A 222,351-nucleotide genomic window follows, 5' to 3' on the forward strand; every position below is an offset into this window, starting at 1 on the left:
GTGCACCGAAGCGGGACTGGAGACGTCGGGCGTCATGGTCGAGGTCCCCTCCGCCGCCGTGAGCGCCGGGCACGTCCTCGCCGGCGTGGGCTTCGCCTCGATCGGCACCAACGACCTGACCCAGTACACGATGGCCGCCGACCGCCAGCTCGGACCGCTCGCGGCGCTCAACGACCCGTGGCAGCCGGCCGTCCTGCGGCTCATCGAGGCCACGGTGCGCGGGGCGGCGGAGGCGGGCGGCTCCACGCCCAAGCCCGTCGGCGTGTGCGGCGAGGCGGCCGCGGACCCGGCGCTCGCCGTCGTCCTCGTGGGCCTCGGCATCTCGACGCTGTCGATGACCGCCCGCGCCCTGGCCCCCGTGGCCGCGGTGCTCGCGAGCGTCGACGCGGGGCGGGCCCGCGAGCTGGCGGCCCTGGCCCTGGCCGCGGAGGGGCCCGCCGAGGCGCGCCAGGCCGTGCGCGCCGGGCTCCCCGTGCTGGATTCGCTGGGGCTGTAGCCTCCACTCAAGCCCGTCAACGCAGGAACAACGCAGGAACAACGAAACCAAGGAGAACACCATGGCAGAACGCATCGCCACCATCGCCAGCCGCGTCGGACTTCACGCCCGGCCCGCCGCCATCTTCGCCGAGGCCGCTGCCGAGCAGCCGGTCGAGGTCACGATCGCCCTGGAAGGCGAGCCGGTCGAGGACGCGCTGGACGCCTCGAGCATCCTCTCGCTCATGGGCCTGGGCGCCGAGCACGGGGCCCGCGTGGTCCTGCGGGCCGAGGGCGACGGAGCGGACGCAGCCCTCGACGCGCTCGTGGCGATCCTCGAAACGGACCACGACGCCGAATAGCCTCGCGGGTACGCTGGGGCCAACGAACCCACGTGTGAGGAGCCGACCATGGCCGCCAAGGAACCCGCGATGTCGCCGTCCGACCTTCCGGTCGCCGAGGTGCTCGACCGCGCCACGGGCCCGCGGCGCGCCGAGGTCGACGAGATCCTGGAGCTCCACCGCGGGATCAGCGGCGAGGAGCCCGTCGTGTGGGCCGGACGCATCATCGGCTTCGGCGAGTTCGAGTACCGCTACGAGAGCGGCCACTCCGGGCGGGCGCCCTTCATGGCGTTCGCCCCGGGACCGGCCCGGCACACGTTCTACCTGGTCGACGACTTCTCGGACCGCTGGCCGGAGCTCGTGGGCCGGCTCGGCAAGTACCGCGCGAGCAAGGCCTGCCTCTACATCACGCGCCTGTCCGGGGTCGACCGCGACGTCCTCCGCGAGCTCCTCGAGCTCTCGCTGGCGGAGACCCGGGAGTCCATCGCCTGATCCCGGCGGACCGGACGCGAGGGTCGGGAGAAGGCTCTAGATGATGCCGTCGCTCAAGTGGTTCGGCGTCCCGAAGCGGTGCGCCGTGATGGAGACGGCCTGCTCGCGCAGGAACGGCAGCAGCTCCACGCGGCCGGCGGCCACGACGTCGCCCGCGTAGACGGCCACGTCCGGCTTGCCACCGGTCGCCTCCGCGGTCTCCAGGGCGTCGCCGCCGATGAGCCGGATCCGCGCGGCCGAGTCCGGGCCGGTCTTCGCGGCGAGCCGGCCGGCGCGGGCCGCCCACTCGGCCGCCGTCTCTTCCACCAGCACGACGCCGGCACCACGCAGGACCTCGGCGATCGGAGCCGGCACGCCCACGGAGGAACTCACGGTGAGGCGTGCCCCGGGGCGCACGGTCGCGGAATCGTCGCGCGAGGCGCTCTCGGCCGCGGCGGCGTCCTCCCACGCGCGCAGGCCCGCGGCGGCGACGCGCACGAGCTCGGCCAGGCCGTGTCCCGATGTCGCCGACTCGTAGCGGACCGTCACCGGGACGGGCCGGTAGCGGAACACGTTGCGCTCGGCCTGCAGGCCGGAGACGTCGCGGGCGGCACCGAACTCGGCGGTCCACAGCGCGGCGTCGTTGGCCAGCGCGCCGGCGAGCCACTCCGCGTCGGCCTGCGTCAGGGACGCGGACGACGCCGGGGCCCCGCCTTCCGTGGCGGCCTCGCCCGGGCCGGACGCCTCGCCCGGGCCGGACGCTGCGACGGCGCGCGCCGCCCCGACGAGCTCAGCGGGGGTTCCCGTCACGGCGGCCCCGGGGACGGCTCCGGTCAACGGGGCGTCCTTCCAGGAGCCGAGGCCCACGAGGTAGTTCGGGCCGCCGGCCTTGGTGCCCGCGCCGACCGCGGACTTCTTCCACCCGCCGAACGGCTGGCGCCGCACGATCGCCCCGGTGATGCCGCGGTTCACGTAGAGGTTGCCGGCCTCGATGTTCTCCAGCCAGTAGTCCAGCTCGGCCGGGTCCAGGGAGTGCAGGCCGGAGGTCAGCCCATAGTCGATGTCGTTGACGATCGCCACGGCCTCCTCGAGCGTTTCGGCCGTCATGACGCCCAGGATCGGGCCGAAGTACTCGGTGAGGTGGTACTCGGATCCGCGCTGCACGCCGGAGCGCACGCCCGGGCTCCACAGCTTCCCGCTCTCGTCGAGCTGCCGCGGCTGCAGCGCCCATTCCTCGCCGTCGCCGAGCACGGTCAGGCCGCGCAGGAGCTTGCCCTGGGCGGGCTCGATGACCGGCCCCATCTGGGTCCGCGGGTCCACGGGGTAGCCGACCTTGAGCGAGCGCACGGCGTCGAGCAGCTGGTGGTGGAAGCGGCGGGAGGTGGCGACGGAGCCGACGAGGACCACGAGCGACGCGGCGGAGCACTTCTGCCCGGCGTGCCCGAACGCGGAGTGAGCGACGTCCTTCGCGGCGAGGTCCAGGTCCGCGGACGGGGTCACGATGACGGCGTTCTTCCCGCTCGTCTCGGCGAGCAGCGGCAGGTCCTTGCGGAAGGAGCGGAACAGCTCGGCGGTCTCGTAGCCGCCCGTGAGGATCAGGCGGTCGACCGCGGGGTGGGAGACCAGCTGGGTGCCGAGCGCGCGTTCGCTGAGCTGCACGTACTGCAGCACGTCGCGGCCGATCCCGGCCTCGTCGAGCGCCTCCCAGAGGGCCTCCACCATCACGGCGCCCGAGCGGCGGGCCTGGGCGGCGGGCTTGATGACGACGCCGGAGCCCGCGGCGAGCGCGGAGAGCGTCGAGCCCGCGGGGATCGCCACGGGGAAGTTCCACGGCGGTGTCACGACGGTCAGGGTGGAGGGGACGAACTCGGCTCCGTCGACGGCGTCGAGCTGCCGGGCGAGCTCGGCATAGTAGTGGGCGAAGTCGATGGCCTCGGAGACCTCCGGGTCGCCCTGGTCGAGCGTCTTGCCGCATTCGGAGGCCATGACCTCGAGCAGCTCGGCGCGGCGGGCCTCGAGCCGGACGCCGGCGCGGTGCAGGACGGCGGCGCGCTCGGCGCCGGAGAGGGCGCCCCACGCACGGCCGGCCTCGACGGCGGCGGACACCACGGCCTCGAGCTCGGCCTCGCTGCCCAGCACGTGGGAGTCTGCGGTCGCGGTGCCGAGCGTCGAGCCGGGGACCTTCGCCAGGATCGCCCGGCCCCAGGCGCGGTTGGCGGGCAGGTCGGGGTCGGTGTCGGGGGTGTTCTCGAAGGAGGCCTCCGGGCCGCCGAAGCCGGCCGGTCCGCCGTCGTCCTCCGCGCGGGCGGCGCGCTCCGCGGCGGCGGTGGCGGCAGCGGCGGCGTCGTACCGGGTCCGGTCCTGGGTGCGGTTCGGGCCGGGGACCTCGTCCGTGAGCGCGTCGAGGGAGGCGAGGAAGCGCTGCTTCTCGCGCTCGAACAGGGCCTCGTTGGCGTCGAGCTCGAAGACCGCGGACATGAAGTTCTCCTGGCTCGCGCCCTCCTCGAGGCGGCGGATCAGGTAGGCGATCGCGACGTCGAACTCGGCGGGGTGCACGACGGGCGTGTAGAGCAGGAGCGAACCGACGTCCCTCTTGACGGCCTCGGCCTGGCCCGTGGCCATGCCCAGGAGCATCTCGAACTCGATCCCGGACTCGACACCGCGGGCCTTCGCGAGGAGCCACGCGAGGGCGACGTCGAAGAGGTTGTGCCCGGCGACGCCGAGGCGGACGCTGCCGATGCGGTCCGGGTGCAGGGCGTAGTCGAGGACGGCCTTGTAGGAGGTGTCGGAGGCCTGTTTGGAGTGCCACGTCGCGACGGGCCAGCCGTGCAGGTCGGCGTCCATGGTCTCCATGGGCAGGTTGGCTCCCTTGACCAGACGGACCTTGACGGGCGCGCCACCGGACGCGGTCCGGGCGGCGGCCCATTCCTGCAGCCGCATCATCGCGGCGAGCGCGTCCGGGAGGTAGGCCTGGAGCACGATCCCGGCGGAGAGCCCCCGGAACTCCTCGCGGTCGAGCAGGCGGGTGAACACGGCGATGGTCAGGTCCAGGTCCTTGTACTCCTCCATGTCCAGGTTGATGAACTTGTGCGGGGAGGTGGAGGCGGCGAGGCGGTAGAGCGGGGCGAGCGTCTCAACGACGTGCTCCACGGCCTCGTCGAACGCCCAGTGGTTGTGCGGGGAGACGGTGGAGGAGACCTTGATGGAGACGTAGTCGACGTCGTCGCGGGCCAGCAGCTTCCGCGTGCCCTCGAGGCGCCGCCCGGCCTCGCCTTCGCCCAGGATGGCCTCGCCGAGCAGGTTGATGTTCAGGTGCACGCCGTCCGTGCGGATCTTCCCGATCGAGGCCCCGAGCTTCGCGTCGCTCGCGTCGACGATGAGGTGGCCGACCATCTCCCGCAGCACACGCCGGGCGATCGGGACGACGACGCCGGGCAGCACGGGGGCGAGCGCGCCGCCAAGGGCGACGGCCGACTTCATGTACCAGGGCAGGAAGGACGGGACCTTGGGGGCGATCGCCTTGAGGTTGCGGGCGGCCACGGAGAGGTCCTCGGGACGGACGACGCCGTCGACGAAGCCGACCGTGAAGTCGAGCCCGTGGGGGTCCTTCAGGACGCCGGCGAGCTGTGCGGCGGAGGCGTCGACGGGCACCTTGGCGCCCTCGGCGAGCCAGTGGCGGACGAGGGCGACGGCGTCGTCGGCGAGGTCCTGCGGGCGGACGCCGGTGGTGCCGGCGTCGACGGTGGGGGTGGTCACTTCGGGGCTCTCCTGGGGGAACGGGTCCGCGGCGGCAACGGGCGCGGCGGGCGCGGGGCGGCGGTCGCGGGATGGGCGGCCGGTGAGTTCAGTATCGGCCCGCCGAAACGTTCAGGAAAAGCGCCGATTTCCGAAGCTTATGATGAAGTAAAACCGAACGATTCGAGGAGGTTCCCATGCTGGACGTCAGGCGGCTGCGGCTGCTGCGCGAACTGAGCATCCGCGGGACGGTCGCGGCCGTCGCCGCGGCCCTGAACTACTCGCCCTCCTCCGTCTCCCAGCAGCTCGCGCTCCTGGAGAAGGAGGCCGGCGTCCCGCTGCTGCGGAAGTCCGGACGGCGGCTGCAGCTGACCCCGCAGGCGCAGGTCCTCGTGGCGCACACCGGCGAACTGCTCGCCTCGCTCGAACAGGCCCAGGCGGCGCTCGCCGCGACGCAGCCGGAGGTCGCCGGGACGGTGCGGCTCGCCGTGTTCCAGACCGCCGCCCTGGCCCTCATGCCGCAGCTGCTGCGCCGGCTGCGGGCCGAGCACCCGGGGATCCGCGTGCTGATGTTCCAGCACGAGCCGGAGACGGCGCTGCACGAGACGTGGGCGCGGGAGTTCGACCTGGTGGTGGCGGAGCAGTATCCCGGCCACGCGGCCCCGCATCACGCCGAACTGGACCGGGTTCCCTTGCTGCACGACGCGATCCGGCTCGCCGTTCCGGCGGAGTTCGGCCGCGTCGGGAGCCTCGCCGACGCGGCGCGGCTCCCGTGGGTCATGGAGCCGCACGGCGCGGCCAGCCGGCACTGGGCGGAGCAGGCGTGCCGCTCGGCCGGGTTCGAGCCCGACGTGCGCTACGAGACCGCCGACCTGCAGGCCCACGTGCGGCTCGTGGAGTCCGGAAACGCGGTCGCGCTCCTGCCGGACCTGGTCTGGGCGGGTCGGCGCCCGGCCGCGCGGCTGCTCGACCTCGAGACGGGCCCGCGGCGCATGGTGTTCACGGCGCTGCGCCACTCGAGCGCGGGCCACCCGGCCATCCACGCGGTTCGTCTCGCCCTGTCCGCCGAGGCGGAGGGCCTCGCCGACGACGCCGGGATCCTGGTCACGGGAAGGTAACGGCGCCGTGACCGGGATCACCTGCCGCGGGGAAAGGCTGGCATACTCTGCACACGTGCCGGACCGGGGTCCGGGCCGGCGCTTCCGTTCAACTCGCACCCTGTGAGGACACCATGACAGATACGACCTTCCAGCTGATCGCGATCGCGCTGTACTTCGCAGCGATGATCGCGATCGGCTACTACGCGTACCGGCAGACGTCGGACCTGGACGACTACATGCTGGCCGGGCGCAAGCTCAAGCCCGGCGTCGCCGCCCTGTCCGCCGGAGCGTCGGACATGTCCGGCTGGCTCCTCATGGGCCTGCCCGGCGCCATCTACGTCGCGGGTCTCGTGGAGGCCTGGATCGCGATCGGCCTGACGATCGGCGCCTACCTGAACTGGCGCTTCGTGGCCCCGCGCCTGCGCTCCTACACCGAGGTCTCCAACAACTCCATCACGCTCCCGAGCTACCTGGAGAACCGCTTCAAGGACAAGACGCGCCTGCTGCGCGTCGTCTCCGGCGTCATCATCCTGCTGTTCTTCACGTTCTACGTCTCCTCCGGCATGGTCGCGGGCGGCGTGTTCTTCGAGGCGTCCTTCGGAACCAACTACCTCTGGGGCATGCTCCTGGTCTCCGGCGTGACCCTGCTCTACACGCTCTTCGGCGGCTTCCTCGGTGCCTCGCTCACGGACGTCGCGCAGGGCCTGCTGATGCTCGCCGCGCTCATCGCCGTCCCGATCGTCACGATCATCACCATGGGCGGCTTCGACGACGTCTTCTCCACGATCAACGCGGCCGACGCCGCGCACAACGCCGCGCTCGGGGCCGGCGAGCGCGAGCTGAACCGCACGTCCCTGTTGTTCGGCGGCACGGTCATGGGCATCATCTCCGCGGCCGCGTGGGGTCTGGGCTACTTCGGCCAGCCGCACATCATCGTCCGCTTCATGGCCCTGCGCTCCGCGGCGGACGCGAAGGCCGGGCGCCGGATCGGCATCTCCTGGATGGTCCTGGTCGCCGGCGGCGCGATCTTCACGGGCCTGATCGGCGTGGGCTACTTCTTCAACTCGGGCGAGGAGCTCGCCAACGCGGAGACCGTGTTCCTGCGCCTGTCGCAGATCATGTTCCACCCCTTCGTCGCCGGCCTGGTGCTCGCCGCCGTGCTCGCGGCGATCATGTCCACGCTGTCCTCGCAGCTGATCGTGTGCTCCTCGGCCCTCGTCGAGGACCTGTACAAGATCTTCGGCAAGGAGCTCTCGGCGTCCCGTCAGGTCATGCTCGGCCGCCTCGGCGTCCTCACGGTCGCCCTCGTCGCCGGCCTGCTGGCCATCAACCCGAGCGACACGATCCTGGGCCTCGTCGGCTTCGCGTGGGCCGGCTTCGGCGCGGCGTTCGGACCGGCGATCCTGCTGTCCCTGTTCTGGCGCAAGCTCACCGCGATGGGCACGCTCGCCGGCATGATCACGGGCGCGGCGACGGTGTTCATCTGGGGCAACGTCGCGGTCCTGAACGACTGGCTGTACGAGATCGTCCCGGGCTTCGCCGTGAGCCTGCTCGTCTCGATCGTGGTCTCCCTCGCCACGTTCAAGCACAACGACGAGGTCCAGGCCGAGTTCGACGCGATGGCCGAACAGGCCGCCTCGAAGCTCGTCGTCAAGTAGGGCCGGCCGCGCAGCGGCACCCACCCGGCCCCCGCGGCGCCGGACATCCTCCGGGATGTCCGGCGCCGCCGTCGTACCCCCTGGGCGCCAGCGCCAGGCCCCGGGAGAAATCACCGGACCCTAACGCTTCTGAAACGGTTCTGAAACACCGCGGCGCGAGAGTTGATGCATCAGCCGCACCAGCAAGGAGCAAGCCATGAGCGTCTCTCTCACCCGCATCACCGACCTCCGCAGCCTCACCCTGGGGGACACCGTCCAGGCCTCCCGCTTCGGCAGCCTCCACTACCGCGGACGCGTCGAGGCCACGGCCCCCGCCCTGGGCGTGGTCTGGATCCGCGACGACGCCACGGGTTGCCGCGCCATGCTGCACGGCAACGTCTTCGAGGTCTCCCTCCTGCGTCCGGCCCTGCAGTTCGCCGCCTGACCCCACTGCCTCCGGGCGCCGCCGCGTCCGGGTGGGACCGCGGCGGCGCCCGGTAGTCTCTACGCATGGCCGACGAGACCCAGAGCACGCCCGTCCGCGACTCCACCCCGGCCGGCGCCCAGCCCGCCGACGCGCCCGGCGAGGACCGCCCGGATGCGGTGGACGACTTCGCCACGCGCCGCCACCGCACGGCGTCCGGGCTGGCGTACACGACGACGACGGGGCGCCTGGTCCTGCGGCGCGAGGAGACCAAGGACGGCAAGGCGGACGGCTTCCGGCCCAAGGCCGAGATCTTCCTCGTCGCCTATACCGCGGATACCGGGGAGGATTCCGACGCCGGGGCCGCACCGGCCGCCCCCAATTCCCGGCCCGTCGTGTTCGCCTTCAATGGCGGGCCCGGGTCCTCGAGCGTGTGGCTGCACCTGGGGCTGCTGGGCCCGCGCCGCGTCGACTCGGGGGACGCGGGGGCGATGACGGACGCCCCGTACGGGATCGTGGACAACCCGGAGTCGCTGCTCGAGCACGCCGACCTGGTCCTCATCGATCCCGTGAACACGGGGGACTCCCGCGTCGTGGACGGCGGGCAGGCGGACGAGTTCCACGCCTTCATCGAGGACCGCGACCTCGTGGCCGAGGTGATCCGGCTCTGGGTGACCCGCAACAACCGCTGGCTCTCCCCCAAGTACCTCGTCGGCGAGAGCTACGGGACGCTGCGCGCCGTCGCGGTGGCGCGGCGGCTCTTCGACGCGTACGGCATGGCGGTCAACGGCCTGGGGCTCATCAGCACCGTCCTGAACATGGCGACGCTGAGTTTCGACCCGGGCAACGACGCCCCCTACGCGCTGCACCTGCCGACGTACGCCGCGATCGCCCACTACCACGGGCGGCACGCGCGGCCGCTCGCCGAGGTGCTGCGGGACGCCGAGGACTACGCCTCGGGGGACTACGTGCTGGCGCTGCACCAGGGGCGGCGGCTGTCCAAGCGAAAGTACGACGCCGTGGTACGGCACCTCGCCGAGCTGACGACGCTGTCCGAGGGCTTCATCCGCCGGACGCGCCTGCGCTGGGACTACATGGAGTTCGCGACGGAGCTGCTGCGCGAGCAGGGGCTCATGGTGGGGCGGATCGACGGCCGCTTCGCGGCGCGGCCGCCGCGGCTGCAGGAGTCCCACACGTGGGAGGACCCGAGCCTGCGGGCGATCGCGGGGCCCTACTCCGCTGCGGTGAACCACTACGTCCGCGCCGAGCTGGGTTATGAGAGCGACCTGCCCTACGAGGTCCTGACGGGGCGCGTGCAGCCGTGGAGCTACCGCACGTTCGAGGGCGCGCCGGTGGACGTGACGCGGGACCTGGAGCGGCTCCTCGTAGACCTGCCCGGGCTGCGCGTGCACGTGGACTACGGCTACTACGACGGCGCGACGCCGCACGCGGCGGCCGAGTACGTCTGGGCGCACCTGGACCTGCCGCCGGGCGCCGAGGAGCGGTTCACGCACCACTACCACGAGGCCGGGCACATGATGTACCTCAAGCCGGAATGCCGCCTCGCGCAGCTCGAGGCCTTGCGGATCTTCGTCGGCGGGGCAAGTCGGGGCTGACGCCGCGCCGGCGTGACGAACGCCGTTGACGGCGCACCGATCGGCGCAACCGCGGGCTGATAGCGCTTTCGCGCGTTAGCGTGTCGTGACCTTCCCTGCGTTGCATTCGTCATGATGGGTAATATTGTGGAGTCACACCGGCGGCCACCGTCGCCGGAGCACCTAGTACCACGGAGAACGTGGATCAAGGAGGCAACATCATGGGCTTTATCGGTTGGATTGTTCTCGGACTGATTGCCGGCGCGATCGCGAAGGCCATCATGCCGGGCAAGCAGGGCGGCGGCTGGATCGCCACCCTGTTGCTGGGCGTCGTCGGCGCCATCCTCGGCGGCTGGATCGGCAGCGCCATCTTCAACATCGGCCTCGAGGAGTTCTGGTCCTTCCAGACCTGGATCGTGGCGATCCTCGGATCGCTGCTCGTCCTGGCCATCTGGGGCTTCATCACCAAGAGGCGCGCGGCCTAGCCCGTCCCGCCTGGACCATCACGCGGCGGCCGTCCCCTCCGGGGCGGCCGCCGCCGTGTTAACAGGGGATTTTGCGCCGGACCACCCGGAAAACCGGGAAGGGGGTTGCGGCGACCCTCCGCCCACATCGCAGGAACTCGTTGCATGGGGCGCTACTGAGCCCAGCATTGCGCACTTCACAACGGTTTATTCAACGAATATCGTCGTTCAGGCCGCATGCTGCCAGCGTTCTCCCAGAATGTTTACAAGAATTTTCGGTGAAGCTATTGACCCCCTCGGGGGAGGCGGGCAAGACCGGGCACATCGGATCGGGGGATCCGGGGAAGGCGTCAGTTGGGAGGCGCCGCGGGGCTGGGCCAATTCACTCGACACACGCACCGCACGGGTGGCCGACGGCAAGGGGAGCCGTCGGCCGGCTCGTTTTAACGGGGCTTTCCGGCGCGGCTACAGTGAAGCCATGGCCTGGACCCGGACGCAGGAACACTACATCGAACGCACTCCCGAACAGCTCTGGGACGTGCTCGCCGACCCCGCGCGGCTGCCCGAGTGGAACCCCGCCGTCGCGTCCCTGACGCCGCGGCCGGCGAACGGCCCGGCACCTCTCGGTCCGGGGACGGAGCTGGACCTGGTCCCGAGGCCCGCGCCCATCGGGGAGATCCACCGCCGCACCGCGCCGGCCGCCGTCGTCACCCGCTGCGACGCCCCGCACGCCTTCGCCTGGCGCCAGCAGCAGCCCGGCGGCGGACTGCTGCTCTCGTGGGAGCTGACCCCCGCGGGCACGGGCACGCTCCTGTCCCAGCGGGTGTCCGTCGACGGCGCGGCCTCGGCCCTCTTCGCCGAGACGGCGGCCCGCCCCCTCGCCTCCCGCTTCGCCGAGAACTGCGCGCGCCTCTACCGCCTCGCGGGCGGGACGGTCACGCAGCCGCTCAAGGTGGTCATCGCCGGCGGCACGGGCTTCCTGGGCCGCCGCCTGGCCGCCGATCTGCTCTGCCGCGGCCACGAGGTCGTGGTGCTCTCCCGGCGCCCGGACGACTCCCTGCCGTTCGTCCAGCGCGCGTGGGACGGCCGCGGACAGGGTCCCTGGGCCGCGGAGCTCGCGGGCGAGACGGCGCTCGTGAACCTCGCCGGGAAGCTCGTGGACTGCCCGCCGACGACGGCGAACATCGAGGCCCTGCGTGCCTCCCGGGTGGACTCCACGCGGGCGCTCGTCGAGGCCTCCCGGCGCCTGGACGCCCCGTTGCGGCGCTGGGTGCAGGCCAGCACGACGGCGGTCTTCGGCGACTCCGGGGACGCCCGCCTCACCGAGGACTCGCCACTGCCCCGGACGGAGGCGGACGGCGCGCTGCCGCAGATGACCGGCGTCGCCCGGCCGTGGGAGGAGGCGGCGGCGGGCGCGAACGCGGAACACCTGTCCGTCCTGCGCACCTCGATCGTGCTCGAGCAGGAGTGCCCGGCCTTCGACCGCCTGGCCCTCCTGGCCCGGGCCGGGCTGGGCGGACCGGTCGGGGACGGCGCCCAGTGGTTCAGCTGGATCCACCTCGAGGACTGGCTCGGGATCGCCCGGGCCGCGCTGGGACTGGAGGCGGGCGTGGAACTGGGCTCCGGCGTCGTCATCGCCGCCGCACCGGACCCGGTGCGCAACGCGGATCTCATGGCGGTGCTGCGCTCCCGCCTGGCCCCGGGCCCGCTCAAGCGCTTCTCGCTGCCCACGCCCGCGCCGCTGCTGCGCGTGGGCGCGGTCGCGCTGCGCACGGATCCGGCGCTGGGGCTCACGGGACGCCACGCGACCTCCTCCGTGCTCGGCCCGGCCGGGTTCCGCTTCCGCCACCCCGAGCTCGGCGCCGCCGTCGCGGCCATCACCTCCTAGCCGCCATGGACGCCGGCCTGCGCCACCTCGTTCTCCCCTCGCCGATCGGACCGCTGACCCTCGTGGCCGACTCCGGCGCGCTCGCCGCCGTCTACATGGAGTCCCACGAGCGCCGGCCAGGACCGGAGCGGCTCGGCCCCGCCGCCGGCACGCCGGCCGGGGGCGGCGACGCGGGCGTGGTCGGCGACCCGGCCGCGGGCGACGTCCTCGCCGAGGCCGCCGCCCAGTTCGCGGCCTACTTCGACGGCTCCCTGACGGAGTTCTCGCTGCCGCTCGCGCCGCGGGGCACGGACTTCCAGCTGCGGGCGTGGGAGCTGTTGCGGGCCATCCCGTACGGGAGCACGCGCAGCTACTCGGACCTGGCCCGCGAGCTCGGCAGCGTCCGGCTGACGCGCGCCGTGGGGACGGCGAACGGGCGCAATCCGCTCTCGATCGTGGTGCCGTGCCACCGCGTCATCGGCGCGGGCGGCTCGCTGACCGGCTACGCGGGCGGGCTGGACCGCAAGCTGTTCCTGCTGCGCCACGAGGGCGTGCTGCCGCCGGAGGACCCGGCGCTCTTCTGAGCCGGGCGGCGCGGCGCTACCCTTGTGGAACGGGCCCGCCCCCCGCGGACCCCGATCCCCCGGAGGTCGCGCCATGGGCCGGTTCGGCATCGTCTACCACCACCGTTCCGCCGCCTGCCGCGACTACGCGCAGCTGCTCGCGGACCACCTGCACCTGATGGGCCACCTGCGCCACGCGCTGCCCGTCACGGACGCGTCGGCGCACGAGCTCGTGTACGACGACGCGGTCGTGCTCTTCTCCCCCGTGACGCTCGGCCGGATCCACGGCGCGGCGCTCGTCCAGGCGGTGGCGCCCTACCGGCCGTGCGGGGTGGCGGCCGTGAACGACGGCGCGTTCCCCAACGGTGTGCTGGGGTTGTTCTCGCTCGAAGTGCGCGCCAACTCGGAGTTCTTCTCGCTGCCGCGGACCACGCCGGACCGGGCCGCGGTGCTCCCGGTGGCCCGGTGGCTCACCGGCCTGGCGCCCGCCCCGTGAACTCGTCCATGCTCGAGTAGACCCGGAAGACCTTGGCCGCCAGGAAGTCCCACGCGGGCCGCGGCAGGACGCCGCGGGCGGCACGGCCGAGCTTGACGGTCCACGGCAGCGTGAGGATCGGCATGCCCTGGACGAGCGCGTCCCAGATCGCCTCCACGACCGCGGCCGGTTCCTGCACGGGCGTCAGGAGCATGCCGCGCGCGCCGGCGAACATGCCCGTGGAGATGTAGCTGGGGCACACCGTGGTGACCTTGACGTGCCGGTGGCCCTCCTGTTCGAGCTCGATCCGCAGCGAGTCGGACCATCCCAGGGCGGCGGCCTTGGACGCGGCGTAGACGCTCATGCGGGGGTTGGAGACGAACGCGGCGGCGGAGGCGATCGTGACGATCCGCGCCGGGGTGCGGCGGGCGATCATCGCGGGCAGCAGCGCGCGGGTCAGCTGGATCGGGGCGTAAGTGTTCACGCCCAGGGTCGCGTCGATGTCGGCGGCGCTGTGCTCCCAGAAGAGGGCACCGCGGACGATTCCCGCGTTGTTGACGAGCACGTCGGGCGCGCCCACGGCGAGGACCTCGGCGGCGGCGCGGTCCAGCGCCGCGCGGTCGGTCACGTCCAGGGCCGTGGGTACGACGTCGGAGCCGGGCTTCGCGGCGCCCCGGACCTCGGCGGCGGTCGCCTCGAGCAGGGCCGCGTCGCGGTGGTCGAGGACGAGCCTATGTTACCGATGCGTCACGTGTCAGGAGGAGCGGTCGTTGACGCAGGGCGTCGGCCGCGGGGAGCCGGGCGGCTCAGCGCCGGGTCGCGCGGCGCCAGAGCAGGACGCAGCCGGCCACGCTGACAAGGGTCAGGCCTGCGCACCACATCAGCGCGGCGGCCGGATGGCCGCCCGGATCCATGGAGAACAGCCACGCGCGCACCGACTCGATCACCGGGGTCACCGGCTGGTGCTCGGCGATCGGCCGCAACCAGGCCGGCATGGTCTCGATCGGCACGAACGCGCTCGAGATGTAGGGCAGGAACACGACGATGAAGCTGAAGCCGTTGGCGGCGTCGACGCTCTTGGCCAGCAGCCCCAGCACGGCCATGACCCAGGACATCGCGAACATAAACGCGGCCAGCATGCCGACGGCCGCGAGCCACTGCCCCGCGGACGCCGTGGGCCGGAAGCCGATCGCCAGTCCGACGCCGAAGACGAGCGCCGTGGAGACCATGTTGCGGACGACGCTGGCCACGACGTGGCCGGTGAGCACCGCGGAGGCCGCCATGTTCATGGTGCGGAAACGGTCCACGATGCCCTCGTTCATGTCCTTGGCCACGCTCATGGCGGTCATCGAAGCGCCGAACGCGGCCGAGAGGATGATGGTTCCGGGCACGATGTAGTCGATGTACCGGCCGCTCGGATCCAGGGCGCCGCCGAAGATCGCGGTGAACAGCAGCAGCATCATCACCGGCAGGATCACGGCCATCAGCAGGGCCTCGACGTTGCGGACGGTATGCAGGACGCTGCGGTGGACCATCGCCGCGGAATCGCTGGTCAGGGTCGCGACGCTCATCGCGGGGCTCCTTCGCTCGTGGGGATCGTGCCTTCGTCCGCCCCGCCGGGGACGGCTGGAAGCCGGGGTGGTCCACCGGGTGCGGCCCCGGCGTCGTCCTCCGCTGCCGCCCTCGCGGCGTGGCCCGTGAGGGCGAGGAAGACGTCGTCGAGGCTCGGCTTGCGCACGGCGACGTCCGCGACGGGCCGACCCGAGGCCTCGATCCGGTCCAGGGCGGCGCGGAGCCCGTCGAGCCCGCCGCCTGCGGCGAAGGTGCCCCGCCCGCCGTCGGAGAACTCGACCTCCACCTGGTCGCTGCCGATGCGCGCCTTGAGCTCGCGCGCCGTCCCGTTCGCGACGATCCGGCCCGCGTCGAGGACGGCGATCGAGTCGGCGAGCGCGTCCGCCTCCTCGAGGTACTGGGTCGTGAGCAGCACGGTGGCGCCGTCGGCGGCGAGCTCGCGGACGAGCGCCCAGACGTCGGCGCGGCTGCGCGGGTCCAGGCCCGTCGTGGGCTCGTCGAGGAACACCACGGGCGGGGAGGTGACGAGTCCGACGGCGATGTCGACCCGCCGGCGCATGCCCCCGGAGAGCGCGGAGACGCGGCGGGAGGCGGAGGAGGCGAGGTCGAAGCGCTCGAGCAGCTCGTCGGTGCGGCGACGGGCGGAGCCGCGCGGGAGGCGATGCAGCCGCGAGAACAGCATGAGGTTCTCCCGCACGGTGAGCAGCTCGTCGATGGCGGCGAACTGCCCCGTGGTGCTGATCGAGGCGCGGACCGCGGCGGGTTCCGCGGCGGCGTCGTGCCCGTTGACGGCGACCGTGCCGGCGTCGGCGCGCAGGAGCGTGGACATGATGTTGACGAGCGTGGTCTTGCCGGCGCCATTGGGGCCGAGGAGGCCCTGGACGGTGCCGCGCGGGACGGCGAGATCGACGCCGTCGAGCACCGTGGTGCGGCCGAAGCGCTTGGTGACGCCGGCGAGGTGGATGGCGTGCATGGGTCCTCCCGGGGGCCGCATTGGCTAACTGTGTATGCCATAGAGTGTTGTTGTGTACGGTATACGCGGTTTTGCGTTCCGGTCAAGGGCGGGGCATGAGAAGCTGGGGTCATGAGCGCGCAGGAACTCCCCCACGAGGTGCGGGTGGCGCATGGCCTCGAGGAGGCGGCGCGGCGCGGACCAAAGCCCGGGCTCTCGCTGGAGGCGATCACCGCCGCCGGCATCCGGCTCGCCGACGCGGACGGCCTGGCCGGGGTGTCGATGGCCAAGGTCGCCAAAGAACTCGGCGTCACGACCATGGCCCTGTACCGGTACGTGGAATCCAAGGACGCGCTCGTGCGGCTCATGGCGGACTCGACCGTGAGCACGCTGCGCGACTACCCGGCGGGCCCGGCCTGGAAGGACGGACTGCGGCAATGGACGCTCGACGTCATCGACAACGCCATGTCCCACCCGTGGGTCGCCGAGCTGCCCATCACCGGCGGCCCCCTGCTGCCCGGCTCGCTGACCTTCCTCGACCGGGCCCTGGCCATCCTCGACGGGCAGCCGCTGGACCTGGGCGAGAAGCTCTCCACCGTCATGCTGCTGAGCGGCCACGCGCGGACCGAGGCCGTGATGTGGTCCCAGATCGCCGCGAGCCGCGCCGCGGCCGGGGTCTCCGACGTCCAGGCGGACACCGACTACGCCGAGCAGCTCGCCTTCGTCGTCTCACCGGAGCGCTTTCCCACCCTGCACCGCGAAGTCTCGGCCGGCGGTTTCAGCGAGGGCATCGGCGACCAGGACGACGACGCCGAGATGCGCTCCTTCGGCCTGGAGCGCATCCTCGATGGGCTCGAGGCGCACATTGCCCAGCGGCACGCGGGCGGCTGAGGGCCCGCTCCCCGAGGCCGGCCCCGGCCGGCCCGCTCGGTGGGGGCACGGCGAGCCCGTTCGTCGGGCGCGCTGGGAACGGCGGCCGCAGGGGTGGGCGCCGGCGCCGCGGTGGAACGTCGATGTGGACAAGGCACTGGCGTCGCCTCGCATTGTCCAAGCTTGGTCACATTCCTAGGCCCGGGCCTGCCGAACGGACATCGGCCCTCCGCGCCGCCCGGCACGTTCGGCAAAGGCGTCCAAGGCATCCAGCATCTCCGGGGACCGCCAGAATCGTCCGCGCTTGTACTTGTCCACTCCGATGAGGATCCCGGCATCCACCAGGAGGTCCATGGCCCGCTTCATCCGCATGTAGTCGAGCCCGAGCTCTGAACTCACCACCGAGGCATTGACCACTGGTCGGCGGGCCAGGAGCCCCAGGACGTCCCACACCGCCGCGTCGCGTCGAGCGCTGATCCGTTCGGCCCAGCCCTGCGTGATCTCCACGACGTCCTCGGCGAGTCGGGAACCATTTGCCACCGCCCTCAGGGCGGCCTCCGAACACAGGGAGACGACCGGTTCGGGGTCGCCTTCCCGGTAGGCGTCCAGGGACGCGTGGTAGGCGCGTACGTCTGCGAGGAGGCCGGCGGACACCGGCGTCGAAACCGTCCTCGTGACCTCGTGATGACGCAACATGGCGTGGATCAGGGCGCGGCCGGTCCTTCCGTTGCCGTCGGTGAAGGGGTGGATGGTCTCGAACTGGGCGTGGACGATGGCCGCGTGGACCATGGGGGGCACGTCAGAACGCCGGGCGTAGCGCATGAGGTCGTCCATCAAACCCCGGACCCGAGCGTGGTGCGGCGGGACGAAGTCGGCTCCGACGGGACTGGCATTGCTCGTGCCGATGCAGACCGCCTGCCCCCTCCACAAGCCGGCAACGTCTGCGTCGCGCGTCTCTTCCATGAGCGCGCGGTGCACGGCGAGAACGCTCTCCGGCACGAGCCGGTTGGACGTCGAAAGCGCCGCCTCCATGGCCCTGACATTGCGCACCACCAGGCGCGCGTTGAGCTTTGAGTCCACGCCCAACTCGGCCTCCCCCAGGCTCCGGGCGCTGGCCGTCAGGTTCTCGATCCTCGAGGACGCTGCCGACTCGGTGCGGAGCATGATGGCGGCGAACGGACCGACATGGGCCCCGTAGCGCTCGTCGAAACGGCTGACCTCGCGCCCGGCCTCATCGGCAAGCGCCACCACGGAAGGCGACGGGGTGTAGCGGATCTCCGCGATGTCGGGAGGCAGAAACGCACGGTACCTTTGACCGCGCATGCCCGAGTGGAACCGGCTCGCGGACTGTTCGTCGAACCCGCCTTCCCAGACCAGCTCCTCCCATTGCGCGCCAGGCCAGGAAACGTGCTCCGCCATGTAGAAGCCTCCTCCGCCCGAGATCTGTCGCATCCATCCGTAGGCGTTGAGAGCTCCCCACGATTCTAACGCTTAAACGAATATCTGTAAGGATATTATCCGGACTTTGACAGATCACGGCTGGCAGCGCGGCGTCCGACCCGGAACCGGCGTCACTCCACCGACCGCGCCCCGGGACGTGCTCAGCCCGGGTCCCCCGCGTCGACGACGCAGAAGCGATTGCCCTCCGGATCCTCCATGATCACGTAGTCGGCGTCCTCCGGTCGCCCCGCCCAGTCGACGTCCCGGGCGCCCAGGGCGAGCAGCCGGCGTCGTTCCCCCTCCTGGTCCTGCGCGTAGAGGTCCAGATGGATCCGCGGGGGCAGCGCGCGCTCACGTGGCACCGCGTCGAGCGAGACGTTCGGCCCGGTGCCGGAACGCGGGGACAGCAGGACGAAGTCGACGTCCCGCGGCTCGCGCACCACGTCGTCGAGGGCCGCGGTCCAGAACGCGGCCTGGGCCTCGAGGTCCGCGACGCGGATGACGATCGATCCGATGACGAGCATGCACGCAGTGTAGGCGCGCGGCGTCCTACTCGGAACCGGCGGCCACCCGGGACGCGACGGCCCGGTTCGCGGCGCCCCGGGACCGCGAGTGCGCGTAGTACAGCGGCAGGGCGGTGAAGGCGAGCCCGCCCACGAGGTTGCCGAGGACCGTCGGGATCTCGTTCCACACCAGGTAGTCCATGACGGTGAAGTCGCCGCCCAGCAGCAGGCCGGAAGGGAAGAGGAACATGTTGACGATCGAATGCTCGAACCCCATGAAGAAGAACAGCATGATCGGCATCCACATCGCGAGCGCCTTGCCCGGCAGGTCCTTGGCGATCATCGCCCCCGCCACGCCTAGCGAGACCATCCAGTTGCACAGCATGCCGCGCACGAACAACGTGAGCATGCCCGCGGCCCCGTGCTCGGCGTAGCCCAGCGTGCGCCCCTCGCCGATGTGGCCGATCGCCACCCCGACCTCGTTCGGCGGCGTGGAGAAGCCGTAGGTGACCACGATCGCCATGAGCACGGCGACCGTGAACGCGCCGATGAAGTTCCCCACGAACACGAGCCCCCAATTGCGCAGCACCGCGCGGACCGTCACGCCTGGCCGCTTGTCGAGCCAGGCCAGCGGGCCCAGGACGAACACACCCGTCAACAGGTCGTAGCCGAGCAGGTACAGCATGATGAAGCCGATCGGGAACAACACCGCACCGAGCAGCGGGCTGCCCGTGGTGACGGAGACCGTGACGGCGAACGCGGCCGCGAGGGACAGCAGCGCGCCGCCCATCACCGCGCGCAGGAGCGTGTCCCGCGTCGACAGGAAGATCTTGGAGACGCCGGCGTCGATCATCTCGGTGACGAGGTCGGCTGGTTTCACGTAGGACATCGGGGCTCCCAGGGCGAGGCGACGGTGGGCTGCCGGGCGTTCCGGCACACCACCGACCCTAGGACCGGCGGATTTCGGCGCCGTGAGCGCCTCCGCCCCCGCGGGTAACGTTTGGCGCACCGCCCCCGGGCGGACCCGTGAGCCCGGCGCCGGGGACGGGCTCGAAGGAGGCCATGCCCGCTGACGGGGGCATCGGCGTCGTCCTCCTCAGCGCAGGATCCGCACGGCCCCCGGCAGGACGTCGACGCGCACCGGCGCCGCGCCCAGCTGCCCAAGCGGTTCGCCGTCGGCACCCAGCGGCATCGCGGGCCCGCAGGAGAACGCCACCGAGCGCCCCCGGAAGACGTGGACGTTGCCGAGCCCCACATGCGCCCCGGAGTAGACCTTCGGGAAGGAGCGGAGCATGTCCAGCCGGCCGATCGCGCCGATGACGACGACGTCGAGCTCGCCGTCCTCGACCGAGGCCGACGGCGCGATCCGCATCCCCGAGCCGTAGAAGGCCGAGTTCGCCACGACGACGCAGGCCGCCCCGAAGGCGTGGGCCACGCCGTCGACCTCGACCACGTACCGCGACGCCCGGAACGTCGCGAGGGACCGGATCGCGGCGAGGGGATACTGCAGCCTCCGGGGCAGGCGGCGCATGCGGTTCACGAGCTCGGCGGTGCGGGCGTCGACGCCGGCGTAGACGGATCCGGCGACGATCCGTTCGGCGCCGTCCGGCTGGACCGCGCGGAGCAGGTCGGTCGGCACGGCCGCTCCCTCCAGCAGGATCCGCGCCACGGACGCGGCGTCCCGGGGCAGCCCCAGCATCCGCGCGAAGTCGTTGCCGCGGCCCGCCGGGACCACGCCCAGCACGCCTCCGCGCCGGGCGACCTCGCCGGCGATCGAGGACAGCGTCCCATCCCCTCCGGCGCAGACCACGACGTCCCCGCGATCCAGGGCGGACTCGACGCCCTCCCCCACCTGTCCGGGGCCGGCCAACAGGACGACCTCGACGGACGCGCCACGCGAACGCAGGTGCTCCGCGACCTCCTCGGCGGCCCGCTGCGCGGAGCCCGCACCCGCCGAGGGGTTCACCAGGAAGGAGAAGGAGCGGGTCGCCCGCGGCGCTTGGGTCACGCGCAACAGCGTCACACACACCCCGGCACGGCACAATTCCCCCTTCGCGGCGACGGACCATGCCCATCTCCTGGCCTGGGGGCCGAGAGGCATCGAGGCTCGGACTGGCACCCTGCCTCCCGCAACGGTCGTGCGCAAGTGCCCCGAAGGACTTCAGTGCCCGTAGAGAGCCGTTCCCCCGGCCCTGCGCCCCTCGTCCGGGAACGCGATTAAAAACGAAGGGACTTCCCGATTCCTACGAATCGGAAAGTCCCTTGTCTCGGTGGAGGTAAGGGGATTCGAACCCCTGACCTTCTGCATGCCATGCAGACGCGCTACCAACTGCGCCATACCCCCGAGTGGGCGTCCGTCCACCGTTTCCGATGTCCGGGCCGGTGCACTAATTTACAGCACGTACGCCCCAGGGCGCCAATCGGGCCCCGCGGATCTCATCCCACAGGCCGATCCGCCGCCGCACGGCCCCGCCATAGACTGGCCGGCGGAACACATTCGTTGGGGAAACAAAGGGGAAGACGTGGGCAGCACCACTTCCGTGGCGGGCATCGACGCGCCCGCCCAGGCGCGGGACGCGGACCGGGCACAGGACGCGGACCGGGCGCAGGGCACCGGCCGGCCGAAGCCCCGCATGCCCCGCCTGGTCCTCATCGCCGTCTCGCTCGCTGGCCTCGCGTTCTTCCTGACGTTCGTCCACCAGGTCCGGGACATCGTGGCTCCCGTGTTCCTGGGCCTGAACCTCATGATCATCGCCTACCCGATCCAGCGCTGGCTCGCGGCCCGCATCCAGCGCTACGTCGCCGCCGCCCTGACGCTCGTGCTCGTGCTCGTGGTCCTCGCCGTGTTCTTCGGCGCGACGGGCTGGGCGGTGACCGAACTCCTGCGGGAACTGCCCCGGTACAACGCCGAGTTCGCGGGCCTCTGGCGCGACCTGGCCGGCTGGCTCGCGACGCTCGGGATCAGCGAGACCGCCATCATGGACCAGCTGCGGGCCATCAACGCGACGAGCATCGTCGGCATGCTGACGCCGTTCGTCGGGCAGGTCGCCTCCGCCGCCACGGTCCTCGTCACGGTCGTCATGGCGGTGTTCTTCCTGGGCATGGACTCCACCTCGATCGACCGCCGCCTCGCGATGGCCTCCACGACACACCCCGGCTTCACGCGGGCGCTCACGAGCTTCGGCCACGGGGTGCGCCGCTACTGGGTCGTGACCACGGTCTTCGGCCTGATCGTGGCGCTCCTGGACGTCGTCGTGCTCGCCGTCATCGGCGTCCCCCTCATCTGGGTCTGGGGCGTGCTCGCTTTCCTGACCAACTACATCCCCAACATCGGGTTCGTGATCGGCCTGGTCCCGCCCGCGCTGCTGGCCCTGCTCGACGGCGGACCGGGCCCCGCGCTGGCCGTCATCGCCGCCTACAGCATCCTGAACTTCTCCGTGCAGTCGATCATCCAGCCCAAGTTCACGGGCCAGTCCGTGGGCGTCACCCCGACGGTGTCCTTCCTGTCCCTGCTCTTCTGGTACTGGGTGCTCGGCTGGCTCGGCGCGCTCCTGGCCCTCCCGGCGACCCTGCTGCTCAAGGCCCTCCTCGTGGACGCCGATCCCCGGGCGCGCTGGTTCAACGCCCTGATCTCCTCCAACCCCGCGCGGGAATCCGGGTACGACGCCGGGGCCGCGCCCCCCACCGTCCACTCGCCCGGGCACGGGGAGACCGGGGACCACGCGCCGACGGGCCACACCCTTCAGGAGGCCGCCGACGAGCCCGCGGACCCGGCCCCGGCGGCAGGAGGAGAGCACGCCCAGACGGGCTCCGGCGTCGTACCCGGCAGGGGTTCCCACGACGCGGCGCACGGGTGAGAATGGCCGTGGCGCCGACCGCGCCGCTCCTCCCAGAGAAAGCGGAACCATGGCCATCGGACTGAACCCCTACCTGCAATTCGACGGCACCGCGCGCGAAGCCGGCGAGTTCTACCACTCCGTGTTCGGCGGCGAGCTGAGCGTCATGAGCTACGCCGAGGGCATGGGCGACGAGAACCCCGAGACGAAGGACCTCGTCATGCACTCCTCGCTCTACGTCGCGCGCGGCTACCACGTCATGATCGCCGACAAGTCGCCCGAGATGCCCGCGCCGCAGAACGGCACGGTGTCGCTCAGCACGAACGGCGAGGACCCGTCCGAGGACCAGGTGCTCAAGGACGCCTGGGTGAAGCTCGCCGAGGGCGCCGAGATCCAGATGCCGCTCGAGAAGGCGCCGTGGGGCGACTACTTCGGGCAGCTCGTGGACAAGTTCGGCGTGACGTGGATGTTCAACGTCGGCGCGGAGCAGGCGTCGGACGAGGGCGAAGGCTAGGGCTATAGCTCGAGCTAGCCGCGCACGGGCGTCCCGCGGCGCTTCTCCACGGCGCCGGAGACGAGCGCGAGGGCCAGACCCAGCACGGCCAGGCCGGCACCGAAGAACGCGGGCGCCTGATAGCCCAGGCCCGCGCGGATGACCTCCGCGCCGAGCGCGGCCCCGAGGGCGTTGGCGACGTTGAGCGCCGAGTGGTTCAGCGACGCCGCGAGCGACTGCGCCCGTGGGGCCGAGTCCATGAGCAGCGCCTGCAGCGCGGGCACCAGCAGCGAGCCGAGGCTGCCCATGATGAACACGAGGACCAGCGCCAGGACCGGGAACGGCGAGAGGTAGCCGAACGCCGTCATGATGAGCACCATGAGGGACAGCGAGACGTAGAGGCTACCGTGGACGGACCAGTCGGCCATGCGACCGCCGACGAGGTTGCCCGCGACCATGCCGATCCCGTAGAGGCCGAGCACGAGCGGGACCGTGTTGATCGGCAGGCCGGTGACGTCCGTGAGGATGGGGCTGATGTAGGAGTAGACGGCGAAGAAGCCGCCGAATCCGACGACGCCCGTGGCCATCGCGAGCCAGACCCGGCCGCTGCGCAGGGCCCCGAGCTCGCGGCGGATGCTCGCCTCTTCGTGGGCCGGGGCGAACGGGACGTGGCTGCGGATCAGCACCCAGGTCAGGGCGCCGACCGCGCCGACGACGACGAACATCCACCGCCAGCCCAGCTGCTGCCCCAGCCACGTCACGACGGGCACGCCGAGAACGTTGGAGACGGAGAGGCCGAGCATGACCCACGCGATCGCCCGGCCGCGCATCGTCGCCGGGACGAGCGTGCTGGCGAGGATCGCCGCGATACCGAAGTACGCCCCGTGCGGCAGGCCGGAGAGGAAGCGGGAGAACAGCATGACCTCGTAGCTCGGGGCGACGATCGAGGCGACGTTGGCGAGCGTGAAGAACGCCATGAGCCACAGGACCATGGTGCGCTTGGGGACCTTCGCGCCGAGGGCGGTGAGGACCGGGGCCCCGACGACCACGCCGAGCGCGTAGGCCGTGATGAGCCAGCCCATGTCCTCGTTGCCGACGCCGAGGTCGGCCGCGCCCTCCTGCAGCAGGCCCATGATCGTGAACTCCGTGGTCCCGATGCCGAAGCCGCCCATGGCCAGCGCCAGCACCGCGAAGAACAGCGGACGTCCGTAGAGCAGCGTCGAGACCGGAGGGGTGCGGGGCGCGCTGGCGGCCTGGGCGGCCGACGCGGCGGACCGCTCCGCCGGCGCGGTGGCCTGTGCGGCCGGGATGCCGCGGTCGCCGCCGGCGGGGGCCACGTCGGCGGGCGGCACGGCCTGGGACCCGGGCGCTGCGACGTCTCGATCGGGCGTGTTGGGTGAGGACATGGGGACCTGCCTGTGGATGGTGCGGGGACTGGCGTGCGGGCCTGGCTGCGGCAGCTCCGGCACATCCGTGCAACAGTCTAGGGCCGCCTCCGCATTCCCGCCCCCTCTGCGCTGCGGCTCACGGACTCGCTGCCACGCGCGCCAAGGCCACGCGCGGCGAACTGCAACGATCGGACCAATCGACGTCCATTGGACGTCGATCCGTCGAGTTCCCGCAGTTCCGTGAGGACTCCCCCCGACGCGCGCCGGGGACGCCCCGTGGTCGGGGGCTAGAGCTCGTCCAGCGGGATCGACGGATCGGCGAGGCGGTCGGCGTCGACGCTCCGGCCGATGAGCGCCCGCAGCGCGTCGTTCACGTCCCAGATGTTCACGTTCATCGCGGCCGCGACCGTCCCCGCACCGCTGGCACCGGACGCCGCACCTCCACGACCGGCCCCGGCATCGGACCCCTCGGCGCCATCGCCGTCGAGCCAGAACACGATGAACTCCCCGGCCTCGAGCTCGCCGCGCACCACGGTCCGCGCATCCGGCCCGCCGCGGCCGACGTACTCCATGCCGAGGTCGAACTGGTCGGTGAAGAAGTAGGGCTGCCAGTCGTACACCTCGTCGCGGCCCAGGATCGTCGCGGCGGCCAGCTTGCCCTGGCGGATCGCGTTGTCCCAGTGCTCCACGCGCAACCGTCCCAGCGTGGCGTGCTGCGCGTTGGCGACGTCGCCGACGGCCAGGATCCCGGGCTCGGACGCGCGCAGCCGGGAATCCACGACGACTCCGTTGCCCACCTCGAGCCCGGCCCCTTCGGCGAGCTCCGTGAGGGGCACCGCGCCGACGGCGAGCAGCACCGCGTCGGCGGGGACATCGCCGTCTGACGTTTGAAGCCCCGCGGCCCGGCCGTCCCGCTCGAGGATCCCCGTGACCGTGCTCCCGAGGCGCAGCTCGACGCCCTGGTGGTGGTGCAGCTGCGCGAAGTAGGCGCCGAGCTCCGGGCCCATGACCTTCGCGAGGGGCACGTCGTCGGGCGCCACGATCGTGACCTCCATGCCCGCCTGCCGCGCGCTCGCCGCGACCTCGAGCCCGATCCAGCCCGCGCCGACCACCGCGAGGCGACCCCCGGCGTCGAACACCTCCTTGAGCTTCTCCGAGTCCTCGAAGCGGCGCAGCACGTGCACTCCCGGCAGCTCCTCGCCGGGCAGCCCGGGGCGGCGCGGGACGGCACCCGTGGCCAGGACGAGGTGCGTGTACTCGAGGCCGGTCCCGTCGTCGAGGACCACGGTGCGGGAGGCGGCTTCGAGGTCCGTCGCGGTGCGGCCGAGCCTCAGGTCGATGCCGCGGCCGCGGTACCAGGAGGCGTCGTGCACGATCGCCTTCTCCCGCTCCTGGCGCCCCTGCAGGTAGTCCTTCGAGAGCGGCGGGCGCTCGTAGGGCGGGTCGGGTTCGGCGCCGATGAGGGTGATCCGGCCGTCGTACCCGCCTTCGCGCAGGGCCTCGACGGTGTGGGCGGCGGCGAGGCCGGCCCCGATGACAACGGTGTGTTCCTGCGGCGACATGGCGCCCTCCTTGGTCCGGCGGCGCGCAGGCCGCCCTCTCGCCAAGCTATGCCGGGCGCCCCGGCCGGTCAAGCGGAGCCGGGCGGTCCTCCTCGAGCCGCAGTTCCCGACCGGCGAAGCGGGCGCGCAGGGCGCGGTCGTGCGTCGCGAGCACCACGGCCCCCGGGTAGGCGTCGAGGGCGTCCTCGAGCTCCCCGACGAGCGCGGGCGCCAAGTGGTTGGTGGGCTCGTCGAGCAGGATCAGGTCCACGGGCTCCGCCACGAGCCGCGCGAGCTCGATCCGCCGCCGCTGCCCGTAGGAATCTCAATGATGTTGTCAACGGATTCCTGCGGGTCGGTTAGGGCCCCGGTCACAATGAGGTGATCCACCAATGGGGCTTTGGAATCACGGGTGGGGATCCCCCCTCTGGATCAAGCGATCTCCTGTAGGGTTTCCGACCTGACACGTAGGGCGGCGGCGCAGAAGGAGGGGCAAACGTCAGGGGTTGCAGTAGTCACAAATACTTGGGGGTGCGGACGTTGTATCGGCTATGTCGCGGGTGTCGTGGTAAGGGCATTTGAGGCATCCAAACGTCTCAGCACGCGTCTCGCTGGTCGGCGTACCGCATGCACTGCACTGGAGCCCCGGTACCCGGCCGACTCGCCAGAACCCTGGAGTGCCGCAGGCTGGGCACAAGGAGCGAAGCTTATGGGCAAGGTCTTCGGCCGCGAGGCCGATTACTTCCATGCGTGTTGGGTTTGCGCTGGCACGCATGTCGGTCTCGATTAAGACCAAGCCGTTTGAAGATCGAGTCAACGCTCTCGAAAAGGCGCGCTCCAGGTCCTGCCAGCTCGCGATTCCCTTGCAGATGTACGTTCCGTCCTTGCCGTCAGGGCGAACGACCAGATGGTGTCCAGGAAACTGCACTTCACGGGCGAACGCCTGGGCGGCCGCCCACTCGCCGGTGAGCAGGTGATGGAAGTTTGTTTTCCCTTCGCCTATTCCCACCACCTCGAGATTGCGCTCGTTGTCCATCCAAAGGGTCTGCTGAAGGTTTAGTTGACTCCATGGTTTAGGCCGCCAGGGCGACGGCCTTTTGGTGGATGGTTTCGTATTCGACCGGGGTTAGCTTACCGAGCCGACGCTGTCGTCGGCGGCGGTGATAGGTCCGTTCGATCCAATGGATGATGGCCAGGCGCAGCTGATCGCGGGTGGTCCAGCGGCGGCGGTCGAGGACGTTCTTCTGCAACGTAGCGAAGAAGCTTTCCATCGCCGCGTTGTCCCCGGCGGCTCCGACCCGGCCCATCGAGCCGACCAGCCCGTTCTGCTTCAGGGCGTGCTGGAACTTCCGGGACCGAAATTGGCTACCGCGGTCGCTATGGACAACACAACCGGCGACGTTGGAGGCCCCACGCCGGGCCACGGCGTCCTTGAGGGCGGCCACCGCCAGACCAGACTTCATCCGGCGGTCGATGGCGTAACCGACGATCCGTCCTGAGCAGGCGTCCTTGATCGCGCACAGGTAGAGCTTGCCCTCACCGGTGCGGTGCTCGGTGATATCCGTCAGCCACGTGGTGTTGATGCTCTCGGCGGTGAAGTCCCGCTGCAACAGGTCGTCACAGACCGGCGGGCCGGGCTTCGCCCCGCCCCGCTTGGCGCGGCGCACGGTGGCGGAGAAGATCTGCTGCTGAGAACACAGCCGCCACACCCGCCGCTCGGAGACCCTGTGGCCAGCCGCCTGCAGTTCATCGGCGATGAACCGGTGCCCGAATTCCGGGTCATCGGCGTGGACGTCGTAGGCGGCGTCAATCAGATGGGCTTCCTCCCAGTCCCGGTCGCTGACAGGCCGGGCGTTCCACTTATAGAACGCCTGCTTAGAGAAGCCCAACACCCTGCAGGTCACCGTCACCGGAATCTCGGCGGCGGCAAGGTCACGGACCAGCGGGTACATCATTTTGGGCGGGCCTGCCCGGGCTTCAGATTCGCCTGCGACAAGTAAGCGGTGGCCTGGCGCAGGATCTCGTTCTCCTGCTCCAGCTCACGGATCCGTCTGAGCATCCTGGCCTGCTCGGCTTTCCCCTCGGTGCTCTCGGCGGGTTCGAATCCGTGCTGGTCGAGGCGGTTCTCGTTTACCCAGGACTGCAGCGCGGACCTGGACATCCCGAGGTCCTTACAGACCTGTACCTGGGTCATTCCTTGCTCGAGCAGCTCCAGGGCGCTGGCCTTGAACTCCTCCGAGTAGATCTTCGGCATGATGAATATCCTCTCTGCTCCGCAGAGCAGTCAGGAAGTCAACCGAACCTTCAGCAGACCCGGACCATGGCGTAGCCGGTCCATTCGTCATCCGCGGTGGTGGCGATGGTGGTGTCGTGGGCTGGTGCTGCCGGCCCGGTGTGCGTGGTGTCCATGATCGGTCCACCTTCCTTGCATTGATCGGGTTCTTCCTTGGGAACGGGTGCTCAGGTGGTGGCGGCTCCACTCCTGGCCCGGGTGGTGCGCAGCCGGTAGGAGTTGGTGCCGGTGTTGATGATGTGGGCGTTGAACGTCAGCCGGTCCACGACGGCCGCGGCCAGTCGGGGGTCGGTGAAGGTCTGGCCCCACTCGCTGAACGACGAGTTGGATGCCGTGGCGATGGAGGCTCGTTCCTCTCGTTCGGTGATGATCTGGAAGAGCAGCTCGGCCCCGCGGGCGTCGAGGCTGACGTAGCCCAGCTCGTCCAGGCACAACAGGTCCAGACGGGCGTAGCGGCCCACCACCCGGGAGAGCTGTTTGTTGTCGGCGGCTTCGGTGAGCTCGTTGACCAGCGCCGCGGTGCTCACGTATTTCACCCGCCGGCCCTGCTCGGCGGCGGCGGTGCCGAGGCCGATCAGCAGGTGGGTCTTGCCGGTGCCGGAGTCCCCGAGCAACACCAGCGGCTCGCCGGCGTCGATCCAGGCCCCGGTGGCCAGCTGCGCCAGGCGTGCCGGCGGCAGGTCCTCGATCGCCTCGGTGTCGAAGTCGGCCAGGTGCTTGGTCCTGGGGAACCTGGCCTCCTTGATCCTCCGGATCCGGCGGCGGGCCTCGCGGTCGTCGCACTCGGCGGATAGCACCTCGGCCAGGTAGGCCTTGTGGGTCAGCCTCTCCCGGGCCGCGGCCTGGGCCAGCGGGGCGGCCTGGGTGCGGATGGTGGGCATGAACAGGGTCCGGCAGGCCGTGGCGATCGCGGCATCGGCGGCCTGATCACCCAGCCCGGTCACGGTCGGCGTCGGCGCCGGCGGCATGGACGGTCCGGTCAGCGTCGTGGGCTTGGAACCGGTGGTGGCGTTCATGCTCGCACCCCCGCCGAGGCCAGCTCGTCGTAGGCGGCCAACACCGGCACGGGCCGGTGAAAACCGGCCGTTGCCGCCGCGGCGTGGGCGGGGACCATCACCGTCGGCACCGCAGCGGCGGTTGCCGCCTGCCTGACCCGGCGGGCCTCGACGGCGACCAAGTCCGCGTCGAAACGGGACATCTCGATGGCGGCGGCCATCCAGACGGCGATATCGGCGGCTGGCAGGGTACGGTGCAGCAACAGCACCCCGATCAACGCCCGAGTCCCGGGCCCGTCGCCGAGCTGGGTCCGGGCGGCGTCCCAGTAGCGTTGGTGGGCCTTGGTGAACACCCCGGACTTGCGGGCGGCGGCCAGGGCGGTGGCCCCGGCCAGCGCCCCGGGCTTGCGGCAGAGCACCTCCAGGTAATGATCCAGCACCAGGTCCTCGGTGAGCTTGTGCAGCGAGCGGGTGTGCACGGCCACCACCGCCCCGTCGGCGACGGCCGTCACGGTGCTCGCGCCCAGGCGGACCTGGACCCGGCGGCCAGCGTAGCGGGCTGGAACCGAGTAGTAGGACTGGCGCACGCAGATCCGGGATCGGGCATCGACCCGGCACGAGAGGGTCTGGGCCGGATCGAACGGCCCCTCGACGGGCAGTGCCCGCAGCTCGGGGGCCTCGCGGGCCGCGGCCGCCCCGACGGTCTCGGTGCGCCCGGTGATCCTCCGCCCGTCGTCGGCGGCATCCGCGGCGGCCATGAACGCGTTGAGTTCGGCCAGGGTGGCGAAGTCGGGCACCGGGACTAGATGGCGGCGCCGGAACCGGCCGACCTCGCCCTCGACCCCGCCCTTCTCGTGGGCGCCCTCGATGCCGGGGATGCAGAAGAAACTGTCGTAGCCATAGTGGGAGCGCAGGGCGATGAACCGGGGATTTTCCGCCCGTTCCCGGCCCAGCAGCACCCTGTGAGTATGACAACCTCATTTGGCCCCACGCCGCCCGGGATGCCGAGCGGCTCCGGGCCCTCGCCGCCGGGCCGGGGGTGCCGCTGGCCAAGCTGGTCAACAACGGCAAGCGGCTTTACGCCTCCTGGGAATGGGTGCAGATCTGGCTCATGGGACCCCGGGCGGGCAAGACCACCAGTGTGTGCGTCCCCCAGGTCCTGGAGACCAAGGGGCCCGTCGTGGCCACCTCGAACAAGCGCGACCTCGTGGACCTGACCCGCGGGCCCCGGTCCCGGACCGGGGTGGTGTGGGTCCACGACGTGCAGGGCATCATCGGGGAAGAACCCACCTGGTGGTGGAACCCGCTGTCCTTCATCACGGGGATGGAGCGGGCCGAGGCCCTGGCGGACATCTTCGTGTCCTCGGCCACCAGTGCCGGGGCCACCCAGGACGCCTACTTCGAGTCCGACGGCCGCCGGCTGCTGGCCATGCTCTTCTACGCGGCATCGGTGGGGGGCAGGCCCATCACCGACGTGTTCGTCTGGGCCCAGGCCCCCGACGACAAGACCCCGCGGGACCTGTTGCTTGAGCATGGGCAGACGGCGGTGGCCGCCTCGCTGGCCAAGATCCAGCAGCTGACCCCGAAGCAGCGCGACGGCGTGTATGGGACCATGCGCCCCTGGGTCAACGTGCTGTCCTATGACCGGGTGGTGCCGTGGGTGCGGGACACCGGAGTGCTCGGCCGCGCCGAGTTCGACCCGAAACGCTTCGCGGCCTCCACCGACACCCTGTACCTGATCTCCAAGGAAGGTGCCGGGTCCACCCGGGCCATCGCCGGGGCCCTGGCGGTGGCGGTGCTGACCGAGGCCGAACAGATCGCCGCTCTGAACCCCGGCGGGCGGCTCTCCCCGCCGATGACCGGGGTCCTCGATGAGGTCGCCAACGTCGTGCGCTGGCGTCAGCTGCCGGACGTGTACTCGCACTACGGCTCCCGCGGGATCGTGCTGTCCTCCTTCTTCCAGGGCTGGGACCAGGGCCTGGAGGCTTTCGGCGAGAAGGGCATGAAGAAGCTCTGGAGTGCGGCGAACATCCGGGTCGCCGGGTCGGGCTTGTCGGACTCCGCGTTCCTGCCGTTTTTGTCCCAGCTCATCGGGGACCACGACGTCATCCGCCGCACCTCTTCCACCCAGAAGGGCGGCCGGTCCGTGTCCACCGCCATCCAGCGCGAACGCCTCCTGGACGTGGGCGACCTCGCCGCCCTGCCCCGCGGCCGTGCCGTGCTGTCGACATCCGGTCTGCCGCCGGCGCTGGTGGAGCTGGAGCACTACAGCACCCAGCCCTACGGGCCCGACGTGACCGCCTCCAAGGACTACTACGAACAACTGGCCGCCCGAAACGCCGCCCAGCCATAGCAATACCACCTACAGCGGTCTTCAGTGGCTTCTAGATCTAAACCGCGTGAGGCGCCTTACGTGTCGAAGTCGATCTCGATGCGAAAGACATCGGCCCTGAGCCACGAGACGGTGAGTTCCACTGGACGGCTATTCTGGGCAACGGCATCGGTTCGTGAGCGGATGGAGATGACCGGCGGGCGACCGCTGAGGCCGAGATGCTCGGCGACTTCCGGTGTCGCTGGATCGATAGCGACCCCGAACCATCCTCGTACGGGCTGGAGTCTGTAGTGATCAGCCAGCACGTCGTGCAGCGATGCGGACGGCTCGAGAACTTGGGGCAAGTCAGGGACCAGGTGCGTATCGAGGAAGGTTTCGGCGAATCCGACCAGTTCATCGTCGATGTACCGGTCACGTGAGATCACCAGCACCTGCTGCCTCGCGCCGATGTTCATCCGGCGGCGGACCTCGGGTGGCGGGTATTCGAGGCGCCAGCCCGTGGTGCGCACCTCGGGGGTGAGCCCGGCGCTACGAACACTCTGACTCCACGACGGCGGATGATGTCGACTGATCGTGTAATCGACTCGTCGGGAGACGTATGTTCCGCTTCCCTGTCGCCGACGAACAAGGTAGCGCCTCTCCAGCTCAGCCAGTGCTGCCCGCGCGGTGAGTCGGCTGACCCCGAGCTGACCGGCAAGCTCGTCTTCTGACGGCAGGCGAGTCCCCACGGGCTGGTCAGCGATCTGCTCAGCGAGGGAGTCCGCGGCGGCCAGGTACAACGGGGTGCGAGAGGCAGGCTTCTTCGTCTTGCTGTGATCGATAGGACCGATCATAGGGCAGTAGGCGTTCCAGCAGATCCCACGCCACACGGGCGGTTGACGGCTCCGTGTGGTTCATGCCCTGCAAGGGCCTGCAGTATGGCAGTGGCGGCGTGCTCCTCAATTTTGAGACGAGTCGCGGCCACGGCAGATCCCAGGTGTGGCGTGAACAGCGTGCGGTCCTGCATCGCCAACAGCTCGGCGGAGATGGCAGCGGGCCGGTCCGGTCGGGACAGGTCCTCGAACTCGAAAACGTCAGCCGCGAAGCCACCGAGCTGTCCGGCGCGTAGGAGCTCGATCACCGCGGATTCGTCGACGACGGAGCCGCGGCCGACGTTGACGAGTAGCGCCCCCGGTCGTATTGACTCGAGCCGATTCCGGTCGAGCAAGTGGACTGTCTCCGCCGACAGTGGGGCGCAGACCACAACGGCGTCGCTGCGCTCCAGCAGGTCGGACAGGTCCGCACGCCGGATGTCGAGTAGTGCTTCATCGGCCGCCGATAGCGGTTCAGGGTCGAAGTAGAGCAACTCGGGTGCGAATCCCCGCAACATCCGTGCAACAGCCCGGCCGAGGTTGCCTGCCCCTACGATGCCGATCGTCGATCCTACGAGGGTCCTCCCGTAGAGCGTCGGCCGCCACCCGGCGAAATTCGAGCGCACCCGGCGGTCCCCGGCGGTGATGTTCCGCGCGAGCCCGATGAGCAGTCCGACCGCCAGTTCTGCGGTGGGCTCGGTCAGGAGGTCCTCGACCCTGGTCAGCCAGATGCCTCGCTCTGTGCAAGCCTCGACGTCGATGTTGTCGTTCCCTTTGAGGGCTCCCGCGACCACCTTCAGGTTGGGGCATGAGTCGAGGAGCTCTGCATCGACCCGGTCGGGCATGAACACCATCAATCCTTCGGCCTCTGCTGCGCGGCGCCGCACCTCGGAGGCCGGGAGACTGCTGTCGCTCTGGTTGGCGACAACTTCGCAGCTTTCGCTGAGCAATTCGAGGATCGGCGCATGCACGCGGTGCGTCAGTACGACCTTCGGACGTCGACTGTGTTGTTTCATTGGAACCTCTTTCGCAACGCTCCGCCGAGAGCGTCGACTACGGTCACGGTGGCCAGGATGACGAGCAGGATTGCGGCGACCTCGTCGTACTGGAGGGTTCGCAGGGCGGCGATGAGTTCGAAGCCGATGCCGCCGGCGCCGACGACCCCGACGACGATCGACGCTCGGAAATTGAGCTCCCACCTGTAGACGGTGACGTCGGCCATCTGCGGCAGCACCTGGGGCAGGATGCCGTGGAGAATCACTTGGGCCGGGCCGGCTCCTGTCGCCCTGGCGGCCTCGACAGGGGCTTCGGCAGCGTGCTCAATCGCTTCGGCGAAGAACTTTCCCACCATGCCGGCAGAATGGATCCCCAATGCCAAAGCCCCGGGCAGCGCGCCGAAGCCGACGGCGGCGACGAATACGATCGCCATGATCAGTTCGGGCACTGATCGCAGCACGTTCAGGATGAGCCGCGCGACCCAGTAGATCGCCGGGTGCGGTGAGGTGTTGCGTGCTCCGAGCAATGCGAGAGGGACGGAGAGCAGCACAGCCAGTGCTGTGGCCGCGATGCTCATTGTCATCGAGTCGAGCAGGGGCCCCCACCAGCTGTTCAGATGGGTGAAGTCCGGCACCCACATCTCGCTGAGCAGGTCGGCAATGTCGGCGAGGCCTGTGACCATGCGGTTGGCGTCGAGCAGACCCACGGCCCAGGCACTCAGGATCACCGCGACGAGGATCAAGCCCGTGATGGAGAACGAGCGCCTCCAGCCGGATTGTGCCTGGTCGGTGATTCGCTGGTATTCCTGCTCTCTGCGATCCTCGCGCGGCACGCTGACCGCGGGGCTGCTCACTGGTAATCCTCGAGATCGATGTCGAGCAGCGGAGCGAGGTCGCGAACCTGATCGTAGTCCGAATCGGCAACCTCTGCGAAGCCGGCGGCTCCGAATGGTTCGAGCACCTCGGGATCGTCGAGTTCCAGGAACGCCGCCCGCAGCTTCTCCTTCAGGTCCTCGGGCAGATTGGACTGCATCGTCCAGGGGTAGTTGGCATAGGGATCCGATTCCTGGACTTTCACGACAGTCTCGGAGTCGATGAGCCCCTCCTCGACCATGCGCTCATAGATGGGCAAGCTCATGCCCCCCGCGTCCGCATTGGCGTTCTGCACTGCCAAGGCCACAGCATCATGGGAGCCGACGTGCTGTTCCTCGTAGTCACCCTGGTCTACTCGGAGGTCCGCCTCTTCGGCGAGCATGGCCTTGGGAATGAGGTGACTGGACGTGCTGGCCTGGTCTCCCCACGCAACGGTCTTGCCGGCGACATCCGCGAGGTCCTCGATGCCGGAATCCGCGTTGGCGATGAACACTGCCTGGTATGTCGGGTCCTCACCCTCGACTTCCTGCAGGGCGGCGAAGGGCTCGATGTCGGCCTTCTCCTGGGCGAGGACGTAGGACAGAGGGCCGAAGTAGCCGAGGTCGATGCGGCCGCGGGCCATCGCCTCGATCATCGAGGAGTAATCGGTCGTCACCACGAGCTCGACGTCAAGCCCGAGTTCCTTTTCGAGGTGCTCCTTGAGGGGCTCATTGTTCTTGATCACCTCCGACGCGTTCTCGTCGGGAAGCAGCGCAACGCGGAGGGTTTCCGGGGCGGTGGTTGCCTCTGAACTGGCACCACAACCGGAGAGGACGAAGGTGAAGGCAGTCGTTACAGCGATCGCGGCAGTCGCCAAGCGGGTGGGTCTAGGCATGGGAATTCACTCCTGTTTCAGCAGTTCGGAAGGTGGTCGATCTCGGGGGTGGCGGTCGAGGTTATTGAGTCCTGAGCGTTTGCTAGTCAGCAGAAGTCGGCAGCGAAACGGTCTGTGCCGACAGTGGAAGGGCATCGGCCTGCTCGTCGGCGGGCACGCCGCCGTAAATCACCAGCAAATCCTCATCGGTGACCCCGGCTGCAGGGCCGTCGTAGACGATTTCCCCGTGTGCCAGGCCGACGATGCGGTCGGCGTGCTCGAGCGCGAGGTCGACCTGGTGGAGGCTGGCAACCAGGGTGATGCCGCTCTCCTGACAGACTCGGCGCAGCAGCTCCATCACGCGACGCGCAGAGTTGGGATCGAGGCTGGCGACCGGCTCATCGGCAAGGATCAGGTCCGGTTGCTGCGCGAGCGCTCGAGCGATGCCTACTCGCTGCTGCATGCCACCGCTCAGGTTGTCTACCCGGGTCAGGGCCTTGTCCAGCAGTCCGACGCGTTCGAGCGCTTCGAGCGCGATGCGCTGGTCGCCGCGACTGGAGGGCAGGATGCTCTGCCAGAAGCTGTGATAACCGACCCGGCCGAGGAGCACGTTGCGCAAGGCCGAGAAGCGTGGGATCAGCTGGTGGTGTTGGAATACCATCCCCGTGCGGCGGCGGTGTCGACGCAATTCGCGGCGGGAGTCGAGTGACGCCGTCCCGTCAACCCGCACGGAGCCGGTGGTGGGTTTGACGAGCAGGTTCATGCATCGCAGCAAGGTCGACTTGCCGGCACCCGACGGGCCGAGCAGCACGGTGACTTTTCCGCGCTCGATCGACAGATCGGTTCGGGCCAATGCTTGAACGCCGCCTTCGTAAGTCTTGCTGACATCGACGAGCTCTATCATGAAAGTCCTCTATACGAGTGCGCTGTACGAGTGAAAACGTATAGAGGACTTGTGAAGTCCGGGCGCTGTGGGAGACAACGGTTTGTGAACCCCGATGAAACAGCCCGTTCACCCACAGCAGTTAAGGCGGCGTACACATCCAGGCAAGAAGCAAATGTCAGGCTGATCAGCCATGACACCCTTTACCCCGGACGGCGCAGTGAGCGATCTGGTGATCGGCCATGCCTCCGCCGTGCTGCCGGACGTGGTCATCGAGGACGCCAGGCTAGTCGTGCGTGGTGGCCGGATTGCGCACGTCGGGCCGCATCCTCCCGGGGCCTCCTGTGACCTCGATGTTCGCGGGGCATACCTGCTGCCGGGCCTCATCGACGTCCACAGCGACATGTTGTCGCGCGAGATGAGGCCCCGGCCGGGAGTCGTCCTCGATCCGAGTCTTGCCATTGCATCGGCTGGTGCGCGCCTTCGAGCTGCGGGGACCACCACGGTCCTCCACGGGCTGGCGTTCCAGGAGCGATCGATTGTAGGGACCGCCATTGACTCTCCTGCCGCGTCCGAGCTTTCGGAAGCCCTCGCTTGCACGGACGACAGGCAAGTCGACCACCAGGTCCTGCATCGGCTCGACGTACGCTGCGAATACGGCCGCGAACTGCTCGAGAAGGAACTTGAGCCGCGAGCCGAGCTCTTATCCCGTCCTGCTGACCGCTCCGGAAGCCCGGCGCCTGAGGGCCGGGGCGCAGGTGTGCCGGTCGTGTCATATGAAGACCACACGCCCGGACAGGGGCAATTCGCAGATCCGATGACGATGCAGCGCTGGCTCGTGCTGAACGAGGGAATGTCGCAGGATGACGCCGCCGACCACGTCGAATGGTGGCGCAGCAGCCGCGAGAAACGACAGGGCGTGCGGGATCGCGTGCTTGCATGGCTGGAAAGCCTTGCCCGGAAGGGCCTGATCCGGCTCTTCGGTCATGACTTGGCGACGCGGGACGACGTCGAAGCGGCGGCCGCGCTCGGATGTTCGGTGGCAGAGTTCCCGACGACGTTAGAAGCGGCGCGCGCCGCCCGAGACCAGGGAATGCTCGTCATCGCTGGAGCGCCGAACGTCGTTCGGGGTAGGTCCCACACGGGAAATGTTTCTGCGGCTGAGCTTGTATCTGCTGGCCTGGTGGATGGGCTCGCGAGCGACTACATTCCAACGTCGCTGCTGCCGAGTGTGGTGCGGCTGGTGAGCCAGAGAATCGCGACACTCCCAGAAGCCGTGCGTCTCGTCACCTCGGGACCGGCCGCGTTCGTCGGTCTCGACGACCGCGGCACCCTCACAGAGGGAACGGTCGCCGACCTGGTACTCGTCGATTTCAGCAAGACGTGGCCCTCGGCGATCACGATGAGAGCCGCCACTGCTGCTGAAGTGTGAACACGTCCGACGTGTGGCTTAGCCTTGATCCACCGATGAGCATGCTTGGTACTGGTACGTAATTAAGAACGAAATGCCCGTCTGACCGGGAAGAATGGCACTTGTCTAAGGTTCCGTTCCACCGCGATGAGAGGGCATCTCGCAGATGCAAGTTTCCCACACCCGTTCCGCACTGTCAGCTTCCTTCGACGAGCCGAACCTCATCGGCTCCGCCGGACTGGTGCCGATGATGGAGCTGGCCGCCGAGGCCGGCCTGCACCAGCTGGCCAAGGGGCGATTGACGGTGCCGACCGACAAGGGCGCCAACGCCGGGGCCAAGATCGCGGCCCTGGTGGCCGGCATGTGCGCCGGAGCCGACTCGATCGACGACATGGCCATCCTGCGCCACGGGGCGATGAAACGACTCTTCAACGCCTGCTACGCGCCCTCGACCCTGGGTTCGTTCCTGCGTGCGTTCACCTTCGGGCACGTCCGCCAGCTCGACGCGGTCGCCTCCCGACTGTTGGCCAACCTCTCCGTCAGGGCATCGGTGCTGGGAAGCCCCGGCGCCGGACAGTTCGTCTATGTGGATGTGGACGACACGATCATCGAGGTCCACGGCTATCAGAAGCAGGGCTCCGGGTACGGATACTCGGGCGTGCGTGGACTCAACGCCTTGCTGGCCACGGCGAGCACCGAGACTGCGGCCCCGGTGATCTTGGGTCAGCGTCTGCGTCGCGGAGCGGTGGGCTCCCCACGCGGGGCCTGCCGGTTGATCGCCGACGCGCTGGCCACGCTCAAGCGACTGCCTCCGGACTCTGGCGCCCGGATGTTGGTCCGTGCCGACTCAGCTTTCTACGGGCACGCCACCGTGGCCACCGCGTTGAAAGCCGGTGCCGACGTCTCGGTCACCGTGCGGATGAATCTGGCGGTCAAGGCCGCCATCGCCACCATCGCCGACGATGCCTGGACCGGCATCGAATACCCCGAGGCGATCTACGACGAGACCACCGGCACCTGGACCTCCAAAGCCGAGGTCGCCGAGGTGTCCTTCACCGCGTTCACCTCGAGGAAGAAAGCCGAACGCATCCCCGGACGCCTGGTGGTGCGCCGCATCCCAGAACTGAACCCCAGGCAGGACGACGGGCAGCCGACGTTGTTCGACACCCACCGGTTCCACGCCTTCTTCACCACCGTGGATCCGGAAGTGTTGGACACGGTGGCCGCGGACCAGACCCACCGGCAACACGCGATCATCGAGCAAGTCAACGCGGATCTGAAGGACAGCGCCCTGGCCCACCTGCCCTCCGGCCACTTCGGGGCCAACAGCGCCTGGCTGGTCTGCGCGGTGATGGCCTACAACCTCACCCGCACCGCCGGGATCCTCGCCGCCGGCACCTTCACCAAAGCCCGCACCGGCACCATCCGGGCCAGACTCGTGAACATCCCGGCCCGCATCGCCTCCAGCGCCCGCAAAATTCGAATCAGACTGCCCGAGGCCTGGCCCTGGCAACAGGGACTCGAACGGCTCTTCACCGCCATCCACCCGCCACCACAATCGGCATAGCCAACCGACCGAACGCCGCGCCCCGGCACGACCGAAGGACCAACAGTGGAACACCACCGGCAGCGAGGCCGGTTACTTCCTCACGCCCAAAATCGATTCACCCGGTGCTTCCGGAATCACACTCCGGCCTGAACCCGCGTCGGTGGATCGAGGCTTAGGAGGAGGCGCGGCACCGGGCGCAGGTGCCGACGATCTCCAGCGTGTGGTCGATGTCGGAGAAGCCGTGCTCGACAGCGACCTGGGCGGTCCACCGTTCCACCGCCGGGGCCTCAATCTCCACGGTGTCGCCACAGTCGCGGCAGAGCAGGTGGTGATGGTGGGCAGTGGTGGCGCAGCGTCGGTAGACGGTCTCGCCGTCGTCGGTGCGCACCGCGTCGACCTGCCCCCGGTCGACTAGGACCTGAAGGTGCCGGTAGACGGTGGCGAGGCCGACTCGGTCACCCTGGCGGTGCAGCTCAGCGTGCAGCTCCTGGGCGCTGCGGAAGGCGTCGTTGGCGCTCAAAGCGGCCAAAACCGCCTCGCCCTGTCGGGTGGTGCGCTGCCGCGTCCCCAGGCCAGGACCCGGGGCCGGCGTCGAGGTGGACGCCGGCCCCGGGTCGGTGTGCGCGCTCAGTGCTCGTCCCAGTGACCGGCGTGCGCGGCGTGCCTGTGTCCCTCGTGGACATAGTCCGTGTGGTCCCCGTGAGTCACCGCCTCGTGGCCGCAGCCCTCACCGTGTTCGTGCTCGTGTGCGGCGTGCTCCTCGTGCCCGGAGGTCTCGCATTCGTCGAAGTGGTCCTCGTGCGCACGGTGCAGGTGTCCGTCATGGGCGTAGTCGACGTGGTCGCGGTGCTCCACCGCGGTGTGCCCACACCCCTCGCTGTGCTCATGCTCGGCCGCGGTGTGGTGTATCGGATCGGCGGAAGTGGTGTTCATGGTCTTTCCTCCTCAACATGGCGGATGGCGTCACGCACGATGTGCGCGACGTGGTCGTCGGTCAGTTGGTAGGCCACCTCACGGCCGCGCCGACTTGGAGTCACCAGACCGGCCCCGCGCAGCACCCGCAAGTGCTGGGAGACCAGCGATTGACTCACCCCGACGGCTTCCACCAGTTCGTGCACGCAGCGTGCCCCGGCCTCCAACTCAACGATGAGCGCCAGGCGCACCGGCGCGGTCAACGCGCGCAGCAGCTCACTCGCATTTTGGAGGGCATTGGCCCGGCCATCGGCCTCTACCTCGATCTCGACCACATCAATACATTAGCAACCGTTCATGGGTTTGGCTATGCCTGACGACCTCCGCACGAGGCGCAGACGCCGTAGACGTCCGCGCGCCGGCTCCGAACCGTAAAGCCCGCCATCTCCGCAGGGGAGCTATCGGAGAGCAGCGGCCCTGCCGGCGTCACGTCATCGATGCGACCGCATCTGAGGCAGATGAGGTGTTCGTGGGGACCGTCAGCACACCGGCGGAAGGCGACCTCGTCCAGCCGGGCAAAGGTATGCAGGGCGCCCGCGTCGGCCAGCGCCCAGAGGGTGCGGTAGATAGTGCTTAGGCCTACAGGGCGACCGTGGCCACGCAACTGCGCGTACAGCTCCTGCGCAGTCCGGGCGCTCGAACAGTGGAGGAAGTTGGCAAGGATGATGCGTCGCTGCACGGTCGGGCGCAGCCCAGCCTGGCGCAGCACGCGATCCACCTCACCAGTGCACACATCCACGGGCAAACCGTAATTGACACTCGTTCTCATCATCAATAGTCTAGAAGCGATTCTGCACGCCGTCATCCCGTCTGGAGACTCCCTATGCGCCGTTGGCTGCCCCCCGTTGCCGTGCTGTCCCTCCTTCTCGTTGGGTGTAGCGCTGACCCTGCCCCCGACTCCGGTGTCACGGGCGGCGAAACTGACGAGAGTGCGACGGTGCATGCGGTGGCTGCGGTGTATCCGCTGGCCTGGATGGCCGAACAGGTCGCCCCCGAGGCTGAGGTGGAGCTGCTCAACCAAGGCAGTCAAGAAGCCCATGACATCCAGATCACCCCGCAGCAACGATCCGCGATCGAGACGGCCGACGTCGTGCTCTACCTGGGGGAGATCGACTACCAACCCCAGGTCGAGGACGCCGTGGCGGCCGCCGGAGGCGAGGTGGTCAGCGCCGCCGAGGCCGCCGGCGAGGAAGCACTGCTACCGGCATCGGCCGACCCGCACGCCCACGAGGAAGAGGCAGGCACGGAGGACGAACACGGCCACGAAGAGGAATCGGCCACCGAGGACGAGCAGGGCGGTGGTGAGGCGGGTGTTGATCCGCACATGTGGTTCGACCCGGCGATCATGGCCGACGTCGCCGACGAGGTCGCCGAGGCCTTTGCAGCGGCCGACCCAGACAGCGCCGAGACTTACCGCGACAACGCCGCTCAGGTGCGCGAGGACCTCACCACACTGGACGAAGACCTAGAAGCAACCCTGGGCGGGCAGTGCCGCCTGGACGAGGCGATTGTCTCCCACGCCGCCTACGGGTACCTGCTCCAACCCCACGGTAAGAGCCAGCACGCGCTGACCAACGTTGGCGCCGAAGGTGACGCCTCCGCCGCCGAACTCGGCGAGATCGTAGGCGAGATCCGCGCGGAGGGGATCACACACGTCTTGGCCGAGCCGGTGGAGGGTCGGGATGCGGCCGAGACGGTGGCCCGGGAGGCCGGCGTCGAACTGCTCGAAATCGTCCCGCTGGACGCAGTCACCGACGAGCAGGCGGCCACCGGACTGCCTGATCTCGTGCGTGAGCAGGCCGACGCCTTCGCCACCGCCCTGGATTGTGCATGAGCCCATCCCCTGCCACGGCGGATTCTGTGGTCCCTCTCGAATTCGATCACGTGAGTTTCGGCTACAACGGCCAGATAGTGATCCGTGACGTCTCTTTGCAGGTTCGGCAGGGCACTTTCGTGGCGATGGTTGGCGCCAACGGCTCGGGGAAGTCAACCTTGGTGCGCCTGGCGCTCGGTCTGCTCCGTCCGAGCCAGGGCCGTGTGCGCCTTTTCGACACCGACACGGCCGCGTTCCGCCAGTGGTGGCGGGTGGGCTATGTGCCGCAGCGTGCGGCCGCGGACAGTACGCTGCCGATCAGCGTGGATGAGGTGGTCCGCACCGGCCTGGCCGGCCAGTTGCATCCCGGGCGCCGCGCCACCCGCCACCACCGGCAGCGCATCGAGCACGTGCTGGAGGTGATGGGTTTGACGGGGCTGCGTCGTCGTCGCATCGACGAACTGTCCGGTGGCCAGCAGCAACGTGCCCTGATCGCTCGTGCCCTGGTCACCGAACCCTCCCTGCTGATCCTGGATGAGCCCACCACCGGTGTTGACGCCGATGCCCGGGCGGTGCTGCGGGACAGCCTCGAACATCTGGTGGCAGTGGAGAACGTCGCCGTGGTGTACGTCAGTCATGACCCCCAGACCTTCGCCGGTCTAGCGACCTGCGTTGTCGAACTGCGCGCCGGAACGCTGCACATCCTGGGCCCGCCCGCGCACGTCGCCGGGAGCGCATGATGGAGGCGCTGGAGTTCGGCTTCATGCAACGAGCACTGCTCGCCTCGACGATCATTGCCGCCGTCGCGCCGCTAGTCGGGTCCTTCATCGTCCAGCGCCGTCAAGCCCTCATCGGTGAGGGGATGGGACATGTCGCCTTTGCCGGCGTGGGGCTTGCCTTCCTCACCGGACTCGACCCGCTGCTCGGGGCACTCGCGCTCACGCTCCTGGCGGCCGTTGCCTTGGTCCGTCTTTCCCGAGGCTCGGCTGGCGGTGACGTCTCTCTGGCGCTGGTGTTCTACGGTGGCCTGGCGGCCGGCTACCTCTTCTCCGCCCGCGGCGGCGGCGGGCAGAACCAGATCCTCAGCCTGCTCTTCGGCAGCCCGCTCAACCTGACCTGGGGCCAGGTCGCTACCGTTGCGGCCCTGGCCACCGCGGTCGCGTTGGCCCTGGCCTTTCTCTACCGCCAACTCGTCGCCCTCGCCTTCGACGAAGCCGCCGCCCGTGCCTCCGGCGTACCCACCACCGGCCTGGTGATGGCGCTGACCGTACTCGTGGCTCTCGTGGTCGTCGCGGGCATGTCGACCATCGGCCTGCTGCTCATCTCCGCCATGATGGTCATCCCCGTCGCCACCGCAGCCCACATCGCCACCTCCTACCGGGCCACACTCTGGCTCTCCTCAGCCATCGGCGCGGTCAGCGCCGCTGCTGGCACCCTGGTCTCCTACCACGCCAATGTCCCCACCGGCTCCGCCATCGTCCTGACCGCGCTCGCGCTCTACATAGGCGCCGCCGTGACACATGCTGCCGCTCGCTATCTTGCCCGGCGCCGTCATGTCCGACCGGGCCGACCTGTCGACCTTGTACCGGATGACTGAAGGGCTGACGTCATTGCACTTCGCCGACGTACCCAGCGCCCCGGACACCGATCCGGGCTACATCGCCTCTGCCAAGAGGCTATGGGTTGTGGCGACACGCACGGCCGCTAACCGTGAACCGGCCAGACGACGCCCAGCCGGCACGTTGCCCCGTTTTCTGGGGAACGACATGCTTCGCTGATCAGAGCTGAACAGTGCCGGAGAGCCATGGTCCTGGCCGCAAGCCGTTCATGCCAATCCTCGCCCGCACCCGATCGATTCATCGTCCAGTTGGGCCGATCGCGTATGACTGTGTGAAGTTGATCTTCATCCGGCACGGCTCGGCCGTGCTGCTAAGTGAGTTCGGTGAGAAGCCCGTCACGACCGGGGACGTCGTGATGCTGGCGGCGAGCACGCTGTGCGGGAGCGAGCCCGAAGGCTCGATCACCGTGACGACGCTGTATTTGGACCGGGATTACGTGACCGATCAGGTGTTTTGGCAGCACGCCACTTTGCTGTCCGACCGTCTCGATGCCCAGGACCTCCTGAATGAGCGGTACTCCGAACCGGCGCAGATTCTGCGCCTGGGTGAGGACCGCGTGGGCATGCTGATGCCGTGGCTGGACGAGTTGGTCGCCATCAGCATCGACTCTCGCGCCTCCGAGCGCTTCTACCGGCTCCAGGCACTTCTATTCGCGGTGCTTGACGTGATCGTCCCCTTCGTCACCACCACCCCGGTGCGGAAGACCTCGACGCAGCGGAAGGCAACCTACCCCGGCATTACCCGGCCTCACCCTTTCATCCCGTTGAGGGCTGAGGCCCGCCAGGCAGCCGGCCTGCTCAGTGACCAGCCGGAACGATTGTGGACACTGCAGGAACTGGCTCGGGCCGTGCACCTTTCGCCGTCCCAGCTTGGCCGGGTCTTCACCGATGCCTACGGCAAGACCCCGATGACGTATCTGACCACGCTACGTGCCGAGCGCCTGGCCCGGCTACTTCGCGAGACTGTCAATGGCCATTACGTTCTGCCCATGGGCGGCCAGTTGATGTGCCCGCTGGTGGCCAGTAAAACTGCCCGGTTATGGCCAACAGATCTGCCCACTGATTCGTTTCGGCGGGGTCGGCCATCGTTGGGTTGGTCAGTTCAAGCGGGTCACTCCTTTTCCGGCGAGGGCCTGGGTAAGACGGACGGAATCGCCGCTGGTCTGGCAGACGTGGGCGTGGTGCAGCAGTCGGTCAACGGTGGCGGTGGCGAGGGTTTTGGGCATGAGCTCATCGAACCCGGCGGGGTGGAGGTTGGAGCTGATCGCGACGGAGCGTTTTTCGTAGGCTGCGTCCACGACCCGGTAGAGGCCTTCGGCGGCGTCCGTGGCCACGGGCAACAGACCAATATCATCGATGACCACGAGCTCGGCGCGCAGGATCCGGGCAACGGCCCGGGTGACGCTGTCATCGGTTCGGTGGGCGCGGATGAGGACGCCGAGGTCCTCGAGCCTGAACCAAGCGACCCGCATTCCGGCTTCGACGGCCTGCTGGCCGAGGGCTTCGAGGAAGAACGTCTTCCCCGTCCCCGAGGGCCCGCAGACGACCAAGTTTTCCCTGCGGGTGATCCATTCCAGGGTCCGCAGTGCCTGCTGGGTCGGGCCCGGGATGGAGGACGCTGCAGGGTCCCACGCCTCGAAGGTCTTCCCGGTCGGGAACCCGGCTGCTTTGCGGCGGGAAGCGAGCATGGACCGGGCCCGGCCGGCGGCTTCCTCCGTGAAGAGGGCCTTGATGACCTCGGCCGGTTCCCACCGCTGGGCGCGGGCGGTCGCGATCAGGTCCGGGGCCAGCGCCCGGGCGTGGGGCATTTTCAGGGACCGCATCAGGGCCTCCAGGTCCGCCGGTAGCGGCGGAGCCACGGTATTGGTCGTGGTGACGGGGCTCATCGGGCCTCCTCCGGCGTGGTGATGGTTGCGGGGTTGCCGATCGCGGCCCACGCCCCTGTTCCTTGGGTGAGGGAGGTGGCTTCGTTGGCGGCGTGGGTGGTAGTGCGGCGGATGTTGGCGTTCAAGATCGAGGCGAGGTCCGGGTGCGCGAACCGGCCGTGCAGGGCGGCGTCGCCCAGGGCCCGGTCGACCTGATCAGTGCCGGCGATTTTGGCCAGCGTAACGGCTTCGGCCATTTTCACGTTCATCCTTGCGGTCCCGGCCGCGGCGGCCTCGACGAGCCAGGTTCTGGCGCCTTCGCCGATGGCCAGGAACGCGGCCTCGTCCGCGCTGCGGGCCCTCACCTCGTAGTCGCCGGGGAGCTTCGCCCGGGTTCCGGGGAAGTGTTCGTCGTTGATGGCGGGGCTGCCGGGCCGTGCCCGTTCGTGGCGGGCGACTTCGACGGGCCCGGTCGTGCCGTGGTGGACGATGATGACCTGCTCGCCGGGCCCGGTGCCGTGGGTGCGGACGAACACCCGGGCTCCGAGCAGGTGGGCCGGGACGGAGTACTGGGCGTTTTCGAAGGTGACCATTGGGGTGTTCTCCGGAACGCCGCGGGCCAGGCCGAACGCGACCGTGTGGGCGGTGTCCGGGATCCGGTGCAGCCGCGGGGCTTCCTCGGCGAGCATGGCCGCGGGTTTCCGCCGCGTCGTCCGGTGCTCACGGTGATTGACCTCGTCCATGAACGCCGTGCAGGCGGCCTCGAGCTCGGCGAAGGTGCGGTAGTCATCGCGGAGGTTGGTGTCTTTGGGCACGAGGTCGGCCTTGGCGAGTTTCACGGACGCTTCGACTCCGCCTTTGGTGGCCGGGTCCGCCGGTTGGCAGGTCAGCACGGTCACCCCGTAGTGCCGGGCGAAGTCCAGGGTCTGCTGGTTGCGCACCGGGACCCCGGCGACGTGGGCGGTGGTGACGGTCTTCTCGTTGTCCGTGAGGACATAGGTCGGCGCCCCTCCGAGGATCCGGAAGCACCGGTCCAGGGCCGCGAACACGCTCGGCGCGGTCCTGTCCCTGAGCGGGATCACGATGCGGAAGCGTGAGAACGCCAGCCAGGCCACGAAAAGGATGGTCTTCACCCCGCCGATCCGGGGCCCGTCGCCGAAGTCGTACTGCAACCACATCCCCGGTTCTGTGATCCACGGCCGGTGGACGCGGGTGTGGCCCAGCCGCCACGCGGCTTTGACCTGCGCGATCGCCCGGCGGGTAGACCGTTCCGAACCGGTGTAGCCCAGAGCGAGGAGCTTTTCGTGGGCCTTGTCGGCCCGGATCCGGCCCTTGGAGGCTTCGATCCATTCCTCGATCTTGGGCAGGAACGCGTCGGTGACCCGGCCGCGGGCCGCGGGTTCCCCGATCGGCCGGCCCGCGTCACGGGCGGTGACGTGTTTAGCAACGGTGTGGTGCGAGCAGCCCGTGAGCTCCGCGGTGGCGCGCAACGATCCGGTCAGATCGTAGGCAGCAAGAATTTCCATGATTTCTCCGTCAGACTTCATACAGGGCCTCTTCCTGGTTCGCTTTTGGTGCGCTTAGACACCGTCATCAAACCGCAGGGAGAGGCCCCCACCGCTTAAAGACGCGGCAGGAACAAGTAAGGAAGTGGGCAGATCTCATGGCCACCGGCGGGCAGTTCTGCTGGCCGCCAGCGGGCACTTTCGTGGCCGCCTATGGGCAGTTTTTCATGGCCGCTAACACGAGACTGACTTGCCGATCGAGCAGGCGATGGCCGAGGTCGGCTGGCACAGCCGGGGACACGCCGCCCGTCAGTTCCGACAGGCCGTCGGGCTCACGCCCACCCGCTACCGCCAGCGCAGCCGACATTCCGCCGCCTGAACTGAGGTTGATACAGATCTTTGCGTTCATGATACGGGAATCCGCATCGTCGCCCGTTCCCGCGCTCCTGGACTTCCGGGGCTGGTAATCCAGGAAGACTCGTCGGGTTCACCGCTGTGCTTGACGGCCGCACTGTCGTCCGTTGTCCGTCTCGTCCGTGCTGGTGATCCCGGTGTACCTGAGGGTCACCGAGCCTGTTCGGCTCGGTGACCAGGGTAGCGGGAGGAGATGGCGACGATGGCCACGACACGAGAGAACTCTCAGGCGGCGCGGGAGGCGAAGCTCGACGAGCTGCATGAGCGGCTGACCGGCGCGGTCGAGCAGCTTGTCTCCGGGGAGGACTGGGCGCGGGCGCTCGCGTTCGCGGCACGGTTCAGGGCCAGATCGTTCTCGAACACGCTGCTGATCTGGGTCCAGCACGAAGCGGCCTATGAAGCAGGCCGGGTGCCGGAGCCGATGCCGTCATATGTGGCCGGGTACCGGCAGTGGCAGACCCTGGGCCGGCAGGTCGAGAAGGGACAAGCTGGATACCAGATTCTCGCCCCGGTCACCGGCCGGTTCGCCTCCTCAAATCCAGCAGATGCGGAGTCGTGGCGGCGCCTCGGCAAGGGTGAGAAGCCCCGGCCAGGCGAAGTGGTCCGGTCGAGGATGATCACCGTCAAGCCTGCCTACGTGTGGGACGCCTCCCAGACCTCCGGGGAGCCGATCCCGGAGCCGCCAGCGCCGTCCCTCCTGGAAGGCGAAGCCCCCGCCGGCTTGTGGGACGGGCTGGCCGACCACGTGCGCGCGCAGGGGTTTGCGGTGCTGCGGGTGCCGCACGAGGGCATGATCCACGGGGCCAACGGCGTCACCGATTACACCGCGAAGACGGTGGCGGTCCGGGAGAACATGGACCCTGCCGCGCAGGTGAAGACGCTCGCCCACGAACTCGGTCACGTCCTGCTCCACGGCCCCGACAACGACGAGGCGCGTCAGCATCGCGGCATCGGAGAGGTCGAGGCGGAATCGGTCGCGCTGATGATCGGCGCCGCCCATGGCATGGACACTTCCGGCTACACGATCCCCTACGTCTCCACGTGGGCCGCGCGGGTGGACGGCAAAGAGCCCGGCGAGATCGTCAAGGCCACCGGGGAGCGCGTCCGCAAGGCGGCACTGTCGATCCTGGATCGGCTCGATACCGCACAGGTGACTGACGGTGTTCCTCCCGGGCTGGATCGCGACTCACCGCAGCGCGATGAGCCTTCCCGCAAGCAGCCGACCCACGACGGTCCTGCGTCGCGTCGGGTCACGCCGCTGCCTGAGCCCGAGACTCGAACGGTCACCGCGTCGGCGGCGACATTGGCGAGGGCATTGTGATGGCCGGGGTGGACGCTGTGACCAGCGTGCTGACACGGGCCTCCAGCCCGCAGCAGGTCTTGGCGGTGGCTCGGGAGCTGGCCGCCACAGGGGTGCCGGTGTTCCCGTGCGTCTCGGGTGGCAAGCGTCCCCTGACTACGCATGGCTTCCACGACGCCACCACCGACCTCGAACGGATCGCAGTGTGGTGGCACAACCATCCGGAGGCGAACCTCGCCGTGCCCACGGGCGCGGCGTCCGGAGTGGTGGTGGTCGATGTCGACGTTCACGGTCCCGTCGACGGCTACCGGGCGTTCGAGCGCGCCCACCGTGCCGGGCTGGTGCCGGGGTGGCAGCTGCTCGTGACGACGCCCTCGGGCGGGGTGCACGCTTACTACCCAGCGACTGCGGGCAAGGAGCAGCGGTCGTGGCAGGCCGCGCGTGCCGGGATCGACTTCCGTGGTGACGGCGGGTACATCGTCGTCCCGCCTTCGACGGTGCCCACGAGCGGCGGCTCCGGTGGATACCGGGTGCGTCGGATGAACCCCGGGGCGTCGTCGGTGCTCGACTCCGAGCGACTACGAGAGTTCCTCGATCCCCGCCCCATCCCTTCGCAAAAGTCGGGTCGGGAGGTGGAACGGTCAGCGGATGTCTCGCGACTGACGGCGTGGGTCGCCGCCCGCAGTGAAGGGGAACGGAACCGAGGCCTGTTCTGGGCCGCCTGCCGCCTCGCAGAGAACAGCATTCCGGCGCCGGAGGCGCTGGAGGTGCTCGCGGCCGCGGCCTCGGAGGCAGGTCTGCGTGAGCGGGAGATTACCGCGACCGTCCGCTCGGCCTACCGCACCGTTCAACCCCGACCCCAGACGGCGTCGCGGGTAGAGGACGGTTCGTCGCCGGCAATGGACGGGTGGTTCAGTCGGGACACGACCGCACGGCCGTCGCCTGCGGTGCGGGGGCTGTCATGACCATCGATGGCGGCACCGGGCCGAGGAGTCGGCGCTGGGCGGTGGTTACCGCGGTGGCCGGGACCGTCTTCATCGCCGCCGGCGCGTTCTGGCTGTCGTTCACCGCGCTGGCCGATCTCGCTGCTCGGTCCGGGGTCGGCGGCTCGCAGGCGTGGGCGTGGCCGCTGATCGTCGACGGCATCATCGTTGTAGCCACCGTCGCCGTCGTCGCCCTGGCCGGACAACGATCGGCGTGGTACCCGTGGGCGCTGCTGATCGGCGGGGCTGCCGTGTCGGTGACCGCCAACGCCCTCCACGCCGTCGTGGCCGCGGATGCCGATGTCCCCGGGGTGCTGGCCGCGGCCGTTGCCGCGGTGCCCCCGGTGGTGCTGCTGGCGATCACCCATCTGACCGTCATCCTCACCCGACCGCAACGGATCACCGATGCATCCGTGTCCAGTGAGATGTCCGTCGAGGAATCCAGCTTGAGCGGGATGCCGGCGCCGGAGTCGAGAGCGGGGCGATCAGCGGAGACCCAGGCGGTCGTCGCGTTACCGGTGCCGACGCCGGAAGAGATCGAACCGGCGTTGACATCTGGCATGGCATCGGAAGAGGAGGGCGCTGAACCGACGGTCGGCACCAATGCGACTTTCACCGATCGGCGCGGTCGCGCGGCGGAGCTGCGCGGGCAGGGCTGGTCGAACAAGAAGATCGCCCGGGAACTGGGCGTGCATCCCTCCACCGTGGGCCGCTGGTTTGCCGCGGCGCACCTTCCCGACAGCACCGAAGTCGAGGAGGCGACCCCCTGAGTTCCGAACACGACCACGATCCGCGACGGCCCGACGCCGACGAACCAGTACCCGAGCCGGAAGGCGCGCGCACGGCGCCGGAGGCTGTCGAAAAGACCGAGGCACCGGACGCGGTCCGGGCAGCACGGGCCTCCCACCGCCGCGGAACCGAATGGCAGACACCAGCGGCGGAGGCCAGGCGCGCGCGGGGTGTGGAGTGGGTGCGCCCCACGGACCTCATCGTCCGCCACGGGGCGGCCCTCGCTGGCCGGGGTATCGATTTCGAGGTCGAGCTGGCCCGCCGCACCCGCACTCCGATCACCACCGGTGCCCGGCAGCTGGGTGAGCGGGCACGCCGGCTGCCACCACTGGCGGCATTCGGCCGCGGCAGCACGGGGCAGGTCGCTCCGTCCCGGCCCGGTGTCGGGATGAGTTGACGGGGGCGGTGACAAGCGATGCGGAAACCAGCAGAAACGGGGCGCTGGGACGGCGTGTGCACCTGCTTGTCAGGAGGTGCCCTGACCATGACCGACAACGCCTACCCCACCACCGCCCCAGCGGCAGCTGCTGACCGCGCGGACTTCACCACCGGTGAGGGCCTGCGCGCCCTGCTGCACCGGCTCCACCACGGCGGACCGCGCACCTGGCAGCACGACGCGCAAGCGGCGGAGCTGATGGCCTTCACCGCGCAGAAGTACGCGCCGCTGGCGCGCAAGCATGGGCTGGACCCGTGGGAGGCCGCCTCGGCGGCATTCGACGTGATGCGCACCCGGGCAGCCCGCGAGGCGCACGATCCGTGGGCGGTCATCACGCACGCGGTGCGCATCACCTGCGTCTTCGAAGAACGCGCCCAGGGACTGCTGTGCTCGGTCCACCAAGCCCGCCGCCCGCATATCTCTGCGTTCCATGACCCGGAGCGGTTCTCCGACCGGGAGACGCCGCTGACCGACTACCACCCCGCCTTCCACATCCCCGCCGCCGCCGACGCCATCAACGCAGCGGACGCCACCGACGAGACACCGGCATCGGAGCGGGCCAGCACCTCAGCGGACTCGGCCGTCGAAGATGCGATCGCGCTGTTCACGCTCCTGGACTGGCCTGCCGACACGGCCCGGGCTGCGGTCGAGCACGTGTGCGGAGCGCTCACCCGGGCCGGCACCCGGCAAGCCGCCTACGAGGCGCTGCGGCGCGACAAGCATGCCCGCGCCCTGCTCGACATCCCCGGCTACTCCTGGACGGCGCTGTTGAAGGCCCTGCTGGGCCACCCCCATCCGGCCTACACCGCTACCGGCCTCGGCCGCGGGGTGCTGCTGCGCCTGCTGGTGGGCGAGACCCTGCCGGTGCTGTTGCGCGACGACGACCTCGTGCTCTCGGTCTCCCTCGCCGCCCCACGCCGCCGTCAGAACCACGACGATGCCGACGGGCCCCGCGGGGATGAGCCGCGATGAGCGCGCCGGCGGGGTTCATCGAGCTGGAGTGCACGGTCGCCTCGATCCAGGTCGGGCGCCGGCACCGCACCGACCTGGGCGACCTCGACGCCCTCGCCGCCTCCATCGACCGCGACGGCCTGCTCCAACCCATCACCATCACCCCCGACGGCGTCCTCGTGTGCGGTGCCCGACGGTTGGCCGCGATCACGCAGCTCGGCTGGAAGACCGTCAACGTCTGGGTCCGCTCGGGCATCTCCGACCGCCTCGGCCACCTCCTGGCTGAGCAGGACGACAACGTCCTGCACAAGCCCCTCACCCAGCTCGAAGCCGCCGCCCTGTACCGGGAGCTGAAGCAGGTGATGGCCGAGGATGCCGCCCGCCGGCAGGCCGCGACCCAGTTCAGCGCGCAGCAGCAGCCCGGAGACGACGGTGCGGGAAAATTTCCCACACCGTCCGAACAGGGTCGCGCCAGCGAGCAGGCAGCCCGGATGATCCCCGGCAGCGCGTCCTACAAGACCCTAGACAAGATCAGCTACCTCCAGCACATCGCCGAAGACCCCGCCCAACCGGACGAACTGCGCCAGCAGGCGACGGTCGCGCTGGAACGCATTGACGCAGGCAACCCGGTCGACCCGCTCTACCGACAGGTCCGGGAACTGGCCGATACCGCCCGTGGTGACCGCGACGCGGACCTGCACCAGCTCGCCGCCGACGCGCTCACACGCGTCAAGAACGCCAAGACGAACAAGCGCACCCCACGACCCACCCCAGCAGCGGGCCAGGGTGAGGTTGGGCCGGTGCGGTATCCGGTGCGGGCGTTCGTGCTCATCTGGAGCGAGCTGGCCGACTGGTGGACCCACTACGACCTCGACCAGCTCGCCGCCGAGCTGACCGACGAGCAGATCGACGCCTTCCTCGCCACCGCCGAGGGCACCAGCCGATTCGGCGAGCAACTGCGTGCCGCGCGCGACCGGCTGCGCGGCGATCCCCCGGCACCGGGCCGCGGCCACCTGCGCGCCTTATAACCAACCCCGCTGGCGGGGCGTGTTCGTGCACCTACGGGACATGAAGACTCCCGACCTGTCCGATGCTCGCTCCCGCCGCCGCATGATCGCGGTGAGCGCCGCCCTCGTGGCGGTCCTCGTGCTCGCCGGGATCGGCGTCTACGGCCTGATCACCGGACCACCCACCAGCACCGAGCCCGGCAGCGATGACAGCAGCGGCACGGGGCCCGTTGTCACCGTGCCGAGCGAGCCGGTGCCCGCCACGACCCCCCGCCTGCCTGTGGTGCGGCCCGCAGCGGACCCTGAGACGTTCGCCGGCAATGTCGCCACGGCGCTGTTCAGCTGGGATACCGCCAGCGAGTTCATGCCCCTGGACTACACCTCCGTGGTCCTGGCCGTGGGTGATCCCTCGGGTGCGGAGCAGGCGGGGCTCGCCGCCGACATCGCTACCTACCTGCCTTCTCGTGAGGCGTGGGTCGAGCTGCGTCAGTACGCCACCACCCAGCACCTGACCATCGACAACGTCTACGTCCCCGACGCCTGGGATGACGCGGTGGCGCAGGCGCAGCCGGGGCAGCTTGCCGAGGGCTCGATCGCGTACACGATCGAGGGTACCCGCCACCGCGAAGGGGTCTGGAATGACGAGAGTGTCACCTCCGAGCATCCGGTGGCGTTCACCGTGTTCCTGGTCTGCGGCCCGACCTACGACACTTGCCATCTGCTGCGGCTGTCCCAGCTCGACAACCCCCTGCACTGAACGGGGGCGCTGTCGTGTTGAAGAAGCTCGGTATCGCCGCCCTAGCTCTGGTGCTGCTCGGCCCCTCGCTCGGGCTGATCGGTGTCGGGCTGGTGATGAACCCGGCCGCGTCGGCCACCTGCACCGTGACCGGCACGAACGTCAGAGTCGGGGACGTCCCCGACTCGTTGACCGTGACCACCGCCAACGGGGAGACCTTCACGCTGAACAGCACGCAGCTGACGCATGCCGCAACGATCATCGAGACCGGGTCCGGCATCGACGGGGTGACCCGGGACGGGCTGGTGATCGCGCTGATGGCCGCGCTCACCGAGTCGACCCTGCGGATGCTGTCCAACACCTCCGCGTATCCGGAGTCGGCGAACTATCCCAACGACGGGAACGGGTCCGATCACGACTCGCTCGGGCTGTTCCAGATGCGCCCGCAATCGGGGTGGGGCACCGTCGCCGACCTCATGGACCCCGCCTATCAGGCGCGGGCGTTCTTTGGCGGACCCGAAGGGCCGAACCACCCCTCACCGCGCGGCCTGCTGGACATCCCAGGCTGGGAACAGCTGGACAAGGGCGAGGCCGCCCAAGCCGTCGAAGTCTCCGCCTACCCCGACCGCTACCGCAACTACGAGCCCGTCGCCGACACCATCCTCACCGCCCTCACCACCACCAGCGCCGCTTCCAACACGGCTGCGGCAACTGGCGCCGCCACGGTGCCAGCAGTGCAGACAGTCGCGGCGGAGTCCTCCCGGGTGGTGTTCCCGGTGCCCGAGGGCACCTGGGTGCTCACCAGCGAATACGGCCCCAGGGTCCATCCGATCTCCGGGGAGAACTCGTTCCATACCGGCACCGACTTCGCCGCCCCCGACGGCACCCCGATCCTCGCCGCCGCGGACGGCACCGTCACCGTCGCGGAATTCTCCGGCGGCTACGGCGGCCTCATCGTCATCGAGCACCAGATCGACGGGCAGACGGTGGCGACCGCGTACGGGCACATGTGGGAGCACGGCATCCACGTCACCGCCGGCGACCAGGTCACCGCCGGTCAGCACATCGGCGACATCGGCTCCTCCGGCAACAGCACCGGCCCGCACCTGCACTTCGAGGTCCGCACCGGCGGCACCAACGGTGCGCACACCGACCCCGCCGCCTGGCTCAACAGCCACAACGCCGGCGACCTGCCCGAACCCGCCACCGGCGCCCCCGCCGGCTGCGACCCCGACACCGCGCCGCCCGGCGGTGACCCGGCCCCGGTCGACGGCGACCCGGACGCGCTGGTGGACGACCCCACCTCCGATGGGCAGGTCACCGCCCGGATGCTGCACGTCTACACCCAGGGCATCGCGGCGTTTCCCGACACGTCCTGGGCGTGCTACTCACCCCGGCCGGGCACCCGCTCCGAGCACCCCCTCGGCCGGGCGTGTGACCTCACGTTCGGCAACGCCATCGGCCAGCACCCCACCCCCGCCCAGCTCAAAGCCGGCTGGGCCGTGACGAACTGGATGAAAGACCACGCCGAGGCCCTCGGCGTGGAATACCTGATTTGGCAAGGCCGCATCTGGTCCGCCGCCCGCGACGCCGAGGGGTGGCGCGACTACAACGGCGGCGGCATGCACGACCCCGACGACGTCACCGGCGGCCACTACGACCACCTCCACATCACCGTCCGGGCCGGGAGCTGAACGGCATGGACGTCTTCCCCGACTTCGACGGAATCGGCGGCATCGGCGACCTGCGCGCGGTCATCGGCGCGCTGCTGACCTTCGTGCTCATCACCAGCATCCTGATGCTGATCGTCTCCGCGATCATCTGGGCCGTCGCCGCCGCGAACGGCAACTACAGCGCAGCCGGGAAGGGACGCACCGGCGTCCTCGTCGCCCTCGGCACCGCGATCCTCGCCGGTGCCGGAGTGGCGTGGATGAACTGGCTCATCGACCTCGGCCAACAGCTCTGACCCCTCCCGACGGTCGAAACCGCAGCCTCGGACGGCACTGGGGATTGTGGCGCACCTGATCTACAAACCCATCCGTGTTCCCCGCCCCAAAAGGGCGGGCTCGCTCGTCAGGAGACTCACCGTGTTCGATCTCATCACCGCTCTGCCGGCCCTGCTGCCGATGGATGTCGACATCACCCCCAACGATGACGGCCTGCCCGGCATCGCCCAACTGCGCACCATCGTCGGCGCGGTCATGACCATCGGCCTGATCCTGTCCGTCCTCGCGCTGATCATCTCCGCCATCGTGTGGGGCTTCGGCGCCAACTCCTCCAACCCCCACCTGGCCGGCCGCGGCAAGGTCGGCGTCCTCGTGAGCTGCGGGGCCGCGGTGATCTGCGGCGCCTCGGTGACGTTGATCAACTTCTTCTGGGACGTCGGCCAGCAGGTCTGACCCCACCCACCGTCTCGACCCCCTGAAGGAGTGATCGCGGTGAGTGTGTGCGATATCCCCGTCATCTCAACCGTGTGCGACACCGCCGGCGAAGCCGCCGCGAGCTTGGTCGCCGCACCGTTCGACTGGCTCGCCCAAGCCATGGGTGCCGCCGCCGGCTGGCTGTTCGAGGCCGTGTGGTCCGTGTTCGACACCACCACCCTCGTCGATGTCACCCGGCCCGAGTACGTGGCTGTCTACAACCTGCTGTTCGGAATCGCCGTGTTCGTGATGCTGATCTTCTTCTGCCTCCAGCTCATCACCGGGCTCATTCGCCGGGACCCCACCGCCCTGTCCCGAGCCGCCCTGGGGTTGGCGAAGTCCGTGCTCGGCTCGTTCGTGGTGATCACGCTGACGGCGTTGCTGCTGGAGATCGTCGACCAGCTCTGTGTCGGGATCATCCAGGCCGCCGGAGAGACCACCGAGTCCATGGGCGACAAGATCACCCTGCTGGCCGCGGGCCTGGTCGGGATCAACATCGCCGCGCCCGGGGTGGGGGCGATCATCACGATCTTCCTCGCTGGCCTGGCCATCGCTGCGGCGGCGATCGTGTGGCTGTCGCTGCTCGTGCGCAAGGCACTGCTGCTGGTGGCGATCGTGTTCGCGCCCCTGGCGTTCTCCGGGGCATCGTGGGACGCGTCGCGGGGGTGGATCGGCAAGTGGGCGATGTTCGTCATCGCGTTGATCTGCTCCAAGCTCGTCCTGGTGGTGATGTTCCTGGTCGCCATCACCCAGGTGTCGGCACCGATAGATGCGGACCTGTCCTCGATCAGCGACCCGTTGGCGGGGATCGTGCTGATGGCGATGGCCGCGTTTGCTCCCTACCTGACCTACAAGTTCATCAGCTTCATCGGCTTCGACATGTACCACGCCATCGGCTCCGAACAGGACGCCAAACAAGCACTCAACCGGCCCGTCCCCACCCCGACGAAACCGGCCGGCGACGGCCCGAGGAAGGTCCTCGACGGCGGGAACAGCAGCGGTGGCAATGAGGGAGGCGGCGGCAGTAGTGGGAACGCTGGCGGCGGTGGGAAGACCCCGCCCCAACCGAAGACCTCCGCCCCTCAGACGTCCGGGAGCGGGGCGGGTGCCGCGGGAGGCGCCAGTACCGCGGGTGGGTCCGCCGGCGCCGGCGCCAGCGGCGGTGCCGGAGCGGGTGCTGGGGCAGGCGCGGGTGCGGCGGCGGCCGGTCCGGCCGCGGCAGCGGCGGTCGCGGCGAAAGTCGCCAAGGACGCGGCAACCGCCGGGCCGAAGGCCGGCACGGCGCTCGGCAACCAGGCCGAGACCACCGCCGACAACGCCGGGCAGGCCGGTACGACACCGCCTCATGCGTCGTCCCCGACGTCGTCCGCACCGACCACCAAGGCTCCACCTCCGGCCGAGCCGAAGACACCGTCGGCGGGTCACTCGCAACCGACACCACCGAGGTCAGCCCCACCGCCGGCGCCGAAGCCAACCGGGCCGCCGGCACCGAAACCGACCGGAAAGGAGTGACCCCGTCATGACCTCAAAGCAGAAGGAGTCCTCCACGGAGCTGGTGCCGGTGAAGTTCTCCCGCCTCACCCGCCGCGGCATCCTCCTCGGCCTGTCCCTGGCCCAGCTCATCACCCTCGCCACCGGCGTCCTTGCGGTCGTCGGCGCCCTGTATGCCGGCGGTGGCATCCTGCTGGCCTACACCGCCCCCGTCTGGGTCCTCGCCGCCGCCCTGACGTGGATACCCGTCGCCGGGCGTCCGGCCGTGGAATGGTTACCGGTGGCGTGCTGGTGGGCCTGGCGCACCACCGCCGGCCAACTCCTCTACCGTCGCCGCATCGTGGCACCCCGGCCGGTCGGGACGCTCGCGCTACCCGGGGACATGGCCCGGCTGCGCGAGTACACCGACCCCGACACCGGCGCCGGGATGATCCACGACCCCCACGCCGCGACCCTCACCGTGGTCTGCGAAGTGACCCATCCCGCGTTCGTCCTGCTGGACCCGGGCGAGCAGGAACGCCGCGTCACCTCCTGGGGCCGCGTGCTGGCCACGGTGTGCCGCTCCGGACGGATCGCCACCCTCCAGGTCCTCGAACGGACGCTGCCGGACTCCGGCACCGGCCTGGCCGAATGGTGGGCCTCCCACGGCACCGCCGACGACACCTGGGCCGCGACCACCTACGCTGAACTGATCGATCGGGCCGGACCGGCCGGGGAACGGCACGCCACCACCCTGTCCCTGTCGCTGGATATGAAGACCGCCGCCCGCCAGATCAGGACCGCCGGTGGCGGCATCCGCGGAGCCGCCGCCGTCCTGCGCCAGGAGATGTCCACCCTGGTCGCGGCGCTGCGCTCCGCCGACCTGAAGCCCTCCGGCTGGCTGACCCCGGGACAGATCGCGGTAATCCTGCGCAGCGCGTACGACCCCGCGATCGCCGCCACCCTGGAAAGGCACGGCGAACTCGGCCAGCACCTCGCTACCGCCGGGCCCGTGGCCGTCAACGAGTCCTGGGCCCGGTTGCGCACCGACTCCGCCCACCACGCGGTGCTGTGGATCAGCGAGTGGCCGCGCTCGATGGTCTACCCCGGCTTCCTGTCACCGGTGCTGCTGTCCACCGGCATCCAACGCTCGTTCTCGCTGCTGTGCACCCCGATGCGCTCCGATCAGGCCGCCCGCGACATCCGCAAGAAGAAGGTCGAACACATCTCCGACCAAGCGCAGCGGGCGAAGATCGGGCAGATCGAAGACGCCACCCAGACCGCCGAGTATCACGACGTACTCCAGCAGGAGGCCGACCTGACTGCGGGCCACGGTGTGCTGCGGTTCACCGGCCTCATCAGCGTCTCCGCGCCCACCGTCGAGGAACTGGAGGCGGGAGTGGCCGCGATCGAGCAGGCCGCGATCCAAGCCTCCTGCGAGACCCGGCTGCTCGTGGGACAGCAGGCCGCCGCGTTCACCGCGGCCGCGCTGCCGCTGTGCCGCCGCATCTGACTCCCAGCACACACAGCGGTCGTCGCGGCGTGGGGCCGCGCGTGCACCTGGCAGTAGACCCCGGATCACCGGGGCTTTCGTGCTGGTCACAGGAGGCCGCTCATGCCCACGTACCACGACCCACTCCAGGATGCTGACGAAGCATCCGAGGCGCTGCGCGGGCTCGCGCACGCCAGCCGCGTCTTCGACAACCCCACCGACACCTACAGCGTGCTCGGTGACCTCCTCTCCGGTGTCCGGTCGCTGCGCCAGGTGCTCGACCAGCTCGGCTCCGCGCATCTCGTTCATCGCGGTCGTGCTCACGATGACGACGGTGATCACGCGATCGGGGCCTCTGAAGCCCTTGCCGCGGCAGACGACCTGCACCACGCCGGAACACTCCTCGATGGCGTCGAAGAGCGCGTCAATGCCGCGATGACCCACTCCGGACGCATCGCCTGGAACGCCCCAGCCCAAAGACTCGACCGGGAGGCAGTGTCCACGGAAGCACCGCGGCGGTGGCTCAGCGTCGTCTTCTTCCAAGGTTCCGAGGCCGACGAAGTGCTCGACCTCATCGATCGGGACGGCCCCGACGCGGCCATCGAGCACCTGAGGAACTGGGACTACGGGGACGAGACCACCGACGCGGCCCTGGAGAACGGGTACGTCTACGACGAACCTCCCAGCGGTCAGCTGGACCGGGTGGTCACGGACGGGGACTACACCCTCACCTACAACCCGTTCATGGGACACGTCAGCCTGCTGCGTTCGCACCCTGCCGCCATGTCCGGCCCGGCCCTGGATGAGACCGACGTGGTGCTCGCGCGTGAGGCCGTCAGCGGCGTCGGGCCACTCGACTCACGCACGCCGCCGTCCGCGGGGACGCCGACGTCGGCGCGGATGCAGCAGGCATCGGCGGTCGCGGAACGGGATTGGTTCGCCGGTCCGGCCCGGTCCTCTGGGTCGGCTGGGCGGGGGTTGTCGCTGTGAGCGCGCGGGAAAGCGAGCGGCTGCACGCGTCGGTCTTGGTGGCTCCGGCCGCTGATCGTCGCCGACTGCGCAATCAACGCCGACAGGCTGCCGCAGCACTGCGGGCCGAGCAGCATCGCGCCGAGCAGGCTGCGGCGCGCGCGAAGGCCGACGCGGAACGCATCGAACGACGCGCGATCAGCTACCTGCCTGCCCCTGGTGAGCCGGGTGCTGCCGCGCTGCGCACACCGGGCAGGTTCCGGCTCCCACGCCATCAGGACACGTCGGCGACGTTGGCTGGGGCATACCCGTTCGTCGCCGAAGGCGGCCTCGGTGCCGACGGCGTCTTTGTCGGCCAGGACCTCTACTCCGGCGGCTCCTTCGTCTACGACCCCTGGGTGCTCTACGCCCGCGGGATCATCACCGCCCCCAACGTCGTCCTCGCCGGCATCGTCGGCTCGGGCAAGTCCTCACTGGCGAAATCGCTCTACACACGGTCGCTGCCGTTCGGGCGACGCGTCTACGTCCCGGGCGATCCGAAGGGCGAGCACACCGCCGTCGCCAACGCAGTCGGCGGGAAGGCGATCGTCCTCGGCCACGGGCTGAGCACACGGCTCAACCCTCTTGATGAAGGCCACCGTCCCACCGGACTGTCGGATCAGGAGTGGGCCATCACGGTCGCCTCCCGCCGCCGTGATCTCATCGGCGCTCTGGCCGAGACCGTTCTGGCGCGCGGGTTGACGCCCTTGGAGCACACCGCGATCGACCTCGCCCTCACCGCAGTCGTCGCAGAAAACACCGTGCCGATCCTGCCGATGGTCGTCGACCGCATCCTCACCCCAGACGAATCCGCGGACGGGCGTTTGGCTGAGGACGGGCGGCTCGTCGGCCATGCCCTGCGCCGACTGGTCGCCGGTGACCTCGCCGGCCTGTTCGACGGTCCCAGCACCGTCCGGTTCGACCCAAGCCTGCCGATGATCAGCCTCGACCTCTCCCGCGTCACCGAGAACTCCACACTCATCTCGGTGCTGATGACGTGCTCGTCGGCGTGGATGGAGTCCGCACTGTTGGACCCGAATGGCGGGCAGCGGTGGGTGATCTACGACGAAGCGTGGCGGCTGATGTCCCACCCCGCCTTGTTGAGGCGAATGGACGCCCACTGGCGCCTCGCCCGGCATTACGGGATCGCGAACATGCTGATCTTCCACAAACTCTCCGACCTGGACAACGTCGGCGACGCCGGCTCCGCCATGCGCTCCCTGGCGAACTCACTCCTGGCCAACGCCGAAACCCGGATCGTCTACCGACAAGAATCCGACCAGCTCGGCCCCACCGCCCAAGCGCTCGGCCTGACCGGCACCGAGCAGAAGCTGCTGCCGGGCCTGGGTGTCGGGCAGGGGTTATGGCGGATCAAGGACCGGGCCTTCGTCACGCAACACCAGCTCCATCCCGCCGAGCTGGAGCTGTTCGACACCAGCTCGCGGCTCACCTCCGGGGTGAAGTGATGATCCGCAAACCCCCACGCCACGCCACCGAGCCGAAACCGGAGGAGACGCCGGTCGTGCTGCCGCACGCGGTCATCACCGTCACCGAGACCGGCGCCTTGGGCGTCACCCTCGACGGCATCGACGTCCCACCACCAGAAGGCGAAGCATGGACGCGCAGCACCTTCGGGCCCCTGCTCGATGTACTCACCCGGGACCGGACCATCACCGTGCGCATCGAGGTGCACGAGAGCGACGGCACCGTGTTCACCGACGTCATCCACGCCCGTCGTCGCGATAGATCCGAACCACCCGACACCGAAGTGAAGACCGAGGACGAACGGGAAACACGGATCAAGAGCAGGAGCAAGCGGGGGCCGGACCTGGTCGAGGTGACCGGCGAGGGGTTCGTGCCCGGCGAGGACGTCGCCGTCGCAGTCATCGTCTCCCACACCGACGCGACCAGCACCGGTCATGCCCGCACGCTCCTGGACCGAGGTCGTCTCCGGTCGCTGCTTTCCGATGGCGGCGGCGAGGTGATTCTGTTCGGCCGCATCTCCGGCACGGTCCACGTGCGGCGGCTGTCATGAGCGCCCCGTCCGGGCGGCAAGCCGGGGCGTTCGGCGACGAGCTGACCAACGCCGCCCTCATGGCCCTGGTGGGGATGTTTGGGATCGCGCTCATCCTCCGCGCCTCCGGGTCCGTGGCCGCGTTCCTCACCGGCACACCCCAACCCGAGGCCGGCCCCGCCGCCGGGCTCGGACTGCTGTTCAATCCCGGCGACCCCGCGGCTGCGCTCGACGCCGACGGGCTCAACCCGACCGTGTACTGGATCATCACCGCGGCGATGCTCGCTGGCCTGGTCACGGCCGGGGCATGGGTCTGGATGCGGCTGCGCCGCCATTCCCGCAAGGTCGAGACCGACCCGCGCCGCCTCGCCGGCACCGCCACGGCCCATGAAGTTAACCAGAGCGCCTCAGCAAAGGCGCTGCTGCGTCGAGCCGAGACACTCCGTGCATCCCTGACCGATCCCTCGCCGTCGGATGTCGGCTATCGGATCGGCGCGTCAAAGGGACGCGACGTGTGGGCGAGCGTGGAGGACTCGATCCTGCTCATCGGCCCGCCCCGCTCCGGCAAGGGCCTACACATCGTCATCCCGGCGATCCTCGACGCACCCGGCGCCGTCGTCACCACCTCGACGCGGCCGGACAACCTCACCGCCACCCTCCGCGCAAGGCAACGTGGCGGCCGGCCGGTGGCGGTGTTCGACCCTCAGCACCTCGCGGAAGGCATTCCCGCCGGGATGCGCTGGTCACCGATCCGCGGCTGTAAGGACCCGCTCACTGCGATGATCCGCGCCACCGGCCTGTCCGCAGCAACCGGGCTGTCTGCTGGCGGGGTCGAGTCGGGCGGGTTCTGGGAAGGCAAGACCCGCACGGCCCTTCAAGCGCTCCTGCACGCCGCCGCGCTCGACCACCGGCCACCAGCAGAGCTGTTCCGCTGGACCCTCGACCCCTCCGCCGCCGCCGAAGCCGTCGCGATCCTAACCAACAACACCCAGGCAGCGACCGGGTGGGCGGACTCCCTTGGAGCGATGATCGACGCCGACCCCAAAACCAGGGATTCGATCTGGCAGGGCGTCGCCCTCGCCCTCGGCGCCCTGGCCGACCCGCGCGTGCTCGACGCCGTCTCGCCCGGGCCGGGTGAGGGCTTCGACCCCGAAACCTTCATCCGCGATCGCGGCACGCTCTATCTCCTGGCCACCGGCGCCGGCGCCGGGGCATCCGCCGCCCTGGTGGCCGCGTTCGTCGAAGACCTCATCGAGACCGCCCGCAGAATTGCTGCCCGCTCACCCGGCGCACGCCTCGACCCACCCCTGCTGCTCGCCCTGGACGAGATCGGCAACCTCGCCCCCTTGCCATCACTGCCGACCTTGATGGCCGAAGGCGGCGGCACCGGCATCACCACCCTGCCCGTCCTCCAGTCCCTCGCCCAAGCACGCGACAAATGGAACGACAACGCCGCCGGAGCGATCTGGGACGCCTCCATCGTCAAGATCATCCTCGGCGGCGCCTCCAACTCCCGCGATCTCCAAGACCTGAGCACCTTGATCGGCGAACGCGACGAGTACACCGACAGCGTGACCCTCGGAGACCACGGCACCCGCTCCAACCAACGCTCGGTGCGCCGCGTCGCGATCCTGCCGCCCGACCGGATCAGAACTCTCCCGTTCGGCACCGGCGTCACGCTCCTGCGCGCCGCGCCGCCGATCATCACCGACCTTCATCCCTGGCCCCAGCGGCCTGACGCCGACCGGCTGAAAAAGGAGCGTCGCGAGCTGGAGGCACTGCTGCACCGACCCGCTGGCGACGAGTAACCCTGGCCGTGGATGCGGGCGTGCACCTGCCTGACATCAACAACCCCGGCCTGGGGTTGTGTGTCTAGAAGGGGATCAGTCCGATGGCTATCCGCACGCAGGAATCCCTCTCGGGTTTCATCGCCACCGACCCGCAGCTGACCTACACCGAACGCGGGGAAGCACGCTTCTACGCGAGGTTCGGGCAGGAGAACTACCGCCGTGAGGAGAGCGGGGAGTTCACCAAGCTCGACCCGTCGTTCGGCAACCTCGTCCTCTATCGGGCGACAGCAGAGCGCGCGCACGAGCGTTTCACCAAGGGCGACCAGTTCGTCGCCGAGGGCTACAGCCACGACTACTCCTACGAGCGCGACGGACAGCAGATCGAGGGCAACGAATTCGTGGCGAAGAAGATTGGCCACGACACTGCCCGCACCCGCTACGACGTGGACCGCACACCCCGACGCGCCCTCGACCGCGACGCCGCAGACCACACAGCCCCGGTTCGAGAGCAAGACCGCGCCTTCGACCCACCCGAACGCGGCCGGCAAGCCGCCGACGCGCCGGTGCTCGGACACTGACGGGAGGCGACACGATGAGCGAACACACCCCGGGCAATGGTGACGAGGTCGATCCCGACGAGATCGACCTCGACGACCTAGATGAGTTCAACGACGATCCAATAGGCGGCAGCGATGTATCGGCAGGGCCTCCGCACCCGGTCAACTGGAACCTGCTGTCGGCCCACGACCTGGAACAGGAGTGGCTGGAGCTGAACCGGTGGGTCGACTGGCTCCGCCACACTTACGGTCTGCCCGCATCGGTGGTCCCGCCGTTCTGGCACCACCACCCCGAACTCGTCTGGGAACTCTCCGCCTTGCACCTGCACTGGTTGTGCGCCTACGACCCCGACCAGAACGGCTCCGCGCCCATCGGTTGGCACCGCGACTTCGCCGACGTCCGCCAGCGACTGCGGGACTGGGTCGCCGCCTCCGGCACCCGACTGGACCGTGATCGACCAACGCGGCAGACCACCTGGCCCGGCGAAGACCCGGCCCCCGCAGTTGAAGACAGGATGATTACCGACCGAGACGCCGAGTTCGTGCAGTTCGTCCAAGACCAAGTGCGTGAACGTCAGGAAGCCGAGGACGCGTTCTACGCCACCCTCGATGAGGCCACCGGCGAACTCCACCACCCCGACGACGAGTACCACGAGCAAGGTCGGTGAGTGGCTGTGGTTCGGAAGTATCAGCGGAAGACGCACCGGCCGGCAGCGACCCGGCCGGTCCGCGTGCGCTACCAACGGCGAGAAGAGATCGACGCGGAGAAGGTCGCCGAAGTCCTGATCCGCATCGCGCTGCGCCACACCGACGACAGCCACACCGGTCGCACCGGCGACTATCTCCGCGACCTGCTCACCACTTGCCGGTAGAATCGATCTTGCACTACGACGATTCGGCGTCGCTGGCACCCGACTCTTAAGCCCCTCATCTGGGGTGTTCTTTCCGCACTCTCACGTGACCGCCATCCGGCGCCCCTAGACGGCCAACCCTGCGGGGGTGGGCTTCAGAAAGGCGGTCACACCATGACACCGCTCGGCCTCCCCGACGGGATGGACCTTCAAGCTCTCCGTATGCTTGCCGCTGGCACCAGCCGCGCGACGAAGCAGACCACCGACCACGGCGCGACGGACGGGCTCGTGCCGGCGATCTCCTATCTGCGGGTCTCCACCAAGGACCAAGCCACCCGCTACGGGCAAGAAGAGGGCCTGTCGATCCCGGCGCAGCGTGAAGCCGCGCAGCGCAAAGCCGAACAACTCGGTGCGGTCATCGTCAAGGAGTTCATCGAGCCTGGCGAGTCCGCGAAGTCCGCGCGCCGGCGCGCGTTGCAGGAAATGCTCGACTACATCACCGCGAATCCGGTCCGATACTGCATCATTAACAAGGTCGATCGAATCGCCCGCAACCGCCTCGACGACGCGACCATCCACGCCACCCTGCGCGGTGCGAACACCACACTCGTGTCAGTGACCGAGAACATCGACGAGACTCCCTCGGGAATGCTCATGCACGGCATCCTCGCCTCGATGGCCGAGTTCTACTCCCTCAACCTCGCCCAAGAAGTCATCAAAGGCATGACGCAGAAGGCCACCATCGGCGGCACTCCCACCAAAGCGCCCCTCGGATACCTGAACGTGCGCACCACCGACGCCAAGGGCCGCGAGATCCGCGACATCGAGGTCGACCCTGACCGGGCCGATCTGATCCGGTTCGCGTTCACCGCCTACGCCACCGGCGACTGGTCCCTGTCCTCACTGGCCCGCGAGCTGAACGCCCGAGGTCTGACCACCCGGCCCACGCCGTCGCAGCCCACCCGACCCATCGCGACCACGGCACTGCACAAGGTCCTTATCAACCCTTACTACCAGGGCACCGTCACCTTCCGCGGCATTACCTACGATGGCGCCCACACGCCGCTGGTCGACTCCGAGACCTGGCTGCGCGTCCAGACCCAGCTCGATGCGAAGAACGCTCGTGGGCAACGCCCCCAGAAGTACGACCACTACCTCAAGGGCTCGCTGTACTGCTCCTGCGGCGCCAAGCTCATGATCGAACGACCCCGCGACAAGGCTGGGGATCGGTATGAGTACTTCACCTGCTCCGGCCGGCGCCGCAAGCGCACCACCTGCACCCGCTCCGCGATCCTCGCTGGACGGATCGAGGAGCACATCGAAGCGACCTACGGCACAAACAGTCTGACCCCGGCCGAAGCTGATCGGGTGCGAGAGGTGCTCCACCAGGTGTTCGATCAGCTCGAAGCCTCCAGCGAGGACGAACGCAAACTCCTCGAAGCGCAGAAGGAGAAGCTCGAAGCTGAACGGCTCAAACTCGTCCAGGCCCACTATGCCGACGCAATCCCACTCGACCTGCTCAAGAGCGAGCAGGAACGCATCCGTGTCAGCCTCGACAAGATCACTGCACGGCTCGACACCATATCCACCACCTACGCCAGCGCCCGAGAGGGTCTCGACGAGATCGTTGCGCTGCTCACCGACCTCGACGACCTCTACAACCGGTGCGAACCTGCTGAACGCCGGATGCTCAACCGCGCGCTGTTCGACCGCCTCATCATCGACGAAGACGAGAACGTCACCCACGTGCCGGCCGAACCCGCAGCAAGCGTCCTTACCCACGTCAGCAGCGACGTCCCGACCCAGGTGACCGCGGAAACGAACCTGCCCCGCCATCAGGCGGGGCAGGTTTCGATTTTCTCAACTTACGTGGAGCCTAGGGGAATCGAACCCCTGACCTTTTCATTGCGAACGAAACGCTCTACCAACTGAGCTAAGGCCCCGCGCCGTCATCCCACAGGATATCGACTATGCAAGGTTAGCGCCTGCCGGCGCCTGCCACAAAAACGGCCCCGCTACTCGCTGTTCGCGTCGACGTCCTTGTGACGGTCCGCCGCCGCCCGGCTCGCCTCGTACTGGCGCTGGATGTACGCCTCGAACTGCTCGCGCTCCACGCGCCACACGCCGCGGCCGCCGATCTGGATGGCCGGGAGGTCGCCGCTGCGCACCAGGGAACGCACCTGCGGGAGGTTCACGTTCAGCTCCTCGGCGACGTCCTCCAGACGCATGAATCTCATACCCCCGAACCTAGCGCGGCGCAGCCCCCACTTCCAGCCGGCCCCGCCCGGTTGTGGATACCCGCCGCCAACGCAGCCGGGCCCGCGCCCGAACGCATCAGGCACGGACCCGGAGTCGCGTGAACATCGGCTGCCGGCCTTCTGGGCCGTCCCGGATCCGCCGCCGGGATGGGGCGTCGGATCCGTCAACTTGCCGCCCGTCGGCTTGTGACCGTGGGCGGCAACTGATCCGAGTGAACCCCGCGCCGGTCATACCGCGCAACAACCTTGGTGCGCGCTGGTCAATCTGACTAATCTGGTCCGTGGAAGACGGTCCGGATTGCTCGTTTTGACCGCCCCGCCACCTCCCCCTCGAAGGAACCGACGATGATCCCCGAGACCTTCCAGCTCGACGCGACCGACAAGCGCATCCTGCTGGCCCTGGACCAGGACCCGCGCGTCCCCACGATGATGCTCGCCCAGCGCCTGGGCCTGGCCCGCGGCACCGTGCAGTCCCGCCTCGAGAAGCTCGCCGCCTCCGGCGCCCTGCGCCCCAACAGCACGCGCGTCTCCCCCGCCTCCCTCGGCCGCGGCGTGAGCGCCGCCGTGAGCGCCGAGCTGGACCAGTCCCGGCTCGACGAGGCCATCGCCGCGCTCGCGGACATCCCCGAGGTCCTCGAATGCGTCGCCCCGGCCGGGGACACGGACCTGTTGATCCGCGTCGTCGCCTCCGACCCGGACGACCTCTACCGCGTCAGCGAGGTCATCCGCCTCTGCCCCGGCATCACCCGCACCTCCACCTCGATGTTCCTGCGCGAGGTCATCCCCTACCGCACCACGGGCCTGCTCCAGGAGGGCGCGGACCCGGCCACGTAGCCCACGGCACCCCCGCGCACGGAGGGAGGACGACGGCGGACGCGGCCCCGGCGTCGTCCCCTCGCCCCTAGCGCGTGGCGAAGTGCCAGACGACGCCGATCATCCACAGCGACGCGGCCAGGGCGGCGCAGCCGAACTCGATGAGGATCCCGATCCCCGTGGCCTTGAGCGCGGACCCGGAGGCGCGCAGGGCGGCGCCGAAGTCGCGCCGGCGGGCGAACTCGGACGCCAGCAGCCCCGCGCCGAAGCCCACGAACAGCCCGACCACCGGGATCGCGAACATCCCCACCACCGCGCACACGAGCGCCACGAGCACCGAGCCCTTGGGGATCCGCTGTTGCTTCAGGTTCCGCCCCGTCAGCACCGCGGACGCGGACCAGCCGACGGCGGCGACGAGCATCCCGAGCGCGGCCATGGTCCACGCCGCCGGGCTGCCGAGGATCCACGCCCACGCGAGCAGGGTCGCGATCGCGAGCCAGCTGCCCGGCAGGATCGGATACACGGTGCCGAGCGCGGCGACGGCCAGCAGCAGTCCGGCGATGACGGTGACGACGATCTGGGGATCCACGGCACCAGTGTGCCACCCGGTGCGGGCCCTATGGGAATGTCCGCGGCCGGCCCCGTGACGGGCCGGTACCGCGGCGGTACCGTGGAGCATGGCCATCAACTTGCGGATCCCCGCCGAGCTCGACGCGGAACTCGATTCGCTCGCAGCCTCTGCGCACACCAGCAAGAGCGCGCTGCTCCTGGAGGGCGCGCGTCTCGTCGTGGAACAGGCGAGGCGCCGTTCTGCGATCGACGCCGCCTTCAACCGCGTGGTGGCGGACAACGCCGGACTGCTCAAGCGCCTCGAGGACGCGTGACCGCCTAGCTCTCCTTGGACGACGCCCTCCACCTCGCCGAACGATTCGGGTTCCACGTCCGCGACGCGGGGCTGCTCGCCTCGGCCGTGGCCCGGCCGGCCGCCGTCGTCGCGGGCGCGGAGGCGTACCCGGATGTGGCGATGAAGGCCGCCGTATTGTTGGAGTCCGTCGCCCGAAACCACTCGCTTCTGGATGGAAACAAGCGGACCGCGGTCACGCTCGCCCTGGTGTTCCTCCATGTCAATGGAACCCGCCATACGTTGGCGGAAGACGAGTTCTTCGACCTCGTCGTCGACGTCGCCCGAGGGGCCGTCGGCGCCTACGACCTCGCCGACGCACTCCGGCCCCGCCTCGCTCCCATCGACGGGGCCTGACGGTTCGGCTGGGAAAACCCTTGGAACGGGAACCCGGCGCGGCGGCGGCGAGTTGAAGCTACGGAAGCACCGCCGCAGCGAAGGAGTAACGCCCATGGGCATGTTCGACAAGCTGGTCCGCAAGGGCCGCGAGATGGCCGCCGACTACCTGCGCGAGCAGTCCGGGCAGTCCCGGAACGCGCCGCGACAGGGCGGCCACGGCACCCCGGGGTACGGACAGTACGACGCCGGACGTCCCGCCCCCGTGCCCGGCGGCGGCTATGCGGCCCCGCGCCACGGGGACGGCCTCTACGCCGCGGGCGCGCCCGGGACCTCGGCCGGGGCAGGGTCTGGAGCGGGAGCCGAGGACCGGGCGGCGATCGAACGCTACCGCTACATGCTGCGCACCGCGCCACCGCAGGACATGGAGCGCGCCCACCAGGAGGCGTTCGAACGACTGACGCCGCAGCAGCGCGAACTCCTGCGGCAGGAGCTGGCCGCCGAGCTGCCTGCGGCCGAGCAGCCGCGCACGGACGCTCCGTTCGACCTGGCCCGCTCCGCGACGCGCGCCGAGGTGTCCCGCCCCGGCTTCATGGAGCGGCTCCTGGGCGGGCAGGGCGGCGCGGGCTTCGGAGCGTCACCGACCGGGCCGTCCGTGCAGGCTGGATCCGCTCCGGCGAACGGCGCCCGCGCGGGCGGGATGGCCGGAGGCCTGGCCGCCGGGGCCGCGGGCGGGCTCGGCGCCGGGCTCCTGGCCGGCGTGGCCGGGGCGTTCATCGGCACGGCGGTCGCCGGGCCGCTCCTGGAGGGCTTCTCCGGGATCGGCGACGGGCTGGCCGGCGCCGTGGACGGTTTCGGCGACGGCATCGGCGAGCAGATCGGCGGGCTCGGCGAGGGGATCTCCGGGCTGGGCGACGGCCTCGGCGGCGCTGCCGACGGCCTCGGGGAACAGGTCAGCGCGGCCGGCGATCAGATCGGCGGTCTCGGTGAGCAGGCGGGCGGCCTCTTCGACGGGCTGCTCAACGGCGGTGGCCTCTTCGGCGACACCGGGAGCGACTGGGAGTTCTGACCCGCCACCGGCCCGGCCCTCCGCGACAGTCGGCGCCTTTCACCCCGCCACTGCCCCGGCCCGTCCACGCCTCCCGGCCGAACCTCGGCCGACCCGGTCCGTCCGCGACCGCCGGCGACTTCCAACCCGCCACCGGCCCGGACACTCCGCGGATCCCGGCCCAACCACTGCCCACTTCACGTCTACTGGGCGAGACAGCCAACCGGATTCGAGATCACGGGGTAGACCCCGTGAAGTCGACAGCAGTCCGCGGCCTCGCCGAGAGGACGTGAAGTGGGCGCGGCAAGTCCGGCGGGTCCGGTGAGTCCGGCGTGAAGTGAGTCCGGCCGGTCCGGCGGGTCCGGCCAGTCCGGCGAATCCGTCAGGTTCGTCGGTCGCGGCGGGTCCGGCGTTGCAGTGAGTCCGGCGCGTCCGCTCCGCCAGGACGGGGGGTGTGTTGCCGGCCCACACTGGTGAAAGGGTCCAGGCCGGCGAAGCCGTTGAGGCTGGCGGGGTGCGGCGCCGCTGTGCGAGAATCGCCTCAGCCTTCGTGCCCGGCGGTGGGGCTCGCCGGACCCAACCTCGATGATCCATCGACAACAGTCCCTATCTCCCGCGATCCGTTGCGCCCAGAGATAGGAACCGGCATGACCCACGAGCCCCCGCCCCGCACCCCACACCCCGGCACCGCCGGCACGCCCCGCGAATCCGGGCTCGTCCTCGCGGCCCTCGTCTTCGCCGGCGGAACGATCGGCACGGGGCTGCGCATCGGCGTCGCACACCTGGTCCCCGACGCCGCGGGCCTCCCGCTCGGCATCCTCGTCATCAACGTCTCGGGCGCCTTCGCGCTCGGGCTGCTCCTGGCCGCCCTCGCGGCGCGCGGCCCGGACGAGGGCCGGCGGAAGCGGGCGCGGCTCTGCGCCGGGACGGGCCTTCTCGGCGGCTACACGACCTATAGCGCCCTCGCGACCGACACCACGTTGCTCCTCGACGCCGGCCAGGCCGCCACGGCCGTGCTCTACGGCCTCGGATCGGCGGCGGCCGGCGTCGCGGCGGCCGTCCTCGGCGCCGCCACCGCACACGCCCTGAGCCGCGGGGGGCGCGCATGAGCCCGCTGCTCTTCGCCGCGACCGCGCTCGCCGGGGGCGCCGGCGCCACGGCCCGCTACCTCGCGGACCGCTGGCTCGCCCCGCGCCTGCCCGCGGGATTCCCGTGGCCGATCGCCGCGGTCAACGTCTCCGGCTCGTTCCTCCTCGGCCTCCTCACCGGACTCCTCGCGGCCGGCCCCTGGCTGACCGTCCTCGGCGTCGGCCTCCTGGGCGGCTACACGACCTTCAGCACGGTCAGCGCGGACGCCGCCCGCCTGTTCTCCGAGCGGCGCCACCTCGCCGCCGCGGCCAACGCCCTCGGTACGCTCCTGGCCTGCACGGCCGCCGCCGCGGCGGGGCTGCTCCTCGGGCGGCTCGCATGATGGCGACCCTCCCGGTTCGGCGCTAACGTTGAAGGTGCCCACCGTGACGACGGACCGGGAAGAAGGCCTTGGAACCCCAGCCGGACGACTGGATCCAGGGCCTTTCGCTCGCCGCAGATCGGAGCCTCCGGAACGCCGCCGAAGAGATTGTTGAACAATCCGCGTTTATGGTGCATCCTTGATGAACACCACATGAGACGGAGGTCACTTTGGCAACCATCGATCTGAACAGCGACGTCGGCGAGTCCTTCGGCAGCTGGACCATGGGCGACGACGCGGCGATCTTCCGCTCCGTCTCCAGCGCCAACGTGGCCTGCGGCTTCCACGCCGGGGACCCGTCCGGGATCGCCCAGACCTGCCGCGACGCCGCCGCCGCAGGCATCACGGTCGGCGCGCACGTCGGCTACCGCGACCTCGCCGGCTTCGGCCGCCGCTTCCTGGACTGCTCCCCCACCGAGCTCGCCGACGACGTCCTCTACCAGCTCGGCGCGCTCGAGGCCCTGGCCCGCGCGGCCGGCACGTCGATCAAGTACGTCAAGCCCCACGGCGCCCTCTACAACACCATCGTGACCCACGAGGTCCACGCCCGGGCCGTCGTCGACGCCGTCAAGGCCTTCGGCGCCGAGCTGCCGCTGCTGCTCCTGCCCGGCTCCGTCGCCCTCGCCCAGGCCGAGGCCGCCGGGCTGCGCGCCGTCGCCGAGGCCTTCGCCGACCGCGCCTACACCCCCGCGGGCACCCTCGTCTCGCGCCGCGAGGCCGGCTCCGTCCTCCACGACCCGGAGCTCGTCACCTCCCGCATGGTCCGCCTCGCCACCGACGGCACGCTCGAGGCCGCCGACGGCTCCACGATCCGCGTCGAGGCCGAGAGCATCTGTGTCCACGGCGACACCGCCGGCGCCGTCGCGATGGCCGCCGCGGTCCGCGCGGGCCTGGAGGACGCCGGCGTCGAGATCCGGTCCTTCGCATGAGCGCCCGCACCCTGCGGTGGGCGGGCACCCGCGCGTTCCTGGCCGAGTGCGCCTCCCTCGAGGACGTCGTCGCCCTGCACGCCGCGCTCAGCGCCCGCCCGCTGCCGGGCCAGAAGGAGGTCCTCGCCGCGGCCGAGACCGTCATGGTCGCCTTCGAGACCCGTGAGACCGCCGTGGCTGGCGCCCGCGCCGTCGCCGCCCTGGAGCTCGACGCCGCCGCGTCCGAGGCCGGGCGCACGGTCGAGATCGACGTCGTGTACGACGGCGAGGACCTCGCCGCCGTCGGCGAGATCACCGGGCTCGGGCCCGACGGCGTCGTCAACGCCCACACCTCCACCGCGTGGACGGCCGCGTTCGGCGGCTTCGCCCCGGGCTTCGCGTACCTCGTCGCCGAGAACGACCCCCTGCAGGTCCCGCGCCGCTCCACCCCGCGCACCGCCGTCCCCGCCGGATCGGTCGCCCTCGCGGGCCGCTTCTCCGCCGTCTACCCGCGCCGCTCGCCCGGCGGCTGGCAACTCATCGGCCGCACCGACGCGCCCCTGTGGGACCTCGGGCGCGAGCAGCCCGCCCTCATCCGCCCCGGGGACACGGTGCGCTACCGCCCGGTCCGCGAACTGATCGGGATCCCGGGTACGACGCCGGAGCCTGCCTCCGGCACGGAACCCGCCACCGCGGGCGCGAACCCGGGCGCCGAGGGCGTCGCCGCCACGGCCGCCGACACCCAACGCGCAGCCACCGACACCCACGGCGCGGAGGCCTCCGCGCCCGGCAGCGGCGACCCGGCGGTGGCCACGTCCACACCCCGCGCGCTCGTCGTGGACGACCCGGGGCTGCAGTCGCTCGTCCAGGACCTCGGCCGGCCCGGCCTGGGCGATCTCGGCGTCTCCGCGTCCGGCGCCGCCGACGCCTCCGCCGCCCGCCTGGCCAACCGGCTCGTCGGCAACGCCGCCGGCGAGGCCGTCATCGAGTCCGTCTTCGGCGGCCTGCGCGTCACGGCGCGCGGCCACCACGTCCTGGCCCTCGCCGGGGCCGACGTCGACGCCCTCATCACGGCCCGCCCCGCCAAGGACTCCGGGGCCGCGGGTGACGCCACGGCCGACGCGGCGACCGGCGTCGACGGCTCCGCCGAGACCGCGCTCGAGGCCGCGTCCGGCACCACCTCGCCGGACGCCGGGACCCGCGCGCCGGCCGACCGGCCCGCCCCGCTGCGGACCCCGTTCGCGCTCTACGACGGCGAGACCCTGAGCCTCGACGCCCCGAGCGCCGGTCTGCGCAGCTACCTCGCGGTCCGCGGCGGGCTCGCCCTCGACCCGGTCCTGGGCAGCCGCTCCTCGGACGCGATGTCCGGCGTCGGACCGTCCCCCCTGGCCCCCGGCACCGCCCTGGCCGTGGGCCGCGCGGCGGCGGGCTCCGCCGTCGGAATCGCCGAGGACGCCCCGGCACCCCTGCCCGCCCAGGGGAAGACCACCGAGCTGCGGTTCGTCCCCGGCCCGCGCGACGACTGGTTCGACGCCGCCGGGATCGAGGCGCTCACCGGCCAGGAATGGACGGCGACGAGCCAGTCCAACCGCATCGGCGTCCGCTTCGAGGCCCCCTCCGACGGCCGCCCGCTCAGCCGCTCCCGCGACGGCGAACTCGCGAGCGAGGGAGCCGTCCCCGGCGCGCTGCAGGTCCCGCCGTCGGGGCTGCCCGTCCTGTTCCTCGCCGACCACCCCGTGACCGGCGGCTACCCCGTGGTCGGCGTCGTGGTCCCCGAGGACCTGCCGCTCGCCGCGCAGCTGCCGCCCGGCGCCCACGTCCGCTTCCGGCTCGTCGATCCGGACACGCTCCGGCCCGCCGACGCCGACGGACCCACCGCACGCAACGCCGGAGACCCCGGCACCCAGCCGGCCCCCGCCGGCGCCACCACCCAGCACGCCACCACCGGAGGAAACCAGCCATGAAGAAGGTCCTGATCGCCAACCGCGGCGAGATCGCCGTGCGCGTGGTGCGCGCCTGCGCCGACGCCGGGCTCGGCTCCGTCGCCGTCTACTCGGATCCCGACGCCGACGCCCTGCACGTCCGCCTCGCCGACGAGGCCTACGCGCTCGGCGGCACCGCCTCCTCCGAGTCCTACCTCGACATCGCCAAGCTGCTCGACGCCGCAGCCCGCTCCGGCGCCGACGCCGTGCACCCCGGCTACGGCTTCCTGTCCGAGAACGCCGACTTCGCCCAGGCCGTCCTCGACGCCGGGCTGACGTGGATCGGCCCCACCCCCGACGCGATCCGCGCCCTCGGCAACAAGGTCACCGCCCGCGACATCGCCGTCCGCGCCGGCGCGCCCCTGGTCCCCGGCACCGACGGCCCCGCCGAATCCGCCGCCGAGGTCCGTGCCTTCGCCGAGGAGCACGGGCTGCCCGTGGCCATCAAGGCCGCGTTCGGCGGCGGCGGGCGGGGCCTCAAGGTCGCCCGGCGGCTCGAGGACATCGAGGACTCCTTCGAGTCCGCCGTGCGCGAGGCCACCGTGGCGTTCGGCCGCGGCGAATGCTTCGTCGAGCGCTTCCTCGACAAGCCGCGGCACGTCGAGGCGCAGGTCCTCGCCGACACGCACGGCAACGTCGTGGTCGTGGGCACGCGCGACTGCTCGCTGCAGCGCCGCAACCAGAAGCTCGTCGAGGAGGCCCCCGCGCCGTTCCTCTCCGACGAGCAGCGCGAGCGGATCCACGCCTCCGCGAAGGCCATCTGCCGCGAGGCCGGCTACACCGGCGCCGGCACGGTCGAGTACCTCGTGGCCCCCGACGGGCTGATCAGCTTCCTCGAGGTCAACACGCGCCTGCAGGTGGAGCACCCGGTCTCCGAGGCCACGACCGGAGTGGATCTGGTCCGCGAGCAGTTCCGCATCGCCGCGGGCGAGCCCCTCTCGATCACCGAGGACCCGGCCCCGCGCGGCCACGCGATCGAGTTCCGGCTCAACGCCGAGGACCCCGCCCTGGGCTTCCTGCCCTCTCCCGGGACCGTCGAGGCGTTCGAGGCCCCCACCGGCGCCGGAATCCGCGTGGACACCGGCGTGCGCTCAGGCTCCACCGTCCCCGGCGAATACGACTCGCTGCTCGCCAAGCTCATCGTCTGGGGCGAGGATCGCCAGCAGGCCATCCGCCGCTCCCGCGCCGCCCTCGACGAGCTCGTGATCCGCGGCCTGCCCACCGTGGTCCCGTTCCACCAGGCCGTCCTCGCCCAGGACGCCTTCACCAATCCGGACGCGCTCGGGGTCTACACCACCTGGATCGAAACCGCGTTCGCCGACGACCTCGCCGCCTCCCCCTACCTCGCGGCCTCCGCCCCCGGCGCCGAGCGCAGCGAGCTGACCGTGGAGATCGACGGCAAGGCCGTCCGCCTGGGCCTGCCCGCCCAGCTCTACCAGGCGCTGCTCGGAGGCGGCGGATCCGCGGCCGGGGCTCCCGGCGGCGGGGGCGGCGCCGCCGACGCCTCCTCCAACGGCGAGGTCCTCACCGCGCCCATGAACGGCAACCTCGTCAAATGGGTCGCCGAGGACGGCGCCGAGCTCGCCGCGGGCGACCCCGTCGTGGTCCTCGAGGCCATGAAGATGGAGACCACCGTCTCCGCCCACCGCGCCGGAACCCTGGTGCGCGGCGGGATCGAGCCCGGCACCGGCGTCGTCCGGGGTCAGGAGATCGCGCGGATCGACTGACCCGAGGCGCGTCGTCGCCGCCGGCGTCCCGGCCCTCGCCCGCGGCGCCGTCCCCCACGAAGGGCGCACCGCCGTCGTCCGGGTCCCGGCGCCCACCCCCCGTCACGACCCGACCCCGCAGCCCACTAGATTGGAAGCCATGACCGCCGCGAAGCTCATCGGGAACCTGCCCGACGCCCCCGCCACCCACGCGCACACCGTGGGCTGGGTCGCGGGCGTGCTGCGCGCGCGGATCGCCGAGGGGCAGCTCGTGCCCGGCTCCAAGCTCTCCGAGCAGGCGCTGTCCGAGGCGCTCGGCGTCTCCCGGAACACGCTGCGCGAGTCGTTCACCGTGCTCGCGGGCGACTCCGTGGTCAACCGCATCCCGAACCGCGGCGTGTTCGTCGCCTCGCCCGGGCCCGACGACGTGCGGGAGATCTACCGGGTGCGCCGCATGATCGAGCCCGCCGCCGTGTTGTGGGGCGAGCTCGGCGCGGACGCGCTCGCGGGGATGGAGGAGATCGTCGCCCGCGCCCGCGCCGCGCGGGACGAGGGATTCGTGCCGGGCATGGCCGACGCGAACCAGGCCCTCCACAAGGCCGTCGTGGCGCTGTCCGGGTCCGCGACGCTCGAGGAGCTCATGGAGCGCGTGCTCGCGCAGATGCGGCTCGTGTTCCACGCCATGGCCTCCGCGCCCGACTTCCACACGCACTACGTGGACCGCAATGTGCGGCTCGTGCAGCGGCTGCGCGCCGGCGAGCGCGCCGAGGCCGCCGAGGAGTTGCGCGCGTACCTGGACGCGGCCGAGGCCGAGCTGCTGGGCCACCTCGAGGGCGCCACCCCCGCCTAGCCGCTCCGGGCCCGGGGTCCGGGGTCCGGGGTCCGGATCTTGCACGATGCCGGCCGGGGAAGCCGAATAATCCGCCCTGCAGACCGGCCGTGCGGGCCCCGTCCCTCGCGTTCTCCACCGGCGGGTCGTCATAAGGCCGGCTGCATGCCGTGGCTCCCAAGCATCGTGGGCCTCCGAAACGCGTGGGCAGATCACGCGGACCGGAGGGGCCTCGAATAGCACTATCTGCCCACGCGTTGCGGGCCACGTACGAGATTCCCGCCATGGGCCACCGACGGCCCACGCAGCACGCCCAGCGGCCCACGGGCGCCCTCTTGCTCGGCGCCGGACTCCTCGACCCAGGACTCCTCGGCTCCGGGATTGTCGGCTGCGGGCTTGTCGGCTCCGGGCTTGTGGGCTGCGGGGCCGGCGCCGGATCGCCTGACGGCAACGGGCTGTGTGGGCCCCCGTCCTCCACGCGCTCCGCCGGCGAGACCCGCCCTGCCGCTCGAGATCCTGCCCGCCCACTGAGCAGCCCCTAGCCACGCGCGGACGCCAGTGCTAGCCCAACAAGCCTGCCAAGTCGAAGGGGACAACCCCCTAGCCACGCGCGGACACCGGTGCTAGACAAGTGCCTGTCACACCATCGGACGGACCGGGCGCCCCAACGCTCCCGGCAGAAGGGACACCCCGTGGGAACACACCGCATCGGCTACATCGTCGGCAGCCTCTCCTCCGCCTCCATCAACCGCACGCTCGCCCACGCGCTCATCCGGCTCGCGCCCGCGCAGCTCGAGTTCACCGAAATCCCCATCCGGGACCTGCCCCTCTACAGCCAGGACTACGACGACGACTTCCCCGCCCCGGCGCGCGAGCTCAAGGCCGCGATCGGGGCCTCGGACGGGCTGCTGATCGTCTCGCCCGAGTACAACCGCTCGATTCCCGGCGCGCTCAAGAACGCGATCGACTGGGCCTCCCGCCCCTACGCGACCAACTCGTTCGCGCGCAAGCCGACCGGCATCATCGGGGCCTCGCCGGGCGCGATCGGCACCGCCGTCATGCAGTCCTCCATGCGGGCCGTGCTGAGCTTCCTCAACGCGCCGCAGCTCAATGCCCCCGAGGCCTACGTGAACTTCAAGGCCGAGCACTTCGGCGAGGACGGCAGCGTGTCCGACGAGGGCACGCGCGACTTCCTGCGGCACTACGTGGAGGAGTACGCGGCGTTCGTCGAGCGCGTGCTCTCCGTGACCGCGCCGGGACACATCGGCGACCAGGACTAGCCGATCGGCGGGGAACCGCTCCGGCACCGGCATTCCCCGGGAGATCGAGCACTCCTACCATGGAGCCATGAACGCATCACGGCCCGGTCCGCTCGTCCTGCGGGCCGGCGACGGCGACGTCACGGGTGCGGCCGGAAACCTGGACCGCTACCTGCTGGAAAGCGCGGCCACCAGCGGCCGGATCGCACTGGTGGAGCACACCCTCGGACCCAAGGTCCTGGCAGCGCCCCTCCACCGGCACGGACGGGAGGACGAGTACAGCTTGGTGCTGGCCGGCACGCTCGGCGTCGTCGAGGACGGCGCGGAAGCCACGGCGACCGCCGGTGATCTGGTGTCCAAGCCCCGCGGGCATTGGCACACGTTCTGGAACGAGGGCGACGATGAGCTGCGCGTCCTGGAGATCATCGTCCCGGGCGGGATCGAGGTGCTGTTCCGCCGCCTCGCCGAACCCGGAGGCGAGTACTCGCCCGATTCCCTGCCGGCCCTCGCCGCGGAGTTCGGCGCCGAGGTGGACTTCGAGGCAACCATGGAACTCCTCGAGCGGCACGGTCTGCGGTTCTGAGCGAACCGGCGGCCGGGCCTCTTCCGGCCTCCTCGGGCGGGCGCCTCCTGCCCGCCTCGGATGGCTCTCCGGTGTCGCATCGCTCTGAGGCGCCCAGCGTGGCCCGACCCGGAAAGGGATCTTGCGGGACCACGTGCGTCGCGGGCAATCCCGGTGGAGGCAACCCCGGGGATGGACGGCGTTGCAGGACAAGAGTGGGACGGGAGATGCGGCGGCGGACTCCATCGATGGGTCCGCCGCCGCACCGCGGCGCAGGTCTTGGGGATTCCTGCGCCGCCCTTGCGACGGCAGATCCTTGGGGTGGTCCGCCGCCGCATCGCGGTGCCCGGGGCGCTACGGGATCAGGTATTCGCTGTCCCGCGCATCGGTGATGAGCATGTGTCCCGGCGCGTGGCCGATGGCCAACGGCGGACGGGACTCCATGACGGCGGCCTGGGGGGTGACGCCGCAAGCCCAAAACACCGGAAGGTGGCCCTCGGGGATGTCCACCGCGTCGCCGAAATCGGGACGGGACAGGTCCCGGATCCCGATCTCGGACGGATTGCCGACGTGCACGGGGGCGCCGTGCACGGCCGGGTAGCGTGAGGTGATGCGGACCGCGTCGGCGACCTGCGACGCCGGGAACGGCCGCATCGAGACGACCATCGGCCCCGACATCGACCCCGCCGGCTCGCAGCGGACGCTGGTCCGGTACATCGGGACGTTGACGCCCTGGTCGATGTGCGCGATCGGCAGGCCAGCATCGGCCAGCGCGGTCTCGAAGGTGAACGAGCAGCCCACGATGAACGTGACGAGGTCGTCCCGCCAGTACGGCGTGATGTCCGTGGATTCCGCGACGGGCCGGCCGTCCTCGTAGACCACGTACTTCGGAACGTCCGTGCGGATGTCCCCGCCGGCCAGGAGCGGCCCCGTGGTCTGCCCCGCGTCCAGGACGCCGAGGATCGGGCACGGCTTGGGGTTGCGCTGGGCGAAGAGCAGGACGTCGAACGCCTGCGCCTTCGGGACGATGATCAGGTTCGCCTGCGCGTAGCCGCGGGAGATGCCCGCCGTGGGGAGCACGAGCCCTGCGCGGAACCGCGCCCGGGCCTCGGCGGGCGTGAGTCCCGCGAACTCCCGGGGGCCGGGGAGGACGACGCCGGAGCCGTCCTCCCGTGCCTGCCCCGCCATCGCGGTCCGTGCCTGGTTCATGGCGTGTCCTAGGCCCAGAGCTTGGCGAGGCCGGCCAGCGAGTTGGCGCCGAGGTAGAGGGTCAGGAGCCAGGACGCGACGCCGATCAGCAGGAGCCACTTCGGGTAGACGTAGCCGTGGAGCAGGTCGCGGCGCCGCCAGGCGACCCAGAGCAGGACGCCGAAGCCGACGGGCAGGATGAGCCCGTTGAACGCGCCGGCGAAGATCAGCAGGGTCTGCGGGGCCTGCCCGATCAGGAGGTAGATACCTGCGCAGGCGGCGATGAAGACGACCGTGATGAGGTTGCGCTTGCGGGCCGCGGTGGTGCTCTTGGTGACGAAGGAGACCGAGGTGTAGGCGGCGCCGATCACGGACGTGAGGGCGGCGGCCCACAGCACGATGCCGAACATGCGCACGCCGATCTCGCCGGCCGCGTGCCCGAAGGCCTCGGCGGCCAAGTTGTCGCTCGTCAGGGCCACGCCGCCGGCGACGACGCCGAAGATGGCGAGGAAGAGCAGGACGCGCATGACGCCGGTGACGATGATGCCCAGGACGGAGCTGCGGCTGATGTGCTTGACGTTCTCCTCGCCCTTGACGCCGGAGTCGATCATGCGGTGCGCGCCGGCGTAGGTGATGTAGCCGCCGACGGTTCCGCCGATGAGGGTGGTGATGACGAGGAAGTCGATCTGCTCGGGCAGCACGGTGTTCTTCAGCGCCTCGCCGACGGGCGGGGCGGCGACGATCGCCACGTAGAGCATGAGCAGGATCATGACGGCGCCGAGGAGGACGACGATGCGGTCCAGGGCCATGCCGGCCTTCTTCGAGAGGAAGATGAGGATCGCGACGGCGGCGGAGATGGCACCGCCGATCTTCGGATCGAGGCCGAGCATGGCGTTCATGCCGAGGCCGGTGCCGGCGATGTTGCCGATGTTGAAGACGACGCCGCCGATGAAGACGAGGCCCGCGAGGAACCATCCGACGCCGGGGAAGACCTTGTTGCCGAGCTCCTGGGCGCGGGAGCCGGAGATGCCGATGACGCGCCAGACGTTCAGCTGCACGGCGATGTCGACGAGGATCGAGACGAGGATCGCGAACGCGAACGCGGCGCCGAGCTGGACCGTGAAGACGGTGGTCTGGGTGATGAAGCCGGGGCCGATGGCGCTCGTCGCCATGAGGAACATCGCGCCGAGCAGCGCTGTCCGGCGGGCTCCCGAGCCAAGTTTCTGGGGCGTGCCTACTTCTGCCATTTTTCCATCCAGGGAGTGCGGGTGACCTTGGTCACAAGTGAACGATGGTGAGAACACTACAGGTTGTTCAACAATCCGCGCAAGAGATTGTTCAACAAAACTTCGGCCGACTGTCCGTCCGCTCCCCGGGACCCGCCCCGGTTCTGCCCGGAACGCAAGCGCGGCCCCGGCGTCGTCATCCCAGGGAGTACGACGCCGGGGCCGCGCCCGTGCGCGGGGGTTCAGACCGCGTGCTTGTAGGTCAGGCAGTCCGCGTTGTCGGCGCCGGGACCCACGTGGACCTCGGAGGCCGAGCACATCAGGTGGTCGTTGTGCACGCACTCCTCGCGCTGGCAGGCGCCGACCGAGGCCAGGACCTTCGGCAGGCCGCCGTGCGTGCCGGTGTCGACGAACGTCGCGCACTGGGCGTGGTCGCTCGTGCCGCCGATCGTGATGCCGGCCGCCCCGCAGTGGGAGTGGTCGTTGAAGGAGCAGTTCGCCACGGCGCAATCCGTGACGGGGACGGTGACGGTCATGATGCTTCTCCTCATGCCATCGGCCCGGCCGGTGCGGGCCGCTGATTCCACGGTACGCCCGATTGCCCCGGCCTAATTAGTGCTGATTTCGGCACCGAATCGGCTGTGGCGGACCTTGCCGGACGCTAGCCTGAGAGGCGTGAAGTTCCTCAACGACGCCTCCGCCCCGTACGACCTCACCTACAACGACGTCTTTATGGTGCCCTCCCGCTCCTCCGTGACCTCCCGCATGGACGTGGACCTCACCACGCCCGACGCCGTCGGCACCACGCTGCCGCTCGTCGTCTCCAACATGACCGCCGTCGCCGGCCGCCGCATGGCCGAGACCGTGGCCCGGCGCGGCGGGATCGCGATCCTGCCCCAGGACATCACGCCCGCCGCCGTCCAGGACATGGTCGGCCAGGTCAAGCGCGCCCACTCCGTCTTCGAGACGCCGATCACCGTGCAGGTCGACGACGCCGTCGCCACCGCGCTGTCCCTGCTCGGCAAGCGCTCCCACGGGGCCGCGGTGGTGCTCGACGGCGAGCGCGTCGTGGGCATCGTGACCGAGAAGGACTGCACCGACGTCGACCGCTTCGCCCGGATTTCCGAGGTCATGTCCGCCGACCCCGTGACCGTGGGCCCGGACGCCGACCTCGACGCCGCCTTCACCCTGCTCGGCACCCACCACGTCGGCGTCGTCCCCGTCCTGGACTCCGGGCGCCTGGCCGGCGTGCTGACCCGGCAGGGCGTGCTGCGCTCCTCCATCTACACGCCCGCGCTGGACCCGCAGGGGCGGCTCATGGTGGGCGGCGCCGTCGGGATCAACGGCGACGTGCGCGCCAAGACCACCTCGCTGCTCGAGGCCGGGGTCGACGTGCTCGTCGTCGACACCGCCCACGGGCACCAGGACAAGATGCTCGACGCCCTGCCGCTCGCCGCCGCCGCGCGGGACGCGTTCGGCGACACGACGGGCCGGCGGATCCCGCTCGCCGCGGGCAACATCGTCTCCGCCTCCGGCGCCGCCGAGCTCTCCGCCGCCGGCGCGGACATCCTCAAGGTCGGCGTCGGCCCGGGCGCCATGTGCACGACGCGGATGATGACCGGCGTCGGGCGCCCGCAGTTCTCCGCCGTCCTCGAATGCGCCGACGCCGCGCGGGATTCCGGCGCCGAGGTGTGGGCCGACGGCGGCGTGAAGTACCCGCGCGACGTCGCCCTCGCGCTCGCCGCGGGCGCCGCCTCCGTCATGGTGGGCTCCTGGTTCGCCGGGACCTACGAGTCGGCCGGGGACCTCATGCGGGATCCGGACGGGAAGCTGTATAAGGAGAGCTTCGGCATGGCCTCGGCGCGCGCCGTGCGGAACCGGACCAAGGACCAGTCCGCGTTCGACCGCGCCCGGTCCGCGCTCTTCGAGGAGGGGATCTCCTCCTCGCGGATGTACCTGGACCCGGCGCGGCCGGGCGTGGAGGACCTGATCGACTCGATCGTCGCCGGCGTGCGCTCCTCCTTCACCTATGCGGGCGCGCGCTCGATCGGCGAGTTCCGCAAGCGCGCCGTCGTCGGCATCCAGTCCAGCGCCGGCTACGAGGAGGGACGCGCCCGCGACACGTCCTGGTAGGCGGGCCGCCGCGGACCAAGGGACGCGGCGCCCGGCGCCCCGCGAGCGGCAGACGGGCCGCAGCACGGCCGGCGTCCGGAGAACAGGAGACGAATCACGCCGCCGCCCAGTTCACGTCAACTGGGCGAGCCCACGGGCACCCATGCGCCCACTTCACGTCAACTGGGCGACCCCACGCGTGCCCATGCGCCCACTTCACGAAGCGCCGGCGAGGCCACGGGGCGTTGCCGACTTCACGGGGTACACCCCGTGAAGTCGAATACAGCCGACTGTCTCGCCGAGACGACGTGAAGTGGGCATCCGATGACGCGGCAGGAACCCGTCGGGCCGCCAGCTCGGCGTCGGGAATGACGGGCGGGCTCAGACCCAGGGCACCAGGCCCTGGGAGTGCTCGAAGACGAGCGAGGTCTGGGTCGAGGCGACCGCCGGGTTGGCGGAGAGGTTGTCCAGGACGAACTGCCGCACGTCGTTGGAGTCCTTGACGGCGACGTGAATGAGGAAGTCGTCCGTGCCGCCGAGGAAGAACAGCTGGGTCACGCCGGGCTTCGCGCGGATCTCCTCCGCGAAGGTCGACATGAGGTGCCGCGCGCCGGCCCGGATCCTCACGAAGATCAGGGCCTCGAGCGCGTGGCCCAGGACCTCGGGGTCGACGTCCACCGTGAAGCGGCGGATCACGCCCGCCTCGCGCAGGGCGTTCAGGCGGGCCAGGCACGTGGACGGGGCGATCCCGAGCTCGGCCGCGAGCGAGTTGTTGGTGCGCCGCGCGTTCTCCGTGAGCATGCGCAGCAGCCCCCGGTCGACGTCGTCCAGCTCCACCGGCCGCCGCCTCCGAAGATCTTTCGACGTGGCCGCCATCACAGTCTCCCGTCGCCGCTGGGAATCATCGATTTCCCGATCTGGGCCGCAAGAAATACGGCGTAACACCAACGTTACCGCAGAAAACCCTACCCTTGATGCACAGCACCGGAGGCGGCGCGACCGGGGAGGCCCCGGCGTCGTACCCCTCCCCCAGACCCCCAGCGCACCAGGAGAAGCCATGATCATCGGCGTCCCGAAGGAAATCAAGAACAACGAGTTCCGCGTGGCCATCACCCCGGCCGGCGTCTCCGAGTTCACCGCCCGCGGCCACGAGGTCGTCATCGAAACCGGCGCCGGCGTGGGCTCCGGCATCCCCGACGAGCTCTACGTCGAGGCCGGTGCCCGCATCGCCGACGACGCGGACTCCACCTGGACCGGCGCCGACATGGTGCTCAAGGTCAAGGAGCCCATCGCCGCCGAATACCACCGCATGCAGGCCGGGCAGGTCCTCTTCACCTACCTGCACCTCGCCGCCTCCCGCGAGTGCACCGAGGCCATCGTCGCCGCCGGCAGCACCGCGATCGCCTACGAGACCGTCACCGCCGGCCGCTCCCTGCCGCTGCTCGCACCGATGTCCGAGGTCGCCGGGCGCCTCGCCGCCCAGGTCGGCGCCTACCAGCTGCAGCAGCCCAACGGCGGCGCGGGGATCCTCATGGGGGGCGTCCCCGGAACGCGGCCGGCCAAGGTCGTGGTGATCGGCGGCGGCGTGGCCGGCGAGAACGCCGCGGTGATCGCCGCGGGCATGGGCGCCGACGTCACGATCATCGACATCAACCTGGGCCGGCTCAAGGAGATCGACACCGCCCACTCCGGCCGCATCAAGACCCTGGCCTCCTCGAAGTTCACGATCGCCGCCGAGGTCGCCGCCGCCGACCTGGTGATCGGCTCCGTGCTGATCCCCGGCGCCGCCGCGCCGAAGCTCGTCACGAAGGACATGGTGGCGCAGATGCGTCCCGGCTCCGTACTCGTGGACATCGCGATCGACCAGGGCGGCTGCTTCGAGGGCTCCCGACCCACGACCCACGCCGAGCCGACCTTCAGGGTCCACGACGCCGTCTACTACTGCGTCGCGAACATGCCCGGCGCCGTCCCGCAGACCTCCACGGCGGCCCTGACCAACGCCACCCTGCCCTACGCGCTGCGGATCGCCGACAAGGGCTGGCGCCGCGCCCTGGCCGAGGACGCGGGCCTGGCGGCGGGCCTGAACGTCCACGCCGGCCGGGTCACGCTGGCCTCCGTGGCCGGGGAGTTCGGGCTCGAGCACGTCGAGACGAGCGCCGTGCTCGAGGACGCGAGCTTCGCGATCTGAGCGCCTGCGTTTCTTCCCATTTCTCGAGCGCCGGGGCCGGCGAGTCTGGACGACTCGCCGGCCCCGGCGGCATTTCCGGCAGGAGAAGTGGGCAGGTCTTGACGCGGTGCGGGCCGGCGGCGTTTCCGAAGCGGCGGGCACGGGGCGTGGGTCGCTGCGGCGCCGGCCGGAATCAGTCCCAGCGGAATGCGACGGCCGCGATGACGCCGCCCGCGATGACCGCGAGTCCCAGCGCCGCGAGGTGCTGCAGCTCGACGGCGGCACCCGCCCACGCCGCGGACAGCGCCTGCACGCCCGCCCCGAAGGGCAGCCACTCCCCGACGGCCGCGACGCCCTCCGGCAAGGTGTGGCTCCCGCCGAACAGCCCGCCCAGCGCGCCGAGGGCGAGGAACAGCACCAGGCCGATCGCGACCGCGGAGTTCGGGGTCGGGGCGAGCGCCGCGACGATCATCCCCACGGCGTAGAGCGCGGCCATGGACAGGGCCACGACCCCGAGCGCTGCGAGGGGGCGGACCGGCGGGTTCGCGCCGAGGGCCAGCAGCGCCACGCCGAACGCGAGGGCCATGCCGAGGACGGCCTGCGCGACGCTGACGACCGCCTGCGCCACGAGCACCATGGCCGGGGACGCCGGCGTGACGGACAAGCGCCGCAGGATCCCCGTCCTGCGGTAGTAGGCCAGAAAGCTCGGCATGTTGATGATGCCGATGCTGGCGATGACCAGGACGACGACGAGCGGCAGCACGAAGAGGTCCAGCGCGGTCAGCCCGTTCTCGAACACCACCTCGCCCGCCGATCCGGCGCTCATCACGAGGATGAGCAGCGGCAGGCCCAGCGGCACGATCAGCCCGGCCGTGTCGCGGGCCACCATCTTCGCCTCGCAGGCCACCAGGACCGCCCACGACCGGGGCCCGGGGCGGTGGACGCGGTCCATCCGCGTCGCGGCTGCTTCACTCATGTCATCTCCTCCAGTCCCCTTCCCGTCATCGACAGGAAGGCGTCGTCCAGGTCCGCGGCGCCCGTGCGCCGGATGAGCCCGTCGGCCGTGTCCACGGCGAGGACGCGGCCGACGTCGAGGACGGCGATCCGTCCGCAGAGCCGCTGCACCTCGTCCATTGCGTGGCTGACCAGCAGGATCGTGGTGCCCTCGTCCCGCATGGCTTCCACCGCGGCCCAGACCTGGCGGCGGGCCCGCGGATCCAGGCCCGTGGTCAGCTCGTCGAGGATCACGACGCGCGGCCGGCCGGCGAGCGCGAGCGCGATGGACAGGCGCTGCTGCTGGCCGCCGGAGAGCTTCTCGAAGCGCACCGCCCCCTGCCCGGCGAGCCCCACGAGCTCCAGCAGCTCGCCGGCCGGACGCGGCGCGGCGTAGAAGCTCCGGTAGAGCCGTACGAGCTCGTCCACCGTCAGGGCGTGGTGCAGGTAGGCCTCTTGGAGCTGCACGCCGAGCAGCCCGCGCAGCCGGGCGCGGTCGCGGCGCGCGTCGAGCCCGAACACCGAGGCGCTGCCCCGGTCCGGGACGCGCAGGCCAGCGATCATCTCCACCGTGGTGGTCTTGCCCGAGCCGTTGGCACCGACGATCCCGAAGACCTCTCCCGCCTCGACCCGCAGGCTCACGTCCTCCACCGCCGTGCGGCCGCGGTAGGCCTTTCCCAGGTGTTCGGCGAGGATCGCCGGCGTCGTCGTCTTCATGTCCCCGACGCTACGGGCCCGCCCCCGCCCCGCGCCCGTGCCGATCGTCGCCGCCTGCGGCCATGACTTCCGGCACCTGTCCCGGCCCCGGGGGCCACCCTAGAGTGGTGCCATGCGACGACTGGATACCGAGATGTGGGCCGGCATCGCGATGCTCGTGGTCTCCGTGGCCGTCGCGGGGCCCGTGCTGTTCGGCGTCGTCGACGCCACCCTGCCCCGCCCCTGGTGGATCGCGGCCCTCGTCCTGTTCTTCGCCGGGCTCATGACCGCGTTCGCGGGCACCCGGGCGGTGCTGCGGCACGCGGGGTTCGGCGCCGCCGTCGTCTGCTCCTGGATCGTCGTCGGCACGACGGCGGCCTCCGGGCTGCTGCCCGTCCTCCTCGTGGTCACCGCCGCCTCGAGCGTCTACCTCATGCCGCTCGCCGCGGGCGCCGGGATCGTGCTCGCGAACACGGCCTTCCTCGCGCTCGTCTACTGGCCCGTCGCCGGCTCCACGGCCGAGGCCGCCATCAGCGTGGGCTTCTACCTGCTCATCCAGTCCGCCTCGATGCTCAGCTCGGCGACGCTGCTGAAGGAACAGCGGATGCGGCGGGAGCTGACCGAGGCGCACGTGGAGCTGCGCGCCGCCTCCGTGCTGCTGGCCGAATCCGCCCGGACCACCGAGCGCCTGCGGATCTCGCGCGAGCTGCACGACCTGATCGGGCATCAGCTCACGGTCCTCGCCCTCGAGCTCGAGACGGCAACTCACCTGGACGGGCCGCGGTCGCGGGAACACGTCGAACGCGCCAACGGCGTGGCCCGGGCCCTGCTGCGCGATGTCCGGGGAACCGTCGGCCAGCTCCGCGGCGAACCGCCGGACCTCGCCGCCGCGCTCCGCGAGGTCGTGCGCGAACTGCCCGGGCTCGAGGTCTCCCTCCACGTCGAGGACGGCATCGGCGCGGGCGAAGCCGAGGCGGGGGCCCTGGTCCGCGCCGTCCAGGAGATCGTCACCAACACCTTGCGGCACGCCGGCGCGACGACCCTGCGGATGAGCGTGGCCACCGGCCCCGACGGCGCGCTGGTGCTCAGCGCCCGGGACAACGGCCGCGGCGCCGTGGAACCCGTGCCCGGCAACGGCCTGAGCGGGCTCCGCGAGCGCTTCGAGTCCCTCGGCGGCGGGCTCGCCGTCGACGGCCGGGACGGTTTCAGCGTCACCGCGCGGGTCCCGGCGCCGTGAGCGGGCCGGACACCTCCGATCGCGGAACGGGCCCGGCCCGGCAGGGCGCCGTCGCGGCCGGTCCGGACGCCCGCGCGATCCGCGTCGTGGTGGTCGACGACCAGACCCTCGTCCGCCAGGGCATCCGGAACCTGCTGGAGATCGCGGGCTTCGACGTCGTCGGGGAGGCCGGGGACGGGGCGGAGGCGATCGCGGAGATCGAGCGCTCGGCGCCGGACGTCGTGCTCCTGGACCTGCGGATGCCGCGGTTCGACGGGATCTGGGCCCTGGGCGAACTGGCCGCGCGCGGCTCGGCGGTGCCGGTGCTCGTCCTGACGACGTTCGACGACGATTCCCTCCTCCTGCGCGCGCTCAAGGGCGGGGCGCGCGGATACCTGCTCAAGGACGTCACGCTCGATCAGCTCTCCCATGCGGTGCGCACCCTCGCCGCGGGCGGAACGCTCGTCGCCCCTTCCCTCACGGACCGCCTGCTGCGCGCCATCCGCTCCGATGCCGCCGGCGCGGACGACTCCCTGCCCGCCGCCCAGGAGCTCACGTCGCGCGAGCTCGAGGTCCTCCGGCTTGTGGCCGAGGGCTGCAGCAACCGGGAGATCTCCGAGGGCCTGTTCCTCGCCGAGGGGACCGTGAAGAACCACGTCTCCGCGATCCTGCTCAAGCTCGGCGCCCGCGACCGGACCCAGGCCGTGCTCCGCGCGCTGCGGGAGGGCGTGCTGCCGTAGCCCGCCACCGGCCGCGCGACGGTAGGCTGATGCGGTGGATTGGCTTCGCGACGCCCCGTTCGGCTGGGCCTACCTCTTCCTCTTCGCGATCGCGATGGCCCGCGCCAACACGACGTACTGGATCGGGCGCGGCGTGGCCGCCGGCGTCCGGCACTCGCGGTTCGAGCACTTCCTCGAGGGCCCCATCTACCGGCGGGCCCAGCGCTTTATGGCCCGCTGGGGCGTCCTCGCCGTCCCGTTGTCCTTCCTCACGGTCGGGATCCAGACCGCCGTCAACGGCAGCGCCGGCGTCTCGAAGATGCCGCTGGCGCGCTACCTGCCCGCCGTCACGGCCGGCTGCCTGCTCTGGGCGCTCGTCTACTCGACGGTCGGGATGGCCGTGATCTACGCGTGGATCGCGCTCGGCTGGCAGTGGATCCTCGTTGCCGCCATCCTCGTGGCCGCCGGAACGCTCCTCTGGATCCGCCACCGCCGCCGCGCCGACTGACTCCCGTCTCGCGTTCACCCAGTTCACGTCGACTGGGCGAATGCATGGGGTCTACCCCATGAAGTCGCACCGCGCCGGCTGTCTCGCCCACAAGACGTGAAGTGGGCACCGATGCGCGGGGATGGTTTTTTGGCTGAGGCCACGGGCTGACGACGGACGACGGCCCACGGTCCATGCCTACGAACTCGGCCTACGGCACCGACTTGATCTTGTAGACCAGGGCGGCGGCGCTGAGCCCGATGACCGCCGCGATCACGAACAGTGCCGTGTACCCTCCGAGGAACTTCACCGACAGGAACGCGAGCACGGGTGCGACGACCTGCGGCAGCGCGGCGGCGATGTTGATGACGCCCATGTCCTTTCCGCGCGCCGCGGCGGACGGCAGCACCTGGGTGAGCAGGGCGAAGTCCACGGCCAGGTACGCGCCGAAGCCGATCCCCAGCACGGTGGCCCCGGCGATCGCGCCCGGCCACACGGGGAAGAACGCCATGATCAGCGCCGCGCACGCGATGACGGCGGAGGACCCGGCGACGAACACGCGCCGCTTGCCCGCCTTGTCCGACCACCGCCCCGCGACCACGGTGGTGGCGATGACCATGAACGCGTACAGCCCCGTGAGGATCAGCACGCCGCCGGCCGGGTCCGGGTGCTCGATGACGTCGGTCAGGAAGAACAGCAGGTACACGATGGTCAGCTGGTTGCCCACGAACATCAGGAAGCGGGTCAGCCACGCCCAGCCGAAGTCGGGGTAGCGGGCGGGGTTGATCCAGAAGGAGCGCAGGAACGCCCCGAACCGGAAGGGCTCCCGCAGCGCGCGCGGCAGCACGGGGTCGTCGGAGTGGAACAGGTACGGCACCACGGACAGGAGCAGCGCCCCGGCGCAGAGCCAGTAGCCGAACGCCACGTTCCCGAAGATCACGAACCCCACCACGGAGCCGCCGAGGATGCCCACCGTCTGCCCGAGCGCGGCGAGCCCGCCGACCTGGCCGCGCTGGTCCACGGGCACGCGGTCCGGGACGGCGGCGGTGATGGTCGAGTAGGCGGCGTTCGCGCCGGCCTGGACGAGGCACCAGCCGAGCAGGAGGAGGGCGATCGTCGTCGCGCCCGAGAGCAGCAGCAGCGCGGCGCTGCCGAGGATCGCCCCGCCCAGGATCCAGGGCGAGCGGCGGCCGAGCTTCGACGTCGTCCGGTCCGAGAGCGCCCCGGTGAGCGGGTTCATGACGAGGGACACGGCGGCCCCGCACCCCGTGACGAGGGAGAGGATCGCCTCCTTGTTCAGCTCGTCGATCGCCGTGGCCTGCAGGCCGATGAGGATGTTGATGGGCGCGAAGAACGCCACGTTGATCCCGACGTTGACCAGGACGACGCCGGTCACCCACCGGGCGCGGACGCGTCGCCGGGGTTCGGCGAGGGCCTCGTGGACGACGGCGGTGCCGGGGCCCGCGGGCGTGCCGGCGCCTCCCGGGACCGCTCCCTCGGGGACGGTTCCCTCCGGCGCGCCGCCCGAGCCGCCCGGGCCGCCGGCCGGTCCGCCGCCCGGTCCCCCGGGCTCCCCGGTCCCGCTCATGAGAGGAACGCCTGGAACGCCCCGGCGCCCACGCTCAGGACGAGGGCGGCCGCCATCAGCAGGACGAGGGGCTTGCGGAGTCTGCGCATCGTGTTCATGATGCGTTCATCGTAAGCCGTTGACGCTTCCTGTGGAGTCTCTTGAGTCCGTCGGCGGGACGCACGGGATCGGGCCAGCGCGGCTGCAGCGCGTCGCCGAGCGTGATGCCGCGCAGCTTCCGCCCGAACATGGGCAGCACCCACTGCCGCATCCACTCGGCGTCGCGCACCACGGCGTCCCGCAGTCCCGGGCGCTCGCGCGGCCCGAACGGCTCGAACACCAGCTGGTGGCGCACGCCGAGCAGGTTCAGCACCTGGATGGCCATGTAGCGGTGGCCGGCCCGGTTCATGTGCAGCTTGTCCGTGTCCCACAGCCGCCGGTCCTGGTAGGCGTCCCACGTCCAGTAGTCCACGAGCTCCACGCCGTCGCCGGCGTGCTCGGCGGCGAGCTCGCGGACGCGCTGGTTGAAGATCCAGTTGCGGTGCTTCATCGGCTCCAGGATCGGGTGCACGGGGACGTCGAAGCCCGTGAAGAGCAGCACGCGGGCGCCGGAGGACGCGAGCCGCCGCACGGCCGCCGTGTAGTTGTCCAGGAGGCGGCCCATGTCCTGGCGGACCTCCATGATGTCGTTCCCGCCGGCGTAGAAGGTGATGACGGAGGGCTCCATCGCGAGCGCGGGCTCCACCTGCTCCTGCACGATCCGGCCCAGGCGCCGGCTGCGCACGGCGAGGTTGGCGTAGCGCCAGGCGGGGTCGTCCTTGGAGAGCTGCTTGGCGACGCGGTCCGCCCAGCCGCGCACCCCGTTGGGCAGGCGCGGATCCCAGTCGCCCACGCCCTCGGTGAAGGAGTCGCCGATGGCGACGAACAGGCCGGACATGGCCCCACTGTGGCACCCGGCGCCGAGCGGCGGGCGACGGCCGGGCGAACGCGGCGTGAACGCGTGGTGCCGGCCCGCGCCCCGGCGTACGGTGGGGTCATGGAGACACACGACGACGCCGGAGCGGGGCCCGTCATCGCCGTCGCCGGGGCCACGGGGCACGTCGGCGGGGAGGCCGCGCGGCTGCTCGCGGGGCTCGCATCGGGCGGGGCATCCGGCGCAGTGTCCGGCAAGGCGTCCGGCGCCGCGCCCGAAAGAGGGCACGACGCCGGGGCCGCAACCGGGCGCGCGCCCTTCCGCCTGCGGGTCCTCGCCCGGGATCCCGCGCGGACCGCCGCCGTGGCACGCAGGCTCGGCCCGGGCGTCGTACCCCTCACCGCCGCCTACGGCGACCCGGACGCCGCGCGCGCCGCCCTCGAGGGGACCGACGTGCTGTTCATGGTCTCGGCCGCGGAATCGGCGCACCGGCTCGAGGAGCACGCGGCGTTCATCGGGGCCGCGGCCGACGCGGGCGTGCGGCACGTCGTCTACACGTCGTTCTTCGAGGCCTCGCCGACGGCCGTCTTCACCCTCGCGCGGGACCACTTCGCGACCGAGGAGCTGCTGCGCGCCGCCGGCCCCGCCTGGACGTTCCTGCGCGACAACTTCTACCTCGACGTCTTCGCCCACTTCGCCGACGCCGACGGCGTGATCCGCGGGCCCGCCGACGACGGCCGCGTCTCCGCCGTGGCGCGGCGCGACGTCGCCGCGTGCGCCGCCGTCGTCCTCGCCGGGGCCGCCGCGGACCTGGCCGTGGGGCGCGACTGCGCCCACGCGGGACGCCGCTACGAGCTCACCGGACCCGAGGCGCTCACCCTGGGAGAGGTCGCGGCCGCGCTCGCCGCCGCCACCGGGCGGCCCCACCGCTTCGAGCAGGAGACCGTCGCCGCCGCCTACGCCTCGAGGGAGCCCTACGGCGCCGAGCCCTGGCAGCTCGACGCCTGGGTCAGCACCTATACGGCCATCGCCTCCGGCGAGCTGGCGCGCACCACGGGCGACGTCGAGGCCCTCACCGGCCGGCCCGCGACGAGCCTCGCGGCGCTGCTGCGCGACGGCGGGGGCACACCGGTAGCGTGAGCAGCGTGCACGAATCCGCCCCCGCCCCGCGGCCCGCCCCGCGCACCGCCTGGGCTCCCCGCCACCGCGGGCTCAAGCTCGCCCACCACCTCGTGCCGGCGTTCGTCGTGATCGCCGTGCTGCTGGGCCTCGGCGCCGCGTCCGTCGCCGCCGGCAAGCCGCTGCTCGCCGCACCGATGGCGGCCCTGGCCTTCGGCGTGGGCCGGGCCGTGCTGCACGAGTTCCGCCGCGGCGAGGACTGGGCGGCGCCCACCGGGGCCGACGTCGAGACCTCCTCGGGGCCGCGCGCCGCCACATGGTTCCCCTCCTCCCCCGTCTCGCTGGCCGGCGGCGCGGTGACGGTCGGCGTCGCGGTCGTCACGGTCGTCGGGGCGATCGCGACCGAGGCCAAGACCGTCCTGCTCGGCGACGGCGGAGCGCGCGTGCTCACGGCGACGGCCGCCGCGGGGCTGCTCGTCGTGGGGTTCCTCGTGCTCCGCGAGGGCCTGCGGATGCTGCGGCTCGCCGCGTCCGGGCAGGCGCCCGGGGTGTACCTCACGCGGAGCCGGATCGTGGTGGTGGACCGGCGCGGGCACCACGAGGCCTATTGGAAGGACGTCGTGTCCGTCGTGGCGCGCGATCCCCGCGGGCGCAAACCGCTGGGCGACCGCGGGCCGGCGCTCATCGAGGTCCACACGCGCGCCTCGGAGGCGGGTCGCAGGACGAGGCCCCTGATCGTGGACGTCCAGGAGCTCGACGCCGATCCCGGCCTGCTCCTGCGGACCCTCGGGCACTACGCGGCCCACGCGGCGGACCGCCCGGAACTCGGCACGGAGAAGGCCCTGTCCCGCCTCGACTCCCCCACCCCCTGATCCCGCGTCACGATCCACCCACGCGTCGTGACGAGTTCGGCGTCAGGACGATTCCCCGGATCGTGAGGCGGGGTGTGGGCGGAGGCCGAGGGGCCACTTGGTGTTTACCCGCCGGTAAGGTGCGCCGCGTAGACAAGGGAGGTCATCACCTCACCTCCTTGGGAGCACAGCCATGTCACAGTCCAGGCGCACACGGCGCCGGCTCGCCCGCGGGACGGCCGCCGCCGCCGTCGCGGCCCTCGCCGGCGCCCTGCTGGGAGCCCCGGCCCACGCGGGGATCGTCCCCGAACCGATCGCCTACCCGGTCTCGGCCCCGCTGACCCTCACCCCGGTCGGCAGCTACGAGACCGGCGTCTTCGACGCGTCGGCCGCCGAGATCGTCACCTACCACGCGGGAACGCAGCGGCTCTTCGTGGTCAACGCCCAGGCCGGGCTCGTCGAGGTCCTCGACGTCTCCGACCCCGCCGCCCCCGCCAAGCTCTTCGAGATCGCGGCCGACGGCGTCGCGAACTCCGTGGCCGTGCGCGCCGACGGCCTCGGCGTCATCGCGTTCGAGGCCGTGCCCAAGACCGCCCCGGGCTCGCTCGTCTTCTTCGACGCCACCGCCTCCGCGCCGAGCGTGCTCGGCTCCGTCCAGGTCGGCGCGCTCCCCGACATGGTGGCGCTCTCCGCCGACGGGAGCTACGCCGTCGTCGCCAACGAAGGCGAGCCCGCGGACGACTTCAGCGTCGACCCGGAAGGAAGCATCGGCGTCGTCCGCCTCCCCTCCGCCCTCGCGGCCCCGTCCCAGTCCGACGTCCGCACCGCGGACTTCCACGCCTTCGAGGCCGGCGGCGCCAAGACGCTGCCCGAGGACGTGCGCGTCTTCGGCCCCGCCCCGCACGGCGACGAGCTGCCCGTCTCGCGCAACCTGGAGCCGGAATACATCGCGATCGACGGCGGCACCGCCTACGCCGCGCTGCAGGAGGCCAACGCCGTCGCCGTCGTCGACCTGGCCAGCGCCACCGTGACGGACATCTGGCCGCTCGGCTTCAAGGACCACGGCGCCCCCGGCCACGGGATCGACCCCTCCGACCGCGACGGCGGCTTCGACCTCCGCACCTTCGAGGGCCTCAAGGGCGTCTACATGCCCGACGGCCTGAACGCCTACCAGGCCGGCGGGCAGAGCTACCTCGTCACGGCCAACGAGGGCGACGCCCGCGAGTGGGGCGACTACGTGGAGCCCTCCCGCGTGAAGGACCTCGGCAAGGGCGGCCTCGCGCCGGTCTGCGCCGATTCGCCGCTCGCCGCGCTGACCGGCGACGCCGACCTCGGCCGGCTCAACGTCACGACCGCCGACGGCCTGGACGCCGCGGGCGAATGCTATGAGGAGCTCTACTCCTTCGGCTCCCGCTCCTTCTCCATCTGGACCACCGACGGCACGCAGGTCTTCGACTCCGGCGACGAGTTCGAGCGCATCACCCACGCCGCGAACCCGGACTTCTTCAACTCCAACCACACCGAGTCCAACCTCGAGGGCCGCTCCGACGACAAGGGGCCGGAGCCGGAGAACCTGGCGATCGGGCAGGTCGGTGACAAGACGTACGCGTTCATCGGCTTCGAACGCGTCGGCGGGGTCGCCGTCTACGACATCACGGTCCCGGCGGCGGCCGAGTTCGTCTCCTACGTGAACAACCGGAACTTCGCCGAGTCCGTCGAGGCCGGCGGCTCGCTCGCCGCCGCGGGCGACCTCGGCGCCGAGGGTCTGGCCTTCATCCCCGCCGCCGACGCGCCGGGCGGCGTCCCGCTGCTCGCGGTCGGCAACGAGGTCTCCGGCACCACCACGCTGTTCGAGGTCTCCGGCGAGGGCGTCGTCCCGCCGGCCGAAACCACCACGATCGACGTGCTCGGCATCAACGACTTCCACGGCCGCATCCAGGCGGAGGCCCCGTCCGCGGGCGCCGCCGTCCTGGCGGGAGCGGTGGCGCAGCTGCGCGGCGAGAACCCGAACACGCTCTTCGTCTCCGCGGGGGACAACATCGGCGCGTCCACGTTCGCGTCCTTCTCCCAGGAGGACAACCCGACGATCGACGCGCTCAGCGCGGCCGGCCTGGACCTGTCGGTCGTGGGCAACCACGAGTTCGACCGCGGCTTCGCCGACCTGACCGACCGCGTCATCCCGCGCTTCGCGGCCGCCACCGGTGCGGACGGCGCGGACTTCGCGCTCGGCGCCAACGTCTACCGCAAGGGCGCCAAGACCCCGGCGCTGCGCGAGTACGCGCTGCGGGAGGTCGACGGCGTGACGGTCGGCTTCATCGGCACCATCACCGAGCAGACCGCCGCCATGGTCTCCCCCACGGGCATCGCGGACATCGAGTTCGGCGACCAGCTCGAGGCCGCCGACCGCGTCGCCGCCCAGCTGCGGGACGGGGACCCGACGAACGGCGAGGCGGACGTCGTCGTCCTGTTGACCCACGAGGGTTCCGCGGGCACCGACTGCGCCGCGATCGCCACCGAGGACACGCTCTACGGCGAGCTCGTGCGCGAGGCCTCCCCCGCGATCGACGCGATCCTCTCCGGGCACACGCACCAGTCCTACGCCTGCGAGTACGACGTCGAAGGCTGGGACGGGCTCAAGCGACCGGTCCTGCAGGCGCACCAGTACGGGACGACGCTGGGCAAGGTCAGCATCGAGGTGGATCCGGAGACGAAGCGGGTCCTCTCGCTCGGCTCGGAGCTGCTGCCGCTCGTCGGCACCGACGGCGCGGCACTGTACCCGGCGGATCCGGCCGTGGCGGCGCTCGTGGACGAGGCCGTCGCCGAGTCGGAGGTCGTCGGAGGCGTCCGCGTCGGGCAGATCACGGCCGACATCCTGCGCGGCGGCGACGCCGGGTCCGACCGCGGCGTCGAGTCGGCGCTGGGCAACTCCGTGGCCGACTTCCACTTGTGGGCCACATCCAACGAGTCCTTCGGCGGCGAGCCCGCGCAGATCGCGTTTATGAACCCGGGCGGGCTGCGGGCGGACCTGCTCTACGGCACGGACGGCACGGTGACCTTCAAGCAGGCCGCCGACGTGCAGCCGTTCGCCAACACGCTCGTCACGCTCGAGCTCACCGGCGCGCAGATCAAGGCCGTCCTCGAGGAGCAGTGGCAGCCGGAGGGGTCCTCGCGGCCCAAGCTGCACCTGGGCATCTCCGAGGGGCTCTCCTACGTCTACGATCCGGAGGCCCCGCGCGGCGAGCACGTCCTCTCGGTGAGCTTCGAGGGCGAGGAGATCGCCGACGACGCCGTGTTCCGCGTGGTCGCGAACTCCTTCCTGGCCGCGGGCGGGGACAACTTCTCCACCTTCGCGGAGGGGACCGGGTCCACGGACACGGGCCAGATCGACCTCGAGGCGACGGTCGCCTACTTCCAGGCGCACGACGCCGTCTCCCCCGCGCCGCTCGGCCGGGCCGTCGTGGCGGGCACCGACTGGGCCGAGGTCTCCCTCTCCGCGGGCACCGTGGAGCAGGGCGGCTCGATCGAGGTGACGGTCTCCGGCCTCGAGGAGGGCCAGCAGGTCACGGCCGAGCTGCACTCCGACCCGATCGTCGTCGAGGGCATCCCCGCCGCCGACGCCTCCGGGACCACGACCTTCACGCTCGAGGTCCCGGCCGGGTTCGCGACGGGCGCGCACACCCTGTTCGTCGCCTCCACCGGCCTCGAGCCGATCGCGACGCCGCTGACCGTCACCGCCGCGGCGGGCGGCGGATCGGACGACGGGGACGACGACGGCTCCGGCACCGGTTCCGGGGACGACGACGGCTCCGGCTCCGGCACCGGTTCCGGGGACGACGACGGCGCTGGCGCCGGCTCGGGCTCCGGCTCCGGAACGGGAACAGGCGGCGCGGGATCGGGCGACGGGTCCGGCACCGGAATCGGCGCGGGCGACCTGGTGAACACGGGCGCCCAGACGGGCCTCTTCGTGGGCCTGGCGCTGCTGCTGCTCACGGCGGGCGGCGTCATGGTGGCGGCCCGTCGGCGCCGTCAGCTGGCGGCGGAGGCAACGGAAGCCCCGTAGCCCCACCTCCCCAACGCATCACTCTCCTGCGTACGGCTGTTATGAGCGCGTCATGACAACCCGTCGTAGGAGAGTGATGTGGTTAAGGGGGCGGGGCGGGCGGCTCAGCGGGCCAGCTTCTTCAACGGGACCGACGGGTCGGCGAGCTGCGCCGGGTCCACGGGGATCCCGCGGTCGATGATCCGGCGCGCCGCCCGGACCGTGAGCCCGCCGTCGACGGCCGCGCACCCCGCGAGCCGTCCGCCGTCGTCCACGAGGAACGCTGCCACGGGCACGCCGCCCTCGACCCGCACCACGTGCGTCCCCGCTCCGGCCATCCGACCGACGCCCTCGACGTGCACGCCGTGCCGGTCGGACCAGAACCACGGTGCCCCGTGCGCGGGCGGCGCCTGCCTCAGGAGGGCGGCGGCCGCCGTCGTACCGGAGTTCAGCGCCGCTTCCCAGTGCTCCGCACGGCGCAGCAGGGTCCCGTCCGCCAGCCGCGTCCGCGCCGCGTCGCCGACCGCGAAGACGCGCGGGTGGGACGTGCGGCCGGCGGCGTCGACGAGGATCCCGTCCTCGACCGCGAGCCCCGCGGCCTCGGCGAGCGCCGTCCGCGGGACGATCCCGATCCCGACGAGCACGGCGTCGGCCTCGAGCGCGGTTCCGTCGGCGAGGAGCACGCGGCGGGGACCGGGGACGACGCCGGGGCCGGCCCCACCGGCGGGCCGCACGCCATCGGACGGGGTGCTGAGGGAGGGGGATGCGGCCCCCGGCGGGGTGATGGCGACGGGGACGGAGCCGTGGACGCGGATCCCGCGCTCGGCGTGCATCGCGTGCAGCCGGCGGGCGAGGTCCGGGCCGACGACGGGGACGAGCGGCGGGTCGACGGGTTCGACGAGGTCGACCGTGGCGCCCAGGGCGAGCGCCGCGGAGGCGGCCTCCGCGCCGATGAGCCCGCCGCCGACGACCACGATCCGGGCCCCGGGGCGCAAGTGCGGGCGCAGGCGGTCGGCATCGGCGCGCGTGCGCAGTTCGAGGACTCCGGGGTGGTCGGCGCCGGGGATGTCGAGGCGGCGGGCCGCGGCGCCCGGGGCGAGGACGACGGCGCCCGCGTCCGTCGTCGTGCCGTCCTCGAGCGTGACGCGCCCGGCGGCGGGATCGAGCGCGGCGGCGGTTCCGTGGACGACCTCGATGCCGTGCGCGGCGAACCACTCCGCCGGTTCGAACGCCAGCCGCGCGGCATCCTGCGTTCCCATCAGGTACTGCTTGCTCAGGGGCGGGCGGTCGTAGGGCAGGCCCTCGGGGTCGATGATCGCAAGCCGGCCGGTGTGGCCGCGGGCGCGGAGCTCGCGGGCGGTCGCGAATCCGGCCACGCCGCCTCCGATGACGACGACCGATTCCAGGGACATCTCCGGGCTCCTCTCCACGACTGCACCCACCCTCTAGCGCAACGCTAGCCACTCCCGGGTCGTTCCCAGCGCAGAGAACGGCGATTCCCCGGAGAGCGTTGCGGGGCGGAGCCGGGCGCGGGCGGGACGGGAGGCGGGCGGGTCAGACGGGCGCGATGCGCAGGGCCTCCACGAGGCCGCGGTAGAGCCCGCTGTCCTCGAGGAGCTCGGCGTGCGTGCCCCGGGCCACCACGCGGCCGGCGTCCATGACGATGATCGTGTCTGCGTCGACGACGGTCGAGAGCCGGTGCGCGATCGTGATGACGGCCCCGCGGGCGGCCTGGCGGGCGATCGCAGCCTGGATCGCGGCCTCGGTGATCCCGTCGACCTGCGCCGTGGCCTCGTCGAGCAGCAGCACGCGCGGCCGGGACAGGATGGCCCGCGCCAGCGCGATCCGCTGCCGCTGGCCGCCGCTCACCGAGCTTTCCGTCAGCGCCGTGTCGAGCCCGTCCTCCAGCGCGGCGACCTTCTCGGCCAGCAGGATCTCCTCCAGCACCGCGTCGACCTCTCCGGGGGCCGCGTCGGGGTTGGAGAAGAGCAGGTTCTCGCGGATGGTGCCGGGAATGATGGGCGTCTCCTGCTCCACATAGGCGAAGTGTCCGCGGACCTGCGCCGGCGTGAGCCCGGCGTAGCGCCGGCCGTCGATCAGCAGCTCGCCGGAGGCGGGGTCCACGAAGCGCAGCAGGAGCGAGAACACGGTCGTCTTGCCCGCCCCGGACGGCCCCACGATGGCCGTGTGCCCGCGCGAGGGGAAGGCCAGGGTGACGTCGTCGACGGCGGGCGCGGCCCCGTCGTCGTACCGTGCCGTGACCCCGCGCAGCTCCAGGAGGGCGCCGGGTACGACGCCGGATCCGGTGCCTTCGCGCGCCGCCGGCAGCGCGGGTGCCGTCCCGGCGGGAGGGACGTCGGACGCGGCCCGGGCGCGCGGCTCGAGCTCGAGGCCCTCGACGTCGCGGATCCGGCCGGCCGCGGCGATGCCGGACTGGAGCGTGGTGAGGTTTCCGCTGAGTTCGGTGATGGGGCCCATGAGGCCGAACGCGTAGAGGAGGAACGCGATGAGGGTGGAGACCCCGATCTCGCCCTGCGCCACGCGGACGGCGCCGTAGCCCAGGATCACGATGATCGTCGCCTGGATGCCGGTCCAGGCATATGTCCAGGCCATCGCCTCGCGGCGCACGGAGCGGACGCTGTGCTCGCGGGCGCTCGCGGCGTGGGCCAGGAGCGTGCCGGCCTGCCGGTCCTCGGCGTTGGAGACCTTGACCGTCTTGATCGCCCGCAGCGCCCCGTCGAGCCGGCCGCCGAGGTCGCCGACCGCCTCCTGGGCCTTCTCCTGCGCCACCGCGATGGCCGGCATGAGGGTGGCGAAGAGGATCACCACGACGATCACGGCCACGGCGGTGGTCACGAGCAGCGGCCAGTCCAGGACGGCCATGAGGACGAGCGTGCCGATCAGCATCACGACGCCGTTGATCAGGCCGATCACGCTCGAGGACGCCGCCTCCCGCAGCAGCACGGTGTCCGACGTGACGCGCGTGACGAGCTCGCCCGTGGGCCGGGCGGCGAGTGCGAGGACCTTGGCGCGGAAGTAGCGGCGGATCATGCGCTCGCGGGCCTGGTAGACGATCCGCTCGGCGAGCGTGCCGAGCAGGACCCACTGCCACCAGCCGATCGCAGCGCCCACGACCATGAGGAAGGTCAGGACGAGCACGGGATCGCGCAGCGACTGCCCGGCCTCGAGGCTGTCGAGGATCCACTTGGTCACCATCGGGCTCGCGAGCCCCATGGCCGAGCCGAGCAGCGCGAGGACGAGCCCGAGGACCAGGACCCGGGCGTGGGGGCGCGCGTAGGACCAGAGGATGCCGGACCGGGAGCGGGGGCTGGTGGGCTGCGTCATGAAATCATGGGACGACTCTGTCCCAAAAATGTCAAGACTAGTCCCATCGCCGGACGGGGTTGTACATTGGCGGCATGACGAGCGAGAGCGGCAACGGGCGCGTGCGCGAGCGGACGCGGGAGCGCATCCTGCGCGCCGCGCTGCCCGTGCTGGCCCAGAACCCGCAGGCCACGATGGGCGCGATCGCCGACGCGGCGGGGGTGTCGCGCAGCACCCTGCACCGCTACTACCCGGACCGCGCCTCGCTGCGCGAGTGCCTCGGCGGATTCGTCGAGGCGGAGTCCGCGCGGGCCGCCGAGCGCGCGCGGCCCGGGGAGGGAACGGGGCTGGAGGCGATCGTCCGGCTGCTCCACGAGTACCTGGACCTCAGCGAGCTGTTCATCTGGTGGTGGTCCGGCGTCGAGTCCCGCGCGGCGGAGGACTGCGCCCCGGACGGAGTCGGAAAGGACGCCGGGAACGACGCCGGCGCGGGCGGCGAGGGCGCCGGCGGCGGCCCGGGGGGCGGCACCGAGGACTACGACGACGCGGCGCTGCGGCGGCTCGTCGAGCGCGGGCACGCGGACGGATCGATCGACTCCTCGCTCCCCTCGGCCTGGATCACGAGCGTGGTCTGGTCGATGCTCTACGGGGCATGGGAGTTCGAGCGCTCGGGCGCGGCCACGCGGCACGAGGTCCGCGAGTTCTACATCGGCACGCTGACGAAGGTCCTCGCCCCCGCCGCCCGCCCCTGACCCGCACGCCCGCTCACCCGCTCGCCCACCGCCATTCGCATCACTATCCACTTCAGCGTCCTTCCCAGCGCTGAGAGCAGCGATTCCCCGGAGAGTATTGCGTCCGGGTCGCCTCGCGGCGTCAGGCCGCGCGCCCCGCCGTCGCGATCGCTTCCCCCACGAGCCGCACGGCCCGCGCGAACCCGCCCCGGTAGTCCTGCCAGTCGAACTTCATGACCCGCCACCCGGCCTGGGCGAACCGCAGGTCCCGCCGGTTGTCGGAGGCGAGCTGCTCGCGCGTGCGGTGATGATCGCCGTCGTACTGCAGGGCGAGCCGCCACCGGCGGTAGCCGAGGTCCGCGACCGGGGCGAACGGGTCCGACGGATCCGCCGAGACCTGTAGCTCGGGCTCCGGCAGCCCGTCCTTGACGAGCGCGAGCCGCAGCTTCGTCTCGGCGGGCGAGTCCGCGCCGACGCGCACGAGTTCCAGCGCCTCCCGCGCCCGCACGATGCCCGGGTAGGCGGTGTGGTCGGCAGCCATCCTCGCCAGCGCCCCGGGCGTGGACCACGGCTCGCTCCGGCTCTCGAACCTCGCCCGCGGAATACGCACCAAGTGGTCGCCGAGCGCCACAAGGTCGCCGAGCGGTAGCAGTTGAGCCAGATCGATCCACGTCCGTTCGCGCGTACTGACCGGTGGCGCGAAGCCGGGAGGGCCGTCGTCGGGCGGTTCCAGCTCCATCGTCTCGCCCGGGCGGAGGAGGATGCGGTGGACGACGGCGGCGTTCACGCTCAGCGGCGGCATCCGCCGCGCGCGGGAGAGGTGCAGCCGCGCATCCCCCTCGAGCCGCCTCGGCAGCGGCAGGCGGTGGAGGCGGGCGGCCGTCACGTGCGACCCCCACGTCTCACGGTGCCGCGCCGTGAACCCCGCTAACAGCGCGGCCTCGCTCGGCTGCTCGAGCCCCTGGGCGTAGAGGCCGGTGTCGATCCGGAGGATATCGGAGGAGCGGAGGCGGGCGGGCGTCACCCCGGCGCGGCGCGCTTGGGCGAGCGTGAAGACGCGTCGGCTGAGTTCTGGGGGAAAGGGTCCGGGTGGGCGCATCCTCCGATTCTGGCGAACGACGCCGGGGCCCGCCCGCGTTGTCCACAGGCGTTCGCCAGGGGCTTCTGTCCCCTCACAACGCGCCGACCGCCCGGCGCGCCCGATTCCGCAACACGATCCGCTCCAGCGCTGTTCAGCGGCACGCGTAACGACGCTGCGCTGGATCGTGATGCGGGGGATGGCGGGTCAGTGGCTAGTCGGAGTCGGGCGGTCAGCCCAGGGTCCAGGACCGCTTCGAGAGGCCGAACCAGAAGCCGTCGATCGCGGTCTTCGCGTCGATCCCGCCCGAGGCGTAGGCCGCGCCCAGCGCCACGTACAGCGGCGCCCAGTGCTCGGAGCGCGGGTGGGCCTCGCGGGCGGCCGGCGCCTTGTTCAGGAAGTCCAGGATGGAGTCGACGTCGCCGCGGGCCATCGCCTCCTCGGCCCAGTGATCGAACTCGCTCGAGGCCGCGGGCGGCTCGCCGTCGGGCCCGGCCGCCGGGTTGAACCAGCGCAGGTTGTGCGTCGTGAAGCCGGAGCCGACGATCAGCGTTCCCTGTTCGCGCAGCGGGGCGAGGGTCTTGCCGAGCTCGAACAGGCCCTGCGGGTCGAGCGTGGGCATGGACATCTGGACCACGGGCACGTCGGCGTCGGGGAACATCTCCTTGAGCGGGACGTAGGCACCATGGTCCAGCCCGCGGGTCTCGTCGCGCTCGACGTGGTGGCCGTGCGTCCCGGCGAGCCGCGCGACCTCGTCGGCGAGGCCGGGGGCGAGCGGGGCGTCGTAGCGGACGTCGTAGTAGCGCTGCGGGAAGCCCCAGAAGTCGTAGACGAGCTCCTGCTTGCGGGCCGAGGCGCTCAGCGTGACGGGCGCGTTCTCCCAATGCGCGGAGATCATCAGGATGTCCTTGGGCTTCTCGAACGTCCCGGACCACCCGGCCAGCTCCGCGGTCCACGTCGCGTCGTCGGCCAGCGGCGGGGCGCCGTGGGAGAGGAAGAGGACCGGGGGAAGGGCCGTGGCTGTGCTCATGGGTCCAGCGTACGCCGATTTAGTTGAGAGTTCAAGCAAATCGTTCCACGTCATCGACCACGCACGCCGTCGCCGACCCCGGGGCGATCTCCGTCCGGCCCGCATCCTGGATCAGCGGCCCGGCCCCGCTCACGGCCACGGCCTGGTCAAACGCCGCCGCATCCAACCGCCGCACCGCGAGCGGGCGCCCGGCGCGCAGCCAGGCGTCCAGCCGCGCCGGATCCGCCGCGAGCAGCCACGCGAAGAGCGCGTGCGCGGCCTGCGCCGCCGCCTTGCCCGTGGACATGCCCAGGGCGTCGTTGAGCACCACCACGAGCCCCGCGGGATCCCCGGAGGGCGCGGCGCCGGGGCCCGCCCCGGGCGCGCCCCCTCCCTTCGCACCGCGCTCGGCCGGGACGGCGTGGCCGGCCGGGGTGGCACGCGGCAGCTCGGTGCCCGAGACCTGGAGCTTGCGGATCCGCGGCGGGACCGCATCGGCGGCGACGGGCTCGAACGCGATCGCCCGGCCCGCGCCGGACGCGGCGAGCGCATGGTCGGGGAACCCGTCCCGGACCTTGGCGAACGCCTTGGCGTCGGCGCGCCGGACGGCCTTCGCGAAGGAGCCCTCGGCCCACGGCCTCCACCCGGCGGCCTCGGGCGCGGCGATGAACGCGGCCACGGAAGCGAGCGCGGCGGCCGCGATGCCCTCGGCCTCCGGGGCCGGATCCCCGCGATCGACGAGCAGCACGATCTGCTGGACCAGTTCGGCCGCCGCCCCGGGAGGCGGGACGGGGCCGGGAGGCGCGGGTTCGGCGTCGTACTGCTGGCTCACCCGGCCAGTCTAGGGGCGCGCGGACCCCACCGGCTCCCACGCGGTCACGGCCACCGCGCCGCCGTCCACGATGTCGAGGTCCACGGGGAGCTTGGCGCGCTCGGCGCCCGCGTACGGCGCCACGAGCAGCGTGCCCGCGCGTGTGTCGCCCGCCCCCGCCATGGCATTCCACCCCAGGAGGGCGCGGGCCGCTCCACCGGGTTCGAGGACGACGACGGCGAGGGCCGCAGTGCGGGGCGGGGCGTCCGGCGAACGGCCGGGCGCGTCCGGCGCCCGCCGGCGGACCGCGAGCACCACGGAGAACCACAGCGCGAGGAAGCGGGGCGCGCGGGAGGCGGCATCGGCATCGTCCTCCCCGCCACCGGTCCGGGGAAGGACGAGGCGGGCCAGGGCGAAGACGAGGGCGCCGAGCAGCAGCGCCGAGGCGAGCGGCACGAGGAGGTTCCACGGGGCTTGCGATGCGGCGACCCAGCGCGGGACGGTCGTCGGCAGCACGAGGCCGGCCGCCTCGACGGGGATCCGGGAGGTGCCCGCGGCAAGGGCGTCGTAGAGGGCACCGCCGCCCCACCAGAGCAGGGCCGCGGCGAGGGCCGCCCAGCGCGCGGCGCGGAGGGAACCGTGGCGGGGGCGCACGGGGCGGGCGTCGGAGTCGTCGCGCGGGGAGCCGGACGACGGCGCGGCGTGCGGGTGGTTGGAGGCCACGGCCCCAGCCTAGGCGCCGGCACGCCCGGCGCCCGGCCACCGACGCCGCCCGCTACCCTCACCCGCGCTTGCCTTCCCCTCATCTCGATCCATCCTCGCGCTGTCATAGCGCGCGCGTCACGACGATTCCCCGGTGGGTGTTGCGGGGCAAGGCGAGAGGGGGTGAGGGAAGAATTTAGCTAGACAGGCATGATACTTTCTACGCAAGAGACCTAGGAAGAGGCGGAACCCATGACCAGCAGCGCCCGGACGCAGCCCCACGTCGAACAGCCCACGGACTACGACGCCGTGCTCCTGCTTTCCTTCGGCGGCCCCGAAGGGCAGGACGACGTCATCCCGTTCCTGCGCAACGTCACGCGCGGGCGCGGAATCCCCGACGAACGACTCGAGGAAGTCGCCACGCACTACCGTCACTTCGGCGGCGTGAGCCCGATCAACGCGCAGAACCGCGCGTTGCGCGAGGCCCTCGAGGCCGAGCTGCGCCGCCGCGGCAGCCGGCTCCCCGTCCTGTGGGGGAACCGGAACTGGGCACCATTCGCCGACGACGTCCTGCGGGAGGCGGCCGACGCCGGGATGGGCCGCGTCCTGGCCGTGACCACGAGCGCCTACTCCTCCTACTCCAGCTGCCGCCAGTACCGGGAGGATCTGGCACGCGCCGGCTCGGCCGCGGGAGGGCGGATCGAGCTGGACAAGGTCCGCCAGTACTTCGACCACCCGGGATTCGTCCGGCCCTTCGTCGAGACGGTCGCGGCAGCGCTGCGCGACCTGGTCCACGACGACGCGTCGCTCGATCCGGCCACGGACATCGAGCTCCTCTTCGCCACCCATTCGATTCCGCTCGGCGACGCCGAGGCATCGGGCCCTCCCGCGCGGGACTTCGGCGGGGGCGGCGCCTACGCCGCCCAGCACCGGGCCATCGCCGGGCTCGTGGCCGGGGAGGCGGCGCGGGAGTTCGCGGCCCAGACCGGGCGGGACGCAGTGACCCCGCCGTGGCAGCTGGTCTACCAGTCGCGTTCCGGGCCCGCCTCGCAGCCTTGGCTCGAGCCGGATGTGAACGACGCGATCTCCGCGCTGCCCGGGGTGGGTCGCCGGGCCGTGGTCGTGGTGCCGATCGGCTTCGTCTCCGACCACATGGAGGTCATGTGGGACCTCGACGAGGAGGCGGCCGAGACGGCCCGCGACGCCGGACTCGCGTTCATCCGCACGCCCACTCCGGGCACGCATCCGGCGTTCGTCGCGGGGCTCGCGGACCTTGTCGAGGAGCGGCTCTCCGGGGTCCCGGCCTCCGAGCGGGCCCGGACCACGCCCCTCGGCCCGTGGTACGACGTCTGCCGGCCGGGCTGCTGCGCCAAGGCGGGACGCCCGTTCCTGCCGGCCGCCGCGGGGATCGAGCCCTAGGCGCCAGGTTCCGCCGCGCCGAGGCTCGCGCTCAAGTCGTCCGCCGACTCCCGCAGGTAGCGGATGACGACGTCGCGCTCGGCGGGCGTGAGCCGCGCGGCCGCGCCGAAGCGCACGGCGTGGTGCCGGCCGACCTGCTCCCGCGCGACCAGGTGCGTCTCGGCGGTGACCTCGATGCGTTGCGAGCGGCGGTCCGTGGGATGCGGGCTCCGGACCACATGGCCTCCTGCCTCGAGCCGGTCGAGGAGCTTGGTGATGGACGCGGTCGTGATCCCGAGGTGCCGGGCGAGAGCGCCGGGCGTCACCGTGCCGCCGGTGTTCTTCGCGGAGATGAGGAAGCGGATCGCCCGCATGTCCGTCTCGCCGAGCCGCATGTAGCGCTGGGAGGCCGCGGCGATCGCGCGTTCGGCCGCGCGCAGGCGCCCCATCTGCTCCATGATCGCGTCGACCTGCGCCAGCTCCGCCGGGCCCAGCCCGCCGCGGTCGACGAGGCGCCCCTCGGGATCGCTCGAGGCCAGGCTGAACGACTCGTGCCGCGGTGCGTCGGTCATGGGCTCAGGCACCTCTCGGGTTTCTCTCGCCGCTGGGCCGCGGCTGGACTGGTATCAAGCTTGGCTAACTATCCTAGCCCCGCGCGGCGCGCATGCGGGCATGGGCCTCGAGCGTCGCCGCCCGGCTCTCGGCGAGGTCGACGACGGGGTCCCTCACCTCGGGCGCGAACCGGGCCGCGTACCGCCCGGCCGGGTCGAAGCGGGCGCGCTGCCGCTCGGGGTTGAGCACCCGGAAGTAGGGCGCGGCGTCGTTCCCGCAGCCCGCGACCCACTGCCAGTTCACGGGGTTGGAGGCGGCGTCGGCGTCCACGAGCGTGTCCCAGAACCAGGCCTCGCCGTCCCTCCAGTGCAGCCCCAGGTTCTTCACGAGGAAGCTCGCGGTGACCATGCGGGCCCGGTTGTGCATCCAACCCGTCCTCCACAGCTGGCGCATGCCGGCGTCGACCATGGCGAAGCCCGTCTCGCCCCGGCGCCACGCGGAGAACGCCGCGGCCTCTCCGGGTCCGTCGCCGGCCCGCGCCCAGTCAAAGGCGTCGAACTCCGGCCGCAGGTTCTCCGTGGGAAGCCGGGGCTCGTGGTGCAGCTGGTGCCAGGAGAACTCCCGCCACAGCAGCTGCCGTTGCAGCTGGGCGGCCGAGCCGGCGTCGTCCGCGGCGGCACGGGACTCCTCCACGGCCCACCAGAGCTGGTGCGGGCTCACGTGCCCCCAGCGCAGCGCCGGCGACAGGCGGGACGTTCCGTCGAGGTCGGGCCGGTCGCGCTCGGCGCCGTAGGCGGCCAGCCCGCCGGCGCGAACCTGATCGAGGCGCTCCAGCGCGGCGGACTCCCCCGGGCGCCAGGCCTCGTCGAGCCCCCTGGTCCACGCGGCGCCGCGGGCGTCGAGGCCCCAGTCGGCGAGCGCATCGGAGCGCGGGAGCCGCGCCGGTTCCCCCGCCGGGGCTGCGGAGCACGACGGCGGACCGTCGGACGAGGCACCGGCGCGGACGGTGTCCCGCGCGGCGGGGACGGGCGACGGCGCGGGCGGGATGGTGCCGGCGGCCGGCCGCGGCACGCCCTCGGGCCGGCGGAAGCCTCCCCCGGCGCGGTCGACGACGGCGCGGGAGAAGGGCGTGAAGACGCGGTAGTGGCCGCCGGTCGAGGTCAGGAGCGTGGCCGGGTCATGCAACAGCAGGGCCCGGTGCGCGTGCACGGCGACCCCGGTCGTGCGCAGTTCCCGGGTGGCCTCGGCGTCCACGGCGCGCTCGGGACCGCCGTGGCGCTCGTTGAAGTGCAGTCCCACCGCCCTTCCGGGACCGGCCCCGCGCCGCCCGGCCGCGAGTGCGCGCACGACGTCGGCGACCTCGCGGGCCGCCGGGCCACGGCGCAGGATGAGCGGCACGCCGAGTCCGGCCAGCCGCTCCCCGAGCTCCTGGAGCGCGTGGTGCAGCCACCACCGCGCCGCCCCGCCGAGCGGGCGGACCCCGGGCGAGGCCTCGTCGAGGACGAACAGTCCGACGGCCGGCCCCGCGGCGAGGGCGGCGGCGAGCGCGGGGTGGTCCGCCGTGCGCAGGTCGTCGCGGAACCACACCACCGAGACCGCGCCCTCGGCACCGTCCCCTCCAGTCATCTCAGCGCCCTTCATGTCAGCGTCCCCCACCATGCCGCGATGAGGAGCAGGGTCACGAGGAACCCCGTCACGTAGTTCAACCACAGGAAGCGCCGCCAGCCGGCGTGCGCGGCGGCGGACCCGGCGTCGTCGATCCGGGCGAACGGCAGGACGTTGGCCACGTAGGGCAGCGCCAGGAGTGCCGCCCACGGTCCCGGCCACGCCGTCGTCAGCATGAGCACCCCGGCGAGCAGGTAGGCGGCGGCCGCGCCGCGGACCGTGCGCCGCGCCCCGCACACGGTGGCGATCGAGGCGATTCCCGCCTCGCGGTCCGGCACGACGTCCTGCACCGCCCCGAAGGCGTGGCTCGCCATCCCCCACAGGAAGAACGCTGCCAGCAACGCGCCCAGCTGCGGCGTGGGTTCCGCCCCGGCGAGCGCGAGCCCGAACACGGCCGGCGAGACGAAGTGCAGGCTCGACGTGGCCGAGTCCAGGCCGGGCACCTCCTTGAAGCGCAGCCCGGGGGCGCTGTAGGCGTAGACGGCGGCGAGGGAACCGGCCAGCACGAGGGCCGAGACCCACGTCCCCCAGGCCAGCAGGACGGCGACGAACGGCGCGCCGGCCAGGCCTGCCGCCCACAGCACCCCTCGATGCCGCGCCTTCTCCAGCACGGCGCCCTCGACACCGCCCTTGCGCGGATTGCGCAGGTCGGAGTCGTGGTCGAAGACGTCGTTGATCCCGTACATCGCGAGGTTGTAGGGCACCAGGAAGAACAGCGTCCCCACCACGAAGGCGGCGTCGACCCGTCCCGCGGTGAGCAGGTAGGCGGCGGCGAAGGGGTAGGCGGTGTTGATCCACGACAGGGGACGGGAGGTCGCGAGCAGCCCCGCGAGGGTGCCGGCCGCCGACGTCCGCCCGCCGTCCGCCGTCGTCCTCACGCCTGCCCCCTCTCCGCGGGCCCGCCGGCGAGCCAGTACACGGCCGGCACGAGGAGCACGGCGGTCGCGGCGTAGCCGAGGTCCTCCACGGGGGCGAGGCCGATCCGCAGGCCGCTGAGCCCGTGCTCGCCGTAGTCGAACAATCCGGCGGCGATCATCAGGTTGTCGAACACGGCCGTCAGCAGCAGGACCACGGCCAGCGCCCCGCCCACGGGTGGCAGGACGGCGCGCGGCGGGATGCGGCGCAGCAGAAGGGCCGCGGTGAACAGCAAGGCGGCCGCCCCGAGGAAGATCCACGTCATCGCGGCAAGGCTCATGCCCGGCCCCCGTCCCGTCCGCGGGCGGCGAGCACGGCCTGCAGCCCGGCGACCAGGACCATCGACTGGTAGCAGAGGAACACCAGGAAGAACGCCTCCTCGAGCGGCAGTTGATCGGCGAGCATGATGCCCGTCATCCAGACCGAGTCGCGGTGCAGGAAGATCCCCTCGGCGATCGCCCACGCATCCCAGGCCAGGAGCACGGCCGTGCCCACGGCCAGGGCCGCGAGCGCCGGCAGCGGGGCGCGGAAGAGGAAGAGGCGGTACCGCGCATCGAGCGCGGTCATGCAGGCGAGGAGCCCGAGCAGGATCAGCAGGTAGGTCACGGCGCGGCCCTCCCGGCGGGCTCGGGCAGCCGCCCACCGCCGGCAAGCCCCATCACGGCCCGGGCCGTGACCTCGGCGCTGATGAGGCACATCGGCACACCGATGCCGGGCCGGACCGAGCTGCCCGCGTAGTGCAGCCCGTCGACGCGGCGGCTGCGGTTGCCGGGGCGCAGGAACGCGCTCTGGGCCAGGGTGTGCGCGGGCCCCAGGGCGGAGCCCCTCCAGGCGTTGAGCGTCTCGGCGAAGTCCGCCGGGCCGCGCGTGTGGCGCACGGTGATCCGCCCGCGCAGATCCTTGATCCCGGCCCAGGCCGCCAACTGGTCCACGGCCGCGTCCGCGACGGCCTCGACGGCCGGATCCCCGGTCCCGTCCACTCCCCCGCGGCCCCAGTCCGGCCGGGCCGGTGCCGGGACCAGGAGGAACAGGTTCTCGTGGCCGGCCGGCGCGACCGAGGGGTCCGTGGCGCTGGGACGGCAGACGTACATGCTGGTCTCCGGCAACAGCGGCCGTCCCGCGTGGATCCGGCCGAAGTTGTCCGCCCAGTCGCGCGTGAAGAGCAGGTTGTGGTGGGCCAGCTCCGGCAGCGGTCCCCGTACCCCGAGCATCGCCAGGACGGCGCTCGGCCCGGGGTCCCGCCGCCTCCAGCGCCGCTCCGGATGCGTGCGCAGCTCCGCCGGGAGCAGGGCGGTCTCGACGTGGTGCAGGTCCGCGGCGGCGACCACCGTGTCGGCGGCGATCGTGCGCACGGTGCCCGCCCCGTCGTCGTACTGGACGCCCGTGACCCGGGCCCGCGCGGCACCGCGCCGCGCCGTCAGGATCCGGCGCGCCCGCGCCTCCGTGACCAGCCGGACCCCGGCGCCCTCGACGAGGCGGACCATCGCATCGACGAGCGCCGCGAAACCGCCCTGCGGATACAGGACGCCCTGGCCCAGGTCGAGGTGGCTCATGAGGTGGTAGAGCGCCGGCGTGCGGGCCGGGCTGCTGCCCAGGAAGACGGCCGGGTAGCCCAGGACCTGGCGCATCCGCGGGTCGGCGAAGCGCCGGGCCACGTGCCCCTCGAGGCTCCCGGCGAGCAGCCCGGCCAGGCGCGGGGCGCGGCGCAGCACCTCGGGCCGCAGGAAGGCCGACGGCGTCGCGAAGTCCTCGTAGAGGAAGTGCCCGAGCGCCAGGTCGTGGCTCTCGCGCGCGTCGTCGAGGTAGCGGCGCAGCGCGGGCCCGGCCCCGGAGCTGAGCCGGTCGAAGGCCTCGAGCGCCCGCGGCCCGGCGGTGAGGTCCAGCGGCTCGGACGAGCCCTCGAACCACGTGCGGTAGCCGGGATCCAGCCGGACCAGGTCCAGCTCGGCGGCGGCGCTGCTGCCCATGAGCCGGAACCAGTGGTCGATGACGTCCGGCATGAGGTACCAGGACGGGCCCGTGTCGAAGCGGAAGCCGCGGTCCTCGATCCGCCCCGCGCGGCCGCCGGGCACGGGATGCTGCTCCAGCACGGTGACCCGGTGGCCAGCGGCGGCGAGCAGCCCCGCCGTCGCCAGTCCCGCGAATCCCGCCCCGATGACGACGACGGAGCCCGGCCCGCTCACGCCGCCCGCCCCGGGCGCGGCACGGGTTCCGGGCGCCCCTCGGGTTCCGGGCGTCCCGGGCGCGGGGCGCGGGAGGGCGCCCGTCCCGGGAGCGGCACGGCGAGTACCGACGCGGCGATCGCGGCCTTGCGGACGGGGCCGACGCGGACGCGGCGGGCCGCGATCCCGGCCGCCGGGGTGCGCTCGAGCTGGAGCAGCAGGCGGCCGAAGAGGCGGTGGGCCAGCTGGACGGCGCGCGCGGCACGGTGGTCGAGGTAGGAGATGCCGGACCGGGCGGCGTCGAGGTCCGCGCGGATCTCGGCGACGAGCTCCGCCTTCCGCGCCTCGCTGAGCGTCCCGCCGGCAGTGCCGGGCAGGTAGCTGCGGCCGAGCCCGGCGGAGTCGGCGGCGAGGTCGCGCAGGAAGTTGACCTTCTGGAACGCGGCGCCGAGCGCGCGGGCGGAGGCCTCGAGCTCGGCGTCGTGGCCGGGTGCGGTGCCGGGCATCGCGGAGAAGACGCGCAGGCACAGCAGCCCGACGACCTCGGCGGAGCCGTAGATGTAGCTCCCGAGCTCGGCGGCGGTGTAGCTGCGGGCGTGGACATCGGCGCGCATGGAGGCGAAGAAGGGGCGGGTCAGCTCCGGGCCGATGCCGTGCGCGCGGGCCGTGGCCGCGAAAGCGTGGACCACGAGGTTGGTGCTGTAGCCGCAGGCGAGCGCGGCCTCCGTCTCCTCTTCCAGCCCGTCGAGAGCGGCCGCGATCCGCTCGGGCGGCAGGCCCGCCTCGGCGGCGACGCCGTCGACGACCTCGTCGGCCAGCCGGACCAGGGCGTAGACGTTGGCGATGTGGGCGCGGGTGCGGCGCCCGAGCAGCCGGCAGGCCAGCGAGAACGACGTCGAGTAGGCCTCCAGGACCATGCCGGAGCCGTGGGCGGCGGTCCGGGTGTAGAGGCCGAGCGGGGTCGGGCGCATCTCAGCTGCACCGCTGCATCACGAGGGCACCGAGCCGCTCGATCTCGAGGACGACGCCGGACGGCAGCTTGAGCCCGGCCGCGCGGTCGAGCGCGGACCGGCAGAGCGCGGAGGCGATGCGCCGCGCCTCCCCGGGCGCGCCGCTGGCCTGCAGCGCGCGCTTGGCCGCGGCGGGGTCGGGGTCCTCCCCGCGGCGCCGCGCGTCCCGGTCGGCGCGCAGGAGCGACGCGGCCTCCGGGTCCTGGACGGCGAGGGCGGTCAGTACGGTGCTCTTGCCCTCGCGCAGGTCGGAGTCCGACGGCTTGCCCGTGGCTCCCGGGTGCCCGAACGTCCCGAGGACGTCGTCTGCGATCTGGTAGGCGGCGCCGAGCTCCCGTCCGACGGCGGCGAGCGCGGCGGCCGCGACGGGATCCGCCCCGGCGAGGAGGGCGCCCGCGCGCAACGGGGCCTCGAAGGAGTAGTAGGCGGTCTTGAGCCGTTCCATGCGCAGCACGTCCGCGAGCGGTGCGGGTTCGTCGCCCCAGGACAACAGCACGTCCTCGAGCTCGCCGGCGGCCGCGGCCTCGACGGCCCCGTGGAAGGCGTCGAGGACGTCGTCCGCCTCCCGCCGGCCGGCGACCGCGTCGGCGGCGAGCCGGACCGCGGCGGCCAGGAGCAGGTCCCCGGCGATGATCGCGACGCTGTCGCCGGCGTGGCGGGCGTGCGGCGCGCGTTGCGCCGCGGCGCGTTCGGCGTAGGACGCCCCGACGGTCGGGTTTCCGCGGCGCAGGACGTCGCGGTCGATCACGTCGTCGTGGATGAGCAGGGCCGCGTGGAGCAGTTCGAACGCGCAGGCCAGTCGGTGCATCGGTTCCCGGTCCCCTCCGCCGAAGGCGTCGAAGCCGAGGGCCACGAGACGCGGCCGGGTCATCTTGCCGCCCGGTACCGTGGACTCGAGCCGGCGCCACAGCCGGGCGGCCTCGGCGGAGAGCCGTTCCGCCCGCCGCCTCTGCCGCGCGAGCTGGCTGGCCAGCAGGGACTGGACCGCGTGGATGTCGCCGTCGATCGCCGGTCGGATCGTCCCGGCGTCGGGCGCCGGGGGCCGGTCCGGGGCCAGGGTCGCGGTGTCCGCGCTCGCATCATCCATGGAAGTATCTTACTTAGTTTATTGTTAGATTGGCTAGCAAGGAGTTCGGGCCGTCCCGCCAGCAGGAGGACACTGATTGCCATGACCGAAAATCCACACGCGGACACGCGCGGCGCCGCGCACATCGGGGCCCCCGCCGGAGGTATCGCTCCCGCCCTCGGGACGGCCGCCGCGGTCGCCGCGGCGATCTTCCTCGCGTTCGTCGGCAGCGGCGCGGCGGGCGGCACGCCGATCCAGGAGGCCGCCGGCGGATGGCTGGACTCCGACAGCACTCCCCTCGCACCCGGCACGGGGGCGTTCCGCATCTGGTCGGTGATCTACGCGGGGCTGGCGGGCTACGCCGTGCTGCAACTCCTGCCGCTCTCGCGCGGCAGCGCCTTCCACGCGCGACTGCGCCCGTGGGCCGCCGCCTCGGCCCTGCTCAACGGCGTCTGGATCTGGGTGGTCCAGGCCGGGCTCCTCTGGCTGAGCCTCATCGTGATCGTGGTGCTGCTCGCCGTGCTGTGCCGGATCCTGATGCTCCTGGGCGAGCGCCGCGGCGCCGCGCGTTCCGAGCTCGTGCTGGTGGACGGGACGTTCGGCCTGTACCTGGGCTGGGTGTCCGTGGCCACGGTCGCCAACGCGGCCGGCTGGCTCGGCTCGCTCGGCGTCGGCGCGACCGGAACACCGGCCCCGGGAAGCGGGCGCCAGGACTGGGCGGACTGGGTGGAGCCGGCCGGGATCGCGGTGCTCGCCGTAGCGGTCGTCGTCGGGCTCGCGGTCGCCGCCTACGGGCGTGGACGCATCGGCCCCTCCCTGGCCCTCGCGTGGGGACTGGCCTGGATCGCTGCGGGCCGGCTGGGCGACGGACCGGCGTCGCCGCCGATCGCGTGGGCCGCGGCGGTGGCGGCCGGCGCCGTCGCCCTCGGCACGGCCCTGCTGCGCTGGCGGCGGGAACGCACCGTGAAACGCCTTCGGGCAACGGGAGAAGCGGGTGGACGCCCGCCGGCGTCCAGCGGGCCGAGGGAAACGGGCGACGCATGAGCCGCATCGCCGTCGCGGGAGCCACCGGCTACATCGGCGGCCGCCTCGTGCCTCGGCTGATCGAGGCCGGCCACGAGGTCCGCGTCCTCACCCGCCGCGCGGCCCGATTGCGCGACATCCCCTGGGCGGGGTCGGTCGAGGTGGTCGAGGGAAGCTGCGAGGAGCGGGAGGCGGCCGAACGCCTGTGCGCCGGTGTGGACACCCTCTACTACCTGGTGCATTCCATGGGCGGGCATCCGGACTTCGAAGACGCCGAGGAACGCTGTGCCCGCGTGATGGCCGAGGCCGCCCGGACCCGTGGCGTGGGGCGGATCGTCTACCTCTCGGGGCTGCATCCCGACGGGGAGCTCAGCCGGCACCTGCGCTCCCGGGTGCGCGTGGGAGAGCTCCTGTCCGCGTCGGGAGTCCCCACGGTGGTCCTCCAGGCGGGGCTCGTCATCGGATCCGGCTCGGCGAGCTTCGAGATGGTGCGGCACCTGACCGAAGTCCTGCCCGTCATGCCCGCGCCGCGGTGGGTGCTCAATCGCGTCCAGCCCATCGCCGTGCGCGACGCCCTGCACTACTTGTGCGCGTGCGCCTCGCTGCCTGCCGGAACCTCAGGGGCGTTCGACGTCGGAGGCCCGGAAGCGCACAGCTACGCCGACATGATGCGCCTCTACGCCGAGGCCGCGGGACTGCGGCGGCCCGCGATCCTCCCGCTCCCCGTCCTCACGCCATGGCTGGCCGCCCAATGGGTGAACCTCGTGACGCCGATCCCGCGCTCGCTCGCCGTTCCACTCGTCGGCTCCCTGCAACACGACTGCGTGGTGCGCGAACGGCGCATAGACCACCTCGTCCCGCGCCCCGCCGGCGGACTGACGCCCTACCGCCGGGCCGTGGAACTCGCCCTGGAGAAGATCGGCACCGACGCCGTGGAGACCTCGTGGGCCACCGCGCACGCCGTCGCCCAGCCCGCCGACCCGTTGCCCAGCGATCCTGACTGGGCCGGGCGCCCCGTCTACGTCGACGTCCGCGAGCTCGACGTCGACGCTCCCCCGGAAGCCGTGTTCGGCGTCGTCCAGGGAATCGGCGGAGGAAACGGCTGGTACTCGCTGCCGGGCGCCTGGGGCGTCCGCGGGCTGATCGACAAGCTCGCCGGCGGCGTGGGACTGCGGCGCGGCCGCCGCAGCAGCACGCGCCTCCTGCTCGGCGACGTCGTCGACTTCTGGCGCGTCGAGGAAGTGGAGCAGGACCGGCTCCTGCGGCTTCGCGCGGAGATGCGCGTCCCCGGAAACGCGTGGCTCGAGTTCACGATCGAACCGCGGGGATCCGGCAGCCTGTACCGCCAGCGGGCCGTCTTCTTCCCCCGCGGGCTCGCCGGGCGGCTCTACTGGTGGTCAGTGGCCCCGTTTCACGGCCACATCTTCGGGTCGATGATGCGCCGCATCACCGCCGCGGCCCTGCAGGCCGCCGGCACGGAAACCGCCCCCGGGCCGGAGCCGGCGGGCCGCTGAGGCTCCGGCGCGGCCCGGGCCGCCGGCATCACCCTTCCGGAGGGATCGCGATGGACTCCTCCCCGCAGACGAGCAGCAGCCCGGAAGCATCGCCTTCGAGGGCGCATGCGGCGGGATCGATCCGCGCCCCCTCCGTGAACGTCCCGCCGAGCGCGAGCATCCCCACCGCGGCCGCCGCGGTCAGGACGTAGGTGACGAGCATCCAGCCGTGGCCCGAGAGTCCGGCGTGGAACACGTAGCCGGGGTCGGGGGCAAGCGCTCCGTGCATCCAGAGCACGACATGCAGCAGCCCGCCGCCCGCCGCCACGCAGGCCGCGGCGACGCCCCAGGCCCGGCGCGCCCCGCCGTCGTTCCGTTCCATACGCCCCTCACTGCCGCCGGCCGTCCGCTGTACCTACCCATCATGCCCCCGGGATCCCCCTCCGGGTCGTCGTCGCGGAGGGATGCCGGGAGGGGCCGGCGGGCGGCGCCGACACGCGGGCGCCCGGCTCCCGCGGACCAGGAGGTCCGCCGGAACCGGGCGCGTCGGACCGGGCGGCGATGCGCCGCTCGGCAGGAGTGCGGCCTACTGCTCGGAGGCCTCCGAGCCGGCGAGCTCTCCGACCTCGGCGTGCTCGCCGGTCCGGACGGCGATCTTGCGCGGCTTGGCGCTCTCGCGGACCGGGATGACCACGGACAGCACGCCGTTCTCGTAGCGGGCGGTGATGTTCTCCGTGTCGACGCCCTGGCCGAGGTTGAGCTGGCGCAGGAAGCTGCCGCCGCGGCGTTCGCGGTTGAGCCATTTCACGCCCTCCGCGCCCGAGAGCGTGCGCTCGGCGCGGATGGTGAGCAGCTGGCCGTCGACGTCGATGTCCACGGAACCGGGGTCGATGCCCGGCAGGTCGGCGTCGAGGATGTAGCGGTCGCCCTGGCGGTAGAGGTCCATGGGCATCTCGCGCAGGCCCTGGCGGTTGTCGAGCAGCGCGCCGGCCATGCGGTCGAGTTCGCGGAACGGATCGAAGTTCGTAGCCATGTTGATCAACTCCTGTGGTGTGGCACCGTGCGTGCCATCGGCGGTTCGGTGGCGGATTCGGCCTCCGCCAGAGTTGAGCGTCATGCGCTCAACTTGTCTCGAATTTAGCACTCTACCCTCGAGAGTGCCAATAGTTTTCCGCCCCGTTCTCCCACGGCGAACCCGCCCCGTGCAACGATGGATCCATGCGCTCCGCACCCCTCTGGCTCAAGATCCTCGTCACCGTGACCGGGCTACTGGTCCTCGCGGCCTCGTTCACCGGACTGGCCGCGGGCTCGCCCCTGCCCACGATCGCCTTCATCGGCGCGGCGGGCCTCCTGGCCTACTTGGGGATCGACGAACTGCGCTCCCGCGGCGCCCGGGCGGCGCGCGCCCGCGATTCCGGGAACGACGCCGGACGGCCGGGTCCGGCGGACTGAGCGCCCTCGCGGGCCAGACGAATCCGGCCCCGTGCGTCCGTCGACGCGGCGCATCTCAACGACGGAGGGAACCACCGCCGCAGGCTTGTTGTCGGACGCGTCGGATAGATTCGCTTCACGTGACTGTCTCTTCGACGGAAGGAGCCAAGCTAGCCATGTTGTTGGCGTACCTCGACGAGTCGAGCCGAGGAGCGAAGGGGAATTTCTACTACGTCGGTCCCTTCTCGTCACCGAACATCAAGCCAGGTTCATCGAGGAACAGATGAACGGAATCGGCCAGCTGATTTCCGACCAGATCCCGGGATTCGATCCGACGACGGAGTTCCAAGCCACCGATGTCTTCCAAGGCCGTGGAGCGTGGAAGTCCGTCCCCATCCCGATCCGGACTCGAGCGTGCCGTTTGGCGGCCAAGGCACTGGGGGACTCAGGCGCGGATTTCTTCCTCCGCGGCGTCGACGTCCGCGCCCTGCGCCAACGCTACTCCGTGGCGCACGATCCCCACGTGCTCGCGGTGTGCCAGTCCCTCGAGTCCATGCAAGAGCACACCAGCTCAAAGGGCGGGAAGGGACCAAACGTCTTGGTGATCGCCGACGAACACCACACGGCGAAGGACAGCCGAACGCGCTTCGCCGGGCTACGCCGCGCGCCACTTAACGGGTTCACACGGCTGACGCTGTCCAACTTCCTCGACACCATCTACTTCGGCCCCTCGGACCACAGCCGGCTCTTGCAAGCGGCTGACCTTGCCACGTTCTTCTTGACTCGTATCCGCCATGAACAGCCGGAGCGGCATCCCGAGGCGATCAAGGCCCTGAACTCCATCCGTAAAGACCTCAAGAAGATCACTCGACGGGAGTACCTATGGTCGCCTTAAACTCGAAACCCCCGCGTGGGCGGGGGCTCGGATGGGCTGGAGGCGACGAATCGCGTCCTGCACCTACAACTATGCGGGCATCTTGATATGAGGCAAGACGCCCCTCCCGACCTCCTCGCCGACCCCGTCGTCGCGGCCCTCGCCCGCGCCGAGGAGACGGCGTGGTTCCGCGCGGAGCCGGCCCGCACCGGCGTCGTTCTCGCCGCATCGGGACTGGACCCGGCGATCGTCGAGGCGGCCCGCGCCCGCTTCCGCCGCTTCGCGCCGTGGTTCGCCGAGCGCTTCGCGGACACGGGTCCCACGCACGGCATCCTCGAGTCCCCTCTCCAGGGCGCGCCGCGGATGCAGGCCGCGCTCGGCCGGCGCCTGGGCCGCGGACTGCCGGGCCGGCTCTGGATCAAGCGCGACGACGCCCTGCCCGTGAGCGGCTCCATCAAGGCCCGCGGCGGCATCCACGAGGTCCTCGAGCTCGCCGAGCGCCTCGCCGCCGACGCGGGCGTCCTGCGCCCCGGCGACGACACCCGCGCGCTCACCACCCCGGCGGCGCGCGGGGTCCTCGCCCGGCACGGCATCGCCGTCGGATCCACCGGCAACCTGGGGCTCTCCATCGGCATCGCCGCCTCGGAGCTCGGCCTCGCCACCACCGTGCACATGTCCCACGACGCCCGCGCCTGGAAGAAGGAGCTCCTGCGCACCCGCGGGGTCGAGGTGATCGAGCACTCCGGCGACTTCACCGCCGCCGTCGCCGCCGGGCGCGCCGAGGCCACCGCGGATCCGTCCGTGCACTTCGTCGACGACGAGGCCTCGCTGAGCCTCTTCGCGGGCTACGCAGTGGCCGGCGCGCGTCTCGCGGCGCAGCTGCGGGCCCTGGAGTGCGACGTCGATGCCGACCACCCGCTGTTCGTGCACCTCCCGTGCGGGGTCGGCGGCGGGCCGGGCGGCGTCGCCTACGGGCTCAAGCTGGTCTTCGGCGACGACGTGCACTGCGTGTTCGCCGAGCCCACGCACGCGCCCTGCATGTCGCTCGGCGTCCGCACGGGGCTGCACGACCGGATCTCCGTGGCCGACATCGGCCTCGACGGGCGCACGGCCGCCGACGGGCTCGCCGTGGGGCGGCCCTCGCGGCTCGTCGGCGAGCGCGTCGGGGGGCTCATCGACGGCTTCGCGACCGTCTCCGACGAACGCCTCAAGGCGCTCGTCGCGCTCCTGCACGCCGAGGAGGGCATCGCCGTCGAACCGTCCGCGACGGCCGGCTTCCCCGGGCCGTGGCGCGTACTCGCGGACGCCGGTTACCGGGCGGCGTTCGGGCTCGACGACGCCCGGATGGCCCGCGCGAACCACGTGGTCTGGTCCACGGGCGGCTCCATGGTCCCGCCGGCCGAGCGCGAGGCCTACCTGGCCGAGGGCCGGCAGCTCCTGGACGCGATCGACTGGGCGTAGCCTCCCAAGCGTCGGGACGCCACGCGGGGTGTTCTCTCCGCCGCGTCGGTGGGATCATGGCGGCAGGGTGGATCAGCGGAAACCCCCGGGGGATGTATCACCGCGGTCCCGGGGCCCTCCTAGGTATCAGGAACCACCTGAGAGGACCGTCATGACCGAACGCCTGAAAACCGCCGGCAACCCGTTCCCGCAGCTCGATCCGCTCGTCGCCGCGGCCTGGAACGCCCGCGTGGCGGTGGCGCCCGGCGGCTCCGCGACCGTCTACGTCGCGCACGCGCTGCTCCTGCACGCCCCCGCCGGAGACTCGCCCGGCCGCATCGACGCCATCAACGAGGTCGCCGGCAAGCTCGGGATCAAGGTCGAGCCGACGCCGCTCGGCGTTCCGTCCCGGCGCCGCGATCCCGGCCGCACGCCCAGCGGCGGGACCGGCGATCCCGCCACCGCCGCCGACCCCCTCGCCTCGCTCGGGCCCGCAACCGAGACCTCGCGCCTGCTCCTGCACGCCGAGGAGGACGACGCCGACGCCTGGCGCCTGCTCGCGGCCCTGCGTCGCGCCGGGGTCGCCGACGGCGTCTCGCTCGACCACCTCATGACGGCCGTCCCCTACTACGCGGGCATGGGCGAGCCCGGCGCGGACGCGTCGGGAGGCCCTGACTGGACGGGCGTGCCGTACTACGCCGGGGTGCCCTACTACGCGGGCGTCGGCTCGCCGTCCACGGGATACGCCTCACCGGGCCTCGGCGGGCGCACGCCGGTCGCCGTCGTCCTGCCGGACCCGGCGGCGAACGCCCCGCGGTTCAAGCGGGCCCCGGTCGTCGTGGTCCCGGACACGGGGCTCGAGGACCATCCCTGGTTCCGCGACCCGGCCTCCGCCACCGCCGAGGTCTATGCGGACGGGCAGCTGCTGGGCCGCCACGGCACGGTCCCGGGATCCGCGGTCCCCGAGCCGGTGCGCAACCCGCTCGACGGGATGCTGCTCCCGTTCGCCGGGCACGGCACGTTCATCGCGGGCCTGGTCCGCCAGCTCTGCCCGGCGGCGCGGATCCTCGGCATCCCGGTCATGACCGACGACGGCGTGGTCGCCGAATCCTGCCTCATCGCCACCCTCGAATCGCTGCGCACGCGCCAGATCGACGCCCTCGCCGCGGGCAACGCCGAAGACCTCGTCGACGTCCTCAGCTTGTCCCTGGGCTACTACCACGAGGAGCCGCGGGACCGGCTCGCGGACGCCCCGCTGCGCGCCCTGCTCGAGGACCTCGGCCGGCTCGGCGTCCTCGTGGTCGCCGCTGCCGGGAACAACTCCACGACGGCGCCGATGTTCCCGGCGGGGTTCTGCGACGGCCCCGCCGACCCGGCGCTCGCGCCCCTCGTCGGCGTCGGGGCGCTTAATCCGGACGGCTCGGTGGCGTACTTCAGCAACGCGGGCGCGTGGGTGGCGTGCCACCGGCCGGGTGCCGCCCTGGTCTCCACGATGCCCGTCCACCTGCGCGGCCACTTGCAGATGTCGGCGGCGCTGCGGGAGGTGGAACCACGCCGGGCCACACTGGATCCGGACGACTTCTCCGGCGGCTTCGGCGTCTGGAGCGGCACGTCCTTCGCGGCCCCCGTGCTCGCCGCCGAGCTGGCCGCCGGGCTGCTCGACTCCACGGCCGTCGACGTCGCCGCCCGCCTGGACCGGGCCTGGGACGCCCTCGCCCACACGCTGGACTGGGAGAGGCCATGACCGCCACCACGAGCCTCGTCGAGGAGGCCGCGGAGCTGTTCGCGGCGTTCCAGGACGGCCGCCGCGGGCGGATCGAGCCGCTCGTTCGGCTGCTGAACCCCACCTTGTGGCACGTGGCGCGCGCGTGCGGGCTCGAGCGCGCCGACGCGGAGGACGTCGTGCAGACGGCGTGGCTGCGGCTCGTGGACAAGGCGGACACCGTGCGGGATCCGCGCACCGTGCTCGCGTGGCTCGGCACTACCGTGCGCCGCGAGGCGTGGCGGATCAGCCGCGAGCGCCGCCGCTCCCTGCCGTGGGAGGACGCGGACGACGACGGGGCGGTCCGCCGCGGGCCGGACCCCGGGGATCCGGCGCCGGGTCCCGCGGAGGCGCTGCTGCGCCACGAGGCGCAACGCGTCCTCTGGACGCACGTGTCCCGCCTGACGCCGCGCTGCCAGGCCATCCTGCGGGTGGTGAGCCGTGGCGGCCCGCCCGACTACGCGTCCCTGTCCGAGGCACTCGGCATCCCCGTCGGGTCGATCGGCCCGACCCGCGGCCGCTGCCTCGCGGCGCTGCGCGCCTCACTCGCCGCCGATCCCTCCTGGAGCCCCTCATGAACGAGCACGATTCCCCCCTCGACGCCGTCGACGCGGCCCTGCTCCAGGACATCGCCCGGCTCTACGACGCCGCCGACCCGCCCCCGGCGTCCCTCGACGACGACGTGGTCTTCGCGGTCTCGCTCGCGGCCGTCGACGCCGAGATCGCCACGCTCCTGGACGGGGCGCACCTGGCGCTGCGGGCCGGGGAGGCCAGCCCCACGGACACGGTGACGTTCACGAGCTCGGCACTGCAGCTCATGCTGCGCACGGCGGAGGACGACGCCGGGGCGTTGCGGATCGACGGCTGGGTCACCGGGGGCGGCATCGACGTCGCGCTCATCTCCGGCACCACGGCGCACTGGACCACGTCCGACGCCCACGGCCGGCTGGTCTGGCGGGACGTGCCCCGCGGGCCGCTGCGGTTCCTGCTCCACCCCGCCGAACCGGGCGGCAAGCCCGTGATGACGCCGGTGATCGAGTTCTGAGATGCCCTCCACCGACCCGCTGGCCGCCGCCGACGAGGCGTACCAGGCCGCGCGGGCGGCGATCGCCCAGTACCGGCTGCCCCAGGCCCGCGCACACCTGGACGAGGCGCGCAGCAGGCTGCGCCAATCCTGGCCTCCGGCGGGCGCGGGGCCGCTGACCGGTTCCGGCCGCGGGCCCGGCGGCGGCGTCGGCAGGAGCGCCGGCGGCGGAAGGCGCGGGGCCGGCCGGGACGACGAGATCGGCGGAGCCGGAGATCAGGCCCTGGCCGCGCGCGAGCTCGGCTGGCGCATCCGGCTGACCGAATCGTGGCTCACGTGCGACGAAGAAGGGCTGCCCGCCGCGCTGGCGGCGATCCGCGCCGTGAGCGCCGAGGCGGCCGCCGCCGGCAGCGACGGTGTCCGCGCGCTCGCCCACATCCAATCCGGCGTCCTGCTGGCCCGCGCCGGGGACTTCGACGCGGCACTCGGCCAGCTGCGCCCCGCCGTCGGACTCTCCGGATCCCTGCCCGTCGACGACCGCGTGCGGCTCCTGCTCAACAAGGGGACGATCGGCTCCCGCACCGGATCCCTCGCCGAGGCGGCCGACGATCTCCGGGAGGCCGCCCGGCTCTCCGACGCCCTGCCCGCCTACCGTTTTATGGCCCTCCACAACCTGGGCTTCGTCGAGTACCTGCGCGGCGACCTGCCGGCGGCCCTGCGCATCATGGCGGAGGCGGACGGGCTGGACGTCGAGGTCGACCGCTCCGTCGCGCGCCACGACCGTGCCCGCGTGCTGATGGAGGCCGGGCTTGTCGAGGACGCCGCACCGCTGATCGAGCAGGCGGTCGGCGAACTGCGGGACGCCGGGCTGGCCGCGGAATGCGGCGAGGCCCGGCTGGACCAGGCGCGCTGCGCGGTGCTGGCCGGCCGCCCCGCCGATGCCGTCCGGCTCGCCGCCGCCGTCGTGGCCGAGTCCACCGAGCGCGGCGAGGACGCCCGCGCCCAGGAGGCGGAGGCCGTCCGGCTCGAGGCCCTGCTCCTGGGCTCCGGTCCCGTCGAGTCCATGGATCCGGCCCTGCTCGCCGACCAGGCCACCGCCCTCGCCGCGGCGGCGCGCCACGCCGGCAGGCCGTGGCTCGCCGACCGGGCCATCGCGCTGGCCCTCATCGCCACGGGCCGCGCCGCCTCCGGTGCGGACGGGCCAGGCAACCCCGCCGGCTTCACCGCTTCGGCGCCCGAGCCACCCCGTGCCCTCGTCGCGGCGCGGCACCCGGGCGGGGCCCCGGCGTCGGACTCCCCCGCCCTGCCGGCCGACGCCCGGGCGCGCTTGCGGCGGATGCGCGCCTCGCCGTACCTCTCGACGCGGATTCTGGCCGTGCTCGCCCAGCTCGCGACGGCGCAGGATCCCGCCGCCCGCGGGAGGCTCCTGCGAGCCGCCGCCCGGGACACGGCCGCCGCCCGGGCCGGCGTGGCCAGCCTGGACCTGCGCACCGCCGTCGCGGTCCACTTGGCGCCCGTCATGCGGATCGACCTCGCCCGGGCCGCGGCCGGTGGCGACGCGTGGGCCGCCCTGCGCGCCACCGAACGCTGGCGCCACGCCCTCCAGGGGGTCCCTTCCGTGCACCCACCGGGCGACGCACGGGTCGCCGGGCTGTGGTCCAGCCTGCGCCGGCACCACGAGGAGGTCCGCACGGCCGGGCCCTCCGAGGCGGGGCGGCTGCGGGCCGAGGCCGCGGGGATCGAACACCGTCTGCGCGAGCACTACTGGTCCGGCCGGTCCGAGGCGCGGGCCGGGCCCGGGCCGCGCCTCTCCCGCGCCGCGTGGGGGCCGGCCAGCGTGCTGAGCTACTTCTGGGCCGGGGACGCGTTGCACGTGGTGGCCGTGGAACCGGGGCGGCCCGCCCGCCTCGAGCGGCTCGGGGACCGGCCCCGGATCACCGAGCTCGTGGACCGAGCCGTCGCCGATGCGGCCGCCGCGGCGCAGGCACCCGCGGGGCCGCTCGCCGCCGTCGTGCTGTCCTCCCTCGGCGACTCCCTCGCCCGGCTCGAGGACGCGATCCTGCCCGGCCCGGTCGCCGAAGGGCCGATCGTCGTGGTCCCCAGCGGGGCGCTGGCCCGCTTGCCGTGGGGCATGCTGCCGGGCCTGCGCGGCCGGGGCGTGACGCTGAGCCGCTCCGTCGGCGCGTGGGACGCGGGCCGCACGGAACTCGGCCGGCCGCCCCGCGTCGCCGTCGCCGCCGGCCCGGGGCTGGCGCTGGCCCGCCACGAATGCGCGCGGGTCGCGGGCCATTGGCCCGGGGCGCTGACGATCCCTGCGGAGCCGGCCGCGGTCACGGCGGCGCTGGCCGCGTACGACGTCGTCCACCTCGCCGCGCACGGGCGGCACCGCGAGGACAGCCCCCTGTTCTCCTCGCTGCGGCTGCACGGCGGCGCGCTGTTCGCGCACGAGCTCGAACAGGTGCCGATCCGGGCCTCGCTTGTGGTGCTGTCGGCGTGCGGCGCCGGGCGCGGGCGGCTGCGGCCCGGCGACGAGGCCCTGGGGCTCACCTCGAGTCTCCTGGCCATGGGGGTGAAGGCCGTCGTGGCGCCGCTGACCGACGTCCCGGACCACGTGGCCGCGCGCCTGATGCCCGAGCTGCATTCGCGCCTCGCCGCCGGACAGGACGGGCCCTCGGCGCTCGCCGCCGCGGCCGATGGCATGCTGGACGGCAGCTTCGCGTGGTTCGGCTCCGGCTGGCGGGTGGGCTGAGCCGGTTTGGAGTGCAGATCATGCGCGGCTCCGGCTCGGGAGCCCACAGGATCTGCAGACCAAAGAAAGTCGGCACTTCCTGTATCAGGGACCGCGGAGGCCCCTCTTAGCTGGTGCGACGCAAAGACGCGGCGCACCAGGAGCAGCTAGAGGAGCAGCGCCATGCCAGAGACCACGCAGGCCCCGGCCTACTACTACGCCGACGGGGAGCGCGTGCCGCTCGTCCCGTCGTCGCACTTCGTCGCCGTCCGAGCGACGCCCGAGGAGGCCGAGTCGCTGGCCCAACGGTCCGCGGCCGCCTCCACCGATCCGCAGGAGCCCGTCCAGGTCCTCCGCGTTCCCGACCAGGACCTCGTGGTCTTCAAGGTCGACGGCGCGGCGACCGCGGCGACGGCTGCCCGTGCCGCGGGCGACGCCACCGGGCCGGACGTCTACGAGACGGCGGAGGACGACGGCGTGGACGCGCCGGCCGCCCTCGTCGACAACGGCGAGCTGATCGTCAAGACCGCCCAGGAGACGGACGCCGCGCGCCTGCTCAAGAAGCACCACCTCGAGACCGTGCAGGCGGACTACCCGGAGCCCGGCGCGCTCCTGGTCCGCACCCTCCGCGAGCAGGACTCGGCCGTCGCCATCGCCAACGAGCTGCACGAGCTCGACGCCGTCGACTACGCCGTCCCGAACTTCGTGAGGCTCCAGCCGCGGCTCTCCGCCCCCGTCGACGAGCTCGAGGAGCTCGCCCGGCTCAACGGGGCGGTCCACGACGAGGCGGGACCCGCGTTCACGCCGAACGACCCGCTCCTGTCCGCCCAATGGGGGATCGCCAAGATCCGCTGCCCGGAGGCCTGGGACATCTCGCGCGGCAGCTCCGCCATCTCGGTCGCCGTCATCGACGAGGGCGGCAACGCCCACGAGGACTACGTCCTGGCTCCGGGATTCGACGCCCGCTTCAACGACAACGATCCGACGCCGAACCCGGCCGACGGACACGGCGTCGCCTGCGCGGGCATCGCCGCCGCGACGGCCCACAACGGGCGCGGCGTCGCCGGCGTCGCACCGAACAGCCGCATCCGCCACATCCGCGTCGCCTACGGCATCGGCGGCGGCTTCTGGTCCACGACCGACGCCATCCTCGCCGCGGGCATCCGCCGCGCCGTGGACCTCGGCGCGGACGTGCTCAACAACTCCTGGGGCAGCGGCGCCAGCACGGTCGTCACCAACGCGTTCGTCTACGCCCAGACCACCGGGCGCGGGGGGCGGGGCGCCGTGATCGCCGCGGCCACGGGCAACGGCGACGTCCTCGGCGTCGGCTACCCGGCCCGCCTCTCCCCCGGCATCCGCGGCTTCATGGCCGTCGGGGCGAGCAACCAGTGGGACCAGCGCAAGAGCAAGACGAGCCTCGACGGCGAGAACTGGTGGGGCTCGAACTACGGCCCCGAGGTCGACGTCGTGGCACCGGGCGTGAAGATCCCGACCACCGACATCATGGGGGCCGGCGGCTACGGCGCCGGGAACTACATCAACACCTTCAACGGCACCTCGTCGGCGACCCCGCACGTGGCAGGGCTGATGGCGTTGATCCTCGCGGTGGATCCGGCGCTGCGCTCCTGGGAGGTCGAGGACATCATCAAGCTCACCGCCCGGGACCTCGGCACCGCCGGCCGGGACCAGCACTTCGGATTCGGCCGGATCGACGCCCGGGCGGCGCTCGAGGCGGCCTCGCGGATCTGGTCCTCGATCCAGGTGACGCCGGTGTTCCTCGGCTCCGGCCAGGAGGCCTACATCCGGGTCTCGATCAGGATGTTCAACCCCGGCATCAACACCGTGCGGCTCAACGGCCTCACGTTCCGGTCCCACTCCACGACCGGCGCCGTGCTGGACCAGTTCACGTTCCAGGGCAACCCGGGACCCGTGATGCTGGCGCGCAGCGGACACGACGCCCGCTTCACGAACCTGTTGTTCCGGGCCAACGGGACGCGGGCCAGCTGGTCCTACTCCTGGTCCGTGAACTGGGGTTACACCTTCTGGCGGCCCGGGGCGCCGCTGTTCCCGCTCGGGGCGGCGGAACCCGGGACGGCCACCGGTGCCCTCGACGAATCGTCGGGGCAGCAGGAAACGGGCCAGACCCTCGAGGGCAGCGGCTCCGGCCGCGACGACTCCCTCGATCCGGGGCCGGAGGAGGGCGCCGTGGGGACGGCGCCCGCGGACGCGGCCCGGGGGGACCGCGTCACGGTCGACCGGGCCAACCGGGCGATCACGATCGTCGTGCGCTGAGCGGCACGCCGATCCCGGCCCGCGGAGGCCCCGCACCACACGCTTGGGGGTGGTGCGGGGCCTCCGCCCCGCGTTGGCTCCCGCGGCGGTCGACGCTCCGTCTCCGCGAACAGCGCTCGATAAAACATGCAAAAAATCCCGCTAATACTTTGCATGTATATGCAACAGTGCTACGTTCTGCGCATGACTTCCTGGCGCGCCGACTCCCCCTTCAACGACCTCCCTCCACTGCCTCCCCGCCGTGAGGTCGAGACCAGGCCGGTCCTCAAGCTCGCCATTGAAGCCCGGTCTTCGCTCGCCGCCCTCAACCAGGCCGTGTCCACCATGGCGAATCCCAGCGTGCTCATCAACGCCATTCCCCTGCTGGAGGCCCAGGCGAGTTCCGAAGTGGAGAACATCGTCACGACGAGCGACGACCTCTTCCGCCATGCCCAGGACGCCTCGTCCGCAGACCCGGCGACGCGCGAGGCCCTGCGCTACCGGACGGCCCTCATGGAAGGCTTCGCCCTGGTATCCCAGCGGGGCATCGTCACCACGAACACCGCCCGCGAGGTGTGCTCGATCATCAAGGGCCGCCGCATGGACCTCAGGACCGGACTGGGCACCTTCATCGGCGACCCGGTGACGCGCCGGGCCGCCTACACCCCACCGGAGGGCAGGGCCGTCATCGACGAGAAGCTCGGGTCCTGGGAGAAGTTCGTCAACGCGGATCACGAGCTCGATCCCCTGACGGCCATGGCGCTCGCCCACTACCAGTTCGAGGCCATCCACCCCTTCGACGACGGGAACGGCCGCACCGGAAGGATCCTCAACGTCCTCATGCTCGTCGCCGCCGGCCTGCTGAGCCGGCCCGTGCTCTACCTGTCCCGCTACATCATCGGACACAAGGACGAGTACTACGCCTCGCTCCGCGCCGTCACGTCCGACGAGGCCTGGACCGATTGGGTGGAGTACGTGCTCGAGGGCGTCCGGCAGACCTCGTCGTCGACCCTGCAGAAGGCCGCCCGCACCCACGTCCTGCAGTCCACCGTGAAGCAGCAGATCGGCCGGACGATCCCCAACGCCAACATCCGGCTCCTGGACGTCTTGTTCGAGCAGCCCTATTGCCGGATCGCCAATGTCATGGACGCCTGCGCAGTCTCGAGGCCCACGGCCACGAAGTGGTTGAAGTCGCTGGTCCAGCACGGGGTGCTCGAAGAGGTCCATGCCGGCCGGGAGCTTCTTTTCATCAACACCCGCTTTCTGGAACTGCTGACGCGGGACGCGGAGGACGGACCCGCTACCCCGCCTCGGTGACGAGCCCCTCCGAGACCATCCAGTCGAATGCCACGTCTGCGGGCTCCTCGCCGTTGACGTCCACGCGCAGGTTCAGCTGCCGCATCACCTCGTCGGTCAGCAGCGGCGAGACCTGCGCGAAGACCTCCTCGAGCTGCGGGTACTCGGCGAGGGTCTCGGCGTTGAACACGGGCGCCCCGTTGTAGGCGGGGAAGAACATCGCGTCGTCCTCGAGCACGGTCAGGTCCAGCGCGTCGATCCGGCCGTCGGTCGTGAAGACCTCGCCGAAGTTGCAGTCGCCGTTGTCCGTGGCCGTGTACACCGCGCCCGTGTCGTAGATGCCGACGTTCGCATCCGGCACGCCGTCCGCGGCGCCGCGCTCGAGCCCGTAGGCGGAGAGCATCGGGTTGAAGCCGTCGGGGCGGGAATTGAACTCCGGCTCGAGGCAGAACGTCCGCTCCTCGACCGGCAGCTCGGCGATCTGGGACATCGCGGAGATCCCGCCGAGCTCCTCGACGGCCTCGCTGCGCACGGCCATCGCGTAGGTGTTGTTCAGGGGGGCCGGCTCGCCCCAGACCAGCCCGTTGGCGGCGTCGGCGTCCCGGACGGCCTCGAACTGCTCGCGCTGGTCCGGGATGCCCTCCTCCTCGCCCATGTAGGTGATCCAGGCGGTGCCCGTGTACTCCCACGTGAAGTCGGCCTGCCCCGAGACCATGAGCTCGCGCACGGGCTGGCTGCCCGGGACGTTGGTCAGGTCGGTGACCTCGAACCCTGCGGCCTGGGCCGCGATCACGGCGATCTTGCCGAGGACCAGCTGCTCGGTGAAGTTCTTGCTCGTCACGGTGATGGCGGCGCCCTCGGGCAGGCCCTCGACGGGGGCGATGCTGCCCGGCCCGGCCTGCGGGACGTAGGACGCGGCGGGCTGGAGCCCGCATCCGGCGAGCAGGGCGCCGGCGGTCAGCGCCGCGGCGGCGGCCAGGGTACGACGCCGGAGGTGCTTCCGGCGCGGATTCTTCTGCATGTCTAGAGTCCCTTCGGGCGGGCGAGGTGCTCCACGAGCCGGCCCAGCCAGTCGACGACGAGCGCGAGCAGGGCCACGAGGACCGACCCCGCGACGAGGACCGTGGTCAGGCTCAGGTTCACGCCCGTGGTGATGAGGATGCCCAGGCCGCCGCCGTTGATGAACGTGGCGAGCGTGGCGGTGCCGACGAGCAGCACGAGGGCGGTGCGGATGCCGGAGAGCATCACGGGCACGGCGAGCGGCAGCTCGACCTTGAAGAGCACCGCGGAGGCGCTCATGCCCATGCCCCGGCCGGCCTCGACGAGCCGCGCGTCGACCTGGTTCAGGCCCACCATGGTGTTGCGCAGCACGGGCAGCACGGCGTAGGCGACGAGCGCGACGACGGCCGTCCACGCGGTGAAGCCGAGCCACATCGCGAGCAGCACGATCAGGCCGATGGCCGGGGCGGCCTGGCCCCAGTTCGCCACGGCCATGATGGGCCCGGCGTAGCGGCGCATGCGTCCGCGCGTCAGCAGGATGCCGAGCGGGATGGCGATGAGCAGGACGATCAGCGCGGAGGCGGCCGTGAGCTGCAGGTGCTCGACCGTGTAGCCCCAGAGGGCCGACGGTGCCAGGGTGGTGCGCTCGGTCTCCGTGAGGTCCGCGGTCAGCAGCCAGGCCACGACGACGGCGAAGGCGAGGCCGATCCCGCCGATCTGCCACCACAGCGCCTTCCACGTCGCGAGGCCGGCGTCGACCTCCCGGGGCCCGCCGGCGGCGGGGACGGCGGCGGCGCTCATCGCCCGCCTCCCTCCCCCGGGCCGTCCCCGGGCGTCGTGGGGGCCGGGCCGGAAGCGGCAGGCGGGGCCCCGTCGTCGTTCCCCGCCGCGGCGACCGCGGAGGCCGCCGCCGTCGTCGGAAGGGCGCCGCTGTTCAGGCCCACCGGGGAATCCGAGTCCTCGAGGGCGGCCTCCTGCGCGGCCCGGATCGAGTCCATGACCGTATCCACGGTGACGAGACCGCGGAAGACGTCGCGGCGGCCCGTGACCAGGGCCGCGCTCGCGCTGCCGACCAGCATCGCGTCGAGCGCGTCGTTGAGCGTGGAGCGGTCCGAGACGAGCGGGAGGTTCGGGTCCACATGCTCCGTGACGACCTGCATGCGGCTCAGCTGACGGCGCGAGAGCCACTGGATGGGGCGGTCGCGCCGGTCCAGGACCACCGCGTTCTTGTGCCCGGCGCCCTGCAGGCGGGAGAGGACGTCGCTCGCGAGGTCACCCGGGGACGCCGTGACGGCCTCCGCCAGCTCGACGTCGTCGACGCGCGCCAGGGTGAGCTGCTTGAGGCCGGCGCCGGAGCCGATGAAGTTCTCCACGAACTCGTTGGCCGGGTTCGCGAGGATGCGGTCCGGAGAGTCGTACTGGACCAGCTGCGCGCCCTCGTCGAACACCGCGATCCAGTCGCCGAGCTTCACGGCCTCGTCGAAGTCGTGGGTCACGCACACGATCGTCTTCTGCAGCTCCGACTGGATGTTGATCAGCTCGTCCTGCAGGCGCTGGCGCGTGATCGGGTCCACCGCGCCGAAGGGCTCGTCCATGAGCAGGACGGGCGGATCGGCGGCGAGCGCACGGGCCACGCCGACGCGCTGCTGCTGCCCTCCGGAGAGCTCCTTGGGGAAGCGGTCGCGGTAGGTGTCCGGGTCGAGGGAGACCAGCTCGAGCAGCTCGTCGACCCGGGCCGCGATCCGCGCCTTGTCCCAGCCGAGCATCTTGGGCACCAGGCCGATGTTCGTCGCGACGCTCATGTGCGGGAAGAGCCCGCCCGCCTGGATGACGTAGCCGATCTGGCGGCGCAGCTTGTCCCCGTCCATGCCGGTGACGTCCTCGCCGTTGATGACGATGCTTCCGCTGCTGGGCTCGATGAGCCGGTTGATCATCTTCAGCGTGGTGGTCTTGCCGCAGCCGGACGGGCCGACGAACATCACGACGCTGCCCGCCGGGATCTCCAGTGTCAGGCCGCCCACGGCGGGCTTGACCTGCCCGGGGTACTGCTTGGTGACCTCCTGCAGGAGGATCGAGGCGCCGGTGACGCCCTCGGGACGATGGGTCTGGGTGGTTTGGGTGTCAGACACGGATACCTCGCGGGGTGGTCAGCCGGCCGAGGCCGGCGAGGAGAAGGTCGAGCAGGAAGGCCAGGATGATCACGCCGACGACGCCGACGAGGACCGATTCGAACGCGTTGGCGCCGCCGAGGCGGGACAGGCCGGAGAAGATGAAGCCGCCGAGACCGGGGCCGAGCGCGTAGGCCGCGACGGCGGCGACTCCCATGACCATCTGCGCGGACACGCGCACGCCGGCCAGGATCACGGGCCAGGCCATGGGGATCTCAACGGTGGCCAGGGTGCGCATCCGGCTCATGCCGATGCCGCGCGCCGATTCGACGATGCTCGGGGGGATGCCGTTCAGGCCGACGACGGCGTTGCGCAGGATCGGCAGGGCGGCGAAGAAGGCCACCACGATCACCGCCGGCGGGACGCCGAAACCGAACGGGGCGATCAAGAGGCCGATCATCGCGAACGACGGGATCGTCAGGCCGATCGCGGAGACGCTGTTGGCCGCGCTGCTGGCGGCCTTGCTGCGGTAGACGAGCGCGGCGATGACGACGGCGATCACCGTCGCCAGCACAAGGCACTGGACCACCAGGCTCAAGTGCTGCCACGAGGCAAACAGTATTTGGCGAGACCTCTCGCCCACGAATTCCCACACGTTTTGACCTTCTTCACCCTGGTTGCGTAGTTCCCGACAGGGCTTTCCAGGTCCTCGTCAGGGGTTTCCACCCTAGACACAGGGTTCGACGCGCCGGGCGCTCATCCGGTCAAACCGGTCAGACCGTGACCCTTTCGTGACATCCCGGCCCGCCCATCCCGTGCCCAGTTCACGTCATCTGGGCGAGACCGCGGGCCGTTGCCGAGACCATGGGGTCTACCCCGTGAACTGAGCTCCAGACCGCAGTCTCGCCGACTTCACGGGATCTGGGCGCACCGCGCGGGACCAGTCAGAGGCGAGACGGCTCACGTGGGCATGGCGCCGACCCGCGGCGTGAACCGGCCATCCAGATCAGGACGGGACGGCGCAGGCAGGGCCGAATGCTGTCCGCGGCGTGCCCATCCCGTGCCCAGTTCACGTCATCTGGGCGAGACCGCGGGCCGTTGCCGAGTTCATGGGGTCTACCCCGTGAACTGAGCTCCAGACCGCAGTCTCGCCGACTTCACGGGATCCGGGCGCACCGCACGGCCTATCGGCCCGGGGCGTCGACGAACTCCCCGCGGGCGACCCGGCCGACGAGTTCGGTCAGCAGCTCGACTCCGGCGAGCATGTCCTCATCGCTCGTGAGCTCCTTCTCGTTGTGGGAGACGCCCTCGACGCTCGGCACGAACAGCATGATCGTGGGCACGATGTCCTTCATGTTGGTCGAATCGTGCCCGGCGAGCGTGCGGACCGTGCCGTAGGGCAGCCCCAGGTCCTCGGCGCACGCGGCGGCGAGCTCCATGCCGGAGGCGTCGTAGGCCTTGGACGCCCACACGTGCTCCGCCCCGCGCTCGATCCGCACGGAGGCCCGCTCCTCGATCGCCGCGACGCGCCGGTGCAGCTCGGCGTCGGCCGCGGCGAGCACCTCGGCGTCCGTGCTGCGCAGGTCCACGAGGAGGTTCACGCGGCTCGCCACGACGACGGGCGAGTTCGGGAACACCGTGAACTCCCCGCACGAGGTGATCACGGCGTGCTCTTCGGTGCTGAATTCCTCGGCGATCTCGCGCGCGGCCACGACCAGCGCGGAGGCGCCGAGCAGCGCGTCGTGGCGGTCGGCGATCACGGTGGCGCCCGTGTGGGCCTGCTCGCCGTGCACCACGAACTCGTACTTGTTGGCCCCCCACGTGGACTCGACCAGGCCGATGGTCAGCCCGTTGTCCTCGAGCGATCGCCCCTGCTCGATGTGGATCTCCAGGTACGCGGCCACGTCGAGGCTGAAGTCGCCGACCGTGCCGATGGCCTCGAGGGCCTCCCGCACGGTGACGCCCTGGGGGTCGGTCGTGGCGAGGACCTGTTCGGCCGGGAGCTTGCCGGTGAACACGGAGCTGCCCATCATCGAGGGCTTGAAGCGGCAGCCCTCCTCGTTGAACCAGTTCACGACCGCCAGGTTGAAGGCCGGCGCCCCCTCTGCCGCGAAGCGCTCCTGGAGCCGGATCGCGGCGTGCGCCGCGGCGAGCACTCCGTAGGCTCCGTCGAAGCGTCCGCCGAGCGGCTGCGAGTCCAGGTGGGAGCCGATCGCGACGTAGGGCGCGCCGGGCACGAGCTCGAGCAGGGCGAACTGGTTGCCGACCGCGTCGTAGCGGACCTCGAAGCCGTGGCCTTCGACGAGCCCGCGGAACCAGTGGCGGGTCTGCCCGTCGGCGGGGGTCGCGGCCTGGCGGTCCACTCCCCCGCCGGCGGTGGCGCCGAAGGTGCTCATGGAACGGAAGTCGGCCAGGAAGGCCCGGGCTGCCTCTGCGGCGCGGGCGGTCTGGGTGGTGGTGGCGGTGGTGCTCATGTCACGGCTCCGTTCGTCAGGATGCGGGGAGGACGACGCCGGGGCCCGGCCGGGTGCCGGACGCCGCGTCGTGCGCGGGAAGGGTCGGGTCGTTGGCCGCCGGCGGGTCGCCGGGCAGCGCATGGTGGGTCGGGGTGTCGGGGGTCGACGTGTCGAGGGGCAGCGCGTTGTGGGTGAAGCAGCCGCCGACGAGGGTCGCGAGGACCTCGAGGGCGGAGATGTCCGGGACCTCGAGGGGGTTGCCGGAGAGCACGGCGAAGTCGGCGAGCTTGCCGGCGCGCAGCGTGCCCTTGTCCGCGCCGCAGCCCGTGGCCCTCGCAGCCCAGTCGGTGTAGCTGCGCAGGGCCTCCTCGGGTGTGAGGCCCTCGGCCGGGACTCCGTCCGTCGTTCCGCCGAGGACGCGCCCGCCGTCACTCAGCCGGTCCACGCTGGACTGCAGCGCGCGGAGCACGCGGTTGTCGGCGACGGGCAGGTCGGAGGAGCCGGCCAGCAGCGCCCCGGCGTCGACGAGCGACCGCCCGCGGTAGAGCCAGCCCTCGCGTTCCGGCCCGACGAGGGCGGCCATCTGGTCGCCGAGCGGGCCGATGAACGAGGCCTGCGGGGTCACGGCGATCCCGTGCCGCGCGACGGCCTCGACCTGATCGGGCCTCGCGATGCCGAAGTGCTCGATCCGGTTGGGCAGCGCGTTGGGCCCGTACGCCTCCTGGCAGCCGGTGATGATCTCCAGGGCCAGGTCGATCGCCTCATCGCCGATCGCGTGCAGGGCCACGGGCCAGCCCGCGCGATAGGCGTCGTCGACGCGGGAGCGGAAGGCGGCGGCGTCGTCCAGCAGGTAGCCGTGGTTGTGCGGGTGCCCGCAGAAGTCCTCCGTCACGGCGGCGGTGGCGCCGAGCAGCGATCCGTCGAGGAACACCTTGACGGGTCCGAGCGAGAGCCGCTCGTCGCCGAAGCCGGCCGCGAGGCCGAGGTCCAGGCCGCGGCCCTCGCCGGCTCCGTGCAGGTCGGAGGCGTGGCCGGCGACCGGGTGGAGGGCGTCGAGCGTGGGCATGAGCTGCGCCCGAGCATGCAGCCGACCCGTGCGGAGGGCGGCCTGGTACGCGGCGACCTCGAGCGGGCTGTGCCCGATCCACCCGCCGGCGACCCCGGCCTCCGTGAAGCTCGTGATGCCCTCGGCGGCGTAGCGGGACGTGGCGGCGTCGAGCGCCTCGACGATCCGTTCCCGGGAGTACGGGAGCAGGAGCGCCTGGATCAGGGCCTGCGCGGATTCCTCGACGACGCCGGTGGGCGCGCCATCCGCGTCCCGGACCACGGAACCGCCCACGGGATCCTCGAAGCCCGGCACCAGCGCCCCGGCGAGGCGCAGCGTCGCCGTGTTGGTCACCGACTGATGGCCCGAGGTGTGGCGGATGTAAAGGGGGCGGCCGCCCGTGATGGCGTCGAGCCGGGCCAGCTCGGGGAAGGCGCCGCCGTGGTGCTCGTGGTTGAAGCCCGTGCCGTGGACCCATGCGGGAGCGGCGGCTTCCATGGACGCCTGCGCGTCGAGCCGGCGGACCTCCTCCTCCAGGAGCGCGTAGACCTCATCGAGCCCGCGCGCCGCGGACAGGTCCACGGAGCCCAGGCCGAGCCCCCACCAGGTGGTGTGGCAGTGTGCGTCGATGAAGCCGGGGACCACCGTGGCGCCGCCGAGGGAGAGGTCCTGATCGGCCGTGCAACCGTCGAGCTCCTCGTCGAAGCCGGCGATCCGCCCGTTCAGGACGCCGACGCTGTGGGCGCGCGGGCGCCCGGCCTCGAGGGTGACGATGTCCGCGTCGCGCAGGATCAGGTCGAGCCTCACGCGCGCTCCCCGGCCGAAGGCGCCGCCGCGGTCGAGGGCGGCATGGTCGCCGGATCGATCACGAGGTGCAGCAGGGCGGGGACCCTGCGGACCGTGGCGGCCTCGACGACGCGGTCGATCGCGCCGGCCAGCCCGGCGGTGTCCCGCACGGTCTCGCCGTGGCCGCCGAAGCTGGCCACGAGGGCGGCGAAGTCCGGGTTGGTCATGCCGGTGCCGGAGGGCCGGCCCGGGTAGTGCTTCTCCTGGTGCTGGACGATCGTCGCGAACACCCCGTTATCCACCACCACGACGAGCGGGGCCGTGCCGTGCGCCGCGGCCACGGCGAGCTCCTGCCCGTTCATCAGGAAGTCCCCGTCGCCGCAAACGGCCACGGCCAGGCGGTCCGGGTCGATGATCGACGCGGCGACCGCGGCGGGCACGGATACGCCCATGGCCCCGTTGCGCGGGCCGACGAGCGTGCCGGGCCCGGCGTGGCGGAGGTAGCGGTGGCCCCACAGGGTCGCGTTCCCGGCGCCGTAGGTGACGGTGCGGTCCGCGGGCAGCTTCTCCTCGAGCAGGCCGAACGCCACGCCGAGGTCGACGCCGGACGCCGGGTCCTCGGGGGCCGCGTCGGCGAAGCGGCGCCTCGCCTCGTCAAGCGCGTCCATCCACGCGCTGCCGCGGGTGCCGCGCGCGTCCCGCGGCGCGGGGAGGGCGGAGGCGAACGACGCCGGGGTGGCCACAATCTGCTGGTCGATCCGGCCCGCGTGGGTCGCCGCGCCCGGGTCGGGCAGGACGACGACGGTCGTCGCGTCGAGCCCGGCCGTGTATCCGTCGGAGGGAACGTCGGAGCGCCCGCAGCCCACGAACACCAGCAGGTCGGCCTCGCGGTAGCGGGCGGCGAGCTCGTCGGAACGGTAGTAGCCCAGGTAGCCCGCGTAGGCGCCGCTGGAGTGCGGGACGGCGTCGTACGCCCTCCAGTCCGCGGCCACCGGGACGTGCGCGGCCTCGGCCCACGCCGCGAGGACGGCGCCCGCGGTCCGTGGACCCGCCCCCGCGGCACCGTCCCGCGCCGCGCCCGAGGCCGGCCGCCCGGGGAAGGAGGCATCGGCGTCGTTCCCGGATCCCGTGACGGGCACGGTCCAGCCGTCCCCGCCGGCGACGATCAGCGGACGTTCGGCCGCGGCGAGGCGGGCCGCGAGCTCGGCCGCGGTCCCCGCGTCGGGCGCGGGAGCCGGGACCGGACGCGGCGGGACGGCGCCCGATTCCGTGGTCCGGACCAGGACGTCCTCCGGCAGGCCCACCACCACGGGACCCGGACGGCCCGACGCGGCGGCATGCATCGCCTCGGCGACGAGCTCGGCGGCGCGGTGCTCGTCGTCGAGGACCAGGACGCGCTTGGCGGTGGAGCCGAACCAGCCCTCGAGGCTGAACTCCTGGAAGGAGTCGCGGCCGCGGTCGGCGACGGGGATGAGCCCGACGAACAGCACGAGCGGGGTCGCGTCCTGCCACGCGGTGTGCACGGCGATGAGCGCGTTCGCGGCCCCGGGCCCCCGCGTCACCATGGCGATGCCCGGCAACCCGGTGAGCCGGCCCTCGGCGAGCGCCATGAACCCGGCGCCGCCCTCGTGCCGGGCCACGACGGTGCTGATCGGCGAATCGTGCAGCCCGTCGAGCACGTCCAGGAAGCTCTCGCCCGGCAGCGAATACACGCGCTGCACGCCGTGGGCTTCGAGCTGGCGGACGATCAGGTGGCCGGCGGAGGTCGGCATGCGGGGTCCTTTCGGGGACATCGGGGAGAACGGCGGCGGTGGCGGCACCGATGGCCGCCAGACGGAACCGGCGCGCGCCCGGGGCGCGCGCCGGCGTCGTCCTAGTGCTTGAAGCCGGGCAGGTCCACGCTCATGCGCGGGGCGATCGAGCCGGCGACGGCGGTGAACAGGCCGAGGAAGGCGAGCATCGCGGCGGCGGGCCACCAGTGCCCGCCCGCGGCGGCGACGAAGCCGGTCGCGGCGAGCGGGATGAAGCCGGAGACCATGCCCGCGACGTTCTGGGCGAAGCCGACCCCGGTGTAGCGGGTCCGGGCCGGGAAGAGGCCGGTCAGGACCGTGCCGGACGCGGCGTAGGGGAAGGACAGCGTGGAGACGGCCAGGACCATGCCGCCGATCACGAGGGCGTCGACGCCCGTCTCGAGCATGAGGAACGCCGGGATCGCGGCGATCGCGGAGGCGATGCCGCCGTAGATGATCACCTTGGAGGCGCCGAAGCGTTCCGCGAGGCGGCCGCCCGCGATCAGGACGGGGATCTCGACGATCGCCGCGATGACCGTGCCCGCCAGCATCAGGGAGGCGCTGTAGCCCAGGATCTGCGTGCCGTAGTAGACCACGAACGCCGTGACCAGGTAGAAGCCGCCGACGCCGAGCAGGGCCGCGGCCATGCCGATGATGATGTGCTTCCAGCTTTCGCGCAGCACGGTGCGGACCGGGGCGTGCTCCGTCTGCTCCTGCTCCTGGAGTTCGAGGAACACGGGCGACTCGTCGAGGCGCGAGCGGATGTAGAGGGCAATCAGGAGCATCGGGAACGCCGCGAGGAACGGGATGCGCCAGCCGAAGGAATCGAAGGACTCCTGGGAGAAGAACAGCGTCATCAGGAAGAAGCCGCCGGAGGAGAAGATCGTGCCGATCGGGGAGCCGATCTGCGGCAGGGCGGCGTAGCGCGCCCGGCGCTGCAGCGGGGCGTTCTCCACGACGATCGTCATGGCGCCGGACCATTCGCCGCCGACGAACAGGCCCTGGGCGATCCGCAGCAGGACCAGCAGGACGGGGGCGGCGATGCCGATCGCGGCGTAGGTGGGCAGCAGGCCGATGAAGCCCGTGATGATGCCGATGCCGACGATCGTGACCATGAGCGTCTTGCGGCGGCCGATCTTGTCGCCCATCGCGCCGAAGATCATGCCGCCGATCGGGCGGGCCACGAGGCCCACACCGAAGGTGGCGAAGGAGGCCATCGCGGCGGCGGTGGCGTTCTCGTTGGTGAAGTACTGGACGTTGAAGACCAGGGCGGCCGCGGCGCTGAAGAGGAAGAAGTCGTACCACTCCATCGCGGTGCCGACGAGGGCGCCGACCGCGACCTTGGTGGCCTCCTTGTCCGTGATGGTCCGGGTGGCCCCGGCCTCGAGGTTGGTCTGGGTCATGCTGTGCCTCCGCAAGGGGTGCTGGTGGGGAAGGGGAACGAGTGGGGATCGGAACGGGAGGGATCCTGCGTCCAGCATTCCACTGTGAGGGCCGTCACGGGGCTTGGTTTCGCCCCGGAAATGACGCACGATGGTGTGCAAAAGCACAATTTGTGCCCATGTGACCCCTCGAAAGGCATCACGTTCTGTGGATGGACACAACAAGGAGCTCGACCGACGCTGGGACGCCCTGCTCGACCGGCTCTCCGTCGACGCGCTGACCGAGGCGTTCCTCGAGCGCGTCCTGGGCCTCTCCGACTACTCCGAGGCGCTCCTGCCCGTCGCGGAGATCCGCCGCACGGGCACGGGGTCGTTCGCCGCGCTCATCGAGAGCCTGCGCCCGGACCCCGATTCGGCCCGGCTTTCCGAGGTCCTCGCGGGGATCGCCGCCGACGTCGGGGTCTCCCGCGCGCGGGCCGGCATCCCGGTGGAGTCGCTCATGACCGCGATCCGGCTCGACTTCTCCGTGTTGTGGGGCGCGCTGACCGCGATCGCCGGCCCCGGGGACGCGCCGCTGCTCGTGGGCCGGGCGGACCTCGTGTGGGACGTCGTCGACAGCTACGCGAGCCAGACCCAGGGCGTCTACATGGCCGAGCGGACGCGGATGGCCCAGGAGGAGTCCTCCGTCAAGCAGGGCCTCGTCGCCGCGCTGTTCGGCCCCTCGCTCGCCCCGCCCGGGCAGCTCGAACGCGTCGCCGACGGCCTCGGCCTCGATCCCGACGCCGCCCTGGCCGTGGCCGTCGCTGCCGGGGAGGACGCGGCCGGGCTCCGCGTCGCCCTCGCGCTGGCCGCCCGGCGCGGGCTCGAGGTGTTCACGCATCCCTTCGCCGACGCGCTCGCGGCGTTCTGGGTGCCCGGGCCGGGCCGCGGGGCCGCCGGGCAGGAGGCGCTCGAGCGGGTCCTGGGCCTGCGCTGCGGGCTGGTCCCGTCCGTGGAGGGCCTCGCCGGCCTGTGGTCGGCGGCGCGGCTGGCCCGCGAGCTCGCCCTCTTGACGACTCCGGACGACACCGCCGCGCTCACCCCCTTCACCGCCTGGGCGCGTCTGGCCAGGGTGCGCCTCGGCGAGGCCGGGCTGGGCGCCGATTCCGACGTCGTGCTGGCCTTGGCGGGCTGCGGCGAGGTGGAGCGGGTCCGGCTCCGCGAGGCCGTCGGCGCCTACCTCGAAACGGGGAGCGTCTCCGCGTCGGCCGTGCGGCTCTTCTGCCACCGCAACACCCTCATGAACCGGCTGCGGCGCTTCACCGAGCTGACCGGCATCGACCCGACGATCCCCCGCGACGCGGCGCGGCTCGTCGTCGCCTGGTCCTAGCCAGGGGCCGGGCTATCCGGCGGGGGTCCCGGGGTAGAGGAGCACCCGCCCGTCGACGACCTCGACCTTATGCGTCCTGACCCCGGTCGTGGCCGGCAGGCACAGCGCGGCCCCGTCGGCGAAGGAGAACTTCGCGGCGTGGACGGGGCACTCGACGCAGTCGTCCTCGATCCAGCCCTCGGCGAGCGAGGCGGTCTCGTGCGTGCACTCGTCGTCGAGGGCGTAGAAGTCGCCGGACTCGGTGTGGAACACGGCGATGTCGTTCCCCGTGGGGTTGTCCTGGCCCTCGATGACGATCGCCTCGCCCTCGGGGATCTCGTCCACGGACCCGACGTTCATCGGCTCGGCCATCTCTGCTCCTTCACGCTGCCCGTCCGGGGTCCCGGCGGGTTCCCCTCCATCCCACACCGCAGGGGGCCGCGGCGGCAAACCGGGCCCCCTGGTGCCGCGCGCGGGATGCCGCGGCGGCGCGGGACGTGGACGACGCCGGAGCTAGCCCCTCGCGTCCCGGTGCGGCTCCGCCACGTGGCGGGCCGGGGACGCGGCGCCCGCGGAAGCCGGGGCGGCCGCGACGGGCGGGGTCGCGCCCTCGTCTTCCCCGCCGGCGCCGCCCTGCGGGGTGTCATGCAGGTGGCCGAGCTGGCCCTCGCCGAGGGACTCGGCCGGCAGATCGCGCTCGATCTTGGTCGCGAGCGGGTCCTCCGTGACGAACGCCAGGGCGAGCGCCGCGAGGAGCGCGAGCGGCGCGATCCACAGGAACAGCGGCACGAGGGCCTCGTTGTAGGACGCGACGATGAGCTCCCGCACGGGCTCCGGCAGGGAGGCGACGAGCGCGGGGGTCAGCGAGTTGCCGCCGTCGCCCGCACCGGCCCCGGCCGGCATCTTCTCGACGAGGAGCTCCTTGAGCCGGCTGGCGAAGAGCGAGCCGACGACGGCCGAGCCCAGGGTCGCGCCGACCTGGCGGAAGTAGTTCTGCCCGGCCGTCGCGGTGCCGACCATCGAGAGGTGGAAGGAGTTCTGCGCCACGAGGGTCAGCAGCTGCATGCTCGCGCCGAGGCCGATGCCCATGACGGCGAGGTACGCGCAGATCAGGGCGACCGGGGCGTCCGCGTGGATCGTGGAGAGCAGGACCAGGCCCAGCGCGGTGACGAGCGTTCCCGTGATCATGACGGCCTTGTACCGGCCCGTGACCGAGACGCGGCGGCCGACGAGGACCGAGGTGACCAGGAGGCCCCCCATCATGGGGATCATGAGCAGGCCGGCCTCGGTGGGGCCGAAGCCCGTGACCATCTGCAGGTAGGTCGGCATGTAGCCGATCGCCCCGAACATGGCGATGCCGGTCATGAGCCCGGCGACCGTGGTCAGGTTGAAGTTGCGGTTGCGGAAGAGGGCCAGCGGCAGGACGGGTTCGGCGGCGCGCGACTCGACCCACACGAACAGGGCGCCGGCGACGGCGGCCGCGGCGAAGAGGCCGAGGATCGTCGGGGAATCCCACGCGTAGGTCCCGCCGCCCCACGTGCCGGCGAGGACGAGTGCGCTCGTCGCGACGGCGAGGAGCGCCATGCCGAGGTAGTCGATCCGGCCGCGCTGGGCGGCGGAGGGGCGCGGGATGTGCAGCAGGAAGACGGCGGCGAGGACGGCGAGCACGCCGAGCGGGATGTTCATCCAGAACGTCCAGCGCCAGCCCGGGCCCTCCGTGAGCCAGCCGCCGAGCAGTGGTCCGGCGACGGAGGAGAAGGCGAACACGCCGCCCATGATGCCCATGTACTTCCCGCGCTCGCGGGCGGGGACGACGTCGGCGATGATCGCCTGCGAGAGGATCATGAGCCCGCCGCCGCCGATGCCCTGGATGGCCCGGCCGAGGATGAGCACGTTCATGTCCTGGGCGAGGGCGCCGATCACGGAGCCGCCGATGAACACGATGATCGCGAAGAGCAGGAGCGGCTTGCGGCCGAACATGTCGCCGAGCTTGCCGTAGACGGGCATCATCACGGTCGAGGCCAGGATGAAGGCCGTGATGACCCAGGCCATGTGCTCGACGCCGTGCAGCTCGCCGACGATCGTCGGCAGGGCCGCGGCGAGCACGGTCTGGTTGAGGGAGGCGAGCAGCATGGTGACCATGAGGCCGCCGAAGAGCAGGACGAGGTGGTTCTTGCGGTCCGCCTCGGGGGCGGGCGGCTGCGCGGTGGTGCCGGGCGTGGTGGTGGAAGTGGTCATGGCCGGGGACGCAGGACCTTTCTGAAGACGTCGGTGGATTCGCCGAGGTGGGCGCCGAGCTCTTCGAGCGGGGCGCCGGGGAACTGGCGGTAGGTGAAGCGGACGATCGTGGCGGCGGCCATGAGCAGCGCGCGGCGGGCCGCGGGGTCCTCGCCGAGCTCGGCGGAGACGGTGGCCGGGTCCTCGCTGAGGCGGTCGTTGACGGCCGAGTCCACGAGGACCTCGGCGTCGTTGAGGTGCTGGACCACGCGCCCGCGCAGCTCGGGGTAGCGGCCGACGAGCTCCTTGCGGCGCTCGAAGCGGCTCCCATCGCCGACCACGGTGGACAGGACCTCCGCCATGAGCCGCACGGTGCGCTCGAGCAGCTCGGCGTCCGAGGCGCGGAAGCGCTCGATGAACTCCTGCCGGAGCTCGGGGGCGCGCATCCCGAGGACGGCGTCCTCCTTGGAGGGGAAGTAGTTGAAGAACGTGCGCTTGGAGATGCCGGCGCGGCGGGCGATCGAATCGACCGTGGCGGCGGCGAGGCCGTCCTCGAGGGCGAGGGCCGAGGCCGCCTCGTGGACGGCCCGCCAGGTCTCGAGGCGGTTGCGCTCGCGCAGGCTCAGGGGTGAATCATGCATGGGTACAGTTTATGCACCAGTGCAATCTTTGCACAACTGCAGGCCACGTGACCTTGGCCGCCTCCCGTGACGCCGGATGACGAGGTGACCCCGCGTGACGGAAGTCCTTGCCGCGGCCCGGGCCGGAGCGTGAGACTCGAGGCCAGGAATCAAGAGACCCGACCTGAAGGCCCTGGCCGGTCGGGCGGCAACCCTCCTCGCTGTAGCGGGGTGCCCCAGGTGACGATTCGACGCCCGCCGCGGCGGCGGGCGTAAGCACGGCGCACGCGCCCGCATGCGCCACGACGCGAAGGGCAGGACCCAACATGACCTCCACCACAGAACAGGCTGCGGGCACCGGCCAGCAGTCTCCCACCGGATCCGCCACCCCGAGGACCACCGACCTCGACGCCGAGCGCGCCCGCCGCCTCGACGACGCCGCGTCCTTCTGGGCGGGCCGCATCGGCGAGGACACGGCCAACGCGAAGGCCGTCTACCGCGCCCACGGCGTCTCGGAGCGCTCCGTCGCCACGCGCGTCACGGCGGGCCGCCACGAGTTCGTCGTCGACGAGCCCGCCGCGCTGGCCGGCGACGATTCGGACGCGAGCCCCGTCGAGTACGCCCTCGGCGCGCTCGTGTCCTGCCAGGTCGTGGTCTACCGGCTCTACGCGCACCAGCTCGGCGTCGCGATCGACTCGCTCGAGATCACGGCGGAGGGCGACCTCGACGTCCGCGGGATCTTCGGCGCCGATCCGGACACGCGCCCCGGCTTCACGGCGGTGCGCCTGACCGTTCACCTCAACGGGCCGGAAACCCCCGAGCGCTACGAGGAGCTGCACCAGGTCGTCGACGCGCGCTGCCCCGTGCTGGACCTCTTCGCCCGGCCGACCCCCGTCAGCGTCGAGCTCGCGGTCAACGCCGACTGAGGCCGGCCCGAGCGGCCGCGGCAGGGCAGCCGCGGCGGGCCGGACGACGGCGGGACCCTACGGCAGCGGGCGCCCCCGGGCCGCGGTCCACAAGCGGTACCAGTCCACGGCCCCCATGGCCGCGGCGGCCCGCTCCGCGCCGGCGCACGCGGCGATCCGCGCCGGGTTCGTGGTACCGATGACCGGGCGGATCCGGGCCGGGTGGCGCATGAGCCATCCCAGCACCACGGCCTCGGGCGCGCAGCCGAGGCCGTCGGCGAGTTCCCGGACGACGCCGGACGCCTCCTCCTCGGGCGACGCCGCCCCGCTCCCGGGGCGGGGCGCGGCACCCGGGCCGGGCTCCGGCGTCGTACTCCTGCCCGAGTAGCGTCCCTGGGCCAGTGCGCCCCACGCCTGCAGCTCCACGCCCTCCGCGCGGCAGTACTCGATCGTGCCCTCGGGGAAGGAGAGCGCCGCGCCCTCGGGGTGGTTGACGAGGACCTGGGACTCGAGCCAATCGCGCCGGTGCAGGCCCATCTCGAGCTGGTTGACCGCCGGCGCCTCGCCGAGCGCGGACTGGAGCGCGCGCATCTGGGCCGCCGACATGTTCGAGACGCCGAGTCGGCCGACCTTGCCGGCGTCCCGCAGCCCGGCGAACGCGGCCGCGACATCCTCCATCGGGGTCAGCGGGTCCGGGCGGTGGATCAGCAGCGCGTCGAGCCGTTCGATCCCGAGCCGGCGCAGGATGTCCTCGACGCGGGCCGTGAGGACGGCGGGCGAGGAGTCGTAGCGGCCGCCCGACCCGTCGGGGCCCGCGAGCACGATCCCGCACTTGGACTGCAGCTCGATCTCGTCCCGCAGGCCGGGCCGCTCCGCGAGGACCCGGCCGAAGACCTCTTCCGCCTTGCCGCGCGTGTAGATGTCGGCGTGGTCGAAGAGGGTGATGCCCGCTTCGAGGGCCGCGTCGACCGCGGCGTGGGCGGTGGCCAGGTCGCCGGCGTCCGGCGGCGCGTCGTCCCACCCGCCGCCGAGTCCCATGCAGCCGAACACCAATCGCGATCCGTCACCCGCCATCCCCCCACGTTATCCACTCCCGGGCGGTGATGGGCCGCTCAAACAACGGAAATCGGGATCGTGATGCGGGGCCGGGGCGGCGGGCCTCAGCCGTAGACGAGCGTGCGGAGCAGGTGCGTCGCGACGCCGATCGCCGCCCCGGCCGCCACCTGGCCGGGGGTGTGCGCCCGCAGGACGTGGCGCGACCAGCCCACCGCGGCCGCCGCCGCGAGCCCGGCGACCCCCACGGCCGGCACGGGCCCCAGGAACTGCAGCGCCACGTAGACCGCGACGGCCGTGTGCACGGAGACCTTGTAGAACGCGTTCGCGACGAGGCACAGCACGAGCCCCGTGAAGATCCCGCCGAGATCGAGGAACAACGCGTCCGGCGCGTCCATGAGGCGCAGCGTCCACACCCCGCCGAGGATCGAGAAGCCGGAGGTCAGGAACGGCCAGTAGCGCTGCCGCCGCTTGGGGATGTGCCGGCTCGAGACGACGCCGCCGCGGGCGAACCACAGCACCCCGAGGAAGGGCAGCACCGTGGTGAACAGGACCGCGACGAGGGCGTGCGGCCAGCCGATGCCCGGCACGACGAGGGGCCGGCTCAGCAGGTACGCGGTCGCGACGACGGCGGGCGCATACAGCTCGCTGATCCACCAGGCCGCGCGCTCCGCCGTCGTCCGCTCCATGCCCACCATGCTAGGCGGGCCCCGGACGCCCGGCGCCCCGTGCCACGATGGGGGCATGGCCACCCGCTTGCTGATCGTCGCCGACACCCACCTGCCCCTGCGCGCCCGCGGACTGCACCCGGAGCTCTGGGAGCGGATCGAGGACGCCGACGTGGTCCTGCATGCCGGTGACTGGGTCGACGAGGCCACGCTCGACGCCTTCGAGGCGCGCTCGCGGCGCCTGATCGGCGTGTGGGGGAACAACGACGGGCCCGGCCTGCGCGCGCGGCTGCCGGAGACGGCGCGCTTCGAGCTCGACGGCGTCCGCTTCGCGATGACCCACGAGACGGGGCCGGCGCGCGGGCGGGAGGCGCGCTGCGCGCAGCGGTTCCCGGACGCCGATGTCCTGGTGTTCGGGCACAGCCACATCCCGTGGGACACGGTCGCGGAGACGGGCCTGCGCCTGCTCAATCCCGGCTCCCCGACCGACCGCCGCCGCCAGCCTGCCTGCACCTACCTCCGGGCGGTCGCCGACGCGGGCGCGCTGCGGGACGTCGAGATCGTGCCGGTGGACCGGCTCTAGTCCCGGGGCGCCGGGGGACGGGCGGGGCGGCGGAGGACGACGCCGGGGCTAGAGTCCCAGCGCATCCGCCTCGCGCTCGGCGAACCGGGAGAAGAGCGCGTCGGCCGGCTCGAAGGTGCCGACGAAATGGCCGTTGAGCTCGAGCTGGACGGCGCCGACCATCCTCGCGAACGCCGCTGCGAGATCGAGCACGGCATCGGGGTCGCGCTCCACGCCGACGGCGTCGGCGAAGACGTCGAGCTGCCCGGCCAGCCCATCCGCCGCCCCTCCCGGCAACCGGGCGCCCGGACCCCGGACCGCCGGGGCGCAGAAGGCGCGGACCACGCGGGCCGCGGGTTCGATCGTGTCGCCGGGGGCCCGGTAGCCGGGGATCGCCGAGCCGTAGACCAGCGCGAATCGATGCGGCTGCTCCCGGGCCCAGGAACGGAAGGCGCCGGTGACGGCCGACCACCGAACGCGATGCGGGGCGCGCGTGGAGCCGGCCGCCTCGAGGGACGCGGCGAGGTCGTTGTAGGCGTCGACGATGAGGGCGGTGATGAGCTCGTCGCGGCTCGGGAAGTAGCGGTAGATGGCGCTGGAGACCAGGTTCAGCTCGCGGGCGATCGCCCGGAGCGAGAGATCGGCTGCCCCGGACTCGGCGAGCTGCCCGAGGGCGAGCTCCTTGATCCGGGCGATGTTGTCGGCGCGGGCGCGCTGCCGCGGCGTGGGTCCCTGGGGCATGGAGACAGCTTGCCATATTCGGGATCACCGGTCACTTAAGTGAGCACCGCTCTTGCAATTCGCCGACGCCGGGTGGACACTCGAACCATCAATAGAGAGCAGTGCTCACAGAAAGGGCAGCCCATGCGCCGCCATCTCACTCGGGACCGCACGACCGCGGCGTTCTACGCCGCCTCCGGCCTGGCCTTCATCCTCTATCCGGCGTTGCGCCCCTACGGCCCCGAGGCCGGACCCGAGGGCGCCGCGGACTTCGCCTCGACGGCCTGGCTCGCGTCCCACGCGCTGGGCATGGCCGGCTTCACGCTGTTGGCCTTCGGGCTCCGCGCCGCCGCCGGAAGCCGAGCTGCCGGCGCGGACCGGACGAGTTCCGCGGGCTCGGGCACGGCCGGCCCGGGCAGGGCCGCCCACCCCGTCTCCGAAGGACCCCCGCGCCCGGGGCGGGCGATGGAAGCGTGGTCGTGGACCGCCGTCGTCCTCCTGCTGCCCTACTACGGGGTGGAGGCGTACGGCCTGAACGAGCTCGGGCGCTACGCCGTCGACACCGGCGACCCGGCGGTCCTGTCCATCGCCGACGCGTTCCGCTACGCGCCGTTCGCGATGACCACGTTCGGGCTGGGCCTGGCGTGCCTCGCCGTCGTCGGCGTCCAGTTCGCCCGCGCGCTCCTGAGCTCCGGCCCCCTCGCGCGCTGGGGCGGGGTCCTCGCCGGGAGCGCCCTGGCCCTCTACCTGCCGCAGTTCTTCGCCCCGGCCGGCCTGCGGATCGCCCACGGCGCCGTCCTGTGCGCGGGCCTGCTGCTCGCCGCCGTCGCGGCGTGGCGGGCCGGGGCGCCACGGGCCGGAGCGCCGCGAAACGAGCCCCCGCAGGACGGGACTGCGCGGAACCGGACGCCGCAGTCCGGACCGGGCACGGGCTACTTGCCGCGCAGCTTCGCGAGCAAACGCTCCTCCGCGTCCTCCCCGGCCGCGACCCCACCGGGAACGCGCAGGTAGAAGACGAGTCCGACGACCCACCACAGGCCGAACAGGATCCACGGCTGCAGGCCGAGCTGCGCGGGCATGCCCGGCATGTAGAGGCTGAACAGCGCGGCGCCGAGGATCACGGCGGCGATGCCGATCGCGATGCCGCCCTGGCCACGGCCGCCGATGCGCAGCGGCCGGTCCATGCCCGGTTCGCGCCGGCGCAGGATCAGGAAGGACACGGCCACGAGCGTGTAGGCCAGCACGATGCTCGGCGCCCCGGAGTCCACGAGCCAGCCGAGCATCTCCGCCCCGAAGAACGGCGCGATGAAGCTCAGCGCGCCGATGAACATCAGGGCGTTGTGCGGCGTGGAGTACTTGGGGTGCAGGCGGCCGAACCAGGCCGGGAGCATGCCGGAGCGGGCCAGCGAGAACATCAGCCGCGAGGCGCCGAGCAGCAGCGAGTTCCAGGAGGTCAGGATGCCCGCGATGCCGCCGGCGATGAGGACCTTGGCCATGATGTCCGAGCCGAACAGCACGCCGAAGGCGTCGGCGGTGGCGATGTCCGCCCCCGCCAGCTCGCCGGCCGGCATCGCGGAGGACGTGGTCAGGATGACCATGACGTACCAGACCGTCGCGAGCACCACGGAGAGCACCACGAGCCGGCCGATCTGCCGGGCCGGGATGTTGACCTCCTCGGCGGACTGCGGGATGACGTCGAAGCCGATGAACAGGAACGGGACGACGACGAGCACGGCGAAGAACCCCGCGGTCCCGCCCGTGAACCACGGCTCCATGTTGGCCGGCTCGCCGCCCGTGAACGCGCCGACCACCATGACGGCGCCGATGGCCAGGAGGAACAGCACCACGAAGTTCTGCGCGATCCCGGCCTCCTTCACGCCGCGGATGTTGATCCACGTGATCACGACGGCGGCGACGGCGCCGACGAGCGCCCAGGTCAGGTGCACGTGGTCGCCGGCCACGGTCCACAGGGGGACCTGGCTGAGCCCGGGCACGATGTACTCAACGGTCCGCGGCAGCGCCACGGCCTCGAACGCCACGATCGTGACGTAGCCGCCGATGATCGCCCACGAGCCGATGAACGACGGCCGCGGGCCCATCGCGCGCATGATGTAGTTGTGCTCGCCGCCGGCCTTGGGCATCGCGGCGCAGAGCTCGGCGTAGGTGAGCCCCACGACGGCCATGATGACGCCGCCCGTGACCATGGCCAGCACGGCGCCCATCGTGCCGGCGTTGGACAGCCAGTCTCCGGTCAGCACCACCCAGCCGAATCCGATCATCGCCCCGAAGCCGAGCGCGAGGACGTCGAGGCGCCCCAGCACCTTCTTCAGCGACGGCTCGCCTTCCTTGACGCTCGTCATGCCTGCCTCCTTCTCCGCGGCCGGCCGGGTTCGGCGCGGCCAGCACGTTCTTGACTCGATGAGTCAACCTAGCAAGGACGCCGGGTGGCCCGCGGCACATGACGGCGCTGCGGCCGTACTGTTCATATTGAATCCGGCCGTGTGATGGGATGGGGCCATGAGACTCGCGACGCTCCGCCTGCCCGCCGGCCAGCCCTCCCCCGAGCCGCCCGCCGAGGCGGGCATTACGCGCGGGACGAGCGCCGCCGTCGTCCTCGGGGACACCGCCGCGCTCCTGCCGGGCTTCGCGGACGTGGGCGCCTTCCTGGCCGCGGACGACGCCGGACGCCGGGCCGCGCTCGAGGCGGCGGCCGAGCGGGTGCCGCTGGGGGACGCGGCGTTCGCGACGCTGGTCACCGCGCCGTCGAAGGTCTTCTGCATCGGGCTGAACTACCGCAACCACATCGCCGAGACGGGCAGCGAGGAGCCGCGCTTCCCGACCGTCTTCACGAAGTTCGCCGACTCGCTCGCGGGCGCGCACGACGACGTGCGGATCCCGGCGGAGGACCACCGGATCGACTGGGAGGGCGAGCTCGCGATCGTCGTCGGGCGCGCCGGGCGGCGGATCTCCGAGGCCGACGCCCCCGCGCACATCGCCGGCTTCGCGGTCTCCAACGACGTCTCGATGCGCGGCTGGCAGGGCCGGACGAGCGAGTGGACACAGGGCAAGTGCTGGGAGGCCTCCACACCCGTCGGCCCGTTCCTGGTGACGCCCGACGAGTTCGATCCCGCCGCGAGGATCACGACGCGCGTGAACGGCGAGGTGGTGCAGGAGGACTCCGTCGCGGACCAGGTGTTCGGGCCGGCGCAGCTGGTCTCCTACCTCTCCACGATGGTGACCCTCCGCCCCGGCGACCTGATCCTCACCGGCACGCCGGCCGGCGTCGCGCTGGGCCGGCGGAACGAGGCCGGACGGCACCCGTGGCTCGTCGACGGCGACGTGCTGGAGACCGAGATCGGGGGCCTCGGCACGCAGCGGAACCGCATCGTCGCGGAGTGACATGACGACCCGGTCCCACGCCCGCAAGAGCGCCCTGTCCCTGCCCGAGGTCGAGGAGGGAACGCACTTCGGCCTGCCGTCGTTCGCCGTGCGCGGGCGGAACTTCGCCGTGCTCACCCGGGATGCCCACGTCCAGCTCCACCTGTCCGACGCCGATGCCGGCGCCGCGCTGGCCGCCCACCCGGTGGCCGAGCGGCTCATGCGGAACGGGACGCCGATCGGCATCCGCGTGCCCCTCCACGGGATCGGCGGGAAGGACCTGAACGGGCTCCTCCTTCAGGCGTGGCTGGCCAAGGCGCCGAAACGCCTCGAAGCCGAGCGGTACGGCGGCGGCTCGGAGGCCGGGGGCGATCCACGGGGCGGCGACGCGTTGCCGGCGATCGGGCGGCCCGCGACCGCCGCGTTGAGGGCGGAGGGCATCACGACGCTCGACGACGTCGCCGCCCGGAGCGAACGCGGGCTCCTGGCCCTCCACGGGGTCGGACCCAAGGCCGTGGCGATCCTCCGCGAGGCCCTGGCCGCACAGGGCCGGGGCTTCAGGGACTGACCGCGGTCCCGCGGCAGACCGCCCCCTCGAACCGCGGCACCCGGGGCTGGTAGAAGCACTCCACCGCGGTGATCTCGAAGCCGGCGTCTTCCAGGAGCTCCACGGGCCGGCGCGTCAGATGGCACCCGCCGGCGAGGCGCTTCTGCCACGGCTCGATCCGGTGCTGGAGCCGACGCACCTCGGGGTCCGGGGCCAGCCCGTGCTCGAGGAAGAGCAGCCTCCCGCCCGGCACCAGGACGCGGCGGAGCTCGGCCAGCGCGAGCGCTGGGTCCTCGATGGTGCACAGCGTCCACGTGCTCAGCGCGGCGTCGAAGCACGCGTCCGGGTAGGGCAGGGCCTGGCCGTCGGTCCCGCTGCGCCGGACCGGGACGGGCGACGCCGCGAGGCGCGGCCCGGCCAGCTTCCAGGCGGTCCCGGAGGGCTCGACCGCGTCGACCGCCTCCACGGCGTCCGGGTAGAACGGCATGTTGGATCCGGAGCCGAAACCGATCTCCACGACCCGGCCCGCCAGGGGAGCGCAGACCTCGGCGCGCAGGGCGTCCAGCTCGTGGTTGCCGCAGCTGGCGTGGAGGAGCCGCGGCAGGACGTGCTTGGCGTAGAGGCCCACGCGTCCTCCTTCCACCGCTGGCCGCTGCTCGTTGCCGCCAGTCTCCACCGCCCGCCCGCACGGCGCAACGGGCCTGCCAGGGCGCGGTCGGTTCGCCTACGCTGGGCCCATGGACTTCACGACGTGCGACCTCTTCGACGCCGACGAATCGCTGCAATCCGTCTCCCTCCCGCTGCTGAACCTGGGCGGCCTGCCCCGCTTCACGGGGCCTGTGCGGACGGTCCGCTGCCACCGGGACAACGGGCTGGTGAAGTCCATCCTCAACTCCCTCGGCGACGGCGCCGTCCTCGTGGTCGACGGCGGCGGCTCGCTCGAGTCGGCGCTCATGGGGGACATGATCGCCGAGGCCGCGGTGGCCAACGGATGGGCCGGCGTCGTCATCCACGGGGCGATCCGGGACCGCGTGGCCGTGGCCGGTCTCCAGCTGGGCGTGAAGGCCCTCGGCTCCAACCCGCGCAAGTCGGCGAAGGACTCGGTCGGCGAGGTGGACGTCGAGGTCGAGTTCGGCGGCGTCGTCTTCCGGCCGGGAGCCCGGCTGTGGAGCGACGAGGACGGCATCCTGGTCGAGCCCTGACCCGCCCGCCGGCCCCACCTCTCCACGCCCGCCCGCCTCTCCACGCCCACCCGCCTCTCCACGCCCGCCCGCCTCTCCACGCACCTACCCCCCGACGCCCGTCCAAACCCACCCCGGCCCAGTTCACGTCTACTGGGCGAGACAACCTTGGGGTGGCCAGACCACGCCGCACACCCCACGCCCTCGCCGAGACGACGTGAAGTCGACTCGCCCGCCACTGCCGGCCAGACGATGTCGTTATCCACAACCAGCGCATGCGGGCCGGAGGACGGGTGGACTGCGGGGCAGCATCGTCGCATGCACACTCTCCTAGAATCCACGACGTACTATCCGAAGCGGCTGGCGAAGGCGGTCGACGAGCTCACGACGTCGACCGAGCTTGCCTCCCGCGGCCTCCTGGCCCACGACGTGCGGCTCGCCCGCGAATCGGGCCAACTGATCCGCATCCGGCGCGGGGTCTACGTATCGGCCGACGCCTACGCGCCCCTTCGGCCCTGGGACCGGTCCGTGGTATCCATCCACGCGCACGCGCTGACCGCCGCGGCGCCGCCCATCTACTGCTTCACGTCGGCAGCGCGTATCTGGCAGCTTGACCTCTACCGTGTCGACTCCGCGATCCACGTGGCACGGCCCAGACGGCGCGGACGAGACCAGGGAACTCCCGTCACGGTGAACCACAGCCTGCGCTATCCGGATCGGCGGCTGGCCACCGTCAACGGGTTGCGGACCACGGATCTCCTCCAGACGGCGGCCGATTGTGCCCGCGTGCTGCCGATGTCTGCCGCCGTCGTCCTGCTCGACTCGGTCCTGCGCCGGGGCGTTTCCCGACAACAGCTGCGTGACCTCCTCGAGAAGTCGCCCAAGGCGCGCGGCGTCCGTCGGGCCGCGTTCGCCGTCGACTTCGCGGACCGGCGCTCCGAGTCGCCCGCCGAGTCGAGGCTCCGCCTCCTGATGCATGAGTTCGGGCTTCCTGCTCCGGTGCTTCAGCGCGAGTACCTGATCAACGGCAGCGTCTACCGGCCCGACTTCGCGTGGCCCGAGTTCGGCCTGGTCGTCGAGGTCCACGGCGACGGCAAGTATGCGCTCGACGGGAGCGTCGAGTCCAAGGTGCTCGCCGAAAGGAAGCGGGAGGCCGCCCTCATGGAGGCCGGACTCAAGCCGCTGAACCTGTGGTGGAAGGATCTGGACGACCCCAGGCTCAAGGACCGCCTCGTCGCCCATCTGCAGCCGGCGATCCGTGCGGCCGGCCGCACGGCGGGCCTTGCTGCCAGCTAGCTGTCGTTGTGCGGTCAGGCGGCCCGCCCTCGTCCGCCCAGTTCACGAAGCGTCGGCGACTTCACGGGGTCTACGCCATGCGGTCGCCAGCAAACCGCGGTCTCGCCCAGATGACGTGAACTGGGCAAATCGCGGGGGCCCGATCAACGTGGTGCCGCCCAGATGACGTGAAGTGGGTGAGAATGCGCGGGGCCGCGCGGCAGGTCCGGCGGGCCGTGAGTCGGCGGTCGCGGGTCAGGCGTTCCAGAGCCCGTAGGAGTCGGCCAGGTCGGCGATCTTCTGCGCTCGGGCCAGGCGGGGCAGGTAGGAGCCGTCGCCGACGGACGCACCCTCGGCATGGGCCACGAGCAGCTCGTGCGCCCAGGACAGCTCGTCCTCGCTCGGGGAGAGGCCCTTGTTGACGTCGTCGACCTGGTCCACGTTCAGGGCGAGCTTGCCCGTCATGCCCATCGACGCCGTGACCCGGCAGGCCTCGTGGACCTCGTCGCGCGCCGCGGTGCCGAGCGCCGGGCCGTCGATGGCGCCGGGCAGCTGGCCGACGCGCGAGGCCACCACGAGCTTGCCCCGGGCATACGCGAGCGCCAGCGGGTCGTCGGAGACGCCCGTGTCCTTGCGGAAGTCGTTGGTACCGAACGCGAGGCGGAACGTACCGGGTGCGGACGCGATGGCGGTGGCGTTCTCGATCCCGATCGCGGATTCGATGAGCGCGAGCACGGGCGTGCCGGCCTGCAGACGCATGGCCGTGTAGGTGACCTGTTCCGGTTTCTCGGTCATGGCCAGCATGACGCCGCGCAGGCCCTTGGTCTTGGACAGGGCGGAGAGGTCCTCGGCCCAGAAGTCGGTGTCGATGCCGTTCACGCGCACCCAGGCCGTCATCCCGCTGTTCAGCGCCTCGACGACGCTCGCCCGCGCTGCGTCCTTCTGGTCGTCGGGGACGGCCGCCTCCATGTCGAAGATCACGGAGTCCGCCTCGGAGGCCAGCGCCGGGGCGTAGGTCTCGGGCTTGGCGGCGTTCACCAGCAGCCAGGAACGGGAGAGCTTGGCGGGGAGGGAGGCCGCGCGGCGGTTGCGGAGGGACATGCGTCCAGCCTACTCACCTGCGCGCGCGGCGTTCCACTGCTTGACGCGCCTTCCCCGCCGGACGACGGCGATGCCCGGCCCTGTGGCATGGCCCACCTTGGGCGCTGCTCACCGCGCGGGGCCCGTCGTTTACCGCATGACGACGCCGGACCCCGGGATCCGCCACACGGTCCCACTGGCTGCGGGGCGTACCCTCGAACGGTTTGCTGTGTTGTCCGGATCACGTCCGGATGCGCGCGCCCCCGACCGAGTTCCACCCGAGTTCCAAGGAAGTTCCATGACCCATACCGACACCACGGACGCGCGTCCGGCCGGCGGAGGACCCCAGGACGAGGCCCCGCACCTGCAGCGCGCGCTCTCCAACCGCCACATCCAGCTCATCGCGATCGGCGGGGCGATCGGCACGGGGCTGTTCATGGGCTCCGGCAAGACGATCTCCGTCGCAGGCCCGTCCGTGATCTTCGTGTACATGATCATCGGCTTCATGCTGTTCTTCGTCATGCGCGCCATGGGCGAGCTGCTCCTGAGCAACACGGAGTACAAGAACTTCGGCGACTTCGCCGGAGACATCCTGGGCCCCTGGGCAGCCTTCTTCACCGGCTGGACCTACTGGTTCTGCTGGGTGGTCACGGGCATCGCGGACGTCGTCGCGATCGCGCACTACGTGGCGTTCTGGTGGCCGGACCTGCCGTTGTGGATTCCGGCCCTGGCGTGCATCCTGCTGCTCGTGGCGCTCAACCTCCCCACGGTGCGGGCGTTCGGCGAGACCGAGTTCTGGTTCGCGCTGATCAAGATCGTCGCGATCCTCGCGCTGATCGTCGTGGGCCTGGCGATGATCATCACGGGCTTCGAGCACGACGGCGCGCGCGCCTCCTTCTCCAACCTGTGGGCCCACGACGGCATGTTCCCGCACGGCTTCATGGGCTTCGTCGCGGGCTTCCAGATCGCCGTCTTCGCGTTCGTCGGCATCGAGCTGGTCGGCACGACGGCCGCGGAGACCAAGGACCCGGAGAAGAACCTGCCGCGCGCGGTGAACTCGATCCCGATCCGCATCCTGCTCTTCTACGTGGGCGCGCTCGTGATCCTCATGGCGGTCCGGCCGTGGACGGGCTTCACCGCGGACGAGTCCCCCTTCGTGGGCATGTTCGCCCTTGCGGGCCTGGTCGGCGCGGCCGGCGTCGTGAACTTCGTGGTCCTGACGTCGGCGACCTCGAGCGCCAATTCGGGCATCTACTCGACGTCGCGGATGATCTACGGCCTGGCGCTGGAGGGCGACGCGCCGAAGCGCTTCGGCATCCTCTCGCGCCGCGGCGTGCCCCGGAACGCGCTGTTGTTCTCCTGCATGTTCCTGCTGGCGGGCGTCGTCCTGCTGTACGCGGAGGGCAGCGTCTCCGAGGCGTTCACGATGGTCACGACGGTCTCCGCGTTGTGCTTTATGTTCGTGTGGACCATCATCCTGGTCAGCTACATCGTCTACCGCCGCCGCCGCCCGCAGCTGCACGCGGCCAGCAAGTTCAAGATGCCGGGCGGGTCGTTCATGCCGTACGTCGTCATGGGCTTCTTCGTGTTCATCCTCTGGGCGCTGACGACCCAGACCGACACGCTGCAGGCGCTGCTCTTCACGCCGCTGTGGTTTGTGGCATTGGGGGCCGGCTATCTGCTGCTGCGCCGCAATCCGGAGCATGCCCGGATCCGGGCCGCGCACGAGGCCAAGGTGGCGCGGGAGCGCGCGGAGCTCGTGAGCCGCTGACGCCGCTTGCCCAGCAGTACGACGCCGGGGCCGCACCTTCGCTTCAGAAGGTGCGGCCCCGGCGTCGTTCCCTTGCGTCCGCTGCTCGGCCGTCCCGCGATCACGCCGGAACGTCGCGGGCCCGTCGAGACATACCCGGCCCAGTTCACGTCGTCTCGGCGGGCTCATGGCCTGCCGGCCAGAACGCGGGGTAGACCCCTCGCTCTCGACGCCGGACGACTGTCTCGCCGAGACGACGTGAAGTGGGCAGGCCGTCCACGCCCGCTCCCCGACCCGTACACGATGACGGCATCCGACCCCCGCCCAGTTCACGTCTTGTCGGCGAGCTCATGGCCTGCCGGCCAGAGCGCGGGGTAGACCCCGTGCTCTCGATGCCGGCCGGCTGTCTCGCCGAGACGACGTGAAGTGGGCACGCCGTGCCCGCACCTTCTGAAGCGAAGGTGCGGCCCCGGCGTCGTTCCCCGGTCCTGCCCGGCGGGGTCGGGCGCTACTGCTCCCGCGAGGCCTCGGCGACCGCGGCGGCCACGGCGTCGGCGACCCGCGGGTCCAGGGGCGAGGGCACGATGTGGTCCGGGGCGAGGTCCTCGGCGGCGAGCGCGGCGATCGCCTGAGCGGCGGCGAGCTTCATGGCCGGGGTGATGCGTCGGGCGCCGGCGTCGAGCGCCCCGCGGAAGATCCCCGGGAAGGCGAGGACGTTGTTGATCTGGTTCGGGAAGTCGGAGCGGCCCGTGGCCACGACGGCGGCGTACTTCGCGGCGACGTCCGGCATGACCTCGGGGTCCGGGTTGGACAGCGCGAACACGATCGCCTCCGGCGCCATCCGCGCGAGGTCCTCCTCCGCGACCTTCGACGAAGACACGCCGACGAGCACGTCCGCCCCGTCGAGGGCCTGGCGGATCCCGCCGATCAGGTTCTCCTTGTTGGTCTTGACGGCGTAGCGGGCCTTGATGGCGTTGAGGTCGTCGCGCTCGCGGTGGATGATCCCCTTGGAGTCCAGCAGCAGCACGTCGCCGGCCCCGGCGTTGACCAGGATCTCGGCGATCGCGATCCCGGCCGCGCCCGCGCCCGAGATCACGACGCGCAGCTGGGAGATCTCCCGGCCGGTGACCTTGGCGGCGTTGGTGAGCGCCGCGAGGACGACGACGGCGGTGCCGTGCTGGTCGTCGTGCATCACGGGGCAGTCGAGGGCCTCGATGAGCCGCTCCTCGAGCTCGAAGCAGCGCGGCGCGGAGATGTCCTCGAGGTTCACGGCGCCGAAGCTGGGGCGGAGCCGGACCAGGGTCTCGATGATCTCGTCGACGTTGGTGGTGTTGAGCACGAGCGGAATGGAGTTGAGCCCGCCGAACTCGCGGAACAGCGCGGACTTGCCCTCCATGACGGGCAGCGACGCGGCCGCGCCGATGTCCCCGAGGCCCAGGACGGCGGTGCCGTCGGAGACGACGGCGACGAGGCGCGAGGCCCACGTGTGCGTGGCGTGCAGGGCCGGATCGGCGGCGATGGCGCGGGAGACCTGAGCGACGCCGGGCGTGTAGGCGATGGAGAGGGCCCGCTTGGAATCGAGCGGGCGGGTGGTTTCGACGCTGAGCTTGCCGCCCTCGTGCGCCTCGAAGATCTCGGCGTCGGTGATGGGGGCGGTCTGGGGCGTGGTGGCGGTGGGCATGGGGCTGCTCCTGTGAAAGTGTCTGATCGGTCGGCGGGCATGGCGCGGGTTCCGCGGGATCCGCGGCCGCCTTTGGACGCGTGTGATCCTGCCTGCTCTGCGGTGGCCGGCCGGGGGGTGTCGGCGCGCGGCGCGTTCGCAGCTGGTCAGTACTTTCTTTAGACCGTCCTCCCACGGTACGGCCCGCGGGGCCCGCAAGGGAAACCGGCCGGGAATCTTACGCACGGGGCGGCGGGGGTGGACAATGTCCCTATGTCCGCCCTTCCGTACGACGCCGGGGCCCCGGTCGCGCCCGAACAGCTGGGTCCCGCACACGTCGAGTTGAGCATCTCTGCCCGCACGCTCGCGCGGCGGCTTCCCCCGGACTTCGTCCTGGGGGCGGCGACGGCCGCCTACCAGGTGGAGGGCGCGACGCGGGAGGACGGGCGCACGGAATCGGTGTGGGACGCGTGGCTCGCGGACGGCGGCCGGACCGTGGACGGCTCGGACGCGCGGCGGGCGGTGGAGCACTACCGGATGATGCCGCAGGACGTGGGGCTCATGCGCGGCCTGGGGCTCGACGCCTACCGCTTCTCCGTGGCCTGGCCGCGGATCATCCCGGAGCCCGGCGGGACCGTGAACCGCAAGGGACTGGACTTCTACGACCGGCTGCTGGACGAGCTCGGCGCGGCCGGGATCGAGGCGATGGCGACGCTCTTCCACTGGGACACCCCGCAGTACCTGCAGGAGGCCGGCGGATGGATGGAGCGGGACACCGCCTACCGCTTCGCGGACTACGCGGAGCAGGTGGGCCGCGTCCTCGGGGACCGGGTGCGCTGGTGGTGCACCGTCAACGAACCGGCGACCGTAGCGGGCAACGGCTATGCCGCGGACGTCCACGCCCCGGCGGGGAACCACGGGGTCGCGGCCCTGCGCTCCGTGCACCACCTCCTGCTGGGCCACGGGCTCGCCGCCCGGGCGCTGCGGGCCGTGGGCGTGGCCGGCGGGATCGGCCTCTCCAACGTCCACTCCCCCGTCGAGCCGAGGGACCCGGGGAGCATCCTGGACCGGACGGCGGCGGACCTGGTGGACACGACGTACAACCGGATCTTCGCCGATCCGGTGCTGCTCGGCGACTATCCGACGGCGGTCCACGCGGTGGCCGGGGTCGCGGGCCTGAAGATCGAGGACGGCGACCTGGCCGTGGTCTCCGCGCCGCTCGACTTCTACGGCCTGAACTACTACATGCCCACGCTCGTGGCCGCGGGGCCCGGCAGGGACGGCCCGCTCCCGGCGTCGATGGTCCTGCCGACGGGCGGCTCCGTGGACGGTTCGGCGCCGAGCCCGCTGCACGTCGTCGAGTGGCCCCACGCGGCCAAGACGGCCTACGGGTGGCCCGTCGTCCCCGGCCACCTGGGAGTGATGCTGGGCCGGATGCGCGAGCGCTACCCGCAGTTGCCGCCCGTCTACATCACCGAGGGCGGGGCGAGCTTCGAGGAGGTGCCGCTGGACGGCCAGGTGCAGGACGCCAACCGCGCCGCGTACCTCTACGAGCACCTGCTTGCGGCGCTCGACGCCGTGGGTCCGGGCGGTCCCGCGGAGGGCCTGGAACTGCGCGGTTACTTCATCTGGACGCTCATGGACAACTGGGAGTGGGCGGCGGGCTACCGGCAGAAGTTCGGGCTGGTCCACGTGGACCGGGACACGTTCGCGCGGACGCCCAAGGCCTCCTACCACTGGCTGCGCAAGGTGCTCCAGCACCGCCTCGAGTATGCGGCGGCCGGCACGGGCGCCGCGGCCGGGGCATGATGGTGCCATGCCCGCCGAGACCTCCGCGCTGACCAAGACCACCCGGCACCCCGCCCTGCCCGCGTCCGATGCGGACCGGCTGGCCCGCGCCCTCGAGGAGTCCGGTGACGTGACCGTGTTCGTCGACGGGACCGCGGTGCGCCTGCCGGACGGTGCCGTCGCCGCCGTCGTGGACGTGTTGGAGCGGCTTGCGGGCCACGAATCGGTCTCGGTGAGCACGGCCGAGCGCTGGCTGAACACCTCGCAGGCGGCGCAGCTCGCGGGCGTTTCCAACACGTACATGCGCCAGCTCACCGACGCCGGAACCATCCCCGTGCAGTACCGCGGCACGCACCGGCGGATCAGGCCGGAGGACGTGCAGGCCTGGCTCGCGGCGCGGGAAGCGGCCCGGACGGCCGCCCAGGCGGAGCATGAGGCCAGCGCCGCGGAGACGGGCACCCCGGTGGCCGCCCCGGACACCGAGCCCTCGCCGTGACCTGAGCCCCGTCCGCCCGTCCGGTCCGGTGCCGGATCGTTGCCCGATCCGCCACCCGGCCGTGCTGTGGCCGCCGCGGATGCGGTCCTACTCTGGCCCCAGGAAGCGACGCCGGCCCGCCAGCACGGGACCGGCCGGGGGCGGGAGGACGCGGATGAGGCACCTGGCATCGGCCCGCGCCACGAGCGCGTGGAGCGCTACCGGGCGAGCAGCTACCGCGCGAGCAGTCACCGGGCGACCGCCGACCGTGCGAAGGCCCTCTGCGCGAACGGCGACGTCGCGGGCGGGCGCCGCCCTGATCGCCGCCGCGCTGCTGCTGGCCGGATGCGCCGCCCCGGGAACGCAGCCGCCGTCGTCCACCGCTCCGCCGAGCCCCACCGCCGAGCCGGGCTCCTCCTCCGGAACCGGGCCCGATGCCGGGCCTGACGCCACGGAACCCGCGGCCGGAACGGAGGCGGACGCCGTCGTACCCCGGGCCTCCGCCCCGAGCCCGGCGACGGCCGCGCTGACCGTGTACTACGTGGCCCTCGACGACCGCGGGATCGCGGGGCGCCGGATCGGGTGCGGTGACTCGCTTGTGGCGGCGGCGACGGAGCCCGTGCGCTTCACGGACCAGCTCGAGGCGTCCCTGGAACGCCTGCTCGACGCCGGGACCCCGCCACGGGACGCCGGCCTCGTCAATGCCCTGGCTCGCTCCGAGCTGCGCTTCGTCTCGGCGACGGTCGACGGCGATAGCGTGACGGTGATGCTCACGGGCCGGCTCGTCTCGGCCGGCACGTGCGATGCCCCGCGCCTGCGGGAGCAGCTCGAGGAGACGGCACGGTTCGCGGCCGGGGTCGGCGAGGCCGTGGTGCTCGTGGACGGGACGCCGATCGGGCGGCTGCTCGACGCGAGCGGCTGAGGGTGCGTCGCACTACTGGCCTGAGGCTACAACCGTTGCCTATTCGGCAACCTCCGTGGTTAGAATGTGTCCGTGACCACACCCCTGACCCCCTCCACCACGTCCGGCGAGCAGCTCGCGACCGAGGCCGATCTGGCCCTCGCCCGCGCGGGCGCCGCACACCGCCACGAATCGCTGTATTCGGAGCGCGCCGCCAACATCAAGCAGTCCGCGGTCCGGGACGTCTTCGAGATCTCGCTGCGCCCCGGCCTGGTCTCCCTGGCCGGCGGCAACCCGTTCCTGCAATCGCTGCCGCTCGAGAAGATCGGCGGGATGGCCTACCGGCTCGTCACCGAGCAGGGGCTGACGGCGCTGCAGTACGGCAGCGGGCAGGGCACCGACGAGCTGCGCCGCCAGATCTGCGAGGTCATGGCGGAGGAGGGCATCACCGACGCGTCCGCCGAGGACATCGTGGTGACCACGGGCTCGCAGTCCGCGCAGGACGTCGCGGTCAAGGTCTTCTGCAACCCGGGCGACGTGGTCCTCGTCGAGGACCCCACCTACGTCGGCGCGCTCAACGCCTTCGAGGCGCAGCAGGTCCGTGCGGAGCCGGTCGCCGTGGACGAGGACGGACTGGTCCCCGAGGAGCTCGAGCGGCGCATCGCCGAGCTCCGGGCCGAGGGCGCCTCGATCAAGCTGCTCTATACGATCCCCAGCTTCAACAACCCCTCCGGCATTACGCTGTCCGCCGAGCGCCGGCAGCGGATCGTGGACATCTGCCGCGAGGCCAACATCCTGGTCATGGAGGACAACCCCTACGGCCTGCTGAAGTTCGAGGGCGCCCCGCACCGCCCGCTGCGCGCCGACAACCCGGAAGACGTGCTCTACATGGGCTCGTTCTCCAAGATCCTGGCCCCGGGCCTGCGGATCGGCTGGGCACTCGTGCCGCGCCACCTGCACCGCCGTTTCTACCTCGCGAGCGAGGCCGTGACACTGTGCCCGCCGACGCTGAACCAGATGATCGTCAGCGCCTACCTCGACGGCCACGACTGGCGCGGGCAGATCGACGCGTACCGCGCCCTCTACGCGGAGCGCTGCGCGGCGATGCTCGCGGCGCTCGAGGAGTTCATGCCGGCGGGCGTCGAGTGGACGACGCCGGAGGGCGGCTTCTTCATCTGGGTCACCCTCCCGGAGGGCGTCGACACGTACCCCCTGCTGCATGAGGCGATCGAGGCGGGAGTGGTCTTCATTCCGGGGGCCGCGTTCTCGCCGGGCGACGCGCCGAGCAACAAGCTGCGGCTGGCCTTCAGTGCGGTCGCGGCGGACAAGATCCGCGAGGGTGTCCAGCGCCTCGCCCCGGTCCTGGCGAAGGCCGTCTCCAACGCCTGACACCCCGTCCCCAATTCCCCCCCCGTGCCCAGTTCACGTCTACTGGGCGAGACCATGGGGTCTACCCCGTGCTGTCGCTTCCGGTTGGTTGTCTCGCCGAGATGACGTGAACTGGGCGCGAGGGTGTGGAGTCAGTCGTGGTCGAGTCTCGGTGGGGCGGGCCGCGGTCAAGGCTGCGGAGTGCGTCGTGGTCGAGGCTGTGAGGCGGGTCCCGGTCTAGGGTGCGGGGCGGTCCGCGGCCGAGTCGGCCGTCCACGCCGCGGCGACGCCCACGGCGTACGCGGCCAGGTCCGCCAGGCCGAACGTCGTGCCGAGGACGAGCCGGGCCGGCGGCCACGCGCGGCCGAGCTCCGCCGGGAGGCCCGTGAGCTGGAACAGCTCGATGCCCGCGCACACGCCGACGGCCAGGAGCGCCACGAACGCCCGGGGCCGGCGCGGAAGCACGAACGCGACCAGGACGTAGACCAGGACCGCATACAAGGCGTCGCCCGCGGGCCCGGTCCACGCCCCCTCGCCGAGGCCCCGGACGCCCAGGCCGAGCGCGACCGTCAGCACCGCGGCCGCGGCCAGGGCGGGCCGGCGGCCGGGGCGCCTCACACGGTCCGCTCGTAGCGCCACGGCAGCCCGGTGACGTCCAGGCGGTGGCGCGCTCCGGCGGGACCGGCCGCCGCGGGCCGCCCCTCCCCGGCCTCGTCCACCCCGGCCTCGTCCACTCCGGTCAGGCCGGAATCGATCGGGCCGGATGCGGTCCGGCCTGATGCGGCGTGGTCCGCGCGGTCGTAGTCCTCGTCGCCATCCCAGAGCACAAGCCGTCGTCCGCCGGCCTCGAGCAGGCGGCTGGAATAGCGTTCGACGCCGGAGGCCCGCGCCGCCTCGAGCGCCGCGGCGGCGTCGGGGTGCCCGGCGAGACGGGTCAGGGTGACGAAGGTCGGCGGGACGAGCTGCATCCGCCCCGCCGCATGCTCCTCGAGGGCCCGCGCCGGCGTCAGCCAGCGGTATCCATGGTGCTCGGCGTCGTGGACCACCACGTCGCCCTCCGGGGCGGTGCCCACGAAGTACCAGGTCCGCACCTGCTTCGGCGCCGAGGCGGGCGGCATCCACACGGACAACGGCACGAGCTCCTCGGGATCTGGCCGCAAACCGGTCTCCTCCCACGCCTCGCGGGCGCCGGCCCGTCGCACCGCCCGCCCCAGCGCCTCCTCCGCCGACGCGCCCGGCCCGGCCCCGCCGTCGTCATCCTCCGGGTCCACGTGCCCGCCGGGGAACACCCAGGCGCCGGCGAAGGATCCCCGGTGGCGCAGCCGCTCCAACAGCAGCACCTCGGGACCGGCGGCGCCGTCCCGCAACAGGACGGTCGTGGCCGCATCAAGCCACGCGGCGCTCATGCGCCGACCCCGTGGAGGGAATCGTAGGCGTCCCGCGCGTCGAGGATGGACCCCGCGTTGGCTTCGGCCCACTCGCGCACGGCCTCGAGCGGGCCACGCAGGGTCCGCCCGAGGCCGGTCAGCTCGTATTCGACCCGCGGCGGGACCTCCGCGTGGACCTCGCGGCGTACCAATCCGTCACGCTCGAGGGCGCGCAGCGTCTGCGTCAGTACCTTGGGAGTGACCCCTCCGACGCGTTGCCGCACCACGGTGAAGCGCAGCGGGCCGTCCGCCAGGGCATGCAGCACAAGCGGCGTCCACTTGTCGCCGATCCGCTGCAGGACCACGCGGGAGGGGCAGTCGGGGATCATCACGTTGAACGCCGCCGGGGTATCCATGGGGTAACCATATGACGTTGAAGTGCCCGGTATCAAATAGATACCATTGCAGTCGTCGGGCCACGGAGCCCGCCACCGCGGGGAGAGGCCCGCGCAACAGGGGCGCACGCCCCACGGACGAAGGGATGCAGATGAGGATCGCAGTCTACGGAGCCACCGGAATGGTCGGCAGCCAGATCGTCGCCGAGGCGCTCGCCCGCGGCCACGAGGTCACCGCCGTGTCACGGAAGGGCCGGGCCGTCGAAGGCGCCGCGTCTGCCGCCGCGGAACTCGGCGACCTCGCCGCCTACCGGACGCTCGCCGCCCAGCACGACGCCGTGGTGTTCTCCGTCCCGCCGTCCCGCGAGGGCGGCGACCCGCAGGACTTCGTCGACGCCCACGAGGCCATCAGCGAGACCCTGGTCCCGGCCCGCGTGTTCGTCGTCGGCGGCGCCGGCGGGACCGTCGTGGACGGCGGCCTCCTGGTGGACCAGCCCGGCTTCCCCGCGGAGTACGAGTCCGAGGCGCGCGCCATGGTCGCCGTGCTCGAGAACTACAACTCGGCGTCCGGCCTGGACTGGACCATGCTCGCCCCCGCGCCCGTCATCGCCCCCGGCGAGCGCACGGGCCAGTACAAGCCCGGCGTGGATTCGCCGGTCGGCGAGCGCATCTCCACCCAGGACTTCGCCGTCGCCGTCCTCGACGAGCTCGAGGAGCCGAAGAACCGCCACCGCCGCTTCACGGTCGCGAACTAGGCTGCCGTTCGTCGGGCCGCACCCGCCGGGGTGCGGCCCGACGTCGTTGGATCTCCTGGCCGATCCGCCCGCCCAGTGTGCTTCGATGGAGGCATGCGCATCGACTACTCCGCCGCCGATCTCGATCCCGTGGCCGTCTACCGCCTGCTGACCGCGCTCGTCCTGCCCCGCCCGATCGCCTGGGTCTCCACGATCGACGGCGACGGCGTACCGAACCTGGCCCCGCACTCCTTCTTCACGGTCGCCTCCACCGATCCGGGGATCGTGCAGTTCACCGCCACCGCCCGCAAGGACACCCTGCGCAATGTCGAGGCCACGGGCGAGTTCGTGGTGAACCTGGCGCCGCGGAAGCTGCTGACCCAGGTCAACGCCACGGGCACGTCCTTCCCGCACGGCACGAGCGAGTTCGCGGAGGCCGTGGTCCGGCCCGAGGCCAGCCTCACCGTGGCCCCTCCACGCGTCGCCGATTCGCCGGCCGCGATCGAGTGCGGGCTCGAACGAGTGGTGGAGGTCGGCAACTCGTTCCTGGTGCTCGGGCTCGTGCGGCACATCGCCGTCGCCGAGGAGGCGCTCAACGAGAAGGGCCGGCCTGACGCCGCGAAGCTCGATCCCCTGGCCCGCCTCGGCGGGAACCAGTGGTCCGCGCTCGGCGAGGTGTTCGGCGTCGACCGCATCTCCCTGGCCGACTGGAACCAGGGCCGGCGCTGACGCCACCTCGGGCGCCACGCGCCCGGCGCCGGCCTCAGCCCGCGTAGAGCCCGAGCCCGCGGCGGGAGAACTCCTCGAGCTGCCACACCATCCACGGGCTGAACGCCCACGGCGCCGCTGCGGCCGCGGCCGCCAGGTCCCCCGGCCGCACCCAGCGGAACTCGGAGACCTCGCTCGGCCGCGGATCGGGGACGCCGGCCGCGCGGGCGGTGTAGACGGGGCAGAACTCGTTCTCGACGATCCCGGAGGCGTCCACGGCCCGGTAGCTGAACTCGGGCAGGGCCACGGCGAGGTCCTCGATCTCGAGGCCCAGCTCGAACCCGGCGCGCCGGTGCACGGCGTCCTCGACGGGCTCGCCCGGGCCGGGGTGGCCGCAGACGGAGTTCGTCCAGACGCCCGGCCAGGTCTTCTTATCGAGGGCCCGGCGGGTCACCAGGACGCGCCCGTCGGCGTCGAACACGTGGCACGAGAACGCCAGATGCAGGGGCGTGGCCTCCGTGTGCACGGTGGCCTTGGGGGCCGTCCCGATGGGCTCTTGGTACGCCCCGAGCAGCACCACTTCCTCGGTCTTCTGGGCCAATCGAACCACCTCGCCTCTCCACAGCGGAGCCTATCCGACGGGCCGGGCGGCGCGCGATTCGCGCGGGCTATCCGGTGTATTCGAGCGAGAGCATCATCTGGCGCAGCGCCCGGTAGCGCTCGGTCTTCATGAACTCCCGGGCCTGGTCGACGGTGACGGCCGTCGGGTCGATCCCGTTGAAGTCCAGGAACCCCTCGGCGCTCACGAAGTCCGGGTTGCGCTCGGTGCTGAAGCGGAATCCGGAGAGCGTCGGCCGGTCACCGCGCTGGTCGACCGTGTACTCGTCGGTGAGCATGAGCCGGGCGCGCTGGGAGTCCTCGACGTCGGCACCCTCGGGGAGGTCGTCCGGTTGCGTGATGTCCATGTGCTCGAACATCAGCACCGGGTCGCCGTCCGCGAAGCCGGGCAGGGGCGTGCGCTCGAGGTCGGTGTACTCGTAGGTGCCCATGTCGCCGTCGGTATCGGTCGCGGAGACCCCGGCGAACGTGGCGATCAGCTTGCCGCGGGCGTCGAACACGTCGTAGCTGGAGTACTCGTTCTCGACGTCGTAGGGGTGCCATTCGACGCTCCACTGGGCGGGGTACTTGAAGCTCAGGTCCCACTTGGACCAGGTCTTCCAGCCCTCCATGGAGATCCCGCCGGCGTCGGCGGAGGGCTCGGGGGCCGGCGTGGACTCCGTCGGGGCGCCCGGACCCGGCGAGGCGGAGCCGCTCGCGCTCGGGGGCGCCGAGGAGGACGCGGACGACGCCGGGGCGCCGCTTCCGTCGTCGTCCCCGGTTCCCGGGCCCTGGGACCCGCACGCGGTGAGCGCGAGCAGCCCGGCGAGCGCGGCGCCGGTCAGGGCGCGGCGGGGGCCGGGGCGGGCGGCGGGCGGGCTGACGGTGGTGCGGGACATGGCTTCCCCTCGGGTCGTACCGGCTCGAGGCCGGGTTTGTCCTTCAGCTGGTCTGTGTCCAGTCTGGGCACGCCCGGGGCCTTCTGCACATCACGAAGCCGTAACGATGGTTGTCCGCGGCAACCGTTTGATGTCACGGACGGCGCCTACGGCTGCGGGGCGAAGCCCACTGGGACGGACGCCGGTCACGACTCCTCGGTCGAGAAGTCGCACGTTACCGCTTCCCTGTACTTTCCGTGGCGGGCGGCCTCGACCTCCTCACTGCCCAGCGCTTCACGAGGGACCACGGCGATCTCGATCGTGGAACTCGCCTCCACCGTGCCGGCCTCGGAACACGCGGCCACGACGGTCCATCGCGAGGATCCGAACTGGCTATGGTCGTACGCCGGCTGCAGCCCGACCACGGCCGATAGCCCGCCCGTCAGCGCCCAGCTGGAGAATGCGCCACAACTCTTCTTCTGCCGAGGCTACGCCAGGATGATGCGTTCCCGCATCGGTTCCCGTCGAGCATTGCCGCGACCACGTCAGGCGTGATGAATCCAGCACATCCGTTTCGAGGCCTGGTCGATGAGATCAGCGTTGGAACACGTCGGCGCCGACACGGCGGCCTACGGCTGCGGGGCGAAGCCCACCGGGACGGCCGCCGCGACCCATACCGTGCCGTCCTTCGCGCTGCTCTGGAAGAACAGCAGGGCACCGGCCCCCGACTCGGGGTTGTCCCAGTCGATGCTCCCGCTGAACGGCCCGAGCTCGGGGCCCGCGCCGCCCATCACGATCCCGGTCCCGAGAGGTTCGGAGGATCCGTGGGCGCGGACGGCGACCTCGACGACGGCCTCGAAGGCGCGGGACTGCCCGGACACGGCCACCGGGGCGTTGATCTGCGCACCCGGTTCCGGGACCTCGACCTGGATCTCGCTGCTCGTGGCGCCGATTGCGTACCAGTTCCCGTCGGAGAGCTCGCGCAGCAGCACGGTGGTGACGGCGCCGTCGGCAACGGCCGTGACCTCCAGCTCGCCCGAGCGCGAGTCGCCTTGCTGGAACTCGCCGTAGAGCGGGTCCGTGAAGCCGGCGAAGTCCTCCGCGAAGCCCGCGGCCGCGTCCTCGGGGGTGTCGTAGCGCAGGGTACCGGCCGGATCGGGCCACACCACCTGGGCGGCCTCCTCCGCGGGGAGCCCCGGGGTCGTCGGCGCGCTCGTGGGGGCCGGCATGGTCGTGGGCGGCGGCGAGGTGGTTCCCGGCGCCTGCGTGTCCGTCGGGCTCGCGGCGGGGGACGAGGTGCCGGGGGCGCCGGCCCCGGGACCGGAAGCCTGCTGCATCAGCAGGACCACCACCCACACCAGGGCGGCCACGAGGGCCACCGCGAGGACGGCGACGAGGGCTTTCCGGCTGCGGCCGGATGGTGCTGGGTTCTCGCTCATGGCGGCACCGTAGCACCGGCCGATGCGCCGCCTCGAGAACGGTGCGGCGGCGAATCGGTGACGTTTGGGGCGTCAGCTCACGAGACGTCCCCTCCAGTCGGCGTCGTGCCCCCGATCCCCCGACGCCCCTCCGCGGTGTCGGGGAAGATGCAGGATCGCCGCACGTATTCCAGCGCTTTCCCCGACACCGCCGGAGGGCCGCGGCTAATCCAGCAGGAGCGCCGGTTCCTCCATGATCGCGGCGACGTCCGCCATGAACCGGGCCGAGAGGTCCCCGTCCACGACGCGGTGGTCGAACGATCCGCCGAGCGTGGTGATCCAGCGCGGGATGACCTCGCCGGAGACCACCCAGGGCTTCTGCCGGATGGTGCCGAACGCGACGATCGCGACCTCGCCCGGGTTGATGATGGGCGTGCCGATGTCGATCCCGAGCGCCCCGATGTTGGTGATGGACAGCGTCCCGTGCTGCATGTCCGCGGGCTGGGTCTTGCCCGCGCGGGCTGTCGTGGCGAGCCCGTTGAGCGCCACGGCCAGCTCCTTGAGGCTCAGGTCCTGCGCATCCTTGATGTTGGGCACGAGCAGGCCGCGCGGGGTGGCGGCCGCGATGCCGAGGTTCATGAAGTGCTTGACCTGGATCTCCGCGGTGCCGTCCGGGAGGTCGACCCAGCTCGCGTTGACGCTGGGGTTGCGGGCCGCGGCCCAGATGACGGCCTTGGCGAGGATCAGCAGCGGGGAGACCCGAATGCCCTCGAAGTCACGGGACTTCTTCAGCCGCTGCACGAACTCCATGGTCCGCGACGCGTCGACGTCCACGAAGATGCTCACGTGCGGGGCGCTGAAGGCGGACTCCACCATGGCCTTCGCGGTCGCCTTGCGCACGCCCTTGACGGGAATCCGCTCGATCCGCCCGTCGAGCCCCGGCCCGGGCGTCCAGAACGTGGGCGCGGCGGCCTGCTCGGCCTCGCGCTGGGCCTGGTAGGAGCGCAGGTCCTCCCGCGTGACCTCGCCCCGGCCGCCGGTCCCGGGGACCTTGGAGAGGTCGATGCCGAGTTCCTTGGCGATCTTGCGCACGGGCGGCTTCGCGAGGACGCGGCCGATGAACGCGCCGACGTCGGGCCGCGGCAGCTGCGGGCGGGAGGGGGAAGCCGGAGGGGACGACGCCGGGGCCCGGCTCGCGGGGGCCGCTGCGGCGGCGGGGGTGGGGGCCGGAGTGGAAGCCGGGGCGGCGACGGCGGACGACGGCGCCGGCCGGCTCGTGCGCGCGCGGCGGCGGACCGGATCGGCCTTGGGCCCGGACCCCACGAGCGGGCCGGGCAGCCCGGATTCGCCGAGCACTCCGGGAACGTCCTCGGGACCCGCTTCGGGAACCGCCTCGGCCGGGGCCTCCGTCGCCCCGGCGCCAGGCTGGGAGCCGGCGTCCGGCTGGGAGGGCGCGTCCGGCGTCGTGCCCGCCTCCTGGACGGAGAACAGGGGCGCGCCGACCTCGAGGGTCTGCCCCTCGGAGGCGTGCAGCTCGGTGACGGTCCCCGCGAAGGGGCTCGGGAGCTCGACGAGCGACTTGGCGGTCTCGATCTCGACGAAGACCTGGTTGACCTCGACGGCGTCGCCGGGCCGGACCTTCCAGGAGACGATGTCCGCCTCGGTCAGGCCCTCGCCGACGTCGGGAAGATTGAAGGTGCTCACGGTGCCTCCTGGGCGGGCTCGGCTAGTAGGCGAAGGAACGGTCGAGGGCTTCGAGCAGCTTGTCGATGTCCGGCAGGTACTGCTCCTCCACCTTCGCGACGGGGTAGGGCATGTGGAATCCGCCGACCCGGATGACCGGGGCCTCGAGGGAGAGGAACGCGCGCTCGGAGACGCGGGCCGCGATCTCGCCGCCGATGCCGCCGAACGTCGGGGCCTCGTGGGTGACGATCAGCCGGCCGGTCTTGAGCACCGAGGCGGTGACGGTGTCGAAGTCGATCGGGCTGATCGAGCGCAGGTCGACGACCTCGATGCTGCGCCCGTCCTCCACGGCGGCCTCGGCGGCCGCGAGCGCCACGGGGACCAGCGGGCCGTAGGCGACGATCGTGGCGTCGGTGCCCTCGCGGACCACTTGGGCGGTGAACGGGTCCGGCGCCGGATTCTCCGTGTCCACCTCGCCCTTGAGCCAGTAGCGGCGCTTGGGCTCGAACACGATCACCGGGTCCGGGCACGCCGCGGCCTGCTGGATCATCCAGTAGGCGTCGTTCGCGGTCGAGGGCGTGATGATGCGCAGGCCGGCCGTGTGGGCGAAGAGCGCCTCCGGGGACTCCGAGTGGTGCTCGATCGAGCCGATGCCGCCGCCGTACGGGATCCGGATGACCACGGGTACGGTGAGCCGGCCCTCGGAGCGGGCATGCATCTTGGCCAGCTGGGTCGTGATCTGGTTGAAGGCGGGGAAGACGAAGCCGTCGAACTGGATCTCCGCGATCGGCGTGTAGCCGCGCAGGGCCAGGCCGATGCTCGTGCCGACGATCCCGGACTCGGCGAGCGGGGAGTCGACGACGCGGTCAGTGCCGAACTCGTCGATGAGCCCCTCGGTGATCCGGTAGACGCCGCCGAGCCGGCCGATGTCCTCGCCCATCAGCAGCGACTTCGGGTTCTCCGCAAGGACGCGGCGCAGCCCCGCGGTGAGGGCCTTGGCGATGGTCATGGTGGTCATCGGGCGTCCTCCCCCGCGTCGGCGAATCCGGACTCGTACTCGCGGTGCCAGGCCAGCTCCTCCTGGATGAGGGGGTGGGCCTGGGCGTAGACGTTGCCGAACGCGTCCTCGAGCGAGGGGGCCGGGAAGGCCAGCGCCTCGCGGCGCACGCGGGCCGCCATCTCGTCGCCCGCCGCGGCCGTCTCCTCGAAGAACGCGTCGTCGGCCTGGCCGGAGGCGCGCAGGTGGCGCTCGAGCCGGGTCAGGGGGTCCTTGGCCGCCCACGGCTCCTCGTCCGTGCTGAGCCGGTACTTCGTCGGGTCGTCCGCCGTGGTGTGGGCGCTCATGCGGTAGGTCTGCGCCTCGATGAGCACGGGGCCCTCCCCGCGGCGGGCGCGCTCGAGCGCCCAGCGGGTCACGGCCAGGACCGCGAGGACGTCGTTGCCGTCGACGCGCACGCCCGGGATGCCGTAGCCCGCGGCCCGACGGGCGAGCGGGACCTTGGACTGGACGCTGAAGGGCACCGAGATGGCCCACTGGTTGTTCTGGCAGAAGAAGACCACCGGGGCGTTGAAGCTCGCGGCGAAGACCATGGACTCGTGGGCGTCGCCCTCCGAGGAGGACCCGTCGCCGAAGTAGGCGACGACGGCGGTGCCGTCCTCCTCGAGCCGGGCGCGGTCCCAGCCGGCCTGGTCCCGCGTCACGCCCATCGCGTAGCCGGTGGCGTGCGGCAGCTGGGCCGCGAGCACCATCGTGTACATGTGGAAGTTGTTCTCCCGCGGGTCCCAGCCGCCGTTGGAGATGCCGCGGAAGATCCGCAGCATCTGCGGGAAGTCGACGTCGCGGGTCAGGGCCACGCCGTGCTCGCGGTAGGTCGGGAAGATGTAGTCGTTCGGCCGGGTCGCGCGGCCCGATCCGATCTGGGCGGCCTCCTGGCCGCGCAGCGGGACCCAGAGGGCGAGCTGGCCCTGGCGCTGCAGCGCCGTGGCCTCGGCGTCGAAGCGGCGGGTCAGCGCCATGTCGCGGTAGAAGCCGCGCAGCATCGCCGCGTCGACGTCCCCGACATAGGCCGAGTAGACCGGGTCCGCGCCGAGCGTGCCGTCCGGCGCGAGCAGCTGGACCAGGTCGGCGTCGATATCCACGCCCACGCCTTCGCCCGCGTCCGAGCGGCCGTCCTGCGCGCGCGCGGACGAGCCGTCCACCCTGTCCACGGCCGCTCCCCGTGCGTTGCCTGCCATGCGCCCAACCCTTCGTTCGCCCGTGCCGTTCGGCTCCCCCGCCCAGAAATATGCCTCCTGCGGAATGCATTCCGCGGGAGGCATATAACGGAAGTGCTCCTCCAACCCTAACGGCGACGCGGCGCCCGGCCGCGTTCTGTTACCGGCTAGGAAAGGCGTGGCGCTTTTGGATACTTGCTACAAAGCTCGAGAAAGCGCGTATTGCCCTCGGCCTCGCCGATGCTCACGCGGACGCCCTCCTCGCCGAAGGCCCGCACCGAGAGCGCCTGCTCCCCCGCGAGCCGGGAGAACTCCGGGGTATCGGCGCCGAGGCCGAGCCAGACGAAGTTGCCCTGCGCGTCGGGGACCTCCCAGCCGAGCGCCCGCAGGCCCTCCACCACGCGGTCCCGCTCGTCGACGAGGGTTTGTACCCTTTCCACAACCTGCTCGATGTTCTCAACCGAGGCGGAGGCCGCCTCTTCGGCGAGGGAGGACACGGCGAACGGCGTCGCCATGACGCGCAGGTACTGGGTGATGTGCGGCTGGGACACGGAGTAGCCCACGCGCAGGTTCGCCAGTCCGTGGGCCTTGGAGAAGGTCCGCAGCACAACGACGTTCGGGTGCTTCCGGTACATCTCGATCCCGTCGACGGCGTCGTCGAGGCGAACGAACTCGGTGTAGGCCTCGTCGATGACCACCAGGACGTTGGCGGGGACCTTCGCGAGGAAGCCCTCCACCTCGGCCGTCGTGAGCGCCGGACCCGTCGGGTTGTTCGGCGTGCACAGCAGCACCACGGAGGTGCGGTCGTTCACGGCGGCCGCCATTGCGTCGAGGTCGTGCCGGCCGTCCGCGAGCACGGGGACCTGGACCGAGCGGGCCCCGGCGGTGCCGACGCAGATCGGGTAGGCCTCGAACGAGCGCCAGGCGTAGACGACCTCGTCCGGCACGCCGTCGTCGTTCTGGCCCGCGAAGGTCTGCAGGATCTGGTTCAGCGCGCCGAGGCTCCCGGCGCCGGTGACGATGTCCTCCGCGGGGACGGAGAGGAAGCCCGCCAACGCGTTCCGCAGCTTCGTCGCCAGCGGATCGGGGTAGCGGTTGTAGTCGACTCCGCGCTCGATGGCCGCGAGCACGCCGGGGACCGGCGGCAGCGGGTTCTCGTTGGAGGAGAGCTTGAACGGGGTGAGGCCCTCGACGGCGGCCGGAGGTTTTCCGGCAGCGTACTTCGGGAGCCTGTCAAGGACGGGGCGTGGCTGCACCTCGTTGGGCAGCACGGTGTTCTCGTGGGTCATGCCTCAAGCGTAGCCGGAGCCCGCCACCGCGCGCCCCGGACCTCACGCGGACCCCGGCGCCCGGTGAGCGACGGTTTCGCAAACCGCAACACACGGAAACACGCCCCGAAACCTGCGCTTGGGATCGTGGAGGCAACACCACGCACCACCGGGCCCCAGGAGGCACCATGAGCACCGTCAACGAACTGCGCACCGGCACCGCGCCCGCCCTCGCGGTGCGCCCCGGCCGCTGGGTGGACAACTGGGACGCCGAGAACCCCCACTTCTGGGAGGGCGTCGGCCGGGCCACGGCCCGCGTGAACCTGAAGTGGTCCATCTTCTGCGAGTTCCTCGGGTTCGTCGTCTGGCAGCTGTGGTCGATCGTGGCCATCTACCTTCCGGCCGCCGGGTTCGACCTCACCACGGGCCAGCTGTTCTGGCTCATCTCCATGCCGAGCCTCGTCGGCGCCACCCTGCGCGTCCCGTACACCTTCATGGTGGCCAAGGTCGGCGGGCGGAACTGGACGATCGTCTCGGCGCTGCTGCTGCTCATCCCCGCGGGCGGGCTCGCCCTCGCCGTCTCCAACCCGGCCACGCCCTTCTGGGTCCTGCTGCTCCTGGCCGGCACCGCGGGCTTCGGCGGCGGCAACTTCGCCAGCTCGATGGCCAACATCACCTACTTCTACCCGGCCCGGGAAAAGGGCTGGGCGCTGGGACTGAACGCCGCGGGCGGCAACCTGGGCGCCGCCGTCGCACAGCTCGTCGTCCCCATCGCCGTGACCGCGTTCGCGGCCGGCGCCCTGAACCTGCCGCTCGCGGGGCTCGTCTGGATCCCGCTGATCCTGTGGGCCGCGTGGGGCGCCCGGAAGCACATGCACAACCTCTCCCACGCCAAGGGCGACGTCTCCGGCGCGCTCGCGGCGCTGCGCGAACCGCACTTGTGGATCATCTCCCTGCTCTACATCGGCACGTTCGGCTCCTTCATCGGCTTCTCCGCGGTGTTCCCCAAGCTCATCAAGGACACCTTCCCCGAGTTCTCGACGTTCGCCGTCCTCGGCGCCTCGCTCTCGCTCGCATTCCTCGGCCCCCTCGTCGGCTCCCTCGCCCGGCCCCTCGGCGGCCGCCTCGCGGACCGGATCGGCGGAGCCCGCGTCACCGTGGCCGCGTTCGCGGTCATGGCCGCGATCACCACGGCCGTCATCCTCACCCTGCCGTCGGGGAGCTTCTGGGTGTTCCTGGGCCTGTTCATCCTCCTGTTCACCGCGAGCGGGATCGGCAACGGCTCGACCTACCGCATGATCCCCACGGTGTTCTCGCTGCGCTCGCTGGACCTGCTGCCGGGCGGCGGGGACCCGGGGACGATCACCCCGGAGCGCAAGGCCTCCGCGGCCCTCGGGCTCATCTCGGCGATCGGCGCGTACGGCGGCTTCCTCATCCCGCAGGCCCTCGGCGCCTCGGCGGGCGCGACGGGCGGTTACGCCGCGGCGTTCACGGGCTTCGTCGCCGCCTACCTGCTGATGCTCGCGGTGACCTGGTTCTGCTACCTGCGCCCCGGCACCGCGTTCGCCCGGCAGGGGGTCTGAGCATGCCGGCCGCGGGGACCGCGAGCCACTGCCCGTACTGCGCCCTGCAGTGCGCGATGACGCTGACGCCCGGGGGGCCGGCGGCCGGGAGGACGACGCCGGACGCCGGCCCCGCGGGCGCGCTCGGCATCGAGGGGCGCGAGTTCCCGACCAACGGCGGAGCGCTGTGCCGCAAGGGCTTCTCCGCCGCGGAGCTCCTGGACCATCCGGAGCGGATCACCGCCCCGCTCGTGCGCGGCGCCGACGGAGACCTTGCCCCTGCCCCCTGGGACGAGGTGCTCGACCTCGTCGCGGACCGCGCCCGCTCGATCCGGGCCCGGCACGGGGCAGACGCGGTGGCCGTGTTCGGTTCCGGCGGGCTCACCAACGAGAAGGCCTACCAGCTGGGCAAGTTCGCCCGCCTGGCGCTGGGCACCTCGCGGATCGACTACAACGGCCGCTTCTGCATGTCCTCCGCGGCGGCCGCCGGGAACCGCGCGTTCGGCCTGGACCGCGGACTCCCGTTCCCGCTCGCGGACCTCGGCGGCGCGGGGACCATCCTGATGCTCGGCTCCAACGTCGCGGACACCATGCCGCCGTTCGTCCGCCACCTCGAGGGGGCCCGGGACGCCGGCGGCCTGATCGTCGTGGATCCGCGCCGCTCGGCCACGGCGCGGCTCACGGCCGAGGGCGGCGGCCTGCACCTGCAGCCGACCCCCGGCACGGACCTCGCGCTACTGCTCGGCATCAGCCACGTCGTCGCCGCCGACGGATTCGCCGACGAGGCGTACCTCGACGCCCGCACGCAGGGCCGCGACGCCGTGGCCCGCTCGCTCGCGGCGTGGTGGCCCGAACGCGTCCAGTCCGTCACGGGCGTCCCGGCCGCGCTCATCCGGGAGGCCGCGCACCGCCTCGGCGCCGCCGCCCGCGCGGCCCGCGCCGGGGGGCCCCGCGTCTACGTCCTCACCGGGCGCGGCGTGGAGCAGCACGCCAACGGCACGGACACGACGACGGCGGCGATCAACCTCGCGCTGCTGCTGGGCCTGCCGGGTACGACGGCGGGCGGCTACGGCACGCTCACGGGGCAGGGCAACGGCCAGGGCGGGCGCGAGCACGGGCAGAAATCGGACCAGCTGCCCGGATACCGCAAGATCACCGATCCGGCCCACCGCGCGCACGTCGCCGAGGCCTGGGGCGTGGACGAGTCGCTCATCCCCGGACCCGGCGTCCCGGCGACGGAGCTCCTGCACACCCTCGGGATGCCCGGGGGCGCGAGGATGCTGTTCGTCCACGGCGCCAACGTGGCGGTCTCCGCTCCCGACGCCGCCCGCGTCGTCGACGGCCTGCGCGCCCTGGACTTCCTCGTCGTCGCCGACTTCTTCCTCTCCGAGACGGCGGCGGAGGCCGACGTCGTGCTGCCCGTGCTGCAGTGGGCGGAGGAGGAGGGCACCATGACCAACCTCGAGGGGCGCGTGCTGCGCCGCCGCCGCGCCGCCGAGCCCCCGGCGGGGGCCCGGTCCGAGCTGTGGATCCTGGCCGAGCTCGCCCGGCGGCTCGACGCCCCGGGCCGCTACCCCGTGGACCCGCGGGAGGTCTTCGCCGAGCTGCGCCGGGCCTCGCGCGGCGGGCTGGCCGACTACTCGGGGATCGACTACGCGGACCTCGACGCCGGCGCCGAACGCTACTGGCCCTGCCCGGCCGGCGCCGAGCCGGCCGGCACGCCCCGCCTCTTCCTCGACCGCTTCGCCCACCCCGACGGCCGCGCCCGCCTCGTCGCGGTGAAACCCGGCCCCGTGCCCGCCGGCGACGCGGGCGGGCAGCGCGGGCCCCGGCGTCGTGCTCCCGGGTCCGGAACCGGCGCGCGGGGCCACGTCCTGACCCTGCTCACCGGGCGTCTGCTCGAGCACTACCAGTCGGGGACGCAGACGCGCCGCGTGGCGGGGCTCGCAGCGGCGCAGCCCGAGGCGCGGGCGGAGCTGAACCCGGCCACGGCCGCGGCCTGCGGGGTCTCCGACGGCGACTCCGTGGCCCTCGAGAACGCCCAGGGCCGCATCGTGGTCCGGGCCGTGCTGAGCCCGGACCTGCGGCCGGATTCGGTGTTCGTGCCGTTCCACTTCCCCGGCACCGGCAGCGCGAACCTGCTCACGACCACGGCGACCGACCCGCACAGCTTCATGCCGGCGTTCAAGAACAGCCGCGTCACGCTGACCCCGCTCGGGGCGGAGGTGGCGCCGTGACGGCGGCCGAGCACGTCGTGGTGATCGGCTTCGGCCCCGTCGCGGCACGGCTCGTCGAGGAACTGCTGCCCCGCGTCGAGGCCGGCACGCTCCGCCTGACCGTGCTCGGCGCCGAGCCGCACGCCGCGTACAACCGCGTGCTCGTCGCGGAGGTCGGCACGGGGCGGGCGACGGCCGGGCGGATCTCGCTCGCGGACGCCGGCGAGCTCACGGCGGCCGGGGTCGATGTGCGCCTCGGCACCGCGGTGCGCCGCGTGGACCGGTCCCGCCGCCTCGTGCTGCTGGAGGACGGCGGGGCCGTCGCGTACGACCGCCTGGTGTTCGCGACCGGCGCCCGGCCCGTCGTGCCGACGCTGCGCGGGCTGGACTTCACGCCGCACGTCGAGCCGCGGCTCCCGGGCGGCGTCGTGGCGCTGCGGGACCTGGACGACGCCGGGGCCCTGCTCCCGGTGGTCCGTTCCGGCGGGCGCGTGGTGATCCTCGGCGGCGGGATCCTGGGCGTCGAGGCGGCCCTCGCCGTGCAGGAACAGGGCGGGCAGGCGGTGCTCGTGCACCACGGGGGCCACCCACTGTCCCGCGCGCTGGACGACGACGCCGGGCGGCTCCTGGGTTCGCTCCTGTGCGCCGCGGGCGTCGAGGTGGTGCTGCGGGCCAAGGCGGTGGCCGTCCGCCACGGCGCCGGGTTCGAGGGGCTCGAGCTGGACGACGGCACGGTGGTTGCCGGGGACCTCCTCGTGCTGTCCGTGGGCGTGCGGGCCCGTGGCGAGCTCGCCGAGGGCTGCGGGCTCGTGGTGGAGCGCGGCATCCGCGTGGACCGGAACCTGCGGGCGGACACGGAGGACCGCGTATTCGCGATCGGCGACTGCGCCGCCGTCGAGGGGCGCGGGCCCTCGGGCCTGATCGGGCCGGGGTGGACGCAGGCCGCCTGGCTCGCCGGGTACCTTGCCGCGCGGCCCCTGGACGCCGCGCCGCCGGCGGGCGGGCCGGAGCCGGCCGACGACGGGCTCGCGCCGCTGCCCCCGGAGCCGGCCGCGGTGCTGTTGCTCAAGGCCCGCGGGATCGACCTGTCCACGGGCGGGGATCCGACGCCGGGGCCGTGGCACGAGGGACCGGAACGGGTGGCGGTGTGGGCCGATCCGCGCGCGGGGCGGTACTGCAAGATGGTGACGCGCGACGGGGTCCTCACGGGCTTCACGGCGATCGGGATGCCGCGCACGGCCGCCGAGCTCGTGCTGCTCTACGAGCGCGGGACGGAACTTCCGGCGGACCGCAGCACCCTGTTCCGCCTCGACGACGCCGGGGCGCCGGCGGCCGCCCGGCCGGCCGGTCCCGGGGACGTGCTGTGCCGGTGCAGCGGGGCGACCCACGGCGAGGTCGCCGCGGCGCTCGACGCCGGTTGCGCCACGGTCGAGGAGGTCGGCTCCTCCTGCCGGGCCGGCACGGGGTGCGGCGGCTGCAAGGAGCAGATCGAGGCGATGCTCCGGGCCGCGGCGCCCCTGCCCGCCTGACGCCGGAGGGTCCGTGCTGTGTGAGGATGGGGGCATGCTGAGTTTCGTCGTCCGCGTCATCGTCAACGCCCTGGCCCTCGCCGCCGCGGCCTGGATCCTGCCCGGCATCACCGTCGGCTCGGAGGCCGCCACGCGGGCGACGGGCAACGAAACGGCCGGCGTCGTGCTCTCCTACCTGTTCGTGGGCCTCGTCTTCGGGCTCGTGAACGCGGTGGTGCGGCCGGTCATCGGCTTCCTCTCGCTGCCCATCACGTGCCTGACCCTGGGCCTGTTCGCGATCATCCTCAATGCCGCCATGCTGATGCTGACGTCGTGGATCACCGGCTACACGCCGATCGGCTTCCACGTCGAGACGTTCTTCTGGGACGCCGTGCTCGGCTCCATCATCATCAGCGTGGTCTCCGCGGTCATCGGCTGGGTCCTGCCCGGCCGCCGCGACTAGACGCGGACCGGGACCACCGTGGACCGCAGGCCGGCGCGGCGGACGGCCGGACCCGGACTGCTCGCCGTCCTGCTCGGCGCCGTGGGCATCGGCCCGCTCCTGACGTACGGGCTGAGCGCCACGAGCGACCTGGTCATCGCCGACCTCGGCATCAGCGCCGCGCAGTTCGGCCTGCTGGCGACGGCCTGCTTCGCGTGCGCAGCAGTCGGCAACGCGGCCCTGGGCCGACTCGCGGACCGGCATTCCGACCGCGTCCTGATGACCGCCGTCTTCGTCCTGGCCGGGCTGGCCCTGGCGCTCGCCGCCGTCCCCGGCGGCTACTGGCTGCTCCTGGCCGCCACCGGGCTCTCGGGCGTCGCGCAGTCCTTCCCCAACGGCGTCACCAACCGGATCCTGCTCCAACGCGTCCCGGCCGGGCAGCGGATCGGCTGGACGGGGATCAAGCAGTCGGGAGTGCAGGCCAGCCAGCTCGTGGCGAGCCTGGCGTTCCCGGCCCTCGCGGTGTGGATCGGCTGGCGCGGCGCCTCCCTGCTCGGCGCGGTACTCGCCGGCGTCCTCCTGCTCCTGACGCTCCGTGCCCTCGCGGCGGTCCCGCCACTCGCCCTCGACGCCGGCCGCGCGGGCCCGTCCGTCACGCCGGCACCGGCCACGGGCACGACGCCGACCCGTCCCCCGGGCGGCCCGGTACCGTAACGGGAGCAGCACTTCATCATCGCCGCGCTGACCGCCTTCGGCTTCCTCAACGGCCTGGGCGTCCAGGCCACCAATGTGTACCTGCCGCTGTTCGCGGTCCGTGAGCTGGGATTCAGCCTGGTCCTCGGCGGTGCCGCCGCGGCGGCAGCGGGCGCGATCGGCGTGGCGGCGCGCGTGGGCTGGGGACGGGTCATGTCCCGCGGGACGGCCGCCCCGGTCCTCCTGTTGGCCCTGGCGCTCCTGGCGCTGGCCGGGGCGGGCGTCTTCTTCGCCGCCGGCGCCATCGGCATGGCCGGCTTCCTGTGGCTCGCGGTGGCACTGCACGGCGCCTCGGCCCTCGGTGTCTCCGTGGTCCTCATGGCCGCCCTGCTGCGCAGCGTCCCGGCGACGTCGATGGCCTCGGCGAGCGGGATCGTCTCCTCCGGCATGTTCGCGGGCTTCACGCTGGGACCCCTCGTCATGGGTGCGTTCATCGGCGCGACGGGCGGATTCCAGGGCGGATGGGTCGCCGTCGCCGCCACCTATCTGGCATGCGCCGTGCTGGCCGCGTTCCTGATGGCGCGACGGAAGCGGAAGCCGTAGGCCGCGTTGCCCCATCAATCCAGCCTCACAGAACGCCTCAAGCTGACGGTCCTTCTGCATGGTTCTCCGCCCAGCAGGAGACTGCCGTGGCGCCCTTTGGGGCATGCCCCGCTGATGGACGCGCACCGCAGATCATGTCTGGGTATCCGACCGGCCTTCCCGTCCCACTGGACTCGGCCATTCGCCGCGGCTACGATCGAAGAAACGAAAGAAACGAAAGGCCATCGATCGTGATGGGTGAGGGACTCCATGCGTACCAGCGCCGCCAGTAAGGAAACGTTCTTCGCGCCCGAGGCACCGGACACCGGGGAACTCTACGACTTCATCGAGGCCCACACGGCCAAGACGGGATTCCGGCCGGAACCGCGCTTTTTCCTCTCCGGTTCGGAGACCGGGGACCAGGTGGAGATCCCCCACGAGGTCTATCAGGTTCTCGTCAAGGCCGTCGAGGCCATGCGCAAGGGGCTCGCCGTCACTCTCACCCCGAGCTCCCTGACGCTCACGACTCAACAGGCAGCCGAACTCCTGGGCGTCACGCGGCCCACAGTCGTCAGGCTCCTGGACGAGGGCCGGATTCCCTTCGAGAAGCCAGGCACGCACCGCAGGGTCCGGCTCGAGGACGTTCTCGCCTACCAGGAGTCCCGCAAGGAAGAGCAGTACGCGGCCCTTGCCTCTCTGGGCGCCGTGGACGACGAGGACCCCCAGACCACGGCCAACAGGATGAAGGAGGCCCGCCGCGAGGCCGCGCGCCGCCGCAGGACCGCGTGACGGTGACACGATAGGGACGAATGTTCACCGCGCTCTTGGACAGCTGCGTGCTTTGGCCCAGCACGCAACGGGACTTCCTCCTTTCCCTGGCCTTCGAGGGAGCGTACCGTTTCGTCTTCAGCGAGGCGATCCTCAACGAGGTCGAAGTCAATGAGGAGATCAAGCGTCTCGAACGCGGAGACCGCCCTGAGGACGCCCAAGCCAAGGCCCACCACCTGGCTACCCGAATGCGCACCGTCTTCGACGACTCGATCGTCCGTGACTGGGAAGGCCTGGAGGGAAGCTATGGCCTTCCGGACCCCGATGACGAACACGTGTTGGCCGCAGCGGTCGTCGCGGGCGCCGGAAGCATCGTCACGGACAACCTGCGCGACTTCCCTCCCGAAATGGTGCCGGCCGGGATCCAGATCGTCAGCGCACGGGACTTCGCCTACGAAACCGTGAGCATGAGCCCCGATCTGGGCCTGGCTGCGGTCCAAGCCATGTCCCGACGGACGGGACGCCACCATCCGGCCCTCGCCGTCTCCGAGATTCTGGCCACCCTCGACAAGCTCTACGGAATGAACGACACGACCGAGATCATCCGCGACCTTCTCCACCCGACGACGGCCCCCGGTTGACCGCGCGGCGCTGACTTGCTGCATGCGCCGCGAGATGGCCGCCATGAAGGCGCCGAATCGCATCGAAGCCATCTCGGCGGCCGGCGATGGCCGTTCACGGTAGCCGGTACCCCTTGGCTCCCCAGGTCCTCCGCTCGCGCTCGTTTCCCGGCCGGGTCGGCGACCCGAGGGGGCCAGGGCCGGGCCGGTCGAGCGCGTGGGGCGTGCTCCGGACGAGCTGCACCGTCCGCACCGTCGCGGTACCCGCCCCGGCGAAGACCGCGCCGAGCGCCGCCTGGGCCTCCACCACCACCGGGTCCGGGGCCGCGTCGTCGATGCCCGCCGCCCCGGCCGTGGGGAGCGCCGCGGCCAGGTGCCGGTAGTTCTCGAGCTTATGGGCCGGCCCGAAGCCGCCCGCGTCGGTCGAGGCGGGATCGACGCCCGGGGCGTAGTCCGCGAAGTACACGGTCACCCTCCCCGCCCGGTCCGGGTTCGGGGCGCCGTCGAGCCCGGGGACCAGATCGTGCTGGTGCTCCAGATGCAACGCCCGCACTCCGTCGGGGAGCTCGATGTTGCCCACCGGCGAGCCGACCGTGACGACGTGCTCCACGTCGTAGATCCCGTTGATCCTCCGATCGGCGGCCAGGTTGGCGGCGTGGATGCCGCCCTGGCTGTATCCCGTGAACACGAGGGCCTCGCCGGGTTCCGCGCCGACCCGCTCGAGCGCCTCCAGCACGGCCGCGGCCGTGTGCTGGCTGCCCAGCCCCGCCGCCTCCACGACCCCGCCCGTGTCCCACGGGTTCAGCTGCCCGGGCGCCTGCGGCTGCGTCCCGGGCAGGGAGACGACGTGCACCCTCCCCCGCGGCGTCGGCACGGTGGCCACACCCAGAGCCCCGTGGCCGGCCCGGTCCATCTCGGCCAGTCGCTGGAGCTCCATCACGGCCTCCAGGTCGCCGCCGAACGGCACGGTCCTCCCCGGAGTCGCCCCGCGCACCTGGACCGGCCCGATCCGGACCCAGCCCATCACCTGCGCGGCTCCCGCCAGCTGCGGATAGAGCCTCTCGGCCACCGTGGTGTCGAAGTCGCCCCCGTGCCGGCGGTCCCGCAGCCTGCCGAGCCCTGCGGCCACGGGGAACGCCGACGGGAAGAGCAGCGGCAGCGCCATGCCGAGCAGCGCCGGCGACTGGTTGATCACGTCCTCCGTGACGCGCGTCGACGGGTAGGGGCCGGGCGACTCGGCCGCGTAGTTCAACAGGAGGACCGGCACGTGCCCGCGCAGCTCGTTGACCCGGCGCTCGACCTCGGCCTCGACGCGCTCGTAGACCTCGCGGCTGGACCGCACGGCCAGCGCGAAGGCCGTCAGCTCCGCTTGTTCAACCCGGGTCGCGAGGCTCGCCCGCCGCAGCCTCGCATCGACGGGATACGCGAAGAGCGGGTCGGAGGCCAGGATCCGCCCCAACGCGGGCCACGAACCGTCGAGCTCGTCGGAGGCCGCCTGGAGCCGAAGCGCGGCGGCGGCCAGCGTGCCGACGGCCCGTTCGAGCTCGGCGAGGCTGAAGTCGGCCCCGCCGATGCCGCCGCGGGTCAGGTACCCGCCCGCGGTGCTCACGGCAGCGTCCCGATCGACGCGCGCAGGAGCGCCGCCAGGAGCTCCTCCCGGGCCGCGGCCGCCTGGCTAGCCGCCACACCGACCTCCGATTCCAGCGCCTGCAGGCCGGCCGACAGGACGGCCAGCTGGAAGGCCACGCGGCGCAACTGCCCCTGGAACGCCGTCCCCGCGGCGGACTGCCACCGGATCGACTCCAACTCGAGCAGCAGTGTCCGCGCGCCTCCGACGTGCTCCACGGCCCACCGGGCCCGACGACGCAGCTCCTGCCACGCCTCGTCCGCTCCGCTCATCACTCCCCCTCTCCACCGGCCCCGGCCGGGGCCCTCCCTGTCCACCCACGCTAGGGACGCGGTGCCGCCCGGCCGGGCTCCGGCGTCGTACCTGTGCACCCGGGCCCGCCCACGGGAGCTGTGGAGGGGGCGTCACCGGCTCCGTCCGGCGCCCCCGCCCATGGAAGAATGGGGCCCATGGCTGAATCCGCGCGCTATTCCCTTGCTTCCGAACCCTTGGCCCTCGGCGCCCTCGACGGCCGCTACCGTGCCGCCACCGCCCCGCTGGTGGACTACCTCTCCGAGGCCGCCCTGAACCGCGACCGCGTGCACGTCGAGGTCGAATGGCTCATCCACCTGACCTCGATGTCCGTGCTGCCGGGCACCTCCCCGCTCACCGCGGAGCAGGTCGATGCGCTGCGCGGGATCGTCACCGGGTTCAACGGCGAGTCGGTGACCGAGCTCGCGGAGATCGAGGCCGTCACGGTGCACGACGTCAAGGCCGTCGAGTACTACATCGGCCGCCGCCTGCCCGCGATCGGCATCGAGGAACTCACCCCGCTGGTGCACTTCGGCTGCACGAGCGAGGACATCAACAACCTCTCCTACGCCGTGGGCGTCAAGGGAGCGGTCGAGGACGTGTGGCTGCCGGCCGCTCGCTCGCTCGTGGAGCAGATCGGCGCGATGGCCGAGGCGACGCGCGAGATCCCGATGCTCTCCCGCACGCACGGCCAGCCCGCCACGCCGACGACGCTCGGCAAGGAGCTCGCCGTCACCGCGTGGCGCCTGACGCGCCAGCTCGAGCGGATCTCGCGCACCGAGTACCTGGGCAAGATCAACGGGGCCACCGGCACCTACGCCGCCCACTATGCGGCCGTCCCCGGGGCCGACTGGCAGGAGGTCTCGCGCACGTTCGTCGAGGGCCTGGGCCTGGCCTGGAACCCGCTGACCACGCAGATCGAGTCGCACGACTGGCAGGCCGAGCTGTACGCGGACGTGGCCCGGTTCAACCGGATCCTGCACAACTTCTGCACGGACGTGTGGAGCTACATCTCGATCGGCTACTTCGCGCAGATCCCCGTGGCCGGCGCCACCGGTTCCTCGACGATGCCGCACAAGGTCAACCCGATCCGCTTCGAGAACGCGGAGGCGAACCTGGAGATCTCCAACGGCCTCCTGGACACGCTCGCCGCGACGCTCGTGACCTCCCGCTGGCAGCGCGACCTCACGGACTCCTCCTCGCAGCGCAACATCGGCACGGCGTTCGGCCACTCCCTCCTGGCGATCTCCAACGTCGCCAAGGGCCTGGACCGGCTCGATGTCGCCGGGGACGTGCTCGCCGAGGACCTGGACCAGAACTGGGAGGTCCTCGGCGAGGCCATCCAGATGGTGATGCGCGCCGAGGCCGTCGCCGGCGTCGAGGGCATGGAGAACCCGTACGAACGCCTCAAGGACCTCACGCGGGGCCAGCGCGTGGACGCCGCCCGGATGAAGGAGTTCGTCTCCGGGCTGGGCCTGTCCGACGACGCCCGCGACCGCCTCCTGCGCCTCACCCCGGCCACCTACCACGGGATCGCGGACCGGCTCGTGGACCACCTGGGTCGGTAGGACGACGCCGGGGCCGCGCCTACAGCCAACCGCGCTCGGCCGCCGTCTTCGCCGCCGCGATCCGGTTGGCGGCCCCGGTCTTGCCGATGGCGGCCGAGAGGTGGTTGCGCACGGTCCCGGCCGAGAGGTGCACGCGGGCCGCGATCGAGGCGACCGGCAGGCCGTCCCGGGCCAGCGCCAGCACCTCGCGTTCCCGTTCGCTCAACGGGTTCGAGCCCTCGGCCAGCGACTCGGCCGCCAACTGCGGGTCGACGACGCGCAGACCGGCATGGACCTTCCGGATCGCCTCCGCGAGCTGGGAGGCCGGCGTGTCCTTGACGACGAAGCCGCTCGCCCCTGCCTCCAGCGCGCGGCGCAGGTACCCCGTGCGGCCGAAGGTCGTGACCATCAGCGTGCGGCAGCCCGGGGCGCCGGCGCGCACGGTGGCGGCGGCCTCGATCCCGTCCATGCCCGGCATCTGGATGTCCAGGACGCAGACGTCCACGGCGTGCTCGAGCACCGCGTCCAGGACGCCGGTGCCGTCGGGCAGCTCCGCGACGACCTCGAGGTCGCGCTCCAGGTTCAGCAGCGCCGCCATCGCTCCCCTGACGAGCGCCTGGTCGTCGGCAAGCAGCACGCGGATCGTCCTCACCACGCCACCTCCACGCGCGTTCCGCCCCCGGTTCCCGGGCTGACCCGCAGCGAGGCTCCGGCCTCGTCGACGCGCTCGGCCATGCCCCGGCGCCCGTGGCCGGCGGGCGCCGATCCCAGCCCGACGCCGTCGTCCTCCACGGCCATCCGCAGCGGCGAGAACTCGAGCCGGCACCGCTGCGCGCGGGCGTGCCGCAGGACGTTGGTGCCGGCCTCCCGCAGGATCCACCCGAGCGTGGCCTGCAGTTCCGTCCGGACCCCGGCCGGGTCCCCCTCGATGACGACGTCGATGCCTGCGCCTTCCAGCGCCAGCCGCAGTGCGCTGGCCTGCGTCGGCAAGTCGTTCGCGCGCAGCCCGCCGACCGTGGCCCGGACCTCGGCGAGCGCGTCGCGGATGAGTCCGTGCAGCTCGCCCAGCTCCGCCCGTGCCCGGGCCGGGTCCGCGTCCATGATCCGCTCGGCGAGCTCGGCCTTCATCGCGACGACGGTCAGGGTGTGGCCGAGCCCGTCGTGGACGTCGCGGGCGACGCGCTCGCGTTCCGAGACCACGGCCAGGTCCCGGGAGACGGCCTGCCGCTTGGATTCGGAATCCAGGAGGGCGGCCTCGGCCGTGTTGAGCACGAACACCCCGAGCATGATGAACACCAGGAACAGGTACTCCGGCAGCATCCCGGCGAGCGCCAGGAGGGCCGTCGTCCCGGCCGTGGCCCCGAGCCCGACGATCCAACCGCCCTTCCGCGGCAGGATGTAGCAGGCGTAGCCGACGACGTAGGGGGACATGAACAGGGCCGCGAAGCCGATGAGCGGGGCCGCCGCGGCGATGATGGCGCACAGGACGGCCAGCCCCACCCAGTTCCAGTGCCGGAACCGGAGCCGGTAGTCGCGCGGGCCCTGCAGGACGAGGAACGCCGCGAGGTAGACCGCGCCGAACAGGACCACGAGGAGCAGCCCGAGCGCCGTCAGCACCGGTGCCAGCCCGGCGCCGAGCACGGCGAAGACCGTGTAGGCCAGGAAGACCAGCCAGACGCCGGGCATGAGCCAGCCGTACCGCTCCCAGGCGTTCAGGCGCGGTCCGTCGGCGCTCATTGCCGCCGCCGTCCCCGCTGCACGCCTACGACCGCCGCCGCTCCGAACACCAACGCCCAGGCCACGACGTTGGCCAGCAGCAGGGCGAGCGAATCCGGTTCGACGTCCGCGGCGGCCTGGCGGCCTTCCATGAGCGGCCAGCGGACGAGCCCCACGAACCCGTACATCGGCGTGAAGCGCGCGAAGTCCAGCATGGCGCCGCTGAGCGGCATGAACACGTTGCCGACGAAGGACATGAGCACGAGGACGCCCGTCGCGACGCCGAGCGCGGACTCGCTCTTGAAGAGCATCGCGACGGAGAAGCCGAAGAGCGCGAACACCGAGGCCCCGGCGAGGGTGAGCAGGAAGGTCGCGAGCCACATGCCGCCCGGGGCGACGGCGCCGGTGGCCAGGCCGCCGAGGTGCACGACCCCGATGCTGGCCGCGGTGATCGCCAGGGCGGTCAGGACCTTGCCCACGACGACGGACGCGGGGCTCACGGGGGTCAGCCCGACCTGCCGGCCCCAGCCCTGCATCTGTTCGACGGCGGCGCCGCCGGTCGCCGTCGTCGCGGCGAGCGCCGCGCCGTAGGCGGCCATGGAGCTCATGACGTAGAACGCGACGTTGGAGTCGCCGATCGGCTGGTCTCCCGAGCTGATCGAGACGCCGAAGACGAGGTACATCACGAGCGGCATGAGCAACACGAACATGATGTTGGAGGTGTCCCGCAGCTGGCGGGTCAGGTCGATGCGGAGATAGGTGGCGTTCATCGGAGGCTCCTCGGTGCCGGTTCGTTCTCGAGGCCCGCGGTCAGGTCCACGAAGGCCGCCTCGAGGCTCGGCGACGAGACCTCGAGGTCGTGCGCCCCGAAGTCCCGCAACAGGGCCAGGGCGAGGGCGTCGGAGTCGGTGGTGACCACGGAGACCCTTGAGCCGTTGCGTTCAAGGCGGCGGACCCCGGGCTGGGACCGCAGCCGATCGAGCACCGCGTCCGCTCCGTCCTCGAGGCCAGGCACGGCCGCGGAGACCGTGCGGCCCGCGGCCATGGAGCGGACCTGGGCCGTGGGGCCGTCGGCCGCGATGCGCCCCTTGACGATCAGCACCGTGCGGTGGGCGAACTGCTCGGCCTCCTCCAGGTAGTGGGTCGCGAAGACCACGGTCCGGCCGGAGTCGGCGTCCTGGCGCATGGTGTCCCAGAACTCGCGGCGCGCGTTGACGTCCATGCCCGCCGTCGGCTCGTCGAGGATCAAGAGGTCCGGGTCCGGCAGCAGGGCGAGCGCGAACTTGAGCCGCTGCTGTTCGCCGCCGGAGCACTTGGAGACCTTCCGTCCGGCGATGCGGGCGATGTCCGTGCGGTCCATGACCTCCTCCACCCGCCCCTTGGCCCCGTGGAGGGACGCGATCGACAGGACCGTTTCCCGCACGGTGAGGTCGCGGAGCAGGCCGCCGGTCTGCAGCACCGCCGAGACCCGCCCGGCGCGGACCGCCTGCCGCGGGCTCAGTCCCAGCACCTCGGCCGTGCCGCCGTCGGGATCGGTGAGTCCCAGGACCATGTCGATCGTGGTGGTCTTGCCCGCCCCGTTGGGGCCGAGGAAGGCCACGATCTCCCCGGGCTGGACGACGAGGTCCACGCCGGCGACGGCGGCCACCTCGCCTTCCCTGGACTTGAAGCTCTTGCGCAGCCCGCTGAGCCGGATGGCGGAGGGCGCGTCGTCGTGTGCTTTCATGCCTCCAGTCTCCCGCCCGGCGCCGGGATGCGCACCGGGGTGCGGTCACGTGATGCGCATGACACATGTCATCCGCTACCTCCGGCGCCGCACGCTCCAGAGCGGGTTCGGCTGCCAGAGGGGGCACGGCTGGGTCGAGCCCTTGCGCACGCCGTGGCAGGCGGGCATCGGTTCCATCACCGGTTCCCCCGCGGCGTCGAACTCGAAGTAGTCGGCATCCAGGTGGTAGGCGTTCCAGAACACCTCGCACTCGCAGCAGCAGGCGCCCATCCGGGCGAGCCGCCGCAGCAGGGCCGTGGCCCGCGGGGCGGCGGCCTCCTGGTACCGCCTCGTGAACCCGTGCCCGCGGCAGCCGAACTCCATCATCCGGTACAGGTAGCACATCAGGCATTCGCCGGCCCGCGGCGCCGTCAGCTCATCGGAGAGCTCGCGCAGCTCCGCCTCGATCTCCGTCAGTCCCTCTGGTCCCATGGCTTCCTCCTCGTTGCTCCCGCGGACCAACGCCCGCTGGAACGAGGATGCCGGGCGGAACCGGCGGCCGGGGCGGCTGCCCACCGGCCGGTGGATTCGCGGCCGCCGCCGGCCACCTGTGGAGGAGGGGCCCGCACCGGGATACCCTCAAGTCATGGACACGGCCGGCGACATCACGTTCCACACCCGCAAGTGGGTGCGCCCGGAGGACCTCAACGCCAACGGCACGCTTTTCGGCGGCAGCCTCCTGCGCTGGATCGACGAGGAGGCGGCGATCTACGCGATCGTCCAGCTGGGCAACGGCCGGGCCGTCACCAAGTACATGTCGGAGATCAACTTCGTCTCCTCCGCCCAGCAGGGCGACCTCATCGAGATGGGGCTGACCGCGACCCGGTTCGGCCGGACCTCCCTGACCATGCGCGCCGAGGTGCGCAACATGTTCACGCGGCAGTCCATCCTGACCATCGAGCAGATCGTCTTCGTCAACCTCGGCGACGACGGGCTCCCGGCCGCCCACGGCTACACGGAGATCACCTACGAACGCGACCGCGTTCCCCACCAGCACCTGCTCCCGCCCGGTCCCGCGGCCTAGCCGGAGCCGGCCGTGCTGCCCGTCATCGGGGAACTGCTCCCCCTCGTCATCGCCTTCTGCCTCAGTCCCCTGCCGCTGATCGCGCTCGTCCTGCTGCTCTCCGGGCGCCGCGGCGCCGCGGCGCGGCGGCAGCGTTCGCCGCGGGCCGCATCGCCGGCATCGCCGCCGCGGTCGCCCTGTTCACCGTCGCCGCCGACGCCGTCCCGGAGTCGCGGACGGTGACGACGGCGGAAGCGGTGCTGAAGATCCTGCTCGGCACTGGCCTCGTGGTGCTGGCCGCCTCCAAGCTCCCGCTCCGCCCGGGCGCGCGCCCCGCGAAGGGCGGCGAGCTGCCGCAGTGGATGGGATCCCTGGACACCATGCCCCCGGGCCAGGCCCCTCTCCTGGGGTTCGCCGTCAGCGTCGCGAACCCGAAGGAGCTGGCCTTCGCCCTCAGCGCCGGGCTCGCCGTCGGGGAGGCCGCGCTCCCTTTCGGCGCGGCCTCGCTTACCGTGCTCGCCTTCGCGGTGGCCGCCTCCGGCAGCGTGCTGCTGCCGCTGCTCCTGAACAGCGTGGCCCCGCGGGCGTTCGGCCCCGTCCCCGCGGCCCGATTCCCACCGCCTCCTACCGCGGCGCCGCCTGGAACCGCACGATCCGCTCCACCGCCTCCTGAACCGCCGCCCGACCCGCGGCGAAGCTGAGCCGGACCGCCTTCCGCCCGGCCCCGGCGTCGAAATCCGCGCCCGGGACCAGGGCCACGCCCTCCTCCTCCAGCAGCGCGGCGCAATACGCGGCCGAGTCCGGGAACCCGGCCAACGCCTGGCCGAGCTCGGCGTAGAGGTAGAACGCGCCGTCGGCGGGGGCGGCCGGCCCCCAGCCGAGCCGCGGCAGCGCGGCGAGCAGCGCGTCCCGGGTGCCGGCGAACTCGGCGACGGACGCCTCCGCCTCCGCGTAGGAGGCCTCGCCGAACGCGTGCACGGCGGCGGCCTGCGCCGGGGCCGGCGGGCACAGCGCCACGTTCCCGGCGAGCGCGTCGACGGAGGCCAGCAGGTCGTCGGGCACGAGCGCCCAGCCGAGCCGCCACCCCGTCATCCCCCAGTACTTCGAGAAGCTGGAAATCACCACGGACTCCCGCCCGAGCTCCCACGCGCACACCCCGCGCGGGTCCTCGGCGCCCGGGAGCGGGTAGGTGATGCCGTGGTAGATCTCGTCGCTGACCAGGCGCACGCCGGCGTCGGCGCACCATCCGGCCAGGGCCGTGAGCTCGGCGCGGGAGACCATGGTCCCCGTGGGGTTGGCGGGCGAGGCGAGCATGAGGCCGGTGAGCGGACCGTGCTCGCGCGCGGCGGCGTCGAGCAGTTCCGGGGTGGGCTGGTAGCGGGTCGCGGGGCCGCACTCGAGCTCGACGACCTCGACGCCGAGGGCGCGCAGGATGTTCCGGTAGGCGGGGTACCCGGGGCGGGCGAGCGCCACCCGGTCGCCGGGGTTGAAGGCGGCGAGGAACGTCAGCATAAACGCCCCGGAGGAGCCGGTCGTGACGGCGACGTTCCGGGCGGGGACGTCGATCCCGTACCAGCGCCGGTAGTGCCCCGCGATGGCCGCGCGCAGCTCGCCCGTGCCGAGCGCCGGGGTGTAGTTGAGCGTGGTGCCGGAGGCGTGCAGGGCGGCGGCGGCCGCGGAGACCGGGCCGGGCGCGCCGCCGCCGGGTTCGCCGGCGCACAGCGAGACGACGTCGCGCCCCGCGGCCCGCAGCTCGGCGACGCGCTGGAGGATGTCCATGACCTGGAAGGGCGGGACCTGGGCACGGCTGGCGACGGTCAAGGGCTGGGTCATGGTGCTGCTCCCGGGGTACGACGGCGGACTTCCGCTCCCAGCGTGCCACACCTTGGGTAGGGTGGAGCCATGATCCCCGCCTCCGCGAATCCGCTGCTGCCCGCCGTGTGGGAGTGGACCGTCACGGGGGTCGCCCTGGTCTTCGTCGTCCTCGTCGTGGTGGCCCTGGTCCGGATCGACCGCACCAAGGCCCGGCGCGAGCCGATGGCGACGATGTGGTGGGCGTTGGCGGTCCTGGCGCTGCCCGTCGTCGGGGTCCTCGCCTGGTTCGTCCACGACCGCCGCGCCTCGCGCGGGGCCGCCTGAGTCAGGCGCCGGGCCCGGCCGGCAGCCGGCGCAGGTAGTGGTGCATCGGGGCGTGCCGCAGCCCCCGCGGTAGCCGCGGGTAGGTGGCGGCCACCGTCCGCAGGACCGCGCGGAACACCCGGTCCCGCCACGGACCGTAGGGCAGCCCGAATTCCTCCCGCAGGCGCGCCGGCAGCATCCCCGCCGTGAGCACCCGCGCCACGGGCATGGCGGCGCGGATCCAGAACGGCGCGTTCCGGGCCGCGAGCAGCTCCCCCGCCACGCGCCGGACCGCGGGGTCAACGCCGAGCCGGGCCTCGGCGTCGTTCCAGTACCTCCGGAACGCCGCCCGGTCCGCGGGCCAGGCGCCGGCCGGCATCTGCAGGGCGGTGCCGAGGACCGCGTACTCGCGGTAGAGCGCCTCCGCCTCCCGCGGCGGAAGCGGGCCGAAGACCGCCTCGTGGACCAGCAGGGCCGAGTCGTAGAGCGTCGCCGCGACCCAGAGCTGGAGCTCCGGGTCCCGCGCGTCGTAGGCCGGGTGCTGCCCGTCCGCGCCCGCCTCCGAACGGACCGGGGCGTGGGCCCGGTCCACCCACTCGCGCACCGCGGCCGCCTGGCCCGGGGTGCCGTTGGTGAGCGCGTAGATGTAGCTGAGCGTGCCGTGCAGCCGCTTGAGCGGATCGGCTGCGAAGTCCGAATGCCGGGCCACTCCGTGTCCGACCGCGGGGTGGGCGAGCTGCAGCAGGACCGCCCGGCCGGCCGCCAGGAGCAGCACCGATTCCGGCGCGACGTCGGAGATCGCGGCCGGCGCCGGGACGCGCGCGCGGTGGAGGGCCATGGTGCGATGCTATCCGCCCCTCCCTGCCTTATGCTCAGAGCATTCACGACCATGGGGGGAAATCATGAGGCCGGTTGTCGCCGTCCGCGCGCTCGCCTGCGCATCCATCGCCGCACTGCTGTCCGGCTGCTCGTATCTGGGCATCACGCAGGACGCCCCGCGCGGCGTCGATGGCGAGGTGGTCCAGGCCGGCGCGGCCCACGTCGACGCCATCAAGACCGGTGACTGTCTCAACGAGCCCGGCAGCGAGGAGTTCGAGACCGTCGGCGCGATCCCCTGCGGCGAGCCGCACGAGCTCGAGATGTTCCACGCGTTCAACGTCACGCAGGGCTCCCTGCCGGACGACGCCGCCTGGGAGCGGATCCTCGACGAGTGCTACGGCGCGGCGTTCACCGAGTTCGCGGGGATCGCGTACGAGGACTCCGGGCTCGACGTGTTCCCCTTCGCGCCGACCGACGAGTCGTGGGCCTTCGGCGACCGGAAGGTCCAGTGCCTCATCGGCGAGGCGACCCTGGAGCCGGTCACGGGAAGCCTGCGCGGCGCCGCCCGCTGACGCGTAGGGTCAGTGGCAGGTGATTCCGCCGCCGTGCGGGCTCTGGTGGTGGCCTAGTAGACCCGCCCGGTGCCCAACACCCTCAGCTCGTCGGCCATGACGCGGCCGGCGTGGATGACGGTGCGGTCGCCGCCCCGGTCCAGCATGTCGCAATTGCCGTAGGGGCTCCAGTAGTCGCGCTGCCCGTCCTCGCCCAGCCCCACGCGGACGCCCGCCCCGGCCAGCTCGGACAGGGACGGCTGCCCCGCGGCGCTGGGTGCCACCGTGGTCAGGGAAATGTCCAGCTCCGCGAACGTCTCGATGAGGCGCCGGCTCACGGCCTCGTTGACGCTCCCCAGCTGGTAGGCGTGGGAGAGGTTGACCCGGCCCTGCATGCCGAGGGCCCGCGTGCGTTCGGCGATCAGCTCGGCGCTGAAGACGCCGAGCGCCCCCGGCTCGTGCAGGTGCACGTCGACGTCCACCTGGTACTTCTCGGCGAGCCCGAAGACCACGTCCAGGTGCCCCTTCGGGTCGCGGTCCAGCTCGCAGGGGTCGATCCCTCCCATGACGTCGGCTCCGGCCCGCAGGGCGGCCTCGAGGTGGCCGGCCGTGCCCGGCTCCCGCAGGATCCCGGCCTGCGGGAAGACCATGACCTGGACGTCGGCGGCCCGGTGTGCTCGCGGAACGGCAGCCCGATCCGGGTCGAGTCCAGGTGCACGTGGACATCGGAGAAGGACGGCAACAGGAGCCGGCCGCGCCCCTCGACGACGTCGACCACGTCGCCGTCCGGCCGGCGCTGCGGGTCGTGGGGCAGGACGGGGCGGATCGCGCCGTCCTCGATGACGACGTCGGACGCGGCACCACCCCAGGGGCGCGCGTTGCGGATCAGCATCTCGTGGGACGTCCTCTCGGGGCGGGGGCTACTCGGCCGCCGCGAGCTGCCCGCAGGCCCCGTCGATCTCCTTGCCGCGGGTGTCGCGCAGGGTCGTCGGGATCCCTGCCGCGATGAGCCGGTCGATGAACTCGCGCGTCACGTCCCGCTCCGAGGAGGTCCAGATCGAGCCCGGGGTCGGGTTCAACGGGATGGGATTCACGTGGACCCAGCCGCGGCCGCGCTTGTTGAGCTTCTTCGCCAGGAGCTCGGCGCGCCACGCATGGTCGTTCATGTCCTTGATCAGCGCGTACTCGATGGACACGCGCCGGCCCGTGGCCTGGTAGTAGCCGTACGCCGCGTCGATCGCCTCGTCGACCTTCCAGCGCGAGTTCACGGGGATCAGCTCGTCGCGCAGCTCGTCGTCGGGCGCGTGCAGGCTCAAGGCGAACGTGAACGGCAGCTTCTCCTCGGCGAGCTTGTTGATCGCCGGCACCAGGCCCACGGTGGAGACCGTGATGTTGCGCGCGCTCATGCCCAGGCCCTCCGGGGCCTCGGCGGCCATGCGGTGCACGGCGGCCATGACGCGCTTGTAGTTGGCGAGCGGCTCGCCCATCCCCATGAAGACGATGTTGGTGACGCGCTCGGCGTCGTGCCCGCCGTCGCGGCGCTTCCCGCCGAGGCCGCCGTCGGCGATGTAGCGGTTGGCCTGCACGATCTGGTCCAGGATCTCGGCGGTGGACATGTTGCGGGTCAGCCCCGCCTGCCCGGTCGCGCAGAAGGGGCAGTTCATGCCGCAGCCGCACTGGCTGGACACGCACAGCGTCACGCGGCCGGGATAGCGCATGAGCACGGACTCCACGAGCGAGCCGTCGAAGAGCCGCCACAGGAACTTCACGGTGTCGCCGTTGTCCGTCGTCAGCCGCTTCACCTCGGTCAGGAGGGTCGGGAACATCGCGGCGGCCAGCTCGGCCCGGCGCTCCTGCGGCAGGTCGGTCATGCGCGCCGGATCGGTCGTGTAGTGCTGGAAGTAGTGGACGGAGAGCTGCTTGGCCCGGAAGCCGGGCAGCCCGAGCTCCTTGAGCTTGTCCTGGCGTTCGGCCAGCGTGAGGTCCGCGAGGTGCTGCGGCGGCTGGGAGACGCGCGGTCGCTGCGCGAACTGCAGTTGCGGCCGGCCGTCCGGTCCCATGGCCTGCTTCCACCCCTCAGGCGTCGGCCTGACCTGGGCGCGGCCCTCCCGGCGGGCCCGCAGCTCGGAGACGCGGTCGGAGACCGGCGCCCCGGTGCCCGCTGCGGGGTGGCGCGGCGCGGCCGAACGGTCCGACGGCCGGGTCCCCTCGGCCCCGGCGACACCGGCGAGCGGTCCCGCCGACGGCGCCTCGGGACGGCGCGCGTGGGCGCGCGAGGTCCCGGTCCGGTGGTGCCCGTCCGCGGGGTGCAGTTCCTCGGCGGCGTGCCGGGCGGGCGATCCCGGGCCGGCTGGTTCGTGCTTCCGGTCTTCGGGCTGGGGCTGGGTGGTGGTCATCGTCCCCATTGTCCCACGCATGTCCACCACCGCTCCCTGCGCGGCGCCCGGCCAAGACCGGCCGGCCGCGCCACGCCTACGCTCGGCATCATGGCGTCACCCGCCCCTCCGGCGGCGGCGTCCCGCGACGCAGTGGTCCTTGGGGGGGCGTCGCGGGGCGCCTCCCGTCCCGCGCCTACCCGTCCCCGCGCCGGCGCCAGCGCGGGATCTGGTGGTTCTCCCACCACGTGATCGCGATGGTGATGAGCCGCCCCAGGATGAGGGACACGGCGATCGCGAGCACCACGGCGAACTCCGTGGACAGGCTCGGCCACGCCCCGGAGAGCGCGCCAACGCCCACGGAGTAGGCGGACCAGACCACGGAGGCGATCACGGACCATGCCATGAACCGCCGCGTCGCCTGCGGCACGAGCGCCGCCGCGACGTTCATCGTCAGCCGGCCCAGCGGGACGAACCGCGCCGTGAGCACGAGCGGCAGGCCGTTGCGGTCCAGCCGCGCCCGCGCTGCCGCGAAGGTGGACTGCCAGCGCCGGCCCGCGAACACGGGCAGCTCCGTGAGGTTGAAGCGCCGCGCCAACAGGAACGTGGCCGCGTCCCCCGCGACCCCGCCGACGAGCATCGCGGCCCCGAGGAGCATCAGGTCCAGCTCGCCCGTGTTGACGGCGAGCGAGCCGAGGGCCACGAACAAGGTGGTGCTGGGCACGGGCGGCAGCAGCGCGGAGACCGCGACGAACAGCGCCCCGACGGGGTAGATCCACCAGGAATCCAGTTCCCGCAGCGCCTCCCCCAGCTCGTTCACGGGCGCACCTGCCCCGGCAGGGAGGCCCCGGCGTCGTTCCCGGGGACGACGCCGGAGCCCGGCTCCGGGAGCGCCTCGCCGAGGCGCGCGGGGTCGAGTCCCGCGGATGCGACGACGGCCGTCGTGGTGCGGATGAACACCACGAGCCAGGCGAAGACGATGCCCGCCGCCGCGAGTTCGAACGCCGTGAGGTTGTAGTAGCCGAGCGGCGCCCAGAGGTACGCGGCCGCCGCGAGCCCTGCCACCGCGACGACGCTGATGAAGTAGAAGGCGCGCGGGAACCCGGGCAGCCAGACCGGCGCCCCGAGCAGCAGCACCAGCAGGATCGCGGCGAGCGCGCGGACGAAGAAGGAGTGCACGGGATCGAACAGGTTCACGGGGAACAGCCCGATCCCCGCCATGCAGATCCCGCTCGCCAGCAGGCACACGCGCACCACTGAAGGCCGCGGGCGGACCACGCGGCGGCGCTTGCGCCCGGCCGCCGCGTCGCGCGCGTCGAGGAGCCCGGTCCACTGGCGCAGGTCGCGGGTGATGAAGGCGGCGAGGGTCGTGAGGATGATCCCGGAGACGGTGATCGTGGTGTTGAAGGTCCAGAACGAGGTCGTCCCGGCCTGGCCCGTGCCGAGCTCGCTGAACATCGAATGCCACCAGAGCGGGTTCTCGGCGAAGATCATGCTGACGAGCATCCCGGAGGCCATGAACACGGCGAGGAGCACGGAGAGGGAGGCCGTCGTGAGCTGCGCCCCGGAGGTGAAGCCCGTGTATCCGGCGATCCCCGCCGCGATCGCGAGCATCGCGGTGCCGGCGATCGTGTCCACGGTGAGGCCGAAGAACGCCTCCTGGAACAGCCGGAACACCACAAGCGCGGACATCACGGCGATCGAGGCGTGCACCACCATGAGCGCGGCGACGTCGACGGCCTGGCGCAGCGCCGGCCGTGCTCCGAGCCAGGCGTGGACGGCGCGCGCGTGCTGGAGGTACCCGGCCAGGAAGGCGCCCGCGACGGCGAGGCCCGCGAGGATGGAGGCGTAGAACGCCACGGAGCCGTCGCCCGCGAGGGCGGGGCGGCGCCCGTGGAAGCCGATGAGCCCCACGAGAACCGACACCGCGGCGGCCGCGGTTCCCGCCCAGATCGCCTGCGATTCGACGGCGACGCGCGGCGCCTCGCGGCGGCCCGGTGCTCCCACGAAACGTCCTCCCCTCGATCGCCGGCTGCTGTCCCTGCCGTCGATTCTGTCACGGGAGGGTGCCGGCTACTCCAGCTCCGCCCGGCGGGAGCGCCGCTCCGGGCGCGGGTCAGGGCCCCTCGGGCTCCATGATCTCGCTCCGGATCAGGAAGCGCTTGCCCTCCGGCGCCTCGACCGAGAACCCGGAGCCGCGCCCCGGAACCACATCGACCGTGAGGTGCGTGTGCTTCCAGTAGTCGAACTGCTCCCGCGACATCCAGAACCCGATCTCGCCCAGCCGGGCCCCGGCGTCGTCCTCCAACTCGAACGTGCCCAGGAGGATGTCCGAGCCGCCCACCTTGAAATCGCCGTCGGGGAAGCACATGGGGGAGGAGCCGTCGCAGCAGCCCCCGGACTGGTGGAACATGAGCGGCCCGTGCCGCGCCCACAACGTGCGCAGCAAGGCCACCGCCGACGCACTGAGGGCGACGCGGGAACGCCGCTCTCCCTCGATCTCGGGACGGGCCGCGAGGACGCCGGTCGTGTCCATGGGGTACTCCTTCCGTGGGGCCTTCCCTGCATCGTCCCGCCGCGCACCGCGCGCCACAAGGGGGTGCGACGCCGGACGGCCCACCCGGGGCGGGCCGTCCGGTGCCGTCGGGGTGCTATCCGCGGTGGTCGAACTCGATGACGACGCGGCCGTCGATCTTGGCGTGCTTCATCTCGTCGAACACGGCGTTGACGTCTTCGAGCGGGCGCTTGTGGAAGGTCGGCTTGATCTTGCCGGCCGCGTAGAAGTCGAGCGCCTCGACCATGTCCTGGCGGGTGCCGACGATCGAGCCGCGGATCGTCAGGCCCTTGAGCACGATGTCGAAGATCGGCGCCGGGAAGTCGCCCGGGGGCAGGCCGTTGAAGACGATCGTCCCGCCGCGGCGGGCCATGCCGATCGCCTGGCCGAACGCGGCCGGATGGACGGCCGTGACGAGGACGCCGTGAGCGCCGCCCGTCGCGGCCTGCACGGCCTCGGCCGGGTCCTCGGCGAAAGCGTTGACCGTGACCTCGGCCCCGTGCTTGCGGGCCAATGCGAGCTTCTCCTCCGCGACGTCGACCGCGACCACGCGCATGCCCATGGCGACGGCGTACTGCACGGCGATGTGGCCGAGCCCGCCGATGCCGGAGACCACGACCCACTGGCCCGGGCGGACCTCTGTCTGCTTGAGCCCCTTGTAGACGGTGACTCCGGCGCACAGCACGGGGGCGATCTCGTAGGGGTCGGCACCGTCGGGGATGCGGGCCGCGAAGCGGGCGTCGACGAGCATGTACTCGCCGAACGAGCCGTCCACGGAGTAGCCGCCGTTCTGCTGCGACTCGCACAGCGTCTCCCAGCCCGTGCGGCAGAATTCGCACGTCCCGCAGGCGCTCCACAGCCAGGCGTTGCCGATCAGGTCGCCGACGGCGAGGTCGTCGACGCCCTCGCCGAGCTTCTCCACGGTGCCCACGCCCTCGTGGCCCGGGATGAACGGCGGCGAGGGCTTGACGGGCCAGTCGCCCTCGGCGGCGTGGAGGTCGGTGTGGCACACGCCGCTGGCGATGAGGCGGACGAGGGCCTGGCCCGGTCCGGGCTCCGGGATGGAGGCCGAGGCGACGTCGAGCTCGTCGCCGAAGTTCTTCACGATCGCTGCTTTCATGGTTCCCATGGTGGTGCTCCTTCGAATCGGGGGATGTCGTGGGGCACGGCGGCGCTCCCGCCCTGGGGGATGGGGGCGGTCGGGGGAGACGGCCGGGAGCGCCGCCGCAGGCGTCGGGGCTTAGAAGAAGCCCAGCTTGTCGGGGCTGTAGGACACCAGCAGGTTCTTGGTCTGCTGGTAGTGGTCCAGCATCATCAGGTGGTTCTCCCGTCCGATGCCGGAGGACTTGTATCCGCCGAACGCCGCATGCGCCGGGTAGGCGTGGTAGTTGTTGACCCACACGCGGCCGGCCTGGATCTCGCGTCCCGCACGGTAGGCGGTGCCCCCGTCGCGCGACCAGACGCCGGCGCCGAGGCCATAGAGGGTGTCGTTGGCGATCTTCAGCGCGTCGTCGTAGCCGCTGAAGCGGGCCACGGAGACGACGGGACCGAAGATCTCCTCCTGGAAGATCCGCATGGAGTTGTCGCCCTCGAAGATCGTCGGCTGCACGTAGTAGCCGCCGGCCAGGTCGCCGTCGAGCTCGGCCCGGGCACCACCTGTGAGGACCTTGGCGCCCTCCTGCTTGCCGATGTCGATGTAGGAGAGGATCTTCTCGAGCTGGTCGTTGGAGGCCTGGGCGCCCATCATGGTGTTCGTGTCGAGCGGATTGCCCTGCACGATCGCCTGGGTCCGGGCCGTGACGTCGCCGAGGAAGCGGTCGTAGATGGAGTCCTGGACGAGCGCGCGGGATGGGCAGGTGCAGACCTCGCCCTGGTTGAGCGCGAACATCGTGAAGCCCTCCTGGGCCTTGTCGTAGAACGCGTCGTCCGCGGCGGCGATGTCCTCGAAGAAGATGTTGGGGCTCTTGCCGCCGAGCTCGAGCGTCACGGGGATCAGGTTCTCGGAGGCGTACTGCATGATGAGCCGGCCGGTGGTGGTCTCGCCCGTGAAGGCGATCTTGCGGATCCGCTTGTTGGAGGCGAGCGGCTTGCCGGCCTCGAGGCCGAATCCGTTGACGATGTTCACGACGCCCGGGGGCAGGAGGTCGCCGATGATCTCCATGAGGACCAGGATCGACGCCGGCGTCTGCTCGGCGGGCTTGAGGACCACGGCGTTGCCGGCGGCCAGGGCGGGGGCGAGCTTCCAGACGGCCATGAGGATCGGGAAGTTCCAGGGGATGATCTGCCCGACGACGCCGAGCGGTTCGTGGAAGTGGTAGGCCGTGGTGTTCTCGTCGAGCTGGGAGAGGCTGCCCTCCTGGGCGCGGATGGCGCCGGCGTAGTAGCGGAAGTGGTCGACGGCGAGGGGCAGGTCCGCGTTGAGGGTCTCGCGGACGGCCTTGCCGTTGTCCCACGTCTCGGCGACGGCGAGGACCTCGAGGTTCTCCTCGATGCGGTCGGCGATCCGGTGCAAGACGAGCGCGCGCTCGGCGGGGCTGGTCCGGCCCCAGGCGGGGGCGGCTCCGTGGGCGGCGTCGAGGGCCGCCTCGATGTCCTCGGCCGTGCCGCGGCCGACCTCGGTGAAGACCTGGCCCGTGACCGGGGAGACGTTCTCGAAGTACTCGCCCTTGACGGGCGCCTTCCATTCGCCGCCGATGTAGTGCTCGTAGCGCGGCTTGAACGTGACGATCGATCCCTCGGTACCTGGCTGGGCGTAGACGGTCATGGCAACTCCTTTGTTGACTCCGGTCCTGCTTGCGGCTGCGGCCGCGGCAACGGCCGTTGCGTGATGTATGTCACGCTACGCCCGGCGACGTTGCATCGAGGTTGCATGAGGGTCCGCCCTTAGCATCCTGCGCCACCGGCCCGCGCCCTGTGGCCGCCCGCCGGCATCATGGCGCCAACACTTCTTCCCACTTCCCGCTCCGCCAGGCGCACGAAACACGGCGTGTCGCGCGGACACGCCGTGCCGTGATGGCGAGAAGTGGGAACCTCTCCATGCGGAACGGCGCCGCCCCGTCCAGCGGACCTTAGCCGCGTCTTGCTCCGGCCACCTGCTGCAGTCGCTCCAACCGCGCCACCACGAACGCCCTGTGGGGCGAGCGCCGCGGAAGGACCTGAAGCGCCGTAGCCAAGGCATCGGCGTCGTCCGCGGCTTCCGGAAGATCGAGGTAGGCCAGGAGCTCGTCCGGCCCCGCATCGCCCACCACGGATTCGCGGAGCGCGGCCGAGACCTCGGCCCGGATCCGGGCGATTCCGGGAGCCTCGGACCGCGGGAGCAACTCGCCGCCGTACATGGCCAGGGCCTCCGCATGACGACCCTGGGCGAGCCGTTCCAGCACGTGCCGGGCGTCCAGGTCCACGGAGGCGTCGAGGCGATACGGTTTGGACGCCAGCTCCGGCGCGGCCCCCGGACCGCTCCACGCGGCGAGCGCGCGGCGGAGGCGGACCATCTCCGCGCGCAATGTCACCGCCTGGCCTGCATCACCGAACAGGGCCGCCGCGAGCTCGTCGGCCCGCAGGCCACCGCCGTGCCACGCGAGCAGCGTCATGATCTCCGAGTGCCGCCCGCCCAGACGCAGCTCGGCGCCATCACGGGACAGGAGTCCGTCGTCATGCCCCAGGACGCGCAGCCGCAACGTCCGTGCGGTGCCACCGCCGGCGCCGGCGGACCAACCGCCGCTCCACGCGCCACCACGCGCCGGAGGGGGCGCGGAAGCGGTCGCCGGTTCCTGCAGCCGCAGCTCGGCCTCGGCGGCGGCGACGGCCGCGTGCAGGAGCGAGAGTGAATGCGCCGCGACGGCATCCGCGTTGCCGGTCAGGTCCACGACGCCGAGGATCCGCCCGGTCACGGGACACGTGATGGGCACCGCGGTGCAGCTCCAGCGGTGCGCGATGCGGCTGAAGTGCTCGGCCCCGCTGACCTGCACGCCCCGGCCGGTCGCCAGCGCCGTCCCGGGGGCGGAGGTTCCCACGGAGCGCTCGGACCAGTCGGCTCCCGGCACGAACGCCATGGCCTCGGCCCGGCGCACGGCCTCCGGATCCCCCTCGACCCACAGGAGCCGTCCGGCCTCGTCGCCGACGGCCACGAGCAGGCCGGTGTCCCGCGCGGGCTGGATGAGGAGGCGTTCGAAGACGGGCATCACGCCGGCGAGCCGGTGACCGGACCGGTACGCGGCCAACTCAGGGCCGGCGAGGCCGAGGACGGGTTCCACATGGTCCGGATCGGGAAGCACGGCCAGGGACCGCTGCCACGAGTCGCGCACCACGGGGCGCAGGCCGTCGAGGGCACCGCCCTGGCCCAGCACTGCGTGGGCGGCCTGGGCGCGGCGCTGCAGCGTCCGCGAGGCGGGCGTGGCGATCGGCATCTGGCATCCTCCGCTGCGCTGGGGTCGGTGCCCGCGGTCCGGGCGCCGGGATGCTGGTGTGGTCTACGGCACAGTCTAGGGCAGATCGGGGCCGCATGGACCTTGGCAGGAGGGTCCGGGAGTGGAAGGCTGGACGCGTCCGCGCCGGGGGTCCGCCCGGCGCCCCGGGAAAGGACCGCCATGCCCAGCATGATCTTCGTCAACCTGCCCACGCGCGACCTCGAGCGCTCCGACGCGTTCTACGGAGCGCTCGGCTTCACCAAGAACCCCGACTTCTCCGACGAGAACGCGAGCTCCTGGATGATCAGCGACTCGATCTTCGTCATGGTGCTCAAGGAGGCGTTCTACTCGTCGTTCCTGCGCGGCGGAGACGTCGCGGCGTTCGGCGAGGGATCCAAGCAGATGCTCAACGCGCTCTCCTGCGCCTCCGTGGAGGAGGTGGACCGGCTCGCCGAGACCGCGGCCGCCACCGGCGGCGCGATCTACCGCCAGCCCGCCGAGGAGGTGCCGGGAATGATGTACGGCGGCGCCGTGACGGACCCGGACGGCCACGTCTGGGAGCTCGCCTGGATGGACTTCTCCGGCGGCGCTCCGCAGTAGCGGGAACGACGCCGGAGCCCGGCTATCCCGTGCAGGCCTCGTTGGAGCAGCCGGCGTCGCGGGGGACCCAGTGCGCGTCCGAGGCGCCCTTGTCCTCCCAGACGATGTGCCGGTGCTGCCCGCAGCGTTCGCAGGCCGGTGCGACGTAGGACGCCTTCTCGGCGTCCGTGTAGGTGCGGTATTCGCCCATGACAACCTCCCGTGAATGGGTGCGTACCGCCACTCTAGGACTCCGCGTGCCCGAACGTAAGGGGCGCGGTGCGACGGCCGTGTAAGGTGGTGGACCAGGTGAGCCGGGAAGTCTGGTCGGCATGTTTCTTTGCCGAGCCCACCCGGGAGACCCATGCCATCCACCGACCCCTCACCCCGCCCCGCATCGCGTTCCGTCTTCCCGCTCCGCGGGAGCTACGCCGAGGCCCTCCGCGTCGGCGAGCTCCTGCGCCGCGAGACCGTCGGCGGGATCCTGCTCGTCGCGGCGGCCACCGCGGCCGTCGTCTGGGCCAATTCACCTTGGGCGGAGCACTACTTCGCCCTGAGGGACCTCGAGTTCGGCTACGCCCCCTGGCACCTGGAGCTGAGCGTCGGCGCCTGGGCGGCCGACGGGCTGCTCGCCGTGTTCTTCTTCCTCGTGGGCCTCGAGCTCAAGCGAGAGTTCGTGGCGGGGGAGCTGCGTGATCCGCGCCGAGCCCTGGTGCCCGTGGCCGCCGCGTTGGGCGGCGTGGCGGTGCCCGCGCTGGTCTATGCGGCCGTCAACTGGTCCAACCCGGCGGGGCTGCGCGGCTGGGCGATCCCGGCCGCGACGGACATCGCGTTCGCGGTGGCGGTCCTGGCCATCATCGGCTCGCACTTGCCCTCCACGCTGCGGATCTTCCTGCTGACCCTCGCCGTCGTCGACGACCTCATCGCGATCGCGATCATCGCCGTCGCCTATACCTCCGAGCTGCAGCTCGCCCCGCTCGCCTGGGCCGTCCCGCCGCTGCTCCTCTACGCCTTCCTGGCGCAACGACACCGCACGTTCTTCCATGTGCGGCCGGGCGCGGCCTGGTTCCTGCTGCTGCCACTCGGCGCGGTGGTGTGGGCGCTGGTCCACGCCTCCGGGATCCACGCGACGATCGCCGGGGTCCTGTTGGGCTTCGCGGTCCCCGTGCTGCACCGCAAGAGGACGGCGGACGACGCCGGTGCCGGGCACCCCGGGGAGCCGGGACCCGGGCTGGCCGAGGTCTTCGAGCACCGCTTCCGCCCCCTGTCCGCGGGCTTCGCGGTCCCGGTCTTCGCGTTCTTCTCCGCCGGCGTCGCCATTGGCGGCTGGACGGGGTTCTCGGCCTCGCTCGCCGATCCGGTCGCGCTCGGGATCGTGGCCGGACTCGTCCTGGGCAAGCCGGTGGGCATCCTCGCCACCACGTGGCTCACGACCCGCCTGAGCCGCGCCTCGCTCGCGGAGGACATCCGCTGGGTGGACCTCGCCGGCGTCGGCCTCCTGGCAGGGATCGGCTTCACCGTGTCCCTGCTCGTGGCCGAACTCAGCTTCGGCGCCGGGACGCAGGAGAACGACCACGCAAAGGTCGCCATCTTCCTCGCCTCCCTCACCGCCGCGGGGCTCGCCGCGGCCGTGCTCTCCACCCGCAACCGCCGCTACCGCAAGATCGCGGAGGCCGAGGCGGTCGACGCCGACGAGGACGGGATCCCCGATGTCTACCAAGAGGGAAACGGACGGTGAACGGCACGTAGACTCGGGGCCATGCCCTACCGCGCGACCGCCCGTACCACTGCCTCCGCCGCAGGCCTGGCCGCCCTTCTGGCCCTCACCGCCTGCGGCTCCGACTATCCGCTCGGCGAGGAGCAACGCCGCGCGGCGGAAGCCAACTCCTCGGACCTCTCCGGCACCCTGACCGGCGTCGGATCCTCGGCCCAGGGTGCCGCGATGTCCGCCTGGATCGCCGACTTCACGTCCCTGAACCCCGACGTCAACATCCAGTACTCCCCCGCCGGGTCCGGTGCCGGGAGGGCCGCGTTCCTGGCCGGCGGCGTGGCCTTCGCGGGCTCCGATGCATTCCTGGGCGAGGCGCAGATGGAGGAGGCCACGGGCTTCTGCGGGCCCGATGGCGCCGTCAACGTGCCCACCTACATCGCGCCCATCGCCCTCGCGTTCAACCTCCCCGGCATCCGGGAGGTCGACCTGGACCCGGAGACCATCGCGAAGATCTTCAGCGGGGAGATCACCCACTGGCAGGACCCGGCGATCGCCGCGCTCAACGACGGCGTCGAGCTCCCGGACCTGCGCGTGAGCGCCGTGCACCGGGCCGACGACTCCGGCACCACGGAGAACTTCACCGAGTACCTGCACGAGACGGCGCCGAACCACTGGCCGCACGATCCCAGCGGTTCGTGGCCCGCAGCGGTCGCGGGCGAGAACGCCCAGGGCAACGCGGGCGTCATGAGCACGATCACCCGCACCGCGGGCGCGATCGGCTACGTCGACGATTCCGTGGTAGGCAGGGACTCCGGCAAGGCGCGGATCAAGGTCGGGGACGGCTTCGTGGCCGTCGGCGCCGACGCCGCGGGCCGGGCCGTCGCGGCATCCTCACCCGCCCCGGGCCGGGGCGAGGAGGACTTCGCGCTCCACCTGGACCGCACCACCACGGCGGAAGGCGCCTACCCGCTGGTCCTGGTCTCCTACCAGATCTTCTGCCGCTCCTACGAGGACGCGGAGATGGCCGAGCTGGCGCGGGAATTCGGGCTCCATGCGCTCAGCGCCGACGGGCAGCAGATCGCGGCCGAGGCGGCCGGCAGCGCGCCCGTTCCCCGCGAACTCGCTCAGCGGGCATCGGCCGTGCTGGAGACGATCCACGCGCGGTAGCGCTCCCTCAGTGCTTCGAGCGCTTCTTCATGTAGAAGTCGAAGGCCGCGGCGAGCGGGCGGTTGAGCGGGTAGTCCCACTCGCCCAGCGTCTGGACGACGTCGCAGCCCAGCGTCGCCTTGAACAGCGTCAGGCCCGCGAGGTGGTGCTCCTTGTCCAAGGTCGCGGAGACCCCGCCGTGGTCGAGGTAGTCGCAGCCCTCGGCGATCGAATCGCCCAGCATCCGGTGGATGAGCGCCTTGGGGGCGAAGAGCTTGCGCTCGGCCGCGCTGGAGGCACCGTAGACGTACCAGGCGCCGGACCCGCTGTGGACGCGGATGGCCGCCGCGAGGTCGCGGCCCTCGTGGGAGGCGATGTAGAGCGTGCACCTCCCGGGGGCGTCGGCATTGAGCTCGGTGATCATGCGCGTGAAGTAGCCGGCCGGCCGGCCCGTGAATCCGTCGCGTTCTGCCGTTTCGCGGTAGAGCGCGTGGAAGCGCTCCACGCCCTCGGCACCCAGCGCCTCGACCTCGAGCGGGCCGGACGCGGCGCGCTTGGCCTCGCGGCGGGCGTTCTGGTTCATCTGGGCGAGGGCGCCGTCGAGGTCGAGACGGGAGCCGTCTGCCGCCACGAGCGGGATGCGCGCCTGGAACTCGGGCTGGCCCGCGGCGAAGTCGACGCCGGCATCCTGCTTGCGCCAGCCGGCGGCGCGCAGCTGGGCGGCGACGAGGGGCGCCTGCGGGTCCTCCATCGCGGGATCGAGCTCACCCATCACCGCGTGGCCGCCGCCGGAGAGCGCCTTGCGGACGGCCGCGCCCTTCCAGCCGCGCTGCAGCAGGGGAACGCCCATGCGGACCAGGAAGACGCGATGGCGCTTGAAGTGCGCGAGCATCGGCGCGGCGACCTCGGCGACGGTGGCTGCCTCCCAGTCCAGGACGGGCGCCTCGGGCAGGTAGGCGAGGGTCCACTTCACCACCGGGGTGGGCCGGTGCAGGACCTGCGCCGTGCCGCGGAGGGCGCCTCCGGCGTCGTACCAGCCCAGGTGCTCGGCCCGCCAGTCCGCCTTGACGCGCGCCCAGGCCGGCAACTGGAGGAAGCTCGTTCCGGGGCGGTCCGCTATGAAGGAGCGGTGTTCGTCGACGGTGATGGTGCGGACGGAGAACTGGTTGGCTGACACGCGTGCCAGCTTAGCAACGGGCACCCTGCCTGATACCCCCTAGGGGTACTTGACTTTATACCCCAGAGGGGTATGCTCGAGGCATGGAAAGCACGACGACGCCCGCCGATCCGCTGCGCGACCACGCCTACTCCGCGGACAAGGACGCCCTGCTCAAGCGGCTCAGCCGCATCGAGGGGCAGGTCCGCGGCATCGCGCGCATGGTGGACGAGGAGAAGTACTGCATCGACATCCTGACGCAGATCTCCGCCGTCAACGCGGCCCTGCACAAGGTGAGCCTCGGCCTGGTCGAGGAACACATCGCCCATTGCGTCGTCGGAGCCGCCCACGAATCCCAGGAAACCGGAAACCCGGACATCGTCAACGACAAGGTCCGCGAGGCATCGGCCGCCATCGGCCGCCTGCTGCGCTGACCCCGGAAGGAACACCATGAACAACACGCTCACCGTCAGCATCGACGGCATGACGTGCGGCCACTGCGTCGCCTCCGTCACCGAGGAGATCAAGGCCATCAACGGCGTCGAGGACGTCACCGTGGAACTCAACGCGGGCGGCGTCTCCACGGCCACCGTGGTCTCCGCCGGACCGCTCGACGAGGCCACGGTCTCCGAGGCCGTCGCCGAGGCCGGCTACACGGTGGTCGGCAACCACGCCTGAACCGCGGCACCGCCCGGACACCCCCGAACGAAGGGAGCACCACCATGAACACGGACACCACCGGCCCGGCCGCGCAGCCGCAGCCCGGCGGCCAGCGCGTCGTCGAGCTGGACATCCAGGGCATGACCTGCGCCTCCTGCGTGAACCGGGTGGAACGCAAGCTCGGCACGCTCGACGGCGTCGAGGCGCTCGTGAACCTGCCGCTCGAATCGGCCCGGGTCACCGTGCCGGCCCACGTCAGCGACCACGAACTCGTCGACACCGTCAATGCCGCCGGCTACCGCGCGAGCGTCAAGGCGGACCGGCACCCGGCGGGGCACGAGGGCGGCGGACACGGGAACGACCACGACGCCGGCACGGACCACCTGGGCCACGGAGGCTCCGCCGAGGAGCTGAGGCCGCGCCTCGTCGTCGCCGCCGTCTTCACGCTCCCGCTCTTCGTCATCTCGATGATCCCGGGCGCCCAGTTCCCGCACTGGGGCTGGGTCGCCCTGGCCCTCGCCACGCCGGTGGTGCTGTGGTCCGGCTGGCCCTTCCACCGCGCCGCCGCGGTCAACGCGCGCCACGGCGCGTCCACGATGGACACGCTCGTGTCGATCGGCGTCCTGGCCGCCTACTTCTTCTCCGTGTGGCAGCTCGTCGCCGACCCGCAGCTCACGGCCCACGACGGGATGGCGGGCATGGACATGGACATGTCCGCCCACCAGCTCTACTTCGAGACCGCCGGCGTCGTCGCCACGTTCCTGCTGCTCGGCCGCTGGCTCGAGGCCCGCGCGAAGTCGCGCGCCGGGGACGCACTGAAGACGCTCCTGGACCTCGGGGCCAAGGAGGCCACGGTGCTCCGCGACGGGCGCGAAGTCCGGGTCCCCGCGGCGAACCTCGTGCCGGGCGAGACGCTCGTGGTCCGGCCGGGCGAGAAGATCGCCACCGACGGATACGTCCTCGACGGGCACTCCGCCGTCGACGCCTCGCTCATCACGGGCGAATCGGTACCGGTCGACGTCGGACCCGACGACGCCGTCACGGGCGCCACGATCAACACCTCCGGCCGCCTCCTGGTCCGGGCCACCCGCGTGGGCCGGGACACGACGCTGGCCCAGATGGGGCGCCTGGTCTCGGAGGCGCAGACCGGCAAGGCGCCGATCGCCCGGCTCGCGGACCGCATCTCCTCCGTGTTCGTGCCGATCGTCCTGGTCATCGCCGTGGCCACGTTCATCGCCTGGATGGCCTTCGGCGGCGGCCTGCAGCCGGCGTTCACGGCGGCCGTGACCGTGCTCGTGATCGCCTGCCCGTGCGCCCTGGGCCTCGCGACGCCTGTGGGCCTGCTGGTCGGCACCGGCCGCGGCGCCCAGCTGGGCCTGCTGATCCGCGGCCCGCAGGTCCTCGAGGACACCCGCCGCGTGGACACCGTGGTGCTGGACAAGACCGGCACCGTGACCGCCGGCGAGCTGTCCCTGACCGGCACGCAGTCCTTCGGCACCCTCTCCCCCGAGCGCGTCCTGGAGCTCGCCGCGGCCGTCGAAGCGGGATCCGAGCACCCGATCGCCCGCGCCATCGTGGCCGCCGCCGGCGACACCGAGCCCGTCTCCGGTTTCGCCTCCACCCCAGGCGGCGGAGTGCGCGGCACGGTCGGCGGCAGCACCGTCGTCGTCGGCAAGGCCGCGTGGCTCGCCGGGAACGGAGCCGTACTCGCCCCGGAGCAGGCGGCGGCGCTCGCCGCCGCCCAGGCGGCGGGCACGACGGCGGTGCTGCTTGCCGTCGACGGCGAACCCGCCGGGCTGCTCCAGTTGCGCGACACCGTCAAGCCCGGCTCGAAGGCGGCGATCGAGCGGCTGCGCGCGCTCGGGCTGCGGCCCGTGCTGCTCACCGGCGACAACGAATCAGTGGCCCGCCAGGTGGCCGCCGAGGTCGGGATCGACCCGGACGCGGTGTTCGCCGAGGTGCTTCCCGAGGGCAAGGTCGACGCGGTGCGCACCCTGCAGGAAGCCGGCGCGGTCGTGGCGATGGTCGGCGACGGAGTCAACGACGCCCCCGCGCTCGCCCGGGCAGACCTCGGCATCGCCATGGGTTCCGGGACGGACGTGGCCATCGAGGCCGCGGACATCACCGTCATGGGCAGCGAACTGGGACAGGTCGCGCAATCGATCGAGCTCTCGCGGCGGACCCTGCGCACCATCAAGGTCAACCTGTTCTGGGCGTTCCTCTACAACACGCTCGGGATCCCCGTGGCCGCGCTCGGGCTGCTGAACCCGATGCTCGCCGGGGCCGCGATGGCCGCGAGCTCCGTGCTCGTGGTGGCCAACAGCCTCCGCCTGCGCCGCTTCGGCCGGTAGCCCGGGCGCGGGGCGCGCTATCTTGGAGCCATGCGCGTACTGGTGTGCGAGGACGACGACGGCGTGGCCCGCGGCCTCTCGCGCGCCCTGACCCGGGCCGGGTACCACGTGGTCCGCGCGGCCACCGTCGCCGACGCCTTCGAGCGGATCGCGGAGGGAGCCCCGGACATCGCGCTCGTCGACCTGGGCCTGCCCGACGGCTCCGGCACCGCCGTCGTCAAGGCCCTGCGCTCCCACCCCGCCACCGCCGTCATCGTCGTCACCGCCCACGGGCGGGAACAGGACCGGGTCGTCGGCCTGCGGGCCGGGGCCGACGACTACGTCGTCAAGCCGTTCAGCGTCGCCGAGCTCCTGGCACGCATCGAGGCCGTCTCCCGGCGCACCCTCGCCGCACGCGCGGCGACCGCCGCCCGCGACGGTGCCGAGCATCCCGTCGGCCCGCTCGTCCTCCGCACGGCGGCGCGGGAGCTGGTCGATGAGGCGGGCGCCGGCGTCGTACCCCTGACCGCCAAGGAATCGGCGATCCTCGCGCTCCTCGCCGCGAGCGGTGGGGAGGCGGTGCCCCGGGAGTTCCTCATCGAGTCGGTCTGGGAGACCGTGCCCGACGCCGGCGCGTCCCGCAGCCTCGACACCCACATGGCCGCCCTGCGCGCCAAGCTGCGCGGCTACGCCGTCATCACCACGATCCGGGGCCTCGGCTACCGGCTCGGCGACGCGGATCCCGCGCCATGACCCGCCGGCTGATCCTACTGGCCCTGCCGCTGCTGCTGACCCTCATGGCCGCGATCGGCATCCCGTGGGCCACGGCCATCGCCGAGCGGCACTCCACCGCGCTCGCAAACGACAGGATCGCCGACGCCACCCGCTTCGCCATGGCCACGCTGCACTCGCTCACGGCGGACAACGGCGTCAGGCTGGAACGCGAGCTCGACGACTACGCCGAGCTCTTCGGCTCGCCCGTCTGGGTCGTGGACCGGGAACGGGAGGTGCTGCACGCGCACGGCGGCGGCGCCCTCCCGGCCGGGGCCTCGGGCACGATCGACGCGGCGCTGGCCGGACAGCTGCCCCAGGTCGGCGGCGTGCTCTGGCCGTGGGGCCCGGACGCCGTCTACGTCGCCGCACCCGTGGGGATCGACTCCCAGGTCACCGCCGCCCTCGTGATCGAGGTGCCGACGACCCGGGTGAAGGACGCGGTGCTCGAGGGGTGGCTCCGCGCCGCCGTCGTCCTCGCCGCCGCCATGACCGCCGCCGTCTGGATTCTCTGGCCGCTCAGCCGCTGGGTGCTCAAGCCGATCCGGACGCTCGCGGCCGCCGCCAACCGCGTGGCCGTCGGCGAGCTCGGGGCGCGCGCCCGCGGCGACGCCGGGCCACCGGAGCTCCGTGCCCTCGCCGGGACGTTCAACCGCATGGCGCATTCCGTGCAGGACACGTTCCGCCGCCAGGAGCAGTTCGTCCACGACGCCTCCCACCAGTTGCGCACGCCACTGACCGCGGTGCGGCTCGCCGTCGAGAACCTCGAGCCCGAGCTCACCACGGACGACGGCCGGGAGATCCAGCGGGAGGCTGTCCAGGAGCTGGACCGCATGGGCGCCCTCGTCGAATCGATGCTCGCCGCGACGCAGGCGGGGCCCGTGGCGACCGGGGCCGTGGACACCTCCGCCGGCCTCGGAGGACGCGAGGAGCTGTGGGCGGCGGCCGCGGCGGCGCGCGGCTTCGGGTTCAGCGCCGCCATCGAGCCGGCGTCCGGCGTCGCCGAACCCACCGGCGGCCTGGCCCAGGTCCTCGACGAACTCGTCGAGAACGCGCTGCGGCTCTCGGGCGGGACCCGCGTGGGGGTGACCGGCCGGAGCGGGCGCGGGGACTACGTGATCGAGGTCGCCGACGACGGGCGGGGGCTGAGCCCGGCGGAGGCAGCGCAGGCCACCGGACGGTTCTGGCGCTCCCCCGCCCACCAGAACATCCCCGGAACGGGGCTCGGACTGCAGATCGTGGAGCAGTCCGTGCGGGACGTCGGCGGATCGCTCGAGCTCGAGTCGCCGCCAGCGGGCGGCGGGACCGGCCTGGTGGCCCGGATCCGGCTGCCGCTGAGGGCCCCGGGGGCCTGAGGCACTACGGCTTGGACTCCTGGTAGTAGGCCCGCGCCCCGGGATGCAGCGGCAGCGGAACCGTGGCAATGCCGAACGTCTTCGAGATCTGCAGCGCCTCCGGGCGGATCGTGGACAGCTCCGCCGCGACGTCGTACAGCGCCGCCGTGAGCAGGTGCGCCTCGGCGTCCTCCATGGATCCGTGCACGGCGAGCAGCGTCGGGACCCCGAGCGCACCGACGGGCTCGGGCGTGCCGTAGGTGACGGCGGGGATCGTGACGGCCACGTACTCGAGCGGGAACGCGGCGACGACGTCCGCGGCCTCGTCGGCGAGGTCCACGAGCCGGATCCTCCCGGCGCGCACGGCCTCCTGCAGCGCGGGCGTCGGCATCCCCGTGAGGCTGAAGAGGGCGTCGACCCCGCCGTCCAGGAGGGCGCGGACCGACTCGCTCTGGGTCATGGTGCGCAGCTCGACCGAGGTGCCGGCCCGCTCAAGCAGCCGGCCGAGCGTGTACCGGGTCCCGGATTCGTCCTGCCCGCCGGCCACGACGAGGCCGTCGACGTCGGCGAGCCGATGGACGGACGAGTCCACGCGGACGGCGCAGTGCATCACGGAGTCATAGACGCGCGCGAGCGCCCGCAGCCCGGGTCCCTGCTCCGCACCGGTGTCCGTGTTGACGAAGCCGATCTCCGCCTGGCCCGTGTTCAGCAGCCGGATGTTCTCCTGCGAGGCGTCGGTGAAGACGACCTCCACACTCCCCGCGCCCCACTTCCGGTTGAGCAGTCCGGCGAGCGCCTGCCCCATCTCGCGGTACACCGCCCCCTCCGGTCCGGTCGCGAGACGCAGGGTCCGCCCCGGGCGCTCGGTGCCGTTGGCGCAGCCGGACGCGGCGAGGGGAAGCGCGAGCAGGCCCGCGAGGAGGCTGCGGCGGGTCGGGCGCGGACCGCCGGCCCCGCCGTCGTCGTACCCCACGGCCGCCACCTCCCCTACGTCAAGACAACCTTAAGAATCCAGTGTGCCCGTGGTCACATCACACCACGGCGCCCAGAGTGGATGTGACCCAACCTACATGCAACGCCGCGTGAAAGGCCCCGACCATGTCCTCCCCCACCGTCCAGCAGAAAAAGAAGAAGCCCTGGTACTCGCACCTCTACGTGTGGGTCCTGATCGGCATCGCCGTCGGCATCGTGATCGGCGTCGTCTGGCCGGCCGTCGGCGAGCAGATGCGCTGGCTCGCCACCCTGTTCATCAACCTCGTCAAGGTCGTGATCGCCCCGACGATCTTCGCGACCGTCGTCGTCGGCATCGCCGGCCTGGGCAACCTGGCCAAGGCGGGGGGCCTCGCGCTGCGCACCGTGGTCTACTTCAACATCACCACCGTGATCGCCCTCGGCCTCGGCCTCGTCATGATCAACCTGTTCAAGCCGGGCGCGGGCCTGAACTACGACGTCGCCTCCTTCGACGGCTCCGCGGCGGACGCGACCATCGAGTCCGCCGGCGCCGTCGCCGGCTCCGGGATCTCCGACTTCGTCCTGGGCCTCGTGCCGACCTCCTTCATGTCGGCGTTCGTCGACGGACAGCTCCTGCAGGTCCTCCTGCTCGCCATCCTCACCGCCGTCGCGATCGCCATGCTCGGCGAGCGCGGCAAGCCCGTGGTGCGTGCCCTCGACGTCTTCGCGAAGGTCATGTTCGGCGTGATCAAGATGGTCATGTGGGTCGCCCCGATCGGCGCCATGGGCGGCATCGCGTTCACGATCGGCAAGCACGGCCACGAGATCCTCGGAAACCTCGCGTTCTTCATGGGGTCCTTCTGGCTGACCTGCCTGATCTTCATCTTCCTGTGCCTCGGCCCCATCTGCTACGCGGCGGGCTTCAGCATCTTCAAGTACATCCGCTACATCAAGGACGAGCTGCTGATCGTGCTCGGCACCTCCTCCTCGGAGACCGTGCTGCCGCGCATGATGACCAAGCTGGAGGCCGCGGGCACGCCTAAGCACGTCGTGGGCCTGACCATCCCGACGGGCTACTCCTTCAACCTGGACGGGACCGCGATCTACATGACCATGGGCGCCATGTTCATCGCCCAGGCCTTCGGGATCGACGTCCCGCTGGCCACGCAGATCGGCCTGCTGCTGTTCATGCTGGTCTCCTCCAACGGCGCGGCGGGCGTCTCCGGCGCCGGCCTCGTGACGCTGGCCGCCTCGATCGCGGCCTTCGACCACATCATCCCGATGGTGGGCCTGGCCCTCATCGTCGGCATCGACCGCTTTATGTCCGAGGGCCGCGCGCTGACCAACCTGACCGGCAACGGCATCGGCACGCTCGTGATCGCCCGCTGGACGGGGGCGCTGGACCGGGAGCGCCTGCGCTTTGTCCTGGACAACCCGGACAGCGTCGACGTCGAGGAGCTCATGCGGGACGGCGACGCCCCGGGCCAGGGGCTGGCCCTCTCCGCCGAGGCCGCGGAGCGCAAGGCCGCGATCGCCACGGGGGACTACTCCAGGCACGACGCCGATGCCTCCGCCCCGGACGACGGCCCCACGGGCGGGCGCGAGCCCGGGCGGGAACCCGAGCCGGCCCGGAGGGGCTGAGCGCTCCCGGGCGACGCCGGCCGCCCCGCCTTCCCGGCGGGGCGGCCGGCGTCGTCAGCCCACGCTGCGCAACTCGTCGGCCCGGACGAGCAGGACCCCGAGGACGATCAGGGCGCCGCCGAGGAGCTGGATCGCGGCCGGGAGCTCCTGCAGCAGCAGCCACGCCCAGAGCACGGCGAAGAGCACCTCGGTGAGGGAGACGAAGGAGGCCAGTTTGGTGCCGAGCGCACGGGCCGCCATGATGCCGGAGACGTAGGCGAGCACCGTGGCCATGAGCACGAGCCCGCCGAGCGCCGCCCACCAGGGCAGGGCGAAGCCGGAGAACTCGACCTGTCCGAACACGGCCCGCATCGGCAGCAGCCGCGCGGCGCCGAGCAGGAGCATCAGGACGGCGCCGACGAACAGGCCGCCCGTGGCCAGGACGAGGGGCGGAAGCGTGTCGTTCGCCTTGGCCGTGATGAAGAAGTAGACGGCGAGGCCCACGGCGGCGCCGAGCCCCCAGAGCACGCCGACCGGGTCCACCCGCTGGGCGCCGGTGAGGTCGAGCACCAGGACGAGGCCACCGAGGGAGAGCGCGGCTCCGGCGATCGTCAGTCCGCGGGGCCGCCGGCGCGTGCGGACCCAGAGCGTCAGGACGATCAGGACGGGGGCCAGGTACTCGAGCAGCAGGGCGACGCCGACGCTGAGCCGCTCGACGGCCTGGAAGTAGGCGAACTGGCAGATGCCCACCCCGAAGACGCCGAAGAGCAGGATCGGGCGCCAGTTGGCCAGCACCGAACCCCAGCGGCCGCGGAGCATGAACAGCGTGGGGATCAGCAGGACGAGCGCCGCCCCGGACATCCGGGCGCCGACGGCCGCGCCACTCGTCCAGCCGGCCTCGAGGAGCGGCTTGGCGAAGGAGCCGGAGATCCCGAAGACGGCCGAGCTGAAGAGGGCGATCCAGATGCCGCGCAGGGACGGCCGCGGCGTGGCTTGGAGGGTGACGGGAGCGGTGGATGCCATGTTCTGCCTCGGTTGTCAGGAGCGTGGGAGGTTATACTGCTTACCCTAAGGGTACGGCCGGTTCGCCGGAAACGACAGGAGTCATCATGACGTTTGCCCCTGACACGGAAGTGGCGCTCGCGAGCGTCGTGAACCTCGTCAACACGGAGTCCGGCGGGGCGGACGGACTGCTGACCCTCGCGGACCTCGACGCCTTCCTGGAGCGCGAGCAGTTCACGGGCTCCCGCACGCACACCGCCTCCGAGCTGCGCGACGTCCGCCAGCTGCGCAGCGTCCTCCGCGGGATCTGGACCTCCACGGAGGACGACGCGGTCGAGGCCGTGAACCGGATCCTCCGCAACGCGCGCGCCCTGCCCCAGCTCGTCAGGCACGACCAGTGGGACTACCACCTGCACGCGACCATCCCGGAGGCGCCGCTCGTGGAGCGCATGGCGGTCGAGGCGGCCATGGCGATCGTCGACGTCATCCGCACGGGCGAGCTGGGCCGCCTCCGGGTCTGCGCGGCAGCCGACTGCGCCGACCTGGTGCTGGACCTGTCCCGCAACCGCTCCAAGCGCTACTGCAGCACGGGCAACTGCGCCAACCGGGAACACGTGCGCGCCTACCGCGCCCGGCGCGGCCGCGGCTGAGGGGGTCCTATGCTGGTGGTATCCGGGCCGACGAGGCGCCCGGGCCCGGCGGAAGGAACGCACATGAGCATCCCGAATGGCGAAGAGCACCACGCGTCCGAGGACTACGACGTCGACCTCGAGCGGGCCAACGACGGCGCCTTCAAGGCGGCCGGACGCTGGGTCGTCGGGCTCGCGGACGCCGTGCTGGGCGGCGACGGTTCGGACGTCATGGGCGCGACGGCCGTGGTGCGGCGGATCGACAACGACGAAGAGGTCCTGCGCATCACGGGGAACAACATCGACGAGGCCGAGGGCCTCGTGGCCCTGATCCGCCGCGACCTCGAGGAGATGACGCGCGAGGAGTTCCTGCGCGAGTGGGGCGGACGCCCCTAGCTGCGGTGGCCGCCGCGGCCGGCTAGTGGCCCTTGGGCTTCTGGTCCGGGTTGGCGGAGGAGCGGTTCACGCCGGAGCCGGTGCCCATGTCCTTGGGGTTCTCCTTGCCCGCCATGCTCATCAGGGAGATCACGAGCAGGCAGGCGATGAAGGCGATGCCGAACGCCGTGAGTCCGACGTCGATCCGCAGGGCCTTGTCCGATCCCCCGGTGGCGGCGACGGCACCAGTGACGCCCGCGATCAGCCCCATGACCAGGGAGAAGATCAGCGGCGCCTTGATGCTCTGCTGCCACTGCGGCTTGGACGGGTTGCTGCCCACGGATGTGCCTCCTGACGGGATGGGGATGACCCCTAGTCTACCGGCGCTCAGGCGCGCCGGGCGTCGTGCCGGTAGCCGAAGGCCGCGATGGCCAGGAAGACGCCGATGATCACGGCCCCGCCGCCGGCGAGGCCGAGGATCCCGTGGGCGTCGAGCCCGTTGAACCCGCCGACGTAGAGCGAGACGCCCGTCCCCGCGCCGATCACGCCGGTGATGAGCAGTTCGCGGGCCGGGACCAGCTCCCGCCGGTGGCGGGCCCACGCCGCGACCTCGACGACGCCCGCGACGAGGAGCGCCGTGCCCGCGCCCGCGATCACGCCGGCCGCGGTGGGGACGAAGATCACGTAGGCGGCGGCGAGCGACCACGCGATCGCGGCGCCGCCGAGGAAGCCGCGGACCGGGGACGGAACCACCGGGGCCTGGGCGAAGTCCCACGCCGCCTTCGAGGTCAGGACCAGGTAGCCCGCGATCGTGTAGGCCACGAGGGCGTCGCTGGGCCCGGACCCGCCGAGCTTCTGGTCCAGGCCCGGCCAGAAGACGGAGACGAGCCCGAACACGAGCGCCACGACGGCGCGGAACAGGATCGGCTTCCACAGGGCGGCTGCGGTCTCGGGCGGGGTGGTCGCGGAAGGCACCCCAGCAGTCTACCCACCCGGTGCCGCACGCCCCCGGCGCGGGGCGCGGCTCAGGTTCCGGTGCGCATCCAGGCGTCGTTGCGCACGCGCCACGCGAGCGTCGCGGCGCGGGCCGCCATGTAGCCGACGCCGAAGGCGAGCCAGAGCCAGAGGATGCCCCCGGTGCCCGGCAGCTCGCGGGACGACGCGGCCCAGAGCAGCGGGGCGTAGGCGGCGAGGGCCACGAGCCCGGCGAGGGCCAGGTAGCGGGCGTCGCCGGCCCCGATGAGGACCCCGTCGAGGACGAACACGAGCCCGCAGAGCGGCTGGGCCGCGGCGAGCACCCAGAGTCCCACGGCGGCCGCCTGGCGCACGGAGGGATCGGACGTGAAGAGCGCCCCGGCGAACGGCGCGGCCGCGGCCAGCACCGCACCCGTGGCGGCCCCGAACGCCACGCCCCACCACGTCATGGTGCGCGTCAGCCGGCGGGCCAGCTCCTTGTCCCCGGCGCCGAGCTCCTTGCCGATGAGCGCCTGGGCGGCGATCGCGAGGGCGTCGAGGGCGAACGCGAGGAAGGTGAAGACGGTGAAGACGAGCTGGTGCGCCGCGAGCGTCAGCGCGCCGTGCGAGGTCGCGACCCAGACGGTGGCGAGGATGCCCGCGCGCAGGCTCAGCGTCCGCAGCATGAGCCACGAGCCGACGGCCCCGGTGGAGGCCATGCCGGCGGCGTGCGGGCGCAGCGCCACCCCGGCCGAACGCATCCGCGGCAGCAGGATCCACAGGTACGCCGCGGCCATGCCCCATTGGGCGATCGAGGTGCCGAGCGCGGAGCCGGCGACGGACATCCCCGCCCCGTACACGAGGACCAGGTTGAGCACGATGTTCGCCGCGAAGCCGGCCCCGGCGATCACGAGCGGGGTCCGGGTGTCCTGCAGGCCGCGCAGCACGCCCGTCGCCGCGAGGACCAGGAGCATCGCCGGCAGCCCCGGCATGGACCAGCGCACGTAGTCGATCGCGAAGCCCAGCACGCCGTCCCGGGCGCCCATCGCCGCCAGGAGCGCCGGAGCCGCGAGCCAGCCCGCCGTGGCGAGGACGAGCCCGAGGGCGAACGCGAGCTGGATCCCGTCCCGGCCCACGGCGAGCGCATCCGCCATCCTCCCCGCACCGAAGCGCCGGGCGACGGCGGGCGTCGTCGAGTAGGCCAGGAAGATCATGAGCCCCACGGCGGTGTGCAGCACGGTGGTGCCGAGGCCCGCCCCGGCGAGTTCGGTGAGGCCGAGGTGGCCGACGATCGCGGTGTCCGCCATGAGGAAGAGCGGTTCGGCGACGAGCGCGCCCAGGGCGGGGAGCGCGAGGGCGAGGATGCGGCGCCCGAGGCGCGGCCCCGGCGTCGTACGGGATCGGGGGGACGCGTCGCTCACCCGGCCAGCCTATCCCCGCCGCGCAGGCACGCCGCGGCGATCACGGCGGCCGCCGCCACCAGGGCCAGGACGCACGCCGCGGCCCCGGGCCAGCCGAACGGCGCGAACGCGAGCCCCACCGCCCAGCCGAACGCGCTCGAGCCCGCGTAGTAGGCGAGGTTGTAGAGGCTCGCGGCCTGGGCGCGCCCGCCCACGGCGAGCACCGGGACCCAGCCGCTCGCCACGGCGTGCGCACCGAAGAAGCCGGCCGTGAAGAGGAGCAGGCCCGCGACGACCGCCGGGAGCCAGTCCAGCACGGTCACCGCGAGGCCGGCGGCCATGACGCCCGTCGAACCGAGCAGGACGGGCAGGCGGCCCAGCCGGCCCACGAGCGCCCCCGCCCGGCGCGAGGACCAGGTGCCGGAGAGGTAGGCCAGGAACACGAACGAGGCCAGCGAGGCGGGGATGAGGAACGGCGGCGCTTCGAGCCGGAAGCCCAGGTAGTTGTAGACCGCGACGAATCCGCCCATGAGCAGCAGGCCCTGCGCGTAGAGCGCGAGCAGCCGGGGCCGCGCAAGGTTGGCCGCGAGCTTCGCGGCGAGTCCCGGCGCGCCCGGCGTGCGCCGTGGCACGGGCGTGAACCCGCGTGGGGCGGGAGCGGCGAGGATGAAGGCCGTCGCCGCCGCGGCCGCGAGGAGCGCCACGACGAGGGTCCCGGCCCGCCACGTGAGGAACTCGCTCAACGGGCCGGCGACGAGGCGGCCGGCGAGCCCGCCGAGGGTCGTCCCGGAGATGTAGGTGCCCGCGGCGACGGCCGAGTGCAGCGGCGCGATCTCCTCGCTCAGGTACGCGAGCGCCACCGCGGGGATCCCGCCCAGGGCGAGCCCCTCGACGAAGCGCAGCGCCAGGAGCGCCTCGAACCCCGGGGCTGCCGGGACCAGCAGGCCCAGGACGACGGCGGCGACGACCGCCGTCTTCATGGTCCGCAGGCGCCCGATCCGGTCCGCGACAGCGGACCAGGCGATCACGGAGGACGCGAGGCCCGCCGTGGCCGCGGAGACCGCGAGCGCGGCCTGCGCCTCGGACACGGCGAGGTCGCGGGCCAGCTCCGGCAGGACGCCCTGGACCGAATAGAGCTGGGAGAACGTGGCGACGCCGGCGGCGAAGAGCGCCAGGATCATGCGCCGGTAGCCGGGCGAGCCGTGCGCGTGCCCGCCGAACGCGTCCCCGCCGGCCAACGCTACGGGTTCAGCAGCGGCAGCACCGTGTAGGCCAGGGAGAGGGCCACCGCGTTGTTGAAGAAGTGCAG

General features: G+C 72.1%; 216 protein-coding genes, 2 tRNA genes, 4 pseudogenes and 1 riboswitch (2 of these 223 running past the window's edge). Of the genes and pseudogenes, 113 read left to right on the forward strand and 109 right to left on the reverse strand.

The annotated features are described in order from the left end of the window. The 3 genes from AC0QR5_RS10850 to AC0QR5_RS10860 all read left to right on the forward strand — a co-directional run. Nucleotides 1-496, forward strand: partial view of a putative PEP-binding protein gene (locus AC0QR5_RS10850; RefSeq protein WP_329862094.1) — the final stretch only. The gene continues 1,193 nt to the left of window position 1, outside the view; only the last 496 of its 1,689 coding nucleotides appear in the window; the start codon falls outside the window, past its left edge; its stop codon occupies nt 494-496. Between the two features lie 61 nt (nt 497-557). Further along, nucleotides 558-836 carry an HPr family phosphocarrier protein gene (locus tag AC0QR5_RS10855; RefSeq protein WP_329862095.1) on the forward strand — a complete coding sequence of 93 codons (279 nt, stop codon included), beginning with the start codon at nt 558-560 and terminating at the stop codon, nt 834-836. Between the two features lie 48 nt (nt 837-884). Continuing rightward, complete coding sequence (locus AC0QR5_RS10860) at nt 885-1,307, forward strand: DUF1801 domain-containing protein (RefSeq protein ID WP_329862096.1); 423 nt, start codon at nt 885-887, stop codon at nt 1,305-1,307. Nucleotides 1,308-1,343: 36 nt separating this feature from the next. Here the strand turns inward: AC0QR5_RS10860 and AC0QR5_RS10865 are convergent, their stop codons facing one another. Then, nucleotides 1,344-5,042 (reverse strand): proline dehydrogenase family protein, encoded by a 3,699-nt coding sequence (locus tag AC0QR5_RS10865; RefSeq protein WP_329862097.1) that lies wholly within the window; start codon nt 5,040-5,042, stop codon nt 1,344-1,346. 176 nt (nt 5,043-5,218) lie between these two features. Here AC0QR5_RS10865 and AC0QR5_RS10870 point away from each other — a divergent pair, with 176 nt between their 5' ends. The 8 genes from AC0QR5_RS10870 to AC0QR5_RS10905 all read left to right on the forward strand — a co-directional run bounded on the left by AC0QR5_RS10870 (nt 5,219) and on the right by AC0QR5_RS10905 (nt 13,167). Next, entirely contained in the window at nt 5,219-6,139 is a 921-nt protein-coding gene (locus AC0QR5_RS10870; protein ID WP_329862098.1) for a LysR family transcriptional regulator, read from the forward strand. A gap of 113 nt (nt 6,140-6,252) precedes the next feature. Continuing rightward, entirely contained in the window at nt 6,253-7,779 is a 1,527-nt protein-coding gene (gene putP, locus AC0QR5_RS10875; RefSeq protein ID WP_329862099.1) for a sodium/proline symporter PutP, read from the forward strand. A gap of 196 nt (nt 7,780-7,975) precedes the next feature. Then, nucleotides 7,976-8,203 carry a hypothetical protein gene (locus AC0QR5_RS10880; RefSeq protein WP_329862100.1) on the forward strand — a complete coding sequence of 76 codons (228 nt, stop codon included), beginning with the start codon at nt 7,976-7,978 and terminating at the stop codon, nt 8,201-8,203. Nucleotides 8,204-8,268: 65 nt separating this feature from the next. Next, nucleotides 8,269-9,798 carry a S10 family peptidase gene (locus tag AC0QR5_RS10885; RefSeq protein WP_329862101.1) on the forward strand — a complete coding sequence of 510 codons (1,530 nt, stop codon included), beginning with the start codon at nt 8,269-8,271 and terminating at the stop codon, nt 9,796-9,798. A 200-nt stretch (nt 9,799-9,998) separates the two neighbouring features. Next, complete coding sequence (locus tag AC0QR5_RS10890) at nt 9,999-10,262, forward strand: GlsB/YeaQ/YmgE family stress response membrane protein (protein WP_329862102.1); 264 nt, start codon at nt 9,999-10,001, stop codon at nt 10,260-10,262. Nucleotides 10,263-10,719: 457 nt separating this feature from the next. Next, complete coding sequence (locus AC0QR5_RS10895) at nt 10,720-12,129, forward strand: SRPBCC family protein (protein ID WP_329862103.1); 1,410 nt, start codon at nt 10,720-10,722, stop codon at nt 12,127-12,129. 5 nt (nt 12,130-12,134) lie between these two features. After that, complete coding sequence (locus AC0QR5_RS10900; RefSeq protein WP_329862104.1) at nt 12,135-12,692, forward strand: methylated-DNA--[protein]-cysteine S-methyltransferase; 558 nt, start codon at nt 12,135-12,137, stop codon at nt 12,690-12,692. A gap of 73 nt (nt 12,693-12,765) precedes the next feature. Continuing rightward, on the forward strand, nt 12,766-13,167 hold the full coding sequence (locus AC0QR5_RS10905; protein WP_329862105.1) for a hypothetical protein: 402 nt from the start codon (nt 12,766-12,768) through the stop codon (nt 13,165-13,167). Here AC0QR5_RS10905 and AC0QR5_RS10910 read toward each other — a convergent pair. The 3 genes from AC0QR5_RS10910 to AC0QR5_RS10920 all read right to left on the reverse strand — a co-directional run bounded on the left by AC0QR5_RS10910 (nt 13,142) and on the right by AC0QR5_RS10920 (nt 15,691). Then, nucleotides 13,142-13,849 carry an SDR family NAD(P)-dependent oxidoreductase gene (locus AC0QR5_RS10910; protein ID WP_475372526.1) on the reverse strand — a complete coding sequence of 236 codons (708 nt, stop codon included), beginning with the start codon at nt 13,847-13,849 and terminating at the stop codon, nt 13,142-13,144. The two genes, AC0QR5_RS10905 and AC0QR5_RS10910, sit on opposite strands and share 26 nt — an antisense overlap. Nucleotides 13,850-13,952: 103 nt before the next feature. Beyond that, nucleotides 13,953-14,717 (reverse strand): ABC transporter permease, encoded by a 765-nt coding sequence (locus tag AC0QR5_RS10915; protein WP_329862106.1) that lies wholly within the window; start codon nt 14,715-14,717, stop codon nt 13,953-13,955. After that, nucleotides 14,714-15,691, reverse strand: coding sequence for an ABC transporter ATP-binding protein (locus AC0QR5_RS10920; RefSeq protein ID WP_329862107.1), 978 nt, complete (start codon nt 15,689-15,691; stop codon nt 14,714-14,716). The genes AC0QR5_RS10915 and AC0QR5_RS10920 overlap by 4 nt, the downstream gene beginning before the upstream one ends. Before the next feature lie 111 nt (nt 15,692-15,802). Between AC0QR5_RS10920 and AC0QR5_RS10925 the strand changes: the two genes are divergently transcribed. After that, nucleotides 15,803-16,561: a TetR/AcrR family transcriptional regulator gene (locus AC0QR5_RS10925; RefSeq protein ID WP_329862108.1), complete on the forward strand. Its 759-nt coding sequence runs from the start codon at nt 15,803-15,805 to the stop codon at nt 16,559-16,561. 174 nt (nt 16,562-16,735) lie between these two features. Here the strand turns inward: AC0QR5_RS10925 and AC0QR5_RS10930 are convergent, their stop codons facing one another. From AC0QR5_RS10930 to AC0QR5_RS10950, 5 genes are all read right to left on the reverse strand, one after another. After that, on the reverse strand, nt 16,736-17,959 hold the full coding sequence (locus tag AC0QR5_RS10930; RefSeq protein ID WP_329862109.1) for a Fic family protein: 1,224 nt from the start codon (nt 17,957-17,959) through the stop codon (nt 16,736-16,738). 182 nt (nt 17,960-18,141) lie between these two features. Further along, a complete protein-coding gene (locus AC0QR5_RS10935; RefSeq protein WP_329862110.1) occupies nt 18,142-18,504 on the reverse strand; it encodes a VOC family protein in 363 nt (120 codons plus the stop codon). Nucleotides 18,505-18,529: 25 nt separating this feature from the next. Continuing rightward, entirely contained in the window at nt 18,530-19,372 is an 843-nt protein-coding gene (locus tag AC0QR5_RS10940) for a formate/nitrite transporter family protein (RefSeq protein WP_329862119.1), read from the reverse strand. A 207-nt stretch (nt 19,373-19,579) separates the two neighbouring features. After that, nucleotides 19,580-20,491 carry a diacylglycerol/lipid kinase family protein gene (locus tag AC0QR5_RS10945; protein WP_329862111.1) on the reverse strand — a complete coding sequence of 304 codons (912 nt, stop codon included), beginning with the start codon at nt 20,489-20,491 and terminating at the stop codon, nt 19,580-19,582. 263 nt (nt 20,492-20,754) lie between these two features. Then, nucleotides 20,755-20,827, reverse strand: a tRNA-Ala gene (locus AC0QR5_RS10950). Between the two features lie 178 nt (nt 20,828-21,005). Between AC0QR5_RS10950 and AC0QR5_RS10955 the strand changes: the two genes are divergently transcribed. Together AC0QR5_RS10955 and AC0QR5_RS10960 are read left to right on the forward strand one after the other, a co-directional pair. Continuing rightward, complete coding sequence (locus tag AC0QR5_RS10955; protein WP_329862112.1) at nt 21,006-22,340, forward strand: AI-2E family transporter; 1,335 nt, start codon at nt 21,006-21,008, stop codon at nt 22,338-22,340. Nucleotides 22,341-22,389: 49 nt separating this feature from the next. Continuing rightward, nucleotides 22,390-22,833 (forward strand): VOC family protein, encoded by a 444-nt coding sequence (locus tag AC0QR5_RS10960; protein ID WP_329862113.1) that lies wholly within the window; start codon nt 22,390-22,392, stop codon nt 22,831-22,833. Nucleotides 22,834-22,847: 14 nt separating this feature from the next. On the opposite strand, the gene AC0QR5_RS10965 is transcribed toward AC0QR5_RS10960, so the two are convergent. The 7 genes from AC0QR5_RS10965 to AC0QR5_RS10995 form a co-directional block, all read right to left on the reverse strand. After that, nucleotides 22,848-23,984, reverse strand: coding sequence for an MFS transporter (locus AC0QR5_RS10965; RefSeq protein ID WP_329862120.1), 1,137 nt, complete (start codon nt 23,982-23,984; stop codon nt 22,848-22,850). A 503-nt stretch (nt 23,985-24,487) separates the two neighbouring features. Next, nucleotides 24,488-25,762 (reverse strand): NAD(P)/FAD-dependent oxidoreductase, encoded by a 1,275-nt coding sequence (locus AC0QR5_RS10970; RefSeq protein ID WP_329862114.1) that lies wholly within the window; start codon nt 25,760-25,762, stop codon nt 24,488-24,490. Nucleotides 25,763-25,808: 46 nt separating this feature from the next. Then, nucleotides 25,809-26,012, reverse strand: coding sequence for a hypothetical protein (locus tag AC0QR5_RS10975; protein WP_475372546.1), 204 nt, complete (start codon nt 26,010-26,012; stop codon nt 25,809-25,811). Nucleotides 26,013-26,240: 228 nt separating this feature from the next. Next, entirely contained in the window at nt 26,241-26,777 is a 537-nt protein-coding gene (locus AC0QR5_RS10980) for a DUF6671 family protein (protein ID WP_329862115.1), read from the reverse strand. A gap of 37 nt (nt 26,778-26,814) precedes the next feature. Beyond that, nucleotides 26,815-27,995, reverse strand: a protein-coding gene (locus AC0QR5_RS10985) for an IS3 family transposase (protein ID WP_430633870.1) whose coding sequence is annotated in 2 segments (ribosomal slippage) — nt 26,815-27,732 and nt 27,735-27,995 — 1,179 coding nt in all. Because the reading frame shifts where the segments join, the coding sequence is not laid out codon by codon here. A 206-nt stretch (nt 27,996-28,201) separates the two neighbouring features. Then, a complete protein-coding gene (gene istB, locus AC0QR5_RS10990) occupies nt 28,202-29,002 on the reverse strand; it encodes an IS21-like element helper ATPase IstB (protein ID WP_212743367.1) in 801 nt (266 codons plus the stop codon). A gap of 44 nt (nt 29,003-29,046) precedes the next feature. Beyond that, nucleotides 29,047-29,988 (reverse strand): Mu transposase domain-containing protein, encoded by a 942-nt coding sequence (locus AC0QR5_RS10995; protein ID WP_329864102.1) that lies wholly within the window; start codon nt 29,986-29,988, stop codon nt 29,047-29,049. Nucleotides 29,989-30,068: 80 nt separating this feature from the next. Between AC0QR5_RS10995 and AC0QR5_RS11000 the strand changes: the two genes are divergently transcribed. Continuing rightward, complete coding sequence (locus AC0QR5_RS11000) at nt 30,069-31,382, forward strand: type IV secretory system conjugative DNA transfer family protein (RefSeq protein WP_329864104.1); 1,314 nt, start codon at nt 30,069-30,071, stop codon at nt 31,380-31,382. Nucleotides 31,383-31,438: 56 nt separating this feature from the next. On the opposite strand, the gene AC0QR5_RS11005 is transcribed toward AC0QR5_RS11000, so the two are convergent. The 5 genes from AC0QR5_RS11005 to phnC all read right to left on the reverse strand — a co-directional run bounded on the left by AC0QR5_RS11005 (nt 31,439) and on the right by phnC (nt 35,837). Next, nucleotides 31,439-32,194: a GntR family transcriptional regulator gene (locus AC0QR5_RS11005; protein WP_245533279.1), complete on the reverse strand. Its 756-nt coding sequence runs from the start codon at nt 32,192-32,194 to the stop codon at nt 31,439-31,441. Further along, nucleotides 32,191-33,228 (reverse strand): phosphonate dehydrogenase, encoded by a 1,038-nt coding sequence (locus tag AC0QR5_RS11010; protein ID WP_019481145.1) that lies wholly within the window; start codon nt 33,226-33,228, stop codon nt 32,191-32,193. Before AC0QR5_RS11010 ends, AC0QR5_RS11005 begins: the two co-directional genes overlap by 4 nt. Next, the gene (gene phnE, locus AC0QR5_RS11015; protein WP_019158467.1) at nt 33,225-34,061 is read right to left on the reverse strand and encodes a phosphonate ABC transporter, permease protein PhnE; all 837 of its coding nucleotides are present in this window, start codon (nt 34,059-34,061) and stop codon (nt 33,225-33,227) included. Before phnE ends, AC0QR5_RS11010 begins: the two co-directional genes overlap by 4 nt. Next, the gene (phnD, locus tag AC0QR5_RS11020) at nt 34,058-34,954 is read right to left on the reverse strand and encodes a phosphate/phosphite/phosphonate ABC transporter substrate-binding protein (protein ID WP_050994815.1); all 897 of its coding nucleotides are present in this window, start codon (nt 34,952-34,954) and stop codon (nt 34,058-34,060) included. The genes phnE and phnD overlap by 4 nt, the downstream gene beginning before the upstream one ends. Before the next feature lie 82 nt (nt 34,955-35,036). After that, complete coding sequence (gene phnC / locus AC0QR5_RS11025; protein WP_019481142.1) at nt 35,037-35,837, reverse strand: phosphonate ABC transporter ATP-binding protein; 801 nt, start codon at nt 35,835-35,837, stop codon at nt 35,037-35,039. A gap of 172 nt (nt 35,838-36,009) precedes the next feature. Here phnC and AC0QR5_RS11030 point away from each other — a divergent pair, with 172 nt between their 5' ends. Further along, nucleotides 36,010-37,248, forward strand: coding sequence for an alpha-D-ribose 1-methylphosphonate 5-triphosphate diphosphatase (locus AC0QR5_RS11030; protein WP_329864112.1), 1,239 nt, complete (start codon nt 36,010-36,012; stop codon nt 37,246-37,248). A 145-nt stretch (nt 37,249-37,393) separates the two neighbouring features. Next, nucleotides 37,394-38,794 carry an IS1380 family transposase gene (locus tag AC0QR5_RS11035; RefSeq protein WP_329864114.1) on the forward strand — a complete coding sequence of 467 codons (1,401 nt, stop codon included), beginning with the start codon at nt 37,394-37,396 and terminating at the stop codon, nt 38,792-38,794. 154 nt (nt 38,795-38,948) lie between these two features. Here the strand turns inward: AC0QR5_RS11035 and AC0QR5_RS11040 are convergent, their stop codons facing one another. From AC0QR5_RS11040 to AC0QR5_RS11055, 4 genes are all read right to left on the reverse strand, one after another. After that, nucleotides 38,949-39,305, reverse strand: coding sequence for a Fur family transcriptional regulator (locus tag AC0QR5_RS11040; protein ID WP_475372468.1), 357 nt, complete (start codon nt 39,303-39,305; stop codon nt 38,949-38,951). Between the two features lie 98 nt (nt 39,306-39,403). After that, nucleotides 39,404-39,709, reverse strand: coding sequence for a hypothetical protein (locus tag AC0QR5_RS11045; RefSeq protein ID WP_329864199.1), 306 nt, complete (start codon nt 39,707-39,709; stop codon nt 39,404-39,406). Continuing rightward, nucleotides 39,706-40,023 carry an ArsR/SmtB family transcription factor gene (locus AC0QR5_RS11050; RefSeq protein WP_329864201.1) on the reverse strand — a complete coding sequence of 106 codons (318 nt, stop codon included), beginning with the start codon at nt 40,021-40,023 and terminating at the stop codon, nt 39,706-39,708. The genes AC0QR5_RS11045 and AC0QR5_RS11050 overlap by 4 nt, the downstream gene beginning before the upstream one ends. 32 nt (nt 40,024-40,055) lie before the next feature. Continuing rightward, nucleotides 40,056-40,487 (reverse strand): Fur family transcriptional regulator, encoded by a 432-nt coding sequence (locus AC0QR5_RS11055; protein ID WP_329864203.1) that lies wholly within the window; start codon nt 40,485-40,487, stop codon nt 40,056-40,058. Nucleotides 40,488-40,721: 234 nt separating this feature from the next. Between AC0QR5_RS11055 and AC0QR5_RS11060 the strand changes: the two genes are divergently transcribed. The 4 genes and pseudogenes from AC0QR5_RS11060 to AC0QR5_RS11075 all read left to right on the forward strand — a co-directional run. Continuing rightward, complete coding sequence (locus AC0QR5_RS11060; protein ID WP_475372469.1) at nt 40,722-41,582, forward strand: metal ABC transporter substrate-binding protein; 861 nt, start codon at nt 40,722-40,724, stop codon at nt 41,580-41,582. 50 nt (nt 41,583-41,632) lie between these two features. After that, the gene (locus tag AC0QR5_RS11065) at nt 41,633-42,301 is read left to right on the forward strand and encodes a metal ABC transporter ATP-binding protein (protein ID WP_329864207.1); all 669 of its coding nucleotides are present in this window, start codon (nt 41,633-41,635) and stop codon (nt 42,299-42,301) included. Beyond that, nucleotides 42,298-43,158 carry a metal ABC transporter permease gene (locus AC0QR5_RS11070; protein ID WP_329864209.1) on the forward strand — a complete coding sequence of 287 codons (861 nt, stop codon included), beginning with the start codon at nt 42,298-42,300 and terminating at the stop codon, nt 43,156-43,158. Before AC0QR5_RS11065 ends, AC0QR5_RS11070 begins: the two co-directional genes overlap by 4 nt. A 230-nt stretch (nt 43,159-43,388) precedes the next feature. After that, nucleotides 43,389-44,144, forward strand: a pseudogene (locus AC0QR5_RS11075) (helix-turn-helix transcriptional regulator); the annotation flags it as partial. Between the two features lie 132 nt (nt 44,145-44,276). Here AC0QR5_RS11075 and istB (AC0QR5_RS11080) read toward each other — a convergent pair. Next, nucleotides 44,277-45,065, reverse strand: coding sequence for an IS21-like element helper ATPase IstB (istB, locus tag AC0QR5_RS11080; protein ID WP_237428195.1), 789 nt, complete (start codon nt 45,063-45,065; stop codon nt 44,277-44,279). Further along, a complete protein-coding gene (gene istA, locus AC0QR5_RS11085; RefSeq protein WP_237428196.1) occupies nt 45,062-46,591 on the reverse strand; it encodes an IS21 family transposase in 1,530 nt (509 codons plus the stop codon). The genes istB (AC0QR5_RS11080) and istA overlap by 4 nt, the downstream gene beginning before the upstream one ends. Nucleotides 46,592-46,790: 199 nt before the next feature. Between istA and AC0QR5_RS11090 the strand changes: the two are divergent. From AC0QR5_RS11090 to AC0QR5_RS11185, 20 genes and pseudogenes are all read left to right on the forward strand, one after another. Next, nucleotides 46,791-46,928, forward strand: a pseudogene (locus tag AC0QR5_RS11090) (helix-turn-helix domain-containing protein); the annotation flags it as partial. Between the two features lie 237 nt (nt 46,929-47,165). Next, a complete protein-coding gene (locus AC0QR5_RS11095; protein ID WP_329861036.1) occupies nt 47,166-48,284 on the forward strand; it encodes an ArdC-like ssDNA-binding domain-containing protein in 1,119 nt (372 codons plus the stop codon). After that, nucleotides 48,281-49,228 (forward strand): bifunctional DNA primase/polymerase, encoded by a 948-nt coding sequence (locus AC0QR5_RS11100; protein ID WP_329861038.1) that lies wholly within the window; start codon nt 48,281-48,283, stop codon nt 49,226-49,228. The genes AC0QR5_RS11095 and AC0QR5_RS11100 overlap by 4 nt, the downstream gene beginning before the upstream one ends. After that, nucleotides 49,225-50,016: a DUF2637 domain-containing protein gene (locus AC0QR5_RS11105; RefSeq protein ID WP_329861040.1), complete on the forward strand. Its 792-nt coding sequence runs from the start codon at nt 49,225-49,227 to the stop codon at nt 50,014-50,016. Before AC0QR5_RS11100 ends, AC0QR5_RS11105 begins: the two co-directional genes overlap by 4 nt. A 503-nt stretch (nt 50,017-50,519) precedes the next feature. Further along, on the forward strand, nt 50,520-51,443 hold the full coding sequence (locus AC0QR5_RS11110; protein WP_329861041.1) for a hypothetical protein: 924 nt from the start codon (nt 50,520-50,522) through the stop codon (nt 51,441-51,443). After that, nucleotides 51,440-52,450 (forward strand): ParB N-terminal domain-containing protein, encoded by a 1,011-nt coding sequence (locus AC0QR5_RS11115; protein WP_329861043.1) that lies wholly within the window; start codon nt 51,440-51,442, stop codon nt 52,448-52,450. The genes AC0QR5_RS11110 and AC0QR5_RS11115 overlap by 4 nt, the downstream gene beginning before the upstream one ends. Before the next feature lie 40 nt (nt 52,451-52,490). Next, a complete protein-coding gene (locus tag AC0QR5_RS11120) occupies nt 52,491-53,186 on the forward strand; it encodes a hypothetical protein (protein ID WP_329861044.1) in 696 nt (231 codons plus the stop codon). 14 nt (nt 53,187-53,200) lie between these two features. Further along, a complete protein-coding gene (locus tag AC0QR5_RS11125) occupies nt 53,201-54,859 on the forward strand; it encodes a M23 family metallopeptidase (RefSeq protein ID WP_329861045.1) in 1,659 nt (552 codons plus the stop codon). 5 nt (nt 54,860-54,864) lie between these two features. Further along, nucleotides 54,865-55,131: a DUF6112 family protein gene (locus AC0QR5_RS11130; RefSeq protein ID WP_329861047.1), complete on the forward strand. Its 267-nt coding sequence runs from the start codon at nt 54,865-54,867 to the stop codon at nt 55,129-55,131. 121 nt (nt 55,132-55,252) lie between these two features. Beyond that, on the forward strand, nt 55,253-55,564 hold the full coding sequence (locus tag AC0QR5_RS11135; RefSeq protein ID WP_019158359.1) for a DUF6112 family protein: 312 nt from the start codon (nt 55,253-55,255) through the stop codon (nt 55,562-55,564). Between the two features lie 39 nt (nt 55,565-55,603). After that, a complete protein-coding gene (locus tag AC0QR5_RS11140; protein ID WP_329861048.1) occupies nt 55,604-57,097 on the forward strand; it encodes a conjugal transfer protein TrbL in 1,494 nt (497 codons plus the stop codon). Nucleotides 57,098-57,104: 7 nt separating this feature from the next. Next, nucleotides 57,105-58,568 (forward strand): SCO6880 family protein, encoded by a 1,464-nt coding sequence (locus tag AC0QR5_RS11145; RefSeq protein ID WP_329861049.1) that lies wholly within the window; start codon nt 57,105-57,107, stop codon nt 58,566-58,568. Between the two features lie 102 nt (nt 58,569-58,670). Beyond that, nucleotides 58,671-59,537: a hypothetical protein gene (locus AC0QR5_RS11150; protein WP_329861051.1), complete on the forward strand. Its 867-nt coding sequence runs from the start codon at nt 58,671-58,673 to the stop codon at nt 59,535-59,537. Next, nucleotides 59,534-61,021, forward strand: a complete 1,488-nt coding sequence (locus tag AC0QR5_RS11155) for an ATP-binding protein (protein WP_329861052.1) — start codon at nt 59,534-59,536, stop codon at nt 61,019-61,021. The genes AC0QR5_RS11150 and AC0QR5_RS11155 overlap by 4 nt, the downstream gene beginning before the upstream one ends. Next, entirely contained in the window at nt 61,021-61,590 is a 570-nt protein-coding gene (locus tag AC0QR5_RS11160) for a hypothetical protein (RefSeq protein ID WP_329861053.1), read from the forward strand. Before AC0QR5_RS11155 ends, AC0QR5_RS11160 begins: the two co-directional genes overlap by 1 nt. After that, nucleotides 61,587-63,377, forward strand: a complete 1,791-nt coding sequence (locus tag AC0QR5_RS11165; RefSeq protein WP_329861054.1) for a TraM recognition domain-containing protein — start codon at nt 61,587-61,589, stop codon at nt 63,375-63,377. Before AC0QR5_RS11160 ends, AC0QR5_RS11165 begins: the two co-directional genes overlap by 4 nt. 83 nt (nt 63,378-63,460) lie before the next feature. Continuing rightward, entirely contained in the window at nt 63,461-63,937 is a 477-nt protein-coding gene (locus tag AC0QR5_RS11170) for a single-stranded DNA-binding protein (RefSeq protein WP_329861055.1), read from the forward strand. A gap of 14 nt (nt 63,938-63,951) precedes the next feature. Continuing rightward, complete coding sequence (locus tag AC0QR5_RS11175; protein ID WP_329861056.1) at nt 63,952-64,584, forward strand: hypothetical protein; 633 nt, start codon at nt 63,952-63,954, stop codon at nt 64,582-64,584. Further along, nucleotides 64,585-64,788 carry a hypothetical protein gene (locus tag AC0QR5_RS11180; protein WP_475372470.1) on the forward strand — a complete coding sequence of 68 codons (204 nt, stop codon included), beginning with the start codon at nt 64,585-64,587 and terminating at the stop codon, nt 64,786-64,788. It abuts the gene before it with no gap. A gap of 201 nt (nt 64,789-64,989) precedes the next feature. Further along, nucleotides 64,990-66,033, forward strand: a pseudogene (locus tag AC0QR5_RS11185) (recombinase family protein); the annotation flags it as partial. A 604-nt stretch (nt 66,034-66,637) separates the two neighbouring features. Here the strand turns inward: AC0QR5_RS11185 and AC0QR5_RS11190 are convergent. Together AC0QR5_RS11190 and AC0QR5_RS11195 are read right to left on the reverse strand one after the other, a co-directional pair. After that, nucleotides 66,638-66,710, reverse strand: a tRNA-Ala gene (locus AC0QR5_RS11190). A gap of 72 nt (nt 66,711-66,782) precedes the next feature. Next, the gene (locus AC0QR5_RS11195; protein WP_329861173.1) at nt 66,783-66,995 is read right to left on the reverse strand and encodes a helix-turn-helix domain-containing protein; all 213 of its coding nucleotides are present in this window, start codon (nt 66,993-66,995) and stop codon (nt 66,783-66,785) included. Nucleotides 66,996-67,370: 375 nt separating this feature from the next. On the opposite strand from AC0QR5_RS11195, the gene AC0QR5_RS11200 reads away from it, so the two are divergent. Continuing rightward, on the forward strand, nt 67,371-67,859 hold the full coding sequence (locus AC0QR5_RS11200; protein WP_329861061.1) for an Lrp/AsnC family transcriptional regulator: 489 nt from the start codon (nt 67,371-67,373) through the stop codon (nt 67,857-67,859). 67 nt (nt 67,860-67,926) lie between these two features. Here AC0QR5_RS11200 and AC0QR5_RS11205 read toward each other — a convergent pair whose 3' ends face one another. Then, nucleotides 67,927-68,427: a DUF456 domain-containing protein gene (locus AC0QR5_RS11205; protein ID WP_329861063.1), complete on the reverse strand. Its 501-nt coding sequence runs from the start codon at nt 68,425-68,427 to the stop codon at nt 67,927-67,929. Between the two features lie 88 nt (nt 68,428-68,515). Here AC0QR5_RS11205 and AC0QR5_RS11210 point away from each other — a divergent pair, with 88 nt between their 5' ends. The 11 genes from AC0QR5_RS11210 to AC0QR5_RS11260 all read left to right on the forward strand — a co-directional run bounded on the left by AC0QR5_RS11210 (nt 68,516) and on the right by AC0QR5_RS11260 (nt 78,900). Then, nucleotides 68,516-68,722, forward strand: a complete 207-nt coding sequence (locus AC0QR5_RS11210) for a ribbon-helix-helix protein, CopG family (protein WP_329861065.1) — start codon at nt 68,516-68,518, stop codon at nt 68,720-68,722. Between the two features lie 14 nt (nt 68,723-68,736). Next, nucleotides 68,737-69,096 (forward strand): type II toxin-antitoxin system death-on-curing family toxin, encoded by a 360-nt coding sequence (locus tag AC0QR5_RS11215; protein WP_329861066.1) that lies wholly within the window; start codon nt 68,737-68,739, stop codon nt 69,094-69,096. A gap of 94 nt (nt 69,097-69,190) precedes the next feature. Continuing rightward, nucleotides 69,191-70,144 carry a hypothetical protein gene (locus AC0QR5_RS11220; RefSeq protein WP_329861068.1) on the forward strand — a complete coding sequence of 318 codons (954 nt, stop codon included), beginning with the start codon at nt 69,191-69,193 and terminating at the stop codon, nt 70,142-70,144. 626 nt (nt 70,145-70,770) lie between these two features. Then, on the forward strand, nt 70,771-71,232 hold the full coding sequence (locus AC0QR5_RS11225) for a fluoride efflux transporter FluC (protein ID WP_329861069.1): 462 nt from the start codon (nt 70,771-70,773) through the stop codon (nt 71,230-71,232). Continuing rightward, entirely contained in the window at nt 71,229-71,594 is a 366-nt protein-coding gene (locus tag AC0QR5_RS11230; protein WP_329861070.1) for a fluoride efflux transporter FluC, read from the forward strand. The genes AC0QR5_RS11225 and AC0QR5_RS11230 overlap by 4 nt, the downstream gene beginning before the upstream one ends. Before the next feature lie 209 nt (nt 71,595-71,803). Next, nucleotides 71,804-72,562: a LamB/YcsF family protein gene (locus tag AC0QR5_RS11235; RefSeq protein WP_329861071.1), complete on the forward strand. Its 759-nt coding sequence runs from the start codon at nt 71,804-71,806 to the stop codon at nt 72,560-72,562. Beyond that, nucleotides 72,559-74,505, forward strand: coding sequence for a 5-oxoprolinase subunit B/C family protein (locus tag AC0QR5_RS11240; RefSeq protein WP_329861072.1), 1,947 nt, complete (start codon nt 72,559-72,561; stop codon nt 74,503-74,505). The genes AC0QR5_RS11235 and AC0QR5_RS11240 overlap by 4 nt, the downstream gene beginning before the upstream one ends. Further along, on the forward strand, nt 74,502-76,250 hold the full coding sequence (locus AC0QR5_RS11245; RefSeq protein ID WP_329861074.1) for an acetyl/propionyl/methylcrotonyl-CoA carboxylase subunit alpha: 1,749 nt from the start codon (nt 74,502-74,504) through the stop codon (nt 76,248-76,250). The genes AC0QR5_RS11240 and AC0QR5_RS11245 overlap by 4 nt, the downstream gene beginning before the upstream one ends. A gap of 139 nt (nt 76,251-76,389) precedes the next feature. Then, nucleotides 76,390-77,079 carry a GntR family transcriptional regulator gene (locus AC0QR5_RS11250; protein WP_329861075.1) on the forward strand — a complete coding sequence of 230 codons (690 nt, stop codon included), beginning with the start codon at nt 76,390-76,392 and terminating at the stop codon, nt 77,077-77,079. Between the two features lie 671 nt (nt 77,080-77,750). Further along, on the forward strand, nt 77,751-78,338 hold the full coding sequence (locus AC0QR5_RS11255; protein WP_329861076.1) for an NADPH-dependent FMN reductase: 588 nt from the start codon (nt 77,751-77,753) through the stop codon (nt 78,336-78,338). A 67-nt stretch (nt 78,339-78,405) separates the two neighbouring features. Then, nucleotides 78,406-78,900 (forward strand): cupin domain-containing protein, encoded by a 495-nt coding sequence (locus AC0QR5_RS11260; RefSeq protein ID WP_329861077.1) that lies wholly within the window; start codon nt 78,406-78,408, stop codon nt 78,898-78,900. Nucleotides 78,901-79,233: 333 nt separating this feature from the next. Here AC0QR5_RS11260 and AC0QR5_RS11265 read toward each other — a convergent pair whose 3' ends face one another. The 3 genes from AC0QR5_RS11265 to AC0QR5_RS11275 all read right to left on the reverse strand — a co-directional run bounded on the left by AC0QR5_RS11265 (nt 79,234) and on the right by AC0QR5_RS11275 (nt 81,829). Then, entirely contained in the window at nt 79,234-80,088 is an 855-nt protein-coding gene (locus AC0QR5_RS11265; protein WP_329861079.1) for a putative hydro-lyase, read from the reverse strand. Between the two features lie 8 nt (nt 80,089-80,096). Then, entirely contained in the window at nt 80,097-81,314 is a 1,218-nt protein-coding gene (locus AC0QR5_RS11270; protein WP_329861081.1) for an NRAMP family divalent metal transporter, read from the reverse strand. Nucleotides 81,315-81,535: 221 nt separating this feature from the next. Then, entirely contained in the window at nt 81,536-81,829 is a 294-nt protein-coding gene (locus tag AC0QR5_RS11275; protein WP_329861083.1) for a DUF1540 domain-containing protein, read from the reverse strand. A gap of 139 nt (nt 81,830-81,968) precedes the next feature. Here AC0QR5_RS11275 and AC0QR5_RS11280 point away from each other — a divergent pair, with 139 nt between their 5' ends. Further along, nucleotides 81,969-83,426: a GuaB1 family IMP dehydrogenase-related protein gene (locus AC0QR5_RS11280; RefSeq protein ID WP_329861085.1), complete on the forward strand. Its 1,458-nt coding sequence runs from the start codon at nt 81,969-81,971 to the stop codon at nt 83,424-83,426. 360 nt (nt 83,427-83,786) lie between these two features. Here AC0QR5_RS11280 and AC0QR5_RS11285 read toward each other — a convergent pair whose 3' ends face one another. Continuing rightward, nucleotides 83,787-84,281, reverse strand: a complete 495-nt coding sequence (locus AC0QR5_RS11285) for an Lrp/AsnC family transcriptional regulator (protein WP_329861086.1) — start codon at nt 84,279-84,281, stop codon at nt 83,787-83,789. A 181-nt stretch (nt 84,282-84,462) separates the two neighbouring features. Between AC0QR5_RS11285 and ald the strand changes: the two genes are divergently transcribed. Continuing rightward, the gene (gene ald / locus AC0QR5_RS11290; protein ID WP_329861087.1) at nt 84,463-85,593 is read left to right on the forward strand and encodes an alanine dehydrogenase; all 1,131 of its coding nucleotides are present in this window, start codon (nt 84,463-84,465) and stop codon (nt 85,591-85,593) included. A 172-nt stretch (nt 85,594-85,765) separates the two neighbouring features. Here ald and AC0QR5_RS11295 read toward each other — a convergent pair whose 3' ends face one another. Both AC0QR5_RS11295 and AC0QR5_RS11300 read right to left on the reverse strand, forming a co-directional pair. Further along, nucleotides 85,766-86,548 carry an ABC transporter permease gene (locus AC0QR5_RS11295; protein WP_329861088.1) on the reverse strand — a complete coding sequence of 261 codons (783 nt, stop codon included), beginning with the start codon at nt 86,546-86,548 and terminating at the stop codon, nt 85,766-85,768. Further along, complete coding sequence (locus AC0QR5_RS11300; protein ID WP_329861089.1) at nt 86,545-87,282, reverse strand: ABC transporter ATP-binding protein; 738 nt, start codon at nt 87,280-87,282, stop codon at nt 86,545-86,547. Before AC0QR5_RS11300 ends, AC0QR5_RS11295 begins: the two co-directional genes overlap by 4 nt. Nucleotides 87,283-87,394: 112 nt before the next feature. Between AC0QR5_RS11300 and AC0QR5_RS11305 the strand changes: the two genes are divergently transcribed. The 3 genes from AC0QR5_RS11305 to AC0QR5_RS11315 are packed head-to-tail and all read left to right on the forward strand — an operon-like array spanning nt 87,395 to nt 89,704. Next, nucleotides 87,395-88,498: a sensor histidine kinase gene (locus tag AC0QR5_RS11305; protein ID WP_329861090.1), complete on the forward strand. Its 1,104-nt coding sequence runs from the start codon at nt 87,395-87,397 to the stop codon at nt 88,496-88,498. Further along, nucleotides 88,495-89,217 (forward strand): response regulator transcription factor, encoded by a 723-nt coding sequence (locus tag AC0QR5_RS11310; RefSeq protein ID WP_329861092.1) that lies wholly within the window; start codon nt 88,495-88,497, stop codon nt 89,215-89,217. Before AC0QR5_RS11305 ends, AC0QR5_RS11310 begins: the two co-directional genes overlap by 4 nt. Nucleotides 89,218-89,251: 34 nt before the next feature. Continuing rightward, nucleotides 89,252-89,704 (forward strand): DedA family protein, encoded by a 453-nt coding sequence (locus AC0QR5_RS11315; protein ID WP_329861093.1) that lies wholly within the window; start codon nt 89,252-89,254, stop codon nt 89,702-89,704. 190 nt (nt 89,705-89,894) lie between these two features. Here AC0QR5_RS11315 and AC0QR5_RS11320 read toward each other — a convergent pair whose 3' ends face one another. Further along, a complete protein-coding gene (locus tag AC0QR5_RS11320; RefSeq protein WP_329861094.1) occupies nt 89,895-91,271 on the reverse strand; it encodes an MFS transporter in 1,377 nt (458 codons plus the stop codon). A gap of 94 nt (nt 91,272-91,365) precedes the next feature. Next, nucleotides 91,366-92,187 (reverse strand): SGNH/GDSL hydrolase family protein, encoded by an 822-nt coding sequence (locus AC0QR5_RS11325; protein ID WP_329861095.1) that lies wholly within the window; start codon nt 92,185-92,187, stop codon nt 91,366-91,368. 99 nt (nt 92,188-92,286) lie between these two features. Between AC0QR5_RS11325 and AC0QR5_RS11330 the strand changes: the two genes are divergently transcribed. The 3 genes from AC0QR5_RS11330 (at nt 92,287) to AC0QR5_RS11340 (ending at nt 98,193) form a co-directional block, all read left to right on the forward strand. Continuing rightward, on the forward strand, nt 92,287-93,303 hold the full coding sequence (locus tag AC0QR5_RS11330; RefSeq protein WP_329861096.1) for an NmrA family NAD(P)-binding protein: 1,017 nt from the start codon (nt 92,287-92,289) through the stop codon (nt 93,301-93,303). Continuing rightward, nucleotides 93,300-94,154, forward strand: coding sequence for a hypothetical protein (locus tag AC0QR5_RS11335; RefSeq protein ID WP_329861097.1), 855 nt, complete (start codon nt 93,300-93,302; stop codon nt 94,152-94,154). The genes AC0QR5_RS11330 and AC0QR5_RS11335 overlap by 4 nt, the downstream gene beginning before the upstream one ends. 172 nt (nt 94,155-94,326) lie before the next feature. Then, on the forward strand, nt 94,327-98,193 hold the full coding sequence (locus AC0QR5_RS11340; protein ID WP_329861098.1) for a choice-of-anchor I family protein: 3,867 nt from the start codon (nt 94,327-94,329) through the stop codon (nt 98,191-98,193). Between the two features lie 104 nt (nt 98,194-98,297). Here the strand turns inward: AC0QR5_RS11340 and AC0QR5_RS11345 are convergent, their stop codons facing one another. Next, the gene (locus tag AC0QR5_RS11345) at nt 98,298-99,584 is read right to left on the reverse strand and encodes an NAD(P)/FAD-dependent oxidoreductase (protein ID WP_329861100.1); all 1,287 of its coding nucleotides are present in this window, start codon (nt 99,582-99,584) and stop codon (nt 98,298-98,300) included. A 142-nt stretch (nt 99,585-99,726) separates the two neighbouring features. Further along, complete coding sequence (locus tag AC0QR5_RS11350; protein ID WP_329861102.1) at nt 99,727-101,517, reverse strand: ABC transporter ATP-binding protein; 1,791 nt, start codon at nt 101,515-101,517, stop codon at nt 99,727-99,729. Nucleotides 101,518-101,591: 74 nt separating this feature from the next. Here AC0QR5_RS11350 and AC0QR5_RS11355 point away from each other — a divergent pair, with 74 nt between their 5' ends. Beyond that, entirely contained in the window at nt 101,592-102,248 is a 657-nt protein-coding gene (locus AC0QR5_RS11355; protein ID WP_329861103.1) for a TetR/AcrR family transcriptional regulator, read from the forward strand. Nucleotides 102,249-102,369: 121 nt separating this feature from the next. Here the strand turns inward: AC0QR5_RS11355 and AC0QR5_RS11360 are convergent, their stop codons facing one another. The 4 genes from AC0QR5_RS11360 to AC0QR5_RS11375 all read right to left on the reverse strand — a co-directional run bounded on the left by AC0QR5_RS11360 (nt 102,370) and on the right by AC0QR5_RS11375 (nt 105,848). Then, a complete protein-coding gene (locus tag AC0QR5_RS11360; RefSeq protein WP_329861104.1) occupies nt 102,370-103,326 on the reverse strand; it encodes an endonuclease domain-containing protein in 957 nt (318 codons plus the stop codon). Nucleotides 103,327-103,537: 211 nt separating this feature from the next. Beyond that, nucleotides 103,538-104,335 (reverse strand): dioxygenase family protein, encoded by a 798-nt coding sequence (locus AC0QR5_RS11365; protein WP_329861105.1) that lies wholly within the window; start codon nt 104,333-104,335, stop codon nt 103,538-103,540. Between the two features lie 31 nt (nt 104,336-104,366). Further along, the gene (locus tag AC0QR5_RS11370; RefSeq protein WP_329861106.1) at nt 104,367-105,146 is read right to left on the reverse strand and encodes a peptidyl-tRNA hydrolase; all 780 of its coding nucleotides are present in this window, start codon (nt 105,144-105,146) and stop codon (nt 104,367-104,369) included. A gap of 9 nt (nt 105,147-105,155) precedes the next feature. After that, nucleotides 105,156-105,848 (reverse strand): DUF4232 domain-containing protein, encoded by a 693-nt coding sequence (locus tag AC0QR5_RS11375; protein ID WP_329861107.1) that lies wholly within the window; start codon nt 105,846-105,848, stop codon nt 105,156-105,158. A 231-nt stretch (nt 105,849-106,079) separates the two neighbouring features. Here AC0QR5_RS11375 and AC0QR5_RS11380 point away from each other — a divergent pair, with 231 nt between their 5' ends. Continuing rightward, nucleotides 106,080-107,246 (forward strand): ferrochelatase, encoded by a 1,167-nt coding sequence (locus AC0QR5_RS11380; protein ID WP_329861108.1) that lies wholly within the window; start codon nt 106,080-106,082, stop codon nt 107,244-107,246. Here AC0QR5_RS11380 and AC0QR5_RS11385 read toward each other — a convergent pair. From AC0QR5_RS11385 to AC0QR5_RS11420, 8 genes are all read right to left on the reverse strand, one after another. After that, the gene (locus tag AC0QR5_RS11385; RefSeq protein ID WP_329861109.1) at nt 107,243-107,797 is read right to left on the reverse strand and encodes a MarR family winged helix-turn-helix transcriptional regulator; all 555 of its coding nucleotides are present in this window, start codon (nt 107,795-107,797) and stop codon (nt 107,243-107,245) included. The two genes, AC0QR5_RS11380 and AC0QR5_RS11385, sit on opposite strands and share 4 nt — an antisense overlap. Before the next feature lie 73 nt (nt 107,798-107,870). Continuing rightward, nucleotides 107,871-109,403 (reverse strand): cryptochrome/photolyase family protein, encoded by a 1,533-nt coding sequence (locus AC0QR5_RS11390; RefSeq protein ID WP_329861110.1) that lies wholly within the window; start codon nt 109,401-109,403, stop codon nt 107,871-107,873. An 11-nt stretch (nt 109,404-109,414) separates the two neighbouring features. Beyond that, the gene (locus AC0QR5_RS11395) at nt 109,415-110,320 is read right to left on the reverse strand and encodes a prenyltransferase (RefSeq protein ID WP_430970703.1); all 906 of its coding nucleotides are present in this window, start codon (nt 110,318-110,320) and stop codon (nt 109,415-109,417) included. After that, complete coding sequence (locus AC0QR5_RS11400) at nt 110,317-110,637, reverse strand: lycopene cyclase domain-containing protein (protein ID WP_329861111.1); 321 nt, start codon at nt 110,635-110,637, stop codon at nt 110,317-110,319. Before AC0QR5_RS11400 ends, AC0QR5_RS11395 begins: the two co-directional genes overlap by 4 nt. Further along, nucleotides 110,634-110,963: a lycopene cyclase domain-containing protein gene (locus tag AC0QR5_RS11405; RefSeq protein WP_329861113.1), complete on the reverse strand. Its 330-nt coding sequence runs from the start codon at nt 110,961-110,963 to the stop codon at nt 110,634-110,636. The genes AC0QR5_RS11400 and AC0QR5_RS11405 overlap by 4 nt, the downstream gene beginning before the upstream one ends. Further along, nucleotides 110,960-112,540, reverse strand: coding sequence for a phytoene desaturase family protein (gene crtI, locus AC0QR5_RS11410; protein WP_329861114.1), 1,581 nt, complete (start codon nt 112,538-112,540; stop codon nt 110,960-110,962). Before crtI ends, AC0QR5_RS11405 begins: the two co-directional genes overlap by 4 nt. Beyond that, the gene (locus AC0QR5_RS11415) at nt 112,537-113,490 is read right to left on the reverse strand and encodes a phytoene/squalene synthase family protein (RefSeq protein WP_329861115.1); all 954 of its coding nucleotides are present in this window, start codon (nt 113,488-113,490) and stop codon (nt 112,537-112,539) included. Before AC0QR5_RS11415 ends, crtI begins: the two co-directional genes overlap by 4 nt. 1 nt (nt 113,491) lies before the next feature. Next, entirely contained in the window at nt 113,492-114,616 is a 1,125-nt protein-coding gene (locus AC0QR5_RS11420) for a polyprenyl synthetase family protein (RefSeq protein WP_329861116.1), read from the reverse strand. Between the two features lie 81 nt (nt 114,617-114,697). Here AC0QR5_RS11420 and AC0QR5_RS11425 point away from each other — a divergent pair, with 81 nt between their 5' ends. Together AC0QR5_RS11425 and AC0QR5_RS11430 are read left to right on the forward strand one after the other, a co-directional pair. Further along, the gene (locus AC0QR5_RS11425) at nt 114,698-115,639 is read left to right on the forward strand and encodes a TspO/MBR family protein (protein WP_329861117.1); all 942 of its coding nucleotides are present in this window, start codon (nt 114,698-114,700) and stop codon (nt 115,637-115,639) included. After that, the gene (locus AC0QR5_RS11430; protein ID WP_329861118.1) at nt 115,636-117,132 is read left to right on the forward strand and encodes an SDR family oxidoreductase; all 1,497 of its coding nucleotides are present in this window, start codon (nt 115,636-115,638) and stop codon (nt 117,130-117,132) included. Before AC0QR5_RS11425 ends, AC0QR5_RS11430 begins: the two co-directional genes overlap by 4 nt. A 28-nt stretch (nt 117,133-117,160) precedes the next feature. Here AC0QR5_RS11430 and AC0QR5_RS11435 read toward each other — a convergent pair whose 3' ends face one another. Next, complete coding sequence (locus AC0QR5_RS11435; protein WP_329861120.1) at nt 117,161-117,493, reverse strand: hypothetical protein; 333 nt, start codon at nt 117,491-117,493, stop codon at nt 117,161-117,163. Nucleotides 117,494-117,697: 204 nt separating this feature from the next. Then, nucleotides 117,698-118,144 carry an Hsp20/alpha crystallin family protein gene (locus AC0QR5_RS11440; protein ID WP_329861121.1) on the reverse strand — a complete coding sequence of 149 codons (447 nt, stop codon included), beginning with the start codon at nt 118,142-118,144 and terminating at the stop codon, nt 117,698-117,700. A gap of 185 nt (nt 118,145-118,329) precedes the next feature. Between AC0QR5_RS11440 and AC0QR5_RS11445 the strand changes: the two genes are divergently transcribed. The 9 genes from AC0QR5_RS11445 (at nt 118,330) to AC0QR5_RS11485 (ending at nt 129,958) form a co-directional block, all read left to right on the forward strand. Further along, a complete protein-coding gene (locus AC0QR5_RS11445; protein WP_329861122.1) occupies nt 118,330-118,563 on the forward strand; it encodes a hypothetical protein in 234 nt (77 codons plus the stop codon). Nucleotides 118,564-118,825: 262 nt separating this feature from the next. Then, complete coding sequence (locus tag AC0QR5_RS11450; protein ID WP_329861124.1) at nt 118,826-119,437, forward strand: DUF3800 domain-containing protein; 612 nt, start codon at nt 118,826-118,828, stop codon at nt 119,435-119,437. A gap of 87 nt (nt 119,438-119,524) precedes the next feature. Beyond that, nucleotides 119,525-120,877, forward strand: a complete 1,353-nt coding sequence (locus tag AC0QR5_RS11455) for a D-serine ammonia-lyase (protein ID WP_329861125.1) — start codon at nt 119,525-119,527, stop codon at nt 120,875-120,877. A 151-nt stretch (nt 120,878-121,028) separates the two neighbouring features. After that, the gene (locus tag AC0QR5_RS11460; protein ID WP_329861127.1) at nt 121,029-122,600 is read left to right on the forward strand and encodes a S8/S53 family peptidase; all 1,572 of its coding nucleotides are present in this window, start codon (nt 121,029-121,031) and stop codon (nt 122,598-122,600) included. Beyond that, nucleotides 122,597-123,196, forward strand: a complete 600-nt coding sequence (locus AC0QR5_RS11465) for an RNA polymerase sigma factor (RefSeq protein ID WP_329861129.1) — start codon at nt 122,597-122,599, stop codon at nt 123,194-123,196. Before AC0QR5_RS11460 ends, AC0QR5_RS11465 begins: the two co-directional genes overlap by 4 nt. Continuing rightward, nucleotides 123,193-123,663 (forward strand): hypothetical protein, encoded by a 471-nt coding sequence (locus tag AC0QR5_RS11470; protein WP_329861130.1) that lies wholly within the window; start codon nt 123,193-123,195, stop codon nt 123,661-123,663. The genes AC0QR5_RS11465 and AC0QR5_RS11470 overlap by 4 nt, the downstream gene beginning before the upstream one ends. A gap of 1 nt (nt 123,664) precedes the next feature. Continuing rightward, nucleotides 123,665-126,391 carry a CHAT domain-containing protein gene (locus AC0QR5_RS11475; RefSeq protein WP_329861131.1) on the forward strand — a complete coding sequence of 909 codons (2,727 nt, stop codon included), beginning with the start codon at nt 123,665-123,667 and terminating at the stop codon, nt 126,389-126,391. A gap of 162 nt (nt 126,392-126,553) precedes the next feature. Next, nucleotides 126,554-128,662, forward strand: coding sequence for a S8 family serine peptidase (locus AC0QR5_RS11480; protein WP_329861132.1), 2,109 nt, complete (start codon nt 126,554-126,556; stop codon nt 128,660-128,662). Between the two features lie 183 nt (nt 128,663-128,845). Continuing rightward, nucleotides 128,846-129,958 (forward strand): Fic family protein, encoded by a 1,113-nt coding sequence (locus tag AC0QR5_RS11485; protein ID WP_329861133.1) that lies wholly within the window; start codon nt 128,846-128,848, stop codon nt 129,956-129,958. On the opposite strand, the gene AC0QR5_RS11490 is transcribed toward AC0QR5_RS11485, so the two are convergent. The 8 genes from AC0QR5_RS11490 to AC0QR5_RS11525 all read right to left on the reverse strand — a co-directional run bounded on the left by AC0QR5_RS11490 (nt 129,942) and on the right by AC0QR5_RS11525 (nt 140,524). Then, nucleotides 129,942-130,958, reverse strand: a complete 1,017-nt coding sequence (locus tag AC0QR5_RS11490) for a glycine betaine ABC transporter substrate-binding protein (RefSeq protein ID WP_329861135.1) — start codon at nt 130,956-130,958, stop codon at nt 129,942-129,944. The genes AC0QR5_RS11485 and AC0QR5_RS11490 overlap by 17 nt on opposite strands. A 2-nt stretch (nt 130,959-130,960) precedes the next feature. Further along, a complete protein-coding gene (locus AC0QR5_RS11495) occupies nt 130,961-131,737 on the reverse strand; it encodes an ABC transporter permease (RefSeq protein ID WP_329861136.1) in 777 nt (258 codons plus the stop codon). After that, the gene (locus AC0QR5_RS11500) at nt 131,734-133,065 is read right to left on the reverse strand and encodes an ABC transporter ATP-binding protein (RefSeq protein ID WP_329861137.1); all 1,332 of its coding nucleotides are present in this window, start codon (nt 133,063-133,065) and stop codon (nt 131,734-131,736) included. Before AC0QR5_RS11500 ends, AC0QR5_RS11495 begins: the two co-directional genes overlap by 4 nt. After that, entirely contained in the window at nt 133,058-133,699 is a 642-nt protein-coding gene (locus tag AC0QR5_RS11505) for an ABC transporter permease (protein ID WP_329861139.1), read from the reverse strand. Before AC0QR5_RS11505 ends, AC0QR5_RS11500 begins: the two co-directional genes overlap by 8 nt. A 529-nt stretch (nt 133,700-134,228) precedes the next feature. Then, entirely contained in the window at nt 134,229-135,518 is a 1,290-nt protein-coding gene (locus tag AC0QR5_RS11510) for a M20 family metallo-hydrolase (RefSeq protein ID WP_329861140.1), read from the reverse strand. Between the two features lie 16 nt (nt 135,519-135,534). Continuing rightward, nucleotides 135,535-137,352: an amidohydrolase gene (locus AC0QR5_RS11515; RefSeq protein ID WP_329861141.1), complete on the reverse strand. Its 1,818-nt coding sequence runs from the start codon at nt 137,350-137,352 to the stop codon at nt 135,535-135,537. After that, the gene (locus AC0QR5_RS11520; protein ID WP_329861142.1) at nt 137,349-139,103 is read right to left on the reverse strand and encodes a thiamine pyrophosphate-binding protein; all 1,755 of its coding nucleotides are present in this window, start codon (nt 139,101-139,103) and stop codon (nt 137,349-137,351) included. Before AC0QR5_RS11520 ends, AC0QR5_RS11515 begins: the two co-directional genes overlap by 4 nt. Nucleotides 139,104-139,204: 101 nt before the next feature. Beyond that, on the reverse strand, nt 139,205-140,524 hold the full coding sequence (locus AC0QR5_RS11525; protein WP_329861143.1) for an MFS transporter: 1,320 nt from the start codon (nt 140,522-140,524) through the stop codon (nt 139,205-139,207). A 187-nt stretch (nt 140,525-140,711) separates the two neighbouring features. Here AC0QR5_RS11525 and AC0QR5_RS11530 point away from each other — a divergent pair, with 187 nt between their 5' ends. Then, entirely contained in the window at nt 140,712-141,872 is a 1,161-nt protein-coding gene (locus AC0QR5_RS11530; RefSeq protein WP_329861144.1) for a helix-turn-helix domain-containing protein, read from the forward strand. 12 nt (nt 141,873-141,884) lie between these two features. On the opposite strand, the gene AC0QR5_RS11535 is transcribed toward AC0QR5_RS11530, so the two are convergent. The 3 genes from AC0QR5_RS11535 to AC0QR5_RS11545 all read right to left on the reverse strand — a co-directional run bounded on the left by AC0QR5_RS11535 (nt 141,885) and on the right by AC0QR5_RS11545 (nt 144,709). Continuing rightward, the gene (locus tag AC0QR5_RS11535) at nt 141,885-142,223 is read right to left on the reverse strand and encodes a bifunctional 3-phenylpropionate/cinnamic acid dioxygenase ferredoxin subunit (RefSeq protein WP_329861146.1); all 339 of its coding nucleotides are present in this window, start codon (nt 142,221-142,223) and stop codon (nt 141,885-141,887) included. Between the two features lie 141 nt (nt 142,224-142,364). Beyond that, on the reverse strand, nt 142,365-144,089 hold the full coding sequence (locus AC0QR5_RS11540) for an MDR family MFS transporter (protein WP_329861147.1): 1,725 nt from the start codon (nt 144,087-144,089) through the stop codon (nt 142,365-142,367). Beyond that, nucleotides 144,086-144,709: a TetR/AcrR family transcriptional regulator gene (locus tag AC0QR5_RS11545; RefSeq protein WP_329861148.1), complete on the reverse strand. Its 624-nt coding sequence runs from the start codon at nt 144,707-144,709 to the stop codon at nt 144,086-144,088. Before AC0QR5_RS11545 ends, AC0QR5_RS11540 begins: the two co-directional genes overlap by 4 nt. A 147-nt stretch (nt 144,710-144,856) precedes the next feature. Then, nucleotides 144,857-144,973, forward strand: a riboswitch (SAM riboswitch). A 41-nt stretch (nt 144,974-145,014) separates the two neighbouring features. Between AC0QR5_RS11545 and AC0QR5_RS11550 the strand changes: the two genes are divergently transcribed. After that, nucleotides 145,015-145,614 (forward strand): OsmC family protein, encoded by a 600-nt coding sequence (locus AC0QR5_RS11550; RefSeq protein WP_329861150.1) that lies wholly within the window; start codon nt 145,015-145,017, stop codon nt 145,612-145,614. Between the two features lie 57 nt (nt 145,615-145,671). Here the strand turns inward: AC0QR5_RS11550 and AC0QR5_RS11555 are convergent, their stop codons facing one another. Further along, the gene (locus tag AC0QR5_RS11555) at nt 145,672-146,667 is read right to left on the reverse strand and encodes an aldo/keto reductase (RefSeq protein WP_329861152.1); all 996 of its coding nucleotides are present in this window, start codon (nt 146,665-146,667) and stop codon (nt 145,672-145,674) included. 86 nt (nt 146,668-146,753) lie between these two features. Then, nucleotides 146,754-147,335, reverse strand: coding sequence for a hypothetical protein (locus tag AC0QR5_RS11560; RefSeq protein WP_329861153.1), 582 nt, complete (start codon nt 147,333-147,335; stop codon nt 146,754-146,756). 55 nt (nt 147,336-147,390) lie between these two features. Between AC0QR5_RS11560 and AC0QR5_RS11565 the strand changes: the two genes are divergently transcribed. Then, entirely contained in the window at nt 147,391-147,897 is a 507-nt protein-coding gene (locus AC0QR5_RS11565) for a metallophosphoesterase family protein (RefSeq protein WP_329861154.1), read from the forward strand. 48 nt (nt 147,898-147,945) lie between these two features. Here the strand turns inward: AC0QR5_RS11565 and AC0QR5_RS11570 are convergent, their stop codons facing one another. After that, nucleotides 147,946-148,617 carry a TetR/AcrR family transcriptional regulator gene (locus AC0QR5_RS11570; RefSeq protein WP_329861156.1) on the reverse strand — a complete coding sequence of 224 codons (672 nt, stop codon included), beginning with the start codon at nt 148,615-148,617 and terminating at the stop codon, nt 147,946-147,948. Between the two features lie 123 nt (nt 148,618-148,740). On the opposite strand from AC0QR5_RS11570, the gene AC0QR5_RS11575 reads away from it, so the two are divergent. Further along, nucleotides 148,741-149,607, forward strand: coding sequence for a hypothetical protein (locus tag AC0QR5_RS11575; RefSeq protein ID WP_329861158.1), 867 nt, complete (start codon nt 148,741-148,743; stop codon nt 149,605-149,607). On the opposite strand, the gene AC0QR5_RS11580 is transcribed toward AC0QR5_RS11575, so the two are convergent. Beyond that, nucleotides 149,529-150,956: an APC family permease gene (locus AC0QR5_RS11580; protein ID WP_329861160.1), complete on the reverse strand. Its 1,428-nt coding sequence runs from the start codon at nt 150,954-150,956 to the stop codon at nt 149,529-149,531. The genes AC0QR5_RS11575 and AC0QR5_RS11580 overlap by 79 nt on opposite strands. Nucleotides 150,957-151,113: 157 nt before the next feature. On the opposite strand from AC0QR5_RS11580, the gene AC0QR5_RS11585 reads away from it, so the two are divergent. Continuing rightward, nucleotides 151,114-151,995 carry a fumarylacetoacetate hydrolase family protein gene (locus AC0QR5_RS11585; RefSeq protein WP_329861161.1) on the forward strand — a complete coding sequence of 294 codons (882 nt, stop codon included), beginning with the start codon at nt 151,114-151,116 and terminating at the stop codon, nt 151,993-151,995. A 1-nt stretch (nt 151,996) separates the two neighbouring features. Beyond that, nucleotides 151,997-152,542, forward strand: a complete 546-nt coding sequence (locus AC0QR5_RS11590) for an MmcQ/YjbR family DNA-binding protein (protein ID WP_329861163.1) — start codon at nt 151,997-151,999, stop codon at nt 152,540-152,542. Here the strand turns inward: AC0QR5_RS11590 and AC0QR5_RS11595 are convergent. Then, complete coding sequence (locus AC0QR5_RS11595; protein ID WP_329861165.1) at nt 152,532-153,149, reverse strand: class I SAM-dependent methyltransferase; 618 nt, start codon at nt 153,147-153,149, stop codon at nt 152,532-152,534. The two genes, AC0QR5_RS11590 and AC0QR5_RS11595, sit on opposite strands and share 11 nt — an antisense overlap. A 109-nt stretch (nt 153,150-153,258) precedes the next feature. On the opposite strand from AC0QR5_RS11595, the gene rraA reads away from it, so the two are divergent. Together rraA and AC0QR5_RS11605 are read left to right on the forward strand one after the other, a co-directional pair. After that, a complete protein-coding gene (rraA, locus tag AC0QR5_RS11600; RefSeq protein ID WP_329861166.1) occupies nt 153,259-153,723 on the forward strand; it encodes a ribonuclease E activity regulator RraA in 465 nt (154 codons plus the stop codon). A gap of 297 nt (nt 153,724-154,020) precedes the next feature. Further along, entirely contained in the window at nt 154,021-154,998 is a 978-nt protein-coding gene (locus AC0QR5_RS11605; RefSeq protein ID WP_329861168.1) for a type IV toxin-antitoxin system AbiEi family antitoxin domain-containing protein, read from the forward strand. A gap of 234 nt (nt 154,999-155,232) precedes the next feature. Here the strand turns inward: AC0QR5_RS11605 and AC0QR5_RS11610 are convergent, their stop codons facing one another. Further along, nucleotides 155,233-156,078: an HpcH/HpaI aldolase/citrate lyase family protein gene (locus AC0QR5_RS11610; RefSeq protein ID WP_329861169.1), complete on the reverse strand. Its 846-nt coding sequence runs from the start codon at nt 156,076-156,078 to the stop codon at nt 155,233-155,235. Nucleotides 156,079-156,355: 277 nt separating this feature from the next. On the opposite strand from AC0QR5_RS11610, the gene cycA reads away from it, so the two are divergent. Further along, complete coding sequence (gene cycA / locus AC0QR5_RS11615) at nt 156,356-157,828, forward strand: D-serine/D-alanine/glycine transporter (protein ID WP_329861171.1); 1,473 nt, start codon at nt 156,356-156,358, stop codon at nt 157,826-157,828. Between the two features lie 487 nt (nt 157,829-158,315). On the opposite strand, the gene AC0QR5_RS11620 is transcribed toward cycA, so the two are convergent. Next, nucleotides 158,316-159,488, reverse strand: coding sequence for an NAD(P)-dependent malic enzyme (locus tag AC0QR5_RS11620; protein WP_329861177.1), 1,173 nt, complete (start codon nt 159,486-159,488; stop codon nt 158,316-158,318). Nucleotides 159,489-159,740: 252 nt separating this feature from the next. Here AC0QR5_RS11620 and AC0QR5_RS11625 point away from each other — a divergent pair, with 252 nt between their 5' ends. The 4 genes from AC0QR5_RS11625 to AC0QR5_RS11640 all read left to right on the forward strand — a co-directional run bounded on the left by AC0QR5_RS11625 (nt 159,741) and on the right by AC0QR5_RS11640 (nt 164,020). Beyond that, on the forward strand, nt 159,741-161,276 hold the full coding sequence (locus AC0QR5_RS11625) for a glycoside hydrolase family 1 protein (protein ID WP_329861178.1): 1,536 nt from the start codon (nt 159,741-159,743) through the stop codon (nt 161,274-161,276). A 7-nt stretch (nt 161,277-161,283) separates the two neighbouring features. After that, entirely contained in the window at nt 161,284-161,751 is a 468-nt protein-coding gene (locus AC0QR5_RS11630; RefSeq protein WP_329861179.1) for a helix-turn-helix domain-containing protein, read from the forward strand. A gap of 247 nt (nt 161,752-161,998) precedes the next feature. After that, complete coding sequence (locus AC0QR5_RS11635) at nt 161,999-162,652, forward strand: hypothetical protein (RefSeq protein ID WP_329861180.1); 654 nt, start codon at nt 161,999-162,001, stop codon at nt 162,650-162,652. A gap of 72 nt (nt 162,653-162,724) precedes the next feature. Then, on the forward strand, nt 162,725-164,020 hold the full coding sequence (locus tag AC0QR5_RS11640; RefSeq protein WP_430633314.1) for an aminotransferase-like domain-containing protein: 1,296 nt from the start codon (nt 162,725-162,727) through the stop codon (nt 164,018-164,020). A 216-nt stretch (nt 164,021-164,236) separates the two neighbouring features. Here the strand turns inward: AC0QR5_RS11640 and AC0QR5_RS11645 are convergent, their stop codons facing one another. From AC0QR5_RS11645 to AC0QR5_RS11655, 3 genes are read right to left on the reverse strand one after another with little or no spacing between them, the layout of a single operon-like run. Continuing rightward, nucleotides 164,237-164,617, reverse strand: coding sequence for a ribosomal maturation YjgA family protein (locus AC0QR5_RS11645; protein ID WP_329861181.1), 381 nt, complete (start codon nt 164,615-164,617; stop codon nt 164,237-164,239). Then, nucleotides 164,614-165,405, reverse strand: coding sequence for an NUDIX hydrolase (locus AC0QR5_RS11650; RefSeq protein WP_329861183.1), 792 nt, complete (start codon nt 165,403-165,405; stop codon nt 164,614-164,616). Before AC0QR5_RS11650 ends, AC0QR5_RS11645 begins: the two co-directional genes overlap by 4 nt. Then, nucleotides 165,402-165,782 (reverse strand): winged helix-turn-helix transcriptional regulator, encoded by a 381-nt coding sequence (locus AC0QR5_RS11655; protein WP_329861185.1) that lies wholly within the window; start codon nt 165,780-165,782, stop codon nt 165,402-165,404. Before AC0QR5_RS11655 ends, AC0QR5_RS11650 begins: the two co-directional genes overlap by 4 nt. Before the next feature lie 131 nt (nt 165,783-165,913). Between AC0QR5_RS11655 and AC0QR5_RS11660 the strand changes: the two genes are divergently transcribed. Both AC0QR5_RS11660 and AC0QR5_RS11665 read left to right on the forward strand, forming a co-directional pair. Beyond that, nucleotides 165,914-166,516, forward strand: coding sequence for an NAD(P)-dependent oxidoreductase (locus tag AC0QR5_RS11660; protein ID WP_329861186.1), 603 nt, complete (start codon nt 165,914-165,916; stop codon nt 166,514-166,516). Nucleotides 166,517-166,609: 93 nt separating this feature from the next. Continuing rightward, complete coding sequence (locus tag AC0QR5_RS11665; protein WP_329861189.1) at nt 166,610-167,224, forward strand: flavin reductase family protein; 615 nt, start codon at nt 166,610-166,612, stop codon at nt 167,222-167,224. A 34-nt stretch (nt 167,225-167,258) separates the two neighbouring features. On the opposite strand, the gene idi is transcribed toward AC0QR5_RS11665, so the two are convergent. The 8 genes from idi to AC0QR5_RS11705 all read right to left on the reverse strand — a co-directional run bounded on the left by idi (nt 167,259) and on the right by AC0QR5_RS11705 (nt 175,282). Beyond that, nucleotides 167,259-167,804, reverse strand: a complete 546-nt coding sequence (gene idi, locus AC0QR5_RS11670) for an isopentenyl-diphosphate Delta-isomerase (protein ID WP_329861191.1) — start codon at nt 167,802-167,804, stop codon at nt 167,259-167,261. Nucleotides 167,805-167,871: 67 nt separating this feature from the next. Continuing rightward, nucleotides 167,872-168,699 carry a hypothetical protein gene (locus tag AC0QR5_RS11675; RefSeq protein WP_329861192.1) on the reverse strand — a complete coding sequence of 276 codons (828 nt, stop codon included), beginning with the start codon at nt 168,697-168,699 and terminating at the stop codon, nt 167,872-167,874. 185 nt (nt 168,700-168,884) lie between these two features. Beyond that, nucleotides 168,885-169,043, reverse strand: a complete 159-nt coding sequence (locus AC0QR5_RS11680) for a hypothetical protein (RefSeq protein ID WP_430633311.1) — start codon at nt 169,041-169,043, stop codon at nt 168,885-168,887. 264 nt (nt 169,044-169,307) lie between these two features. Beyond that, entirely contained in the window at nt 169,308-170,117 is an 810-nt protein-coding gene (locus AC0QR5_RS11685) for a Gmad2 immunoglobulin-like domain-containing protein (RefSeq protein WP_329861194.1), read from the reverse strand. Between the two features lie 204 nt (nt 170,118-170,321). Further along, complete coding sequence (locus tag AC0QR5_RS11690) at nt 170,322-171,800, reverse strand: dihydrolipoamide acetyltransferase family protein (RefSeq protein WP_329861196.1); 1,479 nt, start codon at nt 171,798-171,800, stop codon at nt 170,322-170,324. Between the two features lie 22 nt (nt 171,801-171,822). Further along, the gene (locus tag AC0QR5_RS11695; RefSeq protein ID WP_329861197.1) at nt 171,823-172,797 is read right to left on the reverse strand and encodes an alpha-ketoacid dehydrogenase subunit beta; all 975 of its coding nucleotides are present in this window, start codon (nt 172,795-172,797) and stop codon (nt 171,823-171,825) included. Beyond that, a complete protein-coding gene (pdhA, locus tag AC0QR5_RS11700) occupies nt 172,794-174,014 on the reverse strand; it encodes a pyruvate dehydrogenase (acetyl-transferring) E1 component subunit alpha (protein ID WP_329861199.1) in 1,221 nt (406 codons plus the stop codon). Before pdhA ends, AC0QR5_RS11695 begins: the two co-directional genes overlap by 4 nt. 146 nt (nt 174,015-174,160) lie before the next feature. Beyond that, entirely contained in the window at nt 174,161-175,282 is a 1,122-nt protein-coding gene (locus AC0QR5_RS11705; RefSeq protein WP_329861201.1) for a histidinol-phosphate transaminase, read from the reverse strand. Nucleotides 175,283-175,449: 167 nt separating this feature from the next. On the opposite strand from AC0QR5_RS11705, the gene AC0QR5_RS11710 reads away from it, so the two are divergent. The 8 genes from AC0QR5_RS11710 (at nt 175,450) to AC0QR5_RS11745 (ending at nt 183,673) form a co-directional block, all read left to right on the forward strand. Then, complete coding sequence (locus AC0QR5_RS11710) at nt 175,450-176,844, forward strand: MFS transporter (RefSeq protein WP_329861202.1); 1,395 nt, start codon at nt 175,450-175,452, stop codon at nt 176,842-176,844. A 2-nt stretch (nt 176,845-176,846) separates the two neighbouring features. Beyond that, a complete protein-coding gene (locus AC0QR5_RS11715; RefSeq protein ID WP_329861204.1) occupies nt 176,847-179,060 on the forward strand; it encodes a molybdopterin oxidoreductase family protein in 2,214 nt (737 codons plus the stop codon). Then, the gene (locus AC0QR5_RS11720; RefSeq protein WP_329861205.1) at nt 179,057-180,568 is read left to right on the forward strand and encodes an FAD-dependent oxidoreductase; all 1,512 of its coding nucleotides are present in this window, start codon (nt 179,057-179,059) and stop codon (nt 180,566-180,568) included. Before AC0QR5_RS11715 ends, AC0QR5_RS11720 begins: the two co-directional genes overlap by 4 nt. Nucleotides 180,569-180,602: 34 nt before the next feature. After that, nucleotides 180,603-181,010 (forward strand): phage holin family protein, encoded by a 408-nt coding sequence (locus AC0QR5_RS11725; RefSeq protein WP_329861206.1) that lies wholly within the window; start codon nt 180,603-180,605, stop codon nt 181,008-181,010. A gap of 18 nt (nt 181,011-181,028) precedes the next feature. Further along, on the forward strand, nt 181,029-181,703 hold the full coding sequence (locus tag AC0QR5_RS11730) for an MFS transporter (RefSeq protein ID WP_329861208.1): 675 nt from the start codon (nt 181,029-181,031) through the stop codon (nt 181,701-181,703). A gap of 75 nt (nt 181,704-181,778) precedes the next feature. After that, a complete protein-coding gene (locus AC0QR5_RS11735) occupies nt 181,779-182,285 on the forward strand; it encodes an MFS transporter (RefSeq protein ID WP_475372471.1) in 507 nt (168 codons plus the stop codon). 249 nt (nt 182,286-182,534) lie between these two features. Then, nucleotides 182,535-183,053 (forward strand): helix-turn-helix domain-containing protein, encoded by a 519-nt coding sequence (locus AC0QR5_RS11740; protein ID WP_329861209.1) that lies wholly within the window; start codon nt 182,535-182,537, stop codon nt 183,051-183,053. 47 nt (nt 183,054-183,100) lie between these two features. Beyond that, on the forward strand, nt 183,101-183,673 hold the full coding sequence (locus AC0QR5_RS11745; RefSeq protein ID WP_430970702.1) for a PIN domain-containing protein: 573 nt from the start codon (nt 183,101-183,103) through the stop codon (nt 183,671-183,673). 94 nt (nt 183,674-183,767) lie between these two features. Here AC0QR5_RS11745 and AC0QR5_RS11750 read toward each other — a convergent pair whose 3' ends face one another. Together AC0QR5_RS11750 and AC0QR5_RS11755 are read right to left on the reverse strand one after the other, a co-directional pair. After that, the gene (locus AC0QR5_RS11750; RefSeq protein ID WP_329861212.1) at nt 183,768-185,261 is read right to left on the reverse strand and encodes a lipase family protein; all 1,494 of its coding nucleotides are present in this window, start codon (nt 185,259-185,261) and stop codon (nt 183,768-183,770) included. After that, a complete protein-coding gene (locus AC0QR5_RS11755) occupies nt 185,258-185,551 on the reverse strand; it encodes a hypothetical protein (protein WP_329861213.1) in 294 nt (97 codons plus the stop codon). The genes AC0QR5_RS11750 and AC0QR5_RS11755 overlap by 4 nt, the downstream gene beginning before the upstream one ends. 177 nt (nt 185,552-185,728) lie before the next feature. Here AC0QR5_RS11755 and purB point away from each other — a divergent pair, with 177 nt between their 5' ends. Then, the gene (gene purB, locus AC0QR5_RS11760; RefSeq protein WP_329861215.1) at nt 185,729-187,138 is read left to right on the forward strand and encodes an adenylosuccinate lyase; all 1,410 of its coding nucleotides are present in this window, start codon (nt 185,729-185,731) and stop codon (nt 187,136-187,138) included. Between the two features lie 19 nt (nt 187,139-187,157). Here purB and AC0QR5_RS11765 read toward each other — a convergent pair whose 3' ends face one another. The 5 genes from AC0QR5_RS11765 to AC0QR5_RS11785 form a co-directional block, all read right to left on the reverse strand. Then, nucleotides 187,158-187,772, reverse strand: coding sequence for a response regulator transcription factor (locus AC0QR5_RS11765; RefSeq protein WP_329861217.1), 615 nt, complete (start codon nt 187,770-187,772; stop codon nt 187,158-187,160). Further along, the gene (locus tag AC0QR5_RS11770) at nt 187,766-188,854 is read right to left on the reverse strand and encodes a sensor histidine kinase (protein WP_329861219.1); all 1,089 of its coding nucleotides are present in this window, start codon (nt 188,852-188,854) and stop codon (nt 187,766-187,768) included. Before AC0QR5_RS11770 ends, AC0QR5_RS11765 begins: the two co-directional genes overlap by 7 nt. Continuing rightward, nucleotides 188,851-189,603, reverse strand: a complete 753-nt coding sequence (locus AC0QR5_RS11775; protein WP_329861220.1) for an ABC transporter permease — start codon at nt 189,601-189,603, stop codon at nt 188,851-188,853. The genes AC0QR5_RS11770 and AC0QR5_RS11775 overlap by 4 nt, the downstream gene beginning before the upstream one ends. Beyond that, nucleotides 189,600-190,559: an ABC transporter ATP-binding protein gene (locus AC0QR5_RS11780; protein ID WP_329861222.1), complete on the reverse strand. Its 960-nt coding sequence runs from the start codon at nt 190,557-190,559 to the stop codon at nt 189,600-189,602. The genes AC0QR5_RS11775 and AC0QR5_RS11780 overlap by 4 nt, the downstream gene beginning before the upstream one ends. A 75-nt stretch (nt 190,560-190,634) precedes the next feature. After that, nucleotides 190,635-191,030 carry a DUF2695 domain-containing protein gene (locus AC0QR5_RS11785; protein WP_329861224.1) on the reverse strand — a complete coding sequence of 132 codons (396 nt, stop codon included), beginning with the start codon at nt 191,028-191,030 and terminating at the stop codon, nt 190,635-190,637. A gap of 154 nt (nt 191,031-191,184) precedes the next feature. Between AC0QR5_RS11785 and AC0QR5_RS11790 the strand changes: the two genes are divergently transcribed. Both AC0QR5_RS11790 and AC0QR5_RS11795 read left to right on the forward strand, forming a co-directional pair. After that, nucleotides 191,185-191,622 carry an acyl-CoA thioesterase gene (locus AC0QR5_RS11790; protein WP_329861226.1) on the forward strand — a complete coding sequence of 146 codons (438 nt, stop codon included), beginning with the start codon at nt 191,185-191,187 and terminating at the stop codon, nt 191,620-191,622. Nucleotides 191,623-191,780: 158 nt separating this feature from the next. Further along, entirely contained in the window at nt 191,781-192,302 is a 522-nt protein-coding gene (locus AC0QR5_RS11795) for a GAP family protein (protein ID WP_475372527.1), read from the forward strand. Here AC0QR5_RS11795 and AC0QR5_RS11800 read toward each other — a convergent pair. Then, the gene (locus AC0QR5_RS11800; RefSeq protein ID WP_329861227.1) at nt 192,226-193,434 is read right to left on the reverse strand and encodes an aminotransferase class I/II-fold pyridoxal phosphate-dependent enzyme; all 1,209 of its coding nucleotides are present in this window, start codon (nt 193,432-193,434) and stop codon (nt 192,226-192,228) included. The genes AC0QR5_RS11795 and AC0QR5_RS11800 overlap by 77 nt on opposite strands. A gap of 69 nt (nt 193,435-193,503) precedes the next feature. Here AC0QR5_RS11800 and AC0QR5_RS11805 point away from each other — a divergent pair, with 69 nt between their 5' ends. Further along, nucleotides 193,504-193,740, forward strand: coding sequence for a PLD nuclease N-terminal domain-containing protein (locus AC0QR5_RS11805; RefSeq protein WP_329861229.1), 237 nt, complete (start codon nt 193,504-193,506; stop codon nt 193,738-193,740). 1 nt (nt 193,741) lies between these two features. Here AC0QR5_RS11805 and AC0QR5_RS11810 read toward each other — a convergent pair whose 3' ends face one another. Beyond that, nucleotides 193,742-194,557 (reverse strand): oxygenase MpaB family protein, encoded by an 816-nt coding sequence (locus AC0QR5_RS11810; RefSeq protein ID WP_329861231.1) that lies wholly within the window; start codon nt 194,555-194,557, stop codon nt 193,742-193,744. Between the two features lie 64 nt (nt 194,558-194,621). Between AC0QR5_RS11810 and AC0QR5_RS11815 the strand changes: the two genes are divergently transcribed. Further along, nucleotides 194,622-195,110: a septum formation family protein gene (locus AC0QR5_RS11815; RefSeq protein ID WP_329861233.1), complete on the forward strand. Its 489-nt coding sequence runs from the start codon at nt 194,622-194,624 to the stop codon at nt 195,108-195,110. 83 nt (nt 195,111-195,193) lie between these two features. Here AC0QR5_RS11815 and AC0QR5_RS11820 read toward each other — a convergent pair. The 8 genes and pseudogenes from AC0QR5_RS11820 to AC0QR5_RS11855 form a co-directional block, all read right to left on the reverse strand. Further along, nucleotides 195,194-195,981: pseudogene (locus tag AC0QR5_RS11820) on the reverse strand (amidohydrolase family protein); the annotation flags it as partial. Nucleotides 195,982-196,009: 28 nt separating this feature from the next. Then, entirely contained in the window at nt 196,010-197,485 is a 1,476-nt protein-coding gene (rlmN, locus tag AC0QR5_RS11825; RefSeq protein WP_329861234.1) for a dual-specificity RNA methyltransferase RlmN, read from the reverse strand. Between the two features lie 175 nt (nt 197,486-197,660). Beyond that, nucleotides 197,661-198,284, reverse strand: a complete 624-nt coding sequence (locus AC0QR5_RS11830; protein ID WP_329861235.1) for a DedA family protein — start codon at nt 198,282-198,284, stop codon at nt 197,661-197,663. Beyond that, complete coding sequence (locus AC0QR5_RS11835) at nt 198,281-199,471, reverse strand: hypothetical protein (protein ID WP_329861237.1); 1,191 nt, start codon at nt 199,469-199,471, stop codon at nt 198,281-198,283. The genes AC0QR5_RS11830 and AC0QR5_RS11835 overlap by 4 nt, the downstream gene beginning before the upstream one ends. Nucleotides 199,472-199,580: 109 nt before the next feature. Then, nucleotides 199,581-200,000, reverse strand: coding sequence for a DUF779 domain-containing protein (locus AC0QR5_RS11840; protein ID WP_329861239.1), 420 nt, complete (start codon nt 199,998-200,000; stop codon nt 199,581-199,583). A gap of 115 nt (nt 200,001-200,115) precedes the next feature. Continuing rightward, nucleotides 200,116-201,147 carry an alcohol dehydrogenase AdhP gene (gene adhP, locus AC0QR5_RS11845; RefSeq protein ID WP_329861241.1) on the reverse strand — a complete coding sequence of 344 codons (1,032 nt, stop codon included), beginning with the start codon at nt 201,145-201,147 and terminating at the stop codon, nt 200,116-200,118. 111 nt (nt 201,148-201,258) lie between these two features. Beyond that, complete coding sequence (exaC, locus tag AC0QR5_RS11850; protein ID WP_329861243.1) at nt 201,259-202,782, reverse strand: acetaldehyde dehydrogenase ExaC; 1,524 nt, start codon at nt 202,780-202,782, stop codon at nt 201,259-201,261. Nucleotides 202,783-203,086: 304 nt separating this feature from the next. Then, entirely contained in the window at nt 203,087-204,424 is a 1,338-nt protein-coding gene (locus AC0QR5_RS11855; protein ID WP_329861244.1) for a GAF domain-containing protein, read from the reverse strand. A 180-nt stretch (nt 204,425-204,604) separates the two neighbouring features. Between AC0QR5_RS11855 and AC0QR5_RS11860 the strand changes: the two genes are divergently transcribed. Beyond that, entirely contained in the window at nt 204,605-205,024 is a 420-nt protein-coding gene (locus AC0QR5_RS11860; RefSeq protein ID WP_329861246.1) for a VOC family protein, read from the forward strand. Nucleotides 205,025-205,046: 22 nt separating this feature from the next. On the opposite strand, the gene AC0QR5_RS11865 is transcribed toward AC0QR5_RS11860, so the two are convergent. Continuing rightward, nucleotides 205,047-205,214: a hypothetical protein gene (locus AC0QR5_RS11865; RefSeq protein WP_329861247.1), complete on the reverse strand. Its 168-nt coding sequence runs from the start codon at nt 205,212-205,214 to the stop codon at nt 205,047-205,049. Nucleotides 205,215-205,367: 153 nt separating this feature from the next. Here AC0QR5_RS11865 and nhaA point away from each other — a divergent pair, with 153 nt between their 5' ends. Further along, nucleotides 205,368-206,741 carry a Na+/H+ antiporter NhaA gene (gene nhaA / locus AC0QR5_RS11870; RefSeq protein WP_329861249.1) on the forward strand — a complete coding sequence of 458 codons (1,374 nt, stop codon included), beginning with the start codon at nt 205,368-205,370 and terminating at the stop codon, nt 206,739-206,741. Between the two features lie 21 nt (nt 206,742-206,762). Then, nucleotides 206,763-207,881, forward strand: a complete 1,119-nt coding sequence (gene pstS, locus AC0QR5_RS11875; protein ID WP_329861250.1) for a phosphate ABC transporter substrate-binding protein PstS — start codon at nt 206,763-206,765, stop codon at nt 207,879-207,881. Between the two features lie 7 nt (nt 207,882-207,888). On the opposite strand, the gene AC0QR5_RS11880 is transcribed toward pstS, so the two are convergent. Next, nucleotides 207,889-209,037 carry a lipid II:glycine glycyltransferase FemX gene (locus tag AC0QR5_RS11880; RefSeq protein ID WP_329861252.1) on the reverse strand — a complete coding sequence of 383 codons (1,149 nt, stop codon included), beginning with the start codon at nt 209,035-209,037 and terminating at the stop codon, nt 207,889-207,891. Nucleotides 209,038-209,120: 83 nt separating this feature from the next. Here AC0QR5_RS11880 and AC0QR5_RS11885 point away from each other — a divergent pair, with 83 nt between their 5' ends. Genes AC0QR5_RS11885 through AC0QR5_RS11905 form a run of 5 tightly spaced genes read left to right on the forward strand, consistent with a single transcriptional unit; the run spans nt 209,121 to nt 214,132 of the window. After that, entirely contained in the window at nt 209,121-209,450 is a 330-nt protein-coding gene (locus tag AC0QR5_RS11885) for a metal-sensitive transcriptional regulator (protein ID WP_329861254.1), read from the forward strand. 16 nt (nt 209,451-209,466) lie between these two features. Further along, on the forward strand, nt 209,467-209,694 hold the full coding sequence (locus AC0QR5_RS11890; RefSeq protein ID WP_329861255.1) for a heavy-metal-associated domain-containing protein: 228 nt from the start codon (nt 209,467-209,469) through the stop codon (nt 209,692-209,694). A 44-nt stretch (nt 209,695-209,738) separates the two neighbouring features. Then, entirely contained in the window at nt 209,739-212,027 is a 2,289-nt protein-coding gene (locus tag AC0QR5_RS11895) for a heavy metal translocating P-type ATPase (protein ID WP_329861256.1), read from the forward strand. 30 nt (nt 212,028-212,057) lie between these two features. Continuing rightward, nucleotides 212,058-212,759: a response regulator transcription factor gene (locus AC0QR5_RS11900; protein ID WP_329861257.1), complete on the forward strand. Its 702-nt coding sequence runs from the start codon at nt 212,058-212,060 to the stop codon at nt 212,757-212,759. Further along, a complete protein-coding gene (locus AC0QR5_RS11905) occupies nt 212,756-214,132 on the forward strand; it encodes a sensor histidine kinase (RefSeq protein WP_329861258.1) in 1,377 nt (458 codons plus the stop codon). The genes AC0QR5_RS11900 and AC0QR5_RS11905 overlap by 4 nt, the downstream gene beginning before the upstream one ends. A gap of 4 nt (nt 214,133-214,136) precedes the next feature. Here the strand turns inward: AC0QR5_RS11905 and AC0QR5_RS11910 are convergent, their stop codons facing one another. Further along, nucleotides 214,137-215,084 carry a TAXI family TRAP transporter solute-binding subunit gene (locus tag AC0QR5_RS11910; protein WP_329861260.1) on the reverse strand — a complete coding sequence of 316 codons (948 nt, stop codon included), beginning with the start codon at nt 215,082-215,084 and terminating at the stop codon, nt 214,137-214,139. Between the two features lie 125 nt (nt 215,085-215,209). Between AC0QR5_RS11910 and dctA the strand changes: the two genes are divergently transcribed. Continuing rightward, complete coding sequence (gene dctA, locus AC0QR5_RS11915) at nt 215,210-216,703, forward strand: C4-dicarboxylate transporter DctA (protein ID WP_329861261.1); 1,494 nt, start codon at nt 215,210-215,212, stop codon at nt 216,701-216,703. Nucleotides 216,704-216,757: 54 nt separating this feature from the next. Here the strand turns inward: dctA and AC0QR5_RS11920 are convergent, their stop codons facing one another. Then, entirely contained in the window at nt 216,758-217,705 is a 948-nt protein-coding gene (locus tag AC0QR5_RS11920) for an EamA family transporter (protein ID WP_329861263.1), read from the reverse strand. Between the two features lie 86 nt (nt 217,706-217,791). On the opposite strand from AC0QR5_RS11920, the gene AC0QR5_RS11925 reads away from it, so the two are divergent. Next, nucleotides 217,792-218,334, forward strand: coding sequence for a CGNR zinc finger domain-containing protein (locus AC0QR5_RS11925; protein ID WP_329861264.1), 543 nt, complete (start codon nt 217,792-217,794; stop codon nt 218,332-218,334). A 63-nt stretch (nt 218,335-218,397) separates the two neighbouring features. Next, complete coding sequence (locus AC0QR5_RS11930) at nt 218,398-218,709, forward strand: hypothetical protein (RefSeq protein ID WP_329861266.1); 312 nt, start codon at nt 218,398-218,400, stop codon at nt 218,707-218,709. A 22-nt stretch (nt 218,710-218,731) separates the two neighbouring features. Here AC0QR5_RS11930 and AC0QR5_RS11935 read toward each other — a convergent pair whose 3' ends face one another. The 5 genes in view from AC0QR5_RS11935 to AC0QR5_RS11955 are tightly spaced (at most 50 nt apart) and all read right to left on the reverse strand, a layout consistent with a single transcriptional unit that may run on beyond the window. Continuing rightward, complete coding sequence (locus AC0QR5_RS11935; RefSeq protein ID WP_329861268.1) at nt 218,732-219,028, reverse strand: hypothetical protein; 297 nt, start codon at nt 219,026-219,028, stop codon at nt 218,732-218,734. Nucleotides 219,029-219,075: 47 nt separating this feature from the next. Further along, the gene (locus AC0QR5_RS11940) at nt 219,076-219,663 is read right to left on the reverse strand and encodes a hypothetical protein (RefSeq protein ID WP_329861270.1); all 588 of its coding nucleotides are present in this window, start codon (nt 219,661-219,663) and stop codon (nt 219,076-219,078) included. 50 nt (nt 219,664-219,713) lie between these two features. Beyond that, complete coding sequence (locus tag AC0QR5_RS11945; RefSeq protein WP_329861271.1) at nt 219,714-221,063, reverse strand: MATE family efflux transporter; 1,350 nt, start codon at nt 221,061-221,063, stop codon at nt 219,714-219,716. After that, nucleotides 221,060-222,280 (reverse strand): MFS transporter, encoded by a 1,221-nt coding sequence (locus AC0QR5_RS11950; RefSeq protein ID WP_329861273.1) that lies wholly within the window; start codon nt 222,278-222,280, stop codon nt 221,060-221,062. The genes AC0QR5_RS11945 and AC0QR5_RS11950 overlap by 4 nt, the downstream gene beginning before the upstream one ends. Before the next feature lie 2 nt (nt 222,281-222,282). Next, on the reverse strand, nt 222,283-222,351 hold the end of the coding sequence (locus AC0QR5_RS11955; RefSeq protein WP_329861275.1) for a CPBP family intramembrane glutamic endopeptidase. The gene runs 708 nt beyond the window's last position; only the last 69 of its 777 coding nucleotides appear in the window; its start codon lies beyond the right edge, outside the window; the stop codon is at nt 222,283-222,285.

Source organism: Arthrobacter sp. J156, assembly GCF_056172865.1.

Excerpts from the sequence above, each read along its gene's own strand:
- AC0QR5_RS10855 (WP_329862095.1), top strand. The coding sequence starts at position 558 with ATGGCAGAACGCATCGCCACCATCGCCAGCCGCGTCGGACTTCACGCC.
- AC0QR5_RS10860 (WP_329862096.1), top strand. The coding sequence starts at position 885 with ATGGCCGCCAAGGAACCCGCGATGTCGCCGTCCGACCTTCCGGTCGCC.
- AC0QR5_RS10870 (WP_329862098.1), top strand. The coding sequence starts at position 5,219 with ATGCTGGACGTCAGGCGGCTGCGGCTGCTGCGCGAACTGAGCATCCGC.
- putP (WP_329862099.1), top strand. The coding sequence starts at position 6,253 with ATGACAGATACGACCTTCCAGCTGATCGCGATCGCGCTGTACTTCGCA.
- AC0QR5_RS10880 (WP_329862100.1), top strand. The coding sequence starts at position 7,976 with ATGAGCGTCTCTCTCACCCGCATCACCGACCTCCGCAGCCTCACCCTG.
- AC0QR5_RS10885 (WP_329862101.1), top strand. The coding sequence starts at position 8,269 with ATGGCCGACGAGACCCAGAGCACGCCCGTCCGCGACTCCACCCCGGCC.
- AC0QR5_RS10890 (WP_329862102.1), top strand. The coding sequence starts at position 9,999 with ATGGGCTTTATCGGTTGGATTGTTCTCGGACTGATTGCCGGCGCGATC.
- AC0QR5_RS10895 (WP_329862103.1), top strand. The coding sequence starts at position 10,720 with ATGGCCTGGACCCGGACGCAGGAACACTACATCGAACGCACTCCCGAA.
- AC0QR5_RS10900 (WP_329862104.1), top strand. The coding sequence starts at position 12,135 with ATGGACGCCGGCCTGCGCCACCTCGTTCTCCCCTCGCCGATCGGACCG.
- AC0QR5_RS10905 (WP_329862105.1), top strand. The coding sequence starts at position 12,766 with ATGGGCCGGTTCGGCATCGTCTACCACCACCGTTCCGCCGCCTGCCGC.
- AC0QR5_RS10915 (WP_329862106.1), bottom strand. The coding sequence starts at position 14,717 with ATGAGCGTCGCGACCCTGACCAGCGATTCCGCGGCGATGGTCCACCGC.
- AC0QR5_RS10920 (WP_329862107.1), bottom strand. The coding sequence starts at position 15,691 with ATGCACGCCATCCACCTCGCCGGCGTCACCAAGCGCTTCGGCCGCACC.
- AC0QR5_RS10925 (WP_329862108.1), top strand. The coding sequence starts at position 15,803 with ATGAGCGCGCAGGAACTCCCCCACGAGGTGCGGGTGGCGCATGGCCTC.
- AC0QR5_RS10930 (WP_329862109.1), bottom strand. The coding sequence starts at position 17,959 with ATGGCGGAGCACGTTTCCTGGCCTGGCGCGCAATGGGAGGAGCTGGTC.
- AC0QR5_RS10935 (WP_329862110.1), bottom strand. The coding sequence starts at position 18,504 with ATGCTCGTCATCGGATCGATCGTCATCCGCGTCGCGGACCTCGAGGCC.
- AC0QR5_RS10940 (WP_329862119.1), bottom strand. The coding sequence starts at position 19,372 with ATGTCCTACGTGAAACCAGCCGACCTCGTCACCGAGATGATCGACGCC.
- AC0QR5_RS10960 (WP_329862113.1), top strand. The coding sequence starts at position 22,390 with ATGGCCATCGGACTGAACCCCTACCTGCAATTCGACGGCACCGCGCGC.
- AC0QR5_RS10965 (WP_329862120.1), bottom strand. The coding sequence starts at position 23,984 with ATGGGCGGCTTCGGCATCGGGACCACGGAGTTCACGATCATGGGCCTG.
- AC0QR5_RS10970 (WP_329862114.1), bottom strand. The coding sequence starts at position 25,762 with ATGTCGCCGCAGGAACACACCGTTGTCATCGGGGCCGGCCTCGCCGCC.
- AC0QR5_RS10980 (WP_329862115.1), bottom strand. The coding sequence starts at position 26,777 with ATGGACAACGAGCGCAATCTCGAGGTGGTGGGAATAGGCGAAGGGAAA.
- istB (WP_212743367.1), bottom strand. The coding sequence starts at position 29,002 with ATGCCGCCGGCGCCGACGCCGACCGTGACCGGGCTGGGTGATCAGGCC.
- AC0QR5_RS11005 (WP_245533279.1), bottom strand. The coding sequence starts at position 32,194 with ATGATCGGTCCTATCGATCACAGCAAGACGAAGAAGCCTGCCTCTCGC.
- AC0QR5_RS11010 (WP_019481145.1), bottom strand. The coding sequence starts at position 33,228 with ATGAAACAACACAGTCGACGTCCGAAGGTCGTACTGACGCACCGCGTG.
- phnD (WP_050994815.1), bottom strand. The coding sequence starts at position 34,954 with ATGCCTAGACCCACCCGCTTGGCGACTGCCGCGATCGCTGTAACGACT.
- phnC (WP_019481142.1), bottom strand. The coding sequence starts at position 35,837 with ATGATAGAGCTCGTCGATGTCAGCAAGACTTACGAAGGCGGCGTTCAA.
- AC0QR5_RS11030 (WP_329864112.1), top strand. The coding sequence starts at position 36,010 with ATGACACCCTTTACCCCGGACGGCGCAGTGAGCGATCTGGTGATCGGC.
- AC0QR5_RS11035 (WP_329864114.1), top strand. The coding sequence starts at position 37,394 with ATGCAAGTTTCCCACACCCGTTCCGCACTGTCAGCTTCCTTCGACGAG.
- AC0QR5_RS11045 (WP_329864199.1), bottom strand. The coding sequence starts at position 39,709 with ATGAACACCACTTCCGCCGATCCGATACACCACACCGCGGCCGAGCAT.
- AC0QR5_RS11060 (WP_475372469.1), top strand. The coding sequence starts at position 40,722 with ATGGCCGAACAGGTCGCCCCCGAGGCTGAGGTGGAGCTGCTCAACCAA.
- AC0QR5_RS11070 (WP_329864209.1), top strand. The coding sequence starts at position 42,298 with ATGATGGAGGCGCTGGAGTTCGGCTTCATGCAACGAGCACTGCTCGCC.
- istB (WP_237428195.1), bottom strand. The coding sequence starts at position 45,065 with ATGAGCCCCGTCACCACGACCAATACCGTGGCTCCGCCGCTACCGGCG.
- istA (WP_237428196.1), bottom strand. The coding sequence starts at position 46,591 with ATGAAGTCTGACGGAGAAATCATGGAAATTCTTGCTGCCTACGATCTG.
- AC0QR5_RS11095 (WP_329861036.1), top strand. The coding sequence starts at position 47,166 with ATGGCCACGACACGAGAGAACTCTCAGGCGGCGCGGGAGGCGAAGCTC.
- AC0QR5_RS11105 (WP_329861040.1), top strand. The coding sequence starts at position 49,225 with ATGACCATCGATGGCGGCACCGGGCCGAGGAGTCGGCGCTGGGCGGTG.
- AC0QR5_RS11110 (WP_329861041.1), top strand. The coding sequence starts at position 50,520 with ATGACCGACAACGCCTACCCCACCACCGCCCCAGCGGCAGCTGCTGAC.
- AC0QR5_RS11115 (WP_329861043.1), top strand. The coding sequence starts at position 51,440 with ATGAGCGCGCCGGCGGGGTTCATCGAGCTGGAGTGCACGGTCGCCTCG.
- AC0QR5_RS11120 (WP_329861044.1), top strand. The coding sequence starts at position 52,491 with ATGAAGACTCCCGACCTGTCCGATGCTCGCTCCCGCCGCCGCATGATC.
- AC0QR5_RS11130 (WP_329861047.1), top strand. The coding sequence starts at position 54,865 with ATGGACGTCTTCCCCGACTTCGACGGAATCGGCGGCATCGGCGACCTG.
- AC0QR5_RS11145 (WP_329861049.1), top strand. The coding sequence starts at position 57,105 with ATGACCTCAAAGCAGAAGGAGTCCTCCACGGAGCTGGTGCCGGTGAAG.
- AC0QR5_RS11150 (WP_329861051.1), top strand. The coding sequence starts at position 58,671 with ATGCCCACGTACCACGACCCACTCCAGGATGCTGACGAAGCATCCGAG.
- AC0QR5_RS11160 (WP_329861053.1), top strand. The coding sequence starts at position 61,021 with ATGATCCGCAAACCCCCACGCCACGCCACCGAGCCGAAACCGGAGGAG.
- AC0QR5_RS11165 (WP_329861054.1), top strand. The coding sequence starts at position 61,587 with ATGAGCGCCCCGTCCGGGCGGCAAGCCGGGGCGTTCGGCGACGAGCTG.
- AC0QR5_RS11170 (WP_329861055.1), top strand. The coding sequence starts at position 63,461 with ATGGCTATCCGCACGCAGGAATCCCTCTCGGGTTTCATCGCCACCGAC.
- AC0QR5_RS11175 (WP_329861056.1), top strand. The coding sequence starts at position 63,952 with ATGAGCGAACACACCCCGGGCAATGGTGACGAGGTCGATCCCGACGAG.
- AC0QR5_RS11195 (WP_329861173.1), bottom strand. The coding sequence starts at position 66,995 with ATGCGTCTGGAGGACGTCGCCGAGGAGCTGAACGTGAACCTCCCGCAG.
- AC0QR5_RS11200 (WP_329861061.1), top strand. The coding sequence starts at position 67,371 with ATGATCCCCGAGACCTTCCAGCTCGACGCGACCGACAAGCGCATCCTG.
- AC0QR5_RS11210 (WP_329861065.1), top strand. The coding sequence starts at position 68,516 with ATGGCCATCAACTTGCGGATCCCCGCCGAGCTCGACGCGGAACTCGAT.
- AC0QR5_RS11220 (WP_329861068.1), top strand. The coding sequence starts at position 69,191 with ATGGGCATGTTCGACAAGCTGGTCCGCAAGGGCCGCGAGATGGCCGCC.
- AC0QR5_RS11225 (WP_329861069.1), top strand. The coding sequence starts at position 70,771 with ATGACCCACGAGCCCCCGCCCCGCACCCCACACCCCGGCACCGCCGGC.
- AC0QR5_RS11230 (WP_329861070.1), top strand. The coding sequence starts at position 71,229 with ATGAGCCCGCTGCTCTTCGCCGCGACCGCGCTCGCCGGGGGCGCCGGC.
- AC0QR5_RS11240 (WP_329861072.1), top strand. The coding sequence starts at position 72,559 with ATGAGCGCCCGCACCCTGCGGTGGGCGGGCACCCGCGCGTTCCTGGCC.
- AC0QR5_RS11245 (WP_329861074.1), top strand. The coding sequence starts at position 74,502 with ATGAAGAAGGTCCTGATCGCCAACCGCGGCGAGATCGCCGTGCGCGTG.
- AC0QR5_RS11250 (WP_329861075.1), top strand. The coding sequence starts at position 76,390 with ATGACCGCCGCGAAGCTCATCGGGAACCTGCCCGACGCCCCCGCCACC.
- AC0QR5_RS11260 (WP_329861077.1), top strand. The coding sequence starts at position 78,406 with ATGAACGCATCACGGCCCGGTCCGCTCGTCCTGCGGGCCGGCGACGGC.
- AC0QR5_RS11265 (WP_329861079.1), bottom strand. The coding sequence starts at position 80,088 with ATGAACCAGGCACGGACCGCGATGGCGGGGCAGGCACGGGAGGACGGC.
- AC0QR5_RS11270 (WP_329861081.1), bottom strand. The coding sequence starts at position 81,314 with ATGGCAGAAGTAGGCACGCCCCAGAAACTTGGCTCGGGAGCCCGCCGG.
- AC0QR5_RS11275 (WP_329861083.1), bottom strand. The coding sequence starts at position 81,829 with ATGACCGTCACCGTCCCCGTCACGGATTGCGCCGTGGCGAACTGCTCC.
- AC0QR5_RS11285 (WP_329861086.1), bottom strand. The coding sequence starts at position 84,281 with ATGGCGGCCACGTCGAAAGATCTTCGGAGGCGGCGGCCGGTGGAGCTG.
- ald (WP_329861087.1), top strand. The coding sequence starts at position 84,463 with ATGATCATCGGCGTCCCGAAGGAAATCAAGAACAACGAGTTCCGCGTG.
- AC0QR5_RS11295 (WP_329861088.1), bottom strand. The coding sequence starts at position 86,548 with ATGAGTGAAGCAGCCGCGACGCGGATGGACCGCGTCCACCGCCCCGGG.
- AC0QR5_RS11300 (WP_329861089.1), bottom strand. The coding sequence starts at position 87,282 with ATGAAGACGACGACGCCGGCGATCCTCGCCGAACACCTGGGAAAGGCC.
- AC0QR5_RS11305 (WP_329861090.1), top strand. The coding sequence starts at position 87,395 with ATGCGACGACTGGATACCGAGATGTGGGCCGGCATCGCGATGCTCGTG.
- AC0QR5_RS11320 (WP_329861094.1), bottom strand. The coding sequence starts at position 91,271 with ATGAGCGGGACCGGGGAGCCCGGGGGACCGGGCGGCGGACCGGCCGGC.
- AC0QR5_RS11325 (WP_329861095.1), bottom strand. The coding sequence starts at position 92,187 with ATGTCCGGCCTGTTCGTCGCCATCGGCGACTCCTTCACCGAGGGCGTG.
- AC0QR5_RS11330 (WP_329861096.1), top strand. The coding sequence starts at position 92,287 with ATGGAGACACACGACGACGCCGGAGCGGGGCCCGTCATCGCCGTCGCC.
- AC0QR5_RS11340 (WP_329861098.1), top strand. The coding sequence starts at position 94,327 with ATGTCACAGTCCAGGCGCACACGGCGCCGGCTCGCCCGCGGGACGGCC.
- AC0QR5_RS11345 (WP_329861100.1), bottom strand. The coding sequence starts at position 99,584 with ATGTCCCTGGAATCGGTCGTCGTCATCGGAGGCGGCGTGGCCGGATTC.
- AC0QR5_RS11350 (WP_329861102.1), bottom strand. The coding sequence starts at position 101,517 with ATGACGCAGCCCACCAGCCCCCGCTCCCGGTCCGGCATCCTCTGGTCC.
- AC0QR5_RS11355 (WP_329861103.1), top strand. The coding sequence starts at position 101,592 with ATGACGAGCGAGAGCGGCAACGGGCGCGTGCGCGAGCGGACGCGGGAG.
- AC0QR5_RS11360 (WP_329861104.1), bottom strand. The coding sequence starts at position 103,326 with ATGCGCCCACCCGGACCCTTTCCCCCAGAACTCAGCCGACGCGTCTTC.
- AC0QR5_RS11365 (WP_329861105.1), bottom strand. The coding sequence starts at position 104,335 with ATGAGCACAGCCACGGCCCTTCCCCCGGTCCTCTTCCTCTCCCACGGC.
- AC0QR5_RS11380 (WP_329861108.1), top strand. The coding sequence starts at position 106,080 with ATGACCAGCAGCGCCCGGACGCAGCCCCACGTCGAACAGCCCACGGAC.
- AC0QR5_RS11385 (WP_329861109.1), bottom strand. The coding sequence starts at position 107,797 with ATGACCGACGCACCGCGGCACGAGTCGTTCAGCCTGGCCTCGAGCGAT.
- AC0QR5_RS11390 (WP_329861110.1), bottom strand. The coding sequence starts at position 109,403 with ATGACTGGAGGGGACGGTGCCGAGGGCGCGGTCTCGGTGGTGTGGTTC.
- AC0QR5_RS11400 (WP_329861111.1), bottom strand. The coding sequence starts at position 110,637 with ATGAGCCTTGCCGCGATGACGTGGATCTTCCTCGGGGCGGCCGCCTTG.
- AC0QR5_RS11415 (WP_329861115.1), bottom strand. The coding sequence starts at position 113,490 with ATGCGCCCGACCCCGCTCGGCCTCTACACCCGGACCGCCGCCCACGGC.
- AC0QR5_RS11420 (WP_329861116.1), bottom strand. The coding sequence starts at position 114,616 with ATGGATGATGCGAGCGCGGACACCGCGACCCTGGCCCCGGACCGGCCC.
- AC0QR5_RS11425 (WP_329861117.1), top strand. The coding sequence starts at position 114,698 with ATGACCGAAAATCCACACGCGGACACGCGCGGCGCCGCGCACATCGGG.
- AC0QR5_RS11430 (WP_329861118.1), top strand. The coding sequence starts at position 115,636 with ATGAGCCGCATCGCCGTCGCGGGAGCCACCGGCTACATCGGCGGCCGC.
- AC0QR5_RS11435 (WP_329861120.1), bottom strand. The coding sequence starts at position 117,493 with ATGGAACGGAACGACGGCGGGGCGCGCCGGGCCTGGGGCGTCGCCGCG.
- AC0QR5_RS11440 (WP_329861121.1), bottom strand. The coding sequence starts at position 118,144 with ATGGCTACGAACTTCGATCCGTTCCGCGAACTCGACCGCATGGCCGGC.
- AC0QR5_RS11445 (WP_329861122.1), top strand. The coding sequence starts at position 118,330 with ATGCGCTCCGCACCCCTCTGGCTCAAGATCCTCGTCACCGTGACCGGG.
- AC0QR5_RS11450 (WP_329861124.1), top strand. The coding sequence starts at position 118,826 with ATGAACGGAATCGGCCAGCTGATTTCCGACCAGATCCCGGGATTCGAT.
- AC0QR5_RS11455 (WP_329861125.1), top strand. The coding sequence starts at position 119,525 with ATGAGGCAAGACGCCCCTCCCGACCTCCTCGCCGACCCCGTCGTCGCG.
- AC0QR5_RS11460 (WP_329861127.1), top strand. The coding sequence starts at position 121,029 with ATGACCGAACGCCTGAAAACCGCCGGCAACCCGTTCCCGCAGCTCGAT.
- AC0QR5_RS11465 (WP_329861129.1), top strand. The coding sequence starts at position 122,597 with ATGACCGCCACCACGAGCCTCGTCGAGGAGGCCGCGGAGCTGTTCGCG.
- AC0QR5_RS11470 (WP_329861130.1), top strand. The coding sequence starts at position 123,193 with ATGAACGAGCACGATTCCCCCCTCGACGCCGTCGACGCGGCCCTGCTC.
- AC0QR5_RS11475 (WP_329861131.1), top strand. The coding sequence starts at position 123,665 with ATGCCCTCCACCGACCCGCTGGCCGCCGCCGACGAGGCGTACCAGGCC.
- AC0QR5_RS11480 (WP_329861132.1), top strand. The coding sequence starts at position 126,554 with ATGCCAGAGACCACGCAGGCCCCGGCCTACTACTACGCCGACGGGGAG.
- AC0QR5_RS11485 (WP_329861133.1), top strand. The coding sequence starts at position 128,846 with ATGACTTCCTGGCGCGCCGACTCCCCCTTCAACGACCTCCCTCCACTG.
- AC0QR5_RS11490 (WP_329861135.1), bottom strand. The coding sequence starts at position 130,958 with ATGCAGAAGAATCCGCGCCGGAAGCACCTCCGGCGTCGTACCCTGGCC.
- AC0QR5_RS11495 (WP_329861136.1), bottom strand. The coding sequence starts at position 131,737 with ATGAGCGCCGCCGCCGTCCCCGCCGCCGGCGGGCCCCGGGAGGTCGAC.
- AC0QR5_RS11510 (WP_329861140.1), bottom strand. The coding sequence starts at position 135,518 with ATGAGCACCACCGCCACCACCACCCAGACCGCCCGCGCCGCAGAGGCA.
- AC0QR5_RS11520 (WP_329861142.1), bottom strand. The coding sequence starts at position 139,103 with ATGCCGACCTCCGCCGGCCACCTGATCGTCCGCCAGCTCGAAGCCCAC.
- AC0QR5_RS11525 (WP_329861143.1), bottom strand. The coding sequence starts at position 140,524 with ATGACCCAGACCAACCTCGAGGCCGGGGCCACCCGGACCATCACGGAC.
- AC0QR5_RS11535 (WP_329861146.1), bottom strand. The coding sequence starts at position 142,223 with ATGGCCGAGCCGATGAACGTCGGGTCCGTGGACGAGATCCCCGAGGGC.
- AC0QR5_RS11540 (WP_329861147.1), bottom strand. The coding sequence starts at position 144,089 with ATGACCACTTCCACCACCACGCCCGGCACCACCGCGCAGCCGCCCGCC.
- AC0QR5_RS11545 (WP_329861148.1), bottom strand. The coding sequence starts at position 144,709 with ATGCATGATTCACCCCTGAGCCTGCGCGAGCGCAACCGCCTCGAGACC.
- AC0QR5_RS11550 (WP_329861150.1), top strand. The coding sequence starts at position 145,015 with ATGACCTCCACCACAGAACAGGCTGCGGGCACCGGCCAGCAGTCTCCC.
- AC0QR5_RS11555 (WP_329861152.1), bottom strand. The coding sequence starts at position 146,667 with ATGGCGGGTGACGGATCGCGATTGGTGTTCGGCTGCATGGGACTCGGC.
- AC0QR5_RS11560 (WP_329861153.1), bottom strand. The coding sequence starts at position 147,335 with ATGGAGCGGACGACGGCGGAGCGCGCGGCCTGGTGGATCAGCGAGCTG.
- AC0QR5_RS11565 (WP_329861154.1), top strand. The coding sequence starts at position 147,391 with ATGGCCACCCGCTTGCTGATCGTCGCCGACACCCACCTGCCCCTGCGC.
- AC0QR5_RS11570 (WP_329861156.1), bottom strand. The coding sequence starts at position 148,617 with ATGCCCCAGGGACCCACGCCGCGGCAGCGCGCCCGCGCCGACAACATC.
- AC0QR5_RS11575 (WP_329861158.1), top strand. The coding sequence starts at position 148,741 with ATGCGCCGCCATCTCACTCGGGACCGCACGACCGCGGCGTTCTACGCC.
- AC0QR5_RS11580 (WP_329861160.1), bottom strand. The coding sequence starts at position 150,956 with ATGACGAGCGTCAAGGAAGGCGAGCCGTCGCTGAAGAAGGTGCTGGGG.
- AC0QR5_RS11585 (WP_329861161.1), top strand. The coding sequence starts at position 151,114 with ATGAGACTCGCGACGCTCCGCCTGCCCGCCGGCCAGCCCTCCCCCGAG.
- AC0QR5_RS11590 (WP_329861163.1), top strand. The coding sequence starts at position 151,997 with ATGACGACCCGGTCCCACGCCCGCAAGAGCGCCCTGTCCCTGCCCGAG.
- rraA (WP_329861166.1), top strand. The coding sequence starts at position 153,259 with ATGGACTTCACGACGTGCGACCTCTTCGACGCCGACGAATCGCTGCAA.
- AC0QR5_RS11605 (WP_329861168.1), top strand. The coding sequence starts at position 154,021 with ATGCACACTCTCCTAGAATCCACGACGTACTATCCGAAGCGGCTGGCG.
- AC0QR5_RS11610 (WP_329861169.1), bottom strand. The coding sequence starts at position 156,078 with ATGTCCCTCCGCAACCGCCGCGCGGCCTCCCTCCCCGCCAAGCTCTCC.
- cycA (WP_329861171.1), top strand. The coding sequence starts at position 156,356 with ATGACCCATACCGACACCACGGACGCGCGTCCGGCCGGCGGAGGACCC.
- AC0QR5_RS11620 (WP_329861177.1), bottom strand. The coding sequence starts at position 159,488 with ATGCCCACCGCCACCACGCCCCAGACCGCCCCCATCACCGACGCCGAG.
- AC0QR5_RS11625 (WP_329861178.1), top strand. The coding sequence starts at position 159,741 with ATGTCCGCCCTTCCGTACGACGCCGGGGCCCCGGTCGCGCCCGAACAG.
- AC0QR5_RS11630 (WP_329861179.1), top strand. The coding sequence starts at position 161,284 with ATGCCCGCCGAGACCTCCGCGCTGACCAAGACCACCCGGCACCCCGCC.
- AC0QR5_RS11650 (WP_329861183.1), bottom strand. The coding sequence starts at position 165,405 with ATGAGCGCCGCGTGGCTTGATGCGGCCACGACCGTCCTGTTGCGGGAC.
- AC0QR5_RS11655 (WP_329861185.1), bottom strand. The coding sequence starts at position 165,782 with ATGGATACCCCGGCGGCGTTCAACGTGATGATCCCCGACTGCCCCTCC.
- AC0QR5_RS11660 (WP_329861186.1), top strand. The coding sequence starts at position 165,914 with ATGAGGATCGCAGTCTACGGAGCCACCGGAATGGTCGGCAGCCAGATC.
- AC0QR5_RS11665 (WP_329861189.1), top strand. The coding sequence starts at position 166,610 with ATGCGCATCGACTACTCCGCCGCCGATCTCGATCCCGTGGCCGTCTAC.
- AC0QR5_RS11675 (WP_329861192.1), bottom strand. The coding sequence starts at position 168,699 with ATGTCCCGCACCACCGTCAGCCCGCCCGCCGCCCGCCCCGGCCCCCGC.
- AC0QR5_RS11685 (WP_329861194.1), bottom strand. The coding sequence starts at position 170,117 with ATGAGCGAGAACCCAGCACCATCCGGCCGCAGCCGGAAAGCCCTCGTC.
- AC0QR5_RS11695 (WP_329861197.1), bottom strand. The coding sequence starts at position 172,797 with ATGACCACCATGACCATCGCCAAGGCCCTCACCGCGGGGCTGCGCCGC.
- pdhA (WP_329861199.1), bottom strand. The coding sequence starts at position 174,014 with ATGGCAGGCAACGCACGGGGAGCGGCCGTGGACAGGGTGGACGGCTCG.
- AC0QR5_RS11705 (WP_329861201.1), bottom strand. The coding sequence starts at position 175,282 with ATGACCCACGAGAACACCGTGCTGCCCAACGAGGTGCAGCCACGCCCC.
- AC0QR5_RS11710 (WP_329861202.1), top strand. The coding sequence starts at position 175,450 with ATGAGCACCGTCAACGAACTGCGCACCGGCACCGCGCCCGCCCTCGCG.
- AC0QR5_RS11715 (WP_329861204.1), top strand. The coding sequence starts at position 176,847 with ATGCCGGCCGCGGGGACCGCGAGCCACTGCCCGTACTGCGCCCTGCAG.
- AC0QR5_RS11725 (WP_329861206.1), top strand. The coding sequence starts at position 180,603 with ATGCTGAGTTTCGTCGTCCGCGTCATCGTCAACGCCCTGGCCCTCGCC.
- AC0QR5_RS11740 (WP_329861209.1), top strand. The coding sequence starts at position 182,535 with ATGCGTACCAGCGCCGCCAGTAAGGAAACGTTCTTCGCGCCCGAGGCA.
- AC0QR5_RS11755 (WP_329861213.1), bottom strand. The coding sequence starts at position 185,551 with ATGAGCGGAGCGGACGAGGCGTGGCAGGAGCTGCGTCGTCGGGCCCGG.
- purB (WP_329861215.1), top strand. The coding sequence starts at position 185,729 with ATGGCTGAATCCGCGCGCTATTCCCTTGCTTCCGAACCCTTGGCCCTC.
- AC0QR5_RS11770 (WP_329861219.1), bottom strand. The coding sequence starts at position 188,854 with ATGAGCGCCGACGGACCGCGCCTGAACGCCTGGGAGCGGTACGGCTGG.
- AC0QR5_RS11775 (WP_329861220.1), bottom strand. The coding sequence starts at position 189,603 with ATGAACGCCACCTATCTCCGCATCGACCTGACCCGCCAGCTGCGGGAC.
- AC0QR5_RS11780 (WP_329861222.1), bottom strand. The coding sequence starts at position 190,559 with ATGAAAGCACACGACGACGCGCCCTCCGCCATCCGGCTCAGCGGGCTG.
- AC0QR5_RS11785 (WP_329861224.1), bottom strand. The coding sequence starts at position 191,030 with ATGGGACCAGAGGGACTGACGGAGATCGAGGCGGAGCTGCGCGAGCTC.
- AC0QR5_RS11790 (WP_329861226.1), top strand. The coding sequence starts at position 191,185 with ATGGACACGGCCGGCGACATCACGTTCCACACCCGCAAGTGGGTGCGC.
- AC0QR5_RS11800 (WP_329861227.1), bottom strand. The coding sequence starts at position 193,434 with ATGACCCAGCCCTTGACCGTCGCCAGCCGTGCCCAGGTCCCGCCCTTC.
- AC0QR5_RS11805 (WP_329861229.1), top strand. The coding sequence starts at position 193,504 with ATGATCCCCGCCTCCGCGAATCCGCTGCTGCCCGCCGTGTGGGAGTGG.
- AC0QR5_RS11810 (WP_329861231.1), bottom strand. The coding sequence starts at position 194,557 with ATGGCCCTCCACCGCGCGCGCGTCCCGGCGCCGGCCGCGATCTCCGAC.
- AC0QR5_RS11815 (WP_329861233.1), top strand. The coding sequence starts at position 194,622 with ATGAGGCCGGTTGTCGCCGTCCGCGCGCTCGCCTGCGCATCCATCGCC.
- rlmN (WP_329861234.1), bottom strand. The coding sequence starts at position 197,485 with ATGACCACCACCCAGCCCCAGCCCGAAGACCGGAAGCACGAACCAGCC.
- AC0QR5_RS11840 (WP_329861239.1), bottom strand. The coding sequence starts at position 200,000 with ATGGACACGACCGGCGTCCTCGCGGCCCGTCCCGAGATCGAGGGAGAG.
- adhP (WP_329861241.1), bottom strand. The coding sequence starts at position 201,147 with ATGGGAACCATGAAAGCAGCGATCGTGAAGAACTTCGGCGACGAGCTC.
- exaC (WP_329861243.1), bottom strand. The coding sequence starts at position 202,782 with ATGACCGTCTACGCCCAGCCAGGTACCGAGGGATCGATCGTCACGTTC.
- AC0QR5_RS11855 (WP_329861244.1), bottom strand. The coding sequence starts at position 204,424 with ATGCCGATCGCCACGCCCGCCTCGCGGACGCTGCAGCGCCGCGCCCAG.
- AC0QR5_RS11860 (WP_329861246.1), top strand. The coding sequence starts at position 204,605 with ATGCCCAGCATGATCTTCGTCAACCTGCCCACGCGCGACCTCGAGCGC.
- AC0QR5_RS11865 (WP_329861247.1), bottom strand. The coding sequence starts at position 205,214 with ATGGGCGAATACCGCACCTACACGGACGCCGAGAAGGCGTCCTACGTC.
- nhaA (WP_329861249.1), top strand. The coding sequence starts at position 205,368 with ATGCCATCCACCGACCCCTCACCCCGCCCCGCATCGCGTTCCGTCTTC.
- pstS (WP_329861250.1), top strand. The coding sequence starts at position 206,763 with ATGCCCTACCGCGCGACCGCCCGTACCACTGCCTCCGCCGCAGGCCTG.
- AC0QR5_RS11885 (WP_329861254.1), top strand. The coding sequence starts at position 209,121 with ATGGAAAGCACGACGACGCCCGCCGATCCGCTGCGCGACCACGCCTAC.
- AC0QR5_RS11890 (WP_329861255.1), top strand. The coding sequence starts at position 209,467 with ATGAACAACACGCTCACCGTCAGCATCGACGGCATGACGTGCGGCCAC.
- AC0QR5_RS11895 (WP_329861256.1), top strand. The coding sequence starts at position 209,739 with ATGAACACGGACACCACCGGCCCGGCCGCGCAGCCGCAGCCCGGCGGC.
- AC0QR5_RS11900 (WP_329861257.1), top strand. The coding sequence starts at position 212,058 with ATGCGCGTACTGGTGTGCGAGGACGACGACGGCGTGGCCCGCGGCCTC.
- AC0QR5_RS11905 (WP_329861258.1), top strand. The coding sequence starts at position 212,756 with ATGACCCGCCGGCTGATCCTACTGGCCCTGCCGCTGCTGCTGACCCTC.
- dctA (WP_329861261.1), top strand. The coding sequence starts at position 215,210 with ATGTCCTCCCCCACCGTCCAGCAGAAAAAGAAGAAGCCCTGGTACTCG.
- AC0QR5_RS11920 (WP_329861263.1), bottom strand. The coding sequence starts at position 217,705 with ATGGCATCCACCGCTCCCGTCACCCTCCAAGCCACGCCGCGGCCGTCC.
- AC0QR5_RS11925 (WP_329861264.1), top strand. The coding sequence starts at position 217,792 with ATGACGTTTGCCCCTGACACGGAAGTGGCGCTCGCGAGCGTCGTGAAC.
- AC0QR5_RS11930 (WP_329861266.1), top strand. The coding sequence starts at position 218,398 with ATGAGCATCCCGAATGGCGAAGAGCACCACGCGTCCGAGGACTACGAC.